Source organism: Rhodanobacter sp. ANJX3 (assembly GCF_014200755.1).
Lineage (GTDB): Bacteria > Pseudomonadota > Gammaproteobacteria > Xanthomonadales > Rhodanobacteraceae > Rhodanobacter.
Window position 1 is genome coordinate 170,447 of record NZ_JACHCM010000005.1, and the last position, 230,686, is coordinate 401,132.

At 63.2% G+C, this 230,686-nt stretch carries 191 protein-coding genes, 2 pseudogenes and 1 riboswitch (2 of these 194 cut by a window edge); of the genes and pseudogenes, 73 read left to right on the forward strand and 120 right to left on the reverse strand.

Annotated features, from left to right (window positions below; translation table 11 throughout):
* Both HDE76_RS14875 and gltB read right to left on the reverse strand, forming a co-directional pair.
* Positions 1 to 548: the 5' end (the start) of a glutamate synthase subunit beta gene (locus tag HDE76_RS14875; protein ID WP_184508723.1), read on the reverse strand. Its footprint begins 892 nt before the window's first position; the window shows 548 of its 1,440 coding nt (coding positions 1-548); the start codon lies at positions 546 to 548; its stop codon lies beyond the left edge, outside the window.
* On the reverse strand, positions 545 to 4,999 hold the full coding sequence (gene gltB, locus HDE76_RS14880; protein WP_184508725.1) for a glutamate synthase large subunit: 4,455 nt from the start codon (positions 4,997 to 4,999) through the stop codon (positions 545 to 547). Before gltB ends, HDE76_RS14875 begins: the two co-directional genes overlap by 4 nt.
* 320 nt (positions 5,000 to 5,319) lie before the next feature.
* On the opposite strand from gltB, the gene HDE76_RS14885 reads away from it, so the two are divergent.
* Entirely contained in the window at positions 5,320 to 6,576 is a 1,257-nt protein-coding gene (locus HDE76_RS14885; RefSeq protein WP_184508727.1) for a peptidoglycan DD-metalloendopeptidase family protein, read from the forward strand.
* A 159-nt stretch (positions 6,577 to 6,735) separates the two neighbouring features.
* A complete protein-coding gene (locus HDE76_RS14890; protein ID WP_184508730.1) occupies positions 6,736 to 8,127 on the forward strand; it encodes a S41 family peptidase in 1,392 nt (463 codons plus the stop codon).
* A gap of 113 nt (positions 8,128 to 8,240) precedes the next feature.
* Here HDE76_RS14890 and HDE76_RS14895 read toward each other — a convergent pair whose 3' ends face one another.
* The 7 genes from HDE76_RS14895 to rpoH all read right to left on the reverse strand — a co-directional run bounded on the left by HDE76_RS14895 (position 8,241) and on the right by rpoH (position 17,930).
* Complete coding sequence (locus HDE76_RS14895; protein ID WP_255481616.1) at positions 8,241 to 8,564, reverse strand: hypothetical protein; 324 nt, start codon at positions 8,562 to 8,564, stop codon at positions 8,241 to 8,243.
* Positions 8,565 to 8,902: 338 nt separating this feature from the next.
* Positions 8,903 to 10,387, reverse strand: coding sequence for an efflux transporter outer membrane subunit (locus HDE76_RS14900; RefSeq protein WP_255481617.1), 1,485 nt, complete (start codon positions 10,385 to 10,387; stop codon positions 8,903 to 8,905).
* On the reverse strand, positions 10,374 to 11,585 hold the full coding sequence (locus tag HDE76_RS14905) for an efflux RND transporter periplasmic adaptor subunit (RefSeq protein ID WP_218862164.1): 1,212 nt from the start codon (positions 11,583 to 11,585) through the stop codon (positions 10,374 to 10,376). The genes HDE76_RS14900 and HDE76_RS14905 overlap by 14 nt, the downstream gene beginning before the upstream one ends.
* Positions 11,578 to 14,784 (reverse strand): efflux RND transporter permease subunit, encoded by a 3,207-nt coding sequence (locus HDE76_RS14910; RefSeq protein ID WP_179478104.1) that lies wholly within the window; start codon positions 14,782 to 14,784, stop codon positions 11,578 to 11,580. Before HDE76_RS14910 ends, HDE76_RS14905 begins: the two co-directional genes overlap by 8 nt.
* Positions 14,785 to 14,939: 155 nt before the next feature.
* On the reverse strand, positions 14,940 to 16,310 hold the full coding sequence (locus HDE76_RS14915) for a HAMP domain-containing sensor histidine kinase (RefSeq protein WP_184508735.1): 1,371 nt from the start codon (positions 16,308 to 16,310) through the stop codon (positions 14,940 to 14,942).
* A complete protein-coding gene (locus HDE76_RS14920; RefSeq protein WP_184508737.1) occupies positions 16,303 to 16,983 on the reverse strand; it encodes a response regulator transcription factor in 681 nt (226 codons plus the stop codon). The genes HDE76_RS14915 and HDE76_RS14920 overlap by 8 nt, the downstream gene beginning before the upstream one ends.
* An 89-nt stretch (positions 16,984 to 17,072) precedes the next feature.
* A complete protein-coding gene (rpoH, locus tag HDE76_RS14925) occupies positions 17,073 to 17,930 on the reverse strand; it encodes an RNA polymerase sigma factor RpoH (RefSeq protein ID WP_184508739.1) in 858 nt (285 codons plus the stop codon).
* Between the two features lie 505 nt (positions 17,931 to 18,435).
* On the opposite strand from rpoH, the gene HDE76_RS14930 reads away from it, so the two are divergent.
* Genes HDE76_RS14930 through HDE76_RS14945 form a run of 4 tightly spaced genes read left to right on the forward strand, consistent with a single transcriptional unit; the run spans position 18,436 to position 27,574 of the window.
* A complete protein-coding gene (locus tag HDE76_RS14930) occupies positions 18,436 to 19,638 on the forward strand; it encodes an efflux RND transporter periplasmic adaptor subunit (RefSeq protein ID WP_343205719.1) in 1,203 nt (400 codons plus the stop codon).
* 19 nt (positions 19,639 to 19,657) lie between these two features.
* Positions 19,658 to 22,789: an efflux RND transporter permease subunit gene (locus HDE76_RS14935; protein WP_184508743.1), complete on the forward strand. Its 3,132-nt coding sequence runs from the start codon at positions 19,658 to 19,660 to the stop codon at positions 22,787 to 22,789.
* Positions 22,790 to 22,799: 10 nt separating this feature from the next.
* Positions 22,800 to 26,105 (forward strand): efflux RND transporter permease subunit, encoded by a 3,306-nt coding sequence (locus HDE76_RS14940; RefSeq protein WP_184508745.1) that lies wholly within the window; start codon positions 22,800 to 22,802, stop codon positions 26,103 to 26,105.
* Positions 26,102 to 27,574: an efflux transporter outer membrane subunit gene (locus HDE76_RS14945; protein WP_255481618.1), complete on the forward strand. Its 1,473-nt coding sequence runs from the start codon at positions 26,102 to 26,104 to the stop codon at positions 27,572 to 27,574. Before HDE76_RS14940 ends, HDE76_RS14945 begins: the two co-directional genes overlap by 4 nt.
* 310 nt (positions 27,575 to 27,884) lie before the next feature.
* Here HDE76_RS14945 and HDE76_RS14950 read toward each other — a convergent pair whose 3' ends face one another.
* Entirely contained in the window at positions 27,885 to 28,298 is a 414-nt protein-coding gene (locus HDE76_RS14950) for an SRPBCC family protein (RefSeq protein WP_184508749.1), read from the reverse strand.
* 363 nt (positions 28,299 to 28,661) lie between these two features.
* Here HDE76_RS14950 and HDE76_RS14955 point away from each other — a divergent pair, with 363 nt between their 5' ends.
* Positions 28,662 to 30,596 (forward strand): sigma-54-dependent Fis family transcriptional regulator, encoded by a 1,935-nt coding sequence (locus HDE76_RS14955; RefSeq protein WP_179478122.1) that lies wholly within the window; start codon positions 28,662 to 28,664, stop codon positions 30,594 to 30,596.
* Here HDE76_RS14955 and HDE76_RS14960 read toward each other — a convergent pair whose 3' ends face one another.
* Positions 30,597 to 33,041 (reverse strand): TonB-dependent receptor, encoded by a 2,445-nt coding sequence (locus tag HDE76_RS14960; RefSeq protein ID WP_184508752.1) that lies wholly within the window; start codon positions 33,039 to 33,041, stop codon positions 30,597 to 30,599.
* Between the two features lie 214 nt (positions 33,042 to 33,255).
* Here HDE76_RS14960 and HDE76_RS14965 point away from each other — a divergent pair, with 214 nt between their 5' ends.
* The gene (locus HDE76_RS14965) at positions 33,256 to 34,686 is read left to right on the forward strand and encodes a histidine kinase (protein ID WP_184508754.1); all 1,431 of its coding nucleotides are present in this window, start codon (positions 33,256 to 33,258) and stop codon (positions 34,684 to 34,686) included.
* Positions 34,687 to 34,713: 27 nt separating this feature from the next.
* Here HDE76_RS14965 and HDE76_RS14970 read toward each other — a convergent pair whose 3' ends face one another.
* The 14 genes from HDE76_RS14970 to HDE76_RS15035 form a co-directional block, all read right to left on the reverse strand.
* Positions 34,714 to 35,364 (reverse strand): response regulator transcription factor, encoded by a 651-nt coding sequence (locus tag HDE76_RS14970; RefSeq protein WP_221262432.1) that lies wholly within the window; start codon positions 35,362 to 35,364, stop codon positions 34,714 to 34,716.
* A 9-nt stretch (positions 35,365 to 35,373) separates the two neighbouring features.
* Positions 35,374 to 35,949, reverse strand: a complete 576-nt coding sequence (gene gfa / locus HDE76_RS14975) for an S-(hydroxymethyl)glutathione synthase (protein ID WP_179478128.1) — start codon at positions 35,947 to 35,949, stop codon at positions 35,374 to 35,376.
* A gap of 323 nt (positions 35,950 to 36,272) precedes the next feature.
* Positions 36,273 to 37,385: an S-(hydroxymethyl)glutathione dehydrogenase/class III alcohol dehydrogenase gene (locus HDE76_RS14980; protein WP_179478130.1), complete on the reverse strand. Its 1,113-nt coding sequence runs from the start codon at positions 37,383 to 37,385 to the stop codon at positions 36,273 to 36,275.
* 256 nt (positions 37,386 to 37,641) lie between these two features.
* Complete coding sequence (locus HDE76_RS14985; RefSeq protein WP_184508756.1) at positions 37,642 to 38,505, reverse strand: ABC transporter permease; 864 nt, start codon at positions 38,503 to 38,505, stop codon at positions 37,642 to 37,644.
* A complete protein-coding gene (locus tag HDE76_RS14990) occupies positions 38,505 to 39,305 on the reverse strand; it encodes an ABC transporter ATP-binding protein (protein WP_184508758.1) in 801 nt (266 codons plus the stop codon). Before HDE76_RS14990 ends, HDE76_RS14985 begins: the two co-directional genes overlap by 1 nt.
* Before the next feature lie 64 nt (positions 39,306 to 39,369).
* The gene (locus HDE76_RS14995) at positions 39,370 to 40,170 is read right to left on the reverse strand and encodes an ABC transporter ATP-binding protein (protein WP_184508760.1); all 801 of its coding nucleotides are present in this window, start codon (positions 40,168 to 40,170) and stop codon (positions 39,370 to 39,372) included.
* Complete coding sequence (locus HDE76_RS15000) at positions 40,167 to 41,015, reverse strand: ABC transporter permease (RefSeq protein ID WP_184508762.1); 849 nt, start codon at positions 41,013 to 41,015, stop codon at positions 40,167 to 40,169. Before HDE76_RS15000 ends, HDE76_RS14995 begins: the two co-directional genes overlap by 4 nt.
* Complete coding sequence (locus HDE76_RS15005; protein ID WP_221262433.1) at positions 41,012 to 42,025, reverse strand: ABC transporter substrate-binding protein; 1,014 nt, start codon at positions 42,023 to 42,025, stop codon at positions 41,012 to 41,014. Before HDE76_RS15005 ends, HDE76_RS15000 begins: the two co-directional genes overlap by 4 nt.
* Before the next feature lie 225 nt (positions 42,026 to 42,250).
* Positions 42,251 to 43,129 carry a c-type cytochrome gene (locus tag HDE76_RS15010; RefSeq protein WP_221262434.1) on the reverse strand — a complete coding sequence of 293 codons (879 nt, stop codon included), beginning with the start codon at positions 43,127 to 43,129 and terminating at the stop codon, positions 42,251 to 42,253.
* Positions 43,130 to 43,218: 89 nt separating this feature from the next.
* Entirely contained in the window at positions 43,219 to 44,211 is a 993-nt protein-coding gene (locus HDE76_RS15015; RefSeq protein WP_221262435.1) for a PQQ-dependent catabolism-associated beta-propeller protein, read from the reverse strand.
* Entirely contained in the window at positions 44,208 to 45,473 is a 1,266-nt protein-coding gene (locus HDE76_RS15020) for an ABC transporter substrate-binding protein (RefSeq protein ID WP_184508764.1), read from the reverse strand. The genes HDE76_RS15015 and HDE76_RS15020 overlap by 4 nt, the downstream gene beginning before the upstream one ends.
* Entirely contained in the window at positions 45,470 to 47,332 is a 1,863-nt protein-coding gene (locus HDE76_RS15025) for a quinoprotein dehydrogenase-associated putative ABC transporter substrate-binding protein (RefSeq protein WP_184508767.1), read from the reverse strand. The genes HDE76_RS15020 and HDE76_RS15025 overlap by 4 nt, the downstream gene beginning before the upstream one ends.
* A 152-nt stretch (positions 47,333 to 47,484) precedes the next feature.
* Entirely contained in the window at positions 47,485 to 49,425 is a 1,941-nt protein-coding gene (locus tag HDE76_RS15030) for a PQQ-dependent dehydrogenase, methanol/ethanol family (RefSeq protein WP_255481619.1), read from the reverse strand.
* Between the two features lie 453 nt (positions 49,426 to 49,878).
* Entirely contained in the window at positions 49,879 to 50,241 is a 363-nt protein-coding gene (locus HDE76_RS15035) for a c-type cytochrome (RefSeq protein WP_184508768.1), read from the reverse strand.
* On the opposite strand from HDE76_RS15035, the gene HDE76_RS15040 reads away from it, so the two are divergent.
* On the forward strand, positions 50,228 to 50,656 hold the full coding sequence (locus HDE76_RS15040) for a hypothetical protein (protein WP_184508770.1): 429 nt from the start codon (positions 50,228 to 50,230) through the stop codon (positions 50,654 to 50,656). The genes HDE76_RS15035 and HDE76_RS15040 overlap by 14 nt on opposite strands.
* 113 nt (positions 50,657 to 50,769) lie before the next feature.
* Here the strand turns inward: HDE76_RS15040 and ung are convergent, their stop codons facing one another.
* The 5 genes from ung to HDE76_RS15065 all read right to left on the reverse strand — a co-directional run bounded on the left by ung (position 50,770) and on the right by HDE76_RS15065 (position 56,187).
* Complete coding sequence (ung, locus tag HDE76_RS15045; RefSeq protein ID WP_184508772.1) at positions 50,770 to 51,480, reverse strand: uracil-DNA glycosylase; 711 nt, start codon at positions 51,478 to 51,480, stop codon at positions 50,770 to 50,772.
* A gap of 14 nt (positions 51,481 to 51,494) precedes the next feature.
* On the reverse strand, positions 51,495 to 52,337 hold the full coding sequence (locus HDE76_RS15050) for a response regulator (RefSeq protein ID WP_179478150.1): 843 nt from the start codon (positions 52,335 to 52,337) through the stop codon (positions 51,495 to 51,497).
* A 184-nt stretch (positions 52,338 to 52,521) separates the two neighbouring features.
* Positions 52,522 to 53,499, reverse strand: a complete 978-nt coding sequence (ftsX, locus tag HDE76_RS15055; RefSeq protein ID WP_184508973.1) for a permease-like cell division protein FtsX — start codon at positions 53,497 to 53,499, stop codon at positions 52,522 to 52,524.
* Between the two features lie 2 nt (positions 53,500 to 53,501).
* The gene (gene ftsE / locus HDE76_RS15060; protein WP_184508775.1) at positions 53,502 to 54,179 is read right to left on the reverse strand and encodes a cell division ATP-binding protein FtsE; all 678 of its coding nucleotides are present in this window, start codon (positions 54,177 to 54,179) and stop codon (positions 53,502 to 53,504) included.
* Between the two features lie 175 nt (positions 54,180 to 54,354).
* Positions 54,355 to 56,187: a DEAD/DEAH box helicase gene (locus tag HDE76_RS15065; RefSeq protein WP_184508777.1), complete on the reverse strand. Its 1,833-nt coding sequence runs from the start codon at positions 56,185 to 56,187 to the stop codon at positions 54,355 to 54,357.
* 412 nt (positions 56,188 to 56,599) lie between these two features.
* Here HDE76_RS15065 and trxA point away from each other — a divergent pair, with 412 nt between their 5' ends.
* From trxA to HDE76_RS15080, 3 genes are all read left to right on the forward strand, one after another.
* Positions 56,600 to 56,926 (forward strand): thioredoxin TrxA, encoded by a 327-nt coding sequence (gene trxA, locus HDE76_RS15070; protein WP_179478156.1) that lies wholly within the window; start codon positions 56,600 to 56,602, stop codon positions 56,924 to 56,926.
* 303 nt (positions 56,927 to 57,229) lie between these two features.
* The gene (gene rho, locus HDE76_RS15075; RefSeq protein ID WP_255481634.1) at positions 57,230 to 59,218 is read left to right on the forward strand and encodes a transcription termination factor Rho; all 1,989 of its coding nucleotides are present in this window, start codon (positions 57,230 to 57,232) and stop codon (positions 59,216 to 59,218) included.
* A 219-nt stretch (positions 59,219 to 59,437) separates the two neighbouring features.
* A complete protein-coding gene (locus tag HDE76_RS15080) occupies positions 59,438 to 60,805 on the forward strand; it encodes a glutamate--cysteine ligase (RefSeq protein ID WP_184508779.1) in 1,368 nt (455 codons plus the stop codon).
* 146 nt (positions 60,806 to 60,951) lie between these two features.
* On the opposite strand, the gene pyrC is transcribed toward HDE76_RS15080, so the two are convergent.
* A complete protein-coding gene (gene pyrC / locus HDE76_RS15085; protein WP_184508781.1) occupies positions 60,952 to 61,992 on the reverse strand; it encodes a dihydroorotase in 1,041 nt (346 codons plus the stop codon).
* 291 nt (positions 61,993 to 62,283) lie between these two features.
* Positions 62,284 to 63,273 carry a porphobilinogen synthase gene (gene hemB / locus HDE76_RS15090; protein WP_184508783.1) on the reverse strand — a complete coding sequence of 330 codons (990 nt, stop codon included), beginning with the start codon at positions 63,271 to 63,273 and terminating at the stop codon, positions 62,284 to 62,286.
* Positions 63,274 to 63,492: 219 nt separating this feature from the next.
* On the opposite strand from hemB, the gene HDE76_RS15095 reads away from it, so the two are divergent.
* The 3 genes from HDE76_RS15095 to HDE76_RS15105 all read left to right on the forward strand — a co-directional run bounded on the left by HDE76_RS15095 (position 63,493) and on the right by HDE76_RS15105 (position 66,943).
* On the forward strand, positions 63,493 to 65,019 hold the full coding sequence (locus HDE76_RS15095; protein WP_184508785.1) for a S53 family peptidase: 1,527 nt from the start codon (positions 63,493 to 63,495) through the stop codon (positions 65,017 to 65,019).
* A gap of 126 nt (positions 65,020 to 65,145) precedes the next feature.
* Positions 65,146 to 66,159 (forward strand): glucokinase, encoded by a 1,014-nt coding sequence (gene glk / locus HDE76_RS15100; RefSeq protein ID WP_184508787.1) that lies wholly within the window; start codon positions 65,146 to 65,148, stop codon positions 66,157 to 66,159.
* 100 nt (positions 66,160 to 66,259) lie between these two features.
* Positions 66,260 to 66,943 (forward strand): HAD family hydrolase, encoded by a 684-nt coding sequence (locus HDE76_RS15105; protein ID WP_184508789.1) that lies wholly within the window; start codon positions 66,260 to 66,262, stop codon positions 66,941 to 66,943.
* A 68-nt stretch (positions 66,944 to 67,011) separates the two neighbouring features.
* On the opposite strand, the gene HDE76_RS15110 is transcribed toward HDE76_RS15105, so the two are convergent.
* The 3 genes from HDE76_RS15110 to secB all read right to left on the reverse strand — a co-directional run bounded on the left by HDE76_RS15110 (position 67,012) and on the right by secB (position 71,701).
* Positions 67,012 to 70,029 carry a DEAD/DEAH box helicase gene (locus HDE76_RS15110; RefSeq protein ID WP_184508791.1) on the reverse strand — a complete coding sequence of 1,006 codons (3,018 nt, stop codon included), beginning with the start codon at positions 70,027 to 70,029 and terminating at the stop codon, positions 67,012 to 67,014.
* A 127-nt stretch (positions 70,030 to 70,156) separates the two neighbouring features.
* Positions 70,157 to 71,182 carry an NAD(P)H-dependent glycerol-3-phosphate dehydrogenase gene (locus HDE76_RS15115; RefSeq protein ID WP_184508794.1) on the reverse strand — a complete coding sequence of 342 codons (1,026 nt, stop codon included), beginning with the start codon at positions 71,180 to 71,182 and terminating at the stop codon, positions 70,157 to 70,159.
* Between the two features lie 15 nt (positions 71,183 to 71,197).
* Positions 71,198 to 71,701: a protein-export chaperone SecB gene (gene secB / locus HDE76_RS15120; protein ID WP_184508796.1), complete on the reverse strand. Its 504-nt coding sequence runs from the start codon at positions 71,699 to 71,701 to the stop codon at positions 71,198 to 71,200.
* 345 nt (positions 71,702 to 72,046) lie between these two features.
* Between secB and rpmB the strand changes: the two genes are divergently transcribed.
* From rpmB to HDE76_RS15135, 3 genes are all read left to right on the forward strand, one after another.
* Positions 72,047 to 72,283, forward strand: coding sequence for a 50S ribosomal protein L28 (gene rpmB / locus HDE76_RS15125; protein WP_179478178.1), 237 nt, complete (start codon positions 72,047 to 72,049; stop codon positions 72,281 to 72,283).
* Between the two features lie 10 nt (positions 72,284 to 72,293).
* Positions 72,294 to 72,461, forward strand: a complete 168-nt coding sequence (gene rpmG, locus HDE76_RS15130; RefSeq protein ID WP_072759007.1) for a 50S ribosomal protein L33 — start codon at positions 72,294 to 72,296, stop codon at positions 72,459 to 72,461.
* 266 nt (positions 72,462 to 72,727) lie between these two features.
* Positions 72,728 to 73,138, forward strand: coding sequence for a thiol-disulfide oxidoreductase DCC family protein (locus tag HDE76_RS15135; protein ID WP_184508798.1), 411 nt, complete (start codon positions 72,728 to 72,730; stop codon positions 73,136 to 73,138).
* A gap of 221 nt (positions 73,139 to 73,359) precedes the next feature.
* Here HDE76_RS15135 and HDE76_RS15140 read toward each other — a convergent pair whose 3' ends face one another.
* Positions 73,360 to 74,553 carry a fatty acid desaturase gene (locus HDE76_RS15140; protein WP_179478182.1) on the reverse strand — a complete coding sequence of 398 codons (1,194 nt, stop codon included), beginning with the start codon at positions 74,551 to 74,553 and terminating at the stop codon, positions 73,360 to 73,362.
* 176 nt (positions 74,554 to 74,729) lie between these two features.
* Between HDE76_RS15140 and HDE76_RS15145 the strand changes: the two genes are divergently transcribed.
* The 6 genes from HDE76_RS15145 (at position 74,730) to mutM (ending at position 80,550) form a co-directional block, all read left to right on the forward strand.
* Positions 74,730 to 75,491, forward strand: a complete 762-nt coding sequence (locus HDE76_RS15145) for an ABC transporter ATP-binding protein (protein ID WP_179478184.1) — start codon at positions 74,730 to 74,732, stop codon at positions 75,489 to 75,491.
* The gene (locus tag HDE76_RS15150) at positions 75,488 to 76,258 is read left to right on the forward strand and encodes an ABC transporter permease (protein WP_179478186.1); all 771 of its coding nucleotides are present in this window, start codon (positions 75,488 to 75,490) and stop codon (positions 76,256 to 76,258) included. The genes HDE76_RS15145 and HDE76_RS15150 overlap by 4 nt, the downstream gene beginning before the upstream one ends.
* Positions 76,258 to 77,613, forward strand: a complete 1,356-nt coding sequence (locus HDE76_RS15155) for a GldG family protein (RefSeq protein WP_184508800.1) — start codon at positions 76,258 to 76,260, stop codon at positions 77,611 to 77,613. Before HDE76_RS15150 ends, HDE76_RS15155 begins: the two co-directional genes overlap by 1 nt.
* A 3-nt stretch (positions 77,614 to 77,616) precedes the next feature.
* A complete protein-coding gene (locus HDE76_RS15160; RefSeq protein ID WP_179478191.1) occupies positions 77,617 to 78,108 on the forward strand; it encodes a hypothetical protein in 492 nt (163 codons plus the stop codon).
* Positions 78,109 to 78,171: 63 nt separating this feature from the next.
* On the forward strand, positions 78,172 to 79,719 hold the full coding sequence (gndA, locus tag HDE76_RS15165; protein ID WP_184508802.1) for an NADP-dependent phosphogluconate dehydrogenase: 1,548 nt from the start codon (positions 78,172 to 78,174) through the stop codon (positions 79,717 to 79,719).
* Positions 79,720 to 79,722: 3 nt separating this feature from the next.
* On the forward strand, positions 79,723 to 80,550 hold the full coding sequence (gene mutM, locus HDE76_RS15170; RefSeq protein ID WP_184508804.1) for a bifunctional DNA-formamidopyrimidine glycosylase/DNA-(apurinic or apyrimidinic site) lyase: 828 nt from the start codon (positions 79,723 to 79,725) through the stop codon (positions 80,548 to 80,550).
* A gap of 145 nt (positions 80,551 to 80,695) precedes the next feature.
* On the opposite strand, the gene HDE76_RS15175 is transcribed toward mutM, so the two are convergent.
* Both HDE76_RS15175 and HDE76_RS15180 read right to left on the reverse strand, forming a co-directional pair.
* The gene (locus HDE76_RS15175) at positions 80,696 to 81,463 is read right to left on the reverse strand and encodes a hypothetical protein (RefSeq protein WP_179478197.1); all 768 of its coding nucleotides are present in this window, start codon (positions 81,461 to 81,463) and stop codon (positions 80,696 to 80,698) included.
* Between the two features lie 47 nt (positions 81,464 to 81,510).
* The gene (locus HDE76_RS15180; RefSeq protein WP_179478199.1) at positions 81,511 to 82,137 is read right to left on the reverse strand and encodes a thymidine kinase; all 627 of its coding nucleotides are present in this window, start codon (positions 82,135 to 82,137) and stop codon (positions 81,511 to 81,513) included.
* Positions 82,138 to 82,369: 232 nt separating this feature from the next.
* Between HDE76_RS15180 and HDE76_RS15185 the strand changes: the two genes are divergently transcribed.
* The 3 genes from HDE76_RS15185 to HDE76_RS15195 all read left to right on the forward strand — a co-directional run bounded on the left by HDE76_RS15185 (position 82,370) and on the right by HDE76_RS15195 (position 87,858).
* A complete protein-coding gene (locus HDE76_RS15185) occupies positions 82,370 to 84,349 on the forward strand; it encodes a UvrD-helicase domain-containing protein (RefSeq protein WP_179478201.1) in 1,980 nt (659 codons plus the stop codon).
* 91 nt (positions 84,350 to 84,440) lie between these two features.
* Positions 84,441 to 86,021: a sulfotransferase gene (locus tag HDE76_RS15190; protein ID WP_184508806.1), complete on the forward strand. Its 1,581-nt coding sequence runs from the start codon at positions 84,441 to 84,443 to the stop codon at positions 86,019 to 86,021.
* Positions 86,022 to 86,268: 247 nt separating this feature from the next.
* Positions 86,269 to 87,858 (forward strand): sulfotransferase, encoded by a 1,590-nt coding sequence (locus HDE76_RS15195; RefSeq protein ID WP_184508808.1) that lies wholly within the window; start codon positions 86,269 to 86,271, stop codon positions 87,856 to 87,858.
* A gap of 132 nt (positions 87,859 to 87,990) precedes the next feature.
* Here HDE76_RS15195 and HDE76_RS15200 read toward each other — a convergent pair whose 3' ends face one another.
* From HDE76_RS15200 to HDE76_RS15210, 3 genes and pseudogenes are all read right to left on the reverse strand, one after another.
* Positions 87,991 to 90,888 (reverse strand): TonB-dependent receptor, encoded by a 2,898-nt coding sequence (locus tag HDE76_RS15200; protein ID WP_184508810.1) that lies wholly within the window; start codon positions 90,886 to 90,888, stop codon positions 87,991 to 87,993.
* A gap of 709 nt (positions 90,889 to 91,597) precedes the next feature.
* The gene (locus tag HDE76_RS15205) at positions 91,598 to 94,498 is read right to left on the reverse strand and encodes a TonB-dependent receptor (protein WP_255481622.1); all 2,901 of its coding nucleotides are present in this window, start codon (positions 94,496 to 94,498) and stop codon (positions 91,598 to 91,600) included.
* A 578-nt stretch (positions 94,499 to 95,076) separates the two neighbouring features.
* Positions 95,077 to 96,106 (reverse strand): annotated as a pseudogene (locus HDE76_RS15210) (hypothetical protein).
* Between the two features lie 121 nt (positions 96,107 to 96,227).
* Here HDE76_RS15210 and HDE76_RS15215 point away from each other — a divergent pair.
* From HDE76_RS15215 to HDE76_RS15235, 5 genes are all read left to right on the forward strand, one after another.
* Positions 96,228 to 97,124: an HAD family acid phosphatase gene (locus HDE76_RS15215; protein ID WP_184508812.1), complete on the forward strand. Its 897-nt coding sequence runs from the start codon at positions 96,228 to 96,230 to the stop codon at positions 97,122 to 97,124.
* A 294-nt stretch (positions 97,125 to 97,418) separates the two neighbouring features.
* Positions 97,419 to 98,417 (forward strand): hypothetical protein, encoded by a 999-nt coding sequence (locus tag HDE76_RS15220; protein ID WP_184508814.1) that lies wholly within the window; start codon positions 97,419 to 97,421, stop codon positions 98,415 to 98,417.
* Positions 98,418 to 98,442: 25 nt separating this feature from the next.
* Positions 98,443 to 101,142 carry a glycerol-3-phosphate 1-O-acyltransferase PlsB gene (gene plsB, locus HDE76_RS15225; protein WP_184508821.1) on the forward strand — a complete coding sequence of 900 codons (2,700 nt, stop codon included), beginning with the start codon at positions 98,443 to 98,445 and terminating at the stop codon, positions 101,140 to 101,142.
* Positions 101,143 to 101,259: 117 nt separating this feature from the next.
* Positions 101,260 to 102,027 (forward strand): bifunctional demethylmenaquinone methyltransferase/2-methoxy-6-polyprenyl-1,4-benzoquinol methylase UbiE, encoded by a 768-nt coding sequence (gene ubiE / locus HDE76_RS15230; RefSeq protein WP_184508823.1) that lies wholly within the window; start codon positions 101,260 to 101,262, stop codon positions 102,025 to 102,027.
* Positions 102,028 to 102,037: 10 nt separating this feature from the next.
* On the forward strand, positions 102,038 to 102,691 hold the full coding sequence (locus tag HDE76_RS15235; RefSeq protein ID WP_184508825.1) for a Pr6Pr family membrane protein: 654 nt from the start codon (positions 102,038 to 102,040) through the stop codon (positions 102,689 to 102,691).
* A gap of 36 nt (positions 102,692 to 102,727) precedes the next feature.
* Here the strand turns inward: HDE76_RS15235 and HDE76_RS15240 are convergent, their stop codons facing one another.
* Both HDE76_RS15240 and HDE76_RS15245 read right to left on the reverse strand, forming a co-directional pair.
* Positions 102,728 to 103,291: a molybdopterin-dependent oxidoreductase gene (locus HDE76_RS15240; protein ID WP_184508827.1), complete on the reverse strand. Its 564-nt coding sequence runs from the start codon at positions 103,289 to 103,291 to the stop codon at positions 102,728 to 102,730.
* A 47-nt stretch (positions 103,292 to 103,338) separates the two neighbouring features.
* Entirely contained in the window at positions 103,339 to 104,244 is a 906-nt protein-coding gene (locus HDE76_RS15245) for a DMT family transporter (protein WP_179478232.1), read from the reverse strand.
* A 174-nt stretch (positions 104,245 to 104,418) separates the two neighbouring features.
* Between HDE76_RS15245 and HDE76_RS15250 the strand changes: the two genes are divergently transcribed.
* The 8 genes from HDE76_RS15250 (at position 104,419) to HDE76_RS15285 (ending at position 114,696) form a co-directional block, all read left to right on the forward strand.
* A complete protein-coding gene (locus tag HDE76_RS15250; protein ID WP_184508829.1) occupies positions 104,419 to 105,975 on the forward strand; it encodes a peptidase S10 in 1,557 nt (518 codons plus the stop codon).
* Between the two features lie 29 nt (positions 105,976 to 106,004).
* Positions 106,005 to 107,561 carry a peptidase S10 gene (locus tag HDE76_RS15255; protein ID WP_184508831.1) on the forward strand — a complete coding sequence of 519 codons (1,557 nt, stop codon included), beginning with the start codon at positions 106,005 to 106,007 and terminating at the stop codon, positions 107,559 to 107,561.
* Between the two features lie 24 nt (positions 107,562 to 107,585).
* Positions 107,586 to 109,301 (forward strand): acid phosphatase, encoded by a 1,716-nt coding sequence (gene acpA / locus HDE76_RS15260; RefSeq protein WP_184508833.1) that lies wholly within the window; start codon positions 107,586 to 107,588, stop codon positions 109,299 to 109,301.
* A 19-nt stretch (positions 109,302 to 109,320) separates the two neighbouring features.
* A complete protein-coding gene (gene pip / locus HDE76_RS15265; RefSeq protein ID WP_184508836.1) occupies positions 109,321 to 110,271 on the forward strand; it encodes a prolyl aminopeptidase in 951 nt (316 codons plus the stop codon).
* An 18-nt stretch (positions 110,272 to 110,289) separates the two neighbouring features.
* Positions 110,290 to 110,898: a glutathione S-transferase family protein gene (locus HDE76_RS15270; RefSeq protein WP_184508838.1), complete on the forward strand. Its 609-nt coding sequence runs from the start codon at positions 110,290 to 110,292 to the stop codon at positions 110,896 to 110,898.
* Between the two features lie 91 nt (positions 110,899 to 110,989).
* Positions 110,990 to 112,846: a M1 family metallopeptidase gene (locus tag HDE76_RS15275; RefSeq protein WP_184508840.1), complete on the forward strand. Its 1,857-nt coding sequence runs from the start codon at positions 110,990 to 110,992 to the stop codon at positions 112,844 to 112,846.
* An 83-nt stretch (positions 112,847 to 112,929) separates the two neighbouring features.
* A complete protein-coding gene (locus HDE76_RS15280; RefSeq protein WP_255481624.1) occupies positions 112,930 to 113,931 on the forward strand; it encodes an alpha/beta hydrolase in 1,002 nt (333 codons plus the stop codon).
* A 216-nt stretch (positions 113,932 to 114,147) separates the two neighbouring features.
* Positions 114,148 to 114,696, forward strand: coding sequence for a sterol desaturase family protein (locus HDE76_RS15285; protein ID WP_255457709.1), 549 nt, complete (start codon positions 114,148 to 114,150; stop codon positions 114,694 to 114,696).
* A 48-nt stretch (positions 114,697 to 114,744) separates the two neighbouring features.
* Here HDE76_RS15285 and HDE76_RS15290 read toward each other — a convergent pair whose 3' ends face one another.
* The 5 genes from HDE76_RS15290 to ttcA form a co-directional block, all read right to left on the reverse strand.
* Positions 114,745 to 115,323 (reverse strand): isoprenylcysteine carboxylmethyltransferase family protein, encoded by a 579-nt coding sequence (locus HDE76_RS15290; RefSeq protein ID WP_184508842.1) that lies wholly within the window; start codon positions 115,321 to 115,323, stop codon positions 114,745 to 114,747.
* 103 nt (positions 115,324 to 115,426) lie between these two features.
* Positions 115,427 to 116,197 (reverse strand): SprT family zinc-dependent metalloprotease, encoded by a 771-nt coding sequence (locus tag HDE76_RS15295; RefSeq protein WP_179478256.1) that lies wholly within the window; start codon positions 116,195 to 116,197, stop codon positions 115,427 to 115,429.
* A 315-nt stretch (positions 116,198 to 116,512) separates the two neighbouring features.
* The gene (locus HDE76_RS15300) at positions 116,513 to 117,430 is read right to left on the reverse strand and encodes a recombination-associated protein RdgC (RefSeq protein WP_184508845.1); all 918 of its coding nucleotides are present in this window, start codon (positions 117,428 to 117,430) and stop codon (positions 116,513 to 116,515) included.
* 92 nt (positions 117,431 to 117,522) lie between these two features.
* Positions 117,523 to 118,725 (reverse strand): amino acid aminotransferase, encoded by a 1,203-nt coding sequence (locus HDE76_RS15305; RefSeq protein WP_184508847.1) that lies wholly within the window; start codon positions 118,723 to 118,725, stop codon positions 117,523 to 117,525.
* A gap of 55 nt (positions 118,726 to 118,780) precedes the next feature.
* Positions 118,781 to 119,641: a tRNA 2-thiocytidine(32) synthetase TtcA gene (gene ttcA, locus HDE76_RS15310; protein WP_184508849.1), complete on the reverse strand. Its 861-nt coding sequence runs from the start codon at positions 119,639 to 119,641 to the stop codon at positions 118,781 to 118,783.
* Between the two features lie 139 nt (positions 119,642 to 119,780).
* On the opposite strand from ttcA, the gene HDE76_RS15315 reads away from it, so the two are divergent.
* Positions 119,781 to 119,987, forward strand: a complete 207-nt coding sequence (locus tag HDE76_RS15315; RefSeq protein WP_179478264.1) for a YdcH family protein — start codon at positions 119,781 to 119,783, stop codon at positions 119,985 to 119,987.
* A 56-nt stretch (positions 119,988 to 120,043) separates the two neighbouring features.
* A complete protein-coding gene (locus tag HDE76_RS15320) occupies positions 120,044 to 120,652 on the forward strand; it encodes a GNAT family N-acetyltransferase (RefSeq protein WP_184508851.1) in 609 nt (202 codons plus the stop codon).
* A gap of 11 nt (positions 120,653 to 120,663) precedes the next feature.
* On the opposite strand, the gene pssA is transcribed toward HDE76_RS15320, so the two are convergent.
* The 3 genes from pssA to HDE76_RS15335 form a co-directional block, all read right to left on the reverse strand.
* Positions 120,664 to 122,064 carry a CDP-diacylglycerol--serine O-phosphatidyltransferase gene (gene pssA, locus HDE76_RS15325; RefSeq protein ID WP_184508853.1) on the reverse strand — a complete coding sequence of 467 codons (1,401 nt, stop codon included), beginning with the start codon at positions 122,062 to 122,064 and terminating at the stop codon, positions 120,664 to 120,666.
* Positions 122,065 to 122,134: 70 nt separating this feature from the next.
* Positions 122,135 to 122,542: a DUF4156 domain-containing protein gene (locus HDE76_RS15330; RefSeq protein ID WP_184508855.1), complete on the reverse strand. Its 408-nt coding sequence runs from the start codon at positions 122,540 to 122,542 to the stop codon at positions 122,135 to 122,137.
* 162 nt (positions 122,543 to 122,704) lie between these two features.
* Complete coding sequence (locus tag HDE76_RS15335; RefSeq protein ID WP_184508982.1) at positions 122,705 to 125,509, reverse strand: pitrilysin family protein; 2,805 nt, start codon at positions 125,507 to 125,509, stop codon at positions 122,705 to 122,707.
* A gap of 368 nt (positions 125,510 to 125,877) precedes the next feature.
* Between HDE76_RS15335 and HDE76_RS15340 the strand changes: the two genes are divergently transcribed.
* Genes HDE76_RS15340 through HDE76_RS15370 form a run of 7 tightly spaced genes read left to right on the forward strand, consistent with a single transcriptional unit; the run spans position 125,878 to position 130,736 of the window.
* Positions 125,878 to 126,081, forward strand: a complete 204-nt coding sequence (locus HDE76_RS15340; RefSeq protein ID WP_179478271.1) for a hypothetical protein — start codon at positions 125,878 to 125,880, stop codon at positions 126,079 to 126,081.
* 55 nt (positions 126,082 to 126,136) lie between these two features.
* A complete protein-coding gene (gene trmL / locus HDE76_RS15345) occupies positions 126,137 to 126,607 on the forward strand; it encodes a tRNA (uridine(34)/cytosine(34)/5-carboxymethylaminomethyluridine(34)-2'-O)-methyltransferase TrmL (RefSeq protein WP_184508857.1) in 471 nt (156 codons plus the stop codon).
* A 27-nt stretch (positions 126,608 to 126,634) separates the two neighbouring features.
* A complete protein-coding gene (locus HDE76_RS15350) occupies positions 126,635 to 127,294 on the forward strand; it encodes an SCP2 sterol-binding domain-containing protein (RefSeq protein ID WP_184508859.1) in 660 nt (219 codons plus the stop codon).
* Complete coding sequence (gene ubiB / locus HDE76_RS15355) at positions 127,291 to 128,940, forward strand: ubiquinone biosynthesis regulatory protein kinase UbiB (protein ID WP_184508861.1); 1,650 nt, start codon at positions 127,291 to 127,293, stop codon at positions 128,938 to 128,940. The genes HDE76_RS15350 and ubiB overlap by 4 nt, the downstream gene beginning before the upstream one ends.
* A gap of 9 nt (positions 128,941 to 128,949) precedes the next feature.
* The gene (locus HDE76_RS15360; RefSeq protein ID WP_184508863.1) at positions 128,950 to 129,720 is read left to right on the forward strand and encodes a pseudouridine synthase; all 771 of its coding nucleotides are present in this window, start codon (positions 128,950 to 128,952) and stop codon (positions 129,718 to 129,720) included.
* Between the two features lie 9 nt (positions 129,721 to 129,729).
* The gene (arfB, locus tag HDE76_RS15365) at positions 129,730 to 130,152 is read left to right on the forward strand and encodes an alternative ribosome rescue aminoacyl-tRNA hydrolase ArfB (RefSeq protein ID WP_179478281.1); all 423 of its coding nucleotides are present in this window, start codon (positions 129,730 to 129,732) and stop codon (positions 130,150 to 130,152) included.
* The gene (locus tag HDE76_RS15370) at positions 130,149 to 130,736 is read left to right on the forward strand and encodes a 1-acyl-sn-glycerol-3-phosphate acyltransferase (RefSeq protein WP_179478283.1); all 588 of its coding nucleotides are present in this window, start codon (positions 130,149 to 130,151) and stop codon (positions 130,734 to 130,736) included. Before arfB ends, HDE76_RS15370 begins: the two co-directional genes overlap by 4 nt.
* A 15-nt stretch (positions 130,737 to 130,751) precedes the next feature.
* On the opposite strand, the gene HDE76_RS15375 is transcribed toward HDE76_RS15370, so the two are convergent.
* On the reverse strand, positions 130,752 to 131,792 hold the full coding sequence (locus HDE76_RS15375; protein ID WP_184508865.1) for a LysR family transcriptional regulator: 1,041 nt from the start codon (positions 131,790 to 131,792) through the stop codon (positions 130,752 to 130,754).
* 122 nt (positions 131,793 to 131,914) lie between these two features.
* Between HDE76_RS15375 and aceB the strand changes: the two genes are divergently transcribed.
* Together aceB and aceA are read left to right on the forward strand one after the other, a co-directional pair.
* Positions 131,915 to 133,525 (forward strand): malate synthase A, encoded by a 1,611-nt coding sequence (aceB, locus tag HDE76_RS15380; RefSeq protein ID WP_184508867.1) that lies wholly within the window; start codon positions 131,915 to 131,917, stop codon positions 133,523 to 133,525.
* Positions 133,526 to 133,558: 33 nt separating this feature from the next.
* The gene (aceA, locus tag HDE76_RS15385; protein WP_179478289.1) at positions 133,559 to 134,851 is read left to right on the forward strand and encodes an isocitrate lyase; all 1,293 of its coding nucleotides are present in this window, start codon (positions 133,559 to 133,561) and stop codon (positions 134,849 to 134,851) included.
* Positions 134,852 to 134,944: 93 nt separating this feature from the next.
* On the opposite strand, the gene HDE76_RS15390 is transcribed toward aceA, so the two are convergent.
* From HDE76_RS15390 to HDE76_RS15400, 3 genes are all read right to left on the reverse strand, one after another.
* A complete protein-coding gene (locus HDE76_RS15390; RefSeq protein WP_179478291.1) occupies positions 134,945 to 136,759 on the reverse strand; it encodes a sodium:proton antiporter in 1,815 nt (604 codons plus the stop codon).
* 92 nt (positions 136,760 to 136,851) lie between these two features.
* Complete coding sequence (locus HDE76_RS15395) at positions 136,852 to 138,351, reverse strand: YifB family Mg chelatase-like AAA ATPase (RefSeq protein ID WP_184508869.1); 1,500 nt, start codon at positions 138,349 to 138,351, stop codon at positions 136,852 to 136,854.
* Positions 138,352 to 138,509: 158 nt separating this feature from the next.
* The gene (locus HDE76_RS15400) at positions 138,510 to 138,767 is read right to left on the reverse strand and encodes an accessory factor UbiK family protein (RefSeq protein ID WP_179478295.1); all 258 of its coding nucleotides are present in this window, start codon (positions 138,765 to 138,767) and stop codon (positions 138,510 to 138,512) included.
* Between the two features lie 218 nt (positions 138,768 to 138,985).
* Between HDE76_RS15400 and glnK the strand changes: the two genes are divergently transcribed.
* From glnK to HDE76_RS15420, 4 genes are all read left to right on the forward strand, one after another.
* Positions 138,986 to 139,324, forward strand: a complete 339-nt coding sequence (gene glnK / locus HDE76_RS15405; RefSeq protein WP_179478304.1) for a P-II family nitrogen regulator — start codon at positions 138,986 to 138,988, stop codon at positions 139,322 to 139,324.
* Positions 139,325 to 139,487: 163 nt separating this feature from the next.
* A riboswitch (cobalamin riboswitch) is annotated at positions 139,488 to 139,702 on the forward strand.
* 152 nt (positions 139,703 to 139,854) lie between these two features.
* Complete coding sequence (locus HDE76_RS15410; protein WP_255481626.1) at positions 139,855 to 142,419, forward strand: ribonucleoside-diphosphate reductase subunit alpha; 2,565 nt, start codon at positions 139,855 to 139,857, stop codon at positions 142,417 to 142,419.
* 78 nt (positions 142,420 to 142,497) lie between these two features.
* Positions 142,498 to 143,523 carry a ribonucleotide-diphosphate reductase subunit beta gene (locus HDE76_RS15415; RefSeq protein ID WP_184508872.1) on the forward strand — a complete coding sequence of 342 codons (1,026 nt, stop codon included), beginning with the start codon at positions 142,498 to 142,500 and terminating at the stop codon, positions 143,521 to 143,523.
* Positions 143,524 to 143,806: 283 nt separating this feature from the next.
* Complete coding sequence (locus HDE76_RS15420; protein ID WP_184508874.1) at positions 143,807 to 147,052, forward strand: carboxypeptidase regulatory-like domain-containing protein; 3,246 nt, start codon at positions 143,807 to 143,809, stop codon at positions 147,050 to 147,052.
* A gap of 97 nt (positions 147,053 to 147,149) precedes the next feature.
* Here HDE76_RS15420 and HDE76_RS15425 read toward each other — a convergent pair whose 3' ends face one another.
* Positions 147,150 to 149,483 (reverse strand): S9 family peptidase, encoded by a 2,334-nt coding sequence (locus HDE76_RS15425; protein ID WP_184508876.1) that lies wholly within the window; start codon positions 149,481 to 149,483, stop codon positions 147,150 to 147,152.
* 194 nt (positions 149,484 to 149,677) lie between these two features.
* Between HDE76_RS15425 and HDE76_RS15430 the strand changes: the two genes are divergently transcribed.
* Positions 149,678 to 150,067, forward strand: a complete 390-nt coding sequence (locus HDE76_RS15430) for an acyl-CoA thioesterase (protein WP_184508878.1) — start codon at positions 149,678 to 149,680, stop codon at positions 150,065 to 150,067.
* A 69-nt stretch (positions 150,068 to 150,136) separates the two neighbouring features.
* The gene (locus tag HDE76_RS15435; protein ID WP_184508880.1) at positions 150,137 to 150,889 is read left to right on the forward strand and encodes a glutathione S-transferase family protein; all 753 of its coding nucleotides are present in this window, start codon (positions 150,137 to 150,139) and stop codon (positions 150,887 to 150,889) included.
* A 21-nt stretch (positions 150,890 to 150,910) separates the two neighbouring features.
* Here the strand turns inward: HDE76_RS15435 and HDE76_RS15440 are convergent, their stop codons facing one another.
* Entirely contained in the window at positions 150,911 to 151,807 is an 897-nt protein-coding gene (locus HDE76_RS15440) for a LysR family transcriptional regulator (RefSeq protein ID WP_184508882.1), read from the reverse strand.
* A 175-nt stretch (positions 151,808 to 151,982) separates the two neighbouring features.
* Between HDE76_RS15440 and HDE76_RS15445 the strand changes: the two genes are divergently transcribed.
* The 3 genes from HDE76_RS15445 to HDE76_RS15455 all read left to right on the forward strand — a co-directional run bounded on the left by HDE76_RS15445 (position 151,983) and on the right by HDE76_RS15455 (position 154,639).
* Positions 151,983 to 152,990: an aldo/keto reductase gene (locus HDE76_RS15445; protein ID WP_184508884.1), complete on the forward strand. Its 1,008-nt coding sequence runs from the start codon at positions 151,983 to 151,985 to the stop codon at positions 152,988 to 152,990.
* A gap of 71 nt (positions 152,991 to 153,061) precedes the next feature.
* The gene (queF, locus tag HDE76_RS15450) at positions 153,062 to 153,886 is read left to right on the forward strand and encodes an NADPH-dependent 7-cyano-7-deazaguanine reductase QueF (RefSeq protein ID WP_184508885.1); all 825 of its coding nucleotides are present in this window, start codon (positions 153,062 to 153,064) and stop codon (positions 153,884 to 153,886) included.
* A gap of 141 nt (positions 153,887 to 154,027) precedes the next feature.
* On the forward strand, positions 154,028 to 154,639 hold the full coding sequence (locus HDE76_RS15455) for a hypothetical protein (protein WP_184508887.1): 612 nt from the start codon (positions 154,028 to 154,030) through the stop codon (positions 154,637 to 154,639).
* Positions 154,640 to 154,828: 189 nt separating this feature from the next.
* Here HDE76_RS15455 and HDE76_RS15460 read toward each other — a convergent pair whose 3' ends face one another.
* A complete protein-coding gene (locus HDE76_RS15460) occupies positions 154,829 to 155,242 on the reverse strand; it encodes a hypothetical protein (protein ID WP_184508889.1) in 414 nt (137 codons plus the stop codon).
* Positions 155,243 to 155,483: 241 nt separating this feature from the next.
* On the opposite strand from HDE76_RS15460, the gene HDE76_RS15465 reads away from it, so the two are divergent.
* Positions 155,484 to 155,846 carry a hypothetical protein gene (locus HDE76_RS15465; RefSeq protein ID WP_179478324.1) on the forward strand — a complete coding sequence of 121 codons (363 nt, stop codon included), beginning with the start codon at positions 155,484 to 155,486 and terminating at the stop codon, positions 155,844 to 155,846.
* A 672-nt stretch (positions 155,847 to 156,518) separates the two neighbouring features.
* On the opposite strand, the gene HDE76_RS15470 is transcribed toward HDE76_RS15465, so the two are convergent.
* The 10 genes from HDE76_RS15470 to HDE76_RS15515 all read right to left on the reverse strand — a co-directional run bounded on the left by HDE76_RS15470 (position 156,519) and on the right by HDE76_RS15515 (position 165,799).
* Positions 156,519 to 156,824: an STAS domain-containing protein gene (locus HDE76_RS15470; RefSeq protein ID WP_179478326.1), complete on the reverse strand. Its 306-nt coding sequence runs from the start codon at positions 156,822 to 156,824 to the stop codon at positions 156,519 to 156,521.
* Between the two features lie 13 nt (positions 156,825 to 156,837).
* Positions 156,838 to 158,025, reverse strand: a complete 1,188-nt coding sequence (locus tag HDE76_RS15475) for a methyl-accepting chemotaxis protein (protein WP_179478328.1) — start codon at positions 158,023 to 158,025, stop codon at positions 156,838 to 156,840.
* Between the two features lie 16 nt (positions 158,026 to 158,041).
* Entirely contained in the window at positions 158,042 to 159,139 is a 1,098-nt protein-coding gene (locus HDE76_RS15480) for a chemotaxis response regulator protein-glutamate methylesterase (protein WP_179478330.1), read from the reverse strand.
* 101 nt (positions 159,140 to 159,240) lie between these two features.
* The gene (gene cheD, locus HDE76_RS15485; protein ID WP_343205720.1) at positions 159,241 to 159,843 is read right to left on the reverse strand and encodes a chemoreceptor glutamine deamidase CheD; all 603 of its coding nucleotides are present in this window, start codon (positions 159,841 to 159,843) and stop codon (positions 159,241 to 159,243) included.
* 44 nt (positions 159,844 to 159,887) lie between these two features.
* Positions 159,888 to 160,769, reverse strand: coding sequence for a protein-glutamate O-methyltransferase (locus tag HDE76_RS15490; protein ID WP_184508891.1), 882 nt, complete (start codon positions 160,767 to 160,769; stop codon positions 159,888 to 159,890).
* A gap of 4 nt (positions 160,770 to 160,773) precedes the next feature.
* On the reverse strand, positions 160,774 to 162,498 hold the full coding sequence (locus HDE76_RS15495) for a methyl-accepting chemotaxis protein (RefSeq protein WP_179478335.1): 1,725 nt from the start codon (positions 162,496 to 162,498) through the stop codon (positions 160,774 to 160,776).
* Between the two features lie 12 nt (positions 162,499 to 162,510).
* On the reverse strand, positions 162,511 to 163,017 hold the full coding sequence (locus tag HDE76_RS15500; protein ID WP_184508893.1) for a chemotaxis protein CheW: 507 nt from the start codon (positions 163,015 to 163,017) through the stop codon (positions 162,511 to 162,513).
* Between the two features lie 88 nt (positions 163,018 to 163,105).
* Positions 163,106 to 165,097, reverse strand: a complete 1,992-nt coding sequence (locus HDE76_RS15505; RefSeq protein WP_184508895.1) for a chemotaxis protein CheA — start codon at positions 165,095 to 165,097, stop codon at positions 163,106 to 163,108.
* Between the two features lie 12 nt (positions 165,098 to 165,109).
* Positions 165,110 to 165,472: a response regulator gene (locus tag HDE76_RS15510; RefSeq protein ID WP_179478341.1), complete on the reverse strand. Its 363-nt coding sequence runs from the start codon at positions 165,470 to 165,472 to the stop codon at positions 165,110 to 165,112.
* Between the two features lie 15 nt (positions 165,473 to 165,487).
* Complete coding sequence (locus HDE76_RS15515; protein ID WP_343205721.1) at positions 165,488 to 165,799, reverse strand: STAS domain-containing protein; 312 nt, start codon at positions 165,797 to 165,799, stop codon at positions 165,488 to 165,490.
* Between the two features lie 150 nt (positions 165,800 to 165,949).
* Here HDE76_RS15515 and HDE76_RS15520 point away from each other — a divergent pair, with 150 nt between their 5' ends.
* Positions 165,950 to 167,122 (forward strand): flagellar hook-length control protein FliK, encoded by a 1,173-nt coding sequence (locus HDE76_RS15520; protein WP_255481627.1) that lies wholly within the window; start codon positions 165,950 to 165,952, stop codon positions 167,120 to 167,122.
* The gene (locus HDE76_RS15525) at positions 167,119 to 167,391 is read left to right on the forward strand and encodes a flagellar biosynthesis protein (RefSeq protein WP_184508899.1); all 273 of its coding nucleotides are present in this window, start codon (positions 167,119 to 167,121) and stop codon (positions 167,389 to 167,391) included. Before HDE76_RS15520 ends, HDE76_RS15525 begins: the two co-directional genes overlap by 4 nt.
* A 24-nt stretch (positions 167,392 to 167,415) precedes the next feature.
* Here HDE76_RS15525 and HDE76_RS15530 read toward each other — a convergent pair whose 3' ends face one another.
* From HDE76_RS15530 to HDE76_RS15675, 30 genes are all read right to left on the reverse strand, one after another.
* Positions 167,416 to 167,805, reverse strand: coding sequence for a DUF2802 domain-containing protein (locus HDE76_RS15530; RefSeq protein ID WP_179478349.1), 390 nt, complete (start codon positions 167,803 to 167,805; stop codon positions 167,416 to 167,418).
* Positions 167,806 to 167,812: 7 nt separating this feature from the next.
* On the reverse strand, positions 167,813 to 168,292 hold the full coding sequence (locus HDE76_RS15535) for a chemotaxis protein CheW (RefSeq protein ID WP_184508901.1): 480 nt from the start codon (positions 168,290 to 168,292) through the stop codon (positions 167,813 to 167,815).
* Positions 168,289 to 168,837 carry a hypothetical protein gene (locus HDE76_RS15540; RefSeq protein WP_184508903.1) on the reverse strand — a complete coding sequence of 183 codons (549 nt, stop codon included), beginning with the start codon at positions 168,835 to 168,837 and terminating at the stop codon, positions 168,289 to 168,291. Before HDE76_RS15540 ends, HDE76_RS15535 begins: the two co-directional genes overlap by 4 nt.
* Positions 168,834 to 169,619 carry a ParA family protein gene (locus tag HDE76_RS15545; RefSeq protein WP_184508905.1) on the reverse strand — a complete coding sequence of 262 codons (786 nt, stop codon included), beginning with the start codon at positions 169,617 to 169,619 and terminating at the stop codon, positions 168,834 to 168,836. The genes HDE76_RS15540 and HDE76_RS15545 overlap by 4 nt, the downstream gene beginning before the upstream one ends.
* Before the next feature lie 3 nt (positions 169,620 to 169,622).
* Positions 169,623 to 170,678, reverse strand: coding sequence for a flagellar motor protein MotD (gene motD / locus HDE76_RS15550; RefSeq protein WP_184508908.1), 1,056 nt, complete (start codon positions 170,676 to 170,678; stop codon positions 169,623 to 169,625).
* Positions 170,675 to 171,415, reverse strand: coding sequence for a flagellar motor protein (locus HDE76_RS15555; RefSeq protein WP_179478358.1), 741 nt, complete (start codon positions 171,413 to 171,415; stop codon positions 170,675 to 170,677). The genes motD and HDE76_RS15555 overlap by 4 nt, the downstream gene beginning before the upstream one ends.
* Position 171,416: 1 nt before the next feature.
* Complete coding sequence (locus HDE76_RS15560) at positions 171,417 to 173,426, reverse strand: chemotaxis protein CheA (protein ID WP_184508910.1); 2,010 nt, start codon at positions 173,424 to 173,426, stop codon at positions 171,417 to 171,419.
* A 13-nt stretch (positions 173,427 to 173,439) separates the two neighbouring features.
* The gene (locus HDE76_RS15565; RefSeq protein ID WP_179478362.1) at positions 173,440 to 174,081 is read right to left on the reverse strand and encodes a protein phosphatase CheZ; all 642 of its coding nucleotides are present in this window, start codon (positions 174,079 to 174,081) and stop codon (positions 173,440 to 173,442) included.
* A complete protein-coding gene (locus HDE76_RS15570) occupies positions 174,078 to 174,485 on the reverse strand; it encodes a chemotaxis response regulator CheY (RefSeq protein ID WP_179478364.1) in 408 nt (135 codons plus the stop codon). The genes HDE76_RS15565 and HDE76_RS15570 overlap by 4 nt, the downstream gene beginning before the upstream one ends.
* A 196-nt stretch (positions 174,486 to 174,681) precedes the next feature.
* Complete coding sequence (locus HDE76_RS15575; protein ID WP_184508912.1) at positions 174,682 to 175,431, reverse strand: RNA polymerase sigma factor FliA; 750 nt, start codon at positions 175,429 to 175,431, stop codon at positions 174,682 to 174,684.
* Between the two features lie 2 nt (positions 175,432 to 175,433).
* Complete coding sequence (locus HDE76_RS15580; protein ID WP_184508913.1) at positions 175,434 to 176,378, reverse strand: MinD/ParA family protein; 945 nt, start codon at positions 176,376 to 176,378, stop codon at positions 175,434 to 175,436.
* Positions 176,375 to 177,610: a flagellar biosynthesis protein FlhF gene (flhF, locus tag HDE76_RS15585; protein ID WP_179478370.1), complete on the reverse strand. Its 1,236-nt coding sequence runs from the start codon at positions 177,608 to 177,610 to the stop codon at positions 176,375 to 176,377. The genes HDE76_RS15580 and flhF overlap by 4 nt, the downstream gene beginning before the upstream one ends.
* Positions 177,611 to 177,737: 127 nt before the next feature.
* Positions 177,738 to 179,828 carry a flagellar biosynthesis protein FlhA gene (flhA, locus tag HDE76_RS15590; RefSeq protein WP_179478372.1) on the reverse strand — a complete coding sequence of 697 codons (2,091 nt, stop codon included), beginning with the start codon at positions 179,826 to 179,828 and terminating at the stop codon, positions 177,738 to 177,740.
* A gap of 30 nt (positions 179,829 to 179,858) precedes the next feature.
* Positions 179,859 to 180,998 carry a flagellar biosynthesis protein FlhB gene (flhB, locus tag HDE76_RS15595; RefSeq protein ID WP_179478374.1) on the reverse strand — a complete coding sequence of 380 codons (1,140 nt, stop codon included), beginning with the start codon at positions 180,996 to 180,998 and terminating at the stop codon, positions 179,859 to 179,861.
* Between the two features lie 9 nt (positions 180,999 to 181,007).
* A complete protein-coding gene (fliR, locus tag HDE76_RS15600) occupies positions 181,008 to 181,778 on the reverse strand; it encodes a flagellar biosynthetic protein FliR (RefSeq protein ID WP_184508916.1) in 771 nt (256 codons plus the stop codon).
* The gene (fliQ, locus tag HDE76_RS15605) at positions 181,775 to 182,044 is read right to left on the reverse strand and encodes a flagellar biosynthesis protein FliQ (RefSeq protein WP_179478378.1); all 270 of its coding nucleotides are present in this window, start codon (positions 182,042 to 182,044) and stop codon (positions 181,775 to 181,777) included. The genes fliR and fliQ overlap by 4 nt, the downstream gene beginning before the upstream one ends.
* Complete coding sequence (gene fliP, locus HDE76_RS15610; RefSeq protein ID WP_304624926.1) at positions 182,041 to 182,841, reverse strand: flagellar type III secretion system pore protein FliP; 801 nt, start codon at positions 182,839 to 182,841, stop codon at positions 182,041 to 182,043. The genes fliQ and fliP overlap by 4 nt, the downstream gene beginning before the upstream one ends.
* Positions 182,841 to 183,215: a flagellar biosynthetic protein FliO gene (fliO, locus tag HDE76_RS15615; protein WP_255481628.1), complete on the reverse strand. Its 375-nt coding sequence runs from the start codon at positions 183,213 to 183,215 to the stop codon at positions 182,841 to 182,843. Before fliO ends, fliP begins: the two co-directional genes overlap by 1 nt.
* Positions 183,212 to 183,577 (reverse strand): flagellar motor switch protein FliN, encoded by a 366-nt coding sequence (gene fliN / locus HDE76_RS15620; protein ID WP_179478381.1) that lies wholly within the window; start codon positions 183,575 to 183,577, stop codon positions 183,212 to 183,214. The genes fliO and fliN overlap by 4 nt, the downstream gene beginning before the upstream one ends.
* Complete coding sequence (gene fliM, locus HDE76_RS15625; RefSeq protein ID WP_179478383.1) at positions 183,574 to 184,587, reverse strand: flagellar motor switch protein FliM; 1,014 nt, start codon at positions 184,585 to 184,587, stop codon at positions 183,574 to 183,576. Before fliM ends, fliN begins: the two co-directional genes overlap by 4 nt.
* Before the next feature lie 14 nt (positions 184,588 to 184,601).
* Positions 184,602 to 185,114: a flagellar basal body-associated FliL family protein gene (locus HDE76_RS15630; RefSeq protein WP_179478385.1), complete on the reverse strand. Its 513-nt coding sequence runs from the start codon at positions 185,112 to 185,114 to the stop codon at positions 184,602 to 184,604.
* Positions 185,115 to 185,509: 395 nt separating this feature from the next.
* Positions 185,510 to 186,784: a flagellar hook-length control protein FliK gene (locus HDE76_RS15635; protein WP_184508918.1), complete on the reverse strand. Its 1,275-nt coding sequence runs from the start codon at positions 186,782 to 186,784 to the stop codon at positions 185,510 to 185,512.
* Between the two features lie 69 nt (positions 186,785 to 186,853).
* Positions 186,854 to 187,285 (reverse strand): flagellar export protein FliJ, encoded by a 432-nt coding sequence (gene fliJ / locus HDE76_RS15640; RefSeq protein WP_184508920.1) that lies wholly within the window; start codon positions 187,283 to 187,285, stop codon positions 186,854 to 186,856.
* Complete coding sequence (fliI, locus tag HDE76_RS15645; protein WP_255457714.1) at positions 187,282 to 188,649, reverse strand: flagellar protein export ATPase FliI; 1,368 nt, start codon at positions 188,647 to 188,649, stop codon at positions 187,282 to 187,284. Before fliI ends, fliJ begins: the two co-directional genes overlap by 4 nt.
* Positions 188,646 to 189,284, reverse strand: a complete 639-nt coding sequence (locus HDE76_RS15650; RefSeq protein ID WP_184508922.1) for a FliH/SctL family protein — start codon at positions 189,282 to 189,284, stop codon at positions 188,646 to 188,648. The genes fliI and HDE76_RS15650 overlap by 4 nt, the downstream gene beginning before the upstream one ends.
* Positions 189,284 to 190,294 carry a flagellar motor switch protein FliG gene (gene fliG, locus HDE76_RS15655; protein WP_179478393.1) on the reverse strand — a complete coding sequence of 337 codons (1,011 nt, stop codon included), beginning with the start codon at positions 190,292 to 190,294 and terminating at the stop codon, positions 189,284 to 189,286. Before fliG ends, HDE76_RS15650 begins: the two co-directional genes overlap by 1 nt.
* Positions 190,284 to 191,975: a flagellar basal-body MS-ring/collar protein FliF gene (fliF, locus tag HDE76_RS15660; RefSeq protein ID WP_179478395.1), complete on the reverse strand. Its 1,692-nt coding sequence runs from the start codon at positions 191,973 to 191,975 to the stop codon at positions 190,284 to 190,286. Before fliF ends, fliG begins: the two co-directional genes overlap by 11 nt.
* A gap of 48 nt (positions 191,976 to 192,023) precedes the next feature.
* Positions 192,024 to 192,302, reverse strand: a complete 279-nt coding sequence (fliE, locus tag HDE76_RS15665) for a flagellar hook-basal body complex protein FliE (protein WP_255457715.1) — start codon at positions 192,300 to 192,302, stop codon at positions 192,024 to 192,026.
* 136 nt (positions 192,303 to 192,438) lie between these two features.
* Positions 192,439 to 193,869: a sigma-54 dependent transcriptional regulator gene (locus HDE76_RS15670; protein ID WP_184508993.1), complete on the reverse strand. Its 1,431-nt coding sequence runs from the start codon at positions 193,867 to 193,869 to the stop codon at positions 192,439 to 192,441.
* A 365-nt stretch (positions 193,870 to 194,234) separates the two neighbouring features.
* Complete coding sequence (locus HDE76_RS15675) at positions 194,235 to 194,789, reverse strand: PilZ domain-containing protein (RefSeq protein ID WP_184508924.1); 555 nt, start codon at positions 194,787 to 194,789, stop codon at positions 194,235 to 194,237.
* Between the two features lie 81 nt (positions 194,790 to 194,870).
* On the opposite strand from HDE76_RS15675, the gene HDE76_RS20600 reads away from it, so the two are divergent.
* Complete coding sequence (locus HDE76_RS20600; RefSeq protein WP_221262436.1) at positions 194,871 to 195,230, forward strand: hypothetical protein; 360 nt, start codon at positions 194,871 to 194,873, stop codon at positions 195,228 to 195,230.
* Here the strand turns inward: HDE76_RS20600 and fliS are convergent.
* The 3 genes from fliS to HDE76_RS15695 all read right to left on the reverse strand — a co-directional run bounded on the left by fliS (position 195,197) and on the right by HDE76_RS15695 (position 198,524).
* Entirely contained in the window at positions 195,197 to 195,628 is a 432-nt protein-coding gene (gene fliS, locus HDE76_RS15685) for a flagellar export chaperone FliS (RefSeq protein WP_184508926.1), read from the reverse strand. The genes HDE76_RS20600 and fliS overlap by 34 nt on opposite strands.
* Before the next feature lie 17 nt (positions 195,629 to 195,645).
* Positions 195,646 to 197,109 carry a flagellar filament capping protein FliD gene (fliD, locus tag HDE76_RS15690; protein WP_179478405.1) on the reverse strand — a complete coding sequence of 488 codons (1,464 nt, stop codon included), beginning with the start codon at positions 197,107 to 197,109 and terminating at the stop codon, positions 195,646 to 195,648.
* Positions 197,110 to 197,300: 191 nt separating this feature from the next.
* Entirely contained in the window at positions 197,301 to 198,524 is a 1,224-nt protein-coding gene (locus HDE76_RS15695) for a flagellin (RefSeq protein ID WP_179478407.1), read from the reverse strand.
* Between the two features lie 441 nt (positions 198,525 to 198,965).
* On the opposite strand from HDE76_RS15695, the gene HDE76_RS15700 reads away from it, so the two are divergent.
* The 4 genes from HDE76_RS15700 to HDE76_RS15715 all read left to right on the forward strand — a co-directional run bounded on the left by HDE76_RS15700 (position 198,966) and on the right by HDE76_RS15715 (position 205,719).
* On the forward strand, positions 198,966 to 200,129 hold the full coding sequence (locus HDE76_RS15700; RefSeq protein WP_218862181.1) for a DegT/DnrJ/EryC1/StrS family aminotransferase: 1,164 nt from the start codon (positions 198,966 to 198,968) through the stop codon (positions 200,127 to 200,129).
* On the forward strand, positions 200,126 to 200,698 hold the full coding sequence (locus HDE76_RS15705) for an acyltransferase (protein ID WP_179478411.1): 573 nt from the start codon (positions 200,126 to 200,128) through the stop codon (positions 200,696 to 200,698). Before HDE76_RS15700 ends, HDE76_RS15705 begins: the two co-directional genes overlap by 4 nt.
* Before the next feature lie 40 nt (positions 200,699 to 200,738).
* Positions 200,739 to 204,290: a glycosyltransferase gene (locus HDE76_RS15710; RefSeq protein WP_179478413.1), complete on the forward strand. Its 3,552-nt coding sequence runs from the start codon at positions 200,739 to 200,741 to the stop codon at positions 204,288 to 204,290.
* A 106-nt stretch (positions 204,291 to 204,396) separates the two neighbouring features.
* Entirely contained in the window at positions 204,397 to 205,719 is a 1,323-nt protein-coding gene (locus tag HDE76_RS15715; RefSeq protein WP_184508928.1) for a methyl-accepting chemotaxis protein, read from the forward strand.
* Positions 205,720 to 205,774: 55 nt separating this feature from the next.
* Here HDE76_RS15715 and flgL read toward each other — a convergent pair whose 3' ends face one another.
* The 12 genes from flgL to HDE76_RS15775 form a co-directional block, all read right to left on the reverse strand.
* Positions 205,775 to 207,016, reverse strand: a complete 1,242-nt coding sequence (gene flgL / locus HDE76_RS15720) for a flagellar hook-associated protein FlgL (RefSeq protein WP_221262437.1) — start codon at positions 207,014 to 207,016, stop codon at positions 205,775 to 205,777.
* 5 nt (positions 207,017 to 207,021) lie between these two features.
* A complete protein-coding gene (flgK, locus tag HDE76_RS15725; protein ID WP_184508930.1) occupies positions 207,022 to 208,914 on the reverse strand; it encodes a flagellar hook-associated protein FlgK in 1,893 nt (630 codons plus the stop codon).
* 64 nt (positions 208,915 to 208,978) lie between these two features.
* Positions 208,979 to 209,935 carry a flagellar assembly peptidoglycan hydrolase FlgJ gene (gene flgJ / locus HDE76_RS15730; protein ID WP_179478426.1) on the reverse strand — a complete coding sequence of 319 codons (957 nt, stop codon included), beginning with the start codon at positions 209,933 to 209,935 and terminating at the stop codon, positions 208,979 to 208,981.
* Positions 209,935 to 211,026 (reverse strand): flagellar basal body P-ring protein FlgI, encoded by a 1,092-nt coding sequence (locus HDE76_RS15735; protein WP_184508998.1) that lies wholly within the window; start codon positions 211,024 to 211,026, stop codon positions 209,935 to 209,937. Before HDE76_RS15735 ends, flgJ begins: the two co-directional genes overlap by 1 nt.
* A gap of 44 nt (positions 211,027 to 211,070) precedes the next feature.
* A complete protein-coding gene (flgH, locus tag HDE76_RS15740) occupies positions 211,071 to 211,760 on the reverse strand; it encodes a flagellar basal body L-ring protein FlgH (protein WP_179478428.1) in 690 nt (229 codons plus the stop codon).
* A gap of 9 nt (positions 211,761 to 211,769) precedes the next feature.
* A complete protein-coding gene (gene flgG / locus HDE76_RS15745) occupies positions 211,770 to 212,555 on the reverse strand; it encodes a flagellar basal-body rod protein FlgG (protein ID WP_184508932.1) in 786 nt (261 codons plus the stop codon).
* A gap of 37 nt (positions 212,556 to 212,592) precedes the next feature.
* Positions 212,593 to 213,333, reverse strand: coding sequence for a flagellar basal-body rod protein FlgF (gene flgF / locus HDE76_RS15750; RefSeq protein WP_179478432.1), 741 nt, complete (start codon positions 213,331 to 213,333; stop codon positions 212,593 to 212,595).
* Between the two features lie 9 nt (positions 213,334 to 213,342).
* The gene (flgE, locus tag HDE76_RS15755; RefSeq protein ID WP_184508934.1) at positions 213,343 to 214,569 is read right to left on the reverse strand and encodes a flagellar hook protein FlgE; all 1,227 of its coding nucleotides are present in this window, start codon (positions 214,567 to 214,569) and stop codon (positions 213,343 to 213,345) included.
* Positions 214,570 to 214,607: 38 nt separating this feature from the next.
* Complete coding sequence (locus tag HDE76_RS20965; RefSeq protein ID WP_343205722.1) at positions 214,608 to 215,288, reverse strand: flagellar hook capping FlgD N-terminal domain-containing protein; 681 nt, start codon at positions 215,286 to 215,288, stop codon at positions 214,608 to 214,610.
* Between the two features lie 15 nt (positions 215,289 to 215,303).
* The gene (gene flgC, locus HDE76_RS15765) at positions 215,304 to 215,735 is read right to left on the reverse strand and encodes a flagellar basal body rod protein FlgC (RefSeq protein ID WP_179478436.1); all 432 of its coding nucleotides are present in this window, start codon (positions 215,733 to 215,735) and stop codon (positions 215,304 to 215,306) included.
* Positions 215,735 to 216,136 (reverse strand): flagellar basal body rod protein FlgB, encoded by a 402-nt coding sequence (gene flgB, locus HDE76_RS15770; RefSeq protein ID WP_184508937.1) that lies wholly within the window; start codon positions 216,134 to 216,136, stop codon positions 215,735 to 215,737. Before flgB ends, flgC begins: the two co-directional genes overlap by 1 nt.
* A gap of 189 nt (positions 216,137 to 216,325) precedes the next feature.
* Positions 216,326 to 217,255 (reverse strand): chemotaxis protein, encoded by a 930-nt coding sequence (locus tag HDE76_RS15775; protein WP_179478440.1) that lies wholly within the window; start codon positions 217,253 to 217,255, stop codon positions 216,326 to 216,328.
* A 362-nt stretch (positions 217,256 to 217,617) separates the two neighbouring features.
* Here HDE76_RS15775 and HDE76_RS15780 point away from each other — a divergent pair, with 362 nt between their 5' ends.
* The 5 genes from HDE76_RS15780 to HDE76_RS15800 all read left to right on the forward strand — a co-directional run bounded on the left by HDE76_RS15780 (position 217,618) and on the right by HDE76_RS15800 (position 221,862).
* A complete protein-coding gene (locus HDE76_RS15780; protein WP_179478442.1) occupies positions 217,618 to 218,928 on the forward strand; it encodes a methyl-accepting chemotaxis protein in 1,311 nt (436 codons plus the stop codon).
* On the forward strand, positions 218,925 to 219,626 hold the full coding sequence (gene flgA / locus HDE76_RS15785; protein WP_179478444.1) for a flagellar basal body P-ring formation chaperone FlgA: 702 nt from the start codon (positions 218,925 to 218,927) through the stop codon (positions 219,624 to 219,626). The genes HDE76_RS15780 and flgA overlap by 4 nt, the downstream gene beginning before the upstream one ends.
* A 108-nt stretch (positions 219,627 to 219,734) precedes the next feature.
* Complete coding sequence (gene flgM, locus HDE76_RS15790; protein WP_179478446.1) at positions 219,735 to 220,049, forward strand: flagellar biosynthesis anti-sigma factor FlgM; 315 nt, start codon at positions 219,735 to 219,737, stop codon at positions 220,047 to 220,049.
* Complete coding sequence (locus HDE76_RS15795) at positions 220,046 to 220,492, forward strand: flagellar protein FlgN (RefSeq protein WP_179478448.1); 447 nt, start codon at positions 220,046 to 220,048, stop codon at positions 220,490 to 220,492. The genes flgM and HDE76_RS15795 overlap by 4 nt, the downstream gene beginning before the upstream one ends.
* 89 nt (positions 220,493 to 220,581) lie before the next feature.
* The gene (locus tag HDE76_RS15800) at positions 220,582 to 221,862 is read left to right on the forward strand and encodes an HDOD domain-containing protein (RefSeq protein ID WP_255481629.1); all 1,281 of its coding nucleotides are present in this window, start codon (positions 220,582 to 220,584) and stop codon (positions 221,860 to 221,862) included.
* Between the two features lie 86 nt (positions 221,863 to 221,948).
* Here HDE76_RS15800 and HDE76_RS15805 read toward each other — a convergent pair whose 3' ends face one another.
* The 7 genes and pseudogenes from HDE76_RS15805 to HDE76_RS15835 form a co-directional block, all read right to left on the reverse strand.
* Positions 221,949 to 223,013 (reverse strand): HDOD domain-containing protein, encoded by a 1,065-nt coding sequence (locus tag HDE76_RS15805; protein WP_184508939.1) that lies wholly within the window; start codon positions 223,011 to 223,013, stop codon positions 221,949 to 221,951.
* Between the two features lie 877 nt (positions 223,014 to 223,890).
* A pseudogene (csrA, locus tag HDE76_RS20815) lies at positions 223,891 to 224,055 on the reverse strand (carbon storage regulator CsrA); the annotation flags it as partial.
* Positions 224,056 to 224,702: 647 nt separating this feature from the next.
* Complete coding sequence (locus tag HDE76_RS15815; RefSeq protein ID WP_184508944.1) at positions 224,703 to 227,027, reverse strand: M28 family peptidase; 2,325 nt, start codon at positions 227,025 to 227,027, stop codon at positions 224,703 to 224,705.
* Positions 227,028 to 227,118: 91 nt separating this feature from the next.
* Positions 227,119 to 228,372, reverse strand: coding sequence for an FtsX-like permease family protein (locus HDE76_RS15820; protein ID WP_184508946.1), 1,254 nt, complete (start codon positions 228,370 to 228,372; stop codon positions 227,119 to 227,121).
* Between the two features lie 13 nt (positions 228,373 to 228,385).
* Positions 228,386 to 229,702 carry an ABC transporter permease gene (locus HDE76_RS15825; protein ID WP_179478458.1) on the reverse strand — a complete coding sequence of 439 codons (1,317 nt, stop codon included), beginning with the start codon at positions 229,700 to 229,702 and terminating at the stop codon, positions 228,386 to 228,388.
* A 15-nt stretch (positions 229,703 to 229,717) separates the two neighbouring features.
* Positions 229,718 to 230,599: an alpha/beta fold hydrolase gene (locus HDE76_RS15830; protein WP_184508948.1), complete on the reverse strand. Its 882-nt coding sequence runs from the start codon at positions 230,597 to 230,599 to the stop codon at positions 229,718 to 229,720.
* Positions 230,596 to 230,686: the 3' end of a TauD/TfdA family dioxygenase gene (locus HDE76_RS15835; protein WP_184508950.1), read on the reverse strand. Its footprint extends 887 nt past the window's final position; the window shows 91 of its 978 coding nt (coding positions 888-978); its start codon lies beyond the right edge, outside the window; the stop codon is at positions 230,596 to 230,598. Before HDE76_RS15835 ends, HDE76_RS15830 begins: the two co-directional genes overlap by 4 nt.

Sequence of the window (230,686 nt, forward strand, 5' to 3'; positions counted from 1 at the left end):
CCGATTTCGCGCTGGCGATCGAACACGTCGGCGGCGATGCCGGCACGGCGCAGCCGATCGGCGCAGGCCAGCCCGGCGGGCCCGGCACCGACGACCGCGACACGACGACCGCTTTCGACCACGTGCGACAGATCCGGCCGCCAGCCCTGGCGAAACGCCTCGTCGGTGATCGAGCGCTCGATGCTGCCGATGGTCACCGCGCCGAAGTCGCCCTGCTCCAGCGTGCAGGCACCTTCGCACAGGCGATCCTGCGGGCAGACGCGGCCACAGATTTCCGGCAGCGGGTTGGTCTCATGCATCAGCGTGGCGGCTTCGAACAGGCGGCCTTCTTCGACGAGCTTCAGCCAGTTCGGAATGTAGTTGTGCACCGGGCAGGCGTTTTCGCAGTACGGGTTGCCGCAGTCGATGCAGCGCCCGGCCTGCGCGCTGGCTTCAGTCGAGGCGAAGTCGCCGCTGATCTCGCCGTAGCCGAGCACGCGAATGGCCACCGGCACGTAGCGCGGCGGCTGTCGCGGCAGATCCATGAAACGGAATAGCTTATGGCTCACGCGGCTCTCCGCAGTTCGTCGGCCAAGGCGGCCAGGCTGGCCGCTTTCGGCTTGACCAGCCAGAAGCGCTGCAGCAGGCCGCGGAAATCGCCCAGCAAATGTCGGGCCCAGGCGCTGCCGGTGTGTTCGGCATGCTGCGCGATCAGCCCACGCAGATGCTGCATGTAATGCTCCATGCCCTCGGGTGAAATGCGCACGATGTCGACCAGCTCGTGGTTGTAGCAGTCGACGAACGTGCGCTGCAGATCGAGCACGTAGGCGAAGCCACCGGTCATGCCCGCGCCGAAATTCAGGCCGCACGCGCCGAGCACGGCGACGACGCCGCCGGTCATGTATTCGCAGCAGTGGTCGCCGGCGCCTTCGATCACCGCCAGCGCGCCGGAGTTGCGCACGCCGAAGCGCTCGCCCGCGCGACCGGCCGCGAACAGCTCGCCGCCGGTCGCACCGTACAGGCAGGTATTGCCGAGAATCGAGGCGTCCTGGCTGGCGAACGGCGACTCCGGCGGTGGCCGCACGATGATGCGTCCGCCGGTCATGCCCTTGCCGACGCCGTCGTTGGCTTCGCCGGTGAGCTCGATCTGCACGCCGCCCGCGTTCCACGCGCCCAGGCTCTGACCGGCGGCACCTTCCAGCTTCAGGGTGATCGGCGTGGCGTCCATGCCGTGGTCGCCGTAGAGGCGCGCGATGTCGCCCGACAGCCGCGCACCGATCGCGCGATCGGTATTGGCGATGGCATAACTGAAGGTCGCGCTGTACCCGCTGGTGATGGCCTCGTCGGCGTCGGCGCTGATGCGCGAGGCGAGCGCGGCCGGATCGCGCATCGGGTTGCGCGCCATCACGCAGGCGCTGTCCACCTCGACGCCGAGTCCATCGCTGGAAATCAGCCGTGACAGATCGAGCTGACGCTGCACCGGCGTGCTGCCCTCGGCCTGGGTCAGCAGATCGCTGCGGCCGACCAGTTCGCCCAGCGTGCGCACGCCGAGCGCGGCCATGTGCAGGCGCACGTCTTCGGCGACGAAGCGGAAGTAGTTCATCACCATCTGCGGCAGGCCGATGAAGTGATCCTTGCGAAGCCGCTCGTTCTGCGTAGCCACGCCGGTGGCGCAGTTGTTCAGATGGCAGATGCGTAGGTACTTGCAGCCCAGCGCGACCATCGGGCCGGTGCCGAAACCGTAGCTTTCAGCGCCCAGCATCGCCGCCTTGATCACGTCGAGTCCGGTCTTCAGGCCACCGTCGGTCTGCAGGCGCACGCGGCCACGCAGGCCGTTGCGGCGCAGCGTCTGCTGCACTTCGGCCATGCCCAGTTCCCACGGCGTGCCGGCGTACTTGATCGAGGTGAGCGGGCTGGCGCCGGTGCCGCCGTCATGACCGGAAATGGTGATCAGATCCGCGCCCGCTTTCACCACGCCGGCGGCGACGGTGCCGACGCCCGCGTGCGAGACCAGCTTTACCGAAATCAGCGCGGTCGGATTCACTTCCTTAAGATCGTGAATCAGCTGGGCCAGATCCTCGATCGAATAGATGTCGTGATGCGGTGGCGGCGAAATCAAGCCGATGCCGGGCTTGGCGAAGCGCAGTCGCGCGATCGTCGCATCCACCTTGTGACCGGGCAGCTGGCCGCCCTCGCCGGGCTTGGCGCCCTGCGCGATCTTGATCTGCAGCACTTCGGCATTGATCAGGTACGTCGGCGTAACGCCGAAGCGGCCCGAGGCCACCTGCTTGATCTTGGACATGCGCTCGGTGCCGTAGCGCGCGGGATCTTCGCCGCCCTCACCGGAATTGCTGCGGCCGCCGAGACGATTCATCGCGGTGGCCAGCGCCTCATGCGCCTCGGGTGACAGCGCGCCAAGTGACATGCCGGCGGAATCGAAGCGCTTGAGGATGGCCTCGACCGGTTCGACCTCGTCTAGCGGAATCGGCTCGCCCATCCCATGCGGCAACAGCAGATCGCGCAGCGCCGACGGCGGCCGCGAATCGACCTGCTGCGCGTAGCGGCGATAGTCGGCCATCTCGCCCGTACGCACCGCGTGCTGCAAGGTGTCGATCACGTCGGGGTTGTACATGTGGTACTCGCCGCCGTAGACAAACTTGTACAGTCCGCCGGCGTGAAGCGGCTTGGCCTCATTCCACGCTTCGGCCGCGAGCAGGCGCTGATCGTTCTGCAGCTCCGCAAAACCCGCGCCGCCGACGCGCGACGGCGTGCCGGGGAAGCACAGCGCGACCACTTCCGGCGCCAGCCCGATGATCTCGAACAGCTGGGAGCCGCGATAGCCCGCGACGGTAGAGATGCCCATTTTCGAGAGGATTTTCAGCAGGCCTTTGCGAATGCCGCGTCGATAGCTGCGGCCGATTTCGCGCTGGTTGTTGTCGCCATGATGAATATGCCCGTCGCGACCCAGTTCGAACAGACTCTGATACGCCAGCCACGGATAAATCGCGGTGGCGCCGAATCCGATCAGGCAGGCGAACTGATGCGCGTCGCGCGCGGTAGCTGTCTCGACCAGCAGGTTGCACTGGCAGCGCAGGCCGCTTTCGGTCAGGTGCGCGTGGATGGCGCCGACAGCGAGCAGCGCATGCGCCGGCAAGGTTTTTTTATTCGGGTAGCGATCGGTGATGAAGACGATGCCCGCGCCGCCGCGCACGCGGGCTTCTGCCTCGCGACAAAAGCGCCGCAGCGCCGCTTCGAGCCCTTCGCTGGGCGGATAACAAAGATCGACCTGTACGGTGCCGTCGACGTACTGCGGCAGCGCCAGAATCTGACGCAGCTTGCGCTGCGAGCAGATCGGCGAATTGAGCAGGATCTGTTTGGCGTTTTTCGCCGACAGCTCGAAGATGTTTCCCTCGGCGCCGATCTGCGTCATCAGCGACATTACCAGCAGCTCGCGCAGCGGATCGATCGGCGGATTGGTGACCTGCGCAAAGGCTTCGCGGAAACGATCGAACAGCGGCCGCACCTGACGCGACATCGCCGCCATCGGCGTGTCGTCGCCCATCGAACCGGTCGGCTCGGCCTCGGTTTCGGCGAGCACCTTGAGCACGGTTTCGCGCTCTTCGCGCGTGAGCCCGTAAAGCTTCTGCCAACGATGCAGCTCGTTGGTCGGCAGCGGCTCGGCCGCCAGACTGGGATCGATCAGGTCGGATTCGAGGTAGGTGATGCCTTCGCGCAACCACTGCTGGAACGGCGCGCGCTTGCGGTTGATCGCGTCGATGTCGGCGTCGAACAACAATTTGCCGGCGCGAAAATCCACTGCCAGCATCTGGCCCGGCCCGAGCCGACCCTTGCCGACGACTTTCGAAGCAGGCATGTCCCACAAACCGGCTTCGGAAGCCACGATCAGATGATTGTCATCCGACAGCGCCCAGCGCGCCGGGCGCAGGCCGTTGCGATCCAGCGCACACGCAGCGTAATGACTGCCGCACATCACCAGACCCGCGGGGCCGTCCCACGGCTCCATGTGCAGCGCGTAATACTCGTAGAACGCCGCGAGATCTTCGTCCATGTCCTCGCGCGCGGCGTAGGCCGGCGGCACCAGCACGCGCATCGCGGTAAGCATGTCCAGGCCACCGGCGAGCAACACTTCCAGCGCGTTGTCCAGGCTCTCCGAATCCGAGCCGATCTGACGCACGAGCGGACCGATGTCGCTCAGGTCGACCAGCGGCGAATGCAGGATCGCTTCGCGCGCCTGCATCCAGCGGCGGTTGCCGCGAATGGTGTTGATTTCGCCGTTGTGCGCCAGCAAACGAAACGGCTGCGCCAGACGCCACTGCGGCGAGGTGTTGGTGGAAAAGCGCTGATGAAAGACCACCGCATCGCTGACCAGCGCGGGGTGGCGAAGATCGGCAAAGACCTCGCGCAGATGACCGGGCGCGGCCATCGCCTTGTAGCCGATCACATGCGAGGAGAGCGTCACCACATAGAACGACGGATCGTCCTGCAATGCCGTTTCGGCGCGACGCCGGGCGCGAAACAGCGCACGCTCGAACTTTTCGTCGTCCATGCCGTCGGCAACATTGACGAAGACCTGCCGCATGCGCGGGCAGCTCGAAAACGCCATCGGGCCACAGGCATCCGCGTTGACCGCCAGCTCGCGCCAGCCGGCCACGCTGAGGCCTTCTTCGAACAGATAATTTTCCAGCACCGCGCTGCCGTCGCTGCCGGCAGGATCGAGAAACACCAGGCCGGCGGCAAAGCGTTCGGTCAGCGCAATGCCGGCCTCCTCGGCCAGCGCGCGCAGCCACGGTGCCGGCGTATGAATCAGTACACCGCAACCGTCGCCGCTGATGCCGTCGGCGTTGACGCCGCCGCGATGCGACAGTTTGGCCAGCGCTTCGAATGCCGTATCGACCACCCACGCGCTGGCGTGGCCGTCGACTTGCGCGACCAGACCGAACCCACAGCTGTCGTGTTCGAAAGCCGGGTCGTACAACGTGGTGGAGATTGACTGCGCCATCGGGCCTCCGCGGCAGATGGAATGATTGAGCGCACGAAGCCGGCGAGGTGATGGCGCCTTGGCTGCGAACGGAGTTGCCCCGACTAAAACACACTTGTTGCGAAGCGTCAAAGCATTTGGACGGCCATACGGCAGCCGCGGCACGTTGCCGAAGCGACGGGCCTGCGCACCACAGCCGCCCGCACGGCCTGGGCGCTGCTACGTTTGTTTAACAACAGCGCCAACCCTTCGCGGGTGCGGCCTGTACGGCCATACCCGCTTGACGGCACCGATTCGTCAGGCGGCTCGCTACACATCCCCGGCTCGGTGATAATTGCCGGATGCCTCCAACTGCCCGCCTCGCCCGACCGCTTGCACCCCAACCCCTCATCCGTGGACTGCTGGTCGCCGTCGCGCTGGGCTGTGCGCTGGTCGCCTCCTCGGCGCAGGCGCGGCAGGATAGCAAGAGCGGCAGCGAGCAGGCGGACGCCAAGCAAAAGCTGGCCGATATCCAAGCCAAGATGAATGCGCTCGCCAAGCAGCAGGCCGACACGGCCGCGCGCCGCGACAGCGCCAATGCCGAGCTGGCCAAACAGGCCGCCGCGCTGGCGACGGCCGCGCGCGCGGTGCATCAGACCGATACCGAGCTGGCCGCCAAGCAAAAGCAGCTCGATGATCTGCAGCAGCAGCAGGCCACGCTGAAGCAAAGTCTGGACAGCCAGCACGCGGCGATCGGCGAACTGCTGCGCGCCACCTACGCGCTGGGCCAGGGTTCGGACCTGCGCCTGCTGCTGGGCGATGAGGACGTGGCGCAGATTTCCCGCGCACTGATGTATTCGAAGTATTTCCAGCAGGATCGCGTGCAGCGCGTACAGCAGCTGATGGCCGACCTGGCCAAGCTGCAGGAACTACAGACCGCCATCACCGCCGAGCAGCAGTCACTGGAGGCCACCCGCGATCGGCGCCAGCAGCAGGCCAAGACGCTGGCGCAGCAGCGCCTCGCCCAACAGAAGCTGGCGGCCGACACCGACGCGCAATACAAGGATCAGGCGCAGAAGCTGGCCGCACTGAAGCAGAACGCGCAGGCGTTGAACGAACTGGTCGCCAAGCTGCAGAAAGCCATCGACGATGCCGCGCGCGAAGCCCAGGCGCAGGCCGCCGCCGCGCGCGAAGCGGCACGCCGCAACCACCCGGGCAAGAATGCACCGCCACCGCCGATCGACGTCGGCAAGGCCAGCGCCAATATCCGCGGCAATCTGCCATGGCCGGCCGCGGGTGTGGTCAATACCTTCGGCAACGGCGTGCTGATCAAGGCGGCCGGCGGCAGCGAAGTGCACGCGGTGGCGCGCGGCAAGGTGATCTACGCCGGCTTTCTGCGCGGATACGGCATGCTGCTGATCGTCAACCACGGCAACGGCTGGCTCAGCATGTACGGCAACAACGAAACCCTGCTGCACGGCGTGGGCGATCAGGTCGAAGCGGGCGCCGCGATCGGCACCGCCAGCCCGACCACCGGCGTCAATACCGGCGTGTACTTCGAACTGCGCCGCGACAACCAGCCGGTGGACCCGCGCAGTTGGCTGAGCCAGCGCCGTTGACGCCGCCGGCATGGCGACGCAGGCTAGCATCGTGCGGAGGATGAATTACGCCGGCATTCGGTTGTCACACGCCTGGCGGTACCGTCCTCCAACCTCTTTCGTCGCGCTACGGCGCGGCGTGTCCTCGCTTCATCGTTAATGGTTACAGGAAGTCATTCCATGCGTCGTCCGCTTCGCCGCCAGATCGCTCTGCTGACCTCACTGCCGCTGCTGCTCGCGCTACCGTTTGCGCAGTCGCAGACCGCGCCCGCCGCATCGTCCAGCGTCGCGCCTGCCGACATTCCGGCATCGGCCGGCACCGCGGCGACGCCGGCCAGCGCCAGCTCCGCCGGTGCCGATCAGGTCGATCTCGACGACATTCGCAACTTCAGCCGCGTCTACGAGGTGGTGAAACAGGCGTACGTAGAAAAGGTCGACAACAAGACGCTGATGAAGGCGGCGATCACCGGCATGCTCAGCGGACTCGATCCGCACAGCGAATACCTCGACAAGGATGGCCTGGCCCAGCTCAACGAGGATACCACCGGCCAGTACAGCGGCCTCGGCATCGAGGTGCTGCAGGACGGCGACGTGCTGCGCATCGTCTCGCCGATCGACGACACGCCCGCCTCGCGCGCCGGTATCCAGGCCGGCGACACCATCGTCAAGATCGACGGCACCGTGATCAACTCGGAAAACATCGACGACATGTACGCCAAGCTGCGCGGCAAGCCCGGCAGCAAGATCGAGCTGACCATCGTGCATGCGAAGAGCGACAAGCTGATCGATCTGCACCTGGTGCGCGAAAACATCGCGGTCAGCAGCGTCAAGGTGCGCGAACTGGAGCCTGGCTATGCGTACATCCGCATCAGCCAGTTCCAGGACGATACCGGCGAAGATCTCGACAAGAAGCTGGGCGAACTGATCAAGAAAAACGGCCCGCAGAAAGGCGCCGTGCTCGACCTGCGCAACAATCCCGGCGGCCTGCTCACGGCCGCGGTAGCGGTCAGCGACGACTTCCTCGACAGCGGTGTGATCGTCAGCACGCGCGGCCGGCTGCAGGATTCCAATATGAGTTTCAGCGCGCATCCGGGCGATCTGCTCAACGGCGCGCCGATGATCGTGCTCACCAACAACGGCACCGCCTCGGCTGCGGAAATCGTTTCCGGCGCCCTGAAGGACAACCATCGCGCGCTGCTGATGGGCCAGCGCACCTTCGGCAAGGGCGTGGTGCAGACCGTATTGCCGCTGGACGCCGATCATGCAGTCAAGATCACCACGGCGCGCTACTACACGCCCAACGGCACCTCGATTCAGGCCGAAGGCATCAAGCCGGATATCGCGCTGGCCGATCTCACCGTGAAGAAGGCCGACAGCCCGGCCGCGCTGATCAATTCCGAATCCGATCTGCCCAACCATCTGGCCAACGAGAACAAGAACGCCGGCGGCGACATCAATGACGACGGCAGCGCCGACGACGCCAAACTCGCCACCGGCGACTATGCGCTGTCGCAGGCGCTCAACGTATTGAAGGGTATTGCGCTGGGACGAGGGGCGAGCTCGCATCGCTGAGGTATCGGCCGAGCATCGGTCCGAACGACCGTACCGCATCGGCCCAACCGAATCTTTCGACCGGCGGCTGTCTCCCCATCGTCTGATTGCCGGATGGCGATCCAGGCGACGAATCAGCGCATATTCACCCAATGAAGATGGATACCTTTTTCGACATCGTTGACTCGCTTGCCAGGCCGACTTTCGATCAAGGTGCCGCACACCGTTTGCACGCTCGCGCCCGCCATTCTTTCGATACGAATAAGCTCACCCTGCTCGATCGTGAAATTCGTCTCGATCACCATCACCTGATCATGCTCCCACACCAGCGAGCCTGGTCGGGCGCTGTCGACGCTGCTGCTGGTCATGGTGTCGACCCAGCCTATCCGGACTTCAATGTCCTGCGGCAAAAAGCTGCCGCGGTTGTCCAACAGCCAGCCTTCGGTCTTTTTCAGCAAGGCCTCAAGATGCGGCTCGCTCCAGTCGACCCGGCTAGCCGGTTTTTTTGAAGGCGGTTTGTGCTCAGACATGGATGGAATCTATTCCTGGCAAAAAATTCATGACGCTGCCTGCTTGGTTTGCGGTCCAATCGGCAAATCGTCGACCGCAAGCCCCGGTGGATCCCGAAAGATAACGGCAACGTCCGATCCGGGCACGGCGACGCTCTGGAATCATGCAAAAGAATCATGCAAGAGGCATGCCGCTTGAGGCCCCACCCGATACTTTCACCCGCAGTCATGCATGTCGGCCTGAACGATCGCATCGCGACCACAAGACTCGACATGCATCATGAACCTTAATGCGTGACGGTGGACAGCCGATCCGTCGACCAGCCTCCGCCCAGCGCCTTGATCAGCTGTACGCTGGCGCGCAGCTGGTTGGTGTTGAGGCCGAGCAGACTGCGCTGGGCATCGAGTGCGGTGGTCTGAGCCTGCACCACGTCGAGATAGCCGACGGCGCCCTCTTTGTAGCGGTCCATCGACAGATCGACCGAGTGCTGCGCCGCGTCGGCAGCGTTTTTCTGATCGGTGCGGGCGACGCCGATATGATCGATCTGGGCGAGGTTGTCCTCGACTTGTGCGAACGCATTGAGCGCCACGCTACGATAACGCGCGCCGGCTTCATCGGTGGCCGCCTTGGCCGCACGCACGCCAGCCTTGCGCTTGCCGCCGTCGAAAATCGTCTCGAACAGCGACGGTCCGATGGCCCAGAAATGATTGGGCGCAGTGAGCAGACCCGGATATTGCGCGCTCTGGAAACCGCCCTGTGCGCTGAGCGTCAGCGACGGGAAATAGGCGGCGCGCGCAATGCCGATACGCGCGTTCGCTTCGGCCACGCGGCGTTCGGCCGCGGCGATATCCGGACGACGCTGCAGCAAGGTGCTCGGCACGCCGGTCGGCACCGGCGGCAGGTCGATGGTGTCGGTCTGCGCGGCAAGCTCGAACGTGCTGGCCGATTCGCCGACCAATACTGCGATGGCGTCCTGGATCAGCGCACGCTGCGCCTGCGCCTGCGACCACAGCGATTTTGCCGTGGAAAGCTGCGACTGCGCACGCGCCACGTCTAAGCCCGACACGATGCCACCGGTGTGCAGAGTCTGGGTCAGTTTCAGCGCTTTCTGATAGGCATCGATGCTTTGCTGGAACAGCGCTATCTGCTGATCGAGACCGCGCAGCTGGATGTAATTGTCGGCGAGCTGCGCCTGTAGGCTCAGCTGAGCCGAGGCCAGGTCGGCGGCCGATGCCAGCGTCTCGGCCTTGCTCGCCTCGACCGTGTTGCGGATGCGGCCCCACAGATCCAGCTCGTAATCGGCTTCGGCGCCGACAGTGAACGAGTTGTAGTCCGCCGGCGAGGTGGCGCCGCGCAGCGGCTTGGTATCCGACTCGCGATCGCGCTGACCGTTGGCATTGGTGCTGACGGTGGGAAACAGCGCCGAGCGCGACTGCAGATCGAACGCCTGTGCCTGGCGGTAATGCGCCAGCGCGGCGGCGATGTCGGCATTGCTGGTCAGCAGGCGCTGCTGCAGCCGATCGAGCTGGGCATCGTGATACAGCTGCCACCAGCGATCGCGCGGCAGCTGATCGGACGGCTGCGCGGCCTGCCACATGCCGCTGTCGGCAGGTGCGTTCCGGTAAGACGGCGCAACGGGCACGGCCGGGGTTTTGTATGGCGGCGCCAGCGAGCAGCCGGCCAACGCTAAGACAATCGCCAGCGGCAGGCAGCGCAAAGCCACGGCCGAACGCACGGTGCGGTTGCGGCCCGACATCTCAGGCTTTGGCATCGGGCTTGTCCTTGGCCTGCGGCTGGGCAATCTTCACCTGGTCGCCATCGACCAGCCCATCGGGCGGACTGTCGATTACGCGATCGTTGGCGCTGATGCCCGAACCGATTTCCACCGTCTTGCCGTAGTCGTGCTGGATCGTCACCGTCTTGAAGGTGACTTTGTTGTCGCTACCCACCGTCGCCAGATGCAGGCCGCTGGCATTGAAGATCAGCGCGCTGGCCGGCACGCGCAGGCCGGCCGCATTGGCATCGAGCTTGAACTGCACGTTGGTGAAACTACCCGGCATCAGCTTGCCGTCGGCGTTGTCGACCGACAGCTGCAGCAAGGTGCTGCCCGAGCTGGCGTTGACCGCCTGCGCCGACGCGTCGACCTTGGCCGTAAACGTGCGACCGGGATATTCCGGTACGGTCAGCTGCGCGGTGGCGCCAGCCGGAATGGATGGCACAAAAGCCTGCGGCACCTGGACGTAAACGCGCAGTTTGCTGACGTCGGACACCACGAACAGCGGCTGACCGCCGCCGCTGCTGCCTTCGTTGATCAATGCGCCGACGTCGGTATTGCGCGCGGTGACCACGCCGTCGAATGGCGCCACGATGCGCGCGTAGCCCTTGGTCGCCTCGATGCGATCGACATTGGCCTTGGCCGCATTGGCCAGCGCACGCTTGGCGGTGTAGTCGCCGGTTTTTTCGTCCACCTCCTGCTTGGCTACCGAATCGGAGGCCAGCATCGCCTGCCAGCGTTTGGCGGTCGTTGCCGCCAGCGACTCGTTCGCCTGCGCGCTGGCCAGGTCGGCCTTGGCCTGCAGCAGCTGCTGATCCAGATCGGGCGTTTCGATCTCGGCGAGCAGTTGGCCGGCCTTGACCTTGCCGCCGATATCGACTTTCCACGACTTGAGGTAACCGCCGGTGCGCGCATACATCGGCGCCTGCGTATACGCCTCGATGCGGCCGGGCAGCTGCAGCGGTGCACCGGCACCCTTTTGCTCGGGCGCGGCGACGTTCACGGTCGGCACGTTCTGCTCGTCGGTCCAGGTCTTTAGATGCTTGGCTTCGAACACGCGCGTGGCGAGGCCGAGAATCACGACGACGACGATCACCACCAGCGCGATCACGCCGGCTATGCGAACCCCTCGACGCGACGGCGGCTTGGGCGTGGGAAAGGTTGAGTTCGACTCGGACCGGCTTGTATCAGACATGGGCAGGCTCTCCGGAAGCTGGCGCCGGATCGGGTTTGTGGGGATCGGGTTTATGGACATAGCGCGCGTGGATCATGCTGAACACCACGGGCACGAAAAGGAGGGTCGCGGTTGTCGCGAAAATCAGGCCGCCGATCACCGCGCGACCGAGCGGCGCGTTCTGTTCGCCGCCCTCGCCGAGGCCGAGCGCCATGGGCGCCATGCCGATGATCATCGCCAGCGCGGTCATCAGCACCGGGCGGAAGCGCACAAAACCGCCTTCCAGTGCCGCATCCAGCGCATTGCCGTGATCGTGCAGGCGCTCGCGACAGAAGCTCACCACCAGGATCGAGTTGGCCGTCGCCACGCCCATGCACATGATGGCACCGGTGAGCGCCGGCACCGACAGCGCGGTATGCGTGACGAACAACATCCAGATGATGCCAGCCAGCGCCGCAGGCAAGGCGGTAATGATGACGAACGGATCGGCCCACGACTGGAAGTTCACCACGATCAGCAAGTAGATCAGCACCAGCGCGCCGAGCAGGCCGAACAGCAGGCCGGAAAACGCGCTGTTCATTGTCTTGACCTGACCGAGCAGCTCGACGTGCGAGCCTTTGGGCAGCTCCTTGTCGTGCGCGGCGATGACTTTCTGGATATCGGCCGAGACGCCGCCGAGGTCGCGATCCTGGGTGGTGGCGAAGATCTGCACCACCGGCTGAATGTTGTACTGATCGACGACTGCGTTGGTGGCCTGCCGGCTTACCGTGGCGAGGCCGCCGAGCACCTGCGAATTGCCGTTGCTGCCGGTGATCGACAGGTTGCGCAGCGAGGCCAGGGAATCGAGCGAATATTGCGGCGTCTGCAGCACGATCGGATAGGAGATGTCGTTTTGCGGATTGAGCCAGAACGTCGGTGCCACCTGGCTGGAGCCGGCCAGATTCACCACCAGACTGTTGGTGACGTCGCGCGCGGTAATGCCGAGCAGTTGTGCCTGCGTGCGATCCATGTCGATCTTGAAGCCGGGGCTTGCCTGCGACTCCTGGATGCGCGCATCGGCGATGCCGGGGATCCGCTTGATCTCGCGCAGCAGCGTGTCGGCGTACTTGAAGTTGGCCGGCAGTTTCGGGCCGCGGATCTGCAACGCAATCGGTGCCGGCGAACCGAAGTTCAGGATCTGGCTGACGATATCGGCCGGCGGAAAGGAGAACGTCACGCCCGGGAACTCGTGCGGCAGTTTCTCGCGCATCTGGCGTACGTAGTCCGCGGTCGGGTGGTGTCCCTCATTCAGCGCGATCTGAATATCGCCGTCCTGCTCGCCGATGGTGCCGGTGTTGTTGTACGTGTTGTTGATACCGGAGTTCGACAGGCCGATGTTGTCGACCACTGTGCCCAGCTCCTCGGCGGGGATGATGCGCTTGACGCTGCGCTGGATCTGCGCGAACAGCTGCGCGCTCTGCTCCAGGCGCGTGCCGACCGGTGCGCGCACGTGCATCAGGATCTGGCCTGCGTCCACATCGGGAAAGAAGTTGCGGCCCAGCGTCGGCACCAGTGCGAACGACAGCACCACGAAGACCATGAAACCGGTCACGAACAGGCGCCGATGCTCCATCGCCAGCGCCAGCAGGCCGTGGTAGCTGGCGCGTACCTTTTCGAAGCGGGCTTCGAACGCACGCTGGAAGCGCACCAGCGGATTGCGCGTCGGCTTGACCTCTTCGTGTTTGCCGTCGGCATCGACGTGCGGATGCAACAAGTATTTGGCCATCGTCGGCACTAGGGTGCGCGACAGGATGAACGAGGCGATCATGGCGAAGATCACCGACTCGGCCATCGGCACGAACAGGAAGCGCGCCACGCCTTCGAGAAAGAACATCGGCACGAACACGATGCAGATGCACAGCAGCGACACGAAGGCCGGCGTGACGATCTGCTGGGCGCCATCGAGGATCGACTGCTCGACCTGCTTGCCCTGCTCCAGATGCCAGTTGATGTTTTCGATGGTCACTGTGGCATCGTCGACCAGGATGCCCACCGCCAGCGCCAGACCGCCCAGGGTCATGATGTTCAGCGTTTCGCCGATGGCCGACAGCGCCGCGATGGAGGAGAGAATCGCCAGCGGAATCGACACCGCAATGATCACCGTCGAGCGCCAGCTGCCGAGGAACAGCAGAATCATCAGGCTGGTCAACGCCGCGGCGATGATGCCCTCGCGCGCAACGCCGGAGATCGCGGCGCGCACGAAGATCGACTGATCGCCGATCGGCGCGATCTTGAGGTTGTCCGGCAGCGTCGCCTTGGCATCTTCCAGCCGCTGCCGAATACCGGCGACGATGGCCAGCGTCGAGGCCGAACCGTTCTTCAGCACGCTCATCAGCACCGAGCGGCCGCCGTCGACGTGCACGATATTGGTTTGCGGCGGCGCGCCGTCGAGCACGTGCGCCACGTCGCGGATATAGATGGTGGTGCCGTTGACAGTCTTGACCGGCAGGTCGGCCAGCCCCTGCAGCTCGTCGGGCGCGTTGTTGAGCTGCAGCGTGTATTCGAAATCGCCGATCTTCTGCGTGCCCACCGGCGTGATCAGGTTCTGCGCCGCCAGCGCGTTGGCTACATCGTTGGCCGACAGTCCTCGCGCCTGCAGCGCGGACGGATCGACGTCGATCTGCACCTGACGGGTCTTGCCGCCGTAGGGATAGGGCACCGCCGCACCGGCCACCGACACCAGCTGCGGACGCAGGATGTTGAGCGCCAGATCGCCCAGGTTCTGTTCGCTCAGGCCCTTGCCCGACAGCGCCAGCTGGATGATCGGCACGGTCGATGCGCTGTAGTTGAGAATCAGCGGCGGATTGGTGCCGGCGGGCAGCTGACGCAGCAGCGTCTGCGATACGGCGGTAACCTGCGCGTTGGCCGTGGCCACGTTGACGGTCGGCTGGAAAAAGATCTTGACGATGCCGAAGCCGGCGATCGACTTGGACTCGATGTGCTCGACGTCATTGACCGTGGTGGTCAGCACGCGCTCGTACGGCGAGGTGATTCGGCCTTCCATCTGGTCCGGCGGCAGGCCGGTGTACTGCCATACCACCGCGATCACCGGGATGTTGATGTCCGGAAAAATGTCGGTCGGCGTGCGCATCGCCGACAGCGGGCCGATGATCAGGATCAACAGCGCCAGAACGACGAAGGTGTAGGGTCGCGACAGCGCGATCCGGACGAGGGCCTGCATGGAGTATCCCGCGGAAATGTTGCGTAGCAGCGAATTTTGCCACGCGGCGCCTTTTACACCGCGATTCCGGGCATGAAGATATTTTCATGCGACGGTGCGAAAAGCGTTACGAATGGCCCTTGCCGACTCGGCACGCGGAGATCGTGAACAGGCTCTTATACCGCCCGAGCCGCGCGGCAGTGCAGGCTCAGCTGAGCGCCCCGGTCGCTGCCGGCGATTTCCAGCGTGTAGCCGTGCAGCCGCGCGATCGCGCTGACGATGCTCAATCCCAGCCCCGAGCCGGGGGTGCTACGGCTGCTTTCGGTGCGGTAGAAGCGACGAATCACCGCATCGCGCTGATCCGGGGGAATGCCCGGCCCGCTGTCGACGACATCGACCCACGGGCCATCATCGGCCGGCCGTGCGCGGATTTCCACCCGGCCGCCGGAGGGGGTGAACTTGATCGCGTTGGCGACCAGGTTGCTCAATGCCTCCAGCAGCAGATGCCGATCCGCATGGATGAGCGGAAGCACCGGCAGCTCCAGCGCCAGCTGTTGGCCGCGATCCTCAGCCAGCGGCAGATACAGAGCATGCACTTCGCGCAGAATCTCGCCCAGATCGACCTCGTCGAAGCCGATGCGGCGGCGCTGGTTTTCCAGTTCGGAGATACGCAGCAGCGCCCGAAAACGATCGAGCAGCGCGTCGGTATCGATCATGCAGGCGTCGATGGCCGCCGCCTCCTCGCTGCCTTCGCCGAACTGCTGCTGCAGACGGTACAGCCGTGAACGCAGCCGGGTCAGCGGTGTGCGCAGATCGTGCGCGATGTTGTCGCACACGCCTTTGACTTCGCCGAGCAGGCGTTCGATTTCGTCGAGCATCGCATTGACGATGCCGGCCAGCATGTCCAACTCGTCGCCGCGGCGACCGACCGGCAGGCGCTGCGCCAGATTGCCCTGCATGATCGGCAACGTCGCGTCGCGGATGGCATGCACCCGGCGCCACGGCCCGCGGCTGAGCAGCCAGCCGCCGAGAAAACCGGGTATGACAGTGAGCGAAAGTCCCCACAGCAGGGCCTGCAGAACGATGGTGCCGATACGGTCGACGATACTGGTGTCGCGCGTAATCATCAGCACGCGGCCGTCGCGCAAACGCACGGCAGCCGCGCGCACGCGACCGTGGTCGTTACCACTGACGTCGTTGCGCGAAACGCCTTCGGGCAGCAAGGCTACAGCGCCGTTGATCGGCACATGCGATGGCAACGCCGTGATCGTGCCGGAAAGGTAATTTCCGCGCGCGTCGAATTCGCCCCACGCGTTGAGCCGCCGCGTTTCGAGGGTGTCGTAGTCCTTCAGCGCGCGCAGGCGCGTCGGCTCGTCGAGCATCGAAAAATACGCCGCCTGGCGGCCGATCAGCTCATCCGATACGCGGCCCAGATAGCTGGCCGCCTGCCAGTAGATCAGGCCGATCACCACGCCGCCCCACAGCGCAAAAAATACGCCGTAGATCATGATCAGGCGCGCCGTAGTGGAGCGCCATCGTTCAGTCATTCTGCGCAAGGCAGTACCCCGAGCCGCGCACGGTGTGGATCAGCGGCGCCAGCCCTGCAGTATCGATTTTACGGCGCAGCCGGCCGATATGCACATCGATCAGATTAGTGCCGGGGTCGAAATGAAAACCCCATACGGTTTCGAAGATCATCGTGCGGGTCAGCACCTGCCCGGCGTTACGCATCAGGAATTCGAGCAGCTTGAACTCGGTCGGCAGCAGCGACAGTTCCTTGCCGGCGCGACGCGCCACGTGGCGCACAAGATCCAGCTCAAGATCGGCGACCGTCAGCACAGTCTGCGGCGTCTGCGGCCGGTGCCTGCGCAACAGCACTTCGACACGCGCCAGCATCTCATCCGGCGCAAACGGCTTGGTCAGGTAATCGTCGCCGCCGGCACGCAGGCCGCGCACGCGCTCGTCCACGTCGCACAGCGCGCTGATCATCAGCACCGGCGTCGCCACGCCCTGCGCGCGCAGGCGCGTAACCACGCTCAGACCGTCCATGCCGGGCAGCATCATGTCCAGTGTGATCGCGTCGTAGCAGGGGTCGGCCGCGCGCAGCAGCCCTTCGCTGCCGTCGGCGATGCGATCCACGTCGATGCCGTGACCGGTCAGTTCCGCGGCAATTTCACGGGCGGTCACGTCGTCGTCTTCGATCACCAGTATGCGCGGCATCGATGTGGATCTATGCAGAAAGGGCAGCGGCTAGCATAACGAAACGGCCTCCCGAAGGAGGCCGTTCGCGCTCGGCAATGCATCGATGCTCAGGCGGCAAACAGTGTACGCATCTTCTTCATCGCGTTGGCCTCGACCTGGCGAATACGCTCGGCGGACACGCCGTACTCGTCGGCCAGATCCTGCAGCGTGGCCTTGTCGTCGTCGAGCCAGCGGCGCTGCACGATGTGGCGGGAACGTTCGTCCAGATGCGCCAGCGCGTCGGTCAGATTCTGCATCTGGTTGTCGGCGTGGTCGGCGTCGGACACGTTCTCGTACGGATCGGCGCCTTCGTCGATCAGGAACGCGGCCGGTGCCGGCTTGGCGTCGTCGTCGGCGTCGGTCGGCGCTTCAAAGCCGATATCACGACCGGACAGACGCGACTCCATCTCGCGCACGGTCGCCTCGGGCACACCTAGATCTTTCGCTACGGTGCTCACCTCGGCGGCATTCATCCAGCCCAGGCGCTTCTTGCTCTTGCGCAGGTTGAAGAACAGCTTGCGCTGCGCCTTGGTCGTGGCCACCTTCACGATGCGCCAGTTCTTCAGGATGAACTCGTGCATTTCGGCGCGAATCCAGTGCACGGCAAAACTCACCAGGCGCACGCCCTGATCCGGATCGAAGCGCTTGACCGCCTTCATCAGGCCGATATTGCCTTCCTGGATCAGATCGGCCAGCTGCAGGCCGTAGCCGCTGTAGCCGCGCGCCACATGCACCACAAAGCGCAGGTGCGACATGACCAGCTTTTTCGCCGAAGCCAGGTTGGCCTCTTCGAGATAATCGCGCGACAGCGACTGTTCCTCTTCCACCGTCAGCACCGGAATGCGGTGAACGGCCGAAATGTACGCATCCAGGCTGCCAACGACGCTCGGCAGTGGCAGGCTGGCGGTCACCAAAGATTGAGACATGGGTCGAACCTCCAAAACTAGGTGTCAATTTAGCACTCGCCATCTATGAGTGCCAAAGGCCGCACAAGTTCTCGGCCTTTAATGTACTAGATGGTACAACAAATGCTCTGGCAAGTCCATATCGCAGGCATGAAGCAAGTGCGAATCCACGATGCCCGAGCCTGGCCTTGCTGCACCTGCAGCATGAACCTCTAGATGTGTAGATAGCGCTAGTGCGGCAATTCACCCACGTGCGTCCCGGTTGCGAGCATGGCCGTCGGGCATGGCATGTCGTTGATGTGTCAACCGAATCGGCATTAAGCCGTTCAAACTCTTCCTGTGACGCTACTCTGTCGATAGAACACGGATGACGGCTCCGCGCCGTCCAGGATGACGCTGTTTTGATGAGTGAAAGCGCTTTAGCTATGACACACCCATACCAGGCAGCACGCGTATGACCGCCCCGCCCCCCGCAGCAGCCGGCCATCCCCCTCGCAAACGACGCGGATTGTGGATCGCCATATTGGTGGTCGTCGTCCTCGTCGTCGTGGTGATTTTCCACTTGCTCAACGGCAAAAAGGCGCGCGTCGGCACGCCGGCCCAGGTCGTCAGCGTGGCGACGGCAACGCTCGGCAGCATGCCGGAAACTCTCAGCGAACTGGGCACGGTGACGCCGATCGCTACCGTCAACGTGCTGCCGCAGCTCAGCGGTTACCTCACGGCCGTCGGCTATCAGGAAGGCCAGGACGTGACCAAGGGCCAGTTCCTGGCGCAGATCGATCCGCGCCAGTATGAAATCAGCAAGCAGCAGGCGCAGGCGACGCTGGCGAAAGATCAGGCGACGCTGGCGCAGGCCCGCTCCGACCTCGCCCGCTACATCCAGCTGCACGAGCAGAAGTCGATTGCCGAGCAGACCTACAACGATCAGAAATTCACCGTGCAGCAGGACGAGGCCGCCGTGCAGGCCGATCGCGCCAGCATCGCGCAGTACGATCTGGACCTCGCCTATTGCCATATCACCGCGCCGGTTGCCGGCCGCGTGGGCCTGCGCCTGGTCGACCCTGGCAACTACGTCACGCAGTCGACCTCGCCGGGCATTGTCACCATCACCACGATGAAGCCGACCACGGTCCAGTTCACCGTGCCGCAGAACTCGCTGAGCAAAGTGCTGGCGCGTTTCAAAGACGCCAACGCCTCGCTGCCAGTCACTGCTTACGACAGCGACAACACCAAGCAGATCGCCACCGGCTCGCTGTACGCGCTGGGCAATCAGATGGCGACGGGCACCGGTACGGTAAATCTGCGCGCCACCTTCGCCAATGACGACGAAGCGCTGTTCCCGAACGAGTTCGTCAACGTGAAGCTGCTGGTGGATACGCTGCAGAACGCGGTGCTGGTGCCCACGCCGGCGGTGCAGAGCGGCGCACCGGGCGATTACGTCTATCTGGTCGGCAGCGACAACACCGTCTCGGTACACAAGATCACCCAGGGGCCGAGCGACGGCAAAAACACCGTGATTCTCTCCGGCCTCTCCGCCGGTCAGCAGGTGGTGACCGACGGCATGGATCGGCTCAGCGACGGTGCCAAGATCAAGGTGGCCTCGGCGAAGAAGTCGGCCAACCCGGCCGCCGCCGGCAGCACCGATGCGCCAGCCGCCGCTGGAAGCAGCGCGCAGCCGCCCCACGGCGGGCGGAAACACGCTACCGCCTCCGCCGACAGCGCCTCGTAACCGGCAGGCAGGCGATCCGATGAATATTTCCCGCCTGTTTATCCTCAGGCCGGTGGCGACGTCGCTGCTGATGATCGCCGTGGTGATGGTCGGCCTGGTGGCGGTGAAATTTCTGCCGGTGTCCTCGCTGCCGGACGTCGACTACCCGACGATCCAGGTACAGACCTTCTACCCCGGCGCCAGCCCGACGGTCATGGCGACCACGGTGACTGCGCCGCTGGAAGTGCAGCTGGGCGAGATTCCCGGCCTGCAGCAGATGACCTCGAGCAGCTCGGCCGGCGCGTCCGTGATCACTCTGCAGTTCGACCTTTCACTCAATCTCGATATCGCCGAGCAAAACGTGCAGGAGGCGATCAACGCCTCCAACAGCCTGCTGCCTACCGGCCTGCCCGCGCCGCCGACCTACGCCAAAGTCAACCCGGCCGACCAGCCGATCCTCACGCTCGCCGTCACCTCCGACTCGATGTCGCTGCCGCAGCTGCAGGACGTCGCCAACAACCGCCTCGGCTCGAAGATTTCCGAAGTGTCGGGCGTCGGCCTGGTGACGCCGGCCGGTGGTAACGTGCCGGCCGTTCGCGTGGAAGCGGACCCACAGAAGTTGGCCGCCTACGGGCTCAATATCGACGACCTGCGCTCACTGATCGCCAACGTCAACGTAAGCCAGCCCAAGGGCAACTTCGACGGTCCGAATCTGGACTACACGATCAACGGCAACGATCAGATCGAGGACCCGAAGGACTACCTCGCCACGGTCGTGGCGTATCAGAACGGCGCGCCGGTGTACCTACGCGACGTGGCGCGGGTGACCCAGTCGGCGCAGAACACCGAACAGGGCGCCTGGTACAACAAGACCCAGGCCATCGTGCTCAACGTGCAGCGCCAGCCGGGCGCCAACGTCATCGCCACGGTCAATCAGATCAAGCAGCAGCTGCCGCAGCTGGAGTCCACCCTGCCCGCGGGCATGAAAGTCGAGATCGTCTCGGACAGCACCGGCGTGATTCGCTCATCCGTTTCCGATGCGGCATTCGAGCTGATTCTGGCCATCGCGCTGGTGGTGCTGGTGATCTTCGTGTTCCTGCGCAACGTGCCGGCCACGATCATCCCCAGCATTTCGGTGCCCGTCTCGCTGATCGGCACGCTGGCGGTGATGTATCAGCTGGGTTATTCGATCGACAACCTGTCGCTGATGGCGCTGATCATCGCCACCGGCTTCGTCGTCGACGACTCGATCGTGATGATCGAGAACATCGTGCGCTATCTGGAGGAAGGCCGCACTCCGCTCGAAGCGGCGCTGGAAGGCGCGGGACAGATCGGCTTCACCATCCTGTCGCTGACCATTTCGCTGATTGCGGTGCTGATCCCGCTGCTGTTTATGGGCGGCGTAATTGGACGTCTATTCAGCGAATTCGCGGTGACCCTGGCCGTGACCATCGTGCTGTCAGGCATCGTCTCGCTGACCCTGGTGCCGATGCTCTGTGCGCGCCTGCTGCGCGCGCAGTCCGATCGTCACCCGAGCCGCTTCGAGCGGATCAGCGAGGGATTGTTCGACAAGACGCTGGCCGGCTACGAGCGCGGTCTGCGCTTTGTGATGGCGCGGCAGACGCTCACGCTGATTGTGTTTCTCTGCACGCTGGCGCTGACCGTTATTCTCTATATCGTGATCCCCAAGGGTCTGTTTCCCACGCAGGACGTGGGCGTGATCCAAGGCATCAGCGTGGCCGACAATTCGGTGTCGTACACGGCGATGGTGCGGCGGCAGTCGGCGCTGGCCGAGGCGATTCTGAAAGATGCCGACGTCGCCGGCCTCACCTCGTATGTCGGCATCGACGGCACCAACACCACGCTCAACAACGGCCGCTTTCTGATCAATCTGAAGGATCGCGGGGATCGCTCCTCGACCGCCGCCGAAATCGCCCGGCGCATCCAGACCGAAGCGGCGAATGTTTCGGGGATCAAGCTGTTTCTGCAGCCCGAGCAGGATCTCACGCTCGACACCACCATCTCGCCCAACCAGTACCAGTTCGTGCTGCGCGGACCGAGCCAGCAGGCTTTCATGCAGTACGTGCCCGATCTGGTCGCGCGCATGAAACAGATTCCGTCGATCACCGACGTGACCAGCGATTTGAACAACGATGGCCTCAGCGTCAACGTCGAGGTCAATCGCCAGCTGGCCGCGCGTTACGGCATCACGCCGGCCACGATCGACAACGCGCTGTACGACGCGCTCGGCCAGCGCATCGTTTCGACCATCTTCGACCAGTCCAGCCAGTACCGCGTCATCCTGGTCGCCAAGCCAGAGAGCCTGCCGACGATCGAATCGCTGGGCAATATCTACCTGCCGAGCCAGACCGGCAGCAGCGGCCAGGTGCAGCTGAAGGGCATCGCCGCGATCCAGATCACCAAGGCGCCGCTGGCGATCAGCCATCTGGCGCAGTTCCCGGCGGTGACGATTTCGTTCAATCTGGCCAAGGATGCCTCGCTGAGCAAGGCAGTGGATGCGGTGAATCAGGCCGAGCAGGCCGTGCATCTGCCGTCGTCGATCACCTCGTCGTTTCAGGGTGCCGCGCAGGCGTTCCAGGATTCGCTGTCGAGCGAGGTGTATCTGCTGATCGCCGCGCTGATCGCGGTCTATATCGTGCTCGGCGTGCTGTATGAAAGCTTCATCCATCCGGTGACGATTCTCTCGACCCTGCCGTCGGCTGGCATCGGCGCGCTGCTGGCGCTGATGATCGCAGGCGAGGATCTGGACGTGATCGGCATCATCGGCATCGTGCTGCTGATCGGTATTGTGAAGAAGAACGCGATCATGATCGTGGACTTCGCGCTCGAAGCCGAACGCGAGCACGGCAAGTCACCGGAAGAGGCGATTTTCGAAGCCTCGCTGCTGCGTTTCCGCCCGATTCTGATGACCACCCTGGCAGCTATGTTGGGCGCGCTGCCGATGCTGCTGGGCACCGGCACCGGTTCCGAGCTGCGCCGGCCGCTGGGCCTGGCGATCATCGGCGGCCTGACCCTGAGCCAGGTGCTGACGCTGTTCACCACGCCGGTGATCTACCTGCTGTTCGACCGCCTGTCGCTGCGTTTCCGCCGCAAGCCGACGGCGCCTTCCTCCGGACCGGCGTCGGATCAGGCGATCGAGCACCGCCCGTGAGCGCGCGCCGATGAGTATCCCAGGCGTCTTCATCAAGCGGCCGGTGGCGACGACCCTGCTCGGCGTTGCCATCCTGCTGTCCGGTCTGCTGGCGTATTTCCAGCTGCCGGTGGCGCCGCTGCCGAACATCACCTTTCCGGTGATCGTGGTGCAGGCGAGCATGGCCGGCGCCAGCCCCGACATCATGGCCTCCACCGTCGCCGCGCCGCTGGAGCGCCGCCTGGGCACGATCGCCGACGTCACCGAACTGACCTCCACCAGCTCGGTCGGCTCGGCGCAGATCACCATCCAGTTCGGCCTCGGCCGCGACATCAACGGCGCCGCGCGCGACGTGCAGGCGGCGCTGCAGGCCTCGCGCGCCGATCTGCCATCCACCCTGCGCAACAACCCGACCTATCGCGAATACAACCCGTCCGACTCGCCGATCATGGTGCTGGCGCTGACGTCGGAAACCCTGACTCGAGCGCAGCTGTACGACTCCGCCAACTCGGTCATCCAGCAGCAGCTGTCGCAGGTCGACGGCGTGGGCCAGATCACCCTGGGCGGCAGCGCGCTGCCGTCGGTGCGCGTGGAACTGGAGCCCGACAAGCTCAACAGCTACGGCATCGGCCTGGAAGACGTGCGCGCAGCCATCAGCGCGGCCAATGCGAACAGCGCCAAGGGCCATATCGATCAGGGCGATCAGCGTTTCGAGGTGCTGTCGAACGACCAGATCAACAAGGCGGCGCCGTATCGCGACCTCATCATCGCCTATCGCAATAACGCCGCGGTGAAGTTGAGCGACGTTGCCGACGTGCAGGATTCCGCGGAAAACATTCGCAACGCCGGGCTCTACAACGGCAAGGACGCGGTGCTGGTCATCGTGTTTCCGCTGCCCGGCGGCAATATCGTCAAGACCGTCGCGCAGATCCGCAAGGTGCTGCCCTCGATCGAGGCCACGCTGCCGCACGATGTGCATGTGGGCATTGCGGTGGATCGCTCGCAGTCGGTAAACGCAGCGGTCGGCGACACCGAGCGCACGCTGTTCATCGCCGTGCTGCTGGTCATCGGCGTGGTGTTTATCTTTCTACAGTCGCCGCGCGCGATCCTGGTACCTGCGGTAGCGCTGCCGCTGTCGATCGTCGGCACGTTCGGGCCGATGTATCTGCTCGGCTACAGCATCGACAACCTGTCGCTGATGGCGCTCACGATTGGCACCGGCTTCGTGGTGGATGACGCGGTAGTGGTGCTGGAAAACATCGTGCGCCACGTCGAAGCCGGCATGGATGTGCAGGAGGCCGCGCTGGTAGGCAGCGCTGAAGTCAGCTTCACGGTGATTTCGATGAGCCTGTCGCTGATCGCAGTGTTTCTGCCGATCCTGCTGATGCCCGGCATCGTCGGCCTGCTGTTCCATGAGTTTGCGGTGACGCTATCCATCGCAATCATGATTTCGCTGGTGATCTCGCTCACCATCACGCCAACCATGGCGGCGTTCGTGCTGAATCGAAAGACGCTGCACTCCAAGGCGCGCTGGGCGCTGTGGTACGAGCGGCAGTTCGAGCGGTTTCAGAACGCTTATTCGCGCTCGCTGACCACGGTGCTCGATCACGCGCTGCTGGTCGGACTGACCCTGGTTGGGCTGATCGTGCTCAACGTGTTTCTGATCAAGCTGCTGCCGTCGACGTTTTTTCCGGAGCAGGACAACGGCATCCTGATGGGCCAGATCATCGCCGACCAGAGCATCTCGTTTCAGGCGATGGAAAAGAAGCTGGCCCAGCTGCAGGCGATCGTGAAGAAGGATCCCGCAGTCGAATCGGTCGCCGGATTCACCGGCGGACGCGCGCTCAACACGGCCAACGTCTTTATCGAACTGAAGCCGCTGGCCGAGCGCAAGATATCGGCGACGGAAGTGGTCGATCGTCTGCGGCCCAAGCTCAACGGCGTGTCCGGCGCCAAGCTGTTTCTGCAGGCTGCACAGGATTTGCATATCGGCGGCCGCTCGTCCGCCGCGGAATACCAGTACACGCTGACCAGCGACGACCCCACCGCGCTGTTCACCTGGGTACCGAAGCTGGTCGATGCGCTGGGCAAGCAGCGCAGCCAGATGTCCGACGTCAACTCGGACCTGCAGCAGAACGGCCTGCAGATCTACGTCAACATGGATCGCGCCACTGCCGCACGCTACAGCTTCGCGCCGAACCAGCTGGACACCGTGTTGTACGACGCCTTCGGCCAGCGCACGGTGTCTACCGTCTACAACCAGCTGAACCAGTATTACGTGGTGATGGAAGTGGCGCCGAAATACTGGCAATACCCGCAGATGCTCGACCGCATGCGCTTCAGCACCGCGGCTGGCAATGCCAGCGGCACGGCGCAGACACAGATGTCGAGCGCGCTGGTGAAGGGCGTCACCGCCGAGTCGGCCGAAAGCACCACGGAAACGTCGTCGTCGACCAATGCGCTCAACGCAAACGCGCAGGCCAACCAGTTGACCAACGCGATTTCCAACGCCAAGGGCGGCAGTTCCAGCGGCAGCGCCGACAGCACGGCCGCCGAGACGCTGGTGCCGTTTCCCGCGCTGGCAACCTACGTGAGCAACCACACGGCAACTCAGGTGAGTCATCAGGGCGGCCTGGTCGCTGCCACGATTTCGTTCAACCTGCCGCCGGGCGGTTCGCTGAGCAAGGCCACCGAGGCGATCAACCAGGTATCGCAGCAGCTCGGCCTGCCGGCGTCGATCCACGGCAGTTTCGCCGGCGCCGCGCAGGTGTACGCGCAGTCGATGTCGACCATGCCGCTGCTGATTCTTGCGGCGCTGGGCGCGGTGTATATCGTGCTCGGCGTGCTCTACGAAAACACCGTGCATCCGATCACCATTCTCTCCACCCTGCCCTCGGCCGGCATCGGCGCCACGCTGGCGCTGCTGATTTTCGGCACGCCGTTTTCGGTGATTGCGATGATCGGCATCATCCTGCTAATCGGCATCGTCAAGAAAAACGCGATCATGATGATCGACGTAGCGATCCACCTGCAGCGCGACGAAGGCTATGAGCCGCAGCGGGCGATCCACGATGCCGCCGTCGTGCGCCTGCGCCCGATCATGATGACCACCGCCGCGGCCGTGCTCGGTGCCGTGCCGCTGGCCATCGGCATCGGCCAGGGTGCTTCGCTGCGCCAGCCGCTCGGCATCACGGTGATGGGCGGCCTGATTCTGAGCCAGGTCTTCACGCTGTACACCACGCCGGTGATCTACCTCTACCTCGACCGCCTGCGCGTCAGGTTGGCCAAATGGTCGGACACGCTGCCGTGGAACAAACGATCGGACGTACGCGCATGAACACAAAGATCCCACTGACGGCTCTAGCCGCTTCGCTCGCCCTGCTCCTCGGCGGCTGCATGGTCGGCCCCGACTACCAGCGGCCGAAGGTCGCCGTGCCGACCCAATACAAGGAGCTGCCCGGATGGACGGTGGCGCAACCCTCCGCCGCCGCGCCGAAGGCCGACTGGTGGACCGGGTTCAACGATCCGCTGCTCAACCAGCTCGAACCGATGGTGTCCGTGTCCAACCAGACCGTGCGCCAGGATTACGCCAACTACCAGGAAGCGCTGGCCGAAGTGCAGCAGGCGCGCAGCGGGCTATTTCCCACTGTTGGCGTAACCGGCTCGGGCACGCGCGAACGCAGCGGCAGCGGCAGCCTGAGCACCGGCACCGCGACGAACGCGGCCGGTAGCACGCGCGGCAGCGTGATCAACTCCGGCTCGCTCGAAGGCAACGTCAGCTGGGCGCCCGACCTGTGGGGCAAGGTCCGTCGCACCATCGAGCAAAACAAGGCGACCGCGCAGGCCAGTGAGGCGACCCTGGCCAACGCCACCCTGACCGAGCAGACCGCTCTGGCGACCGCGGTGATCGAGCTACGCATCGCCGACGCGAATATCGACCTGCTGCAAAAAACTGTCGACACGTACAAAGAATCGCTGCGCGTGATCGGTAACCAGGATGCGGCAGGCACCATACAGCCGTCGGATGTGATCAGCGCGCGCACCCAGCTGGAGAACGCGCAGTCCAGCCTGCTCGCGCTCGGCGTGACCCGCGCGCAGTACGCGCACGCCATCGCCGTGCTGGTCGGCAAGAATCCCGAAGATCTCGATATCCCGCACAGCACCAGCCTGCCCGCGCTGCCGACCGTACCCGCCGGCGTGCCGTCGACGCTGCTGCAGCGCCGCCCGGACATCGCCGTGGCTGAGCGCCAGATGGCGTCGGAGAATGCGGCCATCGGCGTTGCCGTTGCCGCGTACTACCCCAGCCTGTCGCTAACGGGCGCCGACGGCTTTTCGCAGTCGCCGCTGGCCGGCCTGCTGCACGCTGCCAACCACATCTGGTCGCTCGGTGCCGACGTCAGCGAAACCGTCTTCGACGGGGGCTTGCGCCACGCCGATGTGGTCGCCGCCAAGGCCGCCTACGAGGCCTCGGTCGCCAACTACCGCGGTACCGTGCTGACCGCGTTCCAGAACGTGGAAGACGACCTTTCCGGCCTGCGCATCCTCGCTCAGCAGGGCGACGCGCTGGACGCCGCCGTACGCGACGCCCGCCGCGGCGCCGAGATCGCCTTCAACGAATACCAGGCCGGCACCGTCGACTACACCACCGTATCCACCGCCCAGGCCACCAGCCTCAGTACCCAGCAAAGCGCGCTCAACGTGCAGCAGCAGCGGCTGCTCGACACCGTCTCGCTGATCGGCGACGTCGGCGGGAGCTGGTCGGCGAGCGAGCTTAGCGATCCCGGAAAGGCCTCGGCGCAGCGGTGACTGGGCAATAGCGCCGCGGGTCTGTGGTTGCGGTACTTTTCGTCACCGTCGAAGGCCTCACCGGTTGCGCACAAAGACCGCTCCAGCGCCAAAACTAAATTTGCCCGCAAGCGAAGCTACTTTTCCCAAGCTGCGCTAATCAATCACATCGACGTAGGTTGGGGAGAGCGCAGCAATCCCCAACGTCACGCTTGAGGCTGCCCGAGCAGCCCACGCAAAAAGATATCTCTGACCTTCGTCCCGCTCGTATATCCAAAGCGGCATAACGCACAGAGCGAACTCAGCAAATTCGAAACGTCAGCGCTCTGCGTTACGGCCCATCCAACGCCGACGCCAACGCCTTCAACCCTTCGTGATAATGCGCCTGCAGTGATTCGCTGGCGCTGGCTTCGCCGTCGCCGAGCGGTTCGAATTCGCATGACCACATGACCGTACTGCCGCCTTTACTGTCTTTGACGTGCAGGGTGGCGCGGCAGTTGTTGACCGGTACTTTGCCATCGACTACCACGTAGACGTATCGGCGCATAGCGTCGCTGCGTGCCTCCAGCCGCTCGACCGCGCGGCTACCGTCGGCGTAGTGGACGGTGCGGATACGTCCCTCCCACGATAAATCGACGCTACGAACCTGCGGATGCCAGCGGTGCAGGCCGCCGAAGTCGCCGACCATCGCCCACACCAGGTCTGCCGGGTTGGCCAGGTGCTGCACGACCCTTACCTGCGTCATAGCCCCTCCTTTGCTTAATCGCCGGGCGAAGTATCAGGCGCGGCGCCCCGTCGCTTGATCGATATAGCCCATCGGCGAACGGCGCTTGTTCGCTGAGGCAGATCGCCTGGAGTCACGCAAAACCCGAGCCAACCTTGCCCGCTCGCTCAACGCCAGGCGCCAGGCCATCCGGCGCGAAAAGGCGCTTGCCCAGTGTCGCTGTTCTGGCACAAGCCGTGGTGACACTGCGTACCAAATGTTGCGCTGCAGTTTGCTTACCGGCGCCGCCGGGACCATTCTTCGGTGCATCGATCCAAACGACACCACCATGGGGCTGGCCGCGTGCCGCTGAGACACGGCTGTCCATCGTCGAGAGAGCCACGCATGAGCAGCCAAATGCAGATTACCCACGCGGCATCGCACGTCGACGGGCTACTGCTGGAGCGATTGGGCCGCATCAACGTTGCGCCGCACGTGAGTAAATCCTGGCAACGCTGCGTCGAGGATTTCGGCACCGCTCCCGATGCGGTTCGCGCCACGCCGGTGCTCAACGCGCAGGCCGTACGAGAGCGCCAGCAGCAGTTCGGCGAACTGCTCAACGTGGCCAAAGCCGAGATGGAAAGCCTGTACGAGATGATCGCAGGCTCCGGCTACGCGGTGATACTCAGTGATACCGACAGCGTGATCCTCGGTGCGATCACCGACCCGACCCTGACGCGCGAGTTCCGCGACGCCGGCCTGCGCATCGGCGCGATGTGGAGCGAACAGTACGAAGGCACCAACGGTCTGGGCACCTGCCTGGCCGAAGGCGTACCGGTCACCGTGTATCGCGATGAGCATTTTCGCCGCTTCAATATCGGCCTGTCGTGCTCGGGTGCGCCGGTGGTGGACGCTCAGGGCAAGGTGCTCGGCGTACTCGATGCCTCGACCGTCAACGCCGGTGATACGCGACTGATCCAGCGCCACACGATGGCGCTGGTCAACATGTCGGCCAACCTGATTTCGCGCTGCCGTTTCATGCGCGAATGCGCCGCGACCTGGGTCTTGCGCTTTCACAGCCGGCCGGAGTTTGTCGGCCTGCTGCACGAAGCGCTGCTGGCCGTGGGCAGCGACGGCATCGTGTGCGCCGTGAACGACAGCGCGATGGCGCAGCTGGGCATGTCGCGCGCGCAGCTCGTCGGCAAACCGCTGACGTCGATTTTTCCGTTCGATTTCGAAACCGTGCAGCGCCGTGCGGCCACGGATGCTTCGTTGCTCTGGCCGGTGCGCGACGTCGCCTACGGGCGCCGGTTTTTTGCCCGCGTGCGCACGCCCACGACGCAGTCCGCCTCCATCTCACGCGGGCCGAAGAAGGAAACCAGCGGCGTTCACTCGACCACGCGCCAGCACGTGGTGGCCGACGCGCGCATGCAGCACAACATTCACTGCGGCCACCATCTGTTTGCACGCAAGGTACCGCTGCTGCTGCAGGGTGCGACCGGAACAGGCAAGGAGGCGTTTGCCAAATCGCTGCACCTGGCCAGTGCATGGGCTGACAAGCCGTTCGTGGCGGTGAACTGCGCCGCGATTCCCGAGGCGCTGATCGAGAGCGAGCTGTTTGGTTATACCCGCGGCGCGTTCACCGACGCCGCGCGCGAGGGACATCTGGGCAAGATTCGCCAGTCCAGCGGAGGCACGCTGTTTCTCGATGAAATCGGCGACATGCCGCTGCACATGCAGACGCGGTTGCTGCGGGTGCTGGAAGAACACGAGGTCGTGCCGTTGGGCGGTGAGCAGGCAGTACCGGTGGATCTGCACATCATCAGCGCCACCCACCACGACCTGCTGCAGATGGTGCAGGCCGGCGAGTTCCGCGAGGATCTTTACTACCGCCTCAACGGCATCACCCTGCAGCTGCCGACGCTGCGCGAGCGCACCGACAAGCGCGAGCTGATCACGGCGCTGCTGGCCGATGACGACAACAACGAGCCGATCCCGAGCATCCACGACGATGCGATGCAAAAGCTGCTGGACTATCCATGGCCCGGCAACATCCGCCAGCTGCGCAACACGCTGCGCACGGCGGCGGCGCTGTGCAGCGACGGCGTGGTTCGCATCGGCAACCTGCCGCACGAGATCACCGAGGGCGACGCGTCGACCGCCGCCAGCCAGCCGAGCAAGGATGCCGCGGCGCCGCTGCAGTCGGCCGAACGCGATGCGCTGCTGCGCGAACTCGAACGGCTGCACTGGAATATCAGCCGCGCCGCCAGTGCGTTGGGCGTCAGTCGCAATACGCTGTACCGCAAGATGCGCAAACACGATATCGCCCTGCCTGGCTGATCAGAAGGTCACGCGCACGCCGCCGTAAAAGGTGGTGGGTGCCGCCGGGCTGTAGAAGCGGTTATCGACACCGGGGCCGTTGCTCACCCCGTCGACAGGTACGCCAGGCGCATTCACGCCCGTAGGGTCGCTATAAATCCCGTACGTCGCATATTTGGCGTTGAACACGTTATCGATGGACCCGAACAGCTCCACGTTTCTGGCCAGCTGATAGCTCGCATGCAGGTTCACCACGTGATAGCCAGGAAGCGGCTTGTTCTGGTTCGACTCATCGCCGAAGTAATACTCGTTGCTGGCGATGATGATGGAAGCGCCAAGCTTCCACTGCGGCGTGACGGCATAGTCCACGCCAGCTTTTACCCGATTCTTCGCAATGCCTGGCAGGCGGTCGCCAGGACGCACCTCGATATTGCCGTCCGCATCCTGAAAGGGGTTGGACGGCGACGGCAGCTGCAGAGCGGACTGGAACGTGGCGTCGACATAGCTGTAGCTGAAGTAGGTCGACCACTTGTCGGTGGTGTAGTTGAAGCCGGCTTCGATACCTTCGCGCCGCGTCGAACCGATGTTCTGGTAGAAGCCGCTGCTGACCGAGGTGGAAATGCCGTAAATGTCGTCGAACGAATTGGTGCGAAACGCGCCGAGGTTCCACGTCGCTACGCCGCCGGCGGAAAACGCATCCGGGATATTTCCACGCAAACCGAACTCGGCGGTATGCGCTACCACCTGCCGCAGGTTCGGCGGGTCGCCCGCAAGGTTCGACGGCAGCAGGCACGGCTTCAGTGGATCGGAGCATTCGATTTCGCTGGCCGTCGGCGTACGGGTACTGGTGGCGATGCCGGCATACGCGGTGAGCGTCGGCGATAGTTTGTAGGTGCCACCGACGGCCGGGTTGAAATGGCTGAAGCGATTGTTGCCATTAAGGCTGGTACCGCGCTGATCCTGCAGATCGATGTGCGCTACGTCGTAGCGGCCGCTCGCGGTGAGGGCGAAATCGGGCGTCACGTTGAAGGTGTCGGTAAGGTAGCCGCCGATGTCACGATTGTTGGCGGCGAGAATCACCGGCACGGCGCCAAATGGCGAGCTCTCCGGCGTATCGACATAAAGGTTGGATGGCAGCACGGTGAGCTGGTCATCGATCACGCCGATCTGCGCGCCGGAATAAAAATGGGTGTGCGCATAATCGAACGTGGCGCCGGCGGTGAACTGGTTATCGTGCCCGAAGATCGACTGATCGTTGCTGATTTGCAGCGTCGCGCCGTGGCTGTAGGAGTCGATGGTCTCGAAATCGTTTTCGCCGATCGGCACGGTGCCGCCTTGCGAAATATCCGGCAGATTCTGCCCCGCCGCGTTGTTCACCGGCGTCACGCCGTCGGACTGGCACAGCGAACCGGCTAAGGCCGCATCGGTGCAGGCGGTGTAATCGGTGGTGTTGCCGTTGGAGACGCGCTGGGTGAACTGGCGGTAGTACAGCACCCCCTGCACCGACCAGTGGTCGGTCGCCTGGTAGGTGCCGTTCAAGGTGACGAAGTTCAGTTCGTTGTCGTTGGCCTGAGGGCCTGTGAACACCAGCCGTCGACTCACGGCCAACTCCTGCGCCGGCGCCGAGCCCTGGCCGTCCAGATGGTTTTCCGCATGGGTGTAGCTGAGGTCGAGCGAGAGTCCGTCGGCACGCATGCTGAGGTCGGTATAGAACTGGCGCAGCGCGTCAGAAGAGAAATCACGCCAGCCATCCGAATTCAGCGTCTTGGCCGCCGCGTAGATGCCGAACGTGCCGTTGTTGGCGCCGTACTGTGCGCCCGCGGAGCGCTGCCCGAACGAGCCACCCGAAAGCTCGAGTTCGCCGCCGGTATAGTTGAAGCCGTTTTTCATCTCGACCGAGATCGCGCCGCCCAGCGCGTTCAATCCATACACGGGATTCGAACTGACTAGCTGCACGCGGTTGATCGCCATGTCGGGGAACAGATCCCAGTTCACCGTATCGCCGAACGCCTCGTTGATGCGTACGCCGTTCTGATACACCGCCAAACCTTGCGGCGTGCCCAGCACCGGCGATGCCTCAAAGCCACGGTAGAGGATGTCCGGCTGATACGGATCATTGAGGTTGTCGTTGACGCTGATGCTGCCGAGCTGCGAGTTCAATGCCTGGGTCATGCTGGCCGAGCCGTTGCGCGTGACGTCGGCGGCCGACAGGCTTTGCACGTTACCCGGCACCTTGTCGGCGTCCAGCACCTTGCCGCCCGGCAAGGCCGTGGCCTGCACCACGACGGTCGCCAGCTGCTTGGCTTCGGCCGGCGTGTTTTGATTCGTCGGCGGTTGCGAGGTGGATGCCGTGGGCGTCGCTGCGTTGCTGCCAGGCGCCTCCTGCGCCTGCGCAAACCCTGCGCCAGTCAATGCCAGAAACAGCAGCGCGCGCGGCAGCATGCGCAGGCGAGAACATCCGTTCATTACTGCGTGATGATCGGTGACATGACCCATCGTATCGGATACCCCAGCCTGATCGGTTTGACGGTCAACGCATTCGCTCGCGCGTCGTGCAATGACGCGCGAGCGAATGCGTTGCGCAAAGCTAAAGCAGCGCAGGCCTTTTTGACTACGGGAAGAACTCCCGAATGCCGAACCGCTACCATGCGCTGAGTCCCCGACAGCGAGCGGCCACCGCATGCGTCTATCGCGATTCCTGATGTTGCGCATCGCCGCTGTTTCGCTCGCCATGATGGCATGCGCGCTGCTGCTGGCGCTGTGGCAGGCACGGCTGAACATCGCGCGCGAAGAGCGCGGCGCCACCGAAACAGCGCGCCTGTTCGACGAGCTCGATGGCCTGGAAAGCGGGCCGGCCGGCGATATGCCGGCGCACCTCAGCGCGCTGCGCCAGATCAGCGCGCAAGGCCGGCTGCGGCATCTGCAGCTGCAGCTGCAGGATGACCACGGCAACGATCTGTTACCGCGACTGCCGGAAACATCCACACCGCTGCAGCGCGGCTACGCGTGGCTGCTGCCGCCCGCCTACGGCGGCGTCAAGCCCACCACGCCGCAATGGAACCTGCAGCGCGCGGATGGCCGGAGATTTCACGTGACACTATTGCTTGACCCGGGCAGCGAGCGCAGCGAGTCGCTGACCGATATCGCCGGCCTGCTTGGCATTCTGCTCGGCTACGGCGCGCTGACGCTGCTGGCGGTCTATGTGGCGCTGCGCTTGGCGCTGCGACCGATGCGCAAGATTATCTACGCGATCGGTCAGTACCAGCGCGATCGCTACGACTATCGGCTGCCGCCGCTGCGCCTGCTGGAGTTGCACACGATCGGGCAAGCGCTCAACCACATGGCGCAGTCGCTGGCGTCCTCGCAGGAGGCACGCCGTCGGCTCGACCTGCAGCTGCGCAGCCTGCGCGAGGACGAACGCAGCCGACTGGCGCGCGAGCTGCACGACGAATTGGGCCAGCGGCTCACGGCGATGCGTGCGGACACCGCATGGCTGGTGCGCCGCAGCCTCGGTCAGCCGCCGCTGGCCGATGTCGCCAACGCACTCGCCGAGCACTGCGAACACGTGCAGCACGCTTTGCGCGATCTGCTGCAGCGGTTGCGCGCACGTCAGCCGTATGAGGACGAAGACGAACCGCTGCCCTTGCATCGTCTGCTGCACGAGCTGGTCGACAGCTGGCGCGACATGCCCGATCAGGGCACACGTTTCGAACTGGCTATGGCGATCGATGAGCATGCCGTCGGCGGCGATGTCGCGCTGACCGTCTACCGGCTGACGCAGGAGGCACTGACGAATATCGCGCGCCATGCGCAGGCCACGCGCGTCGGCATTCGGCTCGCGCTGCACGACGACGGTCGACTGGAGTGGTCCGTGTGCGACGACGGCAACGGCTTGACCGATCCCGGGCAGGCGGCCTATCGCGGCAACGGTCTGGTCGGCATGCGCGAACGCGTGTGGGCGCTGCACGGTGAGATCGACATGTTTGCCACTCACCCGCACAGCTCGCGACCGGGGCTGACCATCCGGGCACGATTGCCGCTACAGCCTGTATCGGCGACGTCGCTAACGAACGATCGACTCGCCCATGGTGAGCCGGACTATCCTTCCTGAAGTCTCGCGATGGCGTGCGCGGTTCTCTCAGGGAACCTGGGCAAGCAGCCCGCAGGTCTGCGCGTAACGATACATTTCCAGTGCGCTGTTCAAGCCCAGCTTATGCCGGACGATGGTTTGATAATTGGCCGCTGTCTTGACGCTGAGGCAGCGCTGGCTGGCGATCTGCTCTACCGCTATGCCCTGCACCAACAGCAGAAAAACGTCAAACTCACGCGGCGACAGTTGCTGATGCGGCAGGTCGCTTTCGCCTTTTCGCATGGCCTGCGCAATATCCACCGAGAGCACCTGCTCACCGGCCGCCACCTGATGCACGGCGTCGATCAGCGATTCCGGTGGGCTGCTCTTGGTGAGATAGCCGCTCGCACCGGCCTTGAGCAGCTGCGCCGCCAGCACCGGGCTGTCGTGCATGGTAAAGATCAGCACGCGCAGCCGCGGCACGCGCTGATGCAGACGCTGCAGGGTTGCCAGGCCGCCCTGGCCCGGCATCGACAGATCGAGGATCAGCACATCGGCCGGATGCTCCGACAGCCACAGGTAGGCGCTTTCGCCATCGGCGAATTCGGCGACGACCCGCAGCCCCGGCTCCAGCTCCAGCAACCGCCGGTAGCCCGCACGCACCACCGCGTGGTCGTCGGCAAGGACGACCCGCAGCGCTGGCTTGGCGTTGCCTTCCAAGGCGGACCTTCAGCCGGCGTAGGCCGTGCCCTTGGTTTTCGCCACATGCGCGGCAATGGCGTCCATCAATGGCGGCGACAGGCAGTCGTACGGCGTCAGGCCCAGCTCGTTGAGGCGGCCGCGCACCGCGTCCATCTTGCTCGGGTCGTAGCCCTGCTCGATGATCGAGGAGACGAACGCGGCAAACGTCGGCGCCGACCAGCCCTCTTCGGACGACAGCTCCGTGTGCACGAAGTCCAGGCCGTGGAACGGGTGCCCGGTGTCCTCGATGCGGCCGATCATGTGCGTGCCGCAGACCTTGCAAGCGTGCCGCTGGATGGCTGCTTTGCCATCCACCACGGCGAGCTTGTCGCCGTTCTCTTCCACGCTGACCTTGTCACGCGATACGACGGCGATCTGCGCGAACGTTGCGCCTTCGGGCTTCCAGCATTTGCTGCAGCCGCAGACGTGGTTGTGCGCGGTCTGTGCGCCGACCTTGACCTTGACCGGCTTGTCACTGCAATGACAGGTCAGCGTGCCGCCGGCGAAATTGTCCTTGCCCGGCTTGACGCCATTGTCGACCGCGGGATGGATGTGAGTTGCCATGGTGTCTCTCCTTGAATGAGGTATCGCTGGATGTGACCGGCCGCTCTACGCTGGCCGCGAGGGGTGGCTGGCGGCTGATGACCGCCGATGTATGCGAAGCAAACCGCTGCGGGCCGTCCCGCGTCTGCACGATGTCGTGCGCTTGAATGCACTGGAAAAAAGAGTGGCCACGGCGTCATCGCCGCGGAGAGCCTGCGATCCGCCACCGGGACCACGCCGGCACACAGAATGTCGCTCAGGTCGATCAGGGCGCCGCCGCGTGAATGCGGATGCGCCGCGTTGATCAGCGACCTGTTCGTCGAGCATAAGAATCCGCCCATCGCTCAGTAATGGATCACCGAGCGGATGACCTTGCCGGCGTGCATGAGCTCGAAGGCATCGTTGATGCGCTCCAGCGGCAGCACTTCGGTGATCATCTCGTCGATCTTGATCTCGCCCTTCATGTAGCGATCGACGTAGCCCGGCAGCTGGCTGCGACCTTTCACCCCGCCGAACGCACTGCCGCGCCACACGCGGCCGGTCACCAGCTGGAACGGACGCGTGCTGATTTCCTGCCCCGCGCCGGCTACGCCGATGATGATCGACTCGCCCCAGCCCTTGTGGCAGCACTCCAGCGCCGAGCGCATCACGTGCACGTTGCCGATGCACTCGAACGAATAGTCCACGCCGCCGTTGGTGAGATCCACGATCACCTGCTGGATCGGCGTGTCGGGGTAATCCTTCGGGTTGATGAAGTCGGTCGCGCCAAGCAGTTTGGCCATGACGAACTTTTCCGGGTTCATGTCGATACAGACGATGCGCGAGGCTTTCGCCATCACCGCGCCCTGCACGACCGACAGGCCGATACCGCCCATGCCGAACACCGCTACCGTGGCGCCCGCTTCCACCTTCGCCGTATTCAGCACCGCACCGATGCCGGTGGTGATACCGCAGCCGAGCAGGCACACCTTCTCCAGCGGCGCGGCCGGATTGATCTTGGCCAGCGAGATCTCCGGCAGCACGGTGTATTCGCTGAAAGTGCTGGTGCCCATGTAGTGCAAAATTGGCTTGCCGTTCATCGAGAAACGGCTGGTGCCGTCCGGCATCAGGCCCTTGCCCTGGGTGATGCGGATCTTCTGGCACAGGTTGGTCTTGCCCGACAGGCAGTATTCGCACTCGCCGCATTCGGGCGTGTACAGCGGAATGACGTGGTCGCCGACTTTCAGCGACGTCACGCCCGGTCCCACCTCTTCGACAATGCCGCCACCCTCGTGACCGAGAATGACCGGGAACATGCCTTCAGGATCGGCACCGGACAACGTAAAGGCATCGGTGTGGCATACGCCCGTGGCGACGATGCGCACCAGCACCTCGCCCGCTTTGGGTCCCGCCACGTCGACCTGCTCGATCGACAGAGGTTTGCCCGCTTCCCATGCAACTGCAGCTCGTGACTTCATAATCCATCGTTCCTTATAACTATCAACAAAACCATTAACCATCCGCTTAGGTGGGCCGTCAGGAACGTATCATGCACATCAGATGCCAGATGGCGAAAACGCCGGGACACCGTGATTCAGCCACTTGCGGCGACCGTGTCGCGGCGTAATCCGCGTGCTGTATCGGATTCGTGACAGATCAGTGTGCCGCGTGCGGGACAGCCGACACCAAGGAAGTGCGCACTGCCGTGGCAGATGACCGCTTTGCAGAAGTAGCTCAGCTGCCCTGGCGTTTGTGCCTTACCGCGCCGCGTTGCGGATCGTAGCCCCAGATCGCCAGCCCCAGAAAGACGATGAGCGACGCGGCAACCACACCACATGCCAACCAGTTCATCTGCCCGTACATGGCGTAGCGGATCAGATCGATGCCGTAGGTAAACGGATTGAAGCGCGCCAGCTGATAGACCACGGTGGCCCCGGATTCCTGCAACTTCCAAAGTGGATACAGCGCCGGCGAGAGAAAAAACATCGGGAAAATTACGAAGTTCATCGCCCCGGCGAAGTTCTCGATCTGCTTGATGTACACCGATACCAGCAAGCCCAGCGCGCCGAGCATCAGCCCGGTCAGGAACATCGCCGGCAGCGCCAGCAGCAGACCGGGCCACCACGGCAGGTCGAGCCGGAACAGCGCGCAGATCGCGAAAAACGCGTATGCCTGCAGGATCGACAAAAAGGTGCCCGCGAGCAGCTTGCACGTCAGCAATACTGAGCGCGGCAGCGGCGCTGTCAGCAACAGCCGCATCAAGCCCATCTCACGGTCGTAGACCATCGCCAGCGACGACTGCATGCCGTTGAACAACAGCACGATGCCCAGCAGTCCCGGCACCACGTAAACCTGGTACTCGATATAGGTCGAGTACGGCGGAATCACCGAGACGCCGAAAACGTCGCGGAAACCGGCCGCAAAAATAAGCAGCCACAGGCTCGGCCGCACTAACGCGGAAAGCAGTCGCCCGCGCTGGTGCAGGAACTTGATCGTTTCGCGCGAGGACAGCGCCAGCAGCGCCTGCAGGGCGTGGCTCACGATCGAACCAGAGCGGCTTGCCGGCACGCCTTGCTGCCATTCGGATTTCGTAGCCATCACACCGCCTCCTCGTGCGCGACCGACGATTCGCCGGTCAGGTCGAGGAAGGCGTCGCGCAGCGAGCGCTGGCCGGTGCGCTCGCGCAGTTCCGCCGCGGTGCCCGTAGCGATCCAGTGACCCTTGTGCAGAATGATGACCCGGTCGGCGGATTCAGCCTCGTCCACCAGATGCGTTGCCCACAGCACGCCGACGCCGCGATGCGTGCACAGCGAGTGGACATACGCCACCAGCTGCTCGCGCGAGGCGGGATCGAGTCCGACCGTCGGCTCGTCCATCAGCAGCACGACGGGATCGTGCAGCAGCGCGCGGGCCAGTTCGACCCGTCGGCGATTGCCGCCGGAAAGCGCCCGCGCGCGATCCTTGGCCCGCTCCGTCAAACCGATGCGCTCCAGCTCGGCATCGATGCGCGCGCGCGCGCCGCGCCCCATGCCATGCAGCCGTGCGTGGAAGCGCAGGTTGGCCACCACGCTCAAGTCCAAATCCAGCGTCGGCTGCTGGAACACCACGCCCAGGCGCGCGAGCGCCTTGCGCGCCTGAAGGCGCATGTCGAAGCCCGCCACCTCGATGCGCCCGGCGTCGGGCACAAACAATCCGGTGAGCAGCTGGAACAGCGTACTTTTGCCGGCGCCGTTGGGGCCGAGCAGGGCCACGAACTCGCCCCGTGCCACGTGCAGTGACACGCGGTCCAGCGCCTTGACCGCGCCGTAGGATTTGCTGACCTCTTCCACCGCCAGCGCGAGTGCAGCCTCTCCGGATGGTGCCGACGAGGACGTGGACACCTCGCTGAGCGTATTCATCGCGTCACGCCCCGCCGCGGGCGCGCGGCCCACAGCGCCAACCACCACACCGAGGCACCAGACTTCACACACCCTCCTTGCCATGCCGGCTTTCGTCCGGGTCAGACCCGGTCATTTCGGAGAGCAGCCCTTGATGGCGTGCCAGCAGCCGACGGCTGAGATCCGAAACCTCGGGACTGTTCAGATCGTGACTATCCGTCGGCTCGACGCGATAGTCCAGTACGACGCGCGCCGGCGTATCACCCAGAAACAGTATGCGATCGGCGAGCACGAGTGCCTCATTCAAATTGTGGGTAACGAACAGCACCAGCGGCCGCACGCGCGCGCGCAGCCGTCGCAGCAATTCGCGCAGCTGATCGGCAGCCGCTGGGTCGAGCGATACGAACGGCTCATCCATCAACAGCAGCCAAGGTTCGACCACAAACGCCCGCGCCAGCGCCGTGCGGCGCTGCATGCCGCCGGAGAGGTGGCGTGGCCACGCATCGCGGGAAGCCCGCAGCCCGACTTCGTCGAGCAAGCTATCCGCGCACGAAACATAGCTGCGATCGCGCGCCAGACGCTCGGCTTCCGCCAGCCGCACGTTCTCGCCAACCGTGAGCCACGGCATCAGCCGCGGTTCCTGAAACACCATGCCCAGGCCCGACGGTGACTGACCGGGCGCGGCCAGCGGCGCGCCGTCGTAGCGAATCGCCCCGGTGTAGTCGGCGTCCAGGCCGGCGACCATGCTCAGCAGCGTCGTCTTGCCCACGCCGGAAGGTCCGACGATGGCGACGAATTCGCCGTCGGCGATGGTGATGTCGACATCGGCCAGCACCGCGACATCGTCGAAGCGTTTTTCGATGACATGAATGTTCAAGCCTTTCATTTGCGCCACCGCATCGCGCGTTTTTCCAGAGGCCGCATCACGCCGGCTTCGATGATCATGACAAGCGCAGCAAACGCCAGCGTGTACGCCAGAATGCTGGTGATGTCGAAATATTGAAAAAAGACCGACAGTTCAAAACCCACGCCATTGCTGCGTCCAAGCAACTCGGCCACCAGCACGATTTTCCAGATCAGCGCTAGACCATTTCGGGCCGAGGCGATCAGGTACGGATAAAGCTGCGGCAGGATCACCCGCCGCAACGTCACCGTGCGCGGTACGCGATACACCTGCGCCACCGCCAGCAGCCGCGCGTCGATGGCCCGCGACCCTTCGCGCACGGTCACCACCACGACCGGAATCTTGTTGAGGGCCACGGCCACGATCACGGCCACTTCCGTGAGCCCGAGCCACAAGTAACACAGGATGGTGATGACCAGCGCCGGGATGTTCAGCGCAAGCACCAGCGGACCGTCCAGCAACAGGTTGAGCTTGCGCGAACGGCCCATCATGAAACCGATCACGGTGCCTATGCTCATGGCGACGACGAACGCCGCGAGCACGCGCGCCATGGTGATACCCAGTTCCAGCGGAAGCTGACCGCTGCGGGTGTCGCGATAGACAGCGGCGAGCACCGCGACCGGCGCGGGCAGCATATTGCTGCCCGCCAGTTGCGCCGCGATTTCCCACACCAACGCCAGACCGATCAGCGACGCGACGCGCCACAGCCACCCGCGCCCCGACGGCAGTGACCCACGCCACCGTGTCAGCGCCACCACCTGCGTCTCGGGCCTGCCGCCGGCTCGAGGCAGTTCGCCAGTACCCGCGCGATGACGGACAGAACTCATGGCCGACGGAATCCGCTCCAGAACACATCCGCCGGCAGCTCGCTCGTGCCACCGGTAAGTTCGCCGTGGCTTTCTTCGGCGACCAGATGAAACAGTTGTCCGGCGGCCTGGATTTCGGGTGCGCCGAAGCGGTTGACGATGCCATCTCGGTAACCCTGCCGGATCGCGGCGAAGACCGCATCGTTTTCGGGTTTGACCTTGCTGCGCAGCGGCTGCCAGGCGGCATCCGAGCGCGCCAGCTCCTGCTTGGCATCGTAGGTCGCGGCGATAAAGGCCCGCAGGGCATCGCCGTGAGTTTCTGCCCAGCGTTGCGAAAATACCCAGCCCAGCAGCGGCGGGTCGGTCTTGACGCCCAACCCCTTGAGCATCTGCTCCACCGTAATCACCGGCTGCATGCCTTGTGCAACGAGGCTGGCGCTGTACTGCCAGAAGTTGATCGCGGCCGGAAGCTCGCCATCAAGCATCTGGTGATTGAGCAGCGGCGCTGCGGCGAACTGTGGTTTCACTGCAGACTGCAGATCGATGCCGTACGTCTTGCGCGCGTAGGCACGCGCGATCAACCAGCTCTTGTCCACCGGGCCGCCCGCCACGCCGAAGCGTTTGCCGTTGAGGTCGGCGAGCGAATGGATTCCCGCCTTCGGATTGGCAACGACCTCGCCGACCGTCCGGGAAAACGGCACAAACTGGTAGTCCTGACCGCGTGATCGCAGCGTCGCGACCCAGAACCAGTCCGAGACGACAAGATCGACGCTGCCGCCCAGCAACGCCACCTTCAAGGCGTTCTCCGACGCCAGCGGCACCACCGCCAACCGGATGCCATGCTTGCTCGCGAAACCGAGCCTCTGGACGGTATCGATTTCCCACCCGACCGAGCCGAACTCCAGCACTCCGACCCGCAACTCGGGAACGTCGTGCGCAACCTCGGCGCGCACGGCAGGGGTTGGCATCATCGTGAGGAGCGCGGCACAGAACAGCGCGAACATGCGCGTGATGAAATGAGTCGTTGCCATGTTCACTCTCGCCTGTCCGCGTTTCATATGACTACCGCTCCTGCGCAACGCGACGAGTCATGCTGAGCTTTCCCGATGCACGCCGATGTGACCTTCGTATCGCAGCTTAGACCACTGGACGTGCGACGTTTGCTGAGCGATGCCGGACACGCGCAGTCACGGACGGTAGCCCGTGCTGCGTCGTAACTCGGGGCGAGGTCATTGAGCCTTCACCTGCATCGCGACTTACCGCGCGTTCGCGCCATCCCACGATGAGGCCGTGCTGGCATGACATACCTTCGCCGTCGCACGGTGCGCGGTGGCCCACGCTACAACGGCGGCACCGGGATCGAGCGTCGGTGCACGATCCAGGCTTGCCTGGTCCTTCGTGTTCATCGACTTGATCCAGGTGATGATCTTCCACAGGTCACCCGCCTTGGTAATCGTCGTGCCGCCTTGCTGTGGCATCAGGGCGGGAGTTTCCGGGCTTATCCGTGCGAAACCCGCCTCCTGCAGTTTCTGGCTTCCCAGTGCAACGAGGCGGAACAAGGTGTCGTCGCTCGGACCGTAGATCCACACGCCGTTGTTGAGTGGCGGACACATGCCGCCACCGCCGTTGCCACCATGGCAGGCATTGCAGCCGTGATTGAGAAATTGCTCGTGACCCTGGGCGGCGATGGTGCCGTTCTTCGGATCGTAGGGGTTTTTCAGCGAACCTTTCGCGGCCTTGGCGACCACGTCCACCGGGTTGTCGTCGTAGCCGGTTATCGCGTTGACGGCTTCCGTTTTGGCCACCGCGTTGGTCCAGGTTCCGTTCGCCACCTTGTCCTGCAAATCCGAAAATTCGACCCGATCCAGCTGGCCGTCACCGTTTTCATCGGCGGCTTTGAAGTTCAGGTTGGGCATGGCGGCCAGGGCTTCCTTTTCGGTCACGATGCCGGTGTGCCCGGTGTCCATCGACTCGTACGTTGCCGGGACATGAATACTGGCGGCACTCGCCGGAGCAGCCGACGAACCGGCCTGCCCCGCTGGCGAACCGGCCAGGCTGTTGGTGGCGAGCGCCAGGCTGATACCGGCTACGGCAAAAGCAGCAGCAGTGAAGCTATACAGGGTCTTTCGTAACATGGGCCTCTCCTTCGAATAGCTGTACGAATCAATCATTTCTGCGGGTGTTTACGCACCACCACCGTCACTGCGCGTCGCCAGCCAACCGCTCAGGGCACCACAGCAATGCCCCACGGCAAGCGACCGACGTTTACCGAAACCTCGGGCTTGAGCGATTTGGTATCGACGACCGTCACATCGTTGGTGAAGCCGTTGACGACATAAAGCTTCGACCCGTCGGGAGACAGCGCCATGTGCCACGGCCGTTGTCCCACCACGATGTAATCGCTCACTTTGTATGTCTTTGTATCGACCACCGCGACGTGGTTCGCCGGCCCCAGCGCAATGAACGCCTGCGAGCCATCCTTCGACATCACGATATCCACCGGCTGGATGAACTCGGCGCGCATGCCGGGGATGGCAAAGTTGATCGTCTGCACGACCTGATGCGTAAGCCCGTCGATCACAGACACCGTGCCGCCGACCTCGGACGACGCCCAGACGTAACGCCCGTCGGGCGTGAACGTGGCCACGCGCGGACGTGCACCCACCAGCACGGTAGCGACCAGTTTCAGCGTCTTGTTGTCGATGAAATGGACCAGGCTGCTGCCTTCGGAGGTCGCCACCGTGATCTGGTTGTCCGGGCTCACGCGCATACCCTCGGGCTCCGAGCCCACGGGGATTTGCGCAAGCACTTTGCCGGTCATCGCTTCCAGCACGGTGACCTGCGAGTTGTCTTCATTGGCGATGTAGACGCGGCTGCCGTCGTTGCTCAGCGCCAGCAGTTCCGGGTCGGCTCCCGACGGCAGCGTACGCGTCACGGCGAGCTTGGCCACCTCGATGACATCGATGCGGTTGCTGTCACCTACGCACACGTACACCCATTTGCCGTCCGGCGACGCCACCACGCCGCGCGGGCGCTGGCCGGTGGGGATGGTCTTGATCGTCTTCAGCGTGTTGCTGTCCAGCACCGTCACCGTATTGCCGCGCTCGTTGGTGACGAACAGCGTCGCCGACCATGCTGGCGGCGCCGCCAGCATCAGCAGCAGCAAACACATCGCGGCAAAGCGCCCGTGGGGCCGCTTGGGTTTGGCTGTCTTCATTTGGCGAACTTGCATTGGCTTTGCGGTTGATCGACGCCGAGGGTGTCGGTGTTGTACACGGGGTGCAGAAAGCCCGGCTGTGGCGACACAGACACCAGCGACAGCTGATCCATCAGCAGGATCGGCTGTCGCAACTGGTTGTCCCAGGCACGAAAGTTCATGCTCTCGCCCTTGTAGCCGGCGAGCTTGAGGCTGTCGGCGCTGATGTATTTGCGGATCGCATCGACGTTGCGGGCGCTGCCCTGCTTCACCGCCATCTCCAGCAGACTGGCCGCGAGCCAGCCTTCGTAGTCGCGCACCGTGATCTCGCGATTGGCAAGCTTCAGGAAATCGTCGTGCAGCGTCTCCGCCGCGTAGGACTCGTACGCGGCGCCCCACGCCGTCGCCTCGAGGCCGTCGGTGCCCACGACGGGCCGCGGATCGGTGGTCCGGTATTGCAGGTAGAGTCCGAAGGAATTGGTTTCGTCGGCGACGAAGGCAACGTCGTAATCCGGCACGCCGCGCGTCAGCATCGGCATCTGCGTCTGGATTTCCTGATAACCGGTATCCACGCGGCGCGCGCCGGTCTGCAGCTCGTACGCGCGTTCGGCCACGATTTTGGCGCCATAGAGCTCGGCCGAACGCGTGATGTCGTTGGCGTACTCCACATCCTCCGGATGCTGGCCGCGCACGAGAAACCAGCGCGTCCATTTCTTCCACACCAGATACTGCGCCAGCGCATCGGTGAGCATCGCGTTGCTGGGAATCAGGTGGAAAACATCGACGCGGCACTGGGTCTGGCGCAGCACGTCGTCGCGCGCGCGAATGTTGAGGATGATCGCGTTTTTTGCTTCCGGCAAATCGGCGACCGCCAGCAGGTCCGGCGCTTTCAGATCGGCAATGATGAGGTGCTCACCGGCGGCCAGCAGTTTTTTTGCTGCGGCGACCACGTCGCCATCCTCCGGCAGCATCGTCTCGTCCAGCACGTACTTCAGGTCCAGGAATTTTCCCGCTTGGTTGTTGTAGTTGGTTCCCAGACGCACACCGGCAAGCCCTTCGTCAGGAATGACCGCGGGTTTGAGCAGCGACAGTGGCGCCGGCTCACGGTAGGCCTTGCCCAGATATGCGTAGTGCGTGACGAATTCGTTGCTCTTCGCTTCGCTGCTCGCGGCTGGCTTATTGGCCTGCTTGCTGGCTGGTTTGCTCACTGGCGCCGCCGAGCCTGCCGCGGCGAGCGCCGATGCAAGCACGGCAGCAATAATGATGGCGATGCGTCGCCTCATCGTGGCGGCTCCGCTGCAGCACCGCTCGGACTTTGCACGGGCGCGAAGCGGCTCATCACGTCGAGTGTCTGTATGGACGCGTCGCTGCCGTTTTCCTTGGCGATATCGAGCGCGGTTTTGCCGTCGTCGGAACGCGCGTCGACTTTCGCGCCGGCCTGGATCAGCAAACCGATCAGCGGCGCGTTGTCATGGCCGGCGGCGACCATCAGGGCGGTGAGTCCGCTCTTGCTGCGGGCGTTCGCATCAGCGCCCTTGCTGACCAGCAACTTGCCCACCTGCTGCGGGGCAACGCCATCGCTGAGGTACAGGCCGTCGTCGACGGGAACATTGCCGCTGCGCTCCGCCTCCAGGTGCGTGGCCACGATCATCAACGGCGTCAGACCGTTGGCACCGCAGGCCGCGTTCGGCGAGGCGCCCGCATTGAGCAGCGTGGTGGCGGCCAGGAAACTGCGGTTTTCGAGCGCGCCGCACAGCGGGGTCAATCCTTTGGCATCTTTCACCGTCAGGCTGGCGCCGTGCTGCAGCAGCGCCTCCACCGACGGCACATGATCGCGTTGCGCCGCGGCCATCAGCGGCGTCACGCCGTCTCCGTTGCTTGCGTTGGCGTCCGCACCCAGCTGGAGCAGCAGCTTGACGGTGTCGGAGTCGCGGGCGCCGGCGGCACTGGTCAGCGGGGTGGCGCCCATCGAGTCGCGTGCATTGAGATCCGCCCCATGCGCGGCGAGAAACTTGATGCGCGCAGCGTCGGATGCCACCACCGCCTGCGCCAGTTCGGCACTGCGGTCGGCGCCTGCGGCGAGCGATTTCTTGATGTCCTGCAGCGTGACGGTTTCGCCGGGCGCCGTCTGCGATGTGTCGACGTGGATCAGCTCCGTATCAAGCGGCTGCTGATAGCGCGCGTAGCTGCTGGCGCCCATCGAATAGGGTCCGTGCGACGGCAGGTTGCCCTGCACCACGCATTCGCTGCACTGGACCAGCGGCACGCCAAAGTCGTCGAGAATCGCCTTGATCTTGTCTGCCGATGCATCCAGCGCGTTGTCCAGCGCATATTTGAGAACCACGTCGTTTTCGCGCACGCCGATGGCCATGGCGTATTCCAGCTGCACGTCGTTGGACATCAGGTTGACCGGTTGCAGCACGATCGGCGCGTGTTTCTTCACCTGCGCGTAAGCGGCAAACGGCCCCCATGTGCCCACCACGTCGAGCTTGCCGTCCAGCACCTGTTCAACCTGCCGCCACTGCTGCAGGGCGCCGTTGTTACTTTCGGTGTCGTAGCTGACGCTTAGCACGTGGACATCATTCTTGATGCCATTTTCGGCCAGCGCCTGGCGCACGGCCGAGGTCTCGTACACGCCGACGCGCAGCTTCTTCAGCGCAGGGTCGGTGAGGCTCTTGATATGGATGCCACTGTCCTTGCCGTACGCGAAAACGTAGGTCGAACGATAGATCGGGTCGGTCATCAAAACGCCGGAAACGCTGTCCGGAATATCGACCACGAGATCGCAATTTCCCAGCGGCTCGGCCGCGCTGCCGAAGGCTCTTTTCACGAATCCAGATTCCAGATAGGACATCCAGTAGAAACGCACCGTCGTGTGCATGGCCTTGGCCAGCACTTGGACGATCTGATTATCGATGCCGTCGCCATTGCGGTCCGAAAACGGCATGTTGGCCGGGTCTGCACAGGCCGTCAGCGGACGCATCTGCTGGTGCAGGGCGGCGTCTTTTGCAGCGGTCTGGTCGGCCGCCGTCATCTCGCTGAACTTCTGATCGAGGTCGTAATAGGTTTTTTCCTGCGCCGGCGCCAGTCCGGCCGCCGTCAGCGCGAGGCATCCAGCGAATATTGCAGTGCCGAATTTCATTTCATTGACCGCACTTTGAAAAGACTTTCCACGTTCGTTGCCGGCACGTGACGTTTGCGCATCGAAGCCGGGGTTGCACGCGGCAACCCCGGCCCGACTTCAACATGCAGCGTTGATTCGCACACTTCTACAAATCAACGCTGCACACGCTCTCACTTTGTGGTGTCGACGGCCTGGTGTTCCGATCCGCCGAGGCGGAACGTATACAGGGTGCCACCCAGCGGCACGAGGTTGAGATTGGTGGACTTGGCCATGGCCGTCGCACCAATCGCACCGTACTCGTCGCTGAAGTTCAGACCCGCAGAAACCGGCAGGCCGCTCCAACCGCCGATGCCGGCGAACACCGACACGTACTGCTGGCCGTTGATCTTGTAGCTGATCGGGTTGCCGATGATGCCCGAGCCCAGGTTACGCACCCACAGCTCCTTGCCGGTCTTGGCATCCACCGCGCGGAACTTGCCGAGCATGTCGCCATAAAAGACCACGCCGCCAGCGGTTACCAGCGCGCCACCCCAGGTCTGGTACTTGTTAGGGTTCTTCCAGACGATCTTGCCGGTGTCGACGTCGAAGGCCTGGACCTGGCCCGCAAGGCCGGCCGTGGGCTCATACATGTACACATTGGCGAACGCGTAACCCGAGCCCTGCTGCGTGCTGGTGCGCTTCAGCGGCGTATCCTCCATGCACCACTGGTTGGTAGGCACGTAGAACACCTGTGGGTTGCTCGGATCCACCGCCACCGGCTGCTGATCCTTGCCGCCCATGGCGCCCGGGCAAGCCTGCACGGCCTTGTCGACGCCGAACGGCGAATGCGCCTTGACCTTGATTGGGCGATCCGTGCCGCCCACGTCGATCTTCTCGGCCCAGTTCACCGGAACGAAGTTGTGTGCGCGCAGCAGCTTGCCATCTCTGCGGTCCAGTACGTAGGCGAAGCCGTTGCGGTCGAAATGCACCAGCACCGGGCGATTCTTCTGGCCGTCGATGTCCATGTTGACCAGGACACTCTCGTTGATGGCGTCGTAATCCCACTCGTCGAACGGCGTCAGTTGGTAGGCCCACACCATCTCACCCGTGGAGGCGTTGCGCGCAATGAGCGAGAGCGACCACTTGTTGTCCTGGGTGCCGTCGTTGCACTTTTCCCAGGTGTCGTTTTTGCAACGATACGAAGGACTCCACGTGCCGGGATTGCTGGTGCCGTAGTAGATCAAGTTCAGCTTTGCGTCGTAGCTGATCCAGCCCCATACAGTGGCGCCGCCGCGCGTGTGTTCGTCCCCCGGATACTCATCGACGCCGCGAAAGGTTTTCAGGGTGCCATGCTTCGGTACGGCCTTGTTGGTGTCTGCCGTCATGCCCACATCTTTGGCGGTGCCGTTGTTGAAGAAGCCCCAGACCTTCTTGCCATCGTCGATCGAGTAGGCCGCAATGCTGCCCCGTGCCGCAAGCTCCGCACCACCGTAGCCGATGATAATGTTCTTGCCGGCAATCACGCCCGCGCCGGTCATGGTCTGACCCTTTTCCGGCGAGGCGAGCTTGTCGCTCCAGTCCACCTTGCCCGTCATGGCATCCAGCGCGATCAGATAACCGTCCAAGGTATGGAAGATCACCTTGCCGTCGGCGTAGTTGAGGCCGCGGTTGACGGTATCGCAACAGGCGATAGCAACGGCGCTATCGTCACGGCCGTCCTTCTTGACGTAATTCCACACCGTCACCGGCTCATCCGGGTTGGACAGATCCAGCGCCTGCACGACGTTCGGCCAGCCGCTGACCAGAAACATCATCGGCTTGCCGCCCACTTGTACAACGATCGGCTGACCTTCTTGGCCACGCAATGAACTGAGCGACTGGCTCCACATGAACTGCATGTTGCCTGCGTTGCCGGCGTTGATCTGCGTCAGCGGACTGAAACGCGTCAACTCGTTGTTGCGACCCGGCGCGGGCCACAAGTCCGGGTTTTCTGCGCTCTTGGCGATGCTTGAAGTCGCGCTCATATCGCTTGTCTGGGCCACCGCCGTCGCACCGACGGTCAACCCCAGGCCGGCCAGCATGGTGACGCACCACGTAAACCGCCGTGAACGGCCACTGTTTTGAGAACTCATGGTGATTTCCTCTCCTCTGCGTGTCACTGAAAATCATTCTGGACGTTGATCCAGGGATGGCCGCCTACCGGGTCTTTGGTCCTGTAGCGCGCCGGCTGTCCGGCTATTAGCAGCCGCACGCCGACGTCCTGCACGCAGCCGTTGTATTACTGAGTGGGATAACTGCAGATTGCGTGCCAGATGCCAGCGCCGAAATAGCGCCTAGATTCAACGCATTGGAGACGCCCATGCAGGGTGGTCTCGATGGGTGTCACGAATCCGGCACATCGTTGTACCGGCCACATGACACTCGTCATTAAAAGGGGACGAAGGAAGTTAAGCGACGGCGTCGGCTTTTGCGATCGACAGCAGCATGCGTGCGCCCCAAGCAACCACAGCGCATGGCTTCACGAGTACAGCCACTTGCCAATCAGCTTCAACAAGCAAAAACGTGATGGATCGCGTGACTGTCGATCAGCCGGACGGCGAAGACCCACCGGCAATCAGATCGAGCTGGCGTGACTTGATGTAGTCGTAGATCGCATGGATGTCCTTTTCCCCGAACACGCCCGCCCACGACGGCATGCCCTTGGCCGATCTGCCGGCCAGCACCGTGGCGAGAAACTGCGGGTACGTCATGCCATTGGCCATCGACTTGCGCAGATCCGGCGCGTACGCGCCACCCACCGCATCTTTGCCATGGCAGCGGAAGCAGTAGGCGCCGTACTTCTCGTAGCCATGAGAAACCGCCGGCGTCACGCTGGTCTGATCCGCGGCAGTGAACACCGCGATATCGGTCTGCACGCTCCTGCCGTGGATGTCCTTGTATGTATTCATCGACACCGCAGCATTGGCACCCGACTTCGGTGTACTCGCCGCAGCCAGTGTGCTGGGTTGGGCTTCGGTTTGGCCGTCCGACATATTGGAACTGGCTGCATGGACGTCAAAGGCGTGGAAAAAGAGCGCTGTTGCGCAAAAAAACAGGCTCAACACTTTCCGTAGCGGTTTGATCATGAGGCATGCACTCCATGAAAAGATGGTGGGCAGGGCATGGGAAGAATCACAGAGCAGGCGTATCGTCCTGCGCGCCGTGGATACCATGACCGGACACCTGCACGACATGCTTTTTTCAGATCGCCCGAAGGTGTCGCGTGTCGTTCTTGATGATCGAATCGAGCCGGATTTTAAGCGCGAGATCGTCTTTGCGCGCGGCCACCGACATAGGGAACGAATACATCAGACAAACCGGTAGAGCACACGTAATGAGCAACGACGAAAACGTCAGATCCGCAAAGTTTTTGAAGCAGGCGCCAATGGTCGGCTGCCATCTAATCAACACGTCGAGCACGCCGTTTTCGTCATCTTCTAGCACGCTGCGCGCGGCAGCGACCAGTCGATCGGGGCGCTTCCACGCTCTTCCAGATAGCGATTGGCCGCGGAGAAATGTCCGCAGCCGATGAAGCCGCGATGGGCGGAGAGCGGCGACGGATGGACGGATTTCAGCACGCAGTGGCGCGTGGTATTGATCAGCTGTCCCTTCTTCTGCGCGTACGAGCCCCACAGCAGAAACACGATGCCCTCGCGCTCGCGGTTGAGCGCGTCGATCGCCCGGTCGGTGAAGCCTTCCCAGCCTTTGCCCTGATGCGCGTTGGCCTGCCCTTCTTCCACGGTGAGCACGCTGTTGAGCAACAGCACGCCCTGATCGGCCCACGAGGTGAGGCAGCCGTGATCGGGTCGCGGAATGGCGAGATCGCGCTGAATTTCCTTGAAGATGTTTTCCAGCGACGGCGGCACGCGCACGCCCGGTCGCACGGAAAAGCACAGGCCGTGCGCCTGACCGGGGCCGTGATACGGATCCTGACCGAGAATCACCACGCGCACCTTGTCGAATGGCGTGTGATCGAAGGCGGCGAAAATTTCCGGGCCGGGCGGATAGATTTTCTTGCCGGCCTTTTTTTCGCTGCGCAGAAAAGCAGCCAGCGACTGCATGGCCGGGGTCAGCAAGGCGTCGCCGATGCGCGCCTTCCACGACGGCTCCAGTTTGATGTGATCGCGTTTGACCTGTTCGTCGCTCAAGCCGTCGAACTCACTTACGCGCCGGTGGCGCGACTGCGCAAATGCTGGGCCACGCGCAGCTGAAACAGCAGCTTGGTCACCAGCAGTTTCTCCTCGACCGGCTTTTCGACCAGATCGTTGGCGCCGGCCTTGATCAGGGCGGCTTGGTTGGCCGGGTTTTCATCACCGGTCATCACCAGCACCGGCAGCCGGCCCTTGCCGTAGCCGAACTCGTTGCGGATGCGCTCGAGCAGATCGCCGCCGGTGAGCTCGCCTTTCAGGCTCACGTCGGTAAGCACTACGTCGGCACCGGTCCAGCCCAGGACCTTGTCGGTTTCGAGCATGGCCAGCGCGTCTTCGACGCTGACTACATGACGCACGGTGAGGCCGATCTTTTCGAGCATGCGGCGCGTGGCCAATGCCACCACGCGGCTGTCCTCGACATACAGCACGGTGCCTTCGGCCTGCATCTGCGGGCTGACATAGCCGCGGATAAATTCGGCCAGCGCCTGCAAGCCCAGCGCCTTGTCGAAATAATCGGTGACGTCCTCGCCGAGCGAGCGGCGCAGCAGGCGATCGTCGACATCGCCGGAAACCACCACGATCGGCACGTAGGCCTGCGACGCGGTGGAACGCACGGATCGCGCCAGGTCGAGCCCGTCCATGTCGGGCAGACGCAGCGCAATGGTAATGAAGTCGAAGGCACTCTCTTGCAGCAGCTTCAGCGCGTCGGCGCCGCTGCCGCTGCCGATGACCTCGACTTCGGGTAGCTCGGCCAGCAGCACGCGGGTCAGCAGCTGGCGCACCACGCGCGAACCGTCGACCACCAGTACGCGCGGCGCTGTCGTGGTGAGACGGTTGCTGATGGTCGCGATCATTGCGTTAGTCAACTTGCCTTACTCGTTGCCGTACGTGCTGCGTGAATCTTCAACCCTACTATCTCAACATGTACGCGAACGAACCGCGAGCATGCCTGGTCTGAGCCGTCGTTTGACCTTGAGAGTGCCCGGAACGCCCGGCGATGCCTGCGACGCGCGTCACTACTGTCAGCCGACCCGATGCTCAAGCCGCCTTGCGCAACTGCCAGGCACTGACCAGCCGCGCGCCGAACCAGCCCAGCAAGGCCGCGGCCAGCGGCACGGCCAGCAGCAGCCACAGCGGCAGACCGCCGACCTGCAGTTTGCCGTTGTAAGCCTGACTGAGCTGCGCCACCGGGTCGGCCAGGGCGAATTCGATGCCGATCGCCAGCAGGGCCGCGAGTATGCCGCTGAACAGCCCATACCAGATGCCGGCGTAGAGATACGGCCGACGCACGAAGGCGCCGCTGGCACCGATCAGCAGCAGCACGCCGATCTCTTCATGCCGACTGGCAATGTCGACGCGCACCGTATTGCCCACCACCAGCAGCGCCGCCAGCGTCAGCAGCGAGGCCAGCACCAGCACCGCGCGATTGCCGACCGCCAGCAGTGCATCGAGGCGCTGCCGCCAGGTGCCGCTGTCCTGCACCATGTCCACGCTGTGCATGGCGCGGATGTCTGTGACCAGCTGCCCGATCGCCGCGGCGCCGAGCTCCTCGTGCGGCTGCAGCTGCAGCACGTAGGGCAGCGGATTGCTGTCCAGCGTTTTCAGTGCCCCGGTGAAGCCCTGCATCTTGGCCAGCTCGTCCATGCCCTGCTGCGGCGTCTTGACGCTGACCGAAGCCACTTCCGGCCGTTCGCCGATTTGTTTGGCCAGCAGCTGCGCCTGCTGCGCGCTCTGATCGGGCTGCAGGAACACGCTGATGGCCTGACTCTGGCCCAAGGTTTCGCCGAGCTTCTGCACGTTGCCGAGCAAAAGATAGAAAGCCAGCGGTAGCGCCAGCGCCAGACCCATCACGGCGATCGTCAGCAGGCTGCCCAGCGGACGCGAGCCGAGTCGGCGCAGGCTGGCGGCCGCGCTCCAGCCGTGATGCTCCTGCCAGCTGGCAAAGCGTCGGCCCTGGGTTTTTTCGGCGCGCGGCGATGAGGCCTGATCGACGACGGGGACGTTCTCCGGCGGCATGCTCACAGCACCTCCTGCGCAGCCAGATCGGCCACCAGGCGGCCGTGGTCCAGCACGATCACGCGCTTCTTCATGCGCTTGATCAGCGGGAGATCGTGGCTGGCGATCAACACCGTGGTGCCGACCTGCTGAAATTCGCCGAACAGACCCATGATTTCCATCGCCAGCTGCGGGTCCAGATTGCCGGTGGGCTCGTCGGCAATCAGCAGGGTCGGCCGCGCCACGATGGCGCGGGCGATGCCGACGCGCTGGCGCTCGCCGGCGGAGAGGGTCGCCGGCAGCTGACGCTCATAGGCCAGCAGGCCGACTTTCTCCAGCGCGGCGCGCACGCGGCGGGCGCGCTCGGGACGAGCGACGCCGCCGATAGTCAGCGGCAGCTCGACGTTGGCGAACACCGTGCGCTCCATCAGCAGCCGGTGATCCTGAAACACCATGCCGATGCGCCGGCGCAGCCTAGGCACGCCGCCGCCGCGAACCTTCGCCAGGTTCTGTCCGTCCAGCATGATCACGCCGTGCGACGGCCGTTCGATCAGTCCGAGCAGGTTGAGCAACGTGCTCTTGCCCGCGCCGGAATGGCCGGTGACGAAAGCCATTTCGCCCGTAGGCACCTCAAAGGAAAGCTGCGACAGCGCTTCGTGCCCGCCGTCGTAGCGTTTGCTGACTTGATCAAAATGGATCACCGAGCGTCCCCGAACCTGCGTGTCGTGTTGCCAGCGGCAAGGATAAGGGAAGCGCGCGCCCAATGGCTGGCCCGCATGCGTTGCAGTCGCCGCTTCTTCAGCCGCGACGACCGCGATCCTGCTCACGAGTTTTCTGATCCCCTTCGCGGCATAGGCTGCGAAAGGGATGGTGCCATCAGCGGCCGGTGAACAGTCGCGTCAGCCGGCTGAACAAGCCCGGTTTTTTCGCGCTCGGCGCGTCGCCGGCAGGCTTGCTCGCTGCGTTGCCGGAGGTCACTGCAACCTGGCGCGATGGGCGGCTGCCGTTCGACGAAGCTTCTGCACCGCTGCGCTCGCGCGGCGGCCGGCGCTCGCCGCGCGGGGCGGCGCGGCTGCCTTCCTTCGCAAAGGCCGATGTCTGAGCATCGCTGCTCTGGCCCGCTGCATCGACGGTTTCTGCCACGCCTTCGCGGCGACGGTTGCGGCCGCCGCGACGACGGCGCGGCTTGCGCGCGGCATCGCCTGCCTCGCCAACGGGCGTTGGCGCAGTGGCGGACGCCGAAACGGCGACGCCTTCGGTCGCATGCACCGGCACGTCGATCGGCGCGGATTCAACGGCAGCGGCCGCCACGTCCGGCCGGCGCTCGCGCGGCGGACGCGGCGTGGAGGAAGACGAGCGCGAACCGCCGGCGCTGCGGCCACCGCCCGCGCCACGGCTGCCGTCGCGGCTGCCGCCACCGGCACCGCCGGGACGGCGCGGCTTTTCACCCGGACGCGGCGGCACGATGTCGCCGAACTCGGCGCTGTCGGCGGCCGCGTTGGCGGCGAACTCGGCGTCCATCGCCTTCGGCTTGGGCATGATCAGCAGATCGGCATCCATGCTGGCGACCGGAATGCTCTGGCCGATATAGGTTTCGATATCCGGCAGCGACATCGCATAGAGGTCGCAGGCGAAGCTGATCGCATCGCCCTCGGCGCCCAGGCGCGCGGTACGCCCGATGCGGTGCACGTAGTCTTCGGCGTCATGCGGCAGGTCGTAGTTGAAGACGTGGCTGACGGCGGGAATGTGCAGGCCGCGGGCGGCCACATCGGTCGCCACCAGGATATCCAGCTGGCCTTCCTGGAAACGCTGCAGCAGCTTCTGCCGCTTCAGCTGCGGCACGTCGCCGGAGATCGCCCCGGCGCGGTAACCCTGGCGCTTCACGCGGTCGGTCACGCGCTCGGCCGCGGCCTTGGTGTTGACGAAGATGATGCTGCGCTCGGCCGCGGTGCGCTCGAGCAGGTTGAGCAGCAGCGGCAGCTTTTCTTCCTTGGCCGGGAAGTAGACCAGCTGGCGCACCTTGTCGGCGGTGACGTTGTCGCTCTCGACCACCAGCTTTTCGGCGTTGTGCATGTGCTCGTAGGCCAGCTCCAGCACGCGATGGCTCAGCGTGGCGGAGAACAGCAGCACCTGGCGCTGCTCGCGCGCCGGCAGGCGGCGGAAGATGAACCGCACGTCGGCAATGAAGCCCAGATCGAACATGCGATCGGCTTCGTCGATCACCATCACCTCGACGCCATTGAGGCCGAACACGCCCTGCTTGTGATAATCGAGCAGGCGGCCGGGCGTGGCGATGATGATGTCGCAGCCGTCCTTCAGCTGCTGGCGCTGCTTGTCGTAATCGACGCCGCCGTAGATCAGCGCGCTGCGCAGGCCGGTGTGGCGGCCAATCGCCTTGGCGTCCTTGTCGATCTGGATGGCCAGCTCGCGGGTCGGTGCGATGATCAGCGCGCGCGGATCGCTGTCCTTGCGCTCGGCCACGGCGGGCGTGGTGAGCAGGCGATTCATCATCGCGACCAGGAAGGCGCAGGTCTTGCCGGTGCCGGTCTGGGCCTGGCCGGCGACGTCACGCCCGCCAAGCGCCAGCGGCAGGGTCATTTCCTGGATCGGCGTGCAGCGGGTGAAGCCGCTGTCGTCGAGGCCCTGCTGCAGCAGCGGATGAAGATCGAAGTTGGTGAAAAAGGTATCGGTGAGTACGGTCTGTGACATAAGTGGAATAAGGGCCTTGGCCGCAACGGCAGCTTGCCGTCGTGGCGACGTGATGCGCTGCACCCGCTTCATTCGCCGGTATCGGCGCATGGCGGTGCAGGACGGGTGCGCGGGGCGCAGTGAAGCCTTGGTTCACTGTCGAATAGTCGGCAAGGTCGCGCCGCGGCTGGCGACGCCGGGTTTGACGGCGGTCCGACGGGCGGTTTGCAAGGCCGCCCTTGAATCGTGCCCGGAGTTACGCTGCAATGAAGCTCCGCCGGTTCGGCGATGCCTCTATTCAGCCCCAACTCTGGCTTCATGGGCACGTGAGTGTAGCTGATGAAGGCCTGCCGCCGTCACTCCTTGCATTTATTCGCCCGCCGCCCCATCTAATCCTTCTGCGATTTTTCGCCCCACAGCCTCGGAGACTCCCGTGAGCGACCTGATTACCCACGTAACCGATGACGCCTTCGAACAGCAGGTGCTCAAGTCCGACACGCCCGTGCTGCTCGATTTCTGGGCCGAATGGTGCGGCCCCTGCAAGGCCATTGCACCCATGCTGGACGAGCTGGCCAAGCAGTACGAAGGCAAGCTGCGGGTGGTCAAGGTGAACATCGATCAGAACCAGCAGACGCCGCGGACCTACGGCGTGCGCGGCATCCCGACCCTGATGGTGTTCAAGAACGGCAAGGTCGAAGCGACCCAGATCGGCGCCGTGAGCAAGGGGCAGCTGACCCAGATGATCGACAAGGCCATCTGAGCTAGCTCAGAGCCAAACCGCTTTACCGCGCCTGTCTGACCGAGTCAGGTAGGCGCACGAGGCTTTACGCCGGCACCTGACGAGTGCTAGATTCAATCAGTCCGTCGGGACAGTCCTGTCCCCGAGCGCCTTCTGCGCGACGCACAAACACCCCTCCTGAAGTTCAACGGCGCCCCGCGAGGATAGCCCGTGTCTGATAACGAAAATAAAAACCCCAACGACGCCAAAAGCGCCGATACCAAGCCTGCATCCGAAGGCAAGCCCGAGCCGCGCCAGCGCGCGCCGCGCCGCACCGCGGCGGAGATGGCTGCCGCGCGGGCCGCGGCGGCTGAGAAGTCCGGCGCAGCGCACGCACCGCCGGCCCAGCAGCCGAACGTAGAGCGCTCCACGCCACAGGCGTCGGCACCGGCAAATCCGCCGCCTGCAGCATCGTCTTCCCATCAACCGCCTCTGCCTTTGCCTCGCGCCTCGCATGAGCCGCGCGAACCGGCGTCGTCTCACGGCAATAGCCACGGCAACGAGTCCGCCCAGCCGGGCAATACGGCGCAGGCGCCGAACCCGAACGCGGCGCCTCGCGATGGGAATCAGGCGCAGCCGCACGCTTCCAGCGCCAACCAGAATTCATCAAACCAGACGTCATCCAACCAGGGCTCATCGAATCATGGCGCTTCACCGCCGTCTTCGAATCAGCCTTCGTCTGGCCAGCCGTCGTCGACGCCGCCTTCGTCAAACCAGGGCCAGCCCAGCCAGCATGGCTCGAACCCGGGCCAGCCGAACGGCGGCCAGGGTCAGAATCCGAACGGCGGCTCCAACGGCGGCCAGAACGCCGGGCAGCATCCGAACCAGGGCAATAACCCGAACAACCCCAACAACCCGCGCGACCGCGACCCGCGCGGCCGCCGCCGGCGCAACGAGCGCAACGAGCGCGGTCCGCAGCAGGGTTCGCAGCGTCCGCAGAACAATCCGCGGCCGAATCCCAACGGCCTGCCGGTCGACGACGACAACGCCGATCCGGGCAGCAACGATCGCGTCATCAACCTCACCGAGCTCAAGCGCATGAAGGCGCCGCAGCTGCTGGAATTCGCCGAGTCGCTGGGCGTCTACGAGGGCGTGGCGCGCGCGCGCAAGCAGGACGTGATCTTCAACGTGCTCAAGGCGCACGCCCGCTCCGGCGGCGGCATCTGGGCTGAAGGTGTGCTGGAAATCCTGCAGGACGGCTTCGGCTTCCTGCGCTCTGCCGATGAGTCCTACCTGGCCGGTCCCGACGACATCTACGTGTCGCCCAGCCAGATCCGCCGCTTCAACCTGCGCACCGGCGACTACATCACCGGCCGCGTGCGTCATCCGAAGGAAGGCGAGCGCTACTTCGCCATGCTGCGCGTCGACGACATCAACGGCGATCCGCCGGAAGCGTCGAAGAACAAGATGCTGTTCGAGAACCTGACGCCGCTGTTTCCGCGCAAGGCGTTCAAGCTCGAGCGCGGCAACGGCTCCAGCGAAGACATCACCGGCCGCGTGCTCGACCTGATCGCGCCGATCGGCAAGGGCCAGCGCGGCCTGATCGTGTCGCAGCCGAAGTCCGGTAAGACGATGATGCTGCAGAACATCGCGCAGGCCATCCAGTACAACCATCCCGAAGCGCACCTGATCATGCTGCTGATCGACGAGCGCCCGGAAGAAGTCACCGAGATCGCCCGCACCGTGCGCGCCGAGGTCATCAGCTCGACCTTCGACGAGCCGGCCGTGCGTCATGTGCAGGTCGCCGAGATGGTGATCGAGCGGGCCAAACGCCTGGTCGAGCACAAGAAAGACGTGATCATCCTGCTCGACTCGATCACCCGCCTCGCTCGCGCCTACAACACCGTGATCCCCAGCTCCGGCAAGGTGCTCACCGGCGGCGTCGACGCCAATGCGCTGCAGCGTCCGAAGCGCTTCTTCGGCGCCGCCCGCAACGTCGAGGAAGGCGGCAGCCTGACCATCATCGCCACCGCGCTGACCGAAACCGGCAGCAAGATGGACGAGGTGATCTACGAGGAGTTCAAGGGCACCGGCAACATGGAAGTGCACCTGAGCCGCCGCATCTCCGAGAAGCGCGTGTACCCGGCGATCGACATCAACCGCTCCGGCACCCGCCGCGAAGATCTGCTGATCGACCCGGACCTGCTCGCGAAGATCTGGATCCTGCGCAAGCTGCTGCACCCGATGGACGAACTGAGCGCCATCGAGTTCATGCTCGACAAGATGAAGAACACCAAGTCGAACGACGAGTTCTTCAATTCGATGAAGCGCTAATCGCCTGAGACTGGCGGTAGACGAAGAGGCCGGCGAATTGCCGGCCTCTTCGTTTCTAGCTGTCGCACCGAAGGGCGGGTGGCTGCGGTGAGCCAATCCACGCCGCATAGACCGCGAGCATCATCTGAACTCTCGCGTACAATTATCCGTCGGCCGACCCTTTTGTTGTCATGCCGCGCCCCCCATTAGTCTGTGCACATCCAAGCAAGGCGAGTCCCCGTGTCCATACCCAGCGCCGTCAAGAACACGCCGATTCAGGGCCGCCAGCAGCTCATCGATTACCTTGCCGCCGGCGAAAAGCCGCGCGAGGCGTGGCGCATCGGTACCGAGCACGAAAAGTTCGGCTTTCGCACCGACGACCTGCGCGCGCCCACCTTCGAGGGCGAGCGCGGCATCAAGCATCTGCTGGAAACCATCGCCACCCGCTACGGCTGGGACGTGACGCGCGAGGGCGAGAACCCGGTGGCGCTGTCGCGCGACATGGCCTCGATCACGCTGGAGCCGGCCGGCCAGCTGGAGCTGTCCGGCGCGCCGCTGGAAACCATCCACCAGACCTGCACCGAAGTGAACACGCACCTGGAAGAAGTGCGCTCGATCGCCGACGGCATGGGCCTGGGCTTTCTCGGCATGGGCTTTCAGCCGAAGTGGAAGCGCGACGAGATGCCGTGGATGCCGAAAGGTCGCTACAAGATCATGCGCGAGTACATGCCCAAGGTCGGCTCGCTCGGCCTGGATATGATGACGCGCACCTGCACGGTGCAGGTGAACCTGGACTTTTCCAGCCAGGCCGACATGATCAAGAAATTCCGCGTGAGCCTGGCGCTGCAGCCGATCGCCACCGCGCTGTTCGCCGATTCACCGTTCACGGAAGGCCGCCCAAACGGCTATCTGTCCTATCGCTCGCACATCTGGACCGATACCGACAAGGCTCGCACCGGCATGCTCGACTTCGTCTTCGACGACAGCTTCGGCTACGAGCGCTACGTCGACTACATCCTCGACGTGCCGATGTATTTCAGTTTCCAGGAAGGCAAGTACATCGACCTGGCCGGGCAGGACTTCAAGCGGTTCATGGCCGGTGAACTGGCGCAGCTGCCGGGCACAAAGGCGACCATGAAGGACTTTGCCGACCACCTCACCACCGCCTTTCCGGAAGTACGCCTCAAGCAATACCTGGAAATGCGCGGCGCCGACGGCGGCCCGTGGAATCGGCTATGCGCCCTGCCCGCGCTATGGGTCGGCCTGCTGTACGACGACGAGGCGCTGGACGCCGCATGGGATCTGGTCAAGGATTTCAGCCGCGAGGAACGTCATGCCCTGCGCGACGGCGTGCCGAAACACGGCCTCAAGCTGCCGTTCCGTAACGGCACGGTGCGTGACCTGTCCGAAGAAGCCCTGAAGATCGCCAGCCACGGCCTCAAGCGCCGCGCCATGCTCAACCAGCACGGCGCCGACGAAAGCATTTTCCTCGAGCCGATGATCGAAATCGTGCAGGCCAACCAGACCCCGGCCGAGCGCAAGCTCGAGCTCTTTCACGGCGCCTGGAACGGCAGCGTCGACCCGGTATTCCGCGAGTTCGCGTACTGAGCCGACAGCGCTAACCCGTAGGTTGGGCTGAGCGCAGCGATGCCCAACAGCACCTGGCGGTAAATGTTGGGTTTTGCAAGCTCAACTCAACCTACGCTTTGAGGCAGTGGGCGCATTACGTATGAGGCGTGGATGCATCGCTTCGATTAGGACACGATAGACCACGCCACCGACTCACCAGCGCGCATCGGCTTGCAGGTGGATCCCGCCAACGGATATTCGCCTGGCACGATCCACGGCGTGCGCTCGAGCGCGATGCGTTCTTTATTGCGCGGCAGACGATAAAAATCTGGACCATGAAAGCTGGCAAAGGCTTCGAGCCGATCGAGCCGATCGACCTGCTCGAACGCTTCGGCATACAGCTCCAGCGCCGCGTGCGCCGTGTAAAGACCGGCGCAGCCGCAGTCCGTTTCCTTCGCTTCGCGCGGATGCGGCGCGCTATCGGTACCGAGGAAAAAATGCGTGTCACCGCTGGTCGCCGCCTGCAGCAAGGCCGTGCGATGCGTCTCCCGCTTGAGGATCGGCGCGCAATAGTTGTGCGGGCGCATGCCACCTTCGAACAGCGCATTGCGATTCAGCAGCAGATGATGCGCGGTGATGGTGGCAGCTACATTCGCCGGGGCGCCGCTGACGAACTCCACTGCATCGCGGGTCGTGATGTGCTCGAGCACCATGCGCAACGCCGGAAACCTGGCCTGCAGCGGCAGCAGGTGGCGTTCGATGAAAACGCGTTCGCGATCGAAGATGTCGATATCTGGATCGGTGACCTCGCCGTGCAGCAGCAGAGGCAGATCATGCCGCTCCATCGCTTCGAGCACGGGATAGACGCGCGACAGCTCGCGCACGCCGGACTGCGAATTGGTGGTGGCCCCCGCCGGGTAATACTTCATCGCAAAGACGCTGCTACTTTCCTTGGCCCGCACGATCTCTTCGGCCAGGGTGTCCTCGGTGAGGTACAGCGTCATCAGCGGCTCGAAGCGCATACCCGCCGGCAGGCTCGCCAGAATCCGCCCACGATAATCCTCGGCCTGCGCCACCGTGGTCACCGGCGGCTTCAGGTTGGGCATCACGATGGCGCGCGCAAACCGCTGCGCGGTATGGCCGATCACCGAAGCCAGCGCATCGCCATCGCGAAGATGCAGATGCCAGTCGTCGGGGCGGGTGATTTCAAGACGCGTGGGTGTCATGGCAAACAAACTCGGGTGGTGAATCGCAGAAAGGACGGCGTAGTTTGGCTGAGCAAAGCGATGCCCAACATCAGGCTACGAACATGCTGGGTTGACGGCTCGCCTCCGCGAGCCGCCCTTCGGGCCATTGGCTGCGCGAATGTTAGTTCAGGCATCCTGCCTCCACGCTCGCAGGCTCAACCCAACCTACGCGCTATTCGATTGATATCCTGCTGCAACTGGAAAGTGAATAGCTAAATCAGTCCTAGAGCCATCGCTGCAATCAATACAGAACCTTAAAAAGAGTGAGAACTACTCTCCCCGGATCCACCGCGCCGCATCCAGCGCAAAATAGGTAAGAATCGCATCCGCCCCCGCCCGCTTCATCGCCGTCAGCGATTCCAGCACCACCGCCTTCTCATCCAGCCAGCCATTTTGCGTGGCGGCTTTCAGCATCGCGTACTCGCCGCTGACCTGATACACGAACGTCGGCACGCCGAAGGTGTCTTTCACCCGGCGCACGATGTCCAGATACGGCAGGCCGGGTTTGACCATGACCGCATCGGCACCCTCCTGGATATCCAGTTCGACTTCGCGCAGGGCTTCGTCGCTGTTGGCCACGTCCATCTGGTACGTGTGCTTGTTGCCCTTGCCGAGATTGGCGGACGAACCCACGGCGTCACGGAACGGGCCGTAGAACGCCGAGGCGTATTTCGCCGAGTAGGCAAGAATGCGCGTGTGAATGTGGCCGGCTTCTTCGAGTGCGTCGCGGATGGCGCCGATGCGGCCGTCCATCATGTCCGAGGGCGCGACGAAATCCATGCCGGCTTCGGCCTGCGCCAGCGACATCTTGATCAGCGCGTCGACGGTGGCCTCGTTGACGACGTAGCCGTTTTCGTCGATCAGGCCGTCCTGGCCATGCGAGGTGTACGGGTCGAGCGCGACGTCGCCGATCAGGCCCAGCTCGGGGTATGTCGCTTTCAGCGCACGGGTGGCGCGTTGCATCAGGCCGTCGGGATTCCACGCTTCGGCGGCGTCCTCGGTTTTCGGCGCGTCGGTAATCGGAAACAGCGCCAGCGCGGGAATGCCCAGCCGCACGCACTCGCCGGCCAGCTCCAGCAGCATATCGATGGACAGCCGCTCGACGCCCGGCATCGAGGGCACGGCCACGCGCCGGTTTTCGCCCTCGATCACGAAGGCGACCATGATCAGATCGCTGCTGTGCAGGGTGTGCTCGCGCATCAGCGCGCGGGAAAACGCATCGCGGCGCATGCGGCGCATGCGGATGGCAGGAAAGCTCATCGCAAATCCAGACGTTGAATAAGGCGTTCATTTTAGGCCAGATCGCGCCGATGCAGGCGCGACGGCTGGCCGCAGCTTTCACAGCACACGCGACCTGCACAGACCTCACCCTGGGCTGAACGTCGAATCTCGAACGTGTCCTGCATCTCGCCACATGAGCGCAGTCTTGCGCATGCTCGACGTGTCCTCCATCGATCGCCACTGCTCCGAGGTAAGTTCATGAATGCTACGACCCGCTCCAGCCTGCCCGCCGACGTCCGCTACATCGGGCCGCATGATCCGAACGCCACCGTCGACGTGACCCTGGTTTTTCGCCACCGCGCCGCGCCACCTGCCGCCGCGTGGCCGCACGCGGCGATGTCCCGCGCGGATTATGCCGATCGGCACGGCGCCGACCCGGCCGACGTGGAGCGCGTGCGAGCGCTCAGCAAAAAGCACGGCATGCGCGAGCTGGATTGCCACATGGACCGGCGCACGCTGCATCTCAGCGGCACCGCGCAGAGCATGAAGGATGCCTTCGGCGTGGACCTCGGCCAGTACGCGATCGGCAGCAGTGGTGCGCACTTCATTGGCTGTGCGCAGGAGCCGACCCTGCCTGACCCATCGATCATCGCGGTGCTTGGCCTGGATAAGCGTCCGGTCGCCACCGCGCATTTCCGCAAGCCGCTTGCGCAACCGATCAACAGCTTTACGCCGCTGCAGCTGGGCGAGCTGTACCAGTTTCCCGCCGGTACCGATGGCACCGGCCAGACCGTCGCGATCATCGAGCTGGGCGGCGGCTATCAGCAGGCCGATCTGGATACGTATTTTTCCGGTTTGGGCATCAAGGGGCCGACCGTAACGAGCGTGTCCGTCGACGGCGGCAGCAATACGCCCGGCGGCGATGCCGATGGCGAGGTGATGCTAGACATCGAGGTGGCCGGCGCGCTGGCGCCCGGCGCGAAATTCGTCGTCTACTTCACCACCAATACCGATCAGGGCTTCTACAACGCCATCGCGCAGGCGGCGCACGACACCACCAACAAGCCCACGGTGATGTCGATCAGCTGGGGTGGCCCGGAGGACAGCTGGGCGCCGCAGGGTCGCGACGCGCTGGAGTCGGCGCTGCAGGACGCCATCGCGCTGGGCATTACCGTCACCGTGGCTGCGGGCGACGCCGGCTCTACCGATGGCGAGACCGACGGCCAGCCGCACGTGGACTTTCCCTCCTCGAGCCCGAGCGTGCTGGCCTGCGGTGGCACCAAGCTCACCGCCCGCGGCAGCAAGATCGCCAGCGAAGTCGTGTGGAACGAAACGGCCACCGGCAACGGCGCCACCGGCGGCGGCGTGAGTACGGTCTATCCGCTGCCCACATGGCAGGCCTCATCGAAGGTGCCAACCGGCGCGGCCAGCTTCAAGGGGCGCGGCGTGCCCGACGTGGCCGGCGACGCCGACCCGCTCACGGGCTATCAGATACGCGTCGACGGCAAGGACGTGGTGTACGGCGGTACCAGCGCCGTCGCGCCACTCTGGGCGGCGCTGGTGGCGCGACTCAACCAGGCGCTCGGCACCACGCTGGGCGATGGCCATGTGGCGCTGTATCAGGCCGGCAAGGCCGCCTTTCACGACATTACCGAGGGCAACAACGGCACCTATAAGGCGGCGGCCGGCTGGGACGCCTGCACCGGCCTGGGCAGCCCGAACGGCGAGGCCCTGCTGACGGCGTTGCGCAGCGCCTCGGGTGGCAGCGCAAACGGCAAGAAATAAGGCGTGAGCCGGGCGGACTTTCCGCCCGGCAGCCTTTTGAAAAGGGGTGTCATTGACCGTAACGCTGGACGATGGGCGGCATTCCCGGCAGGCTTGGCGTTTTCCGCTTTGTCCGATGGAGCTCTGATGCGTGTTTCCGCCCCGACCCTGCTAGCCGATCTCGGCGGCACCAATGTGCGATTTGCCCTGTCCGACCCGAACGGGGCCACGCCGCTGCAGATGGACACCGTACGGCGCTATCACGTCAACGACTTCGCCTCGCTGGCCGACGCGATACGCCAGTACTTCAAGGACAGCGGGCTGGAAGCCAACCGTGCGCTGATCGCCGCCGCCGGGCGCATCAGCGAAGGCGAGACGGTGCAGATCACCAACAATCCGTGGGCCATTTCCGCGCCGAGGCTGCAGGCCGAGCTGGGCATGGAGTCGGTACACCTGGTCAACGACTTTGCCGCCCAGAGCATGGCGGTCATGCTGCTGCAGCCGAAAGATCTGGTCCCTGTCGGCGGTCTGCCCCTGCCCAAACCCGGCACGCAGGATGAGCAGACCTTCGTCATCGTCGGCCCCGGCACCGGGCTTGGCGTAGGCGGCCTGCTGATCCGCCAGGGCAAGTGCAGCGTGCTGCAGACCGAAGGCGGCCACGCCGGCTTCGCGGCGCACTCGCCGGAAGACATCGAAATTCTCAAGCGCCTCAACCAGCGCTACGGCCGCGTGTCGAACGAGCGGCTGATCTGTGGCAACGGCCTGGTCAACCTGTACGACGTGCTGTGCGAGATCGCCGGCAAGACGCCCGAATCGCTGAAGCCCGAAGACATCAGCCTGCGCGCCAACAGCAACAGCGACCCGCTGTGCGTGCAGGTGGTGGAAACCTTTGCCGGCATCTTCGGCAGCGTCGCCGGCGACCTGGTCATGACCATCGGCGCCTGGGACGGCGTATACCTCACTGGCGGCCTGGTGCCGATCCTGCTGCCGTGGATGGAGCGCGGCCGCTTCCGCGAGCGCTTCGAAGCGAAGGGCCGTTTCCGCGACACCATGGAGAAGGTGCCGACGCAGGCGATCATGAATCCGGAACCCGGCCTGGTCGGTGCCGCGGCGCTGGCGATCGTGGAATCCGGTGGCTCGCTGCTGAATCGCCACGACTAGAACTTCGGCACCCGCGATGCGAAATCGTCGCGACGCGCCGCGTGGTCGTCACATCCGGCCTGACATAATCCAATGCTGATTTGGCGTTGCAGGAGTACTCATGCCGCTCGATAAAACCGCGTTCCTGTTCGATCTCGACGGCACCCTGGTCGACAGCGTCTACCAGCACGTGTTGGCCTGGAAGGAATCGCTGGATGCCGAAGGCGTGCCGGTCTCGGTGTGGCGCATTCACCGCCGCATCGGCATGAGCGGCGGCCTGTTCCTCAACATGCTGCTGCGCGAAACCGGCGTCACCCTCAGCGAGGACTCGCTGCTGCGCCTGCGCCACAACCACGCTGCGGCCTTCGGTCGGCTGGCGGCAGCGGATGCGGTGCAGCCGCTGCCCGGGGCGCGCGAGCTGCTGGATTTTTTGACCGAAAACAAATTCCCCTGGGCCATCGCGACCAGCGGTCGAATGGAAACCGCGCGCCACAATCTGGCCGCGCTCGGCGTCGACCCCACCAAGGTGCCGGTGGTCACGCGCGATCAGGTGCGCCACGCGAAACCCGACCCCGACCTGTTCATCGCCGCCGCCGATCGGCTGGGCGTCGACATCCGCAACGCGCTGGTGATCGGCGACAGCGTCTGGGACATGCTGGCCGCGCAGCGCGCACGCGCGCTCGGCGTCGGTCTGCTATCCGGCGGCTATGGCATTGCCGAACTGCAGGAGGCCGGCGCGTTCCGCGTCTACGAAGATCCGGCCGACATGCTGCACCATATCGACGAGATCGCCTCGCGCGATTGACGCGATTGAGTGGTGCACCTCACCGAAAAAAAACCGCGAGGACGACGTCAAAATCTGGATTCAGATAGTCAACCGGGCGCCAGCAGCGCATCCAGATCGCCCTGATCGAAGCTGAGCTTTTCGCGGCTGCCGCCCCCTTCGAGCACGGCCGCGGCGAGTTCGGCCTTGCGTGCTTTGAGTTCTTCGATGCGCTCTTCGACGGTGCCGCTGGTGATCAGGCGAAACACGAAAACCGGCTTGTCCTGGCCGATGCGATGGGCGCGGTCGCTGGCCTGCGCCTCGGCGGCGGGGTTCCACCACGGGTCGTAGTGGATGACGGTGTCGGCGGCGGTGAGGTTGAGGCCGACGCCGCCGGCTTTGAGCGACAGCAGGAACAGCGGCACCTCACCGTTCTGAAAACGCTGCACCGGCTCGGCGCGATCGCGCGTTTCGCCGGTGAGCGTGACGTAGCGAATGCGGCGCCGGTCGAGCTCGGCCGCGATCAGCTTCAGCATGCCGGTGAACTGCGAGAACAGCAGCACTTTGCGGCCCTCGTCGAGCAGCGCCGGCAGCATGTCCATCAGCATCTCGAACTTGGCCGACTCGTGCACGCCGCGCGCGACTTCGAGTTTCACCAGGCGCGGATCGCAGCAGACCTGGCGCAGCTTGAGCAGCGCGTCCAGCACCACGATGCCGGAGTGCGCGATGCCGCGCTGGGCGATGACCTCGCGCAGCTCTTCGGCCAGTGACAGGCGCAGGCCTTCGTACAGATCGCGCTGGCGGCCTTCGAGCACTACGCGGCGGGTGATTTCGGTTTTCGGTGGCAGCTCCTGCGCCACCTGCGCCTTGGTCCGTCGGAGGATGAACGGCGCCAGGCGCAGATTGAGCCGCTGCTGGCACTCCTCGTCGTGCTGCTTTTCGATCGGCACGCGATAGAAGCGGCGAAACGCGCCCTCGTCCCCGAGCAAACCGGGTACGGCCAGATCGACCTGCGACCACAGCTCGCCGAGATGATTTTCCAGCGGCGTGCCGGTGAGGCAGACGTAGCGCGCCGTGCGCAGGCTGAGCAGTGCACGGCGCGCCTGCGTGCGCGGATTTTTCACCTGCTGCGCCTCGTCCAGCACGATCAGCGCGAACGGCTGTTTGCGCAGCGGCACCACGTCACGCGGCAGCAGGGCATAGCTGGTCAGCACGATGTCCTGCGCGCCGAGCTGGGCGAATTCCTCGGCGCGCTGAGGCCCGTGCAGGGTCAGCACCTTCAGCATCGGCGCGAAGCGCGCGATTTCCGATTGCCAGTTGGGAATCAGGCTGGTCGGCACCACGATCAGCGCCGGCTGGCTCAGCGCACCGCCCTGTTTCAGCGACAGTAGATGCGTGATCAGCTGCAGCGTTTTGCCCAGGCCCATGTCATCGGCCAGCACGCCGCCGACGCCCGCCTCGGCCAGCGCATTCAACCAGCGCAGACCTTCGCGCTGATACGGACGCAGCTCGACGGTGAGGCCTTCGGGCACCTCGTCGCTGGCGCGCTCGGCTGCATGGCGCAGGCGCCCGGCAAACCCGCGCAGCGACTCGGAGGCCTCCAGAGCGCTGCCGCCGGGCATGGCGTCGACGAGCTCTTCCAGCCGACCGGCCTGGACGCGCGGCAGATGGAGTTTTTTGCGTGGCTTTTCGAGGTATTCGGCCAGCGGCGCCAGCAAGCCACGCAGCTCCTTCAGACGCACCGGCACGCGCCGGCGCGCATCGACCGGCGCGTACCACACGGCATCCTCGGGTTCGTTCGGTGCGGGGCGCAGGCTCAGCTGATTTTCCGTCAGCGCCTGGGCGACGGCGGGCAGCAGGTTGTGCCGCTGGCCGTCCAGCTCGATGCCGATCTCCAGATCGAAGGCGTGATCGTCGGTGTCCTCGACCGCGTGGCCGTACCAGCGCACCGGGCCTTCGAGCACTTCGAACGGAAAACTCGGCGCGTATTCGACCTGAAAGTTTTCCTGCTCGAGCTTCGGCCGCAGCGCCAGCCAGCGCGCCGGGGTGTTGACCTCGAGCGCGCCGGCGTAACCGGTGCCGGGAAACAGCCAGGCGTCGTCGGGCAAGGTGTCGGCGACGTCCCAGGGCAGCCCTTCGGTATCGACGCCAGGCGTCAGACCCGCATGCTCGAGCTGCTCCATCGCCGAGAGTTCGTCGGCACGGCGACGGGTGATTTCCACCAGCTGGCCGTTGCGCACGCGGCGCACCAGCGGATCGCCACCGCGGCCTGGCAGACGCTCACCGGCGTAGTCGAAGGCCAGTCGCGCATAGCCCAACGGCGGCGTACCCGCGGCCAGCCGCGCATGCCGGGTCAACGCGTGCAGAGTCAGCACTGGCTTGGGCGCCAGCTGCGAGCGGCGCAGCTCGCCGAAGACCTGCGGCAGCGGCACGCGCGTGGCGAGGCGGCTGTTGGGCAGGCAGCTGCGCAGGCGCTTGCCGTGCTCGTGTTTCAGCGGCGGCAGTTCCAGCCAGAGCGTTTCTTCGGCGGCCGCGTCGAGCATGCCCAGCGTGGCGCGCTCGGCATCGAGGTACCACAGGCTGTCGATCCGCAGCAGCCGCTGATTGCTGGAAAGCTGCGGCAGCAGTCGCTGGCTGCCGTCGGCCTCCATCACCCAGTGCCAGTTGAGCGGGTGCGACTTGCCGCGCGACAGGCGCAGCCCGGCCAAGCCGCCCAGAAAGCACGGCGCGGTATCCAGCACTTCGGCCAGCAAGGTGTCGCCGACGTGGCCACTGAGCCGGGCGTAGCTGCGGCTCTTGCGCAGGCTCTGGGGCAGGCCGAGCACCGTGGCGGCGAGGCGCTGCTCGTGCGGTTGTAGCAACAACTGCCCGAGATGCTTGCTGTCCAGCGGCACCGGGCGTGTGTAGCGGCCGTTCTCGATCTGCGACAGCAGCACCGGTGCCACATCGATGTGCGCGTAGACGGCACCCTCTTCAGGCATCACTTCCAGAAAAAAGCCGAGCACGCCGTGGTCTTCGGTGGCAACCGGCTTGGGCGCAGCCAGCAGGCGCCGCCACGCCAGCGGCAGCGTATCCTCTTCGCCGACGGCGAGCGCCGCGGCCTGCTCTTTTTCGTCCGGTTGCTGCATGCGCATGCGGTCCGTGGCGACGACCAAAACACTGAGCTTAGCAGTGCAGGGAGACTTGCAACCGTCGTTCCGCCGCGGTCTTTATGAACAGTCGAGCGAACGGCCGGCACCGGGCCGGCCGGACCGGCTAAACGGTGCCGAACAGGCCGCGCGGATATTCCGGCTTCTGTTCGCGCGCCATCAGCGATCGCAGGCCGTCGACCGGCGTCACTTCGCCGTGCAGCACGGCGCGCACGCCCGCGCTGATCGGCAGATCGAGGCCGTGCTTGTCGGCCAGCCGAGCCACCTCGTCGGCGGTGAGCACGCTTTCCACCACCTGACCGATTTGCCGCACGGCCTCATCGATCGCGATGCCGCGACCCAGCGCCAGACCGAGCCGGCGGTTGCGCGAGAGATCGCCGGTGCAGGTAAGCACCAGATCGCCCAGGCCGGACAGGCCGATCAGCGTTTCCGGCCTCGCGCCCAGCGCCACGCCGAGGCGCAGCATCTCGTTCATGCCGCGGGTGATCAGGCCGGCGCGGGCATTCAGGCCCAACTCCATGCCGTCGGCGATGCCGGTGGCAACGGCCAGCACGTTTTTCATCGCGCCACCGAGCTCGGCGCCCAGCATGTCGCCGCCGGAATACGCGCGCAGATTCGGCGCATGCAGCAGGCTGGCGACGGTTTGCGCAAATGCCGCGTTGTCCGAATGCACGGTCACGGCGCTGGGCAAACCCACCGCCACTTCGCGCGCGAACGAGGGCCCGGTGACCACGGCCGCCGGCCGACCCGGCAACTGCTGCGCCACCAGTTCATGCAGAAATCGGCCGGTACCCGGCTCGAAGCCCTTGGTCGCCCAGGCAATCGCCGTATCGGCGTCGAGCAGCGGCGCCAGCTCGACCAGCATGGCGGCGAACGCGTGACTGGGCACCACGATCAGCACGATGCTGGCGTCGCGCACGGCGGCAGCCAGATCGCTTTCATAGTGAAGCGAGGCCGGCAGCTCGATATCCGGCAGATAGCGCCGATTGCAGCGACTCGCTGCCATCTCGTCCAGGGCTCGCGGATCGCGCCCCCACAGCGTGGTCGGCACACCGTTGCGAGCGGTAAGTGCCGCCAGCGCGGTACCCCAGGAGCCGGCGCCGAGTACCGCCAGTGTGGAACGTTCAGCCATGTCGAGCGCCCGGATTCAGCTGTTGAGCGTGGCCGGAACCTCGTCGCCGCCCATCATCCGGCGCTGCTGCTCGGCGAACAGCGCATCGAAGTTGATCGGCTGCAGCAGGAACGGCGGGAAACCGCCTTCCAGCACCAACGAGGAGATCGTCTGGCGGGCATACGGAAAAAGCAGGTTCGGGCAGTAGCTGCCGATGATGCCGGCCTTGTCCATCTCGTTGAAGCCGGCAATACCGAACAGACCGGCCTGCTCCACTTCAGCCAGGTAGGCGGTGCGCTGGCCGACGGTGCAGGTCAACGTCAGGCTCAGCACCACTTCGTACTGGTCGTTGCCCATCTCGGTGACTTTCTGACCCAGATTCAGCTGGACCTGCGGCTGCTCGGTCTCGTTGACGTCCTGAAAGATCTGCGGTGCGTTGGGCACTTCGAAGGAAACATCCTTCACATAGATCTTCTGCACCACCAGCTGCGGCTGGTCGGCCTGGCCGTTGGCCTGGCCGTTGGTGATAATTTCTGCCATCGGAATTTCCTCGGTCGTTGAGTCTATGTGGAACAAAAAAGAGGTGGATTGTTCCATACATCCCCGCGGCACGCACGCCGGCTGATCGGCCAGATTGAGCCGTAGATTGCGCGGCGCGAGGTTTTTCTGCGAGAATATGCGGCTAGCCACTGCCGACCCAGATACTCTGGGGAGCCCGCCACGCGATGCGGGCCTTGCGGTCATTGCGTTGGAAACACCCTCCAGCATCGCGTGGCGCCAGTCGCCGCTGGGCCGATACTGCCCTGGCTAACGGGCGGTAAATCCGCGGTTCTCATGGATCCTGGCAACGCGCCTCGGCCTTGAAACCCAATCTAGGAGGTCGTTATGGCCCGTGTATGTCAAGTCACCGGTAAAGGTGTGCAGACCGGCAACAATGTCTCGCATGCGAACAACCGCACCCGCCGTCGCTGGTTGCCCAACCTGCACGAGCGCCGCTTCTGGGTTGCCAGCGAGAATCGCTGGATCAAGCTGCGCGTTTCCAACAATGCCCTGCGCACCATCGACAAGAACGGCATCGAAGCCGTGATTGCCGAGATGCGCGCCCGCGGCGACAAGGTCTGAGGATTGAGCCATGGCTAACAAGACACAAGACAAGATCCGCATGATCTCTTCGGCCGGCACCGGCCACTTCTACACCACGCAGAAGAACAAGAAGAACACGCCGGAAAAGTTCGAATTCAAGAAATACGATCCGGTCGTGCGCAAGCACGTGATCTACAAGGAAGGCAAGATCAAGTAATCGATCGCGCGCAAGCGCAAGCTTCCAGGTAGCAGCGGCTTCAAGGCCGCGATAGAAAACCCGCCCTCGTGGCGGGTTTTCTTTTGGCGCCCGCTGCGGCCATCAGGCAGCACGCATCATCGAGATATGACGGCGAGCCTGGCTCGCTTCCGCCTCCGTGTGCTGTTCGCTGCGCGTCGAAAACGGACGCTACACGTTCCACACTCATGCCCGGTTACTCTTGCTCGGAGACCTGGTGGCATATCGCGTCCGGCTGGAGATCGTTGATGAACATTGAGAATCGGCCAATCGTGGTATTCGATGGCGTTTGCCTACTGTGCAACCGCTGGGTCGATTTTTTGCTGCGGCACGATCGCGTCGGCCGCTATCGTCTCGCAGCCATGCAAGGTAACCACGGCCGACGCCTGCTGCTGACGCACGGACTTTCGGCGGACGACCCCTCGTCGTTTTTACTGGTGGAAGATGGGCTCGGATTCACGGATACCGAGGCACTCACCCGCGTGCTCGCCGGGCTTGGCCGGGGCTGGCAGATCGTCGCCTGGATGATCCGCGCCGTGCCGCGGTTCGTCCGCGATCCAACCTATCGCTGGGTCGCCCGGCATCGCTATCGTCTGTTCGGTCGACGCACGCACTGCCGCCTGCCTGATCCCGCCTACGTCGAGCGCTTTCTCGACTGATACTCAGCTAGAGGCTTGAACGCGCAACCGTTTCTGAATCGTCGACACGCCAGACGCGAACTGACACCGCACTGCTCAAGGCAACTCGCAAAGCAGGCCCGCTCGCTTAAAACCACCGCGACCAAGGGGGTTACTCGCTGATAACGTTCTTTCGCCCGTATTGTGGACAAAAAAATACCCGCCGAGATGGCGGGTATTTTTAGAAACAGCTAACGCTGGGCTTAGTGCGCGGCGACCGCGTAGCCCTTCAGCTTCTGCGCGAAATCCTGCAGCGCGCGGATACCGCTTTCCTCGGCTTCGCGGATCCACTGCTGCAGTCCGTGCAGGGCCTGATCGGCGCCGCGCTGCTCCATCAACGCCGCGAGGCGATTGCGGAAGTCGTACACCGTGCTCAGCGTGGGGCGCTTAGCCAGCGCCGCCTGCAGGTGATCGCGGCCTTCGTTGTCGAGCCAGCGACCGCCGTCGGCCAGCGCGCGGCGCAGGCGACGCGGTACGGCCTTGAGGCTTTCGCCGGCATGCTGCGCTTCCTCACCGATCGTGGGCACGATCACACCACGATAGAAATCCGTCATGGCCTGGAAGCGATGGGTCAGCACGGCGCGCAGCGTGTCGGCATCCGGTAGCGGCACGTTCGGACGCACGTCCAGCGACGGCGCCACACGCAGCACCTTGGCCAGACCGATGGCGCGCAGGCCGCAGATCGCGGCCCAGCCGATGTCGAACTCCCACTTGCGCAGGGCGAACTTGGCCGAGCTGGGGAAAGCGTGGTGGTTGTTGTGCAGCTCTTCGCCGCCGATCCAGAACGCCCACGGAATCAGGTTGCGGGCGGTGTCGGCGCTCTCGAAGTTGCGGTAACCCCACCAGTGGCCGATGCCGTTGACGAAGCCGGCCGCCCAGAATGGGATCCAGATCATCTGGATCGCCCAGATGGCCGCACCAATGACGCCGAACAGGGCGAGATTGATCAGCAGCATCAGGGTCGGGCCCCAATAGGGATGGGCGCCATAAACATGGTTTTCGACCCAGTCGTCCGGCGTGCCGCGGCCGTACTGCTCCATGTCCTGTTTGGAATAGCAGGCCTCGCGATATAGCGAGACGCCGTCCCAGAACACCTTCTTGATGCCGTAGATCATCGGGCTATGCGGGTCGTCGACCGTCTCGACCTTGGCGTGGTGCTTACGATGCACGGCCACCCACTCGCGCGTCACCATGCCGGTACTGATCCAGCCCCAGAAGCGGAAGAAATGCGCCAGCGCCGGATGAAAATCCACGCCGCGGTGAGTCTGGCTGCGGTGCAGATACAGCGTCACCGTGAAGATGGTGAGCTGGGTCGCGACCAGCAGGTAGATCAACATGTCGCCCCAGCTTGCGCCGGTGACACCGTTGTTGAGGAAATTCAGCACCGCGTCGAGCATGAGAGACACCAAGAGGTAGTGAGTCAGATGAGTCTAGATGGCGAATCCCGTACTCGCCAGCATGGTCTCACCATAATAGTAACAGCTGGTCAAGCGAGAGGATGTGAAAAAGGTATATGGCGCCGCCATGCTCGCCACCTGTTGTTTAACCATGGTGTCGCGATGACAATCAGGCAATGACCGCCAACACCCGATCGTCAGCTCCTGTTCTGCAACTGGACCATCTCACCCGCCGCCGCGCCGGTCGCCGCGCCGTCGAAGGCCTCAACCTTCAACTACAGCCGGGCCAGGTGCTGGGGCTGCTGGGGGTCAACGGCGCCGGCAAGTCGACCACGCTGTCGATGATCGCCGGCGCCTTGCGCCCTGACAGTGGCGGCATCCAGCTGAACGGCGAGGATTTTCTGGAATATCCCGAGCTGGCGAGCCGACTGATCGGCTGGCTGCCCGAGCGTGCGCCGCTGTGGCCTGAACTGACCGTCGGCGAACACCTCGACGCCCACGGCCGCCTTCGCGGACTCAAAGGCGCGGCGCTTCGCGAGGCCCGAACGGCGATCATTGAACGACTGGAACTGCAGCCGCTGGCGCATCGCCTGGCCGGCGTGCTCTCGCAGGGCCAGCGTCAGCGCCTCGGGCTGGCCTGCGCCCTGCTGCACCGCCCGGCCCTGCTCGTGCTGGACGAGCCGGCCAACGCGCTCGATCCGGTACAGGTTGCCGCCTTGCGCTCAGTGATACGCGAACAGGCGGCGAGCGGCACGGCGGTGATCCTGTCCACGCACCTGCTGACCGAAGTCACCGCCGTCTGCGACCGTGTCGCCATCCTGCATGAGGGCACCCTGCGCCACGACGGCCTCGTGCATGGCGACGATCATGGGGCGCTGGAGCGAACCTTCTTCGACATCGCCATGCACGGCAACGCCGGCGCGGCGCGCGCCGCATGAGTTCTTTTGGAACGAATACCTCCGCCGTGGCGCGGCTGGAATGGCGTCGCCTGATCGTGCGCCCGCTGGCCTGGGTGCTGGCCGCCATCACGCTGGCCTGGCTGGCGTGGAACTTCACCCTGCTGATGGGTACCTTTCTCTCGTCGCAGATGCAGCGCGCGGCGCTGCCCGATAGTCCGGGCTTTACCGACCTGGTGGCCGTACCGTTGCTGGCCCAGCTGGTCCAACTCGGCTTTATGGTGGTGCCGCTGCTGACCATGTCGGTAATCGCCGGCGAGCGGCGTAGCGGCACGCTGCCGCTGCTGTTCGCCGCAGGCGTGACGGCCTCGCGCATCGTGCTTGGCAAATATCTGGCCGTGTTGGGATGGCTGCTGCTGTGGCTGCTGCTGACGCTGGCGATGCCGCTGGCACTGGCTCATCTCGTCAACCTCGACTGGGGCAAGCTGGCCGCGGCCACGCTGGGACTCATTCTGACGCTCGCCGCGCTGGCGGCGTTGGGCATCGCCTGCTCGACGTTTGCTTCGCACCCGGCGATCGCCGCGGCCGCCGCGCTGGTGATCACGCTGGCGCTGTGGTACGTCAACCTGGGTGCACAGATGGCCGGGATCAACGGCGGCGCCATTAACTGGCTGGCCATGAGTTCGCATCTCCAGCCGATGCTGCGCGGGCTGGTGTCGACCACGGACATCGTCTGGTTCTTGCTGCTGATCGCGGTGTCGCTGACCCTGGCCACGCAGCGACTGTCCGCCGAAAGGGAGCGCGGCTGATGCGCACTTTGTTTAGACGTCTGGACGGCTGGCTGTTTGCGCTGATCCTTTTACTCGTAGCCGGCGCTGTGGGCTACCTCAGCACGCGCATTTTTCACGAGTCGGACTGGACCGCCAACGGGCGCAGCAGCCTGTCGCCGGAAAGCCGCGCGGTGCTCGCCACGCTCGACGGTCCGGTGGACATCGTCAGCTACGCCAATCCGCAGGGCGACCTGCGCCAGACCGTGGCCGGTTATCTGCAGCGCTATCAGCAGGTGAAGCCCGATCTGACGCTGCGTTTCGTCGACCCGCAGCTGGACCCGGCAAAGATGCGCGAGCTGGGCATCACCGTGGATGGCGCGCTGATCGTCCACTACCGCGGCCGCGAGCAGCGGCTGGATGAGCTGTCCGAAAGAAGTCTCACCAATGCGCTGGAGCGCCTGGTGCGCGGCAACGACCGCATCGTGGCCTTCGTCACCGGCGACGACGAGCGACGCGCCGACGGCAAGGCCAACGCCGACCTCGGCACCTTCATGGCACAGCTGGAAGGTCGTGGCATGCGCGCCGTGCCGCTCAACTTTTCGCAGGTCTCAGCGGTGCCGGAACACACCGATCTGGTGGTGCTTGCCAGCCCGACCCTGCCCTTGCCACCCGGCGCGGTGCAGGCACTGGTGACTTATGTCCAGAATGGGGGCAACCTGCTGTGGCTGACCGAACCGGGCAACAGCGATCTGGGGCTCGGCCCGCTATCCGCCGCGCTGAGCGTTCGGGTATTGCCAGGCGTGCTGGTCGATGGCTCGGGTGCCGCGCTGGGTCTGAAGGATCCCCGCATGATTGCGCTCGGCGACTACGTGCCCAATGCCATCACTCGCGGTTTTACGCTGACCACGCTGTTTCCGCAGGTGTCGGCGCTGGCGCAGATCGCGCAGGGCGATTGGGCCGTGCATGCCTTCCTGCGCTCCAGTCCGCAGAGCTGGACCGAGTTCAAGCCGATCGACAACAGCCAGCCTTCGGAAATTCGCTTCGATGCGGCCTCCGGTGAGTTGAAGGGCCCGCTGGATTTCGGCTTTGCCCTGAGCCGGCTCTCACCGAGCCCGGACAAGAGCGAGCAGCGCGTGGTGGTGATCGGCGACGGCGATTTTCTTTCCAACAGCTTCCTCGGCAACGGCGGCAACCGTGCGCTGGGCGAACGCGTGTTCGACTGGCTGCTCGGTGACGACAAGCTGGTCGACCTGCCGCCGCGCGGCGCACCGGACCGGATCATGCAGATCTCGCAGGGCGAGCTCAGCGCGGTGAGCGTCGGCTTTCTGATCGTGCTGCCGGTGCTGTTGCTGCTGATCGGCACGCTCATCGTGTGGCGCCGGCGGCGGCGTTGAAGGATGCGTCGTTCCGTTCGCAAACGCCTTCTTTTATTGCTTGCTGCGGCCGCTGTGCTGGCCTTCGCGGCGTGGCAATGGCGACAGGAAAATCGCGAAGCACCCGGCACCCTGCTGGCACTGGAGCCATCCGCCATTTCGCACGTTGAAGTGCATACCGGCAATGCGCCGACCGAGCATTACGCCAAGCGGGACGGGCACTGGTACCGCATCGACGGTGCCGCCGTGCGCGCCGACGACGGGCGCCTTGGCGAGCTCACCGAAACGGCAGCCGCTCCGGTACTGCGCTGGCGCCCAGCCAGCGATTTCGATCCCGCCCGCATCGGCCTGACGCCGCCCAGTGCCACCCTGGCACTGGACGGCCACTCGCTGGATTTTGGCGAGATATCGGTCACCGGCCCGCAGTGCTACGTGCGCGTGGACGGGCGCGTGGCGCTAGTATCGGTTCGCTATATGCCCCGAGCATCACGCGGCCAGGCCGGCAAGCTACCTTAGCTTCACCTTGCGCGGCGCAGTGTGCGCCCCATCTTTCATGCACCGACAGCAGGAGTCCGACCCATGGCCACGCCCGTCAAACGCAAACCGGCAGCAAGCAAAAAAACAGCGGCTAAATCCGCCACGAAGACCGTTTCCAAAAAAGCAGTTGCCAAGAAAAGCATCGCCGCCAAAAAAGTCGCTAGCAAAAACGCTGCCTCGACCGGCAAGGGCGTAATTGGCGTGGTCGGCATGGCGGTGATGGGCCGCAATCTGGCGTTGAATATCGAAAGCCGCGGTCACGTGGTGTCGATCTTCAACCGCAGTCGCGAGAAGACTGACGAAGTCCTCAAGGACAACCCGGGCGCCAAGTTCGTCCCCAGCTACACGATCGAAAAGTTTGTCGCCTCGCTGGAAAAGCCGCGGCGCATTTTGCTGATGGTGCAGGCGGGCGCGGGTACCGATGCGGTGATCGCCGAGCTGAAGCCCCTGCTGAGCAAGGGCGACGTGCTGATCGATGGCGGCAACACCTTTTTCAAGGACACCATCCGGCGTAACCAGGAGCTGGCCAAGGCCGGCATCCACTTCATCGGCACCGGCGTTTCCGGCGGTGAGGAGGGCGCGCTGCACGGCCCATCCATCATGCCCGGCGGTCCGCGCGATGCGTACGATCTGGTCGAACCCATCCTCACCGAAATCGCCGCCAAAGCGCCTGATGGCGCGCCGTGCGTGGCTTATATGGGCGACGACGGCGCCGGCCATTACGTGAAGATGGTGCACAACGGTATCGAATACGGCGATATGCAGCTCATCGCGGAAAGCTATTCCGTGCTCAAGCACGTGCTGGGTCTGTCCAACAAGGAGCTGACCAAGGTCTACCGCAAATGGAACGAGGGCGAGCTCGACAGCTACCTGATCGAGATCACCACGACCATCTTCCAAAAGAAGGACGAGGAAACCGGCAAGGACCTGGTCGACGTGATTCTCGACCGCGCCGCGCAGAAGGGCACCGGCAAGTGGACCAGCCAGAGCGCACTCGATCTCGGCGTGCCGCTGCCGCTGATTACCGAAGCGGTGTTTGCGCGCGTGCTGTCCTCGCTGAAGGATGAACGCGTGGCCGCGAGTAATTATCTGCATGGCCCGAAAGCCAAGGCGTTCAAGGGCGATCGCAAGGCCTTCATCGAGTCGGTGCGCCGTGCGCTGTATCTGAGCAAGATCGTCTCCTACGCGCAGGGCTTCGCCCAGCTGCGTGCGGCCGCCGAGGAGTACCAGTGGAAGCTCGATTACGGCACCATCGCCAAGATCTGGCGCGGCGGCTGCATCATTCGCGCGCGCTTTCTGCAGGACATCACCGACGCCTACAAGCACGACGACAAGCTGGCCAACCTGCTGCTGGCGCCGACGTTCGGCAAGATCGCGCAGAAGTACCAGGAGGCCTTGCGCGAAGTCGTGGCCACGGCCGTGCGCATCGGCGTGCCCGTGCCCGGCTTCAGCTCGGCCATCGCCTATTACGACGGCTACCGTTCCGAGCGCTTGCCGGCCAATCTGATTCAGGCGCAGCGCGATCTGTTCGGTGCACACACTTTCGAGCGCATCGACAAGCTGGGCAGCTTTCACGCCGACTGGAGTTGATGCGTGCCTGAACTGCCCGAAGTCGAAACTACCCGACGCGGTATCGAGCCGCATCTGGCCGGTCGACGCATCGCGGCAGTGACGCTGCGCCGCAGCGACCTGCGCTGGCCGATTCCCTCGGAAATCAGCGAGCGACTTCCGGGGCAGGTGATCGAAAGCGTCGAGCGGCGCGCCAAATATCTGCTGATCCACACCGCAGCCGGCAGCGCGATGCTGCACCTGGGCATGTCGGGCATGCTGCGCGTGCTGCCGCCCGAAGCGCCGATCGGCAAGCACGACCACGTCGACATCGTGCTTGAAGGCACCGCCGAACAGCGCGGCCGCGTGCTGCGGTTTACCGACCCGCGCCGCTTCGGCAGTCTGCTGTGGCAGCCGTTTGGCGAACTGCACCCGCTATTGGCGACACTAGGACCGGAACCGCTGACCGACGCGTTCGACGGCGACACGCTGTGGCGCGGCGCGCGCGGACGCACTGCCGCGGTGAAATTGTTCTTGATGGATAACGCCAACGTCGTCGGCGTAGGCAATATCTACGCCAGCGAAGCCTTGTTCGCCGCCGGCATCGACCCGCGCCGCGCCGCGGGCAAGGTGTCGCGCGAGCGCTACGCGTCGCTCGCCGCCGAGGTCAAACGCATTCTGGCCTGGGCGATCGAACGCGGCGGCACGACCCTGCGCGATTTTCTCAACCCCGACGGCGCGCCCGGCTATTTTTTCCGCGAGCTCAACGTCTACGGTCGCGCCGGCGAACCATGCAAGGTATGTGGCACGCCGATCAAACAGGCGGTGCTTGGGCAGCGGTCGACGTTCTGGTGTCCGCGCTGTCAGAAGTGAAGGTAAAAAAGGGTTGAGGGATTAGGGGCGAGGGGTTAGTAAGAACGCGCGCATTTCGACAGATGAATAATTGCCTCAATGGACCAATCCCGCCGCGGCATAAACTGATACCCCCTCGCTACTCATCCCTTGCCCCTGCTCTTCTCTACTCAGGCCACTCAAACTCGACAAACGTATTGTTGAAGTCCTCGTCATCCAGGCCGCCGCCCAGCTGCGCGACTACGCTGGCACCCAGACCGTCGATTTCGAGCACCTGACCATCGACGAAATGCGCGCCCAGCGCCTCGAGTTCGACCAGCTTCTCGCAGAGGATGCCCGCGTGATTGCTCAGCGCATCCGGCACGCCGCGGATGCTGATGTCGGGCCGACCGAACTTGCGCATGCCGCGGGTATGGATCCATGAATGATCCGGCTCGGACTCCGCGTCGCGCATGATCAGCACATGGTTACGGATCGGCGCGCCATCGCGCACGAGGAAACGGCGCCGCCACGCATCGGCGTCGAGCAAGCTCAGGGTCTGCGGATCGAGAATCGCCACGCCGCCGATATCGAGCAGGCCAGCCAGCACGCCGAAGGTGTCGCGCAGGTAGCCGGTCGCCTCGCTGTCCGCGAGCGTACCGCGTACGACCATCACCTCGGGCGAGTCCACCGCGAGCTTGTACGCATCGGGCGCATCGTCCTTGAACATGCGGCCCATGCCGCCCTTCAGCGGATAGCCCTCCCACTGGCGCAGGCTGGCGTGATTGTGGTTCACCGCCTCGATGCCGGCGGGCAGGCCCGGACTGCCGTAATCCGCCGAAGGCACACGCACTGCCTCGAACTTGCCGAACACGTAGAACTGCAGAAGGACCTCCTCGTCGCTGGGCTGCCAGTGCGGGCGCTGCCAGGCGGGGATGATGATCGGTTGGCTCATGCGGGTTTCCTGGTCATGGTTCGTGTTCGGGTGACGTGCGCAGCGCACTAGTCGTTCAGCGGCAATACCGTCTGCTGCAGCTCGATACTGGCGCTGCCCTCGCTGATTTTCTTGAATTCGGCGCGGCTGACCGAGACATAGCGTTCGTTGCCGCCAATCTCAACCTGCGGGCCATCTTTTACCGCGCGGCCGTGTTCGTCCACCCGCACCACCATGGTGGCCTTGCGGCCGGTATGGCAGATGGTCTTGATCTCCTCGAGGTTGTCCGCCCAGGCCAGCAGATATTGGCTGCCTTCGAACAGCTCGCCGCGGAAATCGGTGCGCAGGCCGAATGCCAGCACCGGAATCGTCAGCCGATCGACCACGTCGCTGATCTGCCAGACCTGCGCGCGCGTCAAAAATTGCGCTTCATCGACGAAGACACAATGCAGGGCACCGTTGGCGGCGACGTCGGCCTCGACCAGAGCAAGCAGATTTTCCTTGCTGCCAAAGCGCCGGGCCTGCGCCTTCAGACCGATGCGCGACGCCACCACGCCCTCGCCGTAACGATTGTCCAGCGCCGGCGTAAGAATCAACGTGCGCATGCCGCGCTCGTGATAGTTGTACGCGCTCTGCAGCAGCGAGGTGGTCTTGCCGGCATTCATCGCCGAATAGTAGAAATAGAGCTTGGCCATGGGCACGCGTCGGACGGTCGGACGGGCATGGTAGCGCGGAGACGGGTGCGCGTTGGGTGCCGGAGCAGGGGCGAGAGACGAGAGACTAGTTTGGCCAGCTCGGTCTGTTCTGCACCCGCAGGGGGCTGATGAATGACCAACAGCAACAACGGGCGCCCTCGCTACTCATCCCTCGCCCCTGCTCCACCCCCGCCCTTTGCTACCATCACCAGCCCACGCCACGTATCCCACCATGCTCAATCCGCAACAACTGGCCGCCGTCGAACACTGCGACAGCCCGCTTCTGGTGCTGGCTGGCGCCGGGTCCGGCAAGACCTCGGTGATCACCCAGAAAATCGCCTGGCTGATCGCGCGCAGGGGCCTCAGCGCCTCGAAAATCGCTGCGATCACCTTCACCAACAAGGCCGCCCGCGAGATGCGCGAGCGTGTCGGTCAGCTGGTCAGCGCCGATGACGCACAGGCGCTGACCGTGTGCACCTTCCATGCGCTGGGTCTGAAGTTTCTGCAGATCGAGCACGCCCGCGCCGGCCTGCGCCGGGGCTTTTCGGTACTCGACTCGGACGACAGCGGCGCCATCGTCAAGGAGCTGGCGCCCAAGGGTGCGAAGAACGACGTGCTCTTCGGCATCCGTAACCTGCTCGGCCGCGCCAAGAACGGCGGCCTGTCGCCGGCAGAAGCGCTGGCCGCCGCGCGCAGCGCGCGCGAGCTGGAGGCGGCCACCATCTATGACATGTACCAGCAGCGGCTGGCGGCCTTCAACGCGGTGGATTTCGACGACCTGATACGGCTGCCGCTGCGCATCCTGGAGAGCGACGCCGAATGCCGCGCGACCTGGCAGGAGCGCCTGCGTTACCTGCTGGTCGACGAATACCAGGACACCAACGACGCCCAGTACCGCCTGTTGAAGGCGCTTACCGGCGAGCGCGGCGGCATCACCTGCGTCGGCGACGACGATCAGTCCATCTACGCCTGGCGCGGCGCCAACCCCGAGAACATCGACCAGCTCGGCCGCGACTGGCCCAACCTGCGCGTGATCAAGCTGGAGCAGAACTACCGCTGCGGCAAGCGCATCCTGCGCGCGGCCAACCAGCTGATCGCCAACAACCCGCACCTGCACGAAAAGAAACTGTGGAGCGAGCATCCCGAAGGGCCACCGATCCGCGTACTGGAATGCAAGGAGGCCGAGCACGAGGCCGAGCGCGTCGCCGCGATCGCCACCACGCTGGCGGAAAAGTACAAGGCGCGCTGGCACGACATCGCCATCCTCTACCGCGGCAACTTCCAGGCGCGTCCGCTGGAAAAAGCTTTTCGCCTGGCGCGCATTCCCTATCACCTCACCGGCGCGCTGAGCTTTCTCGACCGGGCCGAGGTGAAGGACGTGATGTGCTACCTGCGCCTGCTGACCAACCCCAGCGACGACGCAGCGTTCCTGCGCGTGGTCAACGTGCCCAAGCGCGAGATCGGCTCGACCACGCTGGAAAAACTCGGCCAGCTTGCGCAAAGCCGGCAGACGTCGCTGCTCGACGCCACCCGCAGCGACAGCGTGCTACGCCAGCTCACGCCGCGCCCGGCCGCCGCGCTGGCCTCGTTCGCCAACCTGCTCGACGAACTGCGCAGCGCTTCTCTGCATCAGAACGCCGCCGATCTGGTCGAGCTGATCCTGGCCCGCACCGGCTATGCCGCGCAGATCATCGCCAGCACGCCCGACGCCAGCCTGCGCGAGCGTCGGCTCGGCAATTTGAAAGAACTTGCGGACTGGTTTCGCGCCATGCAGAAAGGCAACAGCGCGGGTGACCTCGCCGCCCAGCTCGCCCTGCTCAGCCACGCTGATCGCGACGAACCGGGCAACGCCGTACGCATGATGACCCTGCATTCGGCCAAGGGGTTGGAGTTTCGCTTCGTCTTCATCGTCGGCTGCGAGGACGGCACCCTGCCGCACGAAGGCGCCATCGACGAAGGCCGCATCGACGAAGAGCGTCGCCTGATGTACGTCGGCATTACCCGCGCCAAGGAACTCCTCACCCTCTCGTGGTCGGCCAAGACCAAGCGCTACGGCGACGTCTACAGCAACCAGCCCAGCCGCTTCCTGCAGGAACTGCCGCAAGTCGACCTGCACTGGCAAGGCAAAGACCCCGAAGCGGATAAGGAAGTCACCCGCGAAACGGCGCAATCGCATATGGCGAAAATTGCGGCAATGCTGGCGGGTGGATGACTGCCGCCAGCATGATAATCCTTACTATCAAGCGGCATCCACAAATGCCAGCATCGATCGGACTGTGCAATCGGAGCACCGGTGAGTCCAAATGATCAATCCATCTGAACTCTACGCAGAGCTTGTAACAGCCTTTCGCGCAGGGCGATGGCGGGACGCAGATACGCTCGCCTCCAAGCTGCTCCCCGTCGCTCAAAATCACGCTGGCGTCTATGGCATCGCCGGCGTCGCATGCATGGAGTTGCAGCAAATGGATCAAGCTACGGAATATCTGGAACGCGCGAGCGCCATTGACCCGACAAGAGCCGATTTCGCAACGCTTCATGCCAAGGCCCTCTCGGCCACAGGCCAGTGGAATAAGGCGCGAACAGCCGCCGAGAGAGCGCTATCTTTGTCCCCCGACGATCCCGCCACGCTGGACACTCTGGGAATCATTTTTGCCAAGGCGCAGGCACACGGCAAGGCGGTCGAAGCGTTCGAGCAGGCGATAAACATCGCTCCGGCCAAAGCTTCGCTGCACTTCAATCTTGCCACTTCGCTTATAGCGCTCGGCTGCGTGGATGCAGCGGAGTCCGAGTTGCAGAAAACCATCGCCACAGATGCACGCTATTGGCAAGCGCATCTGTCACTGGCGCATATCACACGGCAAACGCCGGAGCAAAATCACATTAAGGCCCTGCGCTCGCTGATGGCGCTGAACCCCGCCGATGTGGAAGCAGGAATTCACCTCAACATGGCACTGGCCAAGGAGTACGAAGACCTTTCGGACTACCAGAAGGCGTTCGACCATCTCTCGCTCGGAAAGGCCGCGCTGAAACGCAGCCGCCCCTATTCGTCGGCGCGCGATGCGTCAATGTTCGACAACCTGATGCGTGCTTTTCCGATCACGGAATCGGTAACTGCTGGCCATCCGACGAAAGAACCCATTTTCATCATGGGCATGCCTCGTTCGGGTACCTCGTTGGCCGAGCGCATCCTTACCAGTCATCAGGACGTTTACTCCGCCGGTGAATTGCAGAATTTTGCGATGGCGCTTCAGCGTGCCTCAGGTAATGGCGGCTCATTTCTTCATTCATACGAAAAAATGGCAGCCGCCGCGGAAAATCTCGACTGGCAATCGCTTGGCGACGACTACCTTAATCACGCCCGCCCTCTCAATCGTGATGAGACGTACTTTGTCGATAAACTTCCACATAATTTTCTCTACGCCGGGTTTATCGCCAAAGCACTTCCCAACGCCAAAATCATCTGCGTGCGGCGGAACCCGATGGACACCTGTATCAGCAATTTTCGTCAGCTCTTCGACAGATCCACGTCGACTTTCGATTACTCCGCCGATCTTCTGGATACCGGGCGCTACTATCTCAAGTTCCGGCAGTTGATGGCACACTGGCAGCAAGCCTTTCCCGGACGCATCCTGGAAATTCATTATGAAGACTTGGTGAATGACCTGGAAGCAACTTCACGTCAGATGCTGGAGTTCTGCGCACTGCCTTGGGACGACACCTGCCTGAGTTTCGAGAACAATCCTGCACCTGTCGCCACGTTCAGTTCGCTTCAGGTAAGACGTCCAATCTATCGATCTTCGCTGACGCGCTGGAAAAGCTACGAAACGCAGGCAGAAGCTTTAAAAAAACTGCTGGTTGAGGCTGGTGTCGATTTCTCCGTTTGATCGCGTTGCAAGGGGAAACTCGCAAGATGCAAGATGGTTTTCCAGGTGCGCGAGCCGCTTTACTCAACATCCATTGATCGCTGTAAACATTACCAACCCAAGATGGCCGATTTGCTCGATTTACTTAAGCAGTCGGATATTGCATTTTTCCACTGAATTCGGTTTCAAAGACGCTTCGAAACATGGACACTGTGCATCTGGCGGCGCTGAAACAGCCTCTCCGGAACAAGTCCAGATTTGAGCAGCCATGACCAATCCCGACGCGCTGTACTCGCAGCTAACCAGGCTATTCAATCAGCGCGAATGGGGCGCCGCACTGGATATGGCGGCGGAGCTACTGCCTCTGACTCCTCGTCATCCCGGGGGTTATTACATCGCGGGGATCTCGAACCTTGAGCTACAGCGAATACCCCAGGCCATAGAATGCCTGCGCCGCGCATCGGCCTTGGAGCCTATGCGCGCCGAATACGCCGTTCAGTTTGCCAAGGCACTGACCGTCGCGAATCGGAACCGCGAGGCAAAGGTCGCTGCCGACCATGCATCGTCGCTGGATTCTATGGATCATCTGTCACTCGATACGCTTGGTGTCATTTATTCGCAGATCGGCAGCTACGAATCTGCGGCATCCACTTTCCGCAAGGTCGTTGCGCTTGCACCGAACCACGCTCCTTATCGATACAACCTCGCCACAGCCTTGGTCGCGGCCGGTGACATCGATGACGCCGAAGTAGAACTCGATGCTTGTCTTTCCCTGAATCCGAATTACTGTCGCGCGCATCTGACGCTTGCACAGCTAAGGCGCCAGACACCAGATGCAAATCACGTGGAGCGCTTGGTCTCGCTTCTGTCAGGCATTGGCCAGACCAACAGCGATACTTCCGCGCTTACCTGTCTGCACCTGGCGCTCTCGAAAGAGTACGAGGACCTGGCCTGCTATCCGGAGGCGCTGGACCACCTTGTGAGAGGAAAAACAGCTGCCGGTGCGGGGCGCGACTATTCCATTCATCGCGACGAAGCCATCTTTGCTGCAATTACCGATTCTGTCCAAGTGCCCGTCGTTGCCTCTGGCGGCCACGCGACCAGCGAGCCGATATTCATCATCGGCATGCCACGCAGCGGCACCACGCTGGTAGAGCGGATCATTTCCAGCCACCCATATGTGCAATCGGCGGGTGAGCTTCTCAACTTTGCCATGTCCTTCCGACATTTTTCAAATAGCCATTCTGCGACCCTTATCGATGCCGAGGTGATCCAGGCCGCCGCCGATATCGACTGGGCGAAACTGGGCGAGATGTATCTATCGAGCACGCGTCCAAGCACTGGGCAGAAACCGCAATTTATCGACAAGCTTCCGCATAATTTTCTATACGCCGGATTTATCGCCCAAGCGCTGCCCGACGCAAAGATCGTTTGCCTACGACGCAACCCGATGGATACCTGCCTCAGTAATTTCCGCCAGCTCTTTACGCCCAAATCGCCCTTCTTCGATTATTCATTCGATCTATTGGACGTGGGCAGATACTACGTTCTCTTTGATCGATTGATGGCGCATTGGCAGCGCGTTTTACCCGGACGCATCATGGAAGTGCAATACGAAGAACTGGTTGACTCGCAGGAACTTCATTCAAGGCGGCTTATCGAGTTCTGCGGTTTACCGTGGGACGAGCGCTGTCTCCGGTTCGAGAAAAATCCGTCACCGGTCGCCACCGCCAGCGCAGTGCAGGTGCGTGCACCTATTTACCGAAGCGCTTTGAATCGCTGGAAAAAATATGGCGCGCAACTGGATGCTTTGCAGGAGCTGCTGGAGAACGCCGGCGTTGCTACTGAAACGTCGTAACGACAGCATATTAGAGTTCTATTGCTAGAATTTTGGCTTGGATCGGATAAATGGACATTCCGCTAATGTTAATAAAAAAGATCCCCGTAAAAACGGGGCTCTTTTTTACTTTCAGGCCTTCACCAAATCAGATTAATTGGAACCGAATTTGTAATTTGCCTCCAGGAACATAGCTCGGCCATAAACGTTGTAATCAAGCGTATTGTAGGGCTGCGCGGTTAGACCGGGGTAGCTGTGATCTACTGGCGGCATTTTGTTGAATACGTTGTTCACGAGCAGCGACAGATCCAGATTCTTCACTGGGGTGTAAGTAACGCTGGCATTCCAGAGAATCCAGGCGCCCAACTTGCCGGCGCCCTTTGCCGTATAATTATCATTCAACTGAGCCAGATAATTCGGCGTACGCCCGTAGCGATTGACGTATACCGTGCTGCTCCAGTCGCCTTTCGACCAAGTAAGCGAAGCATTGACTTTGGTTTTGAAATCGGTGCTGAAGTTGGGGTGACGAAGCTCGTCCAATTTGGGATCGGTGATGAAATCCTGATAATCATGCTTCAACTCATTCGAATAGGACATGTTGTAACTCAGGCGCCCGAAGTTCCCGAAGTCATATGCGTAGTTGAAGGCCGCCGTGATTGCATTGACCTGCTCGTTGGCCACATTCAGTTTTGGCGTCGAGATGTTAGTGATCTGACCCAGAAGCTGTGTAGGCACGCCATTAACGTCGACCGTTTTACCGGGACCGCGGGTTATGGCTGAAAATGCCTGCGCGCATGTACCGGAAGCCGGGTCAAGCGTTCCGATATCGCACAAGTACTCGGTATTGGAAAGCTGGCTAGCACTCAACTGTGCGACTTCATTATTAATGTCGAAGTGCAAATAGTCCACGCTGAGCGACATGCGCTCAATTGGAGCCCAGACAAAACCATAACTCCAGACTTTCGCCGTGATGGGCTTCAACGCCGGATTGCCATAAGTCAGGCCGTTGAACTGCTCGTTGTCATATGGCGTGGTGCAGCTTGTTATGTTGGCGGGATTGAATCCCAGGCGACCGCAGTTGAGATAGTCGGGGACAGTGCTGAAATAACCGCTCTTGCCTTGGAACTCATCCGACAGCGTTGGCGCCTTGAAAGCTGTTCCGTACCGACCACGCAAAAGCAAAGTGTCAAAGGGACGATATTCGAGGCCAATATTGTAGGTTTTGTGGCTAAAGTCCTGGGGATTAACGTTGTACTTGTCGTAACGACCAGACACGTCCAGAGTCAACTGGCTGAACAGCGGCGCCCGGAACTCAGTAGTTGCCGCCACGCGTGAGCGATGACCAGCACCCGGTACTGCGCTGTTGCCCCAAACATACGGATCTTGGTTGCCATTGTCGTAAACATCGGAAATGGTTTCCAGCAAACGCGGATCGGGGGACGAATTCCAACCTTCGTTTCCACCCTCCACCACCACAGCGACACCGGCATCGCCACCCGGTAAAGTAAACAGCGAGGCGTTAGTCAACTGCCCGCGGACAAGGTTGTCCCATGTCTTGGCACGGTTGTCCGTGTAGCCAGTGAAACTTGCGTAATCCGCCTGCGATACCGGTTTATACAGATTTTCGTATGTTGGCTCAAATATTGGGTAGCCGTAGTAGGTGCCCATCTGCGCGCCCAGTACGTGATTTTTATAGTATGTCTCTAACGGCCCGGTGAATCGTTGAAAATCACGATTGATCAGATGGTCGTCCGAATGAGTAAAGCCCAAATCGTAGTCCCAGTTGGATTGTCCGAAAGTGCCCTTGCCACCCAGGGTAAGCATGTAGGAATTCTCCGTCTGAGAATTCATGGTATTCGCATAGCCACCAACTTCTTCCGGCGAAAAAATATGCTGGACCGAAATCAAGTCCTTGCTTCTATCATCATAGAAATAGCCACCGGGCGCAGCGTAGAGGTTGCTCCAGAAAGAGGTGCCTGTGCCAGTGGTGGACTTTTCTTCTGAGTAGTTGTAGAGCAGGTCGCCATACAACTGCAGGTTATCACTCACGTCGAAAGTATTGTGCGTATAGAGATTCGCCGTTTTCGTACCGTTTTTGATCGTTCCGTTCGGGGGGCTAAACGTGCCGCAATAATCGCCCTTTCCGGCTCGATGTTGTTTTGCTAGCGTGCCGTCGAAAAGCCCCGCTGAGGTGCCGCAATTTGACGGATCCAAGAACAGGTAACCTGCGGGATCAGCGCCGCCTGCGTTAACAACAACGCTGTCACGCTGGGCTACTGCCGGGCTTGTACCCTGAGTGAAATAATGACTGGTTACCGAACGGTCTTGAGTCCACAGTGGCTGGGTACTCTCAAATTGGATGCCTATCAGGGAGTTGAATTTTCCAGCGCTGAAGCTGTCAGCAAAACTGACACGACGATCCGCAGCACCTCCGTCCTTGCTCCATCCGTAGCGCAAATCCAGCGTTGGTGCATCGACATGCTTCTTAAGAACGATATTGATGACGCCCGCTATGGCATCCGACCCATAAAGCGAAGATTGACCACCCGGCAATATATCGATGTGATCGACCAGATCGGCAGGGATGCCGCTAATGCTGTTGAATGTATCGCTGCCGTTGTACAAGCCCGGAAAATTGCCCATTGGGCGGCCATCAATCAGGTACTTGGTAAATCCGACGGGCAGACCGAACAAGCTCAGTGTTTCGGCACCGTTGGTGAACGAGTTGGTGTTTTGCTGTCCCTGCACGCTGCCTACCGCGAAAGAGGTTGCCTGCAGCGCCTCGGCCACCGTAGTGAAACCCTTGGCTTTGATGTCCTGCGCAGTAATCGTCGTGATGGGCTGAGCCGTTTCGATCTGACTCTGCGGGATTAGCGAGCCCGTAACGGTGACCTCGTCAAGCTTTTTGGCCTTTTTCGAGCTTGGTGCGCTATCCGTACTTTGCTGCGATGTACCCGTTTGATCGGTCTCGGGCGTCGACTGCGCGTGCGTGGAGCTGTAAACAAGTGTAAGCGCGGTCACAATGGCGACAGCCATTTTTGACTTGATCATCTTTAAACTCCCCTCAGAGTCATTAACTTGTTAAAAAATATCAACTTACCTTCATAGAGCTCGGCGTCTGCACAGATCTGCAGCCGCGTTAACTGCCATTTCTTACTTATCTAAGTTCATGACGTGTTAAGTAATATCATGGAGGCGGAAAAAAATCGCAACAATTATTTACGCAATTCGTAAGACCATCTTAACGATATCGCGTCGCGGCACTTGGATGGCTGAGGAGGTTTTCTTACGCCTACGCGCGAAGAAATCGAAGTTCGGCGAGGTAACCGATCGTTAGGATCTTCAAGGGGTGAAGGCCAGGAGGCAAAGGTCGGCGAGACGTGTTGCAAGCGCGGCACCTGAGGGACGTCAACGCCGAACTGAGCAAGCGCATGCCTGCTACCTGGCGTTGGCACCACGGTTGGAAAGGTGTTCTATAGAGAAAAGACTTAGCTAAATGACTACGATAGCGAAGTGATTTTTTGATACCGATTTGTTTCGGACACCTTTAGAAATTCAGGAGGTGGGCTGCCAAACCATGTAGTCCATGGCTACCAGTGTTCGCGGCAACGCCAAGAGACATCAAAGTGGCGAACTGGCGGCATTGCAAAACTCACAAGTCACTGGCAGCAGGGTCAAGACGATTTAGAAGAAGCTTGGCCACGAAGAGAAACGGGCCCATGTAGGGCCCGTTATAGAGACACTTGATCTTCGCCTTGACTCAGTTCTGCGCACCACCAAATTTCCAGTCGACCTGTGCCATGACTTCACGTCCGTACACGTTGTAGTTCTGCGTGTTGTAGTACGGAAAGCTGGAATACGTCGGATCGTTCGGCGGCATCTTATTGAACACGTTATTGACCAATAGCGACAGGTCCAATCCCTTGATCGGCGTGTAGGTCAGGCTCCAGTTCCATGTAATCCAGGGTGCAACTCGACCAGCCCCCGGGTAGCCGGCACCGTCCACCAACGCGGTGTAATTCGGCGTGGGGCTATAGCGATGGCCGTACAGCGTGCTGGACCAGCTGTCATTCAGCGACCAGCTAAGAGCGCCGCTGAAGATGGTCTTGAACTCTGAACTGTAGAGTGGGTTAGTTAGCTGGTTAATCGGCAGGCTGCCAGGATATATCTGGTAAGAGTGCTTCAGCATGTCGTTGTAATCGAACTGCAAACCGAACTGCCCAAACGACGTGGGGTCGAATTTGTACTTGGCCTCGGCTGTAAGCGAGTCGGTTACCTCGTTGGAAACGTTAACGTAGTACTGAGCGATGTTGGTGACCTGCCCCGTGAGCGGATCACGCGTGACCTGCGCCAATGCGGCCATACAAATAGGAGAACCGGCCGGAAGCTGGTTCAGTAGGCACTGTGCGTCCTGTCTCATCAGCAGATCCGCGGATTGTGGCGCCACCTCGTTAACGATGGCGATATGCAGATAGTCGACACTCAAGCTCGCACGGTCGACCGGAGCCCACACGAAACCTCCGGTCCAGCTTGTAGCGGTCGTGGGCTTCAGCTGCTTGTTGGCATAGAGCGTCCCTTGCACCTGCTCTGAATAATTTGCCTGACAGCCTTGGTTACCGCCCTGCGTTGCGCACAAGTAATAGTCAGTCACGTCCTGATAGTTACCGCTGGGCCCGAGGAATAGCGCAGCCATGTCGGGCGCTAGGAATGAGGTGGCGTAGTTCCCGCGCAGCAACAAGGTCTCGAATGGCCGATACTCCAGACCCGCTTTATAGGTGAACTTGCCGTTGGTGCCGCCACTGACCTTGTAGTGGTCATAGCGCGCGGACAGATCCAAGGTCAGCTCCTTGAACAGCGGCAGGTTCAACTCGGACGCCGTACCGTAGTGACTGCGCGTACCGCCGCCGCCAGTTCCTGTGAGACCCCAGATGTCGCCATTGGAAATCAGCGGATTGAGCGGCTCGTACCAGGCCTGACTGCCCCCCTCGACCAGGAACGCAAAACCGGCATTACCGCCCGGCAGGGCGAACAGCGCATCGTTGCTGATCGTGGCCCGGGTATTGTTGACCCAGGTATTGCTGGACCCATTGATATTTTCTGAAAAGCTGGCGTATTGCGCGGGCGTCAGCGGGGTGAAGAACGCTTTGTAATTTGGGTTGTAGGTGTTCAGCCCGGTATTGGGATCGACTCCCAGCGAAGGTCCAAAAATACTGTTGAAATAGCCATCTACAGCCGAAGCCAGACGTTCTGGCGTACTGGTGGTGGTGTGGTCGCCGGAACGCAGAAAGTACACGTCCCAATCCCAGTTCGACTCGCCGAACTGCCCCTTGGCTCCCAGATCGGCCTGATACATCAAATCGTCCTGCCGACCCAGCTGGTTGTAGTAGTTGTTACCGACTTCCTCGGGTGCGAAAACGCGTTCGGGATAAAGGATATCTGTGGTGTTTGCATCTTCTATGTAGCCGCCATACTGTGAATCAATCGGCCCCCAGAAGTTGAAATCGGAGCCCGGTGCAAATTTCTGGCCCTGCCAGTCGACCAGAATGTCGCTGTACAACCGAACCTTGTCATTAATGTCGTACTTTAGTTTCAGCAAACCATCGTAGCTGCGGCTCTGGTTTTGCAGCGTGGTGTAACCCAGCACGTCCTTGGAGCCACAAAAAGTCCCCGTGCGGGTGGCCACGCTAGACGCGGTTTGATAGGTGCTGCCATTGAACAATCCGCTCATGGCGCCGCAGCCATTCGGCGGGCTCACGTAGCCCAGTTCATTGCCCGTGTAGGTACCGTTCTCGATCGAACCGTAGTCGGCAATGAGGCCAACTGCCGAGGGATTTTTACTCGTTGCCGTGAACGAGCGCTGGTAGGCCCAGAGCGTCGACTGGTTGTTGAACTCCAGCGCACCGAGCACATTGAGGTTGCCAAAGTCGTGGCCAAATGCAAAGGCGATACGCTGCTCCGCGGCGCCGCCTCCATCGTAGTTACCGGTACGAACCGTCACTTCGGCACCATCCATATGTTCCTTGGTGACGATATTGATGACGCCAGCGATGGCAGCAGAGCCGTAGATCGACGAACCACCGCCAGGAATGATGTCGATGTGATCGATGATCGAAATGGGGATATTGGAAATATTGGTGAAGTTGCTGCTGCCGTTGTACAGCTGTCCAAACTGGCTGATAGGCTTGCCATCGATCAGGGTCAGCGTGTATTCGGGGTTCAAGCCATACAGGCTGACCGTCTGAGCGCCTTGAGTGAAGCCGCCGCTTTGTTGCGGACCTTGTACCGAACCTGTCGCTTGCACCGCGCTCTGCAGAACCTGCTGGACGCTGTTGAATCCGTGCGACTGGATATCTGCGGCGGTAATCGTGTAGGTCGGCGTCGCGGTCTGAATTTGTGCATTGTTGATCAGCGTTCCGCTGACCACCACCTCATCGAGGCGTTTGGCCTTCTTCTGTTCTGGCGTAGGTTGGGCCGATTGCCCCGTGTCCTGAGTCTGATCCTGCGTGGATTGACCGGAAGCCGGCTGGTTCGCATCCGATGGCACTGTGTTCGACTGACTCGCAGGAACCGTGGCCGAAGAGGTGGAATTCGCCTGCGCTACTGACACGAAACTTACGGCCAATCCGGCCATCACCGCAACAACTAGCTTGCGTTTAAGCATTCTCATTCCCCTAGAAAACCGAGCGTTGTCGAAATACGACCATCCTATTGCCGTGGTGGTCCAAAGCTTCCCAAGAGTCGCGTCGTGCGACTAGAAGGTAGTCTTTGTCTTTTCCCTGGCATAACTGTTTATCAGCGTTTTTTGTTTTTAACAAATCTGGAATGCTGCGACATAATGACTCATTTTATAGTCGTAATATTTAGACGTATAGACGGCCAAATCGTAATTTCATGATTTTCCTAAGTGCAAGTTATTTCTTGCTGTCTTCGTAGCCACAGAATCACAAAATATTGCTTTTTTGAGTGGAATTACGATATTCCGAGCAAGACTTCAATTGCTTGCGCTTTGCTGTAGAACGTTGGCTGAGTGCAAATTTCGCCCTCCGCTAGACCAACGGCACTTCGATGGCAAAAGCATCGCTACCAACGCTTCTGTGTGTGATGGCCACAGAGAGAGTTTGATCGCTGAGGGTGAGAGATCCTGATCGTTGAGCTTCTAAAAACGCGTCAGAAAATCAATGGGTGCCGAATTAAATCAACTTAAAAAACCAATCGCTGCGGCCACTTAGATCCATCGATTTAGATCAACCGCCGCGCCTCAAGCTCGCATTTCAAATACGCGTAATAAATCGGTGCGGCGATGACGCCGGCCAGGCCGAAGGCGGCCTCCATCACGAGCATGGCGATCAGCAGTTCCCAGGCGCGCGCGTGGATCTGTGTGCCGACGATGCGGGCGTTGAGGAAGTACTCCAGCTTGTGGATGACGATCAGAAAAACCAGCGCCGCGATACCGACACCTAGCGAAACGGAAAGAGCAGCGATGGTGACGGCCGTGTTGGATAAGAGATTGCCGATGACCGGCAGCAGGCCGACCACGAAGGTCAGCACCACCAGCGTCTTGGCCAGCGGCACGTGGATGCCGAGAATAGGTAGAACGCCGAGCAAAAATATCGCAGTGCAAATCGTGTTGATCAGCGAAATCTTGACCTGCGCGAAGACGATGTTGTGAAACGCCTCGGCCAGCCGCTGGCAGCGCAGGCTCAGGGCTGCGGCCAGCGGCCCGACCTGGTGCGCGGGCCGGGTTCGGCTCAGCGCTACGATCGCCCCGAGCACCAGGCCGATGAGAATATGCGCGAAGGCTCGCGCCGCGCCCTTACCGGCAATCTGCAGCGTCTCGGCGTGCTTGCGCGCCAAGTCGACGGCACCGACGCGCAGGTCGTCCACGCTGTCGGGCAGATGACTGGTTATAACCGTGGGCAGCTGCTGGCGCGCTTTTTCCACCAGCGGCATCAGCTGCTGCTGCCACAGCAATTCGGGATTGCCGATCTCGGTGCGAAACAGGCTGATGGCGCCCAGAATCAGCAGGATCAGTAGCCCCACCACGATCACGCCCAGCGCGGCAACCACGATGACCCGCGCGCGCGCCTGAGATCCGCCGGCCGAACAGCGGCGACATCGAGTTGACCAGTTCGTAGACGAGCAGCCCGGCCAACAAGGCCGACAGCATATGCAGTCCGAGAATCACGCCCAGCGCGACAGCGGCGAGAACGTAGCTGGTGGTGACGATCGCGGGCGACGGCTCGCGCAGATCGGACGACAGAGAGTTCATGTCATGGCACCGGAAGATAATGCGGAGCCTGCAGTCTGTCAGTACGCGGACGACCCTGCCAGCCTGGATCGTCGGCTGTCGTAAACTGGCACGCTCGCCGACGACTTGTTCAAGGATTCTCATGGCCCTGCGCCTCTCTAACGTTGCACTGGCCATGGCCCTGCTGACCGGCTGCGCTGGCGCGCCGAAGCAAGCGGAGCATTCTTCCCTCGCGACCCCAGCACCGGCGGTATCGGCCGCGACAGTTCCCGCGGATGACAATCTCAACGCCGTCGCGTGGAGCCAGACCGCGATCGAGCACGACCTTATCTATCTGCAAACCTATCGCGATGCCGAAGCGCGCCTGCTGCCGGCGATGCACGACGCCGGATGGGATGCGTTGAGCAAGACCGATCGGGTCGGCGCGTTCAAACAGCTGCGGCCGGCGGTGATCCTGGATATCGATGAAACCGTGCTGGACAATTCGCCGTATCAGGCCAGGGTGATCAAGAGCGGCGGCGAGTTCAACGAAGCGGATTGGGCCGCGTGGTGTCGGGAGGCCAAGGCGCGGGCGCTGCCCGGTGCGGTCGAGTTCACCCGGTTCGCGGCCAGCCACGGCGTGGCGGTGATCTACATCTCCAATCGGGCGAAGGATCTGGATGAGGTCACCCTGCGCAATCTGCGCCAGGCAGGTTTCCCGGTCAGCGGACCGGATGCGTTTCTGGGACTCGGCACGGTGGTCGATGGATGCGAGCAGGCCGGCAGCGAAAAAGGCTGCCGTCGGCAGTTGGTCAGCCGCCGCTATCGCGTACTGATGCAGTTCGGCGATCAGCTGGGCGATTTTCTGGATGTCTCTACCAATACGGTCGCCGCGCGTCGCCAGACGGTAGCTCCTTATCTGCCGTGGATCGGCACGCGCTGGTTCGTGCTGCCCAACCCTACTTACGGTTCCTGGGAGCCGGCGCTGTTCAATAACGACTACGGCAGCCCGCGCGATCAGCGGCGGCAGCAAAAGCTGGATGCACTGCGCTATCAGTAAGCTCTATTTAAAAGTCAATTTATTCAATAACTTATTTAACTAAAGAAAAGCGTTGCCTTAAGTTCAATCGGCGGCTAATATCTCTCCGCCGACACCTGCTGACCAACGCGCTTTGCAGGCAAGGCCATTTCCTTCCGGCTCTGCCGGATTTCCCTGCGAGACTTCGGTCCGCGGGGTTTTCTTTTTGTGATGCCGCAAAATCCTTCGTGCCGCCCTTGCTCAGCACCATGCCGGCCTCTACCCTGACCGATCCGGCGCCGCCCTTCGGCCCAGCTCCCTGCGAGAAACGTCACCATGCGAGTACCGACCCTTCGCTACGCCTTGCTGCCGCTGTTTGCGGCGCTGGCTCTGACGGCCTGCCACAGCAAGGACGATCCGTCGCAGCCTGGCGGCAGCACTCCGGAATCGGCGGTGCAAAGTTCGGTCGAGCTGATCAAGAGCGGCGATTTCAACGGCCTGTGGAAGCACGCGCTACCGCCGGCCGACTACGCAACCTTGCGCACCGACTGGGCCACCCAGCAGAAGATGCAGCCGCCGGTTACCGATCAGGACCGCGCCCGCTTCAACGACACCATGCAGCAGCTCACCGGGCCGGACGCCGAAAACAAGCTGTATGCCGAGCTGCAGCCGAAGCTGGCGATGATGGAATCGAAATATAAGGATCAGATTCCGGTACTGATCAGCGTCGGCGAGGCGATGATGAAAAACGCCGTAGCGCAGAGTAAAAGCGTCACCGCCGAGCAGAAGACCCAGGTCAACGCCGCACTTGATGTGCTCGGGCCGTGGGCGCAGCAGGCGCCGTGGTTCGACGCGGCGAAGGCGAAGCAGACGGTGAGCATTGCGGTGGACACCGCGCGCAAGCTGGATCTAAAAAGCGCCGATCAACTGCGCGCGATGGATTTCGATACCACGATGACCAAGTACGCGATCGGCTACGCCGGCTTGAAACAGCTGCTGGTGAACTATGGCCTGTCGGTGGACGACACACTGGATTCGATCAAGGTAACCGAGCTTGAAAACAGCAACGGCCACGCGCGGGTCAAGATCGACTACACCCTGCTGGGCAAGCCGCTGTCGAGCGAATCCAAGCTGGTGCAGGTGGACAACCGCTGGTACAGCGAGGACATGGTCGACAACGTCCGGCAAGCTCACCAGCGTTTGAGCCAACCCGCGAGCGCCGCATCGGCTCCGGCGGTAGCGGCTACCAGTGCACCATTCAGCCCGGTGGCCAGCGGCACAAGCGCCCTTGCGCCCGCCTCTGCAGGTGCCGGCAGCGCGCCAACAAAAGACTAATCAGCGCAGCCGTTAGAATAGTCGGATGCAAACTATGTCCAGCGCGGATCATCCCGCTCGCCAACGCGCCCCGTGGTGGTTCCACCTGGCCGGTCAGCTGCTGCAGCCGTGGGTGCGCATCCGGCGTGACCCGGCCGAGCCTGCCGCTCTGCTGCAGGCTGGCGCGCCGGTCTGCTACGTGATCGAACGCGACAGCCTGTCCGACGCACTGATTCTTCAGCGCGCCTGCCTGGAGGCCGGCCTGCCCAACCCGATGCAGTCGCTCGCCGGCACCCGGCGCAAGCGTTCGGTGTTCGCGCTCACGCGCCGCGAGGGCTGGATCTTCGGGCGTCATCAAAAGGGCAGCCCCAACGAACCGCTGGCGCAGCTGGTGCGCTCGCTGGAGGGCGTGCCCGACCGCGATATCCAGATTGTTCCGGTGTCGATCTACGTCGGCCGCGCACCGACGCGCGACTCCGGCTGGTTCCGCGTGCTGTTCTCGGAAAACTGGGTCATGGTCGGGCGCTTTCACCGGCTGCTGGCGTTGCTGCTCAATGGCCGCGACACGGTGGTGACCTTTTCGGCGCCGATCTCGCTGCGCAGCGTCATGGACGAAGCCGGCCAGATCGCGCCGGAGCGCCTCACCCGCAAGATCGCCCGCGTATTGCGCACGCATTTCCATCGCATCCGCGCCACGGTGATCGGCCCCGATCTGTCGCATCGCCGCACGGTGGTCGACTCAGTGCTCAATGCCGAACCCGTGCGCGCGGCAATTGCCGCCACGGCGGCCAAGGAAAAGATCACGCACGCCAAGGCCTGGCAGAAAGCGCAGAAGATGGTGATGGAAATCGCCGCCGACTACGCGCATCCGGTCGTGCGATCGGCGTCATTCTTGCTGTCCAACTTCTGGAACAAGCTGTACGACGGCATCTCGATGCATCACTTCGACAAGGCGCGCGCCGCAGCGCCCGGCTTCGAGGTGATCTACGTTCCTAGCCACCGCAGCCACGCCGACTATCTACTGATGTCCTACCAGCTGCACGTTTCGGGCGTGGTAGTGCCGCACATCGCCGCCGGCGTGAATCTGGACCTGCCGATCGTCGGACTGATCCTGCGCCGCGGCGGCGCGTTCTTCATGCGGCGCAGCTTTACCGGCAACCCGCTGTACTCGGTAGTGTTCAAGGAATACATGGCGCAGCTGATCGACCGCGGCGTGCCGATCGAATACTTCATCGAAGGCGGCCGTTCGCGCACCGGCCGTCTGCTCACACCGCACGCCGGCCTGCTCTCGATGACCGTGCGTGCGTTCTTGCGCGCGCCGCGCCGGCCTGTGCTGTTTCAGCCGGTCTACATCGGCTACGAAAAGCTGATGGAAGGCAAGTCGTACGCCGGCGAACTCAGCGGCAAGAAAAAGGAAAAAGAGTCGCTGATCGGCTTGATCCGCGGACTCAAGGTATTGCGTCAGCGCTATGGCCACGTGGCCTTGAACTTCGGCGAGCCGATCGAACTGAACCCGATGCTCGACGCCGCCAGCGCCGACTGGCGCGAGACCACGCTGGACCCGGATGCCAAGCCGGACTGGCTGCGCAAAGTGGTCGACGCACTGGCCGAAAAAATCCAGATCAACGTCAATCGCGCGGCCGACATCAATCCGATCAACCTGCTGGCGCTCGCTCTGCTGGCCACGCCCAAGCACGCGATGGCCGAAAGCGACCTGCTGGAGCAGCTGGCGCTGAGCAAGTCGCTGATGGAAGAGCTGCCGTACTCCGATCGCATCACGATGACGCCGATGAACCCGGCTGGCATGATCGCCTACGGCGAGCAGATGGGCTGGATCGCCCGCGTGAAGCATCCGCTGGGCGACGTGCTGACGGTCAGCGCCGAGCAGGCGCCGATGCTCAGCTACTTCCGCAACAACGTGCTGCACCTCAACGCGGCGGCCGCCTGGGTCGCCTGCTGCTTCCTCAACAACCGCCGCATGTCGCGCGCGTCGGTGCTGCGACTGGGCCGCATCATTTATCCGTTCATCCAGGGCGAGCTGTTCTTGCCTTGGGATGACGATGGCTTTGGCGCGCAGTTGCAGAACACCATCGATTTCTTCGTGCGCCGTGGCCTGCTCGAATCCAGCGGCGACGGTCGCGTGCTCGAGCGCAGCGCCGGTCAGGACGACGGCGCGTTCCAGCTGAAGGTGATCGCACGCAGCCTGATCCAGGCCTTCGAGCGTTACTACATCACCATCGCGGCGCTGACCAAGAATGGCCCGCACACGCTGACCAGCGCCGAGCTGGAAAGCGCGTGCACGTTGACCGCACAGCGGCTGAGCCTGCTGCAGGAACTGTCCTCACCGGAGTTCTTCGACAAGGCGCTGTTCCGCGGCTTCATCCAGAAGCTGCGCGAACGCCGCGTGGTGTGGACCGACGACGCCGGCAAGCTCGATTACGATGTCGCGCTCGAAGGCATGGTGCGCGACGCGCGCGTGATCCTGTCGCGCGAAGTGCGCCACTCGATTCTCAAGATCACCCCCGGCAGCAACGAGAAAGACGCGGCCAGCGGCAGCAAACTCGACGACGAGGAAGAAGCCACCGCGCCGGTCTCGCCCGCGCTGCTCGCCGACCCCGTCGATGCCGGAGCCCGGCCGACCGCCGAACCCGTACTCACCGACGCTTCCAGCGCCGACCTGCACGATCGCCACGTAGCCACCGAACATCACAAGCACGAACATCACCACGACCAAACTTCTTCGTAGGTTGGGTTGAGACAAAGGCGAAACCCAACATGCAGCCACGACGGCTTTCACGAGCCGCCACCCGACGCGACCTTCAACACAGGCCCCGTCACGCCCCATTCCTGTAGCATTGCCGGCATGAACGAGCAGCCCAAACCCAGCACCGATTCCACCACTCATTTCGGCTTCCGCGACGTACCCGTCGGCGAAAAGCAGAAACTGGTCGGCGAGGTATTCACCTCGGTCGCGCGCAGTTACGATCTGATGAACGACCTGATGTCGTTCGGCATCCATCGGTTGTGGAAACGCCATTTCGTCGCCATCAGCGGCGTGCGCCGCGGTGATCGCGTGCTGGATCTTGCCGGCGGTACCGGCGATATCGCCGCGCTGCTGAAGCCGGTGATCGGCGAGACCGGTGAAGTGGTGGTCGGCGATATCAACGCCGCCATGCTCGGCGTCGGCCGCGACCGTTTGACCGATCGCGGCCTAGTCAGCGGCCTGCGCTGGACCCAGCTCAACGCCGAGGCGCTGCCGTTTCCCGACAATTCGTTCGACGCGGTGACCATGGCCTTCGGCCTGCGCAACGTGACCGACAAGGACAAGGCGCTGGCGGACATCTTGCGCGTGCTCAAGCCCGGCGGTCGGCTGCTGGTATTGGAATTTTCCAAGGTGCAGAGCGAACTGTTCGGCAAGCTCTACGACTTCCACTCGTTCAAGGTGCTGCCCAAGCTCGGCCAGCTGTTTGCCGGCGACGCCCACAGCTACCAGTATCTGGCCGAGTCGATTCGCAAGCACCCCGACCAGCAGACCCTGAAGAGCATGATGGAGCGCGCCGGCTACGGCCGCGTGGAAGTGCGCAACCTCAGCGGCGGTATCGTGGCGATCCACCGGGCTTACAAGCTCTGAGCCGACGCCGATGGCGAACCGAACCACGGCGTTTTCGACGACGGCCGCCCTGCTCGGCTGGTACGCGCTGATCCTGCAGCTGATTCTCACGATTCAACTCGCGATCGATCACGACCGTAGCGTGCCGGCCGCGCTGTGGCAGTGGATCGGTTATTTCACGATTACCACGAATATATTGGTTGCCCTGGCGCTGAGCGCGTCGGCGCTCGGCCCGCGCGGTTCGACAAGCCGATTCTTTGGACGTCCAGACGTCCACTCGATGACTGCGATGAGCATCGTCATCGTAAGCATCATCTACAACCTTCTGCTGCGCCAGCTGTGGCATCCGCAGGGATGGCATCTGCTGGCGGACGTGCTGTTGCACGACGTCATGCCGCTGCTGTTTTTGCTGCACTGGTGGCTGGTCATACCCAAGGCACCGTTGCGCTGGCGCCAGGTCGGCGCCTGGCAGATCTATCCGACCGCCTATTTCGTCTATGCGCTGGCACGCGGCGCGCTGAACGGCTGGTACCCGTATCCGTTTCTCGATGTACCAAAGCTCGGCTATCTGCAGGTGCTGATCAACGCGGTAGCGATACTGCTGGCCTTCGTCGCCGTGGCGCTGGTGCTGGTGGCAGTCGCAAGGCGGCAGGCCCGCCGTATGTCGAAAGCATTCGAGCGCTGATCATCGACTATCGATCGGCGCGATCGCGGGACTGCCTCAACGCGATGGATCGACCGCATCCGGCGCACGCATCACGTCGATGCGCGTCACCTGGCGTATCCATCGCGCCGGCCGCTGGTCGGTCGGAGCAATGACGCGCAAAGGCCCTTCCTTCGCCCCGAGCGCCTTGCCGTCGTGCTGGTCGGCCAGAATCACCGGTTCGTTGCGAAACTGCGGGTCCAGCTCGGCCAGCGCATACACCACGCGATAACCGTCGGCCGCACTTATGCGCACATACAGCGCCATGTTCTTACCGCGCAACGCTTCGCCCAGCGGCAAGCCGGCGGCCGAAAGAATCGCGCTCAGCGGTACCCCCGACCAGCTGCCGCTGACGCCGTGATCGCTACCCTGCACGGTAACGCGCGGCAGCTTGGCCAGCGCCGTTGCATCGAGCGTAAGCGGATGGCCGACCTCGCCGCTCACGATGACACTGATGGAAGCCGTCGTTGCGGCGATATCCGCAGCTGCGATCGATCGTGGCGCAAACCCCAGGCCGAAAAGCACGACTGAAAAGGCGAAGCCGAGCCGAAACAAGCCGTGGGGCAAATCGGTTCTGCGCATGTGTCTGATCCTTGTCTGATCCATCGAGGTCCGCCCAAAGTTCGAGCTTACTGCGGCTCCGTCACAACTACCGCAACGATACGCCGCCGGGTATTGGCCAGCACCACGCCGAGAATAGTGATGAGTCCACCCACCAGCGTCAGCGCGCCGGGCTGCTCGTGCAGCCACAGCATGCCGATCAGCACCGCGATCGGCGGCGAGAAATAGATGAAGCTGGAGACCTGCGACGCCGACGTACGGCGTAGCGCCGCGTTCCACGCCAGGTAGCCGATAAAGGTGGGAGCCACACCAAGCCATACAAGCGCTGCGATGCGCGACCACGGCGCCACGGCCAGCGCCTGCGGCAGCTGCCAGCCGAACGGCAGCGCGCCCAGCGTGCCGGCAAAAAACGTGAACGCGGTGACGCCCAGCATGCTGTTGCGCGCGAACAGCGGCTTCTGCCCGACAAAATAAATCGCCGAGGCGATCACGCTGACCAGCGCCAGCAGGGCCATCGGCTGAAATTTCACCTGATTGCCGCTGGCCAGCACCACCAGCACCACGCCGAGCAGGGCGATACCCAACCCAGTGAGCGTGCGCGCGGGCAGCCGTTCTCGCAGCCACACGGCGGATACCGCAACCGTCGCTGCCGGAATCAGCGACAACATAATCGACGCCGTGCCGCTGGCAATGCGCGTTTCCGCGTAGTTGAGACAGATGTGATACGCCGTCAGCCCGATCACCCCCAACAGCGCCAGCTGCGGCCAGTCGCGCCAAGCCGGCAGGGGCACGCGCCGAATCACCAGCAGCAGCGCAAAGCAGATCGATGCGATGCCCAGCCGTGCCAGCGCCACTTCGCCCGGCGTGAACGAGGGCAGCGCATAGGCGATCGATGCATACGCCGACGACCACGTCAGCAAGGCGGTGCCGATACAGGCGAGCGTACGACCGTCGAGGCGTTCGGTGCCGGTCATCGAAGAAAATTCACAGGAGGGACTCACGCTTGGACAGGCACTCATCGTAATTCGTGAGGCCGCGGCACGCGACGCATTTATCCGGCCCGATCGATGCAACCAGTACTTTTGTCACGGTCGCCGTGGCAACCACCCACGCATACTTCCAAGACGCTTTATCGAGACGGGGCCTTCATGCGTTACCTGATTTCACTGCTACTGGCTGGCGCACTGGCGCTGGCGCCGACCATCCCCAGCCATGCCGACGACGCACCCGCGCCAACCAAGTCCGACGCCAGCAAGAAGCAAGCGGTCGACGAAACCGCGGTACCGAGCACCGAAAGCGCCGTGCGCACGCAGCACAGTGCCAGCATCGGCGGGCACTCGATCAAGTACACGGCCACGGCGGGCACGCTGATCATCCGCGACGACAAGGGCCAGCCGCAGGCCAGCGTGTTCTATGTGGCTTACACGGTTGACGGCAACAAGGCCGACAAGCGGCCGGTGACGTTTCTGTACAACGGCGGCCCCGGCTCGTCGAGCGTCTGGCTGCACATGGGCTCGTTCGCGCCGGTGCGCATCGAAACCGCCAGCCCCGAAGCCACCGCGCCGGCGCCGTATCATCTGGTGCCCAACCGCGACAGCCTGCTAGACAAGACCGACCTGGTTTTCATCGACGCGGTGGGCACCGGCTACTCGCGCCCGCTGGGCAAGGCCACCGGCAAGGACTTCTGGGGCGTCGACCAAGACATCTCCGCGTTCAGCCGCGCCATCCAGCGCTATGTGAGCATCAACAAACGCTGGAACTCGCCGAAGTTTCTCTACGGCGAAAGCTACGGCACCACGCGCTCGGCCGCGCTGGTCGATGCGCTGCAGAATGCCGGCATGAGTTTCAACGGCGTGATCCTGATGTCGTCGATCCTCAACTACGGCATCCGCCTGCCCGGCTATGACGAAATCTACATCGGCTATCTGCCCAGCTATGCGGCGGCGGCCTGGTATCACAACAAGCTGGCCAACAAGCCGGCCGATCTCAAGGCGTTTCTCGAGCAGGTGCGCACGTTCGCGCGCGGCCCGTACGCGGCGGCCCTGGCCCAGGGGCAGAACCTGCCGGACGACCAGCGCGACGCCGTGGCGCGTCAGCTCGCCGCGTACACGGGGCTGTCGGTGCCGTTCATCGAAGAGGCCAACCTGCGCATCGACCTCGGTCGCTTTCGCAAGGAGCTGCTGCGCGACCAGCGCCTGACGCTGGGCCGCTACGACAGCCGCTTCACCGGCATGGACCCGGATGCGGCTGGCGAAACCCCCGATTACGACGCCTCGGACAGCGGCATCAGCGGCGCCTTCGTCAGCGCATTCCACGACTATCTGGACGGCCAGCTGAACTACCACAGCGACCTCGACTATCGCCCCACCTTCGGCGACATCAGCAAGGATTGGGACTGGAAGCACAAGGCGGCCGACCAGCGCCGCCCCCTGCCCACGGCCTACGTGGCCGGCGACCTGGCGCACGCCATGCGCACCAACCCGGGCCTGAAAGTGCTCTCGGTCAACGGCTACTACGATTTCGCTACGCCGTTCTTCATCACCGAATACGATCTGGCGCACATGAATCTCGACCCGACGCTGCGCGGTAACCTGCAGTTTCTGTATTACCCGTCGGGTCACATGATCTATCTCAATACCGATGCCCTGAAGCAGCTGAAGAGCGACCTGACGGGCTTTTACGATCGCGCCGCGCCCGCGCACTGATCGCAACCCATCGACACGGAATGATCGCCATGCATAAAAAGATTCTCGCCCCGCTCGCCCTGGCGCTGCTGCTGACGCTAGGCACTGCCGTGCACGCCGACGACGACAAGCCCGCGGACGCCAAGGCGCAGAGCGACAAGGACAGCAAGAAAGACGCACTGCCCATCCCGCCCGAACGCAGCGTGATGACCAAGCACAGCCTGCGCATCGGCGGCCGCACCATCAATTACAAGGCCACCGCCGGCACGCTGCTGATCAAGGACGACAAGGACAAGCCGACGGTCAGCTTTTTCTATGTGGCTTACACCGTGGACGACGGCAAGCCAAGCAAGCGCCCGGTGACCTTCATGTACAACGGCGGCCCGGGCTCGTCGAGCATGTGGCTGCACATGGGTTCGTTCGGCCCGGTGCGCGTGGCCAACAAGGGCGACCAGCCGATTCCGCCGCCGCCGTATCAGACCGTCGCCAACGACGACAGCCTGCTCGACAAGACCGACCTGGTTTTCATCGATGCACCGGGCACCGGCTATTCGCAGCTGGTCGGTGGCGCCGAGGGCAAGAACTTCTACGGCATCGATCAGGACGCTGATGCGTTCGCGAAATTCATCACTCGCTACGTCAGCACCAACCATCGCTGGAACTCGCCGAAATTCCTGTTCGGTGAAAGTTACGGCACCACGCGCTCGGCCGTGCTGGTAAAAACGCTGCAGGAACAGGGCATGGAGTTCAACGGCGTGGTGCTGATGTCGTCCATCCTCGACTTCAACGTCTGGGCCAGCACCGGCGACGACCATGCCTTTATCGTCAACCTGCCGACCGAGGCGGCGATCGCCTGGTATCACGACAAGGTCCCCAACAAGCCGGCCGACATCGCCAGCTTTCTGGCCAGCGTGCGTCAGTTCGCCAATACCGACTACACGCTGGCGCTGGCCAAGGGCGACGCGATCACGTCGGCCGAGGCTGACCGTGTGGCGAATCAGTTGAGCCAGTACATCGGCCTGTCGCCGGCGTATATCAAGGAGGCCAATCTACGCATCGATCCCAGTCGCTTTCGCAAGGAGCTGTTGCGCGATCAGCGTCGGACGGTGGGCCGTCTGGACGGCCGTTTTGTCGGTATCGATCCCGACGCCGCAGGCGAAAACCCCGAAGGCGACGCCGCGAGCGATGCCGCCACTGGAGCATACCTCGCTGCGTTCAATCAATACGCGAGCGAGCAGCTGAAGTTCAACGAAGAGCATCCGTACCTACCGAACAACTACGGCGTCATCAACCGCGGCTGGGACTGGAAACGTACGGAAGGCCACGGCTTCACCCAGGCGCCGTACGTGGGTGCCGACCTGGCCGGCGCCATGCGTCGCAACCCGCATCTGAAGGTATTTTCGGCCAACGGGTACTACGATCTGGCCACGCCGTTTTACGCGACGCAGTTCGATCTGGGCCACCTCGGGCTGGAGCCGTCGATCAGCAAGAACATCGAATTCGGTTTCTATCCTTCCGGCCACATGATTTATTTCGACGTCAATGCGCTGAAGCAGGTCAAGGCCGACCTGTCGCGCTTCTACGACGAGGCCGTACCGAAGTCCTGAATCCGCTTCATCTCGAACGATCCGATGACTGACAAACCGACCGACAAACCGCCCGTTTCCAACGACGAGGCACCGCCCAACCCGCAACGCCGCCGTCTGCTTGGCGGGCTGGCCATGGCGGGCGCTGGCGTGGCGCTCGCAGGCGCAGGTGCAGCGAAGGCCGGCGACCGTACCGCCACGGCACCGCATCCGCTGCCCGACGATGCGCTGGACGCCCTGCTTCGCGAGCATATCCAAACCGTCGTGGTGCTCTACGCGGAAAACCGCAGCTTCAACAATCTGTTCGCCGATTTCCCGGGACTGGAAAAACCGCTCGGCGCATTGAAGCCGCAGGACTATCTGCAGCGCGATCGCAACGACGAAGTGCTGCAGACGCTGCCGCCGATCTGGCAGGGGCTGGTGCCGCACAAGCAGGTCGTCAACCATCGTGCCTATCAGATCGGCGAAGCCGACATCACCAGCCTGCCCAACGCGCCGTTCGCCCTGCACACGCCCGACGGCGAACCGCTGCCGCACGGGCTGGTGACGCGCGATCTCGTCCATGCGTTTTATCAGAACCAGCTGCAGATCAACGGCGGGAAAAACGATCGCTTCGTCGCCTGGGGCGACAGCGGCGCGATGCCGATGGGCCATTACGGCGACAGCTCGGTCAACCTTCGGCTGTGGCGGCTGGCCGAGCAGTACACCTTGTGCGACAACTTTTTCATGGGTGCGTTTGGCGGCTCGTTCCTCAATCACCAGTATCTGATTGCCGCGCAGCCGCCGTTCTATCCGAACGCGGATCGGAGCGTGGCCAAGGCCCGCATCGCGGTGACCGAAAGCGGCGACGTCACCGATCATCGGCTGAAGCTGGCCGAGGATTCCCCAACCAGCGCGATGGACGGCAAGGCCAAGTTTGTGACGCCCAATATGCTGACGCCGGACTTCTGGGCGGTGAACACGATGGGGCCGCCGTACTCACCGAGTTTCAAGATCGATCCGACGAATCCGGCGCTTGCCGACGCCAGCAATCCCGCCACCTGCCCGCCGCAGACACACAAGCATCTGGGCGACATGCTCACCGCGAAGTCGGTCGACTGGGCCTGGTACGGCGGCGCCTGGCAGGCCGCGCTCGACGGCCACGGCGACGGCCCGCTCGGCGAATACCCGGACCGGCCGAATTTCCAGCCGCATCACCAGCCGTTCAATTATTTTGTCGGCCTGGCACCCGGCAGCGAGGCGCGCCGTCGGCACCTGCGCGACGGCGGGTTGGGCGAAACCGCACCGGGCAATCGCTTCCTGGTCGATGTGGCCGCGGGCAAGTTGCCTGCCGTGACGTTCTACAAGCCGCAGGGCAATCTCAACATGCACGCCGGCTCCTCCGATATCGAAGCCGGCGATCGCCACCTCGCACGTGTGGTCGACGCGCTGCAAAAGAGCCCACAGTGGCCGAACATGCTGGTGGTGATTACGGTGGACGAAAACGGCGGCTGGTGGGACCACGTCGCTCCACCCAAGGGCGATCGCTGGGGACCGGGCACGCGCATTCCCGCGCTCGTGGTGTCGCCGTTCGCCAAACGCGGCTACGTCGACCACACCATTTACGATACCGGCTCGATCGCGCGCTTCATCACCCGCCGTTTCGGACTGGAAAAACTACCTGGCCTGACGGTGCGCGAAAACGCGATGGTGGCGGCCGGCGGACCGGCGCCCGGCGATCTGACCGCCGCCCTGAACTTTGCGACAGCGAAAAAGACCTGACCGAGGCGGAATGTTGATCATGCGCGAGATGTATCCAGAGATCGAGCCCTACCGCACGCAGCATCTGACCGTCGATGCCGTGCATACCCTGCGCGTGGAGGAATGCGGCAACCCCGATGGCCTGCCCGTGGTGTTTCTGCACGGCGGTCCGGGCGCGGGGCTGGCTACGTATCACCGGCGCTTCTTCGATCCGGCGCGCTACCGCATCGTGCTGTTCGACCAGCGCGGCGCGGGGCAATCGACGCCGTTTGCCGATCTCACCGACAACACCACCTGGCACCTCGTCGCCGATATCGAAACCATCCGCGAAAAGCTCGGCATCGAACGCTGGGTAGTGTTCGGCGGCTCGTGGGGTTCCACGCTGGCGCTGGTGTACGCGCAAACGCATCCCGAGCGCGTGCTGGGTCTGGTGCTGCGCGGTATCTTTCTGTGCCGCCCGGCGGAAATCCGCTGGTACTACGAAGAGGGCGGCGCCTCGTGGATCCTGCCGGAGAAATGGCAGCGCTACGCCGCGGCCATTCCCGCCGACGAGCGGGGCAACATGCTGGAAGCCTACTGGCGCCGGCTCACCTCGGACGACGAAACCGTTCGGCTCGCCGCCGCGCAGGCGTGGGGCGCTTGGGAAGGCGGCGGCATCACCCTGGCCGAAAGCCCCGAAACCGAAGCCGGCTTCGCCGCACCCGAAGTCGCCCTCAGCCTTGCGTGCATCGAGGCCCACTACTTCCGCAACGGCAGCTGGTTCGAACCGGACCAGCTACTGCGCAACGTCGACACCATCCGCCACATTCCCGCCACCATCATCCACGGCCGCTACGACATCATCTGCCCCGTCAAAAGTGCCTGCGATCTCGCCGATGCGTGGCCCGAAGCCGAACTGCATATCGTGCTGGCCGGACACGCCGCATCGGAACCGGCGATTGTCGATCAGCTGGTGCGGGCGACGGATCGGCTGGCGGATCGTTATGTCTGAGGAATAGAGAAACGGCATATGAGCTCTCTTACCTTGTTCGACTACCTTCCGTCGCGCAACGCATGGAAGGTACGGCTGTTGCTGCACCATCTCGGTCGAGAGCATCGAACGGTGACCGTGGATATTTTCAAAGGTGAGGGGCGACACCCCGAATATCTGCGCATCAACCCCACCGGCAAGGTGCCCGCAATCCAGCTTGCCGACGGCCGCGCGCTGGCTGAATCGAACGCGATTCTCGTGTATCTCGCTGAGGGCAGCCCCTACATGCCGACCAGCGCGTTTGACCGAGCTAAGGTGCTGCAGTGGTTGAGCTTCGAGCAGGAACAGATCGAGTCGAAAATAGGCGCGCTGCGCTATTGGATGCATGCCGGCGAGTGGTCGAATCAGTCGCCACCCTTGATACAAAACATGCGCCAGACCGCGCAGCGTGCGCTGGAGGTTGTTGACGATCAGCTGAGGAAGAGACGCTTCATCGCTAGCGATGACTACACCATCGCCGACATGGCCCTGTTTGCCTACAGCACCTGCGCCGAAAGCGTCGGCGTTCCGCTGAAGTGCTACCCGCATTTTTCTGCGTGGATCAGGCGCGTTGAAGCGCAACCCGGTTTTATCGCCGCGCCGGCCTAGTTCGTCCGCCTGAATGGACCTTTCGGCACAAGCCCTCGCAAACCCGCAATGCCATACTCTCCGTTTGCATTTCACTTTCTCCGGAGTCTGCATGCGTCTGCGTTCCCTATTTGCCGTTGCGGTTTCTACGTTGCCGCTGGCTGCCATGGCGGCCGAACCTTACTCTTACGCGCAGCCGGATCAGGTTCGCGTCACGCATCTGGATCTCGATCTGACGATCGACTTTGCGCAGCGTGCGTTGAGCGGTCAGGCGACGCTGAAACTGGACTGGAAAAATCCGAAGGCGACGTCGCTGGTGCTGGACACGCGGGATCTGAAAATCGCCTCGATTGCGTCGGTATCGGCCGACGGCAAAACGGCGCCGCTGAACTATGTGCTGGCGCCCCGCGACAAGGCGCTCGGCAGCAAACTCACCATCGCCGCGCCGACGCATCCGACCCTGGTACGCATCGTCTACGCCACCTCGCCCGACGCGTCCGGCCTGCAGTGGCTGACGCCGGCGCAGACCGCGGGCAAAAAGCTGCCCTTCATGTTTTCCCAGTCCGAGTCGATCAACGCGCGCTCGTGGGTGCCGATCCAGGATTCGCCGGCGATCCGGATCACGTACGACGCCCATATCACGTCGCCCAGCGACGTGCGCGTGGTGATGAGTGCGCTCAACGACGCCAAGCACCCGCTCAACGGCGACTATACGTTCGACCAGCCGCATCCGATTCCGTCCTACCTGCTGGCCATCGCTGCCGGCGACATCGCCGCCGAAGTGACCGGCCCGCGCAGCGCCGTGTATGCCGAGCCCTCAATGGTGCACAAGGCGGCGCACGAGTTCGAGGACACCGAGAAGATGATCGCCACGGCCGAGCGACTCTACGGCCCGTATCGCTGGGGCCGCTACGACCTGATCGTGCTGCCGCCGTCGTTCCCGTTCGGCGGCATGGAAAACGCCAACATGACCTTCGCCACACCGACTATCGTGGTGGGCGACAAGAGCCTGGCATCGGTGATCTCGCACGAGCTGGCGCATTCGTGGTCGGGCAATCTGGTAACCAACGCCACCTGGCGCGATGGCTGGCTCAATGAGGGCTTCACCACCTACGTACAGGGGCGCATCACCGAGGCCGTCTACGGCAAGTCGCTGGCCGACGAAGAGGCGCTGCTGTCGGCGCGCGCGCTGGAAAAGAGTATCGGCAGCATGCCTGCCAATGCGCAGAAGCTGACCCCCGACCTGCGCGGCGTCGACGCGGACGACGCGCTGTCCGACGTCGCCTACGACAAGGGATCGTGGTTTCTGCGCACGCTGGAGCAGCGCTTCGGCCGGGCCGACTTCGATGCCTACCTGCGCAGCTACTTCGACCACTTCGCGTTTCAGAGCATCACTACCGAGCAGATGTTGGCCTATATGAAGCCCAATCTGATCGACAAATACCCGGGCAAGATGCGCTGGGCCGAGGTGCAGGACTGGGTCTACGGCAGCGGCATTCCCAAGGACGCGCCGCTGCCCGACTCGCCGCGCTTCTACGCCATCGACACGGAGCGCGCGGCGTTTCTCGCCGACAAGCTCACTGCCGACAAGCTCGACGCGAAAGGCTGGAACACACAGGAGTGGATGTACTTCCTCGACCGCCTGCCCGATGTCACGGCGCTGGTGAAGATCAAGGCGCTCGACGACGCCTGGCACCTCACCGGCACGCCCAACGCGGAAATCGGCATGCGCTGGTATGTGCATGCCATCGTCGCCGGCGACAAGGACGTATGGCCCGCCGCGGCCGAACATATGACCCGCATCGGCCGTCTCTATCTCACGCTGCCGCTGTACAAGGCCTTCGCGAAAACGCCCGAGGGCCTCGCTTATGCCAAGCAGGTTTACGCGAAAGCCAAGGCTGGCTATCACCCGCTGACTCAGCAAGCAGTAGAAGGAATCCTGGCAAAAGCGAGCCCTGCTAAAAAGTAAACGGCGGCGCATATATGCTCGCGTCGGCCTAGAGATATCACCGACACGCTTGTCTTCACTGAAACACTTCAAAGAATTCCGCCATGGCTCTTCCCCCCTCGACTAAGCCGATCGCTACCACCCGCCCACTCTGGAAGCGCCTGCTGCTGCGGCGGCTGAAGTTTCTCGCGTGGATTGCGGGCATTCTGATCGTCGTGCTGGGCGGCAGCTATCTGTTTGCGCCGCAGTGGCTGATGAAGGCGAACTTCATGCGCCAGGCGATGGCGGCGAATCTGGACAAGCATTCGGTACAGGTCGGCGACACGAAGTGGGTGTATTACGAGGGCGGCCAGGGTCAGACCATCGTGCTGCTGCACGGTCTGGGCGACAGCAAGGAGGTATGGCTGGACGTAGCCAAGCTGCTGACGCCGCACTTCCATCTGATCATCCCCGATCTGCCCGGCTGGGGAGAATCGACGCGGGTGGTCGGCGCCAGCTACAACGTCGACGCCCAGGCGGCGCGACTGGATGCCTTTGTGCAGGCGTTACGGCTGCAGCGCGTTATTCTGGTCGGCCATTCGCTGGGTGGGGCGATTGCGGGGGTGTATGCCGCCGAGCACCCGGACCACGTCAGCGAGCTGGCACTGATCGATTCGTTCGGCCTGCAATACAAGGAGAACGCGTTTGCGCGCGACGCCATGGCCGGCAAAGACCCATTCATTTTCGACGATCGCGCCGGCTTCGAGCGCATGACTGCCCTGGCCCTGAACAAACCGCTGGACCTGCCCGGCCGCTTTGTCGACGTGCTGATCAAGCGCAATCAAGCCGATCGGGCGTTCATCGAGCAGAATTTCAAGGAGCTGCGCGAACCCTCGCAATATCTCGCCGTGCAAAATCGGCTCGGCGACCTCACGATGCCGGTGCTGGGCGTGTGGTGCCGGGACGACAAGATTATCGATATCTCGGCGCTGGACAGCCTGCGCGACGGTCTGACCCATTCGGCGGCCATCAGCAGCAGCACGCTCAACGGCTGCAACCATATTCCGATGCTGGAAAAGCCCGAGGCCACGGCGCAGATCCTTACGGGTTTTGCGCTGTCACACTAGTGGCTGCCAGCTCATAGCGGCCGCATTCACGCTTCCAGTCAGGTCGTGCTGGTTATCTTTGCATCAGCGGCAAATCGCCAGCCATTGTGATTTGCGCACAGCAACATGTGACAATGACACTATCGATACGGAGACATGCGTGTGTATTTGCAAGAAGACGGCATGGTGCCATCACCGATAAGACGAACCCTGTGGCGCTCCTTCGTGGATGCGGTCATGCGGATGTCTTCCACGCGGACCAATTACTGGGCCGAGGTGGTTGTGGACGGAACATTGGCCCTGATGCTTTTCTTCGAAGGCTGGCGTCACCTGACCGGCGGCCTGATGGAAGGGCTGGCGGCGATCGTGCTGGGGCTGTTCGCCTTCAGTTTCGTGGAGTACTTCTTCCATCGCTGGATGTTCCACACGCGCATACCGCTGTTCGCCCAGGGCCACCAGCTTCACCACGAAAAGCCGCTGGGCTACGACTCGCTGCCCTTTTTTCTCCCTGGCGCGGTGCTGTTCGTTCTGACGGGCCTGCTGGTGCTGATCCTGCCGGTCGGCTTCGCTTTTCTGATGATGGGCGCGGTCACCCTGGGCTATATCGCCTACGGCCTGAGCCACTTCACCATTCACCACGTTCGCTTCAAGCATCCGCTGATGCGGCGCTGGGCCGGTTCGCACCACGTGCATCACTATCACCCGGACAGCAATTTCGGCGTCACCACGCCGCTGTGGGATGTGCTGCTGGGCACGCGCTACGTACGGCAGACGCGCAAGCCCTGACCGGGCTTCCAGCCGCTTTAACAGAGCGTCCGTTCGTACCGAGCAAGCTCAAAGCACGCCGGGAATCAGCGCCTTGACCCGCTGCATATACTCGCCATAAGCCGGCCCGAAGTACTCGCTGAGCCAGGTTTCCTCCAGCCTGAGCTTGCGCCAGAACGACACGAACATGATCACGAAGCCCAGCACGGCGCGCCACTCGCCGAGCAGCAGTGCCGTACCCACCAGCGCCAGCAGCAGGCCCGTGTAGATCGGATGGCGCACGTAGCGGTAGGGGCCGCGCTCGATCAGCTCGTGGTCCTGCTTGACCTGCACCACCGCGCTCCAGTTGCTGCCCAGGATGGCGCGCGCCCAGCAGGCGAACAGCAGGCCGGCCACGGCCAGCAGCAGACCCAGCGCGGCCACCCACAAAACGTCGGGAATAAATCGTGTGCCCAGCAGGGTGCCTTCGTACAGCGAGGTCGGAAACATCAGCGCCAGGTTCACGATGATCGGCAGCCAGTACTTGAAAAAACGCGACCAGACCGGCTCGCCGCGGGCAGAACTCTTAACCCGTCGCGCGCTCCAAAGCCAGTAAAACAGAAACAGCAGCCACGCCGCAGCGGCCAATGTCGTAATCGATGGTTGCATGATCAGTCCCTGCTGGCATGGCCGACATGCGGCATTCGTTGCGGATGGTGCGCGGAACGGGCATCGAAGGCAACGGTGCCGCGGAAACGCAGCAACGGCCGGCTCAGTCGGCGACGTCGGCCACCAGGCGATCGAGTTCGGCCTTGAGCATGCCGCCGTTGACACGCAGCCAGTCGCGCTGCTCCTGCCAGTCGGGGTAGAGGTTGGCCACCTGCGCCCAGAAGCGCGCCGAGTGGTTGCGCACCTTGAGGTGGCACAGCTCGTGGACCAGCACGTAGCGCAGCGCGGCCGATGGCGCCAGGGCCAGCGCCAGATCGAGGTTGATACGGTCGCGCGTATCCAGGCTGCCCCACAGGCTTTTCATCGGACGGATTTTCAGCGCGGTCGGCGCCAGGCCGAGCAAGGGCACGTAGGTGGCCAGCCAACGTGAGACGTCGCGGCGCATCTGTCCTTCAAGATAGGAGGCCAGCAGTCCACGGGCGATCGGCAGCGCGCGCGTATGCGGGCGCGGAATCACCAGGGTCAGGCCGGTCACGCTGGGCTCGATGCGCGGATACGGGCCCTCGGCCCAGTCCAGCGTCAGCGTTTCGCCGCGCAGGGGGAACTCAGTGGCGTAACCGAGCCGGAGCGGCGGAGTCGGGTCGACGATGAGGTTGAGCTCGGCGAGCTTTTTCTCCAGCCATTCCGCGTGGCTGCGCAGAAAGGCATTGACCTGGGCCGGATGCGTGCCGTACGGATACGACACCCGCGCACCCTTAGGGGTCACGGTGAGGCGCAGCCGCCGCGCGCGCGGGTGGGCGGCCTTCAGCACCATGATGCTGTTACCGCTGACCGTCGCCAGTTCCAGCCAATCGCCTTCGAGATGTTGCGCCATACGGCTGCCCGTTTGAGCCTCGTCGTGCTTTTGTCGCGGAGATGTTTTCGCCAATCGCGCGAGCACACCGGACAGCCAGTATGCCGCTTTAGCCGTCCAAATGGGGCGGATTTCTTGTTGGAGCCTGTCCATCATTTCCTCGTAGCCGGCGCCGGTGGCGGTTTGCGTTCAGGACAAGGAAGAAGGAGGAAGTGTACGTCGGTACACGACCGAGTGATGACGCCGGCCTGGGCGCAAACCGGCCCGGTCCGAAGGGTTGAGTCGTGGCAATCGCCACGGCTCAGCGCGGGTCATGGGGAGATGCTGGACAGGCTCTTAGCCATCAGCGGGGCGCGGCAGCCCAAACCACTCCTCGAGTTTGCCCAGCAAACGCTCCAGTTCCAGCGTCAAAAGGGCGAAGCTGGCGTCCATTTCGGCCTGCGCGTCCTGCTGGCTGTCGCCCAGCTCGTCCATCACCACGTCGAGGAATTTCAGCTTGCGGATGATCAGGTCTTCGCCCAGGACGAAGCTGATGCGATCGTCGAAGGTCAGGCCGAGCAGAAACACCTGCTTGCCGTTGCGCAGGTGCTCCTTCACTTCCTCGGCATCCAGATCCTGCCGGCGGCACTTGGCGATGGCGCCCGTGGCGGTGGCCGGATCGCGCAGCTCGCATTCGTCGCCGAGGGTGAGGCCAGCCGGCAGATTGCCGTTGGCCAGCCAGTCGGTCATCAGCACGCGAGGGCCTTCTTCGGGCGCCAGCGGCACGGCGGGAAAGCTGCCCAGCGCCTCACGGATCTGGGTCAGCGCGTTCTCGGCGGACTTGCGGCTGGACGTATCCAGCACCAGCCAGCCGTTTTTCATGTCGACATAGCTGGACATGCGCGAAGTGCGCACGAAAGCGCGCGGCAGCAGCTCGTTCAGCAGATCCTCCTTGATGCGCTTGCGCTCACGGCCGCCAACCTTGCGGCCTTCTTCCTCGGCGATTTTCTGCACCTTGCGCGAGAGCTCTTCGTTGATCACCTGCGCGGGCAGCAGCTTGTCCTCGCCGCCGACGGTCATCAGCGTGCACTGCTTCACCGAGTGGGTCAGCGGCGCTTCCTCACCGCGCCCAACCGGCGGCACGAAGCCTTTGGTGAACATTTCCATCGGCCCGCAGGGGCGCAGGCGGTGTTCGGCCAGCACCTCGTCAAGGCGCTTCAGATCGGTGGCAACGGCGGGGGAAAAACGGAACAGCGTGAGATTGCGAAAAAACATGGATATCCGAATGATGGTCGCCCGAAGGCGGAAATGGCTGCACCGCCACCCGGGCGATCTCGAAGATCGCCGGCGGGTGGCGAACGGGGACTTCAGCGGCTGACGGTAGCGACCGCTGCGGCCACGGTTTCCAGATTGTCGCGATTGAGCGCCGCCACGCAGATGCGGCCGCTGTCCAGCGCGTAGATGGCGAACTCGTCGCGCAGGCGGTGAACCTGGGCCTTGCTCAGGCCGGAATACGAAAACATGCCGGCCTGGCTCTGGATAAAGGCGAACTGCGTGGCGCCGTGTGCGGCCAGCCGCTCGACCATGCCGGCACGCATCGCGTGGATGCGCTCGCGCATCTCGCCCAGCTCCTGCTCCCACTGCGCCCGCAGCTCGGCGCTGCCGAGCACGCCGGCGACCAGCGCCGCACCGTGGGTCGACGGGCTGGAGTAATTCGCGCGAATGGTCTGCTTGATCTTGGACAGCACGCGCGCCGCCTCGTCGCGGTTGGCCGCCACCATCGACAGCGCGCCCACGCGCTCGCCGTAGAGCGAGAACGATTTGGAATACGAATTGGCCACCACGAACGCCTCGATGCCGGAGGCGGCCAGCAGGCGCACGGCGGTCGCATCTGCATCCAAACCCTGGTCGAAGCCCTGATAGGCCAGGTCGACGAACGGCAGCAGCTTGCGCTCTTTCAGCAGCTCGATGGTCTGCGCCCACTGCGCCGCATCGAGGTCCACGCCGGTCGGGTTGTGGCAGCAGGCGTGCAGCAGCACTACCGTGCCAGGCTCCAGCTTGCCCAGATCTTCCAGCATGCCGGCGAAATCCAGGCCGTGGCTGGCGTCGTCGTAATAGCGGTAATCGAGCAGTTCGAAACCCGCGGTGCGGAAAATCACATGGTGATTGCCCCAGCTCGGGTTGCTGATGGCAACTTTGCCGCTGGCGCCGCCAACCTGCTTGAGCAAATCGGCCGCCACGCGCAGCGCGCCGCTGCCGCCCACAGTCTGCGCGGTGACCACGCGCCCGGCTTCCAGCACCGGCGATCCCGCGCCGAACAGCTGCTGCTGGGTCAGTTTGTCGTACGCGGCCATACCGTCGATCGGCAGATAGCCGCGCGGCTTGGCCGCCGAGGCCAGCGCCTTCTCCACCTCATAGACTGAACGCAGCAGCGGCACACGGCCCTGTTCGTCGACATAGATACCGACGCCGAGATTGATCTTGCCCGGACGAGCGTCGGCCACAAAAGTTTCGGTCAGGCCCAGAATCGGATCGCCGGGGGCCATTTCAACGGATGCAAAAAAAGACACGGTGCGTACTCTACTCAGGGAATGGGATCGATCTGGGGTGGGTCAGCACCCAAGCTTACGAGAATGCCGTCTCACCCGCCGCGTCGACGTTCCACGCGGACGAACCCACAGCATGCATGTCTCCGGCGGAAAAATCGAACAGCGCGCGATCGGCCAGATGCGAAGGCGACACGCGGCCCAGCGCGCGAAAAACGTTCTCGCTGCGGCCGGGCTGCTGCGTTTCCCACTCATCCAGCATCCGCTGCACGGCCTTGCGCTGCAGGTTTTCCTGCGAACCGCAGAGGTTGCAGGGAATGATCGGAAACTGCTGCTGCGCGGCGTAGTCGGCGATGTCGCTCTCGCGGCAGTACGCCAGCGGGCGGATTACCACGTGGCGGCCATCGTCCGAACGCAGTTTGGGCGGCATCGCCTTCAGCTGCGCCTGATAGAACATGTTCAGAAAGAACGTGGCCAGGATATCGTCGCGATGATGGCCCAGCGCGATCTTGCTGATGCCGTTGGCCGCCGCCCAGGTATAAAGCGCGCCGCGGCGCAGGCGCGAGCACAGGCTGCACATGGTCTTTCCGGCCGGAATCACCCGCGTCACCGTGCTGTAGGTGTCCTGTTCGACGATGTGGAACGGCACGCCGCGGGCGCGCAGGTAATCCGGCAGCACGTGCGCGGGGAAATCCGGCTGCTTCTGGTCCAGGTTCACCGCGATCAGCTCGAATCGCACCGGGGCCTTGGCCTGCAGCTGCAGCAGCATCTCCAGCAGGGTGTACGAATCCTTGCCGCCGGACAGGCAGACCATCACCTTGTCGCCGTCTTCGATCATGCCGAAATCGCCGATCGCCTGCCCGACCTGATGACGCAAGCGGCGTGCCAGCTTATCGGCCTCGGCGGCGGGCGAACGGCGGGTATCGGGTTGAGCAGACATGGCGACTCGTGGCGCGGCAGGTTGAACGCAAAGATTAACCTCATTCTAGCCGGCCGCCGTTTGCACCCTCGCTGCAGCAAACGGCGTCAGCGATCGGAGCTAGACTAGGAGGCTTACTCCCCAGCCGTTGCCCGTTGCCATGCAGGTCAAGGATCACGCCGCCATCGTTCACCTGTTGGCCGAATTGCGGGTAGAACATCGCGATCTCGATACGGCGATTCACCAGCTGTCCGCCGGCCTCAGCCGCGACGAGCTGCAGCTGACCCGGATGAAGAAACGCAAGCTGCTGCTGAAAGACAGCATTGCCCGGCTCGAAAGCAAGCTGATTCCCGACCTGGATGCATGACCGGAATAAGGTCGCCGCCGCACTCGCTCGAGCACGGCTTCTCTCAAGGACTACCGATGCCACCACTCGCCCCGATCACGCTGCAGGACGATCACGTCGCGCTCGAGCCGCTCAGCCTCGATCACGTCAGAGCACTCGAAGCGGCCGCCGCCGATGGCGAGTTGTGGAAGTTGTGGTTCACCAGCGCGCCGGCGCCGGGTAAAGCACACGCTTATATCGAAGCCGCGCTCAAGGGCCACGCCGACGGCCTGATGCTGCCGTTCGCGATTCGCGAAAAAACCAGCGGCGCGATCGTCGGCACCAGCCGCTATTACGACATGGCACCGGAGCTGCCGCGGCTGGCGATCGGCTACACCTGGTACGCCAAAAGCTGGCAGAAAAGCCATCTCAACACCGCCTGCAAACGCCTGCTGCTGCGCCATGCGTTCGAGACGATCCACTGCGTGGCGGTGGAGTTTCACACCGACCATCGCAACCTCGATTCGCAGCGCGCGATCGAACGGCTGGGCGCACAGCGCGACGGCGTACTGCGGGCGCACAAGCGCCGCCCCGATGGCACGCTGCGTAACACCGTCTGCTACAGCATCCTCGCCGACGAATGGCCGGACGTGGATCGCTGGCTTGGCATGCGGCTGGATCGCCTGGTCAACGCGAGAACGCGCTAAGCGAAAGACCTTTACATGATTCGGTTGACCAGCCGGTCCAGCCGCGTGCGGTTGAGCCGCTTCAGATTCTTGCGCACTTCGGCCGGGTAACTGCGCGTGCTTTCCAGCGCGAGATCGTCCGTGAGCCGCACGGCGTGCTGTCGCAATGCCGCCCATTCCGCTTCGTGTTTAGCCGTGAGCAGGTGGCCCGGGTCGCGCAGCAGCAGGCCGTTTTCGAGATCCAGCGCCCACGCGCGCGGATTGAAATTGTTGCCTGTGATGACGGCCACATCGTCGTCGATCAACACGCCCTTGAGGTGGTAGCTGTTGTCGCCGTCGCGCCACAGGTAAATATTCAGCTGGCCGCTGGCCATCTGCTTGCGATGCGCACGCGCGAAGCGCCGCAGGTTGTTTTCGTACAGATACGGCAACAGGCCGATGGTGCGAAACGGCTGCGGCGGCGGAATATAGAAATCGTTGGCTGTCTTGTCGCCGACCATGATGTGGATCTCGCAGCCGCGGCGCAGCAGTTGGCCGATCACCAGCCGCACCGGTCGCGGCAGGTTGAAATACGGCGTCAGCAGAATCACCCGCCGACGCGCGCCGCGCAGCAGCGCCAGCAACACGTCGTTGAGCAGGTTGTCCGCGCGACCGAATCCCAGCAGCGGCGTCACCGCCACATCCGCGTGGCCCAGCGCATCGTGCGGCACATCGTAGCGGGCGCCCTGCAAATCGTCGCGCAACGTGCGGATGGCCGGATACAGGCTGCGCGTGCTCGGCACGTCGGGCACATTCAACCGGCGCACGGCCTCGCTTTCGACAAAATGCCGGCGCAGGAAACCGGCCATCGCATCGGCCAACTCACGATGCAGCAGCCGATGATACCGATCGAGGCGATAGCGGCCCTGCTTGGCCAGGTAGACGTCGTTGAAGCTGGCGCCGCTATAGAGCACGGTATCGTCGATGATCACGCCCTTCAGATGCAGCACGCCGAACAGCTCGCGATTCTGTACGGGCACGCCGTAGATCGCCACGCCCGGCCCGAAGCGCTCGGCGTACTCGCGGTACATGCCGGCGTTTCCCTCGCTCTTGGCCTTGCCAATCAGCCCACGCTGCGCGCGATGCCAGTCGACGAAGATGTGGATCTGCAGCGACGGGTTTTTCGCGTACGCCGCGTACAGCGCGTCGAGCACTTCGCGGCCGCCGTCGTCGTCCTGCAGATACAGCGCCACGATCAGGATGCGGCGCGTGGCCTGCGCAATCTGCCGCAGCAGGGTCTGCCGGAACGCTGTGGGATCGGGGAGCACCTCGATCGCATCGGCCGGTACCGCAAACGCCGGCAGCGCGCTCAGCAGCGCCTTTGACGCCGCCTTCTGCCGAAACGGCAGCATGCGCTTGACCAGGCGCTGCGGCGCCTTCATCAGCTTGTTCATGAAAGCCTGCGGTCAGCAGCACGCCTGCAGCGCCACACGCCGCCCGAGCATGACGATGCAGACAAGCGCTTCAGCCGCCGTGGACCGGAAAGGTCTGTGCGTTGCCCGGCGGCGAAGCGCCGTTGTTCGGCGCTGCCGGCGGACGCGCCTGCGGGTTGATCGGGCGCGAACCGCACTGGTAGGCGCCCCACGGCTGCGAGCCGTCGGTCGGATCGGCCAGCGGCTTGATGGTGTCGGCGTGCAGCTCGGCCGCCTGATTGCGCGCCAGCACTTCCAGCTCGTCGCGTACGGTGATGTTGTTGCGATCCACCGGACCAATGTGATCCTGCACGGACACGGTGACCTTGCCCATATCGCGGCAACCCGACACATCGCCACCCCACGCCGTACGCACGTTCTTGGCCGCATCATCCAGCGTGATGCCGTAGGTGCAGGCGCTCAGCAGTACCGGAACGAGCAACAACAGGGTCTTGCGCATGACATGCTCCGCGATGGGTCGACGAATGAAGGCAGGGCGGTTCAACGCCCGGGCTGCATCCTAACCTAGCACGCCGCCATATCGCTTGATCGCCGCCGCACCAACCTTCCGCGCAGCGGCGACCATGTGGCGGGTGATCGACGCTGAAAAAACGACGCTGCGTCAGTGCACCGGCTGACCATCGCCGTCGATTACCTGCACCTCGCCCAGATTCAGCGCGCGCACCGGCGCCTCGATTTTTTTCAGATCACCGACGATCACCCAGGTCATCGCGTCGGGTTTCACGATCTCCTTGATCGCTGTCTCGGCCGCCGCGGGGCTGATGCCTTCCAAGCGCGATTTCATCGTCTGGACGTAGTCATCGGGTCGGTCGTAAAGCACGATGCCCTGCATCGCACCGAGCACGTCGCCGGTGGTTTCGTAGCTGCCCGGCAGCGAGCGGATGCTTTGATCCTTGATCTTGGCGACTTCGGCATCGGTCAGCGGCTTGTCGGCAATCACCGCACGCGCCTCCTTCAGCACCTCGGCAGCGGACTCGGCCGTTTTGTCGGTCTGCACCGGCGCGTAAAATAGGAACGGCCGCTGGCCTTGCGCGTCCATCAGCAGGCTCTGTGCGCCGTAGGCCCAGCGTTTGTCTTCGCGCAGGTTCATGTTGAGCCGTGAGGTGAAGGTGCCACCGAAGGCGCCATTGGCCGTCTGGATGGCCAAATCGTCGACAGCCTTTGACGAAGGCGCCAGCAGACCGGCGAGAATCAGCGACTGCGGCGCATCGGCCCGATTGATCAGAAACACGCGCGGTTTGGGCTGCGCCGCCACGGCGGTCACGTTCTTTTTCGGCACGGCGGACTCGGGCGCCTTCCAGTCCCCGAAGGCCGCGTCGAGCTGCGGAATGATCTTGGCCAGCGTGGTGTCGCCGGCGACCAGGATTCTCACGTTGTCCGGCCGCAGCCAGTCCTGCTGAAAGGTGCCCAGATCCGCCGCCGTGAGCGAACGGATCGCCGCCTCGCTGCCCGTACCGGTGAACGGAATGCCGTAGGCGTGCTGGCTGCCGTAGAGAAGCGGCGGCAGCGTGCGCAGCGCCAGGCCAATCGGCTGAGTCTTTTCCTGTGCGATGCCGGCCAGCCACTGACCCCGCACGCGCTCGATGTCGCCGTTATTGAACGCCGGATGGCGCACGATGTCGGCGAACAGCGTCAGCGATGGCTGCAGCTGATCGTTAAGCGTGTCGAGCGACGCGGAGCAGGTGTCCAAACCGCAGCCCACCGAGGTCATGGCACCCAGACGCTGACGGCGCTTGGCGATTTCGACCGAATCGAGATCCTTGGTGCTCTCGTTCATCAGCGTCGAGGTGAAGCTGGCGGTGCCAAGCTTGTGACCCCGATCCGCCGCGTATCCACTGTCGAACAGCAGCTCGACCTGAGTCACCGGAATGGTGTGGCGTTCGGCCAGAATCACCTCGATACCGTTCTTCAACTTGCCGCGTTCCAGCGGGGGAAAGCTCAGCGCAGGAAACTGGCTGACCTCGGGCACGCCCTTGCGGCGATCGACCAGCGACTTGCCCACGCTGTATGCCCGCTTCGGCGGCAGCAGCGGTGCCGGACGATTGGCGGCGTCACTCAGGCCGACTACAGCCTTGTCTTCGACCGCGGGATCGAAATTCTTGCCGGCGGGCAGCACGGTCAGCTCGTAATCGCCCTTGCTCAGCCACTGATCGGCTGCCTGCTTGACGCTGGCGATGCTCGCGCCAGCGGTGCGCGCCAGATCCTTTTTGTACGCGCCAGGATCACCGCGATACACCTGCCCCTGCGCCAGAATCACCGCCTTGCCGCTGAAGCCACCCACTTTCTCCAGGCCGCGGATGAAGTTGGCACGGCTGGCCACTTTGGCGCGGTCCAGTTCGTCCTGGGTCGGACCGTCGGCGAGAAATTTTTTCAGCTCTTCGGCGATCACCGCCTCGACCATGGCCGGGTCGACGCCCTGCTTCACATCGGCCTGAATCTGGAACTGATTCGCCAGCGCAAAATCGCTGAGGCTGGCGGATACGTCGTCCACCAGCTTGTCCTGATAAACGAGGCGCTGGTAGAGCCGCGAAGTTTTGCCGCCGCCGAGCACGGTCGACGCGAGATTGAGCTGGATCGCCGCATCGGTACCCAGCTGCGGCACCACCCAGGTACGCGTGATGCGCGGCTGCGCCACGTGATCGTGCTGCACGCCGCGGGTCGACGCGGCCAGCGGCGTGATCCACGGCTGCTGGCGCGCTACGGGCGGCCCGGCCGGAATATCGCCGAAATATTCGGCCGCCTTCTGCTTTGCCTGCGCCACGGTGATGTCGCCAGCCAGCACCAGCGTGGTGTTGGCGGCGCCGTAGTTGCTCTGGAACCACTGTTTGACGTCATCCAGCGACGCGGCATTGAGATCGTCCATCGAGCCGATGGTGTCGTGGTGGTACGGATGGTTGGCCGGATAGGTCTTGGCCAGGATGTTTTCGTCCACGCGACCGTAGGGACGGTTTTCGCCCTGCCTCTTTTCGTTCTGCACGACGCCGCGCTGGGTGTCCAGCTCCTTCTGGCCGATCGCGCCAAGCAGGTGACCCATGCGATCGGACTCCATCCACAGCGCCATATCAAGCGCGGTGGTCGGAACCGTTTCAAAGTAATTGGTGCGATCAAACCAGGTCGTGCCGTTCTGGTCGGTGGCGCCGGCCAGTTCGAACGGCTGGAAATAGGTGCCCTTGTGATTCTCCGAGCCGGAAAACATCAGGTGCTCGAACAGGTGCGCAAAACCGGTCTTGCCCGCGGGCTCATCGGCCGAGCCGATGTGATACCAGATGCCAACCGCGACCACGGGCGCCTTGTGATCCTCATGCACGACCACGGTGAGGCCGTTGGGCAACACGAAGCGTGTGTAAGCAATGTCCGGAATTTGCAGCGCCGCCTCGTTATTCGCCGATGCGGCCGCGGGAAGCATGCTGCCACCGGCGAGAGCTAGCAGGCCGACGATCGCGAGAGCCAGGGATTTTCGTGCCACGGTCGTACTCCTTGTTGCGTGGATGAAGACCGTCGAGGCTATCGGCGAGGGGATGCGTCCGCAATAGCTTACGGCCAGATTTTTCAAGCCGACTTTTCGTTGCTCGCGCCACTCGCCTCGGGTTGGTCGAAAACGTGTCCGGAGCTCTGTTCGGGAAGCGTCCGTCCGCTGTCCGCGGACAACGGCCCCGCATCATGCCAAAACACGAAAAGCCAGCTGCAGCGGGGCTTCGCAGCCATCGCACCGGTTGGCACGGCGATTGCCATATCTGGGTACAGGCCAACCGGCCTTTTCCCAGGAGAAACGCCATGAAATTTGAAACCTTTATGCTTCGCGGCCTGTTCGTTGCGTGCTTCGCCGTGTGCGCGCTGATCATGGGTGCCATGTTGAATGCCCGACCGCAGGGTTTGCAGCATGCCAATGGCAATCGAGTGGCCAGCGCCCTGCTGACGGCACCGACCGCGTGCGCGATGAAGCCCGACGGTGTTGTTTGCCCCGCAGTGCACGGCTGAGTCTGTCGGATGCTGCCTAGCCGCGATACGCGTCGGGCTAAGCGATAATGGGCGGATGCTGCAAGTCATCCTCTTCCGTCCCGAGATTCCGCCGAACACCGGCAACGTGATTCGCCTGTGTGCGAATACCGGCGCCGCGCTGCATCTGATCCGCCCGCTGGGCTTCGAACTGGACGATGCGCGCCTGCGCCGCGCCGGGCTGGATTATCACGAGTACGCCAGCCTCAAGGTGCATGACGACCTTGCTACTTGCCTTGAGTCCATCGGCCAGCCACGCGTGTTTGCCTTCACCACCAAGGGCCGGGTCGCCCATGTGGACGCGCGTTTTGCCGCAGGCGATGCGCTGCTGTTCGGCTGCGAAACCGCCGGCCTGCCGGCTGACGTGCTCGAAGCGATACCCGCCGAACGACGTCTGCGCCTGCCCATGCGCCCCGATAGCCGCAGCCTCAACCTGTCCAACACCGTGGCCATTGCCGTATACGAAGCATGGCGGCAGCTGGGCTTCGATGGCGCGATGCAGGTCTGAACACGGCTGGCCGGCTACAATCGCCGGATGACCGACGCCACTCCCAACTCCTGGCTGCCGCCACCGCTGCGCCGACTCGCCGGCCGCGCGCTGGAAACTGCGCTGAACCATACGCTGTCGCTGGATCCGGATACGCAGCAGCGGCTGATCGCGCTGAACGGTCGCCGCGTATTGCTGCATCTTCGCGGACCGGAAATCGCGTTGGCCGTCACCGTGGAAGATGGACATCTGAAAGTCGGTCCGCCGGACGAAAACGCATCCGGTAGCCAGCTGCGCGTTGCCGCCACGCCGGGCAGCCTGCTGGCGATGCTGTTCAAACGCGACGATGACGGCATTTCGCCGGGCAAAGTCGACATTGCCGGTGACGCCGAGCTGGCGCGTCGACTGGAAAAACTCTCTACCGCCTTCGCGCCCGATTTCGAAGAGGCGTTTGCGCGCACCTTCGGCGATGTGCTCGGCGTACCCATCGCCAAGGCCGTGCGCAAAGCGCTCGCCCACGCGAAGGAAACCGCCGCACACCTGACCGAAGACAGCGCCGACTGGCTGCGCGAAGAGTCTCGTCTCGCACTGGCACCGGGCGAAGTCGAAGGCTTTCTCGACGGAGTGGATACGCTGCGCGAGCGCAGCGAGCGACTGGAATCGCGCGTGCAGCGGCTGGCTCGCCGCCTGCAGGACAACGCCGCATGATGCCCCTGCGCGTGGTGCCGGGCCTGCTGCGGGTCATCTCGATCTTGCTGGCGTACCGCGTCGACGAAATGGTCGGCGAGGAAAAGGGCGTCAATCCGCTGAAGTTCTTCCGTCCGCTCGCTGCCAAACCGCGCGTGGACGTTGGCCCGCTGTCGCGCGGCGAACGCCTGCGGCTGGCGATGACCGAGCTGGGGCCGATCTTCGTCAAAGCCGGCCAGGTAATGTCGACGCGACGCGACCTGATTCCAGCGGACATCGCCGACGAGCTGTCGCTGCTGCAGGATCGGGTCGAGCCGTTTCCTGGCAGCGAGGCGCGCGCCATCGTCGAGCGTGAACTCAAGTCGCCGATTGGCCTTCTATACGGCCATTTTGATGAAACGCCGCTGGCCTCGGCGTCGATCGCCCAGGTGCATGCCGCGACACTGCACGACGGCAGCAAGGTCGTGGTCAAGGTGTTGCGGCCGGGCATCGATCGACGGATCGCGCGCGACGTGCGCCTGCTGCGTTCGCTGGCCGAGCTGGCGCAGCGCTGGCATCCGAGGGCCGACAAGATACGCCCGCTGGAAATCGTGGCCGAAGTCGAGAAGATGCTCGAGAACGAGCTCGACCTTCAGCGCGAAGGCGCCAGCGCCAGCCTGCTCAAGCGCAACTTCGCCAGCGGTTTCGACCTCTACGTGCCGGCCGTGTATTGGGACCTGACGGCCGAGCGCGTGCTGACGCTGGAGCGCGTCTACGGCATCAGCACCGACGACGTGGCGGCCATCGACGCGGCGGGACTCGATCGCAAGAAGCTGGCCGTCAAGGGCGTGCGGATTTTCTACGAGCAGGTGTTTCGCGACAATTTTTTTCACGCCGACGCGCACCCGGGCAATATCTGGGTTGACCCCGCGCGGCTGGAAGAGCCACGCTTCATCGCGCTCGACTTCGGCATCATGGGATCGCTGCCGGAAACCGACCAGTATTTTCTGGCGCAGAATTTCATCGCGCTGTTCGAGCGCGATTACGCGCGCATCGCGCAGCTGCACGTGGAAGCCGGCTGGATGCCGGCAAATCTGCGGATCGATGAACTGGAGGCCGCGATTCGCACGGTGTGCGAGCCCTACTTCACCCGGCCGCTGTCGCAGATTTCGCTCGCCGACCTCGTCGTGAAGCTTTTCCGCACCGCCCAGCGCTTCGAGCTGACCCTGCAGCCGCAGCTGATCCTGCTGCAGAAGACCCTGCTGAATATCGAAGGCGTCGGCCGCCTGCTCGATCCGGACATCGACATCTGGGCGGTGGCGCATCCGGTGCTCAAGCGCATCCTGCGCGAACGCTACAGTCCGCTGCGCACGTTGCGCGAAGCGCGCAAACGCCTGCCGGTGTGGCTGCACGACGCTCCGCAGTTTCCCGAGCTCGTGCGCGACGCGCTGCGCCAGCTCGGTCGCGGTGAACAGCGCAGCGTGCCCGATCCACAGTGGCTGAAACTGCAGCAGGACAGTGCCCGCCAGCAGCAGCGGCTCATCGCCTGCAGCCTGCTCGGCAGCTCGCTGATGATCAGCGCAGCCCTGCTGTGGACGCTGGCGCCGCAGCACGGCTCGCTGCCGCCCATGCTTGAGAGCATCGCCGGACTGATCGCCTTTGCCGTCGGCTGGCCGCGCTCGCGCTGATTGTTGCAGATGATCGAGATTCTGTATCAGGACGAGGCGCTGATCGCCGTCAACAAGCCGGCTGGTCTGGCGGTGCACCGATCGAAGATGGTCGGCAACGCCGAGGAATTTTTGATCGACCGGCTGCGCGAGCAGCTCGGTGGCAACGTCTACCTTGCGCACCGGCTGGATCGCGCCACCAGCGGTGTGTTATTGATCGCCCGCTCCAGTGAGATGGCCGCCGCGCTCGGCGAGCAGTTCATGGGGCGCTCGGTGCGCAAGCAGTATCTCGCCGTGGTGCGCGGCTGGCCGGAGCCCGAGGAAGGGCTGATCGACTATGCGCTGCCGGGTTCGCGCGAAACCGGGCCGCGACGCGAGGCCAGCACCCGTTATCAGCGGTTGGCGACGATCGAGGTGCCGATCGAGCTGGGCCGCTATCCGCAGCAGCGCTATGCGCTGGTTCAGGCCGAGCCGCTGACGGGGCGCTTCCGCCAGATCCGCAAGCATCTGGCGCATATCCACCATCCGGTGATCGGCGACTGCCAGCACGGCCGCGGCGATCACAACCGCCTGTACAAGCAGTATTTCGGCTGCCACCGCATGCTGCTGCATGCGCGGCGACTGCGGTTTGCGCATCCGCTGGACGGGCGGCCGATGGTCATCGACGCTGCGTTGGATCGCGAATACAGCGATCTGTTGGCGCGGTTCGGCTGGTCGCTTCCACCCCTCGACCACGATTTCACTGACGCGGCCACCATGCCGCCCGATCCACCCACGGCAGCGGACGCGCGCGCCAGCTAAACTCCGCGCATGTTGATCGTCAGCCACAGCATCAGCGTACCGGAGTCCGAGCTGGTCGAGCGCTTTTTGCGCGCCGACGGCCCGGGCGGCCAGCATGTGAACCGCACCGAGAGCGCGGTCGAATTGCGCTTCGACGTCGTCCACTCGCCGTCGCTGCCCGAAGCGATACGGGAGCGCCTGCTGGCGCGTCGCGATCGCCGCCTGACCGGCGATGGCGTGCTGGTGATACAGGGCCGTCGCTTTCGCGATCAGGGCCGCAACCGCGACGACGTGCGCGAGCGGCTGGTCGAAATCATTCGCGACGTGCTGGTGCCGCCTAAAAAACGCCTGGCGACCAAACCCACCCGCGCCTCGAAGGAGCGCCGCCTGGTCGGCAAGCAGCAGCGCGGCAAGACCAAGCAGAACCGCTCGCGCCAGTGGTCGCCCGAGTGAGTACGGTACCGCCGCTGCCGCCGCAGGCACCGCGCATCGACAGCCGCTTCTGGCCCTGGCTGTGCCGGGGACTGCTCCACCTCGGCGGCTGGCGCCTGCTAGGCGAGTTTCCCGATCTGCCGAAGCTGATCGTCATCGGCGCTCCGCACTCCAGCTACTGGGACGGCGTGTGGGGATTGCTGATGAAGGTGGCGCTCGGCGTGGATGTCAACATCATGATCAAGCGCGAGGTACTGCGAAGCCCGCTTGGCCTGATTCTTCGCCCGATCGGCTGTATCCCCATCGACCGCCGCGCAGCGACCGACGTGGTCGGCCAGATGACCGCGCGCTTTGCCCGCAAGCCGCGCATGTGGCTGGGCATCACGCCCGAGGGCACGCGCAAACCGGTGACGCAATGGAAAACCGGCTTCCTGCGTATTGCCTATGCGGCGAAGGTGCCGGTGCTGCCGGTGTTTTTCGACTATCCGAGCAAGACCTTTACGCTCGGCCAGCCGTTTTATCCGGCCGGCGACCTCGACGCCGACATGCTCGCGATACGCGCGCTGTTCCGTGGTTATCACGGTAAATACCGCGACACCGAATAAGCTTCAACAGGATCCTCAGCGCTGGGAGTGCCCCGACTCGTCATAGTCGCGGGCCAGCAGGCCCGGACGAATCAGATCGACGAAGGCGCGCGCCTCGGTGCTGAGGAATTTGCCCTTGCGGATCACCACACCGTAGCTGCGCTGCGGGAAATACTGCTTCATGTTGCGCACGGCCAGTCGACCGGCATCGGCCTTGGTGATGCAGATGCCGGTGACGATGGAGATGCCCAACCCCATCGCCACGTATTCCTTGATCACATCCCAGCCGCCCACTTCGATCGCCACGTGATACGGCACCTGGCGCTGCTGAAACACCAGATCGACCAGACGATAGGTCGACAGCCGCTGCGGCGGCAGGATGAGGCCGAAGGCCGACAGATCCTCCAGCGCGATTTTCTCCTTGGCCGCCAGCGGATGATCGAGCGGCATGATCAGCATGGGGTCGTAGTGATGCACCGGTTCCCACGCGATGTCGTTGGGGACGTCGAGCATCGAACCGACGGCGAAATCCGCCTCGTCCGCCCGCAGCATCGCCAGGCCGTCCTTGCCGGTGACGTTGGCCAGCTGCAGATGCACGGCCGGATAGCGATCGCGATAGCGCCGCACCAGCTCGGGCAGCAGGTACTGGATGGTCGAGGTGCCGGCCGCGATGGTCAGACGACCGCCCTGCAGGCCTTTCACCCTCGTCTGGAAATCGCGGTCCAGCGTGTCCCAGCCTTCGACCAGCGGGCGCGCCAGCTCGTACAGGGCTTCGCCTGCATCGGTGAGGTTGATGCGGCGGCGGCGGCGTTCGACCAAGCTCGCACCGAGTTCGCGTTCAAGCGCCTGTAATTGAAGGGTAATGGTTGGCTGCGAGAGGTAGAGCGACTCGGCCGCGCGGGTCAACGAGCCCAGTTTCACCATGGCGACAAAGGCTTTGAGCTGCTTGTGGCGATTGCCCTTGTAATAGAAGCGCTCCGCGCTTTGCTCGTTGGCTGAGTCGCCCGCGCCCGCTTTTTTTACCGTGCGCTTACGTATGGTTTTCCCTTCATTCATCGCGACAGCGGGCTTTTTCATGGCGTTTCTTCAATACGTTAGCGTATGTATTATCAATGCTAATACATATGATTGAAACATTCACTTTGTCAAACACTGATGCTTAGCCTAGCTTGAAGGTCCCACGAAGACGAGGTGCGGTCATGGCAGTCCCCAAGGAAAATATCGATATCCGCGCGGCCGATAACGGCGCCATCGCCATTCACGCGGACTGGGCCGGTTATGAAAGCGTGCTGACGCCGGCCGCACTGGCGTTTCTGACCAGGCTGCATCGTGGCTTCAACAACCGTCGCCTGGACCTGCTTGCCGCCCGGCGCGAGCGCCAGGCCGGCTATGACGCCGGCGGCCTGCCCGATTTCCGCCAAGACACCAAGGCCATCCGTGACGGCGACTGGCGCGTGGCGCCGATTCCGGCCGCCCTGCAGGATCGCCGGGTCGAGATCACCGGGCCGGTCGAACGCAAGATGATCATCAATGCGTTGAACTCGGGCGCCAAGGTGTTCATGGCCGATTTCGAGGATTCCTCCTCGCCGACCTTCGCCAATCAGCTGGTCGGCCAGGTCAATCTACGCGACGCGATCGACGGCAGCATCGGCTTCACCTCGCCGGAAGGCAAGCAGTACACGGTCAGGGAAAATCCCGCCGTGCTGGTCGTGCGTCCGCGCGGCTGGCACCTGCCGGAGCGCCACGTCACCGTCGACGGCGAGATCATGGCCGGCGCGCTGGTCGACTTCGGCCTATATGTTTTCCACAACGCCAGGGCACTGCACCAGCGCGACCTCGGCCCGTACTTTTATCTGCCCAAGCTCGAGGCGATGGAAGAAGCCGCGCTGTGGGACGACGTGATGGCGGTGGCCGAAGCCGAACTGAACCTGCCGACCGGCACGATGAAGGCCACCGTGCTGATCGAGACGCTGCCGGCCGTGTTCCAGATGGACGAGATCCTGCACGCGCTGCGCGGCCGCGTGGTCGGACTCAACTGCGGCCGCTGGGATTACATCTTCTCGTACCTGAAAACGCTGCGCGGTCACCGCGACCGTCTGCTGCCGGAGCGCGGCCAGGTGCTGATGACGGTGCCGTTCCTGAAGAACTATTCGGAGCTGCTGATCAAGACCTGCCATCGCCGCGGCGCGTTCGCGATGGGTGGCATGGCCGCACAGATTCCGATCAAGGGTGACGATGCCGCCAACGAGGCGGCGATGGCCAAGGTGCGCGCGGACAAGCTGCGCGAAGTGAAAGCCGGCCACGATGGCACTTGGGTCGCGCATCCGGCGCTGGTGCCGGTCGCGCAGGACATCTTCGACGAGCACATGCCGACGCCCAACCAGCTCGACGTGTTGCGCAGCGACGTCCACGTGACCCGCGACCAGCTGATCGAGCCGTGCCTGGGCACGATCAGCCGCGAGGGATTCGAGAACAACATCGAAGTGTGCCTGCGCTATACCGCTGCCTGGATGGACGGCCTCGGCTGCGTGCCCATCCACAACCTGATGGAAGACGCCGCCACCGCCGAGATCGCCCGTGCCCAGCTGTGGCAGTGGCTGCATCACGGCGGCCTGGAGTTTCCCGATCACGCACCGATCGACTTCGCCCTGTTTGACCAGATCCTCGCTGCCCACACGCACCGCGTGGGCGAAAGCGATTTCCCCGGCGCCGCACACGCTGCGGCCGCCGCCGCCTTGATTTCCACCCTGACGCATGCCGACCAGCTCGGCGATTTCCTCACCCTGCCCGCCTACGAACAGCTCGCCTGAGCCGCCTCGTCTCACCTTTGTATGGAGCACGTCATGAGCAACACACTGCCAACCGCTGAACAGATCTCGCAGGACTGGAAAACCAACCCCCGCTGGGCCGGCATCGAGCGCAACTACTCCGCCGAAGACGTGGTGCGCCTGCGCGGCACCATCGGCGTCGAGCACACGCTGGCCCGCCGCGGCGCCGAGCGCCTGTGGACCTCACTGCACAAGGAAGACTTCGTCAATGCGCTGGGCGCACTGACCGGCAACCAGGCCATGCAGCAAGTCAAAGCCGGCCTCAAGGCGATCTACCTAAGTGGCTGGCAGGTGGCTGCCGATGCCAACGTCGCCGGCGAAATGTATCCCGACCAGTCGCTGTACCCGGCCAACTCGGTGCCGCTGGTGGTGAAGAAGATCAACAACACCTTGCTGCGCGCCGACCAGCTGCATCACGCGGAAGGCAAGGACGACACCGACTGGCTGGTGCCGATCGTGGCCGATGCCGAAGCCGGTTTCGGTGGCGTGCTGAACGCGTTCGAGCTGATGAAGGCGATGATCGAGGCGGGCGCCGCCGGCGTGCATTTCGAAGACCAGCTGGCCTCGGTGAAGAAGTGCGGCCACATGGGCGGCAAGGTGCTGGTGCCGACCCGCGAGGCCGTCGACAAGCTCAACGCCGCGCGCCTGGCCGCCGACGTCTGCGGCGTGCCGACCTTGCTGGTGGCTCGCACCGACGCCGATGCGGCCGATCTGCTGACCTCCGACGTCGATGCCAACGACAAGGATTTCATCACCGGCGAGCGCACGGTCGAAGGCTTTTATCGCGTACGTCCGGGCCTCGACCAGGCGATCAGCAGAGGCCTGGCCTATGCGCCCTACGCCGACCTGATCTGGTGCGAAACCAGCAAGCCGAACCTGGACGACGCGCGGAAGTTTGCCGAGGCCATCCATGCCAAGTTCCCGGGCAAGATGCTGGCCTACAACTGCTCGCCGAGCTTCAACTGGAAGAAGAATCTTGACGACGCAACCATCGCCAGCTACCAGATCGAACTGGGCAAGATGGGCTACAAGTTCCAGTTCATCACCCTGGCCGGCTTCCACAGCCTCAACTACGGCATGTTCGATCTGGCGCACGGCTACGCGCGCCGCCAGATGAGCGCCTTCGTCGAACTGCAGGAGAAGGAGTTTGCGGCGGCCGATCGCGGCTTCACGGCGGTGAAGCATCAGCGCGAGGTGGGCACCGGTTACTTCGATCAGGTGACCCAGGCGATCCAGCAGGGTCAATCCTCCACCACGGCGCTGACCGGCTCGACCGAAGAAGCGCAGTTCCACCACGAAGCGGCGTGATTTAGGGCGATACGCAACAGTTGTAACGTGAAACAAAACGCCTCCACTGCTCACGCAGTGGAGGCGTTTTCCATTACCGGCTTACGGACACACTCAGGCCGCGACGAGTTTGTCGCTCACCGGCTCCGCGGCAGGAGGCACCAGCGCGATCACCGTCCACCCGGCCTTCGGCTCCAGCTCGCGCTTGGTCGAGGCGACCTGCAGCGAACCCTTTTCCTCGACGCCGAACATCAGCACGGTATGCGAGCCGTATTGCTCGATGAAATGCGGCCAGTCGAAGGTCGCGCTGAGCTTGGTCGACTTGACCCGCCAGCCCTGTTCGAGCATCTCGGCGAAGCGTCCGTGCGTCATCTGCTCGTCGAACAGCGGCGGTGCCAGCAGGCTGCCGGGCAAGGCGGCGCGATCGGTATTTTCCTGCGGGCTGAGGTTGCGCAGACGATAGATTTTCTGACGTCCGAACTCCTGCCGGTAGTGCACGCAGGCCAGCGAATTGCGCTCGCGGTGGGTCGACATGGCCAGCAGCCGACCGATGCCGGTGAGATCGAGATTGCGTTCGGCGTGCGTCGACGCCGGATTGCCGTAGAACGTGTTGAGGCCATCCATGCGCGCCTGGCGAATCTGGTTCCAGTCGTCGTCGGCCAACACCACGCGAAAGCCCGCTTCGGCAATCGCCGTACCGATGGTGCGCGCGACGTTGTCGGAGCCGAAAATCAGCACGCCGCGCGGCTCGGGCTCGGCGACTTTCAGCCACAGCGCCAGCGGTCGCGCGGTCGCACTCTGCAGCACCACGGTGCCGATGATGAGCGTGAACACCAGCGGCACCAGGGCGTCGCCGCCGGCCACCCCCAGCGCATTGAGTCGCAGTGCGAACAGTGCCGATACCGAGGCCGCCACGATGCCGCGCGGCGCGATCCAGCCGATCAGTGCACGCTCGCGCCAGCTCAGTCCGCTGCCCATGCTCGACACGATGACAGTGATCGGCCGCACCACCAGCTGCGCGATCACGAACAGAGCGATGCCCGCGCCGAGCATGCCGGGCGGCAGCGGCCAGTGCAGTCGCGCGGCCAACAGAATAAACAGCACCGAGACCAGCACGGTGGTGAGGTTTTCCTTGAAATCGAGTATGTCCTCGATATGCACACCGCGCGCGTTGCCCAGCGCAATGCCCATGATCGTCACCGCGAGCAGGCCGGATTCGTGCGTGAGCGTATTGGACACGCTGAAAGCCAGCAGCACGGCCGCCAGCACGGCAAAGTTCTGCAAGTATTCGGGAATCGCCTGCCTGCGCAGCAGAAACGCCATGACGAAGGCGGCCAGCGCGCCGATCACGATGCCGCAGCCGATGGTCGCCAGAAAAATGCCGATGGTATGGCCCTGCTGACGCGACACGATCGCCTCGTAGATCAGCACGGCGAACAGCGCGCCCAGCGGGTCGATCACGATGCCCTCCCAGCGCAGCGTGTTGCCGATACGCGCATTCGGCCGCACCGTGCGCAGCATCGGCGCGATCACGGTTGGCCCGGTCACACAGGCCAGCGCGCCGAACAGCAGCGCGATCGACCAGCTCAGCCCGGCCACGATGTGCGCGGCCAGGGCGAGCAACAGCAGGCAGACGACTGCGCCGTAGCTGACCAGGCCGCGCACTGCACGACCGATTCCCGGCAGCTCGTGAAAGCGCAGGCTCAGGCTGCCCTCGAACAAGATCAGCGCCACAGCCAACGACACGATGGGAAACAGCAGGCTGCCGAGCAACTTGTCCGGATTGACCAGGCCGGTGACCGGCCCCAGCAGGATGCCGGCCAGCAGCAGAAACAGGATCGCCGGCAGCTTCACCCGCCACGCGAGCCACTGCGCCAGAAAGCCGATCATCAGCATCCCGGCAAGCACCAGGCCGAGCTCGATAGTCATTCATTGTCCTTGGGTGAACGCGAGCGCCTATCGGAGCATGCACTGGTGGATGCGTCCAGTGAATGCGACGACGACGCGGGCGTTCGATGAAGCTAAAACCGCCGATATTGCAGCGCTTCGGCGAGATGCTCGCGCTCCAGCAGGGGCACGCCACCGTCGAGATCGGCGATCGTGCGCGCCACGCGCAGCACGCGGTGATACGCGCGGGCCGACAGGCCCAGCCGCTCCAGCGCGGTTTCGAACCAGCGGCGTTCGGCCGGCCCGAGCGCGCAATCGCGCTCCAGCTCCAGCGTGCTGATTTCGGCGTTCGGCCGGCCGGCGCGCATCAGCGACTGGCGGCGCGCCTTGAAGACACGCTCGCGCACCGCGGCGGAGTCTTCATCCTGTCTGCTGCGCGGCCCACCGAGATCGGCCAGCGGCACCTGCGGCACCTCCACGCAGATATCGATACGATCGAGCAGCGGACCGGAAATACGCGAGCGGTAGCGCAGGATCTGATCCGGCGTGCAGTGGCAGCGCTGGCGCGGGTCGCCCATGTAGCCGCATGGGCACGGGTTCATCGCCGCCACCAGCTGGAACTGGGCGGGAAAGGTCGACTGCCGGGCCGCGCGCGAGATCACGATATGCCCGGACTCCATCGGCTCGCGCAGCACCTCCAGCACGTGCCGGCTGAATTCCGGCAGCTCGTCCAGAAACAGCACGCCGTTGTGGGCCAACGAAATTTCACCCGGCCGCGGATACGAGCCGCCACCGACCAGTGCCACCGCCGACGCCGTGTGGTGCGGCGCCCGAAAAGGTCGGCGGCGCCACTGCAGCAGATCGGTCTGCTGCCCCGCCACCGAGAGCACGGCGCAGGTTTCCAGCGCCTCGGATTCGGACAGCGGTGGCAGGATGCCCGGCAGGCGTTCGGCCAGCATGGTCTTGCCCGTGCCGGGCGGACCGACTAGCAGCAGATGATGGCCGCCGGCCGCGGTGATCTCCAGCGCGCGGCGCGCCTGCTGCTGGCCGCGTACGTCGAGCAGATCGGGCCCGTCATATGCACCGCCGTTGCTCGGCGTGCCGATCGGCGCCGAAAGCTCCTGCGCACCGCGCAGCCAGCCGCAGACTTCGGCCAGCGTGGCGGCAACGCGCACATCGACGTCCGGCACCAGCGCCGCTTCGGCCGCGTTTTCCAGCGGCACCACCACGCTGCGACCGCGGGCGCGCGCCCGCAGCAAGGCCGGCAGGACACCTGAGACGCTCCGAAGGGCGCCAGTCAGCGCCAGCTCGCCGAGAAATTCGCAGTCGTCCAGCTTTTCGCGCGGCACCTGCCCGCTGGCCGCCAGAATGCCGAGTGCAATGGCCAGATCGAAACGGCCGCCGTCCTTGGGCAGTTCGGCCGGCGCGAGATTCACCGTCACCCGGCGATTGGGGTATTCGAACGCGGTGTTCTGGATCGCCACACGCACCCGGTCGCGCGCCTCGCGCACCGCCGCTTCGGGCAAGCCGACAATATTCGTGGCGGGCAGACCGCCGGACAGATGCACCTCGACCATCACCTGCGGGGCAGCGATACCCTCCTGGGCGCGACTGAGGGTGACGGCAAGACTCATGTGTCAAAGCTCATGCGACGAGGAATCGCCGGCGCCGTGATGGGTCGCTCCCGGCTGACATGATCGAGCGACTCCAGATTCAGCGAAAACTAACCGCCCCCGATCGTTCTCGGGGTGAGGGTGACGGATCGGGGGCGGCTCCCGGGAGACTGGTGCAGCTAGGTTCCGCGGGCGGCGATGGCGGCCTCGAGTTCGGCCACGTGTCGTTCCAGCTCGTCGACCTTCGCACGGGTGCGGGCAAGCACCTGGCTCTGGACGTCGAACTCCTCGCGGGTGACTAGATCGAGGCGGCGCAATCCCTGCGCCAAAACATCCTGGAAGTTAGCCCGCAAATCCTGTTGCGCCTCAGCCAATCCTGGCGGTACCAACGACACAAGTCGCGCGGCAATCTTGTCGATAACCTGCTTATCCATCATGGATAGCGCCTCAAGCTCGTCGGAGTAAATAGTAGGTGAACGGAAATCGGGTCTGCCATCGGGATGCTCCACCAGAAGTTGTAGGGATTGTCCTACAGGCATCGTTATTCAGGCGACAAGCGACGCCCCGGCAGGCAAAATGGTCCGTCGCATCCAGCCCGCCTGCCGCGTTTCAGGGCCGAATGCTTTTGGCCAACGCATCTTGACGGGGAAATACCATGAAACTGGTTGTGGCGATCATCAAGCCGTTCAAGCTGGACGACGTGCGCGAAGCGCTGGCCGAGGTCGGCGTACAGGGCGTGACGGTGTCGGAAGTCAAAGGCTTTGGCCGGCAGAAAGGCCATACCGAGCTTTATCGCGGCGCCGAGTACGTGGTCGATTTTCTGCCCAAGATCAAGATGGAGCTGGCGATCACCGACGATCAGCTCGAACGCGTGCTCGAAGCGATCCAGCATTCCGCCAGCACCGGCAAGGTCGGCGACGGCAAGATCTTCGTCACCTCGCTGGAACGGGTCATCCGCATCCGCACCGGCGAAATGGATCACGACGCGCTCTAGCTTCCCGTCCGCATGGCTGACTCGGGTCGGCCCAAATGCGCCGGTGGCCATGCTCGGCTCGGAAATAAATTTTGCCGGTCGGCAAGCCGCCCGCGCGCTGGCCGCACGCCACTTATCCCCAGAACCATCCACAACTTGTTGGGTTGACCACGCCCGGCTCACCCGATATGTTGTGTCCGTCGGTGCTCGTCCAGACAATGGGTCGGTCGGGCTTAAAAGGGAATCCGGTGTAAATCCGGAACTGCCCCGCAGCGGTAAAGCGGAAACGAACGCCTCCACATGCACTGGTCGTCCACGGCTGGGAAGCGGGGGCAAGTAGGCGGATCGCAAGATCCATGTCCGCAAGTCCGAAGACCTGCCGACACATCGGGGCGAACATGCCCCGGTGCGTAGTGACGGCTTCCGTGGGGAGGTGCGTCGATGGGAGAACGCCGCGTGGCGTTCGTTCCGCGACCGCCCAAGGAATGTGTTGCTGCAGGCCCTGCGCGCGGGAGCGGGTGTTTGATTTTTTCATGCCCGGAGTCACCGCCATGCAACCCCTCGAAAACGCTGTCAGCGAGCGCACCGTCGCTCGCGTCGATGCTTTTAACGTTCCCGTCGGCGAGACGCCGGTCATCGAGTCGACCGTGGTCGAACATGCCAGCACGGCGCCGACTGCCGGCGTCGGCGTCGGCGCCGCAGGCTCGGACGAAACGTTCGCGCTGACGCCGCCGCACAACCCGGGCCAGATGCGCGTGACCAAGCGCAACGGCGGCCAGGAGATCGTCGACGTCAACAAGATCGTGCGCGCGGTGACCCGCAGCGCCGAAGGCCTGCACGGCGTCGATCCGCTGCGTGTGGCGCTGAAGACCATCGGCGGCCTGTACGACGGCGCCACCACGCAGGAACTCGACCAGCTGTCGATCCGCACCGCCGCCGCGCTGACCGCCGAGGAGCCCGAATATGGCCAGCTCGCCGCGCGGCTGCTGGGTGCGTATATCGACAAGGAAGTGAGCGGCCAGGAGATCCAGAGCTTTTCGCAGTCGATCGTACGCGGTGCGGAACTGGGCATCCTCAATGAGCGATTGCGCGACTTTGTGGCGCTGAACGCACGCAAGCTCAACGATGCGATCAATCCGCTGGCCACGCGCCGCTTCGAGTATTTCGGCCTGCGCACGGTGTACGACCGCTACCTGCTGCGCCATCCACAGAAGCGCTTGGTGATCGAGACACCGCAGCATTTCTTCATGCGCATCGCCTGCGCGCTGGGCGGCAACGAGATCGGCGAGACGCTCGAGCTTTATCGCCTGCTCTCCTCGCTGGAATATATCGCCAGCTCGCCCACGCTGTTCAACGCCGGCACCAACCACGAGCAGCTCAGCTCGTGCTACCTGCTCGACTCGCCGGTCGATTCGCTGGAGTCGATCTACGACAAATATGCCGACGTGGCCAAGCTCAGCAAGTTCGCCGGCGGCATCGGCCTGGCCTACACCCGCGTGCGTTCGCGCGGGTCGCTGATCAAGGGCACCAACGGCCATTCCAACGGCCTGCTGCCGTGGCTGAAAACCCTTGATGCTTCGGTCGCCGCGGTGAATCAGGGCGGCAAGCGCAAGGGCGCGGCTTGCGTGTACCTGGAATCGTGGCACGCCGACATCGAGGATTTCCTCGAGCTGCGCGACAACACCGGCGACGATGCGCGCCGCGCGCACAATCTCAACATCGCCAACTGGATTCCCGACGAATTCATGCGCCGGGTCGAGTCAGACGGCGATTGGTCGCTGTTCGATCCCAAGGTCGTGTCGCATCTGGTCGACAGTTGGGGGGCGGTATTCGAACAGCACTACGCGAAGGCCGAAGCCGAAGGTCTGGCCGTCAAAACGGTCAAGGCGCGTGAGCTTTACGCGCGCATGATGCGCACCCTGGCGCAGACCGGCAACGGCTGGATGACCTTCAAGGACCGCTGCAACGCCACCAGCAATCAGACGGCCAAAGCGGACAACGTGATCCACCTGTCCAACCTGTGCACCGAAATTCTGGAAGTCAGCTCGGCGACCGAGACGGCTGTGTGCAATCTGGGCTCGGTGAACCTGGCGCGGCACGTGGTGCACGCGGCCGACGGTAGCCCTACCTTCGATTTCGAACAGCTCGCCTCCACCGTGCGCACGGCCGTGCGCCAGCTCGATCGCGTGATCGATCTGAACTTCTATCCGATCGACACCGCGCGCACCGCCAACATCAAGTGGCGTCCGGTCGGGCTCGGTGTGATGGGTCTGCAGGACGTGTTCTTCAAGCTGCGCCTGCCGTTCGATTCCCCCGAGGCGCTGGCACTGTCCACGCGCATCGCCGAGGAGATCTATTTCCACGCGCTGTCGATGTCGAACGAGGTGGCAGCGCAGGTCGGCGCGCACCCCGGCTTTGCCGAGAGCCGCGCCGCCAGCGGCGAGCTGCAGTTCGACTACTGGCCGCAGGCGCAGACCCACGACAGCGCGCGCTGGGACGCGCTGCGCGAGCGCATCAAGCAGCACGGGCTGCGCAACTCGCTGCTGATCGCGATTGCGCCGACCGCGACGATCGCCTCGATCGCCGGCTGCTACGAGTGCATCGAGCCGCAGGTCAGCAACCTGTTCAAGCGCGAGACGCTGTCGGGCGATTTCCTGCAGGTGAACCGTTACCTGGCCGACGAGCTGAAGGCGCTGGGATTGTGGACGCCGGAAGTACGCGACGCGATCAAGCTGGCCGAAGGTTCGATCCAGAACATCGCCGCGATCCCCGAACGCCTGCGTGCGATCTATCGCACCGTATGGGAGCTGCCGCAGAAGGCGCTGATCGAACTGGCCGCTGCGCGCGGCGCCTTCATCGACCAGAGCCAGTCGCTCAACCTGTTCATGGAAAACCCCAACATCGGCCAGCTCAGCTCGATGTACATGTACGCCTGGAAGGCCGGCATCAAGACCACCTACTACCTGCGCTCGCGACCGGCGACCAAGATCACCAAGACCACGGTCACCGCCAGCCGGACCAGCGCGCCCGAGCCGGTCATCGACGATCAGGCGCAGGCCAACGCCGCGGTGTTCTGCTCGCTGGAAAATCCCGAGTACTGCGAAGCCTGCCAGTAAGCGCGAGCGCGATCCGGCGTCACCACGCCGGATCGTCGCGACGCCGCGTCAACCATCGTTATTCAGAGGAAGCCATCCATGTCAGCCCAGCCCCTCCGCAACGCGCAGATTCTCGACCCCGGTTTTGAACTGACGCTGCGGCCGATGCGCTACCCCGCGTTTTACGAGATGTATCGCAACGCGATCAAGAACACCTGGACGGTGGAGGAAGTGGATTTCTCCATGGACACCTCCGACCTGCGCACGAAGATGTCGCCGGCCGACCGTCACCTGATCCAGCGGCTGGTGGCTTTTTTCGCCACCGGCGACACCATCGTGTCGAACAATCTGGTGCTCAATCTCTACCAGCACATCAATGCGCCCGAGGCGCGCATGTATCTGTCGCGCCAGCTGTATGAGGAGTCGCTGCACGTGCAGTTCTACCTCACCCTGCTCGACACCTATATCCCCGATCCGGCCGAACGCAACGCGGCGTTCGCGGCGATCGAGACGATCCCGTCGATCCGCCAGAAGGGCGAATTCTGCTTCAAGTGGATTGACTCGATCCAGCATCTGCAGCGGCTGGAAACGCGCGAGCATCGGCGCCAGTTTCTGCTCAACATGATCTGCTTTGCCGCCTGCATCGAAGGCCTGTTCTTCTATGCCGCCTTCGCCTACGTGTATTACCTGCGCTCGCGCGGCCTGCTGCACGGGCTGGCGGCTGGCACCAACTGGGTGTTCCGCGACGAGAGCGGCCACATGGCGTTTGCGTTCGACGTGGTGCGAACGGTGCGCGACGAGGAGCCGGAGCTGTTCGACGACGCGATGCGTGCCCAGGTCGAGGAGATGATGGAAGACGCCATCGCCTGCGAAACGCAGTTCGCCGATGACGTGCTTTCCGGCGGCGTGGTCGGCCTGTCGGCGAAAGACATGCGCCAGTACCTCGAATACTGTGCCGATCAGCGCTTCGCCCAGCTCGACATGCCGAAGAAATACGGCGCCAAGAACCCGTTCGACTTCATGGACCTGCAGGACGTGCAGGAAGTGACCAACTTCTTCGAGCGCCGCGTCTCGGCCTATCAGGTCGGCGTGCAGGGCGAAGTGGCGTTCGATATGGCGTTCTGATGCCCCACGCTGCGGGCGGCACGACGTGGTGTCGAACGGCAGTCCGCACGATTCATAGATCGAAAGAAAAACCGCCACCTCGCAGGAAGTGGCGGTTTTTTCGTGAAACTGTCATCCAAAGCACGTAATATTCTGCGGCGACCTGCTTCTTGCCTGAATCAGGCCGGGGTTTCGGTCAACAAAGGGAAAGTCATCCAAGGTCAGTTCTCCCGAGTATTCCTCGGGACGGGCGTCTGTGCGAGCGGCGTTTCCCATCTCGCCCGCGTATTCAGAAGGATTGACGATGACACCCGCCATTCGCAGGAACCTGCTTTCATTCGCCATCGCCACGCTGCTCGCGGCGGCGCCCGTGGCCGCTCAGAACATCACCACGTCCGGCGTCAGCGGACGCGTGCTCGACGCCAAGGGGCAGCCGGTGGCCGGCGCCACGGTCGACATCGTGCATCAGCCCTCGGGCACGACCAAGCAGGTGACCACCGACGCCGAAGGCCGCTACACCGCGCAGGGGTTACGCGTGGGCGGCCCGTTCGAGATCAAGGCCAGCAAGGGCGGCATGGCCACGGTGGAAAAAAACGACGTCTATCTGCAGCTCGGCCAACCGTCGTCGATCAACCTGGGCATGAGCTCGGGCGCCGAGGCGGCCAGCAACCTGTCGGCCGTGACGGTGAGCGCGTCGACGCTGGCGCAGACCTTCTCCTCGGAGAACAAGGGCCTGTCGACCACGATCTCGCAGCGCCAGCTGCAGGCCACGCCGCAGGGCAACCGATCGATCGACGACGTGGCGCGACTCGACCCGCGTGTGACCGTGACCGACCAGGGCACCGGCTCGATATCCGCCGCCGGCCAGAACAACCGCTACAACAACATCGCCGTGGACGGCGTGACCCAGGGCGATCCGTTCGGCCTCAACGCCAACGGCCTGCCCTATCAGAAGTCGCCGATCTCGCCGGAGACGATCGCCGAGTACAACATCTCCACCGCGAATTTCGACGTGATCTCCGACACCGTCGGTGCCGATATCAACGCGGTCACCAAGAGCGGCACCAACCAGTTTCACGGCTCGATCTACGACGCCTACCGCAACGCCAACAAACTGGTCGGCAACGCCGGCTGGCTGCCGAAGAACAACGCCAACTACGGCTACAACGGCTACGACAAGGACTCGACCTACGGCTTCACCCTCGGCGGTCCGATCGTCAAGGACAAGCTGTTCTTTTTCGTCTCGGCCGAGCATGAAAAAACCACCGGCATCGGCGCCGACTCCGCCAACGGGCTGGACGAATCGCTCGGCAACGGCGCGTCGACCAGCAACAAGGTTTCGCCCGGAGACCTGCAGAAAATCATCGGCGTGGCCAAGCAGCTCGGCCTGACGCCTGGCACCTTCGGCGGCAGCACCGGTCTGGCGTATGACGACAAGCGTTATCTGGGCAAGATCGACTGGAACATCAGCAACAACCACCGCGCCAGTTTCACCTACCAGAAAACCGACGAGCAGCTGCCCGCGGTGGGCGGCAACAGCGCCAACAGCGTGGGCCTGACCAGCTACACCTATACCAAGGCGATCAGCACCGAAAACTACGTGGCCCACGTATTCGACGACTGGACCGACAGCTTCTCCACCGAAGCGAAAATCGGCTACCAGAAGTTCGTGCAGGACACGACCGCGCCGTTCCAGCAGCCGTCGGTCAACGTCAACCTGCAGGCCGACGGCAAAGGCCCATCGGTGAACCTGGGCGAGGAGCAGTTTCGTCACTACAACCACATCGATACCAAGAAGCTCTCGTTCTTCCTGGCCGGCACGTATTACGTCGGCGACCATGCCATCAAAGCCGGCGTCGACGCGTCGCGCACCAAGATCAACAATCTGTTTGGCCAGTCCGAATTCGGCGTGTACAACTTCTGGGGCATCGACAATTTCCAGGCCGGCAACTACAACAAGTACGTGCTCTACCACCCGGCGCCCGGCTATGCACTGGACGATATCGCCGGCAAGTGGACCTACAGCCAGTACACGCCGTTTCTGCAGGACACCTGGCAGGTCACACCGCAGCTTTCGCTGCAGTACGGCGTGCGCGTGGATATTCCCAACTCCAGCGGCCGGCCCGATTACAACGCCTCGTTTGAAAAGGCGTTCGGCTATCCGAACGACTACACGGTCGGTTCCAGCAATCGCGTGGTCGAGCCGCGCCTGTCGTTCAACTACACCTTCGAGAGCGATTACAAAACCCAGCTGCGCGGCGGCGCCGGTCTGTTTCAGACGCAGCCGCCCACGGTGTGGCTGACCAACCCGTACCAGAACAACGGCGTCACCCTGCGGTCGTACACCACGTTCAATCCCGCTCTCGCGCCGTTCAGCCCGAACCCGTTCGGCCAGAACATTCCGGCCGGCGGCGGCGCCGGTTCGATCGATACCGTGGCGAAGAACTTCAGCCTGCCGACCGTGTGGAAGATGAGCCTGGCGCTGGATCGCGAGCTGCCGTGGTGGGGGCTGGTCGCCTCGGCCGAGTACGAGCACATCAAAGTGCGCGACGGCATCCTGTACCAGGCCATCAACTTCGGCGCGCCCACCGGCGTGCTGCCGGACGGGCGCCAGCAGTTCTGGAAAACGCCAGGCGAGGCGCCGACCACGGCCGATGCGCTGGCCAACCAGAACCGCGCCTTCAGCACCGCGTCGACCCTGCTGACCAACACGCACAAGGGCAAGTCCGACAGCCTTACGCTGGCGTTGAGCAAGCCGTTTTCCGACAGCGTGTTCGGCAACCTGGCAGTCACCTTCAATCACGCCACCGACGCCGACCCGGGTACCGACACGATTGCCTACAGCGGCTACCAGCGCGTGGCGCGCCTGAATCCCAACGACAATGAAAGCGCCACCTCCAACTACAACGTGGCCAAGAGCCTGAAGGCGTCGCTGACCTGGCAGCACAACTTCTTCGACAACTACCGGACCCAGGTCTCGATGTTCTACAGCGGCCGCACCGGCAATCCATACACCTGGATTTTCGCCAACGATGCCAACGGCGACAGCATTGCCGGATGGGACCCGGTCTATATTCCGAACCTCAACGATCCCAAGGTGGCTTACGCGGCCGGCACCAAGGCGCAGACGATCCAGCAGTTTCAGGATTTTCTCGCCAGCGACAAGTACCTGAAGGATCACCGCGGCCAGATCGCCAACCGCAACGGCGCGCATTCGCCGTGGGTCAGCCAGCTGGACATGAGCTTCTCGCAGGAAGTGCCGGGCCTGTTCCCGGGCAACAAGGGCGAGATCCGTTTGGACGTCTATAACTTCCTCAACCTGATCGACAAGAACTGGGGCCTGGTGAAGTACACCGGCACCTATCCCACCCGCACTCTCGCCAGCTACGGCGGCGTGAATGCCGCCGGTCAGTACGTGTATACGCTGCCCGTCGACAAGAACGGCAACTACCAGCCGCAGCAGCTGAACTACTACGACGGCGGCTTCTACGATCCCAGCCGCGTGGTGTCCCGCTGGTCGGCGATGGTGACCTTGCGCTATACGTTCTAAGCCATGTCCGCACTGGATTGATGGAATAAAAAACGGCGCTTTCGGCGCCGTTTTTTATTTGCCGGACTCGCGCGTTATAGCGCCCCTTATCGTTGGGTCACGGCATCGGCGTCGGTTTCAGCGCGAACTCTTTCGGCGGCGTATTGCCGGCGAGGTTGGTCACGAAATAGTCCCAGCGCCGGCGCGTGGCGTATGCCGTCGCCGCACCGTAGCCGTGACGCACGTTGGGGATCATCAGCATGTCGAAATCCTTGTTGGCCTTGATCAGCGCATCGACCACCAGCAGGCTCTCGTAAGGCGGCACGTTGTCGTCCAGCGTGCCATGCACCAGCATCAGATGACCCTTGAGGTTGGCCGCAAGGTTCTGATTGGCCTGGTCGTCGTAATTGCTCTTGCCGTCCGCACCGACGATCTGCTCGCCCTGGTATTTCTCGGCCCAGTCGTCCTCGTAGTTGCGGTTGTCGTGGTTGCCGCTCTCGGACCAGCCGACTTTGAAGAAATCCGGATAGCGGAACATCGCATCGGTAGACGCGTTGCCGCCGCCGGAGTGGCCCCAGATGCCCACGCGGTCCAAGTCGATCCATGGATAGCGCTTGCCCAGGTCCCTCAGGCCTGCAACCTGATCGGGCAGCGTATTGTCGCCCATGTTGGCGAACCAGGTGTCGTGAAAAGACTTCGAACGCCACGGTGTACCCATGCCGTCGATGGCCACCACGATAAAGCCCAGTTCGGCCAGCGACTGGTTATCGCCGTGACTGGGTAAGAAACTGCGCGTATCGACCGAACCGGTCTGCGGACCGGGGTAGATGTAATCGATGACAGGGTACTTCTTCGACGGATCGAAGTGCGATGGCTTGAACATGATGCCGTACAGATCCGTCTTGCCATCGCGCGCCTTGACGACGATCGGCACCGGCGGCACCCAGCCGGCAGCCTTCAGACGCGAGATATCCGCCTTGGCGACGCTGGCGACAGTGTGACCGTCCTCGGCGCTGCGCAGTACGGTCACCGGCGGCTCCGTAGGTGTGGACCAGGCATCCACGAACAGCTTGTGGTCCGGCGAGAGATCGACCGTGTGGTCGGCCGCTTCCGGGGTCAGCAGAGTCGGCTGGCCGCCGTCGAGGCTGACCTTCCAGAACTGCTGGTAATACGGATCGACGCCCGTCGTGCGGCCCACGCCACGGAACCACACGGTGCGCGTGGCCGGGTCGACCTTGAGCATCTCGGTGACATTGCCCTCGCCCGTGGTGATGGCGTGCTTGAGCTTGCCGGTGTCGAGGTCGTACAGGTACAGCTGACCCCAGTCGCTGCGCTCGGAGAACCACACCGCTTCGTGTGTGGCCGGCAGGTATGCCCAGTTGGCCGTGCCCAGGCCGCTCTCGTAGTAGGTCTTGGCGGTTTCTTCGAACACGGTGCGTACCTTGCCGGTGGCCGCATCGGCGATGCGGAACCACTCGTGCTGGTGGTAGCGCGAGGTGGACACGAAAGCCAGGGTCTTGCTGTCCGGCGCCCATTTCACATCGTCCCAGCCGCCGTCCGGGCCACAGCTGACATCGTCGCACAGGGTGGAGCGGTGCTGGTCCGGCGGCAGTTGCAAACGCACGGTTTTATGGTTGGGCACGTCGATGACGACGCGCTCGATCATGGTGACGTTCTTGTCGCCGGCCAGCGGATACTTCCACGACAGCAGCGTCGGATGGCCCACGTTGGTAGTCACCAGATACATGTCGCCGGTCTTGCGCTGATCCTGCTGAAAGGTCGCGATCTTCGTCGAGTCGGGCGACCATTCCAGAATGGCGTTGTCGGTGTGCTTCCAGCCGGCGTTGTCGGTGGCGTAGCCGAAGTTCTCCACGCCGTCGGTGGTGAGCTGGGTTTCCTTGCCGCTGGCAGCGTCACGCAGCCACAGGTTCCAATGGCGGATGAACGCCTCGGATTTCTTGTCCGGCGACAGCACGCCCGGCTCGCTGCCGGTGTTCTTGCCGGGTTCCACCGCGGCGCAGGCGCCGCTGTTTTTCACATCGCACAGATAGTGCTTGTCCTTGATGGCAATATCCAGACGACCGTCCGGCGCCACGCTGTATGCGCTGATCGGCAGCTTCTTGTCGTCGACCGGCTTGCCCGTGACCTTGGCCAGCGCGGCGGCCAGCTTCAACTGATCGAACAGCGGCGTGACCGTGCCGGTGGCCGCATCCATCTGCACAAAATGATCGCCCGCGCTGTCGTGGTCGCGATACCAGAAGTGGCCATCGTCCAGCCAGCTGACTTTCCGCACCGAGTGATCGACCAGCGGCGTCGTGTTGTATCTCATGAAGCGCTCGGCTTGTGCATAGTCGTTGGCGGTCAGCGTGCGGCTCTCGGCCACCACCCCTGACGACGCCAGGATCACCATCACTGCGCCAGCTCGGCACGACGTGCGGACTATCGAATGCATGCAACCTCCGGATGAAAACAGGACAGGCGGCGAACGGTCGGCGATCGCCGCCACTCAATCGTCCGATGCTAGCGCGTAAGCCGGCCGACTACCCCTGCCATAGGTCCATGCCGGCGCACATTTGTGCAGTCGCAACAAACTACAATGCGAGACACCGTCGAACCACGTCCGGTCCACTCAATCAGCAGAATGCCATGATCAAGATTCCCCACGAAGCCCGCCTGATGGAGATGGTCTTCCCCGACCATACCAACCACCTCGGCACGCTGTTCGGCGGCCAGGCGCTGGCATGGATGGACAAGGCGGCGTTCATCGTGGCGTCGCGCTATGCGCGGCGCACGGTGGTGACGGCGCGCTCGGAAGAGGTGAACTTTCGCGTGCCGGTGCGCAGCGGTCAGTTGGTCGAACTGGTGGCCAGCGTGGTCAAGGTCGGGCGCAGCTCGATGACGGTGGAGGTGGAAATGACCGCCGAGGATCCGCTCAGCGGCGACCGCCGGGTCTGCACCACCGGCCGCTTCGTGATGATCGCGCTGGATTCCAACGGCTCGCCCACCGCGATTCCGCCGCTGTCGACCGCCGAATAATCCGGGGCGCTTGACGCAGGCCGCGGTCGCCTCCCAACCTGCCGATTCCTTTGTCTGCCGATCGCCGCCATGTCCGAACCACTGACCATCATCGGCAGCTATATCTCGCCGTACGTGCGCAAGGTGCTGGTGTTTCTCGAACTCAAAGGCATCGACTACCGCATCGATCCGATCCCGCCGTTTGTCGGCAACGACACGTTTTCGCAGCTCAGCCCGCTGCGCCGCATTCCGGTGATGCGCGACGGCGATCTTCTGCTCAACGATTCCAGCGTGATCTGCCAGTACCTGGAGGATCGGCACCCGCAGGTATCGCTCTATCCCGTCGATATCGCCGATCGGGCACGGGCGCGCTGGCTGGAGGAATACGCCGACGTGGCGCTGGGCGATGCGATCGCCGGAAAGCTGTTCTACCAGCTGGGCATCAAACCGCATCTGTTCGGCGAAAAGACCAATGACGCGATGGTGCAGCAGGCGCGCGACATCGATCTTCCCGCCGCGCTGGATTACCTGGAAACCCACCTGCCCACCGACGATTTCATCTTCGGCGAACTGTCCATCGCCGATATCGGTATCGCCAGCTTTTTCCGCATGGCCGGTTTCGTGCGCTACACCATCGATGCCGAACGCTGGCCGCGCTGCGCCGGCCTGGTGGCACGCACGCTGGCGCTGCCGGTGTTTGCCAAACTGGCCACGTTCGAGGATCGCGCGCTACGCACACCGGTGTCGGAGCAGCGCGCCGTGCTGGCGGCCATGGGCGCTCCGTTGACCGACACCACCTGCGGTGGCGCGCCGCCACGGCGTGGCGTGATCGTCATCGACTGACCGCTTGTGCGTCGGCTGACGCTAGCGCAGATCGGCCATCAGCTCGACCAGCCAGTCGACAAACACCCGTACGCGCGGCGACAGCTGCCGCTGCGCCGGATACATCACCGACACCGGCATCGGCGGCGGCGGATACTGCGGCAGCACCTCGAGCAGACGACCGGCTGCCAGATCGGCCGCCACGTTGTAGCGCGGCAGTTGGATCATGCCAAAGCCGGCTCGGCAGCTGGCCGCGTAGATATCGCCGGAGTTCACTGTCACCGCGCCGGGTACATCGATGATGCGCAGTTCCCCGCCCACGGTGAAATCCAGCGGCTGCGCACGACCACTGGTCGGCGACCGCCAGACCACCGCCTGATGCGCCGTCAGCTCGTCGAGCGCCTGCGGCATGCCGTGCTGTTCGACGTAGCCCGCACTGACGCAGGTCACCTGCGACAGCACCGCGAGGCGGCGCGCGATCAAGCCCGAATCGGCCTGCTCGCCGCCGCGCACCACGCAGTCCACGCCCTCGTGGACGAGATCGACGTAGCGATCGCTGGCACCGATATCGAGTTCGAGCAGCGGATAGCGCGCGCGAAAATCCGCCAGCGCCGGCACGATCACCGCCGTACCCAGCGGCCCCGACAGATCGATGCGCAACGAGCCGCGCGGCTGCGCCGCGGCGTGGCTGAAGACCGATTCGGTTTCCTCCAGATCCGCCAGCAGGCGCTGGCATCGGGTGTAATACGCCTGACCGTCGGGCGTGGTGCGCACGCTGCGCGTGGTGCGGATCAGCAGCTGGGTACCGAGCCGGGCCTCCAGCTGACGCAGCGCATGGCTGACCGTGGCACGCGGAATGCCCAGCTCGTCGCCCGCGCGGGAGAAGCTGCCCAGATCCACGATGCGGGTGAACACGCGCATGGTGTCGAAACGATCCATCGCCGCCTCATTGTTGATTCTTGTTGGATAGACATACCAATTTACCCTCCTTTATCCAATTCAGGCTACTGGGGGCAATGCGTTCAGATCCGCGACCGCACGGGCGATCAGGCTGTACGTCTGACTGTCGGTGCCGTCCTCGGCCAACGCCCTCCTCTCACTCAAGGACATCACCATGCAAAAGCGCACTCTCGGCAAAGATATCGGCGCAAACGCGGCCCCCAAGGTTTCCGCCCTCGGCCTCGGCTGCATGGGCATGAGCGATTTCTACAGCGGCCGCGACGATGTCGAATCGATCGCCACGATCCAGCACGCGCTCGACCGCGGCCTCAACCTGCTCGACACCGCCGACATGTACGGCCCGTTTCTCAACGAGGAGCTGGTCGGCAAGGCGATCAAGGGCCGTCGCGACGACGCCTTCATCGCAACCAAGTTCGGCATCGTGCGCGACCCGAACGACCCGACCAAGCGCGGCGTCAGCGGCCACCCCGATTACGTGCGCAAGGCGTGCGAGGGCAGCCTGAAACGGCTGGGCGTGGACACCATCGACCTGTATTACCAGCACCGCGTCGATACCAGCGTGCCGATCGAGGACACCGTCGGCGCCATGGCCGAGCTGGTCGGCGCGGGCAAGGTGCGTTACCTGGGCCTGTCCGAAGCCTCCGGCGCCACGATCGAACGCGCGTATGCAGTGCACCCGATCACGGCGCTGCAGAGCGAGTTTTCGCTGTGGACGCGCGACCCGCAGAGCAACGGCATGCTCGACGCCTGCCGCAAGCTCGGCGTCAGCCTGGTGGCGTATTCCCCGCTCGGCCGCGGCTTTCTCACCGGCGCGATCCGCTCGCCGGACGACTTCGAGGCCGACGACTACCGCCGCAACAACCCACGCTTCCAGGGCGACAACTTCAGGCACAACCTAGAGCTGGTCGATCGGGTGCAGAAGCTCGCCAACGACAAGGGTTGCACGCCGGCGCAGCTGGCGCTGGCCTGGGTATTGGCGCAGGGCGACGACGTGGTGGCAATCCCCGGCACCAAGCGTCGCTCGCGTCTGGACGAAAACCTCGGCGCGCTTGACGTCACCCTCAGCCCGGCCGAGCTGAAGGCGATCGAAGCGGTGTTCCCGCCCGATGCCGCGGTCGGCACGCGCTATGCCGAATCGATGATGCACATGGTCAACGTGTAACCATCATCGATAGCTTGGCTCTGCCGGCGCCGCCATCGGGCCACGCCGGCAAAGCCGTTAAACTGGGCGGCATGAACACGCCCGAACAGTCCCAGCTCGGCCAGAGCACCGTCTACGCCGACCGCTACGACCCCAGCCTGCTGTTTCCGATACCGCGCGCCGAGAAGCGTGCGGAAATCGGCGTCGGCGACCCGGTGCCGTTTCACGGCGTCGATATCTGGAATGCCTATGAGCTGTCGTGGCTCGACGCGCGCGGCAAGCCGGTCGTTGCCATCGCCGAGTTCCGCGTGCCGGCGACGTCGCCCAACATCATCGAATCGAAGTCGTTCAAGCTGTATCTGAACGGCTTTGCGCAGGAGCGTGTGGCCGATGCGGCGACGCTTGCGGCGACGCTGACGCGCGATCTTTCGCACGCGGCCGGCGCGGATATCCAGGTGCGGCTCAGCGATATCACCGCCGCCAGGCACAGCGTGGTCGATCTGGACGGCCATCTGCTCGACGACCAGCGCATCGATATCGACCACTACGGACCGCCTGAAGCCAGTTTTCTGCAAGTCGACGCCGACGCTCCGACCGTCGAAGAAACCGTGGTCTCGCACCTGCTGCGCTCGAACTGTCCGGTAACCGGCCAGCCGGACTGGGGCAGCGTGCAGATCGCCTATCGCGGCTGGCCGATCGACCGTGCCGGGCTGCTGCGCTATCTGATCTCGTTCCGCAATCACAACGAGTTCCACGAGCAGTGCGTGGAGCGCATCTATGTGGATGTGATGACGCGCTGCGCACCCGAGCGGCTCAGCGTCTATGCGCGCTATACCCGCCGCGGTGGCCTGGATATCAACCCATTTCGCAGCAGCGTGCCGGCCAGCCCGGCAAATTCACGCGGCGCCCGCCAGTAACACCGTATGTTTCGGTAATCGGCGCTTCATATCGAGGCCGGTAATCTCGCGTGCTGCGCCAAATAGCTCGTCTGGACTGGCCGCACTGGGCACGTCACCATGGCCCGTCAGTCATCACGTTATCAACCCTGGAGCCTTACCATGTCATTTTCACCGCGTTCCGCCACGCTGATCAGCGCCACATTCGCCAGCATGCTCCTGCTCAGCGCCTGCGGTAAAAGCGAAGCGCCCGCACCGGCCCCGGCCGCCGCCAGCACCGCAGCACCCGCTCCCGCACCTGCTGCTACGGCGCCTGCGCCAGCCAGCACTGCCGTGAAGCCCGCCGCCGCTAGCACGGCAGCCGCCACTGCACCTGCGGTTACCCCAGCGGCTACGGCTGCTCCTGCGGCCGCGCCCGCTGCCGCCAGCGCGCCGCTGAGCTTCTCCAAGCTGACCCTGGGCAACGCGGTCAATAACGACCATCAGGTGACCAAGCCGGGCACCAGCTTCGCCACCACCGACAAGACCATCTACGCCAGCGTCGCCACCGACGGCAGCACCAGCGGCGCCAAGCTCAACGCCAAGTGGACCTATACCGAGGGCGCCAGCGTGCTGGTCAGCAATATCACCCAGTCGATCAGCACCGACGGCCCGGCCATCACCACCTTCAAGGTGCAGAACCCGGACCTGTGGCCGGAAGGCAAGTACAAGGTCGAAATCTCGCTCGACGGCAAAACCGTCGCCGACCAGGACTTCCAGATCGGCAAGCGCTGATCCCGGCTCAAGCCTGTCACAAGCAAAAAGGCGCCCGATCGGGCGCCTTTTTGCTTGTGTATCCGCTTACGTGAACAACGGCACCTCTACTCAAAGTAGGGCCTCGCGGCGGATACAAAGAGACCTTTTCGTTTCGGGTTGGTGAATAACCCTTTCCGGCGGCACCCATTCCACAGATATCGGGACTGCCTAATACGTAATCGTGATATTTCTGGTCTTGTCGTCAACAACGGTTTGTCGCATGTGCTGAGTATCGCCGAGCACCAACAGTGGAACGACGCCATTCGCCACGCAGGCGACCTTCAGCGCCACATCACCCGCCGAGACCGTGCACGTAGGCAGGATGACCATGCTGACGCTAAACGACGCCGACGTCGTAGCGGCCTTCAGTACACCCATCATTCCAAAGAGAGCCACCGAGGCAATGAGCTTGGCTAGCTTTTTGCCTCGCGCGAAAGCCATTCCCCGAGAGAACGTTTCCACGTAAAGCCGGCTGCCTGCGCTTCGTGTCCTCTGCGACCCCGTCACAAACGGGGCGCTGCGACGGCAGCAGGAAATGCGGCGGCATTGAACGTACTTATTGAATGCGGTGGCAACACGCATGCGAAGCTCCTCGACGATACCCTCAGACATCGGCTGTCGACTGCGTTTGCTTTAGAGCCTGTTCACGATCTCACCGCGCCTCGCGCCGGGATCATCGGTTTTCGCTTACCCGAAAGAGGGGCGGATTACCGGCCGCAGCCATCCCCTCGGCGAGCGAGACCGCAACCTAAAGTTTGCGCCCACTTGGCCGATAAGCAGCGTGAGATGTCGTTGAAAAATATCCGCTACCGAAGGACCAATCATGAAATATCTTCTTGTTACAAGCCTCATGCTGTTTACGCCCATGGCCGCTCATGCGGCCTGTTCGGCCAGCGATTTCTCGATTGAGGATTTCAAGGCAGGCACGGTCGGTTCGGGCGGTGCCATGCACCTGATCCTAAAGGGCAAGCTGGTCAATCATTGCGCAACGCCGGCCGCCGCCCAGGTTCGCGTCGATGCAAAAAGTGGCAGCGGTGCCGTTCTGGCCACCAAGCAGGGCTGGCCCGGCGGTACCACGAATATCTCTCCGGGACAGTCCGTCGACTTCGACCTGGGCAGGCTGGTTCGTTATCAGCCCGATATGCAGACGTACGCGGCAGCCATCACCGATGTGCGCACCTGGTAAGTAACTGACTGGTGGCAGGGCCGGCCACGTCATTTGACTGCCCTGCCACGAAGCTCTACCGTGGCATGCGTGGTGGCCCGTCACACTCCCGCCAAGCCATCCGAACTTCGCCGGTCGGCCTGAGCCGCTTCAGTTGTATGGCATGCCGCGCGGGCTCGGTGGCGTTTTGCACCACTCGGCATCCGGGCCTGACCTGGATGCCGAGTGGTGGGCTTGCTGCGCGAATGGCCATGGCCGCAGACGCTCGCTCCGGCAAACTTGGCAGTCGCCGCCGGACCTTGGGCGATCGAGACACAACCGCCCCAGCAGTAGCCTCGAACGCGATGAACGTGCATTGCCCTATGGCTTAGAGCCGGTTCAAAGTCTCCACGTAGCTCGCGTTGCCTTGCCATAGCCGTCAGGTGGTGGTGCGTGGCGCAGCGCTTGCCTGGCTGGCAAGTCAAGCACCGAAAAGGTGTAAACCGCGCGCTGCCGCCTGGCGGCCACGGCGAGGCCGCAGGGCCGGGCCTGTTTGCCCCCATTCCTGCGTCATTACTCGGTGTGGACCGACGTCCACTCCTCGCTCCTCAAAGCCGGCGCCATCCATGGCGCTTCCCCGCGTACCCTCGTTCTTCATTGGTCTGCGGGCAAACAGCTCTCGGCGCGGGCCATGCGGAGACTTCGAACAGGCTCTTAGTGCAGGACAAACAGTTTGTCGAAGCCCGCTACGCGCAGCGTCCCGCGCAAGGTCGGCCCCGCGTTGACGATGCGAATCTCGGCGCGGTCGCCGCCGGCATGTTCGCGCAGCAGCAGCAGCATGCCCAGGGCGGAGCTGTCCATGGTGTCGACTTCGGCCAGGTCCATGATGTAGCTTCGCGCCGGCTTGCGATCGCCCAGGCATGCATCGTGAAACGCGCGATGTACGGTGAAGTCGAAATGCTCGCCGAATTGCAGGGTCAGGCAATCCTGCTCGGTGTCGTGATGGATGTTGAGGTTCATGGATGGGGCTCCTTCAGAACAGTTCGATTTCGCCGGCATCCATCGTGCTCTGCAAGGCAGGACCACGGGAGCGCAGGCGGGCTTTTTCGCGCTGCAAGGCCAGCCGGGTTCGCACACGCTGCGCACGCTCTTCCAGCGCACCGGCATCGATCGGAGCGCAGGCAATATCCTCGATATCGCGGGTCGTTTCCGCCGCCACACCTTGCAGCTCGACCAGGCGAGTGCGGGTCTGGTTGAGTAGCTGGCTGAGAATGTCCTCGAACTGCAGCGAGCGGATCGTTGTCGACACATCGTTGCTCAGGCCGCGATTGATCTCCACTGCCTGGTCGGTAACGGCATTGGTCCGCATGTCGCTCTCCGTCACGTGGGCCATCATGGCGTCGATACCGCCTTTGGCCGACAGCGCGACATTGAGGTCCTGCGAAGCAAGCGCACCGATCAGGCCACGTACTTGATCCATCGCCGTGCGGGCGCGTTCGACATGGCTGCCGATCTGTTCGTTGAACTGATTGGAGTTGCTGGCCAGATTGCGGATTTCACCGGCGACCACCGCAAAGCCTCGCCCGGCCTCGCCGGCACGCGCCGCCTCGATGGCGGCATTGAGCGCCAGCAGGTTGGTTTCTTCCGCAATGGTGTTGACGTTCTTGAGCAGCGCGAACACCGCGTCCATTTCCTTCGACATGCCGTCGATCCGATAGACGATGCGCAGGCTTTCGCGCGACAGCTGCACGATCAGACCGACGAAATGTTCGAGCAGATCACTGGTGCGCGTGGCGAAATCCTGGACCGAAACGCCGCCGCTCTGAACGTCGATGATCTGCTTGAGCAAAGACTGCTGCAGACCGGTCTTTTGCGACAGGCCGTCGAATCCGCCACCAAGCTCGGACACCGCGTCACGCAGCAGATCGAGCGCTTGGTGCAGTTCACGCGATGCATGGCCCAGCTCGTCGACCAGCGCACCGCGCACGTCCTCGAGCGCTTCACGCACGGGCGTGGTGTCGACCACGGACACCGTAGCTGTCGCGGTCATCGCCTTGCTGGCCAGCCGCCCGTGCTCCCACAGCCACACCGCAGCAATGACGAAGATCAGCAGCGGCGCCAGCCATGGCGAATGCCACAACAGGCACATGAGTAGTGCCATCGCACTGACGGCGATACCGATGAAAGGGCGTGCAATGGAGTTCGCGCTAGGCAGTGACATGAGGAATTCCGATACTTCAGGAGACGGCGCGCGATGCGCCGGCAGTGGGTTGTTGGGCCAGCAAAAGCAATCGCGCAGCGATGCGTTGCAGCGGCAGCATTTCGTTCGCGGCGCCCATCTTCCAGGCAGCCCCGGGCATGCCCCAGACTACCGACGAGGCCTCGTCCTGCACGAGCGTTGGTGCGCCTGCATCGCGAAGTTCGAGCAATCCGCGCGCGCCGTCATCGCCCATGCCGGTCAGCAACGCAGCGACCGTCGAAGCACCGACGTTCGCCGCCATGGAACGGAACAGCACATCGACGCTCGGCTTGTGACGATTGACCTGAGGACCGTCGTGCAGCCGGCATACGTGCTTGGCGCCGTCCCAGATCACCAGCAGATGCTGGCCGCCGGGCGCGATGTAAGCATGACCAGGCTGGATCGGCTGGCCATCGCGCGCCTCGCATACCCGCATCGCGCAGCAATGGTCCATGCGCGCGGCGAACGGGCCACTGAAAGCCGCCGGAATATGCTGCGTGATGACGATCGGCGGCGCATCCGGCGGCATTGCAGCGAGCACGACGCGAATCGCTTCGGTGCCGCCGGTCGACGCGCCGATGGCGATGATCCTGCTGCCACCACGGCTTCCCGGGGTGGTCACGCGCGGCAACACCGCATCGGCCGAAAGCCTTGGCGGCACGTCCAACGTCTGCACAGCAGTGTAGGCCCTCGGTTTCGACATGGCGGCCAGCTTTACCTTGGCGCAAATGTCCTGAGCGCTTTCGGCAAAGCTGCTGGCCAGATCGCTCGATGGCTTGGTGAAGAAATCGACCGCGCCCAGTTCCAGCGCACGCAGCGTCACTTCGGCACCACGTTCGGTCAAGGAAGAAACCATCACCACCGGCATCGGCCGCAAGCGCATGAGGTTTTCCAGGAAAGTCAGCCCGTCCATGCGCGGCATTTCCACGTCAAGCGTGAGTACGTCGGGGTTGAGCAGCTTGATCTTGTCGCGCGCAATCAGCGGATCGGCCGCCGATCCCACCACCTCGATACCGGGATCGGATTCGAGCATGGCCGACAGCAGTTTCCTCACCAGCGCGGAGTCGTCGACCACAAGGACGCGTACTTTTTCCATTGCTGTTTTTCTCTTCTTGTATGGATGGAAACCGCCCAGGGACGGATACGAAATCCCGTTGATGCGCCATCGGCTCGTGCCGCCTGACCACCACGCTCTGGCTAAAACAGTTCCACCTCTCCCTTTATCGGATCATTTGCCAAACGCTTGAGGTAATGTTCTTCCCGATTGGCTACGGCCACGTCGCGCACCGCACGCAGCTGACGCACCCGCACGCGGCCGCTGGCGGGGAAAAACTGCACCTGACGCGGGTAGATATCGCCAAGATCCTCCGCCGCCAGCGGCAGGCTTTCCGTCGCCAGATAGCGCCTGATGAAGGCAATATTGCGCTTCCCGACGTCGGTCATCTGCGCCAGCACCCGGCCACCGCCAAAGACCTTCACCACCAGATTCTCCCGGCGTCCGCCGGCCTTGAGGATCGCGTTGATCAGTTGTTCCATGGCATCGCTGCCATATCGCGCCGCGCGCCCTACCGCCGACGACCAGCTGTCGCGTTCACCCAATGGCTCGGGCAGCATGAAATGATTCATCCCGCCGATCTGCAGATGAGAGTCGCGCACGCACGCCGAAATACATGAGCCCAGTACTGTGGAAATCATCTCTTCCTGCGCACTGACGTAAAACTCGCCGGGCAGGACTTTTACCGTCATGCAGCTATGGGTGGGATCCCAAAACCGGCGCATATGCTCGAAGCCGGGTATCACCGGCGGCGCAGCTCTCAGCGCGGCCAGTCCGGACGCATAGTCATTCATGCCGCGCGCTTCCGGTAGACCGTTCGGCCGACCAGGTCAAACGCGTCGCTGAGGCCGTGCATCGACTCGGAATGACCGAGGAAAAGATAGCCGCCCGGACAAAGCAGTTCAGCGTAGCGCTCGAACAGTTTCTGCTTGGTCGGCTTGTCGAAATAGATCACCACGTTGCGGCAGAAAATAGCGTCGAACGGACCGCGCATGGGCCATACATGCAGCAGGTTCAACGGTTCGATGCTGACCAGCTCGCGCAAACGCGGGTGGATACGCGCGAAACCCTGGTAGCTTCCCTCGCCGCGCAGAAACCAGCGTCGGCGACGTGCCTCGGAAACGCCACCAAGACGATCGAGCATATATTCGCCCTGACGCGCGGCTTCAAGCGCCTGCGGCGAAAGATCGGTCGCCAGAATGCGCGCATCCAGCGACTTGCCGCTTTGCTCCAAGGCCTCCGCCAGCACCATCGCCAAGGCGTAGGGCTCTTCGCCGGTGGAGCAGCCGGCCGACCAGATTCGCAGCCTCTCGCCGTTACGCTTCGCGTCGAGCCAGCGCGGCAACAGCTCGTCGACCAGTAAATCGTAGTGATGCATTTCGCGGAAGAACGATGTGACGTTGGTGCTGATCGCACTGGCCAGCTCGCCCAGTTCGCTATGCGGATCGTTACGCAGCAGTTCGACGTAGGCATCGAATCCCCGCAGTTGAAGCGCCCGAAGCCTGCGTCCGAGTCGGCCTTGAACTAGCTGGCGCTTATGCTCCCCCAGCACGATGCCGCAATGCTGGTAGACGAAGCTGCAGATAAACGCAAAGTCCTCGTCAGCCAGCACGAAACCAAAGGCTGCAGTCGACGTCAAGCTGGCATTCTCGGGCGTCGGGCGAGCGGACATAAGATCAGAACTCCTTCCATGCTCCGCTGTCGGCGGTTTCCGCGGCGCGCGGCGCTTGGGCACGGGGTGCGGCTGTCTTGCGCACGGCCGCGAATACCGCCTGAGTTTCGATCTCAGCCACCTTGCTCTCCACGCGCGGGGCGACTGCAGCCGCGTCGTTATCGCCCACAACCCGGAAGAAGCCGACCTGACGCGTCAGTTCGCTCGCCTGCTCGTGCATGGCACGCGCGGCGGCCGACGCCTCCTCCACCAGTGCGGCGTTCTGCTGTGTCATTTCATCCATCTGCGACACGGCGTTGTTGACCTGGTCGATACCGGCCGACTGTTCCTGGCTCGCAGCGGCGATCTCGGCAACGATGTCGGTCACTTTCTTCACGCTGTCGACAATCTCCGCGAGCGCCTTGCCTGACTGATCCACTAGCGCTGTGCCGGTGTGCACCTTGTCGGCGCTGTCGTTGATCAGCAGCTTGATTTCCTTGGCGGCGCTGGCGCTGCGCTGTGCCAGGTTGCGTACCTCGGTGGCCACTACCGCAAAGCCACGACCCTGTTCGCCGGCGCGAGCGGCTTCCACGGCCGCGTTGAGCGCGAGCAGGTTGGTCTGGAAAGCGATCTCGTCGATCAGGCTCACGATGTCGGAAATCTTGCGGCTGGAACTGTTGATCTCGCGCATGGCGGTGACCGCCTGCGATACCACCTCACCGCCCCGCTCGGCCTGTTCGCGGGCACCGCGTGCGAGCTGATTGGCGTGACTGGCGTTTTCGGCGTTCTGCTTGACGGTGGAGGTCATCTCCTCCATCGACGACGCCGTTTCCTCGAGGCTCGACGCCTGCTCCTGCGTGCGCTGGCTGAGATCGTCATTGCCGCGAGCGATCTGCTGCGCCGCCGTGCTGACTTCATCGGAACCGTGACGGACGTCGTTAACAATATCCACCAGGCGCATGTCCATGGCACGCAGGCCGGCCAGCAGACGCGACAGCTCGTCGGTACCGCGCACCTGGATATCGTGCCCGAGCTTGCCCTCGGCTATTTCACCGGCCAGCCTGGTCGCGTAGTTCAACGTATTGACAATGGAACGCACCAGAATGACCGAGCTCACCAGCGCAAACAGCAGACCGATCAGCAGAGCGGCCATGGTGATCATGCGGACGCGCTGATAGCTGCTCACCTGCGCCTGGAAAATCGCCGCGGCCTCGACGCGCTGCGCTTCCATCAGCTTCGCCAGCGCCTGCTGACGCTGCATCACCAGCGGGCGCATCTCCATCTGCAGCAAATCCTGCGCCGACGGGTCGTTCTGCTTCAGCGCATCGACAACATCGCTCTTGGCTTGGGCCATGTCCTTGTCGGTGGATTCATACTCCTTTAATGCCGCGGCCACCGCCGGACTCTTCGGCTGCAGCGAGAACCGCTTCATCAGGTCGGTCCCTTCGTTCTCGAGACGATCGTAATCCGTCAGCTTCTGCTTAATCTGCTCCGGCTTGCCGACCAGGTTAGCGGCCTCACCAAGCGCGATGAAACACTGCAGCGCGCTGGTCCCTATGTGGGCCACCATCAGCGTCGGCGCCATCTCACCTTCGTAGATCTGTCGCGTGCCGTCGTTCTGTCGCGCCATCGATCCGAGGCCGATGGCCGCGCCGGCCAGCAGCATAAAGCTGAGCAAGGCAACCAGCCCGTAGAGGCGCGCACGCACGCTACGCAGGGAAAACTTCAGTAGAAACGAGGGCATTCTCATTCTTAACTCCAATCAGGCCACAGCCTTCACATCGCCAACCGCGTTAAGCGCGGTATCCAGTAGCTGCACGTCCTGCGGCTGCAATAATTTGTCGGCGTCGAGCAGCAAGACCATCCGCTCGCCGATCGAGGTCAGACCCTTCAGGTATTCGGTGTCGACCGCCGTGCCCATGTCGGGTACAGGACGCAGGTGCGTGTCTTCAATGTCGAGCACATCGGATACCGCATCGACGACGATGCCGAACAGCCTGCTGGCGACCGTGATGATCACCGTCACCGTGGTGGCGTTGTATGCCTCGCGACTCAGGCCGAAGCGCAGCCGCAGATCGAGCACCGGCACGATCGCACCGCGCAAATTGAGCACGCCCAGCACGTACTGCGGAGCCTGCGGGATGCGTGTCACCGGCGTCCAGCCGCGGATCTCGCGCACGGCCAGGATGTCGATGCCGTATTCCTCCTCGGCAAGATTGACGGTGAGGTACTGCGTAGTGGTATTGGTGTCGGAAATTGACTGACTCATGGGCATTCCAGATAACAAAGGTCAGGCGCTGGGTAATGTATCGACCGGTACGAAGCGGGCTTGAGCGGGGATCGGTAGATCGGCCGTATTACGCCGCTCGACGTCGGGACTGCATGCGCGCTAGTCCGGCGACATCGATGATCAATGCCACCGATCCATCGGCCAGAATGGTCGCGCCGGAAATACCTTCGATGCGGCGATAGTTAGCCTCAAGCGACTTGACCACCGCCTGCTGCTGGCCGATCAGGCCGTCGATGAACAGGCCTACCCGACCGCCGTCCGCTTCGACCACGATCACCAGACCATCCTCGATCCGCTGTTTCGCACCGACGCAACCAAAATGCTCATGCAGACGAACGATCGGCAGGTAGGCGTCGCGAAAGCGGAACAGTTCACCGCCGCCGATCACGCTGCGCACGGCATCCGCTTTCAGCTGTACCGATTCGACGATCGATACCAGCGGCACGATGTAGCACTCCTCGCCTACCGCCGCGCTCAAACCGTCGATGATGGCCAGCGTCAGCGGCAGCGTGATGGTGAAGGTCGTACCGTGGCCCGGACGACTCGCGATGGCGACGCTGCCGCCCAGATCCACCACGTTGCGGCGTACCACGTCCATGCCCACGCCACGTCCCGACAAATCGGTGGTGGTGGCTGCCGTGGAAAAGCCGGGCTGAAAAATCAGCTCGTTGACAGCATCGTCGGACAGATTGTCAGCGGACGAAATCAGACCTTTCTGCATGGCTTTGGTCACGATGGCGTCGCGGTTGAGACCGGCACCATCGTCGACGATTTCCACCACGATCGAACCGCCGCGGTGAAACGCCTCCAGTCGCAGCGTACCGCTTTCCTGCTTGCCAGCCGCGCGGCGTTTTTCCGGCGTTTCCAAGCCGTGATCGATGGCGTTGCGCACCAGATGCACCAGCGGGTCGCCGATTTTTTCGAGCACGGTTTTGTCCAGCTCGGTGTGCTCGCCCACCATGTCCAGCTTCACCTGCTTGCCCAGTTTTTGGCTCAGATCGCGCACCAGTCGCGGAAAGCGGTTGAAGACCGAGCCGATCGGCAGCATGCGTATACCCATCACGCTTTCCTGCAGCGTGCGGGTGTGTCGGGCCAGCTGCGCCAGGCCTTGCTGCAGCAGCGCGAGTCGAGTGGAATCGAAATCTTCGCGGAACTGATCGAGCATCGCCTGCGTAATCACCAATTCGCCGACGAGGTCGATCAGGCTGTCGATCTTGTCGATGCCGACGCGAACCGAGCCGGCATCGTTGCTGCTGGCCGGCGTATTTTTCGGCGCGCCGCTCGGCATCGTCGGCGCGGGTGCCACATCGATATCTTTGGCCGGCAGCGTCGGCTCGACCGAACTTGCCGCGGCGCTCATGGGTTCGATGCGCAGATCGCATTCGCCCTCGACCCAGTCGAACACCGCCGCAATGGCGTCCCGGCCCGCCGTGCCGGTCAGCTCGAGACGCCAGCCCAGATAACATTCGGACGGCTCGAGTGCGTTCAGTGCGGGCACGCGATCGAGCTGCGCTTCGACCGACAGCGAGCCCAATTCGGCCAGTTCGCCGAACAGGCGCAGGGGATCGTTGCCACCGGCCAGCATGCCGGCGTGCGGCCGAAACTCGATGATCCATCCATTGGCCGTCGACGCGGCGGCAGCGGTTGGTCCCGGCACGGCCGAAGCGGTGCGGCCGACGGCCGCTGCCAATTGCCGGCGAAGATCGTCACTTTCCGCATTGGCCAGCGGCTGCCCGGTCTGGGCGCGATCGAACATGCCGCGCAGGCAATCCACGGTGCGCAGCAGCAGTTCGATGATCGGCCCGTCGATCGCCCGACGCCCGTCGCGCAACTCGTCGAGCAGCGATTCGGCCTCATGGGTGAACGCGGCCATATCCGGAAAGCCGAAGGTTGCCGCACCCCCTTTGATCGAATGCGCCGCGCGAAAAATGCGGTGTATCAGCTCCGCATCGACGGCGCCCTGATCCAGCGCGAGCAGCGACGCTTCCATGGCCTCGAGACCTTCCAGGCTTTCTTCAAAGAAGACTTGGTGGAACTGCTCCAGACTGACCATGCTCATGGCGTTCTCCGCTCAGCCGAGAACGCGACGAACGGTCGCCAGCAGCTGCTCGGGATCGAACGGTTTGACCAGCCAGCCAGTCGCGCCGGCGGCCTTGCCTTCCATTTTCTTTTCAGGCGTCGATTCGGTCGTCAGCATCAGGATCGGCACGCCCTTGTAGTCAGGCTGCGTGCGTAACTCCCGCACCATGCTGAGGCCGTCCATCACCGGCATATTGACGTCGGCCAGCACCAGATCGAAGCGCGCGCCGCGCGCCGCATCCAGCGCAAGCTGCCCGTTCTCCGCCTCGCTCACCTCATGTCCGGCCCCACGCAGGGTAAATGCCACCATGCCGCGCATCGAAGCCGAATCGTCTACCGCAAGAATCTTTGCCATCGTCTTTCCTCAAGTTCAGGCTGGCATCGCAGCCGGTAATACCAGGGCCTGGGTCAGGCCAAGCCGTTCTGCCGCCTCGCGCAGCGGCGCGCTCACGTTGGCCCAGGCGACATGCTCGCCACGCGTCTGCGCATCGCGATGAACCGCCACCAGCAGCTGCAACGCCGCCGTGTCGACACGCGTCACAGCCGCCGCATCGAGCGTGCTCGACGGCGTGGCCAGGCACTGCTCGCGCAGCGCCGGGAGTTCCGCCATACGGCAATCGGCGGGTAGTTCGATCGTCGCCGTCGGACAGTCTGCCGCACCGCTTCTACTGCTCTTGCCCACGCGCTTAACCTCGCCGAATATGTCTGTGCGTTGGACTTATCGGCCGGCACGGCCACAGCTTTAGGATCGATCCACGCGCATGGCCGGCGACCAAACTCAAGTTCTTGCTAAATCGGCCGATATTTCCTGACGATCGCGGGGAGAAGAAACTTGACGCGATCACTGGCGGAGGAGCCGCGCGTGATCATTCAACCAACTAGCGTCGCCGCACTGACCTGGCTCGGTGCCGCTGCCGGTGCCAGCGCCGAAGGTTGGCGCATGGGCAACGTGCTGTCCGCGCGTCCACTGGGTTTCAACGACCAGGGTTTGCTCGTCTTGCAAATCGGCGCGCTGACCGTCGAAGCCGAGGCGCCCGGCACTCAGCTACCGTCGCAGTTTCAGGTTCGGGTACTGAGCCTGGGGCCGCAGCCGCTGCTGGAGATCATCGGGGCGCAAGCCGCTGCGGATACCAGCGTCAATCAGGCCATGCGCGAGCGACTGCCGCAGCAGAACGGCTACGCTCCGCTCTTGGCCACGGTTTCCGCATTGGCACAATGGCCGGTGCTGCGTCAGCTTCCCACCTATGTGCGCAATGCGCTGGCGCTGCTCGAACACAGCATGAGCACGACGGACGAATTGGCCACCGGCGATGGGCTGCGTCGCGCGATCGAACGCAGCGGGCTGTTTCTGGAATCGCAGCTCGTCCAACCTGGTGGCGATGAGGCGAGCACCGGCCAGGGCGACTGGAAGGGTGCGCTGCTGCGCTTGCTCGACGCTTTGAACAATCAACCCGCGCTGCGCGACGATAGCGCCGGCAGCGTCGCACCGCCGCTGCAGTCGCGCGGGATGACGCCACAAGGCCGTCTGACCCTGCCGCCCGAACTGGCCGACAACAGCGAGGCCGCCAGTTTCCTCCCGCGGCTGCGCACCGATGTACAGGCCGCGCTGGCCAGGCTGGAAGTGGCGCAACTGGAGGCCAGCAAAGTACCGGCCTGGATGATCGAGATTCCGGTGCAGGGTGAGCAAGGTGCCGACGTTCTTCAGATAAGGCTGGAGCAGCACGACGGCGACAGCGAACAACGCCAGCACTGGACGCTCGGCTTCGCTCTCGATCTGCCGTCGCTGGGTCCGGTCCAGGGCGAACTCGTGCTGCGCGGCCTGCATCTGTCCGTTCGACTGTGGGCCCTGCTGCGCGAGAGCACCGCGCGGCTGGAGCAGCAGTTCGACAACCTGCGTGCGGCGCTCGCCGTCAGCGGCCTGAGCCTGGATCAGTTGAGCTGCCAGACCGGCCTGCCTCAGGCAGAAGCCAGCCGAAGCGCCGTGTTTCTCAAGGCCACCGCATGAATCAGCGGCTGCTACCGTCGCCGCAACGCAAGGTCGTGCTTCGCCTGTCCAGCGGCACCGAGGCATCCCCGATACCGCCAAGCCTCAATGCGGATGAATTGGAGACATTGCTCGAGCGCGCCCGCGCGCTGGGTTTGCCCTTGCACCATGACGGCCAGATCGCCGCCTTGCTGACCTCGCTGCGCATGAGCAAGGACGTGCCGCCGCTGCTCTATAACGCGGCGGCAGCAGTGCTGGCGAGCGTGTATGCCGCATCCACCGAAGGCTGAGACTCGGTATGGCTGGCTCCGCCGTCAGCTACGGTCGGCGTAGAGACGTTGAACCAGCTCCGCTTCGTTGCGCGACAGGCCGCAGCGCTCCATCAGAACCTCCAGCGCGCTGCCTTCCCGGGCCAACTGCTGGGCCAATTCGTAGTTGTGCATGACGGCATGCTGGACGGGCCCGGTCGGCGCAGGCGCAGGAGTGAGCGGTAAGGTGCGGGTGACGCTTCGGCTGCGCTCATCGATTCGCCGCAGGCGTTCATCCAGAGCGTCCAGCCGATGCTCGATCTTACCGAGGGTGCTGGTCGTCAACAGGGCCGGCACGTTGTTGGCCTGCGTGATCAGATCGCGCCGCAACCGGCGCCCCTGATACCAGAGCAGCGCAAAAGAACCTGCTTGCAACAGCACCAGCAAAATCAGCAACGCTGCCTCAAGCCACACGGTGCAAATCCGGGGCCAGCCGACACAGTCGGGGTACATCGAGCAGCGCCACAAAGTGCCCTTGCCAGGCGAGCACGGCCTGTACCGGATCGTCGTCGTGTTTCGATCGATTCGGCGGCGGGGCATCGATCGCCTCGGCCGTCGGTCGCAGGATGTCGCCGACCGCATCCACTCGCAAACCCACCCGATGGCCTTCATAGGCAAACACCACGATGCGCACGGACTCGACATCGCCCGGTGGCGCGGCATCCAGGCCGAGGCGGCGGCGGCCGTCGATCAGCGGCACGATGTTGCCGCGCAACTGGCAGATACCCAGCAGATCGTCTGCTGCGCCCGGCACCGGCGTGGGAGCATGATCGTGAATGACTTCACTGACGTGACTCAACGGTGCGGCGTAATGCTGCCCGGCCAACTGAAACGCCAGCCAAGGCTGCCGCGCGATCGTGTCTGCATGGTAGGGATGACTCATACGCTTGGATTACCTCGGTGGTCGCGATCCAGCATATCCAGAAGTGCCACGACATCAAGCACCGCGCGGCGGCCGTTCTTGCACATACCGCCAAGCCATGGGCGATGACGGCGTTCGGGGCGCGCCACCCGCCAGTCGATATCCGCACTGGCGATGCGCGAGGTTTCCTCTTCGGTGCTGCGACAGGCCAGAGCCCAGCGCCAGCCGTGGAGCACGACCAGCATATCGGCCGCAGGCTCATGCAGATGGTCGGCAAGAATGCGCGCGAGGTCGACAACGCGTACGGATCGACGGGTTTCACCGTCGTCAGCCTGCACCTTATCGCCTTCAACGGAAGACGCCGGCAGGATGTCGGCGACTTGGTTCATCGGTATGGCGACCACGACACCGGCTGCGGTGCATATGAGGTAACCGCTGGTCGACGGCGGCCATGACGAGTCCCGCTCCACGGCGGCGGCGGCAGGCAGCGGCGACGGCGCGTCGCTGAGCAGATCGTCCAGATAATCGTCGACCGCCTGGAATGCGGGTAGCGTGTCGCCATTCATGCCGAGGCTTCCGTGAAAGTTCGTCCGGCCGCAAGCAGTTCGTGCAGGAGAGCGCGGTAACTTTCGGTGCTTTGCCGGGCCGCCGGCCAGCACGTCAGCGGCTGACCGTGCTCGGCTGCCTCGCAAATCTGCGGATCGACTGCAATCACCTGTCGAGTCACCGCGTGCCGATAGCGCTCACGCAAGCTCATCAGCGAGACCCGGCTGTGCGCTGCGTCGACGTCGTACATGGTGGGCACGATCCAATGCGGCAGCACGCGCCCCATCGAACGCTCGATCATTTGCATACTGCGCAGCATGCGCTCGAGTCCGTCCAGAGCAAGTGCCTCGGTCTGCGTCGGCATCAACAACCGCTGCGCCGCGGCCAGCGCGTTGATCATCAGCAGGCCGAGCGTGGGCGGACAGTCGAGCAGCACGTAGTCGTATACATTGTTGAGCATGGTCAGCGCATTGGCGAGAATCCTTCCGGTTCCCTTGTGTGCGGCCAGTTGACGATCCAGCGTGGCCATCGGTGCCGCCGCCGGCAGCAGCCACAGACCACTGTGTCCGGTACTCCGCGCCAGGCTGGCGATCGCGGGCGGATGATGTTGGCGGAAGAGCTCATACACGCTGCCCATGCCGCTGAGGTCTTCCAGTGAGAAATACCCGCTCAACGATGCGTGCGGGTCCAGATCCACCAGCAGCACGCGCATGCCCTCTTCCGCAAGCAAAGCGCCCAGCGTGGCAGTCGTGGTGGTCTTGCCCACCCCACCCTTTTGATTGGCGATAGCCCAGATATCCACGCGTCAGTCCTTGGCGTCCAGATGCGCCGTCGCCATGGCCGGTCTATCTGCGCCAGCGATGACGAGCGGTGGCGCTATAGCTGGCGGCATCACGGTAGGAGACAAAACGGAGGCTTGCACCGCGGTGGGCGCGGTTATCGGCGGTGAAGTGGCGATCGGAACCGATGATCGGCCATCGGGCACGTTGGGATCGGTATCGGCCGTGTGATTGATCTGATCGCTGTGGCTGTAAAAGCGTGTCGGCGCCTCCGGATTGCTCAACACGACGACCAAGACACGGCGATTGCGATTGCGGCCGTCCTGGCTGAGGTTGTCCGCCGACGGATGGTATTGGCCCCAGCCGACAATCCCGAGTCGATCCGGCTCTACGCCATGATCGGCGAACAGCCGCGCCACGCTCGCTGCGCGCGCAGCGGACAATTCCCAGTTGGACGGATACAGCGCCGTATTGATCGGCACATCGTCGGTATAGCCCTCGACCCTCAGCGGGTTGGCAAAAGGCGCAAGGATCTGGCCGAGATTGGCGAGGATCTGATTGGCCGATGGCGATAGCGTTGCCACCCCACTGGGAAACAGGATATCGGTGCGGATTTCGATTTCCAGCCAGTTGTTGGTGCGCCTGACGACCACCATGTTTTTGTCGATCAGCGGCTGCAACGCGTGTTCGACCTGGCTGCGGATGCGCTCCAGATCTTGTCGATCGTTACCGGGTTTGTCTTGGCTTGCCTGCGCCTGCGGCTTGATCGGAACGATCATCGCACGCGTCGGTACCGGTGGCGGAATGCGCGCCAACGGTGCGCTGGGTATGGGTGACGGTACGGTGGCCTGCATCGAGGCGCTAGCCGGCAAATTGCCCGACGGCACCGGCCGAATCACCTGCCGCGTGCCGTTGAAGGCTTCGGAGATCGACTGCGCCAGCGCTCTGTATTTGCTCGTGTTGACACTCGACATGGCATACAAAACCACGAACAGCGCAAGCAGCAGGGTCAGCAGGTCCGCATAGGGAATCACCCAGGCTTCGGTGTTGACGTGCTCTTCGTGTTTTTTTTTGCGTCTCATGCGAGATAGCCCTGCAGCTTGCTTTCTATCTGGCGAGGGTTGTCGCCCTGCGCGATCGACACGAGTCCCTCGATGACGATCTCTCGCACCTGGGTCTGTTTGTTGATCAGCGCCTTCAGGCGCGAACCGATCGGCAGCAGCAGCAGGTTGGCCAGACTGATGCCGTAGATCGTCGCAACGAAGGCCGCAGCGATACCGTGACCGAGCTTGTTAGGATCGGTGAGATCGCGCATGACCGCCATCAGGCCCAGCACGGCGCCGATGATGCCCATCGTGGGCGAATAGATTCCCGCATTTTCATAGACTTTCGCGGCATTCAGATCCGCGTGTTCGCGCGTTTCCAGTTCGACTTCCAGCACGCTGCGAATGGCCTCCGGTTCGTTGCCGTCGACCAGCATCTGCATGCCCTTTCGAATGAACGGGTCGGACTCGGCGTCGATCTGCGGCTCGAGGCCGAGCAGGCCCTGGCGGCGGGAAATTTCGCTCCAGCCGACCACCCGGCTGATCAGATTTTCCGGCTGCAGCATCGGCGGCTTGTACACCATGATCAGCATGCCCATCGCCTGCTTGAGCACGCGCCCCTGCGTGTGCAGCATTATCGCCGCGATGGTGCCGCCAAAAACGATGGTGAAGGCGGCCGGATTCCAAAGCGCCGATACGTCGGTACCTTTGAGGATGGCGCCCACGATGAGTACGGCGAACGCCAGAATGGTGCCGATGATGCTGATCAGATCCATGTCAGGCGGAGACCTTCAGCGAGGGGAGCAATCGATCACCGTCCCCGGCCAGCACCGCCAGATCGAGCACCAGGGCGAGCTGACCGTCGCCGGTCACGGTGGCGCCGGCCACGCCGGGCACGCCGTCGAACAGCGGCCCCAGCGGCTTGACCATCACGTCTTCGCGACCGATGACCTCGTGCACCAGACAGCCCAGATGCAGATGGCCGACGTGCAGCACCACCACATGGCCGCCCGCGTCATCGTCGATACCGGCCCAGCCGGCGAGATCGCCGAGCACCAGGGCACGACCGCGATGGGCGACGACGCGACGACCGTCCAGCGCATGGTCCTGCGCCGCGTTCAACTCGAAGACCTCGCTGACGTTGCCCAGCGGCAGCGCGAACAAGCGGTCGCCCACGCGCACCATCAGCACACGCAGGATCGCCAGTGTCAGCGGCACCGTCAGCTCCAGTGTGCTGCCATGACCCAGACGCGAACGAACCTGCAACGTGCCGCCTAGCTCGGCCACGCGCGTCTTGACCACGTCCATGCCCACGCCGCGACCGGAAATATCCGAAATCGTGGCGGCCGTGCTGAAACCGGGGCGGAAAATCAATTCATAGCATTCGACCTCGGACAGATGCGCCGCCTGCGCGGCATCGATCACGCCTTTCTCCACCGCCTTGCGTCGCAGCACCTCCGGGTCCATGCCGCGGCCGTCGTCGCTGACCGAAATGACGATGCGCTCGCCGCGCTGGCTCGCCGCTAGGCGCACGCTGCCCTTGCGCGGCTTGCCGGCCCGCTCGCGCTCCGATGGCGTCTCCAGACCGTGGTCGACCGCATTGCGCAGCAGATGAACCAGCGGATCGGCCAAGGCCTCGACCAGACTGCGGTCGAGATCCGTGTCCTCGCCTTCCTGGATCAGTTCGATCTCTTTGCCCAGCTGTCGCGCGAGGTCGCGCACGATCCGAGGAAAGCGCTGAAACAGCCGGCCCACCGGCTGCATCCGCATGCCGAGCACGGCGGTTTGCAGCTCGTTGGAAATCCGATCGAGCTCGCCGGCGGCCACGCTCAGCGGCTCGCTGTCGATGCGCGAAGCCAGGGTCAACAGCCGATTGCGCGCCAGCACCAGCTCGCCGGCACGATTGAGCATCGTATCGAGCTTGGCAGTGTCCACGCGCACAGTGGTTTCCGCAGCGGCCTTCGGCTTGGCTGGCGCCGCGGTCGAGGCGCTTGCGGCCGCGGCCGTCGGGAGAGGCTCTGCCATCGCCGTGGCAACAGGCTCCGGCATGGGGTCGGCAGCCGCCGTTTCGGTCACGCCGGGCGCCACGCCTTTTCCGTGCAATTGGTCGAGCAGCGCTTCGAATTCGTCCGCCTCGATCACGCCAGCGCCAGAGGACGGCACGTTGCTTTTTGCCGCCGGCGCCATCGGCACCTCGGCAGCATCCGCCCCCGGCGCACCGCCCGTACCGTAAAGACTGTCCAGCAGCGCTTCGAACTCGCTCTCAGTGATATTCGCGTCGGACGCGCTCGCCGTAGCCGATGGGGATTCGCTCAACTGATCCAGCATGCGCTCGAAAGCCTCTTCGACCGTATCGGTGTGGATGCTGCCTTTCACGACCCGGGCGCTGCCGATGTCCGGCTTCGCGGCGACGGGTCGCAAACGATCCAGCAGCGACATCGGCGGGGGCGTCAACGGCGTCGATGCGTTCAGCGCATCCATCATGCCGTTGAGCTGGTCCAGCGCTTCGAGCAGGGCATCCATCTGCGCCGAACCGAGCACCACGGCACCGTTGCGCGCCTCGTTGAGCAATTCTTCCGCGCAATGACACAATTGCACCATCGGTTCGATAGCCAAAAACCCGGCGCCGCCCTTGACCGTGTGGAAAACGCGGAATACCGCGTTCAGTAGTTCCCGGTCCAGCGGCGCGGTTTCCAGCTGGATCAGCTGCTCGCCCAGCCGCAATATCAATTCGCCGGCCTCCACCAGAAAATCGTCGCGCAGTTCACGGTCGAGCGTGGGATCCATCAGCTGGCGTCCCTTAGAATCCGAACTCGCTGAGCAGGCGATCGGCTTCGTCCTGGCTGGAAACTTTGGCCACGGCCTCGGGCTTGTCGCCCGATGCCAGGGAACCGGTCAGGCGCACCAGCTCGAGCAGCGAGGTTTCGACCGATTCGATGAAGCTGACCACTTTCTTGATGCGCTGCCCGGACAAATCCTGCCAGGACTGCGCCATCACCATGTCATCCAGCCCTTCGCCGCATTTTTCGGCAAAGGCGATGGCCTGGTGAGCCAGTACTGCGGCCGGGTCGGTCGTGCCTTTGGCGAAGTCGAGCACTTCGGCGGCATTGGCCGACAGCGCCACGGCTTCCGGGCGCATGCGGTCGGCGAAGTCGAGACTGCGATGGGCGGCCTTCGCGCTCATGTCGAGCACTTCCACCAGATGTTTGCGTGCGTCTGCCATGCTTTCCGGCACGCCTTCGAACGTCAGCTCGCCACCGAGGCGGCGCATGGCGCCATGAAGATCGCGGGCAAGCCGGCCCAGCGCACGGAACAAATGCTGTTCGCGCTCTCGCACGATCCTGTCCAGCGCCTGCTCGAAGGCAAGCCCATCCTCGCTATTGAGCAAGGCCAGCACTTCGGGCGGCAGGTTTTCGATGACGTCGGACTGGATCGCGCTCATGCGGTGGCTCCTGCGGCGGCCAGCCGTTCGAAGATTTTTTCCAACTTTTCACGAAGCGTAATGGCCGTGAAAGGCTTGACGATATAACCGTTCACGCCTGCCTGAGCGGCGGCGATGATCTGCTCGCGATTGTTTTCCGCGGTCACCATGAGTACCGGTAATCCTTTCCACTTGGGTTCGGCGCGAATCGCGCGCAGCAGGTCGATGCCAGTCATGTTGGGCATGTTCCAGTCGGTGACGACCATGTCGAATGCCGTTGTCCGCATAAGGGCAAGCGCATTCTCGCCATCGTCGGCCTCCTGGATCAGCGGATTGCTGAAACCAAGCTCCACCAGGAGGTTGCGAACGATTCGGCGCATGGTGGAAAAATCATCGACCACCAGGATTTTCATATTCTTGTCCAAACACTCTCTCCACTAGCCCTGTCCAGGGCGACTGAGGCAGCACATAAAATCCACGACCTGCGGTGGATATCGGCACTGCACAGACCAGTCGGTCTCAGGCGATACCGAATCCAACACACCACTTTGTTTGCCATGCGCCGCGCGTCAACCGTCGTTCTTTCCCACGCCCCTCATTCAAGCGGCGCTGATCGGCGCATTACGGGCTGGCGTCGTCGCACCATGCGCCCATCCGCGAACGCAGTCTGATCAGCGCCTGCCCATGGATCTGACACACGCGCGACTCGGTCACACCCAGTACCAAACCGATCTCCTTCAAATTCAACTCCTGCTCGTAATACAACGACATCACCAGCTGCTCGCGGTCAGGCAGGGTAGTGATTGCCTTGGCCAGCGCCGTCCGCATCCCGCTGCGCTCGATCCGCTCCTGCGGACTCAAACCGCTCTGGTCGACGATGTCCATCGCGCCGCTGCCTTCGCCACCTTCGCCATCGTCAGGCGCCGTAAGGCTCAGCAAGCGGGCACCGGCAGCATCGGCCAGCACCTGGTGATACTCCTCGACGCTCATGCCCAATCGCCGCATCACCTCGGCAGCGTCGGCATCTGCGCCCGTCTCGTTCTCTATCTTGCGTACCACCTCGGCGACTTCCCGGGCCTTGCGATGCACCGATCGCGGGGTCCAGTCGGTGCGCCGCAATTCGTCGAGCATCGCGCCGCGGATTCGTATACCCGCATAGGTTTCGAAGCTCGCGGAGCGATCGGTGGCGAAATTGCGCGCGGCCTCCAGCAAGCCGATCATGCCGGCCTGCACCAGATCGCCCACATCCACGCTGGGCGGCAGACGCCCCATCAAGTGGTAGGCGATGCGACGCACAAGCGGCGCATGCTGCCTGACCAGCTGATCGGCTTCCGCACGCTGTAGCTGTAGGTATTCCGAAGCGACACTCATCCTCACCACCCCGCTGCCGAAGCGTTCTGACCGCTGAAAAAGGCGATCCGACCAAGATCCGGATACACGGGCTCTTTCCATGTATCGACCGCACTGGCCATTTGCTTAAATCCCATGGCTGAACGACTGGATGGCCACAGATCGACTACCGCACCCTGGCGCTTGATCGCCTGTCGCAGCCGCTCGTCATGCGGTATGACGCCCATCAAACTGAGCGCCACATCGAGGAAGCGCTCACTGACGCGAGCCAGTTTCTCGTAAAGAAGCCTCGCCTCGCCCGCGTGCCGGACCATGTTGGTGACAATATGGAATCGCCGCACGCCGAAATCCCGGCTGAGCAATTTGATCAACGCGTACGCATCGGTGAGCGAGGCCGGTTCGTCGCACACCACGACCAGCACATCGTCGGCCGCCGCCGCAAACATCATCACGTCGTCCGATACGCCGGCGGCGGTGTCCACCACCAGGTACTCCGGCGGAACGATCAGATCGTCGAAGGCGCGGATCACGGCCGCGTGCTCGCCGTTGCACATCTGCGCCAGCTGGCGTGCACCCGAGCCGCCCGGCACCACTTTCAGCCCATGCGGCCCCGGGATGATCAGGTCCTGCAGCGAGCAGTTGCCTTCAAGCATATGTCCCACGTGCCGCAGCGGCGTCAGGCCCAGCTGCACATCAACGTTGGCGACGCTCATATCGGCATCGAGCAGCATCACGTCGCGACCGGCCATCGACATCGCCATGGCCAGATTGACCGCCACGGTCGTCTTGCCCACGCCGCCCTTGCCGGCCGCTACGGTCAGCGTTCGTGTCGGGCGCCGCGGTGGCGTCATCGCGCGAAGACTGGATGCCTGATGCAGCACTTCCGCATCGCGCGGCCGCGGCGACGGCGGTGCCGCAAACAGATTCTGCAAACCCCAAGCTTGATCCACCGGAATAGCCCCGTTCATAGACTTGCCACCGCCAGACCGAATCGCTCGGCCATTTCCACATCGTCGACAGCCGGAGCGAGGCGCCGCTGAACCTGCGCGGCCCGGCACACCAGCACGCGCGCATCGGCGGCGCTGATGTCTTCGGGCACACGCTGGCCGTCCGTCGTGCAATCCAGCGGCAGACGGTGACGAATCAGCACCGACAGCACGCCGCCCAGGCTCGGCGCTTCGTCCAGCTTGGTCACGATGCACGCTTGCGGCTGCAGCGGAAGGTAGGCGCGCACCGAATCGTCCAGCGACGACGCCTGCGCGTTCGCCGCCAGCACCAGACAGGTACGCAAGCGACCGTCGCCGTTGGCCTGGCGCAATACCTCCTGCTGCTGTTCAAGACGCGGGTCGCTGCCGGCAACGCCAGCGGTGTCGATCAGCACGGTGTGATGCTCGCTCAGACTGTCCAGCGCCCTAGTCAGGCTGGCGGCGTCGTGCGCCGAATAGACGCGCACGCCGAGCAGGCGCCCATAGTGTTCCAGCTGCGCCGCGGCCCCGATACGGTAATGATCGGTGCTGATGAGCGCGACCTTGCCCGGACCGTGGCGCATGACCGCGCGCGCGGCGAGTTTGGCGACGGTGGTGGTCTTGCCCACGCCGGTAGGCCCGACCAGCGCGGTAATGCCACCGGTCTCAGCCAGATCGCGGCCGCTGACTTTCAGGTTGCGGCTGAGCAGACCCAGGGGCAAATAGCGCGCCTGATCGGCGCTCAGCTGCTCGGGCAATTCTTCGATCAACTGCCGCGCCACATCCGTTTCGATACCCAGGCGTGTCATGTCGCGCAGCACGCGCGCACGCATCGGGCGACGGCGCTCCATGTCATTCCAGGCCAGGCTCGACAACTGCTGTTCGAGCAACTCGCGCAGGCCGCCCAGCTCAGCGCGCATGCGCGCCGCCTCGAGCACGTTTTGTTCGACGATCGGCTGCAGCGTGGACAGTTCGCTCGGCGGTACCGGCATCGGCGGCGGCGAAACCTGCGCACGACGTTCGGCCGTCGCGGGACCGGCGACGGATTCAGGCATCGGTGCACCGTGCCGTGCGGCCTCACGAACCAGCGTTTCGTCGTAGTCGATGGCCGCGATGATCTCGATGCCATCGTCGAGTCGGCGAGTAGAAAGAATCACCGCATCGGCGCCTTGATCTGCGCGCACCTCACGCATCGCCTGGCGCATGTCCGCGGCAAGAAATCGCTTGATCTTCATGGACGGCTCCGGCGCAGCCTTTGCGATGCCTTAAGAACGTCGAATGCCGATGGATCGACTCGCGCCTTCAACGTGATTTTTTCAAACTTCATGCCGCGCTCCGTTACCCATCGTTCGACCTCGTCCCTCAACGCCCCAGGGCCTGGACCAACCTGACTCGGCGGTTGTCCGGCACCTCGTTATAGGCAAGCACATGCAGGTTCTGCGCCACATGCCGAGTGAACCTGGCCAACCACGGTCGGAGCTGCGGTTGAACCAACAACACGGCCGGTTCGCCACTCACTTCCTGACGCTGGGCGGCCTCGGCCACTGTCTGCTGCAAACGGTCGGCCAGGCCCGGTTCCACCGCCGCACCGCCGACGCCGCTGCTCGAAAGAGAGCTGAGCAAAATCTGTTCCAACTCCGGTGCCAGCGTCAGCACCGGAATTTCGGTACCCAAACCGGCGATTTCCTGGACGATCTGCCGACCCAGCGCAACGCGTACCGATGCCGTCAAGGTGCCGGGATCCTGACTCTGCCCGGCGTGCTCCGCCAAAGACTCGACGATGCTGCGCATGTTGCGGATCGGTACCCGCTCCGCCAGCAGGTTCTGCAGCACCTTGACCACGACACCCAGCGCGAGCCGCTTGGGCACGAGATCTTCCACCAGCTTTGGCGCGCTCGTGGCGAGGCGGTCCAGCAACTGCTGGACATCCTGATGACTGAGCAATTCGTGCGCATGGTTCTGCAGCAAATGCGACAAGTGGGTCGCGATCACCGTGGCCGGATCGACCACCGTATAACCCAGGCTTTGCGCGTGGTCGCGCTGGCTGCCTTCGATCCACACCGCCTCCAGCCCGAAGGCCGGATCGCGTGTGGTCAAGCCTTGCAGGGTGCCATGGACGCGGCCCGGGTTGATCGCCATATAGCGCTCGGTATACACCTCGGCCTCGCCCATCGGCACGCCCATCAAGGTGATCCGGTAGGTGTTGGGAGCCAGATCCAGGTTGTCGCGAATATGGACCGCAGAGACCAGAAAGCCGAGCTCCTGCGACAGTTTGCGGCGCACCGACTTGATCCGGCCCATCAGCTCGCCGCCCTGGTTCTTGTCGACCAGCGGAATCAATCTGTAGCCGACTTCCAGGCCGACCGGGTCCACACTGGCAACATCCTCCCAACCCAATTCGAGCCGTTCGGCCGGCAGCGGTGCCGGCAGCGCCTCGGCCGCGGCCTTGGCCACGCCGGCTTTCGCTTCCGCGTCGCGGCGCTTCATCATCCAGGCGGCGGCTCCGCATGCCGATGCCAGGATGAGGAAGGCGATATTCGGCATGCCGGGAATCAGCCCCATCACCAGCAGCACCACGCCGGCCACGGCCAGCGCGCGCGGCTGTGCGAACACCTGGCCGATCACCTGCTTGCCCATGTCCTGCGACTTGGAAACGCGCGTGACGATGACCGCCGTGGCGACCGACAGCATCAGCGACGGCACCTGGGCCACCAGACCGTCGCCGATGGTCAGCAGCGTATACGTACGCGCCGCTTCGCCGGCGGAAAGACCGTGCTGCATGATGCCGACGAAAAAGCCGCCGACGATATTGATCAGCAGGATCAGAATGCCCGCCGTGGCATCGCCGCGAACGAATTTCGACGCACCGTCCATCGAACCGTAGAAATCCGCTTCTTCGCGCACCTCCTGCCGGCGATCGCGCGCCTGATCCTGGGTCAACAGGCCGGCGTTGAGATCGGCGTCGATCGCCATCTGCTTGCCGGGCATCGAGTCCAGAGTGAAGCGTGCAGTCACTTCCGACACGCGCGTGGCGCCTTTGGTGATCACCACGAAGTTGATGATGGTGAGGATCGCGAACACCACCAGACCGACCGCGAAATTCCCGCCGATCACGAACTCGCCGAAAGCCTCGATCACTTTGCCTGCCGCGCCGGGACCATCGTGACCGTGCAGCAGCACCACGCGGGTCGAGGCGATGTTGAGCGCCAGCCGCAGCAGTGTCGCCATCAGCACCACCGTCGGAAACGCGGCAAACTCGAGTGGCCGCATCACGTAGACGACCGCCAGCAGAATGACCAGCGACAGCGCGATGTTGAAGCTGAAAAGCATGTCGAGAATGAACGGCGGCAGCGGCAGCATCAGCATCGCCAGCATCGCCAGCATCACCACCGGCGCACCGACACCGCGGCGGCTCACCTGCTTGAATGTTTCGAATGCGCTTGTCGTGGCCATGCCATGCTGCCCTGGTGGTGTGCTGCGTTGTTACGGTTCGCGGTAACGGCCCTGCAAGTCGGGATCGACCTCGGGTCGCGGCGGCGGCGGAATGGGGTCGCCGTGTTCGGTCGCCTGCCGCAGCTGATAGACGTAGGCAAGAATCTGCGCGACCGCGACGTAGAGCGCGGAAGGAATCTCCTGGCCAAGCTGGGTGGTGGCATACAAGGCCCGCGCCAGCGGCGGCGCTTCGACCAGAGGGATGCGATGCGCTGCAGCCACCAGACGAATCTGCTGGGCCAGCACGTCGGCGCCCCTGGCGATCACGCGCGGCGCGCGCATGCGGCTGTCGTCGTATTTCAGCGCCACCGCAAAGTGGGTCGGGTTCACCACCACGACATCGGCCTTGGGCAACTCCTGCATCATGCGGCGGCGTGAAAGCTGCTGCGCCACCTGCCGAATGCGATTCTTCAGTTCCGGGCTGCCGTCGCTGTCTTTATGCTCGTCGCGCACTTCCTGCTTGGTCATGCGATGACGACGGTTGTAATCGAAGCGCTGCCAGAGTGCATCGATGCCACCGATAAAACCGAGCACCAGTCCGAACGTCAGTCCGGCTTGTCCCAACAGCTTGAGCATTTCGCCGATACCGGCACGTACCGAGCCGGTGCCGGTCGCCAGCACGGCGGACTCGGCATGTCGCAGCAGCAAGACCAGCGCCCCGCCGATAAAGCCGAGTTTCAGCAGCGACTTGCCCAACTCGACCAGACCGTTCATGGAAAACAGCCGGCCGATGCCGGCGATCGGATCGAGTCGATCGAACTTCGGCTGCAGCGCCTGCGCGCTGAAGCTCAGACCACCGATCAGGATCGGAGCGGCCAGGGTGCCAAGCACGGTCGCCATCAGCACGGGCAGCAGCAGCGCTATGGCCTCATGTCCCGCCGCGGACAACACGCGCAGCGGCAACTTATCGGTGAACAGCGCCTCGCGCGGATAGCTCATGCCCAGCCGGTAGATCTGCCGGGCATGGCGATACATCGGCTGGCCGTTGGCCAGCAGTGCGGTGACTCCCGCCAGCACGATCATGGCGCCGCCCAGATCGCGCGAACGCGGAACCTCGCCTTTGTCGCGCGCATCCTGCAGGCGTTTTTCCGAGGCCTGTTCGGTGCGGTCTTCGTTTTCCTGCTCGGCCATACGCGCGCCTCAGCCGCCGAGCAGCTGACGCATCAGCGCCGACGCAGCGCTCTGCAACGCGCCGTAGGAGCTGGCCAGACCGCGCATGGCCAACCACAGCGCGATGAAGCCCATGCAGATGCTGATCGGAAAACCGACCGCGAAAAGATTCATCGACGGCGCCGAACGGCTGATCGCGGCAAAGCCGATATTCACCAGCAGCAGCGCGGTCATCGCCGGCAAGGCCACGCGAAAGGCGCCCGCAAAAAGGTCGCCACCGGCAGCTACCACCGCGAACAAGGCATTGTTGCTGAGCCCCGACACACCCGGCTGCAGCGTCCGAAAACTGTCGGCGAGCAAGGCGATGACCTGCAAATGGCCATTCATCGCCAGAAACAGCAAGGTGACCAGCAGCAGGTAGAACTGACCCAGCACAGGCACACTGCCGCCGGAAGTGGGATTGATCAGTTCGGCAAAGCCCAGGCCCATGCTTTGGCCGACCAGGATGCCGCCGTAGGAGACCGCCTGAAACACCAGCTGCAGCACAAAGCCGACGCTGCCGCCGATCAGCATCTGACTGGCGATCGTGGCCACGCCGGCAGCGCTGAACATATCGCGCTGGGCCGGCGACAAGGGCGCCAGCACGAAGGTCAGCAGAACCACGGTCGCCACGCGGATTCGTGTCGGCAGCACGGTGGCACCGAAGATCGGCGCCACCAGGCAAAAGCCGCCCACGCGACCGAGCGCCCACAACATGCCGTTGAGCCAGCTCATCACCGTGGCCAGCTCCACGCTGTTCATTTGATGGCGTCGGGCAGGCCGACGATCAGCTGGTGGGTGAATTGCACCAGCGTACGCAGCATCCATGGACCGGCGATCAGCCCGACCAGCGCCATCGCCATCAGCTTGGGAATGAAGCTCAAGGTCATCTCGTTGATCTGCGTGGCGGCCTGGATAATACCCACCAGCAGACCCACGGCCAGCGCCGTAAGCAGCATCGGCGCAGCGACAAGTATCGCCACATAAAGCGAGTGCTGACCAAACTGCAGTACCCATTCCGGCGTCATGTGTAGAAACTCCCGGCAAGCGTTCCGATCAGCAGGGACCAGCCGTCGACCAGCACGAACAGCATGATCTTGAACGGCAGCGAGATGATCGCTGGCGAGACCATCGCCATACCCATCGACATCAGCACGCTGGCCACGACCAGATCGATGATCAGAAACGGAATGAACAGCAGAAAACCCATCTGAAAGGCGGTTTTCAGTTCACTGGTGAGAAATGCCGGCATCGCCACGCGAAACGGCACCTCCTCCTTATTGGCGTAGGGTTTCTCCTTGGCCAGGTGCGTGAACAGCTGCAGGTCGGCGTCGCGGGTCTGATCCAGCATGAAATGCTTGAACGGGGCCGCGGCCAGAGGGATCGCCTGCTCCGCACCCAGCTGGTAATCCATATACGGTTTGACGCCATCCTGATAGGCGTGGTTGATGACCGGCGACATCACGAACAGGGTCAGGAACAACGCCAGCCCGAGCAGCACCTGATTGGGCGGCGTCGATTGTGTCGCCAGCGCCTGACGCAGAAAACTCAGCACGATGATGATGCGCGTAAACGACGTCATCATGAGCAGCACGGCCGGTAACATGGTCAGCACGGTCATCAGCGCCAGCGTCTGCAGCGACAGACTCCAGTTCTGTCCACCGCCGACGTTCTGCACCGTGAATACCGGGATACCAGCCGACGATGAGGGCGTCTGGGCGATCGGCGCCACCGGCGCGATCGCGCCGCTCTGCGCGGCCGAAGCGGCCAGCGGCAGCAGGGCCAGCAAGAGACACAGCAACAGGCGCAGCATGGGCCGATTCATCAACGACGCCTCCAGCGGCCCAGCACTTCGCCAAAGCTTGGCATGGGCGTCGGTTCGGCGGCCACCGCTGGCGCTATGCCGTCATAGACGTGCAGCGTTCGCACGCCGCCCGTACCCACGCCGATCAGCAGACGCTTGCCATCGGCCTCCAGCAGCAGCACGCGTTCGCGGGTGCCGACCGATAGCGTTTCCAGGCAGCGCAGACGTCGCCCACCGGTGAACTGACGTGCCTGCAATCGGCGGCTCATCCAACCGGCCACGAAAATCAGCAGCACGATCCCGGCCAGACTCAGTACCACGCGCAACAGCTCGCCACCGACATCGATGTCGGGCGTGCTCGACGCAGCGACCGGCAACGCGACAGACAACATCATCGCAGCTTGCGCACGCGTTCGGACGGACTGATCACATCGGTCAGACGGATGCCGAATTTCTCGTTGATCACCACCACCTCGCCATGCGCCACCAGCATGCCGTTGACGAATACGTCCAGCGGTTCACCGGCAGCCCGATCGAGTTCCACAACCGAGCCCTGGTTGAGTTGCAGCAGATTGCGGATGCTGATGCGCGTTCGCCCCACTTCCATGGCAAGCGTTACCGGCACATCGAGAATCATGTCCAGGCTCACTTCGGCGCTCTCGCCCGGCGCCTCGTTCAAGGCATCGAATTCAACGCGCCCGTCGCCGGGAGAAAGGGGACTGCCCGTGCTGGGGCCGCTCTCGATGTTCTGACTCATGGGGCTTTCTCTTCGCTAAAGTCGAGGGTGGGTCGCAATTCGCGACGACGTACCTGGGAGTTGAATCGCACCGCGTACCGGCCGCCGGACTGACCGTAACGGCCGCGGAATATCGGGATATCTTCGGCAAATACGGTGGTCAGTTCGGGCAGGCTCAACGGGATCACGTCGCCAACGCGAAGCGACAGAAACTCGCCGATGTTTATGTGGGTTTCCAGCAGCAGCGCGCTGATCTCCAACTCGGCGTCCATCACTTCCTCGTGCAGGTTGTTGATCCAGCGATCGTCACGCTCCACCCGATCGCTCTGCACACCTGCATCGAGCATCGTTCTGATCGGCTCCACCATCGAGTAGGGCAGCGTGAGGTGGATCTCCCCGCCACCGCCATCGAGTTCGATGTGAAAGCGCGACACCACCACGGTCTCGGTCGGACTAACGATATTGGCGAACTGCGGATTGATTTCGGAATTGAGAAATTCGAACTGCACCGCCATGACCGGCGCCCACGCTTCAACCATCGCGGTGAAAACTTCCGCCAGCAGGATCTGGATAACGCGGTTTTCGGTCGGCGTGAAATCGCGGCCTTCGATGCGCGCGTGATACCGGCCGTCGCCGCCGAAGAAATTGTCGATCACGGTGAACACCAACCGCGGCTCCATCACTACCAGTCCGGTACCGCGCAGAGGCTTGAGCTTGATCAGGTTGAGATTGCTCGGCACGGCCAGACCCTGCACGTACTCGCTGAACTTGAGCATCCGCACGCCGAGCACCGAGACCTCGCAAGTCTTGCGCAGCACGCCGAACAGCGACGTACGAAAGAACCGCGCGAAACGATCGTTGACCATTTCCAGCGTAGGCAGGCGGCCGCGCACGATACGGTCTTGCTGAGTGAAGTCGTAGTCGAGGATCGCCGACGGATCCGGCGGCACGTCGCTCGCGGTTTCGACGTGGCCGTCGTCGACGCCATTGAGCAGCGCATCGATTTCTTCCTGTGAGAGTAGATCGCTCATTGCCGTGATCTCCCTTACTGCATCACGAAGCTGGTGAAGTACAGCGCATCGACTCCGGACCCGCCGAGCTTGTCGTCGACGATCTTGCGAATGGCCGCCAAAGCTTCGGACTGCAGCTTCTGCTTGCCCGCGGTGGTGCTGAGCTGATCGAACGTCTGGCTGCTGAACAGCATCACCAGCGCATTGCGAATGACCGGATCGTTGTCCTTGATGGTCTGGATCACCGCCGCATCGTGCGCCATGACGGTGACGCCGACCTGCAGGTAACGCGTGCCGTCGCCGTCTTGAAAATTCACCACGAATACTGGATCCAGCGGCAGATATAACGCCGCCATCTTCACCGGTGACGCCTTGCCGCCGGCCGCTTTCGGGGCCGACCGCATGTGGAAAAATACGAAACCGCCTGCGACCAGCGCGGCCAGCGCGATGCCCCCGATGATGATCAGCTTGGTACGGCTCTTGCGCCGACCGCCCTCGTTGGCGGCGACGGTGGTGGACTCGACTTCATCAATTTCTGCGTTGGCCATGAACGAACTCAATCTCTGGAAAAATGACTCGACGCTGTGCTGCAAACAAAACCGGGATGGACGAATCGAGAGGAACGAGAGAATCCCGATCGAACCTCGTAGACATCGTTTAGCAAACGCCATGCCATCGATGCGAACGCCGCTGCAGCGGGCGTTAGGGAGAGCCCGCCCCGGTGAGCAACGTTTTCTTGACGCGTGTCGACAAGCAGACACTGCCACGGCGTGGTGATTCCGTCGGAATCCGACGACGTTGTCGTGCCAACATCGATCGCCGGGAGGCGGCGCGTTTTGCTATCGGCACGCTACCGATGAGCGCACCGGCTAAAACCGGGCTCATCGATAGTCGATGTAAGAGCCAGCTTTCATGCATAGAAAAGGCGAACTGGCGGCCCTGCTCAGGCGAAGGCGTCGACCAGGCCGATGGCCAGCGGCGCCGACAACGGAGAAACGGCGGGGTCGATCGGTTCGACGTCGTTCGCCTGCGCAGGCGCCGACGATGCATGCCGCTGCGAATGGTCGAACTGTTGCTGCGCCGTGTGCTGGCCGACGGTGGCCTGCCCTAACGACAGGCCTTGGCCGCCTAGCATCTGGTTGAGCTGTTGCAGGCTTTGCTGCACGGCCGCGACCGTCGCCGGATGCTGTGCCACAAACACCACATCGACACGGCCGTGCTCGACGCTCACTTTCACGTCCAGCGGGCCGAGCTCCTGCGGGTTCAGACGGATCTGCGCCTGCTTGACCTCCTGCCCACCGAGCCAGCTGACCTGCTGACCGAGCTCCTGCGAAAAAGTGGGCGAGGTCACGTTCGCGGAGATGTTCAAGCTGTGCGGCGCCGCGCTGTTGCTCGTGGACGCAACCAATACCGGCGTCGCGAGCGCGCCACGAAGGGTGGCCAGGTCGCCCGCGTCTTGTGCCGGTCCAGCCTCTGGCGTGGTGGCATCCGCCGCTGCGGCCAGTGCGCTATGAGCGTTGCCGAAGAGGCTGTTGACCGAGGGCTGGGCCGAAGCATCGGTACTGGCCGCAGGCACGGTGGCGCTGTCGCTGTTGTCGTCGCCGGCATCGTCGGCGGACGCCGTTTCAGCATCATCCGTGGCCGAGAATGCACCGGTCGCTTTGCCCGGCATCGGCGCCACCGCAGCGGTGATCGAGAGTGATGTAGCGGATGTCGGCGTGCCGCTGTCGTTCGACGATGCAGCCATCTGGCTGGTGGAAACAGGCGCCGGCATCGGCGATGGCATCGGCATGCCGGTCACCGCCGGCTGCCCGGGCTTGGCCTCAGCGGCTTGGGGCGGTGTCTTGCCCGCCGACTTGCCATCGGTCGACGCGGTTGTCGGCGCAGCGGCATCGCCAGACGATTGCTGGATCAGCCCCAGCACTTGAGTGGCCGTCGGGACCGAACTGTCGGCGTCGGCACCATCGTCGTCGGTTGTTTGGTCCGCCTTGCCGTTCGCGCTGGCGCTGGCCGTGCTGGCCACGTTGGCTGGCGACGACTGGGCGCTGGAGGAGCGGCTGTCGGTAGCGTCGGATGCCTGCGACTGCCGATGCTGCACGTCCTGCAGATGCGTGTTGAACGTTGCGCTGTCGGCACGCTGATCGACCGGCGACGGCGGCGTGGTCGAACTCGCCGGGCTTGGCGCGGGTCGAGGTGCGATTATCGGAATGGCGCTCATGCGGTGGCACTCTTGCTCGACGTATTACCGATGAGCGCAGCAAAAACCAGGCCAGCGCAGAAACGCGATTCAGGTCGAGGCGGCGGGGCGCCGACGCTGCTGCATGCGTTCATCGATGTCGGCCTGCTCCTGACGCTGTTCGCTCTGCCGCTCGAGCGTGCGATAGCGGCCGACCACGCTGTCCAGAGCCTTTTCACGAGCATGCGCCTGCAGCCATTGCAGCCGTGTGGTTTCGGTCAGGTGCTGCTGCCGCTCCACTTCTCGGCGCTGCTGGACGATCGCCTGATCGATGCGCTCGACAAATTGTTGACGGTTGAGCAGCGCGCTGACCGTCAGGCCGCCAGCACTGAGGCTGTATTCCTTGCGGTAGCGTTCCAGTTCGTCCAGCTGCTGTTGCACATAGGCCGACCGCTGCTGCTGTTCGGCAAGTCGCTGCAGGGCCTCCTGCTCGCGGCGTTCGGCCTGATCCACTGCCGGCTGCAATCGCTCCGACCGGGTCATGCCCTGACCTCGGCCACCAGTTCTTTCAACCGTTCCTGCGCCTCGCGCAGCGACATTGGCTCGTCGACTTCCTGCTGCAGAAAAGCCTGTATCCGCGGCCACAGGGCGATGGCCTGATCGACCTGCGGATCGGCGCCTTTCTGGTAGGCACCCACGGCGATCAGATCGCGCTGCTGGCGATACGCCGAGTACACCTGGCGGAAACGCTGCGCCGCGCGCATCTGCTCCTTGTCGATCACCGCCGGCATCACGCGGCTGATCGACGCCTCGATATCGATGGACGGGTAGTGACCTGCTTCGGCCAGATCGCGCGATAGCACGATATGGCCATCGAGAATGGCCCGCGCGGCGTCCGCGATCGGATCGTGGCGATGGTCGTCGCCTTCGGTCAGCACGGTATAGAAGGCGGTAATCGAACCGCGTCCTTCGGCGTCGTTGCCGGCGCGTTCGACGAGCGCCGGCATCAGCGCGAATACCGACGGCGGATAGCCCTTGGTCGCCGGCGGCTCGCCGATGGCCAGTGCGATCTCGCGCTGCGCCTGCGCATAGCGGGTGAGCGAATCCATCAGCAGCAGCACGCGCTGGCCACGATCGCGAAACCACTCGGCGATGGCGGTGGCGTATTGCGCGCCGCGCAGTCGCTTGAGCGGCGGCGCATCGGCCGGGGCCGCGACGATGACCGCACGCGCACGCCCTTCGTGGCCTAGCGTCTGCTCGACGAATTCCTTCACCTCGCGACCGCGCTCGCCGATCAGGCCGACGACGACGACGTCGGCATCGGTGTAGCGCGTCATCATGCCCAGCAGCGTCGATTTGCCGACGCCGGAGCCTGCGAACAGGCCCAGACGCTGACCGCGGCCGACAGTAAGCAGTGCATTGATCGCGCGCACGCCGGTATCCAGCGGCGTATCGATCGGTTTGCGCGACATCGGATTGATCGGCGCGCGCTTGAGCGCCGCATGCTCGTCGACCTCGACCGGGCCCAGGCCATCCAGCGGTACGCCATCGGCGCCGATGACCCGCCCCAGCAACGCCTCGCCCACCGGCAAACCGCCCGCGCGCGAACACGGACGCACGCGCGCATTCGGCAGCACGCCGTGCATCTCGCTTGCCGGCATCAACAGCAAACGCTCGTCGGTGAAGCCCACCACCTCGGTATCCAGCACCGTACCGTCCGCGGTATCGACCAGGCAACGCGAACCCAGCGCCGCTTCGCAACCTTCGGCTTCCAGGGTCAGCCCGACGACACGGCGCAGGCGGCCTTCGACGGTGAGCAGGGAACTGGCGGCTGCACGCTGGGCTCGTTTCGCCAGCTGCTGCTGCCAGCGGTGCCGGCGTGCTTCGAGCGACAGCGCCGGACTCAAGCGACCACCTCGTCGATACCATCGTCGACATCGTTGCCGAGCACCACATCGATGACCGCCGCCAGACGCGTATCGACGCGCGCATCGAGCCGCGAGCGCTCGCTTTCCAGCATGCAGTCGCCACGGCTTAGCGTCGACCTGGCGCCCAGTTGCCACGTCGCCTCGGTCACGCCGAGTTCGCGCAACAACGTCAGGTCGTCGGGATGTACCCATACCCGCAGTTCGCGGGTGGCGGATGGCAGCGCCGCGGCCGCCTCGCGGACGGCCAGTTCGATCAGCGACGGATCGAGCTGCAATTCGCGCCCGACCACACGACGCGCCATCACCGTGGCAAGCCGCGCAAGCTCCTGTTCGGTGATGTCGTCCAGTGCATCGAGCGGACGGGCGGCCGCGACACAAAGCGACTCGAGGCGCGCCAGCTGCTCGTCGATCTGCTGTTTGGCCGCGGCGCGGCCTTCGGCAAAACCGGCAGCGTAACCTTCCTCCCGCGCGACGCGCTCGATCTCCTCCAGTTCGACAACCGTCGGCTGCGGTGGCGGAGCCGGTGCGGCAAGCGCTGCGGGAACGATGCCAATTTGCGGCAGCACCCAGCGCTCGAAATCAGCCGCCTTGTCGCAGCCGACGACGCCGGCCATCAGACGAACTCATCGCCGTTGGCCACGAGACTGATCTGACCGGCGTCGGCCATTTTGCGTGCGATGGTGAGCACTTCTTTTTGTGCCGCATCGACTTCGCTGAGCTTGACCGGTCCCTTGACCTCGAGGTCGTCGCGCAGCATGTCGGCCGCACGCTTGGACATGTTGGCGAAGATCTTTTCGCGCACCGCCGGTTCGGCGCCTTTCAGCGCCGTCACCAGCCGGGCCGAGGGCACTTCGCGCAGCAGGGCCTGCATGCTCCGGTCGTCGAGATCGGCGAGATCTTCGAAGACGAACATCAACTCCTCGATACGGCCGACAAGCGTGGCATCCTGACTGCGGATCGCCGCCATCAACTCCGTTTCGCGGCTCGTTTCCATGGCATTGAGGATATCCGCCGCTGCCTTCAGGCCACCGACGCTGGACGACTTCAGCTTGTTCGAGTTGCCGGAAAACTGACGCTCCATGATCTCGTCCAGCTCATTGAGCGCATGCGGCTGCACACCGTCGAGATTGGCAATGCGCATGACCGCGTCGCTACGCGTGCGCGTGGGCAGATAACCGATCACTTCGGCGGCCTGATCGGGCTCCAGATGAGCAAGCACCAGCGCAATGATCTGCGGATGTTCCATGCCGATCATTTCGGCAATGGCCCGACTTTCCATCCACTTCAGCGACTCCAGACCCTTGGCCGAACGACCCAGAAGAATACGGTCGATCAAACTGCCGGCCTTGGTTTCGCCCAGGGCGCTGACCAGCATCTTGCGAATGTATTCCTCGGTGCCGATGCCCAGCGAGGTCTGCCGACCGATGTCATCGTTCAGACGGCCGAGCACGTTTTCGACCTGTTCGCGCGACACGTTCGTCAGCGTGGCCATCGCGCTGCCTACCGCCTGCACCTCGCGCGCACTGAGGTGCTTGAGAACTTCCGCCGCGTCCTGCTCACCCAGCGTGAGTAGAAGAATCGCGGCGCGCTGAGCGCCCCCAAGATCGATCGACTCAGCTGCCATCGTCGCCTACCCAGTTCATGACTACTTGCGCTACCTGTTTTGGATTTTCCTGGACCAGCTTGCGGGCCTGGCCGATCTTCTGTTCGTAGGCCATCGACTGAATCTGCGGCGAGCTGATGCGCACAGGATCATCGCGCTCGTCCATGCGATCGTCATCGCCGATGCGCACCGAAACCGTGGGTAGCGGTCCGGCCAGCGCCGGTAGCGGTTCGGGCGCCCGCATCAGACCCTTGAGCAGGGGGCGCAGCAGGCCGAAGGCAATCAGCAGGGCGACAAGAATACCGGCGCCCTGCTTGATCAGATCCATCATGCCGGGGCGCTCCCAGAACGGCTGAACGAAGGGCGCCGCATCCGCCGGCGTCTCGGTAAATGCCTGATTGATCACGCTGACCGTGTCGCCGCGCTTCGCATCGAAACCGACGGCATTCTTGGCCAGGTCGGTGAGGTGCTGAAGATCCTGCGCTGCGAACGGCACGCTCTTGCCCTTGCCGTCGAGTGCCGCCTTGTTGTCGACCACCACGGCAACGGACAATCGCACCAGTCGGCCGGCGGGATCGCTGACGTGGCTGACGGTGCGGCCCAACTCGTAATTGCGCGTCGAACTCGACGAGGTTTCGCTGGGCGTGGAAGCCTGTGCAGTAGCTGCCGCGCCCGCCTTGGCATTGGCATTGGTGCCGGCATTGGGCTTGGCCGCGGTCGGCTGAGGTGCGCCATTGGGCGGCTGATTGCTCAACGCGCCAGCGATGGCGCCACCTGCATCGTCGCGCTTCTGCTCGCTGCTGGTCTGCTCGCTGCGCACTGCCGGATTGGCGCTGTCGTAACTTTCGGTGGCTTTTTCGGTCTGGCTGAAATCGAGATCGGCATGCACCTGAGCTCGGACGCGCCCGGCGCCGACCAGCGGTGTAAGCAGCGTTTCGATGCGCTGCGCGTAGCTGTTCTCCATGCGCGTAGCCAGGCGTAGACGCATGTCGCCCACGGCGCCTGGACTGTCTGGATCGCTTACGGTAAGCAGCGCGCCCTGCTGGTCGACCACCGATACCTGCGCCGGATCGAGATCGGGAACGCTGGCCGACACCAGATGCACGATCGCGGTTATCTGGCTGCTGTCGAGTTGGCGGCCGGGATAAAGCGTCAGCAGTACCGATGCGCTGGCCGGCCGGTTGTCGCGAATGAATGCCGAAGTCTTCGGCAAAGCCAGATGGACGCGTGCCGCTCGCACGAACTGCAAGCCGGCAATGGTGCTGCCGAGATCGGTTTCGAGCATCTGCTGGTAACGCGTGCTTTCGGCAAGATCGCTCATGCCGAACGGCGAATCGCTGGCCGGCATGACGCCGCCAGCGGTGCTGCCCTGCGGCAACCCTTGGCCGGCCAATCGAATCCGCGTGTCGGCGATCGTTTCGGCAGGGACAGAGATAGAGGCGCCGTCCGCACCCAACTTGTAGGGCGTGTTGCTGGCCTGCAGCGCCTGCGTGACGCTGGACGCATCCTTCGGATCGAGCCCGGCGTAAAGCAGGGCATAGTTGGGACCACGAGACCACAGCACGATGGCCACGCCAAACGCCACGGCGGCAGCGACACCGAACAACAGCATGAGCAGCCGAGTCGCCGGGTTGCGCAGCAGGCTTTTCAGCGGGTCCAGGCGCGAGCCGTTTCCTGACGATGTGATGGCGTTGTCGGCCATGAATACTCTAATCGTGATGACGCATGAGCGTCAGGGGATGATCCGGAGTCAGACCGGCATGTTCATGATGTTGGTGTAGGCATCAGTAAGCTTGTTGCGCACTTGCACCAGGGCACGAAAAGAAAGATCGGCTTTCTGACCGGCAATGACGGTGCGTCCGATGTCCGACCCGGCGTCCCCGCGCTCGAACGCGTTGACCTGCGACTGCGCGGCGGACTGACTATCCGCCACCGCCGAAATCGACTGCTTGAGCAGCGAGCCGAAGTCGAGCCCGCCGACGCCGGCGACGGCGTTTCCTGCCGTCCCGATCGGCGTCTCCGATGCCATGGACGTCGCCTGACTGCCAAGCTGCCGCAGCTGCAGGAGAACGCTATTGACGTCAATTTGGCTCATGTCGGTTTTCCAACGCTAGACCGTGATTGAGAGTGTTAAAGCACAAGCCATGCCACGCGACGAAAGCGGGTTACGGCGCAAGCGCGTTGGCCTGCAAGCCGTATTTGCGCAACTTCTCTACCAGCGTCGTGCGCTGCATACGCAACAGCTTTGCCGCGCGCGCCACTACGCCATCGGTGACATCCAGTGCCTGCCTTATCAACCCCACTTCGATGTCCGCCAGATGGTCTTTGAGATCCACGCCTCCCTCAGGCAGCAGCATGTCGGTATCGGATGACATGCTGGAACTGGCCAATGCCGATGGCATGACCATATCCACCCACGCCGTTGCGGCCATGCCACCGGCGTCTTCGGCGGACGGTGCGCCGCGATATTTTTCCGGCAGGTCGGCGGCACGCACTTCACTTTGCGGGTAGAGAATCGCCAACCGCTCCACCAGGTTCGAAAGCTCACGCACATTACCCGGCCAGCGATATTGGCGCAGCGCCTGCAGCGCGCTGCTGCTGAAACGAACGCCGACCAGGCCTCGTCGCAAAAGCCGCTGATTGAATTCGGCGATCAGCATGGGCAGGTCTTCCAGATGCTGATGCAACGAAGGCATTTCCAGCGGAAAAACGCTTAGCCGATAATAGAGATCTTCCCGGAATCGCCCATCGACAATGGCCTGCTCGAGATTGCGATGCGTCGCCGCGATGATGCGAACGTTGGTACGCAGCGTACGCGTACCGCCCACGCGCTCGTAAACCCGTTCCTGCAGGACGCGCAACAGCTTGACCTGCATGGGCAGGCTCATATCGCCGATCTCGTCCAGAAAAAGAGTGCCGCCCTCGGCCAGTTCGAAGCGCCCCTTGCGTGCGCTGATCGCGCCAGTGAAGGAACCCTTTTCGTGGCCGAACAATTCGCTCTCGAGCAATTCGGCCGGAATGGCGCCGCAGTTGACTGCGATAAAGGGCTTGTCGCGACGCAGCGAGCAATCGTGGACGCTGCGTGCGGCCATTTCCTTGCCCGTACCGGATTCACCCAGCACCAGCACATTCGAGTCGAACGGTGCGACCTGGCGAATCAAGGCGTTGACCCTGCCCATCGCGGCCGATCCACCCACCAGCAACTGGCTTGCCGGAGCCGGCACCAGCGGTTGGGACGTCTGCAAACTGCGAATAGCCTCCGACAGACGCTCATAGCGCAGCGGAAATTCCAACAATTCCATACGCCCCGTAAAGCCCGCCCCCGGCGCGACCAGCGAAATGGTGTGCGGAACATCGGCGCAAACCAGCGCCAACAGGTTATCGCTGCGCTTTCGCAGCTCCCCCAGCGCGTGACGCCCTTCCTCTTCGTCGAGGAAACTACCGAGATAGATGAAGCGCCGGTCATCCTGCGCCAAATCAATCTCGCGAGCTGGATCCCACCGTTCCGCGTAGTAACCCAGAAATTGCAATGCTGAAACGATACTGACGGCGCGTGCATCATCGCGCTCCATCACCAGAAAACTGCCTTTATGCATAATCAAAAAACCCGACTTCCATACCGCCGAACGAACACGGAACGATCCCGAACCGTGTTGCCCCCTAGAGCGTCAACGATCCATCGCGACACCTGCAAGGGTCTATCAGCAAGAACCAGGCCAAGATTTTTCTCGTAGGTTCAGCTCGACATGTGAAGAGGCGGCATGAAGCTATCGACGATCGCAAAAAGACGGCGCATGAAGTGCCCATGGATCGGCGATGGAGACCCAAGCATAAGAGCGTCAAAGGAAATGCACAGAAACTTACAAAAGCGGCGGATAAAACAGTTGCGTCAAAATTTTTGCCACCAGATCCTGGATAAGTGATACCTGTCACATTTTTTAGGCCGCCAGGAATAGCGTTTTCACATCGCCGTGGCGCGGGCCTCTGCCACTTTTCGTCGGTGGTGACGAAAAACGAACCTTTCCAACCCATCCGCGACCATCTCACTGGGTTCAATGAAGGCGATATAGGCTGAACCGTCATCGAGCCGACAGTGCAACGATCCCGGCAGTTCGAGCGGTAAAGCACGGCAGGCGTCGAAATGCAGGCAGACCAATAGCAACTGTTCGGCCGCCGGCAATGCATCCTGCGGCACGACGATGCCGAGCGCGTTGAAACGGATGGTGCGCTGCGCCGGCAGCTGCGCGATCGGGATCAGCAGCCGATTGACCACTTCCATCAGGACGTTGATCTTGCTGTCCATGCGCAGCAGTTCCTGCATCAGCGGATTGTCGTCCTCGCTGCCGCCGTCCACCCGCCGCTCATCCAGCGACGCCAGCGCCCGCAGCACGTGCAGATTCCGCTCGTTGTAGCCCGCCAAAAGATCCGGGGAGCTATCCAGCGGCTCCACCTTCACATGCAAACTGCCCTCGTAGACCATCCGCTGCGAGAATTCCTGCCATTTCGTGTCTTGCATCCACCCCTCCTGCCGCTGCCCATGAACCGACCCTGCTGCAACCGATCGAAAGGTGCATTGCTGTGGCGCAGGTTCTGACCGATGCGCATTCAGCGAATACCTTCCGATCGTTATTCAGCCAGACGAGGCGATATATACGCTCAAGGCGTGATGGTTGTACTTATGCCGGCTCAGTTCACTTTCCAGCGTATCGCGCGCGGCATCCGCACGCTTCAGGAGATCTTCGTTGTGCTGGTGAAGCGTCGTCAGCAGTTCGCGGCTACGAGGGTCGTGACGCTGCTGCCGGATGCATGGCTGGCGCTCGGCGTCCAATTCGACCACCTGCTGCCACTGCCCGTCGGCGGCGGCGGCGAGCATTTGCAAGGTAATCTCCAACGCCCTTTGCAGCCCAGCGTATGCGATATCGCTCATCGAGATGCCACCGGCGTCGATGCCTGCTGAGCAAGAAAGTCGCCGCGAATGCTCTGCCATCCTTCGCGAATGGGCGCGATCAAGCGCTGACATTCATCCAGCGCCTCCAGGTCATCGTTCAGCTGCGCGAACAGCAGGCGACGAGTCACGTAGTCGTAGAGGCCATCGAGTCGACCGGTCAACGATGGCTCCACGGTGTGATCGAGGCTCTCCCGCAGCTCGGTCAGGATGGCGATGGCCTTGGAAAAGCTCTGGCCCTTGGCCGGTATGTCCCGATGCAGGATATGACCGCGTGCCTGATTGACCCGGTCCACCAGACCATCGAGCAGCATGCCGATCAGCTGGTGACGGTCGGCACCCTCGACGCTGCCTTGCGCGCTGGTCTGGCGATACAGCGAGCCTGCGCTTCGCATCATGGCGTAACTCATGGCGCTTCCTTAGAAAGTCAGTTCTTGCTGTTGCTGCTGGTACTGTTCAACGACGCCAGCGACTGGGTCAGAAAGGTGCTGGTGTTGTTGAGCGAGGAAATCAGCGTATCGAGCGCCGTATACTGCGCCGTTAGCTGCTGCTGGTAGACCGCCATGCGCGCATTGAGCGCCGTCGTCAGCGATTGCTGATTGGTCAGGTCGGTGTTGAGGCCATTGATGCGGGTCTGCAGAATGCCATCGCTGCTTGTATAGCCGTTGATGGCGCTGCTGAGCTTGGTGGCGATGCCGTTCGTGCTGGCGAACAGATTCTGCACCGCGCTGGGATTGCTGAGGGCCGTCGCGAGCTTGTTGCTGTCTAGCGATATCGTACCGTCGGCATTGCGGGTAACGCCCAGATTGGCCAGCGATCCGATGCTGTTGTTGCCGACCGTGCCGCCCACTATGCCCGAAATCTGCCGCTGGATCGATGCCAGCGTGCTGTCGCCCAGCAGCACGCCGGCCGCGCCGGTGCTGGTGTCGTAGCTGCTCAGCGTACCGACCATGCTGGTATAGCTGTTGTATGCGCTGACCAGATCATTCACCGCGGAGCTGATCGGCGCGGTGTTCTGCGCGACGGTCAGCGTCGACGTGCCGGTAGCGGCCAGATTGATCGTCACGCCGGTCAAGGCACCACTGACCGCATTGGACGCGCTGCTGACCGCGACACCGTCGATGGTGAGCTTCGCATCGCTGGCCTCGTTGCTGCCGGGCGTATTGAGCGAATTGGCCAGGCTCGTCAGGCCGCTGCTGCTGGTGGCGTTGGCACTGATACTGAACCCGTTGGCCACGCCGGTCTTGGTCGAGGTCAACACCAGCTGCGACCCGTTCACGCCGACGACGACGCTGGCCGACACGCCGGGGTTGTTGGTAGCGTTGTTGATCGACGTCGCGATGCTGCTCAGGGTATCGGTCGACGACACCGCCAAGTTCAGCGTGTTGGCGCCAACCGTGATGTTCAGCGTGCCGCTGCCGACCGGCGTGGAACTGCTTTGCGCGCCGCTCAGCCGCTTCTGCGCGCTGGCCAGCGCGGAAACGTTGAGGTTGTAGGTGCCGGCCGTGGCATTGGGCAGCGTCGACGCCGTCCCCACGGTAGCGGTGCCGAGGCTGGCGCTATAGGTGCTGTAAGTCGTACTGGAGGTCAGCTCGGCCAGGGCCGATTGCAAGGCGCTCAAGGCCGTGCTCAGCCCGGTAAGACCGGCGATCTGGTTCTGGTCCTGCTGGGTCTGCGCGGCAATCTGCGCCTGCGGGCCGGCCTGTTTGGCGTTGACCAGCGCCGTGATGATCGCGGTCACGTTCAGCCCGGAACCGATACCGAGCGAACTGAGCAGGCCGGTACCGCTGATGCCACCGCTGGCGGCGCTTCCCGTAGCCGAAGTGGATGACGTCGAGGTACTCGACGTTACCGCGCTAAGCCCCGACCCGGTACTTGAGATGCTGCTCATGGAAGCCTCGCAAAATCGAACTCTGGTTCATTGCGGCGTTATTCGCCGTCATCACCAAGTAGCCGGAAAAAACCACGCCATGCGAAGTTTTTACCTGCCACTCGAGTGGGATTTCTGACGGAAATCGCACCGCCGGAACACCCCAAGCAAAAACCCGGCCATGGCGTCGCGCCATGGCCGGGTCACAGCTGTTACTGGAGCAGTTTCAGCACTTGCTGCGGCTGCGAATTGGCCGTGGCCAGCACCGAGATACCCGCCTGCTGAAGCACCTGAGCCTTGCTCAGATTGGCCGTTTCCTGGGCAAAGTTCGCGTCCTGAATCGAGCTTTGTGAGGATTGCAGGTTGGTCGACTGCGCACTCAGCGTGGAGATGGTGGACTGGAAGCGATTCTGGATCGCGCCCAGCGTGCTGGAGAAATTGCTCACCGTGGTCAGCGCGGCATCGACGCGCGAGATCAAGGCATTGGCATCATCCACCGTGAGCACGTCGCCGCCCTGCAGCGAACCGCCTGCCGAGATGCTGTTGCCCGCGGTGTACGAGCCCGTGACGGTGGGCGAGTTCGCGCCACTGCCGGTGACGCCATTGAAGGTTGCCGAGGTCGTCAGGCTGCTGCCGGTGCCCGCAACCGACGAGGCAGACGCCGCACCGCCAGAGACTGCCAGCGTGCCGGAGGAAAAGATGTTGACGCCGCCACTGGCGTTCACGGCCGCACTGACGCCGGACAGTCCCGTCGCGTTGATGGCATCGGCCACGTCCTGCGCGCTGCTGGCGGTACCGGACAATGTCACAGTGGCACCGTTGGCACCGGTGAGGCTGATGCTGGAAAGATCGAGCGTCGTCGCGTTGCCGGAGGCATCGACGAAATCGCCGCTCAGGCTGCCGGTGGACACTTCGGAAACCTTGCCGACCTGGCTGGTCGTTACGCCCTGGCCCAGATTTACGTCGATCGTCTGGCCCACGTTCGCGCCGATCTGGAAGGACAAGCTACCCGCCTGACCATTGAGCACGTTGGTGCCGTTGAAGCTGGTCTGGTTCGCGATGCGGGTGATTTCCGACAGGCGCTGCTGCACTTCGGTATTGATGGCGGCGCGATCGGACGCCTGATAGGTACCGTTGGCCGCCTGCACCGCCAGATCGCGGATGGCCTGCAGGTTGGAGGTGACCTGGGTCAGCGCCGAACCGGCCGTCTGGGCCAGGTTGATCGCGTCGCTGGCATTCGTGCTGGCCGTGGAGAGACCACCGATCTGGGTCTGAAAGCGGGTGGCGATGGCGAAGCCGGCCGCGTTGTCGGCGGCACTGTTGATCTGCAGGCCGGAAGAGAGGCGCTCGGTCGCTGTTGCCAGCGCGCTCTGCGACTTGTTGAGGTTGTTCTGCGCATTCAGCGAAGAGATATTGGTGTTGATGACCAGTGACATGATTGTCTCCTTGGGAACCGAAAGCCGGTTTGTCGAGTTGGACGCATTCCGGCGGGGTTTCCGGCAAAAACGGAGTACCAGCCGCCTCGGTAAGTTTTTCGGCATCCCCCGCAAATACTTTAGAGCCTGAGTTCGCGACAAGATGTCAAGCAGCAGATTTCAAGGCCGCCTGCGCTCTATTGATGGCATGGCTCAATAACGCCACTTTCTCGGCGTTGCCTCTTGGATCAATACCGTTATCGGCGAAACACGGCGCGGCTGGACCGCATCGCGGCATCCACGCCCAAGTGATTGGCATCATGTTTGCTCACGGTTTCGCATGCCCATGCCGATGCGACGGAAAACCGTCGCATCGGCATGGGTCCCGATACTGTCGACCAACCAAGGGAACGCCACGATGTCATCGATCGCCACGCGACAACCAGCGCACGGCAGTGATTCATGCGAACGCATCATCGTGGCGTATCGGAAATGCCGCCAGTGAACGCACCCGGCAAGATTCCCTTATTGGTGGCGCAGCTACCCGACGCCGATGCATTGCTGCCCTATTTGCGACAGATCGATGCCAATCGCTGGTACACCAACTTTGGCCCACTGGTGGTGCAGCTCGAGCAGCGCTTCGCGGCAAGCTTTGCCTCGACGCCGACCGCGCCGACGGTCATTACCGCCGCCAGCGGCACCGCCGGCCTCGAACTCGTACTGGGGGCACTGGAACTGCCGCCCGGCTCCAGCGTGCTGCTGCCGGCGCTCACCTTCGTCGCCACCGCCACTGCCGTGATCCGTGCCGGCTATCGGCCGTTGATCGGCGACGTCGATGCATCGAGCTGGCTGCTGACGCCCGATACCGCCCGCGACTATGTCGCGAACCATCGCGTCGCCGCGGTAATGCCGGTGGCCACTTTCGGCAATCCCCAGGATGTCGACGCCTGGGATGCCTTTACGCTCGACACCGGCATACCCGTAGTGATCGATGCCGCCGGTGCCTACGGCAATCAACGCATCGGCCGACATTGCCATGTCGTGTTCAGCCTGCATGCCACCAAGGCGCTGGCCGCCGGCGAAGGCGGCCTGGTGGTGAGCTACGACCGGATACTGGCCGCGCGCGTGCGTCGCCTGAGCAATTTCGGGATCGACCTGGAACGCGGCAGCCAGGTGTTTGTCGCCGGCGAAAACGGCAAGCTCAGCGAATACCATGCCGCCGTGGCGCATGCCGCGCTGGATCAATGGCCGGTGATGGTCGAGCGGCGGCGCGCGGTGCAGTTCCGCTACCAGCGCATGCTGGATCATTATTGTCCCGATCTGCGCCTGCAGTGCCGGGCGGAAAACGGCATCTACCCGATCCTGGTGGTGCTGTTGCCGCCGGGCCAGCACGCGCGCGATCTGCAACCCGAACTGCTTTCGCGCGGCATAGAAACACGCCAATGGTATTGCCCTACGCTGGATCGGCACCCGGCATTCGTCGGGTGTGCCGCCGGGCCGCTGCCCATTGCGCACGAGCTGGCCGAACGTCTGCTCGGCCTGCCTTTCTTCGTGGATATCGACGAGGCGCAAATGCGGCGCGTGGCCAGCGGCATGGCCGAATCCATGCAAATGGCACACGCATGAGCCTGCTTGATACGACCACGCTCGGCCTGCATCAGCACGGCCGCAACGTGCGGATTTATTCCGGCGCAAAAATCATCGGCGCCGAATTCATCACCTTGGGCGACAACGTGATCATCGACGACTTTGTGATGATTTACGCCACGGCCCCGACGGTCATCGGCAGCCATGTGCACATCGCCTCGTTCTGCTCGCTGGTGGGGGGTGGCGAACTGCGCATAGGCGATTTCTGCGCGCTGTCCTCGGGCGTGCGGGTACTGACCGGCTCGGATGATTTCCTTGGCGGCGGCCTGACCAACTCGACGATTCCGGCACCGTTCCGGCATGTCTCGCGCTCGTATGTCCATGTCGGTCGTCACGCCATGATCGGCACCAACACCGTGCTGTTGCCCGGCACCCGCATCGGCGAAGGCACCGTGGTTGGCGCCGGCAGCCTGGTCAACCGCGATCTGGCGCCCTGGGGAATCTATGTCGGCAGCCCCGCGCGGCGCATCCGCGAGCGGCCGAGCGAGCAAATTCTGGCGCAGGAGGCGGCTTTGCAGGCCAGCCACCCTTTTCAATGCATCGCTTAAGCGCCTTGCATCATCTCATCACCATTGCAAAGAGCTGCCCATGAGCGGACCGCAACCGTCGATCCAGGAGATACAGCAGGCACAGCTGCTGCAGGCGCAACAGCGCATCGAATTGATGCAGCAATTCTTCAACGAGCATGGCCTGCGCGAAAAAACGTACCTGCGCCGCAACGACGCTGCCCGGCTCGAGCGGATTCGCACGAGCCCCGACTACGCCGCGGCGTATGCCGCGCAACCGCTGATCTCGATCATCGTGCCGACGTACAACCGCGCGAAGATCATCATCGAGCGCACCCTGCCCAGCGTGCTGCGCCAGGATTACCCGCACTGGGAACTGCTGATCGTCGCCGACCGCATGGACGAGGCGCAGGCGGCGATGCTGCGCGATGCCGCCGACAGCGATCCGCGCGTGCATTTTCACAATCTCAAACGACGCGGCAAGTATCCGTCGCTGAAAGGACCGATGTGGTACGTCGCCGGCACGAAACCGATGAACTTCGGCTTGCGCTGCGCGCGCGGCGCCTGGATCGCCCATCTCGACGACGATGACGAGTTCTTGCCCGAGCACCTGTCGAGCCTGTTGCACGCCGCGCAAACCCAGCGCAGTGAATGGGCGCACAGCAAAGTACGGTTTATCGACGACCTCGGCCGCGAGCAGGGTCTGGTCGGTAGCGAGATACCGGTACACGGCGTCATTTCGCGCATCGGCAGCCTTTATCACGCCGGTCTGAAGACGTTTCGCTACAACCCCGGTTGCTGGAAGTATTTCTATCCAGGCGACTGGGATCTGTGGGAGCGCCTGCTGCAAATGGGCGTCAGTCATACGCATGTGGCGCAGGCCACGGCGATCCACCACGGCGATTATTTCCGCAGTGACGTCGTCAATGGCCAGAATGAGCTGGCGATCAGCATCGTCCATCGCGCGCCTACGCCTACCGAAGCCTATCGTCAGTGGCTGCAACCGATGCGGTTGAGCCCCTTGCAGGTGTCGCTGCAAGAGGCGCGTCATGGACTGCGCAGCGTCCATGTGGTGGTGATCGATGCCAGCGGCGATATGCCCGGACTGCAGCGCAGCCTGTCCAGCCTGAGCGCGCAGCTGTATCAGCCGTGGGGCATAAGCGTGCTGTCGGTCGACAGCCCCGCCCTCGCCGATGGCGTATCGCTGCAACCTCTGCGCGATGACGGGATCGCCCAGCTCAACGAGCTGATACACGATACCGATGCCGAATGGCTGCTGCCGCTGTACGCCGGCGACGAGCTGGCCGAACACGCGCTGCTCCTGCTGGCCGATCGCATTGGCGCACAGTCGGAACTGGCCTGCTGCTATGTCGATGAAGATGTCTGGCAAGGCGATGGTTACGACCAGCCGCTGTTCAAACCCGATTTCAACCTCGACCTGTTGCGCAGTTACCCCTATATCGGCCGCACGCTGGCGATGAGCAGGCAGGCGCTGCTGGCACTGGGCGGCCTGAATCCGATCTTTGGGCCGCTTGCCCACTGTGACCTCGTCCTGCGGATCGTGGAGCGCTTCGACCTGGCCGCGGTCGGCCATATCGCCGAGGTGCTCTATCACGCCAGCCAGCCGTTCTCGCAATGGCTGGCCTCGCCCGAGGTAGGCAGGGAATCGGCCGCGGTGGTCAGTGCGCATCTGCAGCGGCTCAATATCGAGCACGACATGCTGCCAGGCGCGGCATCCGGCATGAATCGCGTACGCTATCTGCACGCGCGGCAGCCGATGGTTTCGATCATCGTCCCGACCCGCGACCAGCTGCCCATGCTCAACGGGCTGATCGACAGCCTGCTGGCCAAGACGAGCTACCCGAACTACGAGCTGTTGATCGTCGACAACGGCAGCGAGGAACCGGCCGCGTGCGCGTACCTGGACGGCATCGAGGGCTTGCGCAGCGAGCAGCTGCGGGTGCTGCGCTATCCGCATCCGTTCAATTATTCGGCCATCAACAATTTCGCCGCGGCGCAGGCGCGCGGTGAATACTTGATCCTCCTCAACAACGATACCGCGGTGCTGCACGAGGACTGGATCGAAGCGCTGCTCAACCATGCGCAGCGCCCCGAGGTGGGTATCGTCGGCGCCAAGCTGCACTATCCCGATGGCCGTATCCAGCACGCAGGCGTGGTGCTCGGTCTGCGCGGTCCGGCCGATCACCCGTTCATCGGCCAGCCGATGGATGCGCATGGCTACATGCACCGGCTGCAGGTCGACCAGAACTACACCGCCGTTACCGCCGCCTGCCTGATGGTGCGCAAGTCCATCTACGACGAGGTGGGCGGCCTGGACGAGCAGGATTTCAAAGTCTCCTACAACGATGTCGATTTCTGCCTGAAGGTGCATCAGGCCGGCCATCTCATCGTATGGACGCCGTATGCACGGTTGATGCACGAAGGCAGCGTGAGCCAGAACAAGGTCGACAAGACCGCGCAGGAGGCAAAACAGAAACGCTTCCAGGGCGAACAGAACGCGATGTATCGCAAGTGGCTGCCGCTGCTCGCGCGCGATCCCGCCTATAGCGTCAACCTGAGCATCGATGGCATCGGCTTCGAGTTGGAGCAGCAGCGCAGCACGGCGTGGCAACCGTTCGTGCAACCGCTGCTGCCACGCCTGTTCTGTGTGGCCGCCGACGAGACGGGCTGCGGCCACTACCGTGTCCGCCAGCCGTTCGACGCCATGCGGCGCGAGGGACTGGCCGAAGGCATCGTGGCCGCCGAGCATCTGCTGCCGGTGGCGATGGAGCGTTTCCAGCCGACGGCGCTGGTGCTGCAGCGGCAGGTCACCGATACGCAGATCAAACTGCTGGAAAATTATCGCGACTTTTCGCGCGCGTTCCGGATCTACGAGCTGGACGACTACCTGCCCAATATCCCGGTCAAGAGCGCGTTCCACAACATCATGCCGAAAGATGTGGTGAAGTCGCTTCGCCGGGCGATCGGCACGGTCGATCGTTTCATCGTATCGACCGCCGTGCTGGCCGAGCAGTTCAAGGGGTTTCATGCCGATATCCGCGTGGTGGAAAACCGGCTGCCGCCGCGGTGGTGGAGCGAGCTGAAAAATCGTCGACGGATCGGCGCTAAGCCGCGGGTAGGCTGGGGCGGTGGAGCGAGCCATCGCGGCGACCTGGAATTGATTGCCGATGTGGTGCGCGACTTGGCCAACGAGGTGGAATGGGTCTTTTTCGGGATGTGCCCGGACAAGCTTCGTCCCTATGTTCACGAATTCCACCCGGGCGTCCCCATCGGGGAGTACCCGGCCAAACTGGCCTCGCTCGATCTCGATCTCGCGCTGGCGCCGCTGGAAGACAACGTATTCAATGCCTGCAAGAGCAGTCTGCGCCTGCTCGAGTACGGCGCCTGCGGTTTTCCGGTCGTCTGCAGCGACATCGTCTGCTACGACAACGACCTGCCGGTGACGCGCGTGAAAAATCGCTACAAGGACTGGATGGCAGGCATCCGCATGCACCTGGACGACATGGACTCGACCGCCAGGGCCGGCGACGCCTTGCGCGATGCGGTGCACCGCGACTGGATGCTCGAGGGTCAGCACCTGGTCGACTGGCGCAATGCATGGCTGCCTGGCTGACAAACGACCACGCAGGCGGCCGCAATCATCACGGATGATGGCGGCTCAAGTATTTCCTGGTCCAGCCGAACTTTTGCCTTGTCGTTTAACTCGGAGTTCCAGGCAAATGCTCAATTTACAGGCCGTGCGCAGGCGCCAGGGCAATATGCGCGGAAAACTGGCCGCTATCGACAAGACACAAGCCGTCATCGAATTTCGGCCCGATGGCACGATCCGTCACGCCAATGAGCTGTTCCTCGCCACGATGGGCTACACGCTGCCGGAGATCGTGGGCAAACACCATCGGATTTTCGTCGATAGCGAATACGCGGCAAGCGCGGAATATGTGGAATTCTGGCAAAAATTGAACGAAGGCCGGCACGAAAAAGGGCTTTATCGACGCCGGCACAAGCAGGGGCAGGACGTCTGGCTGCAGTCGTCCTACAACCCCACATTCGATCGCCACGGGCGCATAACGAGCGTGGTGAAGTTCGCCACCGATGTCACCGTCGATCGCGTCATGGCGGCCGATATGGATGGACGTCTGCAAGCCATAGACCGCGCGCAGGGCGTCATCGAGTTTGCCCTGGACGGCACGATTCTGCATGCCAACGACAACTTCCTGCACACGATGGGATACGACCTGGCCGACGTGGTCGGACAACATCATCGCCTTTTCGTGGATGCGACGGAAAGCCGCTCGCCGGCCTACCGGGAGTTCTGGGAGCGGCTGCGTCATGGCGTCCACGACGCCGCGGTGTATCGCAGGCTTGGCAAGAATGGCCGCGTGGTATGGATTCAGGCCACTTACAACCCGATTCTCGACGCCAGCGGCCGGCCCTTGAAAGTCATCAAATACGCGACCGACATTACGCCGCAGACGCTCGCCGCGCACACGCTGCAGGCCGAAGTGGTCGGACTGTCGACGACGGTTTTGAACAACGCGCAAAAAGCGGTTCAAGCCAACGATATGGCCAGCGGAGCTCGACAGGTGGCCGAGCACGGCAACACGGTCGTGCGCGATGTGATGCGCACCATGCAAACCATCGAGGAAAGCATGAAGTCGGTCAACGACATGGCCGAACTCATCGATTCGATATGCTTTCAGACCAATCTGCTTTCGCTCAATGCCGCCATCGAAGCGGCCCATGCAGGTACCCTTGGCAAAGGCTTTGCCGTGGTGGCCGACGAAGTGCGCAACCTGGCGAAACGAAGCAAGGAGGCCGCCAGCCACATTCACGCACTTATCGGTGCCGCCGGCGAACGCGTCAACGAAGGATCGGATCTGGTGGATTGCGCCGGCGACGCGATGACCGAGATCCTGGCATCCGTCTCGCAAGTCAGCGCCATTGTCGGCGACATACGCGAAAGCTCGCTGCTGCAATCAGCCGGCATACAACGCGTCAACACGGCGGTCGTCGCGTTGGAAGGCGTTTACGGCAGGCAATGACACGCCCATAGCCAAGGCGCCGCGCGACCGACGCTTTTCAAACAGTGTGCGGTGCTCAACCCTGGATGTAGTTGAACAGGCTCAGCGACTGGACTTTGGCGAATACCTGCTGCGAAGCCTGCAGGGCCGTCGACTGCAGCGAGAGGTTGCTGATAGCGGTCGCCATGTCGACGTTCTGCACATCGGACAGCGCGCTCTGGTAGGTCACGTTGAGGTTGGCGTAGCTGGTCTGCTGCTGCTGCAAGGTATCGAGACGGCCTCCGATCGACACCTGTGTCGTGGTGACGTTATTCATCGCCTGGTTGAGCGACTCCAGCTGGCGATTGAGCGTGTTGTTCAAGGCGGTGGTGCTCGCACCGCTCTGCAACGCGTTGATCATGTTGTTGAGCGTGCTGAACACGTCCTGCGTGTTCTGCGCGCTGTCCGACGTCAGGCTAACCTTGTCGCCGGCAGCCGGTACGCCGCTCATGGTGATCGAGGCGCCGTTGACCTCGATGGAGTCGCCGTCCTGATAGGTGCCGGTAATCGGGTTGCCGCTGGCGTCGTTGACCGGATTGCCGCTGGCATCGGTAACGGCGTAGCTGCCGTTGGCACCGAAGGTAATGGTGTCGTTGACCGGCCCGGCCGCGCTGGCCGCGCTCCAATCGCTGGCGCTGCTGACACTGTTGGCGCCGACCACCAGCGTACCGGTATTGGATGCACTGGCGCTGGCCACGAAAGAGCCATTGCCTGCGGGGACATTCATGAATATCGCGCTTCCCGGATCGGCATTCGCCACCTGATCGCCCGCGCCGACCGCGCTGAAGGACTGCGCGTCGTTGCCGTTGTAAGTCACGGTGCCGCTGGCGTTGAGGGTAAATGCCGAGCTGGTGGTGCTGGTCCCGGCGAACAGGGCGGCGCCGTTGGCATCGGTGGTATTCGCCAACTGCACCATCGCATTACGGATTTGCACCAGCTGCGTGGCTATGCCGTTGCGATCGCTGGCGCTCAACGCGCCGTTGATCGCCTGCAGGCCGAGGTCATTGGCGTTGTTGAGCAGGCTGGTGACCGAATCGAGCGCGTTGGCTTCGGTCGAGAGCCGCGTATTGGCACTGTCGATATTGCTCGAATACTGCGTGTTGTCGGCGAGAATATGTCCAAGTGTCACCACCTGTGCAGCACCGGCAGGATCGTCGGAGGCCACACCGATGCGCTTGCCGCTGCTGACCTGATTCTGCGTATCCGCCAGCGCGCTCTGCTGACTGAGCATCGTGTTCAGCGACTGCTGGTACGTCCAGCTGGTAGAGATACGGATCATCGCGATTACGCCTGAATGGCCGTGATAAGACTGGAAAAGATCGACTGCGCCGTGGAAATCACCTGCGCCGATGCCTGATAGGCCTGCTGGAATTTCACCAGGTTGGCCGCCTCTTCATTGAGGTTGACGCCCGAGAGGCTCTGCTGATTGCCCAGCGCCTGGTTGTACAGGCTGGTCTGCGTGGTCAGATCGGCATTCGCCTGGCTGCCTGCCGTGCCGATCTGCGTCGTGAGGTTGGCGTAACTCTGCACGATCGACGTCTTGCCGCCATTGAGAATGCCGACGTCGGCCAGACCGGCGAGCGCGAGCGCGTTGGTGCTGTCGTTGAGCCCGTTGGTATTCGCCGCCACGCTGAAGCTGTCGCCGCTGGCGGGCGTCCCACTCAGACTGAGGCTCCAGCCGTCCGCGCTGATCGGTTGTCCCGCTGCATACGTACCCGACGTGGTGTTGCCCTTGCCATCGGTAATGCTGTAGCTGTTGCCGGCGCCGAAAGTAATCTTGGCGCCGGCCAGCAGGTTGGCGTTGTTGGCATCGGTGACGCTGACGGCACCGGCCACGCCGGTACCCGTATTGGTTTTTGTCGCGGTGGCCGTCAGTGCTGCCGCAGCCGCCACGCCGTTCGGGTCGGTCAGGCTGACGGCCAGCGTGCTGGCGGCGTCGCGGGTCGGCTGAATTTCGTAGCTGTCGCCCACCTGCGCAGTGCCCGAGGTATTGAAGGTCAGCCCCGCGCCGGATAGCGAGCCATCGGCGTTGGCCGTCAACGACACGCTCTGGCCGCCGGTCGTGGCCAGGCTCCAGCCATTGGTGCCGGTACCTGCACCGGTATAGCGAAGCACGTAGTCCGAGCTGGTCAGCTGCGACACATCCGTCACCGACGCGGCAACAGTAGCGCCGCCGGAGGAGTTGCTGCTGGAAGGCAGCACGCCGGGGCTGCCGACGCTGAAAATCGCCTGGCCTTGTTTACCGTTGAGATCCAGACCCTGTGCCTGTTGCTGATTGACACTGTCCGCCAGTGCCACGGCCGACTGGCCCAACTGATTCTGCGCCGCCACCAGCGTGGTGTCGCGATAGTTGATCAAGGCACCCAGCGAGCCGCCGCTGAGCTGCGAGGTAATGTCATTGCCCGCGCTGTCCACCACGTCCGTCGTGGTCGGATCGTACGGATTGCTCTTGGTCGACAGCGCATACGATTGCGTGCCGCTCACCAGGGTTTGCCCCGCCGAAGTGTAGATGCTGATCGATCCATTGCCCTCGGTCACCGCGGACGCGCCGGTCAGGCCCGTCAACTGCTGCACCAGAGTGTCGCGCTGGTCCAGCAGATCGTTCGGCGTACCGTTGATGCTGGCGACGGTGATCTGACCGTTGAGTGTGGCGATCTGCTGGCTCACTGTATTGATGCTGGCAACGGCGTCGCCGATCTGGCTGTTGACCTGCGTGCGCTGTTGACTGAGCTGTTGACCAAGCGTGTTGTAAACCGTCGCCAACGACGAAGCATTGCCGAGCAGCGCCTGACGTGCCGCGCTGGACCCTGGCGAGCTGGCCACGCTGCTGAAACCACCGTAAAACGTGTCCAGCGAACTCTGCAGGTTGCCGCTGTTGCTGAGCAGGCTGTTCAACGTGGTGGTCAGTCCGCTGGCGGTGGTGGCCGCCTGCAGGCTGGAATTGCTGCTCCAGAGCGCGCCGGTGAGGTATTGGCTGTAGGCGCGCTGCACGCCGACGACATCAACGCCGCTGCCGATCGTGTACTTGCCGTTGCTCGGCGCAATGCTCTCGACCTGCTGCACGCTTTGGCGGCTGTAACCGGTGGTGCCCGCATTGGCGATGTTGTTGCTCACGGTGCTCAATGCGACCTGCGCCGCATTCAATCCGGAGATGCCATTGCTGAGCATGTTCGACATCACGACTTCCCTCTAGAATCAAAATCTGTGGCGTACCGGCGCCCTGAAATGAACTCGTGACCTATCACGGTGTCGGCAACGGGACGGCTTTCTTGAGCGCATCGAGCGCCTGACGCATCATCGGACTGTTGGCGATCGATGCCACCTTCGACACATACCCTGGATCGGTCGCATAGCCGCCTTCAAGCAACGCCTGGGCGTACCCGACCACGTCGTCGCCGTGACCGCGAGCCTGCGCATAGCGTGGGTTGTTGTTGATCAGGTCGGCAAAATCGGCCAGCGAGTCGGCCGACGAGCGGTAACTGCGGAACTGTGCCTGCTTGCGCACGGCGACCCCGCCTTCGTATTCGAGTGTCGGCACGTTGACGCGTTCGCCATCCCAGCTGCTGCCGGCCTTGATGCCGAACAGATTGAAACTGCTGCTGCCGTCGGGATGCTTCGGCATGTGCTTGCCCCACTGCGTTTCCAGCGCGGCCTGGGCCAGTACGGTTCGCACCGAGAGGCCGAGCTGCTTGGCCACGATGCTGGCCTGCGGGGCGAGTTCGCGCACGAATTCCTCGGCGTCGGCCGGCAGCCACGAAAGCAGCGTACGTCCCGCCGAACGCGTCGCATCGGCCACTTCGTAAAGACGCTGACGCCAGCCATCGACGAGACCTGCCGCGGCCGGATCGCCCGGCGCGTGCGCTGCCTGCGCACTCTGCGCATCCTTGCCGCCGAGCTGACGCAGCAGCATGTCGGCGATGCCCAGACCCTTGCCGTGTTGGGACAGATCGAGCGACAGCTGCTGATCGAACATGTCCCGCCACTCGTCGCCGGCCTGGCTGTCGAACAGCGAATCGCCGAAGCTGGCCGCGCGCATCGACTTGAGCATCATCTGCGTGAAAATCGACTCGAACTGCTTGGCGACCGCCGGCAGGGTCGACTTGCTGTCGGTCTGCGCCTGCTGACGCAACGCATTGAACCCGGACAGATTGGTCCAGGTACTTAGCGTCTGCGCACCGACGTCGCCCGCGCCTGCCATCAGATCACCACCAGATCGGCATGCAGCGCTCCGGCCTGCTTCAGCGCTTCCAGAATCGATATCAGATCGCTCGGCGTCGCGCCGACCTGATTCACCGCGCGCACGATCGAATCGAGGCTGACGCCGGGGCCGAACTTGAACATGTGCGCGCCGTCTTCGCTGACGGATACGGTGCTGTTCGGCACGATCGCGGTCTGGCCGCCGCTCAAGGGATTGGGCTGACTGACCTGCGGCTGTTCACTGATGCTGACCTGGATTGCACCGTGGGCGACGGCAGCCGCCGTCACCCGCACATCCGAGCCGATCACGACCGTGCCGGTGCGCGAATTGACCACCACCCGCGCCGGCGCATCGCCAGGCTGCACATCCAGGGATTCGATCGCGCCCAGCCAGGCCACGCGCTGACCCGGATCGAGCGGCCCACGCACGGCGACCGAGCCACCGTCCAGCGGATGCGCCGTACCTGCACCGTACGAGCGATTGATCGCCTCGGCGATACGCGCCGAGGTGGTGTAGTCCGACGTATTCAAGTTGAGAATCAGATCGCCGCCGCTGCCGAACGACGAGGCCACGCTGCGTTCCACCATCGCGCCGTTGGGTATGCGCCCGCTGGCGGAAATATTGATCTGCACGCTGGAACCGCTTTTACCTTGCGCGCTGACGCCGCCAACGACCACGCTGCCCTGCGCCATCGCATAGACGCCGCCGTCCGCGCCGCGCAGCGGCGTCATCAGCAGTTCGCCGCCGCGGATACTCTTGGCGTTGCCGATCGACGCCACAGTGATATCGATGGTCTGACCCGGCTTGGCGAACGGCGGCAGCTGGGCCGTGATCGTCACCGCCGCCACATTTTTCAGCTGCGGCTGTACCGTCGCCGGGACCGAGACACCGAACTGCTTGAGCATGTTCTCCAGGCTCTGCGTGGTGAATGGCGCCTGCGTGGTCTGATCGCCCGTGCCGTCCAGACCCACCACCAGCCCGTAGCCGATCAGCTGATTGCTGCGCACCCCGGCCACTTCGACCAGATCACGCACCTTGTCCGCATGCGCCAGCGGCGCGCAGAGCAGCCCAAGCAGCAGGCCGGTGGCCATACTGATGCGAGCGGAGAACCGCCGCCGACGGAACGTTGTGTTCATCAGTAAGGCATCCACTTGGAATTGAAGAAGCGCGACAGCCAGCCCTGCGTGTTGGCATCGGCCAGGGTGCCTCGTCCGGTGTAGGCAATGCGCGCGTCGGCCACGCGGGTAGAGGAGACCGAGTTGTCCTGTTCGATGTCCTGCGCGCGCACGATGCCCGAAATACGCACCAGTTCCTGGCCCTGATTAATGGTCAGCCACTTTTCGCCGCGCACCAGCAGATTGCCGTTGGACAGGCGCTGTGCCACGGTCACCGTCAGCGCGCCGCTGAGCTGGTTGCTCTGCGTACTGCTGCCGGTGCCGTCGAAGCTGCGCGCCGCGTTGGTGCTGGTGTCCGCGGTCTTGCCGCCGATGCTGAGCGACTGCCCGAGGATGGTCGGCGCACCGATCGTGCTCTTGTCCGTCTTGCCGGTGCTAGTTTCGGATTTCTTGCTGGCCTGCGTGCTCTCGACCAGATTGATGGTGAGGATGTCGCCGATGCGATGCGCGCGCGCATCGGTGAACAGTTCCATGTTCTGCATGTCGTGATAGATCGCGCCGTCGGCCTGGGTCGCCGGCGGCGGTGCCGGCGGCGGCGTCGCCGCCCAATTGCCATCGTCCGGATGGGTCGGCTCCATGACGCAGCCAGCCAGCGCGGCCAGAGCCACGACCATGAGGAAACGAGTGAATAAGATAGGCAGGCGCGACATGACGGGAACTCAGGTTTTATTGATGACGAACTGCAACATGTCGTCGACGGCGCTGATCGACTTGGAATTCATTTCGTAAGTGCGCTGCGCTTCGATCATGTTGACCATTTCCTCGACCACATTGGTATTGGAGGACTCCAGCGAACCTTGCGCCAGCGTACCCATGCCGTTGACGCCGGCCTGGCCGGTTTGCGCCGTGCCGCTGGACGCCGTTTCGAGATAAAGGTTCTGTCCCATGGCCTGCAGGCCCGCCGGATTGATGAAGTCGGCCAGCTGGATCGTGCCGACAGTGGCCGGCGTGGTGGAGCCGTTGGTGGTGGCCGTGACGGTACCGTCGGTACCGATCGTCAGACTCTGCACGTTGCTGGGCAGCGTGATCGCCGGCGACAGCGGATAGCCGTCGGCCGTGACGATCTGGCCCGTATTGTCCTGATGCAGCGAGCCGTCTCGCGTATAGGCGACGGTGCCGTCGGGCAGACTCACCTGGATGAAGCCGCGGCCCTGGATCGCCACGTCGAGCGAGTTGCCGGTCTGCGAAATCGCGCCCTGGGTAAACAGCTTTTCGCTGCCGGCGACCTTCACGCCGGTGCCCAGCAACAGACCCGATGGCGACTGCGTCTGCTCGGTGGTCTGGCCGCCGGGCTGGCCATCGTTCTGATACATCAGATCCTGGAACGACGGACGCGAGGTCTTGAACGCGGTGGTGCTGGCGTTGGCCAGGTTGTTCGAGATCACGTCCATCCGCGTCTGCTGCGCGTCGAGACCTGTCTTGGCGATCCAGAGAGAGGAAAACATGGCTTACTCCGAGTGCATGGGGACGAGGCGACCGCGGTCAGCTCGTCTGCAATAGTTTGGTGCTGGCGTCCGAATCGTCCTCGGCCGTCTTGATCGATCGCACCTGCATTTCGTATTGGCGCGACAGCGAGATCATCTTGACCAGCTCCGACGAGGCGTTGACGTTGCTGCCTTCGAGCGCTCCCGGCGTCAGCAGCACGCTGGGATCGGCGGTCGCCTGACCGCCGCCGGCGACATGCATCAGCCCGTCGCCGCCCTTGGTCAGCTGACCGGGATCGGCGGTGACCAGTTTGATCCGGTCTACTTCGGCGACCGTGCTCGGCCCCTGCCCCAACGGTACGGTGGATACCGTGCCGTCGTTGCCGATGCTGATCTGCGCGCTGTTGGGCACGTTGATCGGACCGCCGTTGCCGAGCACCGGGTTGCCACGCGCATCGGTAAGCCCGCCATCGGGCGTCAGCTGCAGATCGCCCGCTCGCGTATAGGCCTCGCTGCCATCCGGCGCCTGCACCGCGATCCAGCCGTTACCACGCACGGCGACGTCCAGCGATCGGCCGGTCGTCAGCGGCGTACCCTGCGACTCGTCTTCGCCGATGCCCTGAGCCACCGCATTGATCCGCGTCGCCGCGCCGTCGCCCTGCACTGGAATGCTCTGAAAAGCGCTCAGCTCGCTTTTGAACCCGACCGTGGATGCGTTGGCGAGGTTGTGGCTCACCGCGTCCTGCGCCTGCAGCGTCTGCGTGGCGCCGGTCATCGAGATGTAGACAGAGCGATCCATGCCGGCCGATTACCTGGACACGGCCTGGAACAGTGTGGACGCCAGCGTGCTGTCGGTGCTGAGCACCTGCGCATTGGCCTGGTAGTCGCGCTGCGCCTGGATCATGTCCACCAGCTGGGCGGTGGTGTCGGAGGTGTTGGAGCTTTCCAGCGCGCCCGACTGGATCGTGCCGAACTGGCCGGTGCTGGCGGTGCCCATGATGGCGCTGCCCGAGGCCGAGCTGGCCTTCCAGCTGGTGTTGCCGATCTGATCGAGGCCACCCAGGTTGGTGAAGTTGGCCATCGCTACCTGGCCGAGCTGACTGCTCTGATTGTTCGAGTAATACGCTGTCACGATGCCGTTGGCATCGATATTGATCGACGAGAGCGTGCCGGCCTGGAAACCGTTCTGGCTGGTCGATCCTGCCGAGTACGCCGTACCGAACTGGGTCGTGTTGGACAGGTTGACCGTCATGTTGGCCGGAAACGTGGCGCCGTTGGTCGGCTGGGTCGGCGTGAACGACAGATTGCCGCTGGCCGGCGTGGTCAGCTGGCCGGAGGTATTGAACGTGATCGCCTGGGTTCCTGCGCTGGCGCCGTCGATATACAGGTTCGCGTTCCACGTGTTGTTGCCGGTCTTGGCGTAATAGACCGTGGCCTGGTGCGAACCGCCCTGCGAGTCGTAAACCGTCAGCGACGTGGCATTGTTATACGTCGTCGAATCGCTCGGGTTGAACGGCGTATTGGTCGGAACCGTGGCGCTGGACGGCAGGTTCGCCGTGATGCTGATCGCGCTGGTCGCCGTCGCGTTGCTTTGCGCGGTGTTGAGCTGCAGGTTGGTCAGCGAACTGGTATCGAAACCGCCGGCGCCGTTGGGCGCGTAGACCTGCAGGCGCGAGCCATCCTGGGTTTCCACGAAGCCCGTGGTCGCGTCCTGATGAAAATCGCCATTGCGCGTGTAGGAGACGCCGTCGCCGTTGTTGACCGCGAAGAATCCATTGCCGCTGATCGCCAGATCCAGGCTGTTGTTGGTGGTCTGGATGTCGCCCTGGGTGAACTGCTGCTCCACATCGGTCAGCCGCGCACCGCTGCCGACCGCTGTAGCGGCGAGGTTGAGCCCGGTCACCGAGAACACATCGGCGAATTCCGCGCGCGAGCCCTTGAAGCCAGTGGTCCCGGCGTTGGCAATGTTGTTGGAGATGACGTTGAGATCGGATTGAGCGGCGACGATGCCGCTGAGCGCTTGATTGAGAGCCATGCTGGTTTCTCCGAAAAGTGATTAAGGTGGTGCCGCGATCAGTTGATCTGTGCGATCTGACTCAGCGGAACGCCGCCGATTCCTGCTACCTGCAAATACGTACCCGCGCTACCCGCGTACCCCACACCGGTGACGGCGGCAGAAACGTAGGTCGTCAGCGCCGTCGTGCTTCCCGAATTGTTTGCCGACAGCGCGTAGCTACCGGCGGCGACGGCATTGCCGTTGTTGTCCTTGCCATCCCAGCTGAAGTTGGCCAGCCCGACCTGCTGCGTACCCAGATCGATCGAGCGCACCACGGTGCCGGTGCTATCGGTGATCTGCACCTGGATATCGCCGGCGTTGGCGACATTGACCGCGCCCTTGACGGCTGCCGTGCCGCTGTAGGCCGCCGTGCTCGAGGGCACCATCACCTGACGACCCACCAGGTTGGCCGAACTGAGCACCTGCGAGGTCTGCATCGACGTGCCCAGCGAACTGCTCAGCGACTGCACGTTCGTGTCGAGATCCTGCGTCGCCGACAGCTGGCTGAACTGCGCCAGCTGGGAGGCGAACTGCGAGTTGTCCATCGGGCTGGTGGGGTCCTGCGCCTGCAGCTGCGCGGTCATCAGCTTGAGAAAGTCCGCCTGAGTGAGCTGCGAACCCGACGTGGGCGTCGTCGCCGTACTGCCGGTCAGGCTGAGCGAGCTGGGGTTGGTGGATGAAACGCTACCGATGGTCACCGATGATTCCTCTGATTAGCTGCCGAGTTCGATCGTCTTGATCGCCAATTGCTTGGCGCTGTTCATCACTTCAACGTTGTTCTGGTACGAGCGCGATGCCGAAATCATGTTGACCAGCTCGTCGATCGGATTGACGTTGCTGCCGTACACGGTGCCGTTGGCATCGGCCATGGGATTGCCCGGCTCGTAGCGCGACGAAACCGGTTGCTGGCTTTCGGTAACGCCGAGCATGCGCACGCCGTTGGTGCCTTCGCTGGCATCCTGTGCGACCGAGCCCGCCGACGCGCTCTGCATCGGCGCGAACAAGAGTTCTTTTGCGCGATAGGCCGAGTCGGGACTGTTGCTGACGCTGTCGGCGTTGGCCAAGTTGCTGGCCACCGTATTGAGCCGCAGCGACTGCGCTGCCATGCCGGATCCGGCGGTATCGAAAATCTTCATGAGCGACATCAGCTGGTACCTCCGGTGATGGCCAGGCGCAGCGTCTGAATGGTGGCATTGATGAAGCTCAGACTGGCCTGATAGTGAACGGTGTTCGACGCGAAGGCGGATTGTTCGACCTGGGTGTCGACGGTGTTGCCATCCATGCTGGGCTGCATGGGGATGCGATACTTGAGCGCGTCGGCGCTGGCGCTGCTCGCATCCATCTGTCCCGCGCTAGGCGTGCTCATCGCGAGCTGGTCGGACTCGCCACCGGCTTGCTTTAGAGCGGCGCGGAAATCGACGTCGCGCGCCTGGTAACCAGGCGTATCCGCATTGGCCAGATTGGAGGCCAGCACTTCGGATCGACGCTGCCACAGCTCGAGCGCCGGCGCATTGAGTCCGAACACGCTGTCGGTGGTGATGGTCATGGGCAAACTCCCGCGGCGATGGTCGCCCGGAAGTCAGGAGCAAATTGCATGCCATCCCGATAAAGCCGCGCAGGGCGGCGGTCTACGCGCCTGTCAGACGCGTGCAGCCGCCCGCCTCACCCACGATGGCGACGGTATGCCGACGGTTCGAGACGAAATCCCGACGCTGTCCGATTCGATGAACCGGCGTCAATTTGTTGACGTGGTCAACAGCTCCAGTACTGTCTGCGCCAGCAGATCCGGTTGAAATTTGGCGATGAAGCGATCCGCACCCACGTCACGCACGATGGATTCGTTGAACACTCCACTGAGGGAACTGTGCAGCACCACCTTGATTCCTCGCAGGGCAGGAGATTCGCGAATGGCCCGCGTCAGCGCATAGCCGTCCATGCATGGCATTTCGATGTCGGAAACCACCAGGTCGATGCCTTGCCCGTCAGGCGCATCCGCTTCTTGGATCAGGCGATCGAGACCTTCACGACCGTCGAAGGCGACGACGCAATCCAGGTGCATCTGGCGGAAGATGCTGAGCAAGCGCTGCCGCGCCACGAGCGAATCGTCCACGACAAGTATCCGATGCGGCCGTTTCGACGTCTCTTCGGCTGCCTGCTGCAGGCGGCTCGATATCTCGATTACCGGATCGTCGATGCTTACCAGCACCTGCTCCACATCGATAACCGCCATCAGCTGGCCGTCGATACGAGTCACCGCACTCACTCGATTGCCAAACCCCAGAGTAGAAGATGGCGCTTCCAGAGCCTCACCCCTGCAGTGCACGATGCGCTGGAAGTCGGCCACGAGAAAGCCCTGTACCGAGCGACTGAATTCAGTGACCACGAGATGGGCGCAGTCCATCGCCGTCAACGGCGGATAACCCATCGCCAGCCCCAGATCGATCACTGGAATGGTCTTGCCCCGATAGTCACAGCTGCCCGCCAGAAGGTCGTGCATACTGGGCAATCGCTCCAGCGGCGGCTTGCGCAATACCTCGCGCACTTTGAACACGTTGATGCCGAACAGCTGAGTATCGCCGAGACGAAACAGCAGCATCGCCACCCGATTGTGTCCGGCCAGCCGGGTGTGGTTTTCCACGCTTTCCAACAGCGGTGCGGCAGCCATACGAATCCTCGAAGATGCTGGGCCACGTTTTACCGCGCGGCCTATCTACGGCTATCGGCCGCGCTGAGCACAGACTTGAGCGCGGTGATGGTGGCTGTTCTCCGCGGCGCTGCCGTATTTCGGACGAATCTTTAGAGCCTGTTCAACGTCTCCGCGTGGCCCGCGCCGGGAACTGTTGGCGCGCAGGCCAAGGAAGAACGAGAGACCACGACCGAGTGATGACGCAGGAAGGGGGCACACAGACCCGGCCCTGCGGGTTGCCTCGCCGCTCATCCGCTCGACCATGGCATGTGCTTTGCTTGCTCAAGTTTCTGCGCTTCCAGACGATCTCTGGTGCACGACCTTTAGGAATTGCTTTGCTTATGAGCCTGATCTTCAGCCAGCATCTGGCCGCCCTGACGCAAGCCGCACTCGCCGGAAACGAGGCGCAGGTGACCGCGCTAAGCCTCAAGCATCCCTCCGCGGCCCGCGCACTGGCGCCGCTGCTGGCAAAGCTGGCACCCCGTCCACCCGCCTCCGTCGCGCTGCAATCGCTGGAACAGCAGAGTCTTGTGCTGACCAACGCGCAGGCGCTCCAGCGCGAACAAGCCTCACTGGAACAGTCGGCGAGCGAATGCCGCGATAGCGTCGGCCGTTTGACGGATGGCAGCGCCGGCATCACCGCCGCGCTGCAGCAGGTGCAGGGCAATCTCGATGCGGCTGGCGTGGCCGACGAATGCAGCCGGACCACGGTCGGCGAATTGAATGGTCAGCTGAGGCTGCTGCGCAGCGCACTGTCGGCGATGAATCACAACCAGAGCCACCTCACCAAACAGGTCGCCCAGATTCGCGCCTTGACGACCAACGTGCAGGAGATCGCTCATCAAACCAACCTGGTTGCGCTGAACGCGGCGATCGAGGCGGCGCGCGCTGGCGAAGCCGGGCGTGGGTTCGCCGTTGTCGCCGACGAGGTCAAGCAGCTGGCCGAAAAGACGGCGCTGGCCACGGCCGAAATCGAAAGCGTGACCGGCGCCATCGGCGAATTCTCGTTGCATATGGATACCGATGTGCAAGCCGGACTGCAGCGGCTGGAGCGTGCGCAAAGCAGCATCGGCGCGGCTGAAATCCAGCTGCAGCAGGGTAAGGAAGCGCTGCAGACGGCGCGCGGCCGCGTGCAAACGCTGCGGGAAAATCAGGACGGCCTGCAGGTGCGTACCACCACCATCCAGGCATCGCTTGGCGCACTTCAGCGCCGCGCCAACGAGGTACGTCGTCATGGCGACGGGCTCAACCGCGCCGCCGTGCTGGCGCATCGGTTGTGCCTGAGCTGGCTCGAAAGCGAAAGCGGCAATGACCTAGCCAGCCTCAGCCTGACCGTGCGCGAATCCGTGCAGGGGCTGCGCCATGGCATGGAGCTGGCGCTGCAGGAACCCACCGCTCTGGACCGCCGTTGGTTCGATACCGATGCGCTTCAACGCAGCCTGGGGCGGCTGGCGGCACGACACGACAACCATCCGGCAAGCCAGAGCTTGCGTGAATCCGCGGCTCGGCTGCACGAACAGGGCAACGCCTTTCTCGAATTGCTGGGCAGCGGCCAGCTGGATCAGGCCGCCCAATTGTCGAGAGTCTTCGAAGGCGAGCGAGAAGCCCTGAATACCCACCTGGCCAGCATGCTGGCGGACGATCGACCATGACCCGACCGCGGCTGATCACTCTTTTATGGGTCTTGGCCATGACGGCGAACGGCGCGGCGCGCGGCGCGGATATGTCTTCTTCCGACGTGCGCACCGTCGCCGAGCAGGCGGTGCGCACGCAATACGACAAAGCCGGCACGCGACTCGTCATCGTGCCGCAGCCGCTGAACCCGCGGTTGCGGCTTGCGCCCTGTCCGCAGCCGTTGCTGGCGCGCCTGCCCACGGGTCCGCAGGTCAGTTCGCGCGTGGCGGTGTCGGTGAGCTGCCCGACCCAAGCAGGCTGGACTATCCGCGTACCGGTCCAGATGCAGGTTTACCGGCAGGTGCTGGTCACCACCCGGCCCCTGGCGCGCGGGGACAGCGTCGGTGCCGGCGATGTGCATAGCGAAGAACGCGACGTCACTCGGTTGGGCTACGGCTATGTCGAGAGCCTCGATCAGGTGGCTGGCCGTTCGCTGGCGCGTCCGTTGAGCCCAGGCACCGTGCTCCAGCCCGGACAGCTGAACGGTCGCGAGATGGTGCGGGCGGGCGATCAAGTGGAACTGATCGCCCAGCTCGACGGTATCGAAGTGCGCACCACAGGCCAGGCGCTGGACGGCGGCGACACCGGAACGCGCCTGCGCGTACGCAACGGGCATTCGGGGCTGATCGTGCCTGGCGTGGTGCTGGCCGCAGGCGAAGTGAAGGCATTACCCTAAAGTGGCAATGGACCGAATACCCGCGTCGGATCGGCGACCTTAAAGTTTCCAACGCTGATGCCGATAAGCTCACTACAGGGCTCAACGCACAAGAGAATCCTAAGACCTATGAACACGACCATTTCATCCAACGGATTGCCCGTTCTGCCGCAGGCGACGACCAGCCAAGGAAGCGCCAGCAATCAGACCGGCAGCGCCAGCACCAGCGGCTCCGCCGCGCCACAGTCCGATGACAGCATCAAGCTGACCGACTCGGCCCACGCGCTGCATCAGGCGACCAGCGTGAGCGCGCAGAGCCCGGTCGATACGGCCAAAGTCGAGCAGATTCGCAAGGCGCTGACCAACGGCAGTTATCATGTCGACGCCGGCAAGATCGCCGACCGTCTCGCGTCGATCGAAAGCCAGATCAACGGCACATCATGACCCCTCCTCTGCAGGCCGAACTCGACAGCGCCCTGCAGGCCATCGTGGCCGACATGCGGGCAGCCACGATGCAGCTGATTCTGGTGCTCGATGAAGAACGCGAGGCGCTGATCCAGGCCGATGCCGAAGCCCTGAATCGCTCCGGCGAAGCCAAGCAGATGCTGACTCGCAGACTTGAGCAGCTCGATGCGGAGCGGCTGCACTTGAGCGCCGCATCCGCACAGACGGCGCGAACGGTCGACCCGGCATGGAGCGAGCTGCTCAAGAATCTCACCGCCTGCCGGGACAAGAACCAGCGCAACGGTGCCCTGGTCGGGCAGCGGCTCTTGCAAGTGCGCCGGGCGCTTTCCGTATTGACCGGAAATGGTTCCGACAGCGGTATCTACGGTCATAGCGGAACCTTGCATATCGGACACCGTTCGTTGCCTTTGGCCGAAGCCTGAGCCGTGCGGTACCACTCGTGCGACGGCCGCGACCCTCGTTTGCCGATCATTGGCAACGACAAAGCATTTGCCCGAGCTGACGAAAGATCATGAGCTCAACTCCCGCCAATACGCATCGCCACGATGATGCCAGCACGCTCGACCTCGACATGCCGCTGCCGATCGTGCGCAGTCCCATGCTGGACCGCCGCGGGCAACTGGTCGCCTATGAGCTGCTGTTTCATCGCGAGGAACTGGGGGCCGATGCCGAAGCGACGCTGATGCGCCGACTGCTTGCCGCCATCACCGATGGTGGGATGGGGCAGCTCGTGCGCGGCAATCGCGCCTTCGTTCGCCTGTCGCGCGATTTGCTGATGGAGCAGACCGACGTGCTGGCTCAGCATCCGCGGCTGGGCATCATCGTGGACCCTGTCAGCATCGCCGATGCGGATCTGGTTCCACGTCTGCAGCAACTGGCCGATCGCGGCTGCGCGCTCATGCTCGACCTCTGCGAGCTGGACGCCAAGGCAGAGCGGCCCTACGGCAATCTGGAGCCGCTGCTGGCCATGGCCACCTGGGTGCGGCTGGACGCGGGTGCCATCGATGCGAAGGCCCTGGCTTTACGCAGCGCCGAGCTGCATGCGCGCGGGCTGAACGTGATTGCCGGCTTCGTCGACGACCCCGAGATCTACAGCCGTTGCGAAAACCTGCCAGTGCAGGGCATCCAGGGGCGCTACCTGCTCCTGCCCGAGCAGTTCGACCTGCCGGTGCTCACCGCGAGCCGGTTAAACCTTCTGCGCCTGATGAAGGCGCTGCAGGAAAACAATCCCGGGCCGGTGGAACTGGGCGAGATTATCCGCGAGGATGCCGTACTGAGTTACAAACTGCTCGGCTGCGTCAATTCGGCCTATTTTGCGCTGCCGCGTCAGCTCAAATCGATTCAGCAGGCAGCGATCTTCTTCGGTGTAGCGCGTATGCGCAACTGGATCTACACCATGGCGCTGGGCGGCATGGACGACCGGCCGCCGGAGCTGTTGCGCGCAGCATTGATTCGCGCCCACATGTGCGAAAAGCTCTCGCAGGACATGCCGGTCCATTTTCGGGACATGGCCTTCATGGCCGGCTTGCTCTCGCTGCTGGACACACTCATGTGCGCTCCGATGACGTTCTTGCTGAGCCATCTACCGCTGGCTCCGGAAATCCACGAAGCCTTGGTGGAAAATCGCGGCCCATTCGCGGTACCTCTGCGACAGATCTATCTATGGGAAGCCGGCGAGCTGGGCGCCACCGACACGCAGCCGCAGGACATCGAACGAATGTCCGCGATTTATCTCGAATCCACGCAGTGGGCGGATCAGGTCTACAACTTCGCCAACCGGCAAGCGTACTGAGGGCCCGAGGGCTATCGTGCCGCAAGCGGCGCGCATCGCCGCAGGCCACACATACTTCCACCTGCGCGCGAATGCGGGCTCGCGGTTTACCGGTCGAAGCCGTCGGACGAACCAAAGCGGCGCCACAAATCGCTTCGCGCCCGTTCCACGTGCACCGCCGACAGGCCGTCGACCCGCTCCTTGACCAGCGGCGTTCCACGCTCGATCCGGCCATTGAGACTGAGCAGTTGCAGCATCGCCAGGTGATCGGCTGCCAGCAGCACCTTGCCGAGCCCACTGCACGGCGGCTGGCGGCGCGCCTCCATGCGCTCGCGCAATGCCTCGATAACGTTGGCCGGCAACTCCCAATGCAGCGCGGCACGCAGGGACAGATAATTGCCTATCCTCACGCAGCTGCTGAGAAACTCCGCACTGAAAGCACCGAGTGTGGGCGAAACTTCCTGGTCGAGTAAGCGGATCATCGCGCCGAAACCGGCATGGCTGACGATACCGGCAAGATACGTTTCGAACGGGTCGCTGTGACCTTTCGCCAGAAACATCCCGGCATGCGCGCACTGCTCGGCGTGATCCCACAAGAGTTGGCCGGCCGAATGGCCGAGCATACCGGCACTGCCCTGCAGGATCGGCTTCATCACGTGCAACGTCACCATCGTACGCAGGCCGTCATGGCCCAGCAGCACGACGGCGTGCTGCAAACTCACGATCGGCTTGAGCGTGCGGAAATGCGCGCTCTGGGTCACGCGCATCACTTCGCCTACCAATACGGGATCACGTCCGATCAGTCGGGCGATCCCGATGCCATCGGCCTGCTCACTTTTGAGCAGACGCAAAAGCTGCGGCAATATCGCAGGCAATCGCGGCAAACTGGCGATGTCGAAGCGATCCGCGCCGCACAGCTTGTCGAGCCGCTTGAGCATCGCCACTTCCGGCAGGCGCATATCGGTGACCGTCGAGTCGGCCATGCCCAGGATCAGGCGATAAAAGCGGTCGTCGATGTCGGCACCGTCAAGAGCCGGAGCCTCTGGCACCGTCGCCAGGTCGATGCTGGAGGTTGAAGCACTCGATGCTGAGGCACCGCTCTTTGCCGCCACGACGACCGATCGGACCTGCGGCCCATCGCTCGTAAACAGTCGCTTCCAGATTCCTGCCATGTTTTACGCCCCGATGCGGGCCTCCGCTCAATCCCCATAGGCCGCCGCATCCTCCGCTGCAGCAACCCGGCCCTAACTAACCGCCACCGCATTTGCCGCTCGCCGATGCCACGCCAGAGACCCGTCGACACGCTTCGTTAGTCAACGGCCGACGATACCAATACTTGAGCGCGGTACCCGGCGCGACCGCGCGCTCCATGTCGCATGGGAAGAATACGCCGCTCGGGGCACGTACAAACGAGCCGTCCGCAAAAAGCGGCTTGCACAACAGACTCGGCCCACCCTGCTGTGGATGCGCCGTGTACCCAACGGTGAGGCGACACGGTCATACGCGCCGTCGTCCATGCTCTGCATGCCGTGCAGATTCGCGTGCATACCTGACCAGGGACAAAGGCAGTGAATTCGTCAAGCATACGGTGATCGATATCGCCCTGCACGCCAAAAGCTACTTCGCCTAACCCTACGCATCCTGGCAGCACGGCAGCCACGAAAATACCAATGATTTGGTCCGGCGGCACCTGCCCAAGCGCAGCGATCTGAGCGCTTACTCCGACGTCGATATCCAGGCGATGGAGACAAGCTCGACTAGCGACCGCGCAAGCGGCTGGGATTGCGCACGCCACAACAAATTTTCGATGCTTCTTTCAACCGCGGCGCACTTCGTAGTTGAATCCGTCCGTCGTCGCACGCCCGTTGTCGTGTTGCGCCGACGGATGCACGCATGTCACGCCACGTCGGTGGGATAACGTTACTTGGACGGTGGCCGGCGGCCGCGAGACGTCACTGGTATCTGCGTGACATTACGCGCAGACGGCGCCGAGAGAACAGCCGAGGACGACGGCTCGGGGAGACGATCCAATTCATCGCGCATCGGCCTTCGCTCACGCTCAATGCGTTTGTAGATTTCTTCTCGATGTACCGATATATGTTTGGGAGCCGAAATACCCAAACGGATATGACTGTCCCGGATGCCCAACACGGTCACGACGATGTCATCGCCAATGATCAGGGATTCGCCAATAACGCGGGTCAATATAAGCATTGTGCCATCCATGCGCTCATCATCGATTTTTACTTCTAATGTGCATCGAACGATGCGTTTTCAAAAAGGTATCAGCCTAAATGTCGAATATCCGTTGTCGACAGGCCTAAACCATGACGACAAAACGGCAACGCCCGCATAGTGGCGGCTTTGTGGATGTTGAGACTTGGTGAGACATACCGAGAAGTCGGCATGCTCCCGGCGGGATCCAAACTCATCGCACAAAGCATTGATATGCAAACATCGGTAAGATCGGCGGCAGTATCTGTGCCCCAGAAATGCCTCCAAACTTGCTGGATGACCTTGGACGCTACTTATAAGGGTGAAATCAGCTGTCTCTGTCAGCGTCAGCTAAAAAATCTTTCGTATGAGTTTTAGCTTTTGATATGGGTGCTTCGCACAAGGTCAAAAAGCCTTGTGCTACGCGGTTTCCAAACGTTTCTAAAATCGACCTACCGTCACGGTTACTGTCATATTTCGATTGCGCTAGCAGTTCAAGCGCTCTCAGATCTTAGTCGTTTCGGCAATTCTCTGCTATTTCGGTTTCTCATGGTGTGCTAGAAATTCCGTCTTCGGCGCCGTGTGACTCGATAACAGTGTTCAGACTAGGCCAATAAGCACTAGCGAATCATGAGCACGCTTTCGATTCATTTTCTTCCAACAAATCCGTCGAGCGACTGACGCACGTATACGATTGTCTTGTCGCCCTCCTGCGTTGGCACTTGTGCGGCGGTTCGCAGCGAAGCGATCTCTAACGCTCTCCCCGACAAGTTGTAACGGGTTCCCGATAGTATGATTTCGCGGGTGGCCGCCGCTCTATCGATTATTAGCTCTACAGGCTGATCTGCTGCCTCCGTCCCGAGGAAATGAATCGACATGCCGCGTTGCCTGAGCTTGGCGTCGACTGGGAAGTCTTGACCGCTAAAACGCAATGTCGTGATTCCGTGGCCCGCTCCTACGGTCATTGTCAGCTCGTCGTATCCTGATGCGGCCACCCAGTGCACACACTGGGCATAGGCATCCGCATCGACAGGTCTCGTTCCGCAGCCATCCATCATAGGAGCCGCTGAATGCGGTGCCGACAAGGGTGATATGTAGCGGGCATTCAACAGCATTCGAGGCCATGGCGCTTGCACGGCATGGGAAAAGCGTGCGGCCGCCGATAGCGTTGTCAGCAAGGGATGACTCGACGACCCGTTCGCAATCCATGACTTTCCGGCGGTTACATCGTCCACCTGATACACGTTGGCCTCCATTGGATCGTTGACCGTCTCGTGCGGCGCCATCATCACAAAGACCAACGCGCCAACGGAAGCCAGACCTATAATGGCGAGGGCAATCATGCGCATTCGTCCGGCAAACATCCGCCCGAAGACGAGCACGCTGGCACACATCATGAGTACCGAGGGCACGGCCGCGATCGCCGCCTCATCCGGTGACAGCATCATGGTGAAAAGTCGAGTCGCCGGAACAAAAACCAAGCACGAGACTATCCAACTGGAAAGGAAAACCAAATCACGCACCACCTCGCTTCGAGCGCGCGTCAAGGCTATCAAGCCAGCAGCCATGACTATCGTCTGTACCAGCAGCAACGCGCTGAGCCCCGCGTTCAAACTCGTAAGCGCAATCAAGCCAAGCAGTTGAAACGTGACCAGCCCCGCCATGGCACGCACCGCATCCCTGCTCTCGCGAACGCGCCAAAACATGAACACCACGAATAACGCTACGCCAAAGACGGCAGCCCAGGTGATGGACGTATGCGCCAGCCAAGGCGTTGGTGTGCCGGTCGTTATCCGCAGCAACATCATGACGCCGTCCACGAGGGCCAAAGCGATGGCGGCGGAGAAGATCATCTTCGCGGTCGATCCCAACCATTCGCGATAGCGCAGGCGCTTCGTGTAAAACAATATCGCCAAGCCCAGCACGGCAAACACGACGCACAACGCCACAAGAGGCCAGGTCCATGACGCCGGCCAGCGAACGACAAACGCATGCGACAGATCGACGAAACCCGGTAAAGCGAGAGGCGACACGTCACCGTGTTTATCCGTCAAGCCGCTTAGGGTGCCCACCACGGCAGCACCCTGCAATTGCATGCTGGCCAAGCTGAGATGAGCGAAGTCGTCGCGAGGCGTGTGGTAACGCGAAAGACCGCCACCGAAGGCAAAATTGAGGCCATGCATGCCAACCTTCTTGAACACCGAATAGTCGGTGTCATTGGGAAGCAGTTGGTAAATTGACGAAATGTAAGAAGCCGTGTTGATCGGACGCACGTTCCGCAGGAATGCATCCACTAGCTCGCCGCTTGCCGGACCGGCCTCGAACATGATGGACGGCCCTTCAGTTCCCCGCGCCTCGAGATTGAGATCGAGCGTCACGTGATCTGCGTCGATGCCCATTTCTGATGCAGCCTTGGCACCGAGAGTTCCCGGTTCTTCGCCATCCGTCAGCAGGAAAATCAGCGGCACCTTCAACGCCCCGATGGCGTGGAGCCGTGCAATTTCCAGTAGCGCACCAACGTTCGACATGTCGTCCGCCACGCCTGGCCCCGCAGGAACCGAATCGTAGTGCGCAGTGAGAAGCACCGGACGCGCGGACTGGTCTTTGGCGAGAAGGCGCGCAACGATGTTATGCACGATGGCGCAGCGCGCGCCGTCGTACCTGAATTCGCAAATGGGACGACTCAGATCCTGTGTGGAATAACCGAGCCGATTGAACGCTGCGATAGTCCGTTGGCGAATCGCGGCATTTGCCTTGCTGCCCAGCGGATGCGGCACCTCGTCGGGCATGACGGTGTGCGCGAAATCGAGCGCCCTCTCGGCAGAAAACACTTCGCTCTGAACATTGGCGGGAACCAAGGCGACCGTATCGAAAGGGCCCAGGAGAAGCCAGACAACGATAGCCAACACGGCGATCCCGGATAACGCGAGCCACGGACGTCTGTCATGCGAACCAATGTGGAGAGGGTTCATGCAGAAATTCCCGACGTTGCACACGCCACATCAAAATTGCTCTGATTCATTCGAATATTCCTTAGTGTCGATTTCAGCAATCGCGGCAGATTCAGTTCGTGCGGTTGGACATGGCCGCCATCGGCGTAATTTTCGATGCTCGACGCGCAGGGACGAACACAGCGAATTGCCCCGTGGCGACAACCAGCAGCGAGGCCAACAACACGAAGACAATCGGAATACGCCGCATCTCATAGTGTTCAATAAGCCAAGCATTGAGTGCGAACGCGACGACGATTCCAACGACGGCGCCGACGCTCGATATAAACAAGTTTTCGAGATGGAAGTGCTGGAAGATGTCGATTTTTCGGGCACCCAGCGCGCGTCGAATACCGATCTGTCGACCTCGCTGCGCTACCCAGAAACTCGTCAGTCCGACGATGCCGGCAGCGGTGACGGCAAGCAGAATCGCGCAGACGGAGGCCATCAGAATCGCCATGCCCATATCGGCACGATAAGCATCTTCGCGAATAGCCGCGTACGAACGAATGCCGTCTTCTGCGATAACCCGTGCACTGCTCACGCCGTAGAGGGTTGATGCGGTAGCTCGTATCGCCTTGTCCAATGCTTGGGGCGTCGTACGAACCGCATAAGTACTGCTATCGTCACTCAGCCGGACCGGCACGAGGGTGGAGTGATAGGTAAACGTATCAGCCCAACTATGCGTGGTGGATACCTGGAGCCGGTCAATGATTCCGACGATACGGGATGGCGAGCTCGATCCGTCGAGGTAGATGGATTTACCCAGCGCACTCGATTCGCCGAATACGCTCTTAGCCAGTTCCTTGGTGATGATCACCACCGATGGTGTATGGCTTGCCTGCGCAGCTTCATGCAAAACGTCGCCACTGGTGAATTCCCTGCCCTCGACCAGGTGCGCGCCAAGCGTCGACAGCATGTTTTCGTCACCGTAATAGTAGACCGTTCGTGCCAGTGGGCTCGCTTGATTGGGCTCTAATGCGACGCCACCGTCGCGGCTCGAATTGAGTAACGGCAATGTGTTTACCGATGCGACCGAGGTCACCCCAGGAATCCGCCGAAGTGCGGCCATGTCTTCGACCTGCATGGCATCGAGCTGAGCGGTCTTTTTCGTCGGATCGTCGGCGGCCGGAAGTACCCACTGCTGAGTGACCCAATACAAGCCATCTTCCTGCAGTCCGGTCGGACGATCGATCCGAGAGACTCGCTGGGCGATGATGAACATGGCATTGCAGACAATGGCCAGGGTCAGCGCAATCTGCAGAGCGATAAGTATGGCGCCGGCGTACTGCCGACGCATGGCCGCAATAATGGGATGTAGTTTCATAGTCAAACTTATCTCAGTCCATCTTCAACTGGAGAGCCGGCTGCACGGCAGACGCGCGGGCTGCCGGGAAAAGACCTGCGAGTGTCGTTGCGACAACGGCTGTCAGGAGGCAAAGGCCGAGTAGGCCTGCATCGAGATGTGCCAGCGAAGCGATGTCTTTCGGTAACAACGCATGCACACCAGCGACGCCGAGCGCGGTCAGAGCCAGCCCGAATACGCCACCGGAAAGCCCTACCAACGAAGCTTCGGTGACGAACTGGAGATAGACCGAACGCTTCGTGGCGCCCAAGGCCCGACGTATGCCGACCTCACCGCGACGACGCATGAACTTGGCCAGCAATAGGCCGGTGGTATTGATGATGCAGACAGCGAGCAGGCCGATGGCGACCAACAAGGACAAGTGGGTATCGCTCGGTGCAACCTCTTCGAACTCCAACCATTCGCGCAAGCCCATCAAGCGGGTGTCGGATTTCCAATGGAAACGTCCTGCCCGGTTTTGCAGATTCACGTAGTCATCGAGGTAGCCGCGAAATGCCTGCACGGCCGAAGCGTCGCGCAGCTCGACCATGTATGAGATCCAGACACAGTTGGACTGGATGAGACCATCGAAGCCGGCGCTATTCATCGCACTGTTGCAGTTCGTGTTGCCGGTATTTTTGATGCCTGCCGTGATGGCTGTCTGGAACGGCACCAGGATATCGACCTTCTGTGTCGTGAAGCCGCCGCTGTTGTGCACATCGTAAAAACGCGGCTGCGGATTCCAGTTATCGAGCACGCCGACGACACGAAAATCCTTTCCGGCGATATTTATCGTGCGTCCCACACTGTTTTTTCCGGCAAAAAGTTCGTCGTTCAACGCCGAGCTGATGACCGCGACCGTAGCATGCTGGCGATCATCGTTATCTGACCATCCATTGCCAAAGCGCAACGGCACTTCGGCCATCGGAAAGAACTCGCTGTAAACAGCATTGCCGTCGATATTCTTGGAATGGTGATTGCTATCCGCTGGAGCGAGCGCGGGCTGGATGGGATAGATGGCCGACTGGCGCGATGCGCGATGGTCGCGCATTAAGTTCATCGCATCGAAGTAATCGAGCGCGTCAGGTGGGTCCTTGCGCGCAACGCCATTGCGCGGCCCCCACATGTCGAACAAGGGTACGAACAATTGCGACGACTTGTCGGGTACCGGATCGCCGGATACCGCGCGAAATACCGCGAAAGTGGTCACTGAAGCGGCAACCCCGAGACCAATGGCCAAGACCATGAGCAGAGTCAGCCCCCAGCTTCGTCGCAAGTTCCTGACTGCTATTCCTACGTAGTAGGCAAACATAGAACCAATACTCCCTTAAGACTTTAAGCCGTCATGCCACCAGCAGGCCATGGTTTTGATTTGCGGTTGCTGGAGGATCGAAAAATGATCACCCGGCCCGTGCCATACATCGGTATCTCGTGCGTGCTTTGCCCACTCCTCGACATACGCATTGCGTTGAGCGAGGTCGTCATCGAGAGTGAGGTCCACATCACGCACCTGCACGAGCCGAAGTATTCCCTCGAAGACTCGCGTGGGCCGATAGCGCGCGCGTCTTGCCGCGGCGAACGTAGCCAGTGGCCCCAAGAGCAGCGAACTGGCGCTTCGTGCCGGCAACCTTCCATGCGCAACAAGCAATCCATGCAATGCAGATAGAAAAGTTTCGCGATCGGTCGACGCGTGTATCCCGGGCGATAGTGAAAGTTCTATCGCATGGATTTTTTCGAAAACGTGGACGAACTCGCCGCGGATGGCGGCCTCATCCAGCGAGAGGTTCTCCGTCCCCACAGGATCTGGAGCTTCCGAGTCGATGAGGGTGAGCGATGCCGGGTTGATACCTTCGGCCTGTAGCCGCACCGCAAGTTCGAAAGCAACGCGCCCGCCATGCGAGTGACCAACTAAGTGGAATGGGCGAGAAGCGATACGGCAAATTGCATCCAGGTGATAGGAGGCTGCGTCTTCTACCGATTCACACGGCGTCTCGCCCGGACCGATGCCCAACGGCTGTAACCCGAAGGTCGGCCGCTGGTGTCCGATTGCCGAGGCAAACGGCATGAACGAAGTAACGCTCGCTCCCGCGCCAGGTATGCAGATTACCGGCACGGCACGGCTGTGAGTGGAGTGAAGTGGAATCAACGCGTCGATCGATGTGGCAGGTGTGCGCGCCGTGACCTTGGCGTCCTGTCCTGAGGTACTCAAGCAGCAGCCTCGGCGAGCTTCGGGTGGTAGGGCTCCATCAACGACGCGAACACCGCGCGCTCACCCTTGAACGGTCGACGGCCGTGG

Bases quoted from the DNA above. Each gene is read 5' to 3' on its own strand.
- gltB (WP_184508725.1), bottom strand. From the start codon at position 4,999: ATGGCGCAGTCAATCTCCACCACGTTGTACGACCCGGCTTTCGAACAC.
- HDE76_RS14885 (WP_184508727.1), top strand. From the start codon at position 5,320: ATGCCTCCAACTGCCCGCCTCGCCCGACCGCTTGCACCCCAACCCCTC.
- HDE76_RS14890 (WP_184508730.1), top strand. From the start codon at position 6,736: ATGCGTCGTCCGCTTCGCCGCCAGATCGCTCTGCTGACCTCACTGCCG.
- HDE76_RS14900 (WP_255481617.1), bottom strand. From the start codon at position 10,387: ATGCCAAAGCCTGAGATGTCGGGCCGCAACCGCACCGTGCGTTCGGCC.
- HDE76_RS14905 (WP_218862164.1), bottom strand. From the start codon at position 11,585: ATGTCTGATACAAGCCGGTCCGAGTCGAACTCAACCTTTCCCACGCCC.
- HDE76_RS14910 (WP_179478104.1), bottom strand. From the start codon at position 14,784: ATGCAGGCCCTCGTCCGGATCGCGCTGTCGCGACCCTACACCTTCGTC.
- HDE76_RS14915 (WP_184508735.1), bottom strand. From the start codon at position 16,310: ATGACTGAACGATGGCGCTCCACTACGGCGCGCCTGATCATGATCTAC.
- HDE76_RS14920 (WP_184508737.1), bottom strand. From the start codon at position 16,983: ATGCCGCGCATACTGGTGATCGAAGACGACGACGTGACCGCCCGTGAA.
- rpoH (WP_184508739.1), bottom strand. From the start codon at position 17,930: ATGTCTCAATCTTTGGTGACCGCCAGCCTGCCACTGCCGAGCGTCGTT.
- HDE76_RS14935 (WP_184508743.1), top strand. From the start codon at position 19,658: ATGAATATTTCCCGCCTGTTTATCCTCAGGCCGGTGGCGACGTCGCTG.
- HDE76_RS14940 (WP_184508745.1), top strand. From the start codon at position 22,800: ATGAGTATCCCAGGCGTCTTCATCAAGCGGCCGGTGGCGACGACCCTG.
- HDE76_RS14945 (WP_255481618.1), top strand. From the start codon at position 26,102: ATGAACACAAAGATCCCACTGACGGCTCTAGCCGCTTCGCTCGCCCTG.
- HDE76_RS14950 (WP_184508749.1), bottom strand. From the start codon at position 28,298: ATGACGCAGGTAAGGGTCGTGCAGCACCTGGCCAACCCGGCAGACCTG.
- HDE76_RS14955 (WP_179478122.1), top strand. From the start codon at position 28,662: ATGAGCAGCCAAATGCAGATTACCCACGCGGCATCGCACGTCGACGGG.
- HDE76_RS14960 (WP_184508752.1), bottom strand. From the start codon at position 33,041: ATGAACGGATGTTCTCGCCTGCGCATGCTGCCGCGCGCGCTGCTGTTT.
- HDE76_RS14965 (WP_184508754.1), top strand. From the start codon at position 33,256: ATGCGTCTATCGCGATTCCTGATGTTGCGCATCGCCGCTGTTTCGCTC.
- gfa (WP_179478128.1), bottom strand. From the start codon at position 35,949: ATGGCAACTCACATCCATCCCGCGGTCGACAATGGCGTCAAGCCGGGC.
- HDE76_RS14980 (WP_179478130.1), bottom strand. From the start codon at position 37,385: ATGAAGTCACGAGCTGCAGTTGCATGGGAAGCGGGCAAACCTCTGTCG.
- HDE76_RS14985 (WP_184508756.1), bottom strand. From the start codon at position 38,505: ATGGCTACGAAATCCGAATGGCAGCAAGGCGTGCCGGCAAGCCGCTCT.
- HDE76_RS14990 (WP_184508758.1), bottom strand. From the start codon at position 39,305: ATGAATACGCTCAGCGAGGTGTCCACGTCCTCGTCGGCACCATCCGGA.
- HDE76_RS14995 (WP_184508760.1), bottom strand. From the start codon at position 40,170: ATGAAAGGCTTGAACATTCATGTCATCGAAAAACGCTTCGACGATGTC.
- HDE76_RS15000 (WP_184508762.1), bottom strand. From the start codon at position 41,015: ATGAGTTCTGTCCGTCATCGCGCGGGTACTGGCGAACTGCCTCGAGCC.
- HDE76_RS15005 (WP_221262433.1), bottom strand. From the start codon at position 42,025: ATGGCAACGACTCATTTCATCACGCGCATGTTCGCGCTGTTCTGTGCC.
- HDE76_RS15010 (WP_221262434.1), bottom strand. From the start codon at position 43,129: ATGTTACGAAAGACCCTGTATAGCTTCACTGCTGCTGCTTTTGCCGTA.
- HDE76_RS15015 (WP_221262435.1), bottom strand. From the start codon at position 44,211: ATGAAGACAGCCAAACCCAAGCGGCCCCACGGGCGCTTTGCCGCGATG.
- HDE76_RS15020 (WP_184508764.1), bottom strand. From the start codon at position 45,473: ATGAGGCGACGCATCGCCATCATTATTGCTGCCGTGCTTGCATCGGCG.
- HDE76_RS15025 (WP_184508767.1), bottom strand. From the start codon at position 47,332: ATGAAATTCGGCACTGCAATATTCGCTGGATGCCTCGCGCTGACGGCG.
- HDE76_RS15030 (WP_255481619.1), bottom strand. From the start codon at position 49,425: ATGAGTTCTCAAAACAGTGGCCGTTCACGGCGGTTTACGTGGTGCGTC.
- HDE76_RS15035 (WP_184508768.1), bottom strand. From the start codon at position 50,241: ATGAATACATACAAGGACATCCACGGCAGGAGCGTGCAGACCGATATC.
- HDE76_RS15050 (WP_179478150.1), bottom strand. From the start codon at position 52,337: ATGATCGCGACCATCAGCAACCGTCTCACCACGACAGCGCCGCGCGTA.
- ftsX (WP_184508973.1), bottom strand. From the start codon at position 53,499: ATGCCGCCGGAGAACGTCCCCGTCGTCGATCAGGCCTCATCGCCGCGC.
- HDE76_RS15065 (WP_184508777.1), bottom strand. From the start codon at position 56,187: ATGTCACAGACCGTACTCACCGATACCTTTTTCACCAACTTCGATCTT.
- rho (WP_255481634.1), top strand. From the start codon at position 57,230: ATGGCTGCCGCGCGGGCCGCGGCGGCTGAGAAGTCCGGCGCAGCGCAC.
- pyrC (WP_184508781.1), bottom strand. From the start codon at position 61,992: ATGACACCCACGCGTCTTGAAATCACCCGCCCCGACGACTGGCATCTG.
- hemB (WP_184508783.1), bottom strand. From the start codon at position 63,273: ATGAGCTTTCCTGCCATCCGCATGCGCCGCATGCGCCGCGATGCGTTT.
- HDE76_RS15095 (WP_184508785.1), top strand. From the start codon at position 63,493: ATGAATGCTACGACCCGCTCCAGCCTGCCCGCCGACGTCCGCTACATC.
- glk (WP_184508787.1), top strand. From the start codon at position 65,146: ATGCGTGTTTCCGCCCCGACCCTGCTAGCCGATCTCGGCGGCACCAAT.
- HDE76_RS15105 (WP_184508789.1), top strand. From the start codon at position 66,260: ATGCCGCTCGATAAAACCGCGTTCCTGTTCGATCTCGACGGCACCCTG.
- HDE76_RS15110 (WP_184508791.1), bottom strand. From the start codon at position 70,029: ATGCAGCAACCGGACGAAAAAGAGCAGGCCGCGGCGCTCGCCGTCGGC.
- HDE76_RS15115 (WP_184508794.1), bottom strand. From the start codon at position 71,182: ATGGCTGAACGTTCCACACTGGCGGTACTCGGCGCCGGCTCCTGGGGT.
- secB (WP_184508796.1), bottom strand. From the start codon at position 71,701: ATGGCAGAAATTATCACCAACGGCCAGGCCAACGGCCAGGCCGACCAG.
- rpmB (WP_179478178.1), top strand. From the start codon at position 72,047: ATGGCCCGTGTATGTCAAGTCACCGGTAAAGGTGTGCAGACCGGCAAC.
- rpmG (WP_072759007.1), top strand. From the start codon at position 72,294: ATGGCTAACAAGACACAAGACAAGATCCGCATGATCTCTTCGGCCGGC.
- HDE76_RS15135 (WP_184508798.1), top strand. From the start codon at position 72,728: ATGAACATTGAGAATCGGCCAATCGTGGTATTCGATGGCGTTTGCCTA.
- HDE76_RS15140 (WP_179478182.1), bottom strand. From the start codon at position 74,553: ATGCTCGACGCGGTGCTGAATTTCCTCAACAACGGTGTCACCGGCGCA.
- HDE76_RS15145 (WP_179478184.1), top strand. From the start codon at position 74,730: ATGACCGCCAACACCCGATCGTCAGCTCCTGTTCTGCAACTGGACCAT.
- HDE76_RS15150 (WP_179478186.1), top strand. From the start codon at position 75,488: ATGAGTTCTTTTGGAACGAATACCTCCGCCGTGGCGCGGCTGGAATGG.
- HDE76_RS15155 (WP_184508800.1), top strand. From the start codon at position 76,258: ATGCGCACTTTGTTTAGACGTCTGGACGGCTGGCTGTTTGCGCTGATC.
- HDE76_RS15160 (WP_179478191.1), top strand. From the start codon at position 77,617: ATGCGTCGTTCCGTTCGCAAACGCCTTCTTTTATTGCTTGCTGCGGCC.
- gndA (WP_184508802.1), top strand. From the start codon at position 78,172: ATGGCCACGCCCGTCAAACGCAAACCGGCAGCAAGCAAAAAAACAGCG.
- HDE76_RS15175 (WP_179478197.1), bottom strand. From the start codon at position 81,463: ATGAGCCAACCGATCATCATCCCCGCCTGGCAGCGCCCGCACTGGCAG.
- HDE76_RS15180 (WP_179478199.1), bottom strand. From the start codon at position 82,137: ATGGCCAAGCTCTATTTCTACTATTCGGCGATGAATGCCGGCAAGACC.
- HDE76_RS15185 (WP_179478201.1), top strand. From the start codon at position 82,370: ATGCTCAATCCGCAACAACTGGCCGCCGTCGAACACTGCGACAGCCCG.
- HDE76_RS15190 (WP_184508806.1), top strand. From the start codon at position 84,441: ATGATCAATCCATCTGAACTCTACGCAGAGCTTGTAACAGCCTTTCGC.
- HDE76_RS15195 (WP_184508808.1), top strand. From the start codon at position 86,269: ATGACCAATCCCGACGCGCTGTACTCGCAGCTAACCAGGCTATTCAAT.
- HDE76_RS15200 (WP_184508810.1), bottom strand. From the start codon at position 90,888: ATGATCAAGTCAAAAATGGCTGTCGCCATTGTGACCGCGCTTACACTT.
- HDE76_RS15205 (WP_255481622.1), bottom strand. From the start codon at position 94,498: ATGCTTAAACGCAAGCTAGTTGTTGCGGTGATGGCCGGATTGGCCGTA.
- HDE76_RS15215 (WP_184508812.1), top strand. From the start codon at position 96,228: ATGGCCCTGCGCCTCTCTAACGTTGCACTGGCCATGGCCCTGCTGACC.
- HDE76_RS15220 (WP_184508814.1), top strand. From the start codon at position 97,419: ATGCGAGTACCGACCCTTCGCTACGCCTTGCTGCCGCTGTTTGCGGCG.
- plsB (WP_184508821.1), top strand. From the start codon at position 98,443: ATGCAAACTATGTCCAGCGCGGATCATCCCGCTCGCCAACGCGCCCCG.
- ubiE (WP_184508823.1), top strand. From the start codon at position 101,260: ATGAACGAGCAGCCCAAACCCAGCACCGATTCCACCACTCATTTCGGC.
- HDE76_RS15235 (WP_184508825.1), top strand. From the start codon at position 102,038: ATGGCGAACCGAACCACGGCGTTTTCGACGACGGCCGCCCTGCTCGGC.
- HDE76_RS15240 (WP_184508827.1), bottom strand. From the start codon at position 103,291: ATGCGCAGAACCGATTTGCCCCACGGCTTGTTTCGGCTCGGCTTCGCC.
- HDE76_RS15245 (WP_179478232.1), bottom strand. From the start codon at position 104,244: ATGACCGGCACCGAACGCCTCGACGGTCGTACGCTCGCCTGTATCGGC.
- HDE76_RS15250 (WP_184508829.1), top strand. From the start codon at position 104,419: ATGCGTTACCTGATTTCACTGCTACTGGCTGGCGCACTGGCGCTGGCG.
- HDE76_RS15255 (WP_184508831.1), top strand. From the start codon at position 106,005: ATGCATAAAAAGATTCTCGCCCCGCTCGCCCTGGCGCTGCTGCTGACG.
- acpA (WP_184508833.1), top strand. From the start codon at position 107,586: ATGACTGACAAACCGACCGACAAACCGCCCGTTTCCAACGACGAGGCA.
- pip (WP_184508836.1), top strand. From the start codon at position 109,321: ATGCGCGAGATGTATCCAGAGATCGAGCCCTACCGCACGCAGCATCTG.
- HDE76_RS15270 (WP_184508838.1), top strand. From the start codon at position 110,290: ATGAGCTCTCTTACCTTGTTCGACTACCTTCCGTCGCGCAACGCATGG.
- HDE76_RS15275 (WP_184508840.1), top strand. From the start codon at position 110,990: ATGCGTCTGCGTTCCCTATTTGCCGTTGCGGTTTCTACGTTGCCGCTG.
- HDE76_RS15280 (WP_255481624.1), top strand. From the start codon at position 112,930: ATGGCTCTTCCCCCCTCGACTAAGCCGATCGCTACCACCCGCCCACTC.
- HDE76_RS15285 (WP_255457709.1), top strand. From the start codon at position 114,148: ATGCGGATGTCTTCCACGCGGACCAATTACTGGGCCGAGGTGGTTGTG.
- HDE76_RS15290 (WP_184508842.1), bottom strand. From the start codon at position 115,323: ATGCAACCATCGATTACGACATTGGCCGCTGCGGCGTGGCTGCTGTTT.
- HDE76_RS15295 (WP_179478256.1), bottom strand. From the start codon at position 116,197: ATGGCGCAACATCTCGAAGGCGATTGGCTGGAACTGGCGACGGTCAGC.
- HDE76_RS15300 (WP_184508845.1), bottom strand. From the start codon at position 117,430: ATGTTTTTTCGCAATCTCACGCTGTTCCGTTTTTCCCCCGCCGTTGCC.
- ttcA (WP_184508849.1), bottom strand. From the start codon at position 119,641: ATGTCTGCTCAACCCGATACCCGCCGTTCGCCCGCCGCCGAGGCCGAT.
- HDE76_RS15315 (WP_179478264.1), top strand. From the start codon at position 119,781: ATGCAGGTCAAGGATCACGCCGCCATCGTTCACCTGTTGGCCGAATTG.
- HDE76_RS15320 (WP_184508851.1), top strand. From the start codon at position 120,044: ATGCCACCACTCGCCCCGATCACGCTGCAGGACGATCACGTCGCGCTC.
- pssA (WP_184508853.1), bottom strand. From the start codon at position 122,064: ATGAACAAGCTGATGAAGGCGCCGCAGCGCCTGGTCAAGCGCATGCTG.
- HDE76_RS15330 (WP_184508855.1), bottom strand. From the start codon at position 122,542: ATGCGCAAGACCCTGTTGTTGCTCGTTCCGGTACTGCTGAGCGCCTGC.
- HDE76_RS15335 (WP_184508982.1), bottom strand. From the start codon at position 125,509: ATGCTTCCCGCGGCCGCATCGGCGAATAACGAGGCGGCGCTGCAAATT.
- HDE76_RS15340 (WP_179478271.1), top strand. From the start codon at position 125,878: ATGAAATTTGAAACCTTTATGCTTCGCGGCCTGTTCGTTGCGTGCTTC.
- trmL (WP_184508857.1), top strand. From the start codon at position 126,137: ATGCTGCAAGTCATCCTCTTCCGTCCCGAGATTCCGCCGAACACCGGC.
- HDE76_RS15350 (WP_184508859.1), top strand. From the start codon at position 126,635: ATGACCGACGCCACTCCCAACTCCTGGCTGCCGCCACCGCTGCGCCGA.
- ubiB (WP_184508861.1), top strand. From the start codon at position 127,291: ATGATGCCCCTGCGCGTGGTGCCGGGCCTGCTGCGGGTCATCTCGATC.
- HDE76_RS15360 (WP_184508863.1), top strand. From the start codon at position 128,950: ATGATCGAGATTCTGTATCAGGACGAGGCGCTGATCGCCGTCAACAAG.
- arfB (WP_179478281.1), top strand. From the start codon at position 129,730: ATGTTGATCGTCAGCCACAGCATCAGCGTACCGGAGTCCGAGCTGGTC.
- HDE76_RS15375 (WP_184508865.1), bottom strand. From the start codon at position 131,792: ATGAAAAAGCCCGCTGTCGCGATGAATGAAGGGAAAACCATACGTAAG.
- aceB (WP_184508867.1), top strand. From the start codon at position 131,915: ATGGCAGTCCCCAAGGAAAATATCGATATCCGCGCGGCCGATAACGGC.
- aceA (WP_179478289.1), top strand. From the start codon at position 133,559: ATGAGCAACACACTGCCAACCGCTGAACAGATCTCGCAGGACTGGAAA.
- HDE76_RS15390 (WP_179478291.1), bottom strand. From the start codon at position 136,759: ATGACTATCGAGCTCGGCCTGGTGCTTGCCGGGATGCTGATGATCGGC.
- HDE76_RS15395 (WP_184508869.1), bottom strand. From the start codon at position 138,351: ATGAGTCTTGCCGTCACCCTCAGTCGCGCCCAGGAGGGTATCGCTGCC.
- HDE76_RS15400 (WP_179478295.1), bottom strand. From the start codon at position 138,767: ATGATGGATAAGCAGGTTATCGACAAGATTGCCGCGCGACTTGTGTCG.
- glnK (WP_179478304.1), top strand. From the start codon at position 138,986: ATGAAACTGGTTGTGGCGATCATCAAGCCGTTCAAGCTGGACGACGTG.
- HDE76_RS15410 (WP_255481626.1), top strand. From the start codon at position 139,855: ATGCAACCCCTCGAAAACGCTGTCAGCGAGCGCACCGTCGCTCGCGTC.
- HDE76_RS15415 (WP_184508872.1), top strand. From the start codon at position 142,498: ATGTCAGCCCAGCCCCTCCGCAACGCGCAGATTCTCGACCCCGGTTTT.
- HDE76_RS15420 (WP_184508874.1), top strand. From the start codon at position 143,807: ATGACACCCGCCATTCGCAGGAACCTGCTTTCATTCGCCATCGCCACG.
- HDE76_RS15425 (WP_184508876.1), bottom strand. From the start codon at position 149,483: ATGCATTCGATAGTCCGCACGTCGTGCCGAGCTGGCGCAGTGATGGTG.
- HDE76_RS15430 (WP_184508878.1), top strand. From the start codon at position 149,678: ATGATCAAGATTCCCCACGAAGCCCGCCTGATGGAGATGGTCTTCCCC.
- HDE76_RS15435 (WP_184508880.1), top strand. From the start codon at position 150,137: ATGTCCGAACCACTGACCATCATCGGCAGCTATATCTCGCCGTACGTG.
- HDE76_RS15440 (WP_184508882.1), bottom strand. From the start codon at position 151,807: ATGGATCGTTTCGACACCATGCGCGTGTTCACCCGCATCGTGGATCTG.
- HDE76_RS15445 (WP_184508884.1), top strand. From the start codon at position 151,983: ATGCAAAAGCGCACTCTCGGCAAAGATATCGGCGCAAACGCGGCCCCC.
- queF (WP_184508885.1), top strand. From the start codon at position 153,062: ATGAACACGCCCGAACAGTCCCAGCTCGGCCAGAGCACCGTCTACGCC.
- HDE76_RS15455 (WP_184508887.1), top strand. From the start codon at position 154,028: ATGTCATTTTCACCGCGTTCCGCCACGCTGATCAGCGCCACATTCGCC.
- HDE76_RS15460 (WP_184508889.1), bottom strand. From the start codon at position 155,242: ATGCGTGTTGCCACCGCATTCAATAAGTACGTTCAATGCCGCCGCATT.
- HDE76_RS15465 (WP_179478324.1), top strand. From the start codon at position 155,484: ATGAAATATCTTCTTGTTACAAGCCTCATGCTGTTTACGCCCATGGCC.
- HDE76_RS15470 (WP_179478326.1), bottom strand. From the start codon at position 156,824: ATGAACCTCAACATCCATCACGACACCGAGCAGGATTGCCTGACCCTG.
- HDE76_RS15475 (WP_179478328.1), bottom strand. From the start codon at position 158,025: ATGTCACTGCCTAGCGCGAACTCCATTGCACGCCCTTTCATCGGTATC.
- HDE76_RS15480 (WP_179478330.1), bottom strand. From the start codon at position 159,139: ATGGAAAAAGTACGCGTCCTTGTGGTCGACGACTCCGCGCTGGTGAGG.
- HDE76_RS15490 (WP_184508891.1), bottom strand. From the start codon at position 160,769: ATGTCCGCTCGCCCGACGCCCGAGAATGCCAGCTTGACGTCGACTGCA.
- HDE76_RS15495 (WP_179478335.1), bottom strand. From the start codon at position 162,498: ATGAGAATGCCCTCGTTTCTACTGAAGTTTTCCCTGCGTAGCGTGCGT.
- HDE76_RS15500 (WP_184508893.1), bottom strand. From the start codon at position 163,017: ATGAGTCAGTCAATTTCCGACACCAATACCACTACGCAGTACCTCACC.
- HDE76_RS15505 (WP_184508895.1), bottom strand. From the start codon at position 165,097: ATGAGCATGGTCAGTCTGGAGCAGTTCCACCAAGTCTTCTTTGAAGAA.
- HDE76_RS15510 (WP_179478341.1), bottom strand. From the start codon at position 165,472: ATGGCAAAGATTCTTGCGGTAGACGATTCGGCTTCGATGCGCGGCATG.
- HDE76_RS15525 (WP_184508899.1), top strand. From the start codon at position 167,119: ATGAATCAGCGGCTGCTACCGTCGCCGCAACGCAAGGTCGTGCTTCGC.
- HDE76_RS15535 (WP_184508901.1), bottom strand. From the start codon at position 168,292: ATGAGTCATCCCTACCATGCAGACACGATCGCGCGGCAGCCTTGGCTG.
- HDE76_RS15540 (WP_184508903.1), bottom strand. From the start codon at position 168,837: ATGAATGGCGACACGCTACCCGCATTCCAGGCGGTCGACGATTATCTG.
- motD (WP_184508908.1), bottom strand. From the start codon at position 170,678: ATGAGACGCAAAAAAAAACACGAAGAGCACGTCAACACCGAAGCCTGG.
- HDE76_RS15555 (WP_179478358.1), bottom strand. From the start codon at position 171,415: ATGGATCTGATCAGCATCATCGGCACCATTCTGGCGTTCGCCGTACTC.
- HDE76_RS15560 (WP_184508910.1), bottom strand. From the start codon at position 173,426: ATGGATCCCACGCTCGACCGTGAACTGCGCGACGATTTTCTGGTGGAG.
- HDE76_RS15565 (WP_179478362.1), bottom strand. From the start codon at position 174,081: ATGAGCGCGATCCAGTCCGACGTCATCGAAAACCTGCCGCCCGAAGTG.
- HDE76_RS15575 (WP_184508912.1), bottom strand. From the start codon at position 175,431: ATGAGTGTCGCTTCGGAATACCTACAGCTACAGCGTGCGGAAGCCGAT.
- HDE76_RS15580 (WP_184508913.1), bottom strand. From the start codon at position 176,378: ATGAACGGGGCTATTCCGGTGGATCAAGCTTGGGGTTTGCAGAATCTG.
- flhF (WP_179478370.1), bottom strand. From the start codon at position 177,610: ATGAAGATCAAGCGATTTCTTGCCGCGGACATGCGCCAGGCGATGCGT.
- flhA (WP_179478372.1), bottom strand. From the start codon at position 179,828: ATGGCCACGACAAGCGCATTCGAAACATTCAAGCAGGTGAGCCGCCGC.
- flhB (WP_179478374.1), bottom strand. From the start codon at position 180,998: ATGGCCGAGCAGGAAAACGAAGACCGCACCGAACAGGCCTCGGAAAAA.
- fliR (WP_184508916.1), bottom strand. From the start codon at position 181,778: ATGAACAGCGTGGAGCTGGCCACGGTGATGAGCTGGCTCAACGGCATG.
- fliQ (WP_179478378.1), bottom strand. From the start codon at position 182,044: ATGACGCCGGAATGGGTACTGCAGTTTGGTCAGCACTCGCTTTATGTG.
- fliP (WP_304624926.1), bottom strand. From the start codon at position 182,841: ATGAATCGGCCCATGCTGCGCCTGTTGCTGTGTCTCTTGCTGGCCCTG.
- fliO (WP_255481628.1), bottom strand. From the start codon at position 183,215: ATGATGTTGTCTGTCGCGTTGCCGGTCGCTGCGTCGAGCACGCCCGAC.
- fliN (WP_179478381.1), bottom strand. From the start codon at position 183,577: ATGAGTCAGAACATCGAGAGCGGCCCCAGCACGGGCAGTCCCCTTTCT.
- fliM (WP_179478383.1), bottom strand. From the start codon at position 184,587: ATGAGCGATCTACTCTCACAGGAAGAAATCGATGCGCTGCTCAATGGC.
- HDE76_RS15630 (WP_179478385.1), bottom strand. From the start codon at position 185,114: ATGGCCAACGCAGAAATTGATGAAGTCGAGTCCACCACCGTCGCCGCC.
- HDE76_RS15635 (WP_184508918.1), bottom strand. From the start codon at position 186,784: ATGAGCGCCATTCCGATAATCGCACCTCGACCCGCGCCAAGCCCGGCG.
- fliJ (WP_184508920.1), bottom strand. From the start codon at position 187,285: ATGACCCGGTCGGAGCGATTGCAGCCGGCAGTGGATCAGGCCGAACGC.
- HDE76_RS15650 (WP_184508922.1), bottom strand. From the start codon at position 189,284: ATGGCCGGCGTCGTCGGCTGCGACAAGGCGGCTGATTTCGAGCGCTGG.
- fliG (WP_179478393.1), bottom strand. From the start codon at position 190,294: ATGGCAGCTGAGTCGATCGATCTTGGGGGCGCTCAGCGCGCCGCGATT.
- fliF (WP_179478395.1), bottom strand. From the start codon at position 191,975: ATGGCCGACAACGCCATCACATCGTCAGGAAACGGCTCGCGCCTGGAC.
- fliE (WP_255457715.1), bottom strand. From the start codon at position 192,302: ATGGCATCGGAGACGCCGATCGGGACGGCAGGAAACGCCGTCGCCGGC.
- HDE76_RS15670 (WP_184508993.1), bottom strand. From the start codon at position 193,869: ATGCATAAAGGCAGTTTTCTGGTGATGGAGCGCGATGATGCACGCGCC.
- HDE76_RS15675 (WP_184508924.1), bottom strand. From the start codon at position 194,789: ATGCAAGACACGAAATGGCAGGAATTCTCGCAGCGGATGGTCTACGAG.
- HDE76_RS20600 (WP_221262436.1), top strand. From the start codon at position 194,871: ATGCGCATTCAGCGAATACCTTCCGATCGTTATTCAGCCAGACGAGGC.
- fliS (WP_184508926.1), bottom strand. From the start codon at position 195,628: ATGAGTTACGCCATGATGCGAAGCGCAGGCTCGCTGTATCGCCAGACC.
- fliD (WP_179478405.1), bottom strand. From the start codon at position 197,109: ATGAGCAGCATCTCAAGTACCGGGTCGGGGCTTAGCGCGGTAACGTCG.
- HDE76_RS15695 (WP_179478407.1), bottom strand. From the start codon at position 198,524: ATGTCACTGGTCATCAACACCAATATCTCTTCGCTGAATGCGCAGAAC.
- HDE76_RS15700 (WP_218862181.1), top strand. From the start codon at position 198,966: ATGCGAACGCATCATCGTGGCGTATCGGAAATGCCGCCAGTGAACGCA.
- HDE76_RS15705 (WP_179478411.1), top strand. From the start codon at position 200,126: ATGAGCCTGCTTGATACGACCACGCTCGGCCTGCATCAGCACGGCCGC.
- HDE76_RS15710 (WP_179478413.1), top strand. From the start codon at position 200,739: ATGAGCGGACCGCAACCGTCGATCCAGGAGATACAGCAGGCACAGCTG.
- HDE76_RS15715 (WP_184508928.1), top strand. From the start codon at position 204,397: ATGCTCAATTTACAGGCCGTGCGCAGGCGCCAGGGCAATATGCGCGGA.
- flgL (WP_221262437.1), bottom strand. From the start codon at position 207,016: ATGATCCGTATCTCTACCAGCTGGACGTACCAGCAGTCGCTGAACACG.
- flgK (WP_184508930.1), bottom strand. From the start codon at position 208,914: ATGTCGAACATGCTCAGCAATGGCATCTCCGGATTGAATGCGGCGCAG.
- flgJ (WP_179478426.1), bottom strand. From the start codon at position 209,935: ATGGCAGGCGCGGGCGACGTCGGTGCGCAGACGCTAAGTACCTGGACC.
- HDE76_RS15735 (WP_184508998.1), bottom strand. From the start codon at position 211,026: ATGGCCACCGGCCTGCTGCTTGGGCTGCTCTGCGCGCCGCTGGCGCAT.
- flgH (WP_179478428.1), bottom strand. From the start codon at position 211,760: ATGTCGCGCCTGCCTATCTTATTCACTCGTTTCCTCATGGTCGTGGCT.
- flgG (WP_184508932.1), bottom strand. From the start codon at position 212,555: ATGTTTTCCTCTCTCTGGATCGCCAAGACAGGTCTCGACGCGCAGCAG.
- flgF (WP_179478432.1), bottom strand. From the start codon at position 213,333: ATGGATCGCTCTGTCTACATCTCGATGACCGGCGCCACGCAGACGCTG.
- flgE (WP_184508934.1), bottom strand. From the start codon at position 214,569: ATGGCTCTCAATCAAGCGCTCAGCGGCATCGTCGCCGCTCAATCCGAT.
- flgC (WP_179478436.1), bottom strand. From the start codon at position 215,735: ATGTCGCTCATGAAGATTTTCGATACCGCCGGATCCGGCATGGCAGCG.
- flgB (WP_184508937.1), bottom strand. From the start codon at position 216,136: ATGACCATCACCACCGACAGCGTGTTCGGACTCAATGCGCCGGCGCTC.
- HDE76_RS15775 (WP_179478440.1), bottom strand. From the start codon at position 217,255: ATGGCTGCCGCACCGCTGTTGGAAAGCGTGGAAAACCACACCCGGCTG.
- HDE76_RS15780 (WP_179478442.1), top strand. From the start codon at position 217,618: ATGAGCCTGATCTTCAGCCAGCATCTGGCCGCCCTGACGCAAGCCGCA.
- flgA (WP_179478444.1), top strand. From the start codon at position 218,925: ATGACCCGACCGCGGCTGATCACTCTTTTATGGGTCTTGGCCATGACG.
- flgM (WP_179478446.1), top strand. From the start codon at position 219,735: ATGAACACGACCATTTCATCCAACGGATTGCCCGTTCTGCCGCAGGCG.
- HDE76_RS15795 (WP_179478448.1), top strand. From the start codon at position 220,046: ATGACCCCTCCTCTGCAGGCCGAACTCGACAGCGCCCTGCAGGCCATC.
- HDE76_RS15800 (WP_255481629.1), top strand. From the start codon at position 220,582: ATGAGCTCAACTCCCGCCAATACGCATCGCCACGATGATGCCAGCACG.
- HDE76_RS15805 (WP_184508939.1), bottom strand. From the start codon at position 223,013: ATGGCAGGAATCTGGAAGCGACTGTTTACGAGCGATGGGCCGCAGGTC.
- HDE76_RS15815 (WP_184508944.1), bottom strand. From the start codon at position 227,027: ATGAACCCTCTCCACATTGGTTCGCATGACAGACGTCCGTGGCTCGCG.
- HDE76_RS15820 (WP_184508946.1), bottom strand. From the start codon at position 228,372: ATGAAACTACATCCCATTATTGCGGCCATGCGTCGGCAGTACGCCGGC.
- HDE76_RS15825 (WP_179478458.1), bottom strand. From the start codon at position 229,702: ATGTTTGCCTACTACGTAGGAATAGCAGTCAGGAACTTGCGACGAAGC.